Source organism: Gilliamella sp. B2772, from assembly GCF_026536985.1.
In the GTDB taxonomy this organism is placed as follows: Bacteria; Pseudomonadota; Gammaproteobacteria; order Enterobacterales; family Orbaceae; genus Gilliamella; species Gilliamella apicola_E.
Genome location: NZ_JAFNNB010000001.1, coordinates 346,029 through 576,714 on the forward strand (window position 1 = coordinate 346,029; position 230,686 = coordinate 576,714).

At 33.9% G+C, this 230,686-nt stretch carries 220 protein-coding genes, 4 tRNA genes, 1 other RNA gene, 2 pseudogenes and 1 other annotated feature (2 of these 228 only partly in view); of the genes and pseudogenes, 119 read left to right on the forward strand and 108 right to left on the reverse strand.

All coding sequences use genetic code 11. From position 1 onward, the window contains the following. The 3 genes in view from msrA to msrB are tightly spaced (at most 53 nt apart) and all read left to right on the forward strand, a layout consistent with a single transcriptional unit that may run on beyond the window. On the forward strand, positions 1 to 394 hold the 3' portion of the coding sequence (gene msrA / locus J3T98_RS01570) for a peptide-methionine (S)-S-oxide reductase MsrA (protein ID WP_220226141.1). The gene continues 155 nt to the left of window position 1, outside the view; 394 of the gene's 549 nt are visible here — the last part of the coding sequence; its start codon lies off the left edge, out of view; it ends in the stop codon at positions 392 to 394. Between the two features lie 2 nt (positions 395 to 396). Then, entirely contained in the window at positions 397 to 921 is a 525-nt protein-coding gene (locus J3T98_RS01575; RefSeq protein WP_267332022.1) for a cytochrome b, read from the forward strand. A gap of 53 nt (positions 922 to 974) precedes the next feature. Next, positions 975 to 1,406, forward strand: a complete 432-nt coding sequence (gene msrB, locus J3T98_RS01580; protein WP_267338552.1) for a peptide-methionine (R)-S-oxide reductase MsrB — start codon at positions 975 to 977, stop codon at positions 1,404 to 1,406. 191 nt (positions 1,407 to 1,597) lie between these two features. Here the strand turns inward: msrB and lptG are convergent, their stop codons facing one another. Together lptG and lptF are read right to left on the reverse strand one after the other, a co-directional pair. Continuing rightward, positions 1,598 to 2,662, reverse strand: a complete 1,065-nt coding sequence (gene lptG, locus J3T98_RS01585) for an LPS export ABC transporter permease LptG (RefSeq protein WP_220226138.1) — start codon at positions 2,660 to 2,662, stop codon at positions 1,598 to 1,600. 10 nt (positions 2,663 to 2,672) lie between these two features. Beyond that, positions 2,673 to 3,776 (reverse strand): LPS export ABC transporter permease LptF, encoded by a 1,104-nt coding sequence (gene lptF, locus J3T98_RS01590; protein ID WP_065734190.1) that lies wholly within the window; start codon positions 3,774 to 3,776, stop codon positions 2,673 to 2,675. A 138-nt stretch (positions 3,777 to 3,914) separates the two neighbouring features. Between lptF and J3T98_RS01595 the strand changes: the two genes are divergently transcribed. The 12 genes from J3T98_RS01595 (at position 3,915) to J3T98_RS01650 (ending at position 15,901) form a co-directional block, all read left to right on the forward strand. After that, positions 3,915 to 5,393 carry a leucyl aminopeptidase gene (locus tag J3T98_RS01595; RefSeq protein WP_267356809.1) on the forward strand — a complete coding sequence of 493 codons (1,479 nt, stop codon included), beginning with the start codon at positions 3,915 to 3,917 and terminating at the stop codon, positions 5,391 to 5,393. An 8-nt stretch (positions 5,394 to 5,401) separates the two neighbouring features. Continuing rightward, a complete protein-coding gene (locus J3T98_RS01600; protein ID WP_065562503.1) occupies positions 5,402 to 5,860 on the forward strand; it encodes a DNA polymerase III subunit chi in 459 nt (152 codons plus the stop codon). A gap of 318 nt (positions 5,861 to 6,178) precedes the next feature. Beyond that, positions 6,179 to 6,652, forward strand: coding sequence for a hypothetical protein (locus J3T98_RS01605; RefSeq protein WP_267361963.1), 474 nt, complete (start codon positions 6,179 to 6,181; stop codon positions 6,650 to 6,652). Between the two features lie 168 nt (positions 6,653 to 6,820). After that, complete coding sequence (locus tag J3T98_RS01610) at positions 6,821 to 7,567, forward strand: hypothetical protein (protein ID WP_267361964.1); 747 nt, start codon at positions 6,821 to 6,823, stop codon at positions 7,565 to 7,567. A 385-nt stretch (positions 7,568 to 7,952) separates the two neighbouring features. Beyond that, on the forward strand, positions 7,953 to 8,258 hold the full coding sequence (locus J3T98_RS01615) for a hypothetical protein (RefSeq protein ID WP_267356803.1): 306 nt from the start codon (positions 7,953 to 7,955) through the stop codon (positions 8,256 to 8,258). A gap of 125 nt (positions 8,259 to 8,383) precedes the next feature. Further along, on the forward strand, positions 8,384 to 9,073 hold the full coding sequence (locus tag J3T98_RS01620) for a hypothetical protein (RefSeq protein ID WP_267361965.1): 690 nt from the start codon (positions 8,384 to 8,386) through the stop codon (positions 9,071 to 9,073). Between the two features lie 290 nt (positions 9,074 to 9,363). Next, entirely contained in the window at positions 9,364 to 9,657 is a 294-nt protein-coding gene (locus J3T98_RS01625; RefSeq protein WP_267361966.1) for a hypothetical protein, read from the forward strand. A gap of 242 nt (positions 9,658 to 9,899) precedes the next feature. After that, positions 9,900 to 10,133: a hypothetical protein gene (locus J3T98_RS01630; protein WP_267332013.1), complete on the forward strand. Its 234-nt coding sequence runs from the start codon at positions 9,900 to 9,902 to the stop codon at positions 10,131 to 10,133. A gap of 181 nt (positions 10,134 to 10,314) precedes the next feature. Further along, positions 10,315 to 11,157, forward strand: a complete 843-nt coding sequence (locus J3T98_RS01635) for a Rossmann-like and DUF2520 domain-containing protein (RefSeq protein ID WP_267356800.1) — start codon at positions 10,315 to 10,317, stop codon at positions 11,155 to 11,157. After that, positions 11,154 to 11,996, forward strand: coding sequence for a 3-methyl-2-oxobutanoate hydroxymethyltransferase (gene panB, locus J3T98_RS01640; protein WP_065563502.1), 843 nt, complete (start codon positions 11,154 to 11,156; stop codon positions 11,994 to 11,996). The genes J3T98_RS01635 and panB overlap by 4 nt, the downstream gene beginning before the upstream one ends. 18 nt (positions 11,997 to 12,014) lie before the next feature. Continuing rightward, positions 12,015 to 12,860 (forward strand): pantoate--beta-alanine ligase, encoded by an 846-nt coding sequence (gene panC, locus J3T98_RS01645; protein ID WP_267361967.1) that lies wholly within the window; start codon positions 12,015 to 12,017, stop codon positions 12,858 to 12,860. Between the two features lie 182 nt (positions 12,861 to 13,042). Continuing rightward, a complete protein-coding gene (locus J3T98_RS01650) occupies positions 13,043 to 15,901 on the forward strand; it encodes a valine--tRNA ligase (RefSeq protein WP_267361968.1) in 2,859 nt (952 codons plus the stop codon). Between the two features lie 43 nt (positions 15,902 to 15,944). Here the strand turns inward: J3T98_RS01650 and J3T98_RS01655 are convergent, their stop codons facing one another. Both J3T98_RS01655 and J3T98_RS01660 read right to left on the reverse strand, forming a co-directional pair. Further along, positions 15,945 to 16,616: an OmpW/AlkL family protein gene (locus tag J3T98_RS01655; protein WP_267361969.1), complete on the reverse strand. Its 672-nt coding sequence runs from the start codon at positions 16,614 to 16,616 to the stop codon at positions 15,945 to 15,947. A gap of 224 nt (positions 16,617 to 16,840) precedes the next feature. Next, positions 16,841 to 18,247 (reverse strand): EmmdR/YeeO family multidrug/toxin efflux MATE transporter, encoded by a 1,407-nt coding sequence (locus J3T98_RS01660; RefSeq protein ID WP_065563498.1) that lies wholly within the window; start codon positions 18,245 to 18,247, stop codon positions 16,841 to 16,843. 591 nt (positions 18,248 to 18,838) lie between these two features. Between J3T98_RS01660 and J3T98_RS01665 the strand changes: the two genes are divergently transcribed. The 8 genes from J3T98_RS01665 to J3T98_RS01700 all read left to right on the forward strand — a co-directional run bounded on the left by J3T98_RS01665 (position 18,839) and on the right by J3T98_RS01700 (position 29,528). Next, positions 18,839 to 19,555, forward strand: a complete 717-nt coding sequence (locus J3T98_RS01665) for an epoxyqueuosine reductase QueH (RefSeq protein WP_065563497.1) — start codon at positions 18,839 to 18,841, stop codon at positions 19,553 to 19,555. A 161-nt stretch (positions 19,556 to 19,716) separates the two neighbouring features. Further along, on the forward strand, positions 19,717 to 23,991 hold the full coding sequence (locus J3T98_RS01670; RefSeq protein WP_267361970.1) for an acyl-CoA dehydratase activase-related protein: 4,275 nt from the start codon (positions 19,717 to 19,719) through the stop codon (positions 23,989 to 23,991). Between the two features lie 20 nt (positions 23,992 to 24,011). Then, positions 24,012 to 24,629 (forward strand): CDP-alcohol phosphatidyltransferase family protein, encoded by a 618-nt coding sequence (locus J3T98_RS01675; protein WP_267353313.1) that lies wholly within the window; start codon positions 24,012 to 24,014, stop codon positions 24,627 to 24,629. A gap of 3 nt (positions 24,630 to 24,632) precedes the next feature. Continuing rightward, entirely contained in the window at positions 24,633 to 26,384 is a 1,752-nt protein-coding gene (locus J3T98_RS01680) for a bifunctional alpha/beta hydrolase/class I SAM-dependent methyltransferase (protein ID WP_267361971.1), read from the forward strand. A 2-nt stretch (positions 26,385 to 26,386) separates the two neighbouring features. Then, the gene (locus J3T98_RS01685; protein WP_267361972.1) at positions 26,387 to 27,691 is read left to right on the forward strand and encodes a phosphatase PAP2/dual specificity phosphatase family protein; all 1,305 of its coding nucleotides are present in this window, start codon (positions 26,387 to 26,389) and stop codon (positions 27,689 to 27,691) included. Between the two features lie 11 nt (positions 27,692 to 27,702). Continuing rightward, entirely contained in the window at positions 27,703 to 28,143 is a 441-nt protein-coding gene (locus J3T98_RS01690) for a hypothetical protein (protein ID WP_267361973.1), read from the forward strand. A gap of 38 nt (positions 28,144 to 28,181) precedes the next feature. Continuing rightward, positions 28,182 to 29,117, forward strand: a complete 936-nt coding sequence (locus J3T98_RS01695; protein WP_267361974.1) for a phosphatidate cytidylyltransferase — start codon at positions 28,182 to 28,184, stop codon at positions 29,115 to 29,117. A 147-nt stretch (positions 29,118 to 29,264) separates the two neighbouring features. Further along, positions 29,265 to 29,528, forward strand: coding sequence for an HPr family phosphocarrier protein (locus J3T98_RS01700; RefSeq protein WP_267361975.1), 264 nt, complete (start codon positions 29,265 to 29,267; stop codon positions 29,526 to 29,528). A gap of 120 nt (positions 29,529 to 29,648) precedes the next feature. Here the strand turns inward: J3T98_RS01700 and J3T98_RS01705 are convergent, their stop codons facing one another. Continuing rightward, positions 29,649 to 31,031, reverse strand: coding sequence for an APC family permease (locus J3T98_RS01705; RefSeq protein WP_267361976.1), 1,383 nt, complete (start codon positions 31,029 to 31,031; stop codon positions 29,649 to 29,651). A gap of 585 nt (positions 31,032 to 31,616) precedes the next feature. Between J3T98_RS01705 and J3T98_RS01710 the strand changes: the two genes are divergently transcribed. From J3T98_RS01710 to J3T98_RS01740, 8 genes and pseudogenes are all read left to right on the forward strand, one after another. After that, on the forward strand, positions 31,617 to 33,110 hold the full coding sequence (locus J3T98_RS01710; RefSeq protein WP_267361977.1) for an SEL1-like repeat protein: 1,494 nt from the start codon (positions 31,617 to 31,619) through the stop codon (positions 33,108 to 33,110). 307 nt (positions 33,111 to 33,417) lie between these two features. Further along, positions 33,418 to 35,046, forward strand: a complete 1,629-nt coding sequence (locus tag J3T98_RS01715) for an SEL1-like repeat protein (RefSeq protein ID WP_267361978.1) — start codon at positions 33,418 to 33,420, stop codon at positions 35,044 to 35,046. Positions 35,047 to 35,360: 314 nt separating this feature from the next. Beyond that, positions 35,361 to 35,972, forward strand: coding sequence for a tetratricopeptide repeat protein (locus tag J3T98_RS01720; RefSeq protein WP_267336887.1), 612 nt, complete (start codon positions 35,361 to 35,363; stop codon positions 35,970 to 35,972). Further along, on the forward strand, positions 35,954 to 36,118 hold the full coding sequence (locus J3T98_RS01725) for a hypothetical protein (protein WP_176701545.1): 165 nt from the start codon (positions 35,954 to 35,956) through the stop codon (positions 36,116 to 36,118). Before J3T98_RS01720 ends, J3T98_RS01725 begins: the two co-directional genes overlap by 19 nt. A 6-nt stretch (positions 36,119 to 36,124) precedes the next feature. Continuing rightward, positions 36,125 to 36,289: pseudogene (locus J3T98_RS11185) on the forward strand (hypothetical protein); the annotation flags it as partial. Next, positions 36,246 to 36,443 carry a tetratricopeptide repeat protein gene (locus J3T98_RS01730; RefSeq protein WP_267336886.1) on the forward strand — a complete coding sequence of 66 codons (198 nt, stop codon included), beginning with the start codon at positions 36,246 to 36,248 and terminating at the stop codon, positions 36,441 to 36,443. The pseudogene J3T98_RS11185 and the gene J3T98_RS01730, both read left to right, overlap by 44 nt. Positions 36,444 to 36,736: 293 nt before the next feature. Beyond that, positions 36,737 to 36,877 carry a hypothetical protein gene (locus tag J3T98_RS01735; protein ID WP_267330298.1) on the forward strand — a complete coding sequence of 47 codons (141 nt, stop codon included), beginning with the start codon at positions 36,737 to 36,739 and terminating at the stop codon, positions 36,875 to 36,877. Between the two features lie 217 nt (positions 36,878 to 37,094). Continuing rightward, positions 37,095 to 37,538: a hypothetical protein gene (locus J3T98_RS01740; protein ID WP_267361979.1), complete on the forward strand. Its 444-nt coding sequence runs from the start codon at positions 37,095 to 37,097 to the stop codon at positions 37,536 to 37,538. Between the two features lie 179 nt (positions 37,539 to 37,717). On the opposite strand, the gene J3T98_RS01745 is transcribed toward J3T98_RS01740, so the two are convergent. Next, positions 37,718 to 39,247 carry an AMP-binding protein gene (locus J3T98_RS01745; protein WP_220226117.1) on the reverse strand — a complete coding sequence of 510 codons (1,530 nt, stop codon included), beginning with the start codon at positions 39,245 to 39,247 and terminating at the stop codon, positions 37,718 to 37,720. Continuing rightward, positions 39,244 to 40,128, reverse strand: coding sequence for an SDR family NAD(P)-dependent oxidoreductase (locus tag J3T98_RS01750; RefSeq protein ID WP_218058467.1), 885 nt, complete (start codon positions 40,126 to 40,128; stop codon positions 39,244 to 39,246). Before J3T98_RS01750 ends, J3T98_RS01745 begins: the two co-directional genes overlap by 4 nt. Positions 40,129 to 40,851: 723 nt before the next feature. On the opposite strand from J3T98_RS01750, the gene J3T98_RS01755 reads away from it, so the two are divergent. Together J3T98_RS01755 and J3T98_RS01760 are read left to right on the forward strand one after the other, a co-directional pair. Beyond that, positions 40,852 to 41,286, forward strand: a complete 435-nt coding sequence (locus tag J3T98_RS01755; RefSeq protein ID WP_267361980.1) for a PTS sugar transporter subunit IIA — start codon at positions 40,852 to 40,854, stop codon at positions 41,284 to 41,286. Beyond that, positions 41,279 to 42,685 carry a PTS fructose transporter subunit IIC gene (locus tag J3T98_RS01760; RefSeq protein ID WP_065563481.1) on the forward strand — a complete coding sequence of 469 codons (1,407 nt, stop codon included), beginning with the start codon at positions 41,279 to 41,281 and terminating at the stop codon, positions 42,683 to 42,685. Before J3T98_RS01755 ends, J3T98_RS01760 begins: the two co-directional genes overlap by 8 nt. A 54-nt stretch (positions 42,686 to 42,739) precedes the next feature. Here J3T98_RS01760 and J3T98_RS01765 read toward each other — a convergent pair whose 3' ends face one another. After that, entirely contained in the window at positions 42,740 to 44,422 is a 1,683-nt protein-coding gene (locus tag J3T98_RS01765) for an amidohydrolase (RefSeq protein ID WP_267361981.1), read from the reverse strand. 149 nt (positions 44,423 to 44,571) lie between these two features. Here J3T98_RS01765 and matP point away from each other — a divergent pair, with 149 nt between their 5' ends. The 3 genes from matP to cysB all read left to right on the forward strand — a co-directional run bounded on the left by matP (position 44,572) and on the right by cysB (position 48,804). Continuing rightward, positions 44,572 to 45,036, forward strand: coding sequence for a macrodomain Ter protein MatP (gene matP / locus J3T98_RS01770; RefSeq protein ID WP_065563479.1), 465 nt, complete (start codon positions 44,572 to 44,574; stop codon positions 45,034 to 45,036). Positions 45,037 to 45,065: 29 nt separating this feature from the next. After that, the gene (gene topA / locus J3T98_RS01775) at positions 45,066 to 47,666 is read left to right on the forward strand and encodes a type I DNA topoisomerase (RefSeq protein WP_267342732.1); all 2,601 of its coding nucleotides are present in this window, start codon (positions 45,066 to 45,068) and stop codon (positions 47,664 to 47,666) included. Between the two features lie 166 nt (positions 47,667 to 47,832). Then, positions 47,833 to 48,804 (forward strand): HTH-type transcriptional regulator CysB, encoded by a 972-nt coding sequence (gene cysB, locus J3T98_RS01780; RefSeq protein ID WP_267361982.1) that lies wholly within the window; start codon positions 47,833 to 47,835, stop codon positions 48,802 to 48,804. Between the two features lie 75 nt (positions 48,805 to 48,879). Here cysB and hisIE read toward each other — a convergent pair whose 3' ends face one another. The 9 genes from hisIE to J3T98_RS01825 all read right to left on the reverse strand — a co-directional run bounded on the left by hisIE (position 48,880) and on the right by J3T98_RS01825 (position 56,693). Continuing rightward, positions 48,880 to 49,506, reverse strand: a complete 627-nt coding sequence (gene hisIE / locus J3T98_RS01785; protein WP_267331993.1) for a bifunctional phosphoribosyl-AMP cyclohydrolase/phosphoribosyl-ATP diphosphatase HisIE — start codon at positions 49,504 to 49,506, stop codon at positions 48,880 to 48,882. Next, a complete protein-coding gene (hisF, locus tag J3T98_RS01790; protein WP_065734876.1) occupies positions 49,500 to 50,276 on the reverse strand; it encodes an imidazole glycerol phosphate synthase subunit HisF in 777 nt (258 codons plus the stop codon). Before hisF ends, hisIE begins: the two co-directional genes overlap by 7 nt. After that, entirely contained in the window at positions 50,258 to 50,995 is a 738-nt protein-coding gene (hisA, locus tag J3T98_RS01795; RefSeq protein ID WP_065563509.1) for a 1-(5-phosphoribosyl)-5-[(5-phosphoribosylamino)methylideneamino]imidazole-4-carboxamide isomerase, read from the reverse strand. Before hisA ends, hisF begins: the two co-directional genes overlap by 19 nt. A 17-nt stretch (positions 50,996 to 51,012) precedes the next feature. Beyond that, positions 51,013 to 51,600: an imidazole glycerol phosphate synthase subunit HisH gene (gene hisH, locus J3T98_RS01800; RefSeq protein WP_065563474.1), complete on the reverse strand. Its 588-nt coding sequence runs from the start codon at positions 51,598 to 51,600 to the stop codon at positions 51,013 to 51,015. Continuing rightward, on the reverse strand, positions 51,601 to 52,668 hold the full coding sequence (gene hisB / locus J3T98_RS01805; RefSeq protein ID WP_065563473.1) for a bifunctional histidinol-phosphatase/imidazoleglycerol-phosphate dehydratase HisB: 1,068 nt from the start codon (positions 52,666 to 52,668) through the stop codon (positions 51,601 to 51,603). It lies immediately after the preceding gene. Positions 52,669 to 52,676: 8 nt separating this feature from the next. Next, the gene (gene hisC / locus J3T98_RS01810; protein ID WP_267361983.1) at positions 52,677 to 53,735 is read right to left on the reverse strand and encodes a histidinol-phosphate transaminase; all 1,059 of its coding nucleotides are present in this window, start codon (positions 53,733 to 53,735) and stop codon (positions 52,677 to 52,679) included. 12 nt (positions 53,736 to 53,747) lie between these two features. After that, positions 53,748 to 55,046 (reverse strand): histidinol dehydrogenase, encoded by a 1,299-nt coding sequence (gene hisD, locus J3T98_RS01815; protein WP_267361984.1) that lies wholly within the window; start codon positions 55,044 to 55,046, stop codon positions 53,748 to 53,750. 4 nt (positions 55,047 to 55,050) lie between these two features. Next, positions 55,051 to 55,950, reverse strand: a complete 900-nt coding sequence (gene hisG / locus J3T98_RS01820; RefSeq protein ID WP_065563470.1) for an ATP phosphoribosyltransferase — start codon at positions 55,948 to 55,950, stop codon at positions 55,051 to 55,053. A gap of 33 nt (positions 55,951 to 55,983) precedes the next feature. Continuing rightward, positions 55,984 to 56,109: a sequence feature (His leader region), on the reverse strand. A 191-nt stretch (positions 56,110 to 56,300) separates the two neighbouring features. Next, entirely contained in the window at positions 56,301 to 56,693 is a 393-nt protein-coding gene (locus J3T98_RS01825) for an Lrp/AsnC family transcriptional regulator (protein ID WP_267361985.1), read from the reverse strand. Positions 56,694 to 56,799: 106 nt separating this feature from the next. Here J3T98_RS01825 and J3T98_RS01830 point away from each other — a divergent pair, with 106 nt between their 5' ends. Both J3T98_RS01830 and J3T98_RS01835 read left to right on the forward strand, forming a co-directional pair. Continuing rightward, entirely contained in the window at positions 56,800 to 57,351 is a 552-nt protein-coding gene (locus J3T98_RS01830) for a cysteine hydrolase family protein (RefSeq protein ID WP_267331988.1), read from the forward strand. Positions 57,352 to 57,492: 141 nt separating this feature from the next. Beyond that, positions 57,493 to 58,647: a hypothetical protein gene (locus J3T98_RS01835; protein ID WP_267361986.1), complete on the forward strand. Its 1,155-nt coding sequence runs from the start codon at positions 57,493 to 57,495 to the stop codon at positions 58,645 to 58,647. A gap of 365 nt (positions 58,648 to 59,012) precedes the next feature. Here the strand turns inward: J3T98_RS01835 and J3T98_RS01840 are convergent, their stop codons facing one another. Beyond that, entirely contained in the window at positions 59,013 to 59,429 is a 417-nt protein-coding gene (locus tag J3T98_RS01840; protein ID WP_065734870.1) for a DoxX family protein, read from the reverse strand. Between the two features lie 414 nt (positions 59,430 to 59,843). Between J3T98_RS01840 and J3T98_RS01845 the strand changes: the two genes are divergently transcribed. Then, a complete protein-coding gene (locus J3T98_RS01845) occupies positions 59,844 to 60,467 on the forward strand; it encodes a TetR/AcrR family transcriptional regulator (RefSeq protein WP_267361987.1) in 624 nt (207 codons plus the stop codon). A gap of 113 nt (positions 60,468 to 60,580) precedes the next feature. Here J3T98_RS01845 and J3T98_RS01850 read toward each other — a convergent pair whose 3' ends face one another. Next, a complete protein-coding gene (locus tag J3T98_RS01850; RefSeq protein WP_065734868.1) occupies positions 60,581 to 60,979 on the reverse strand; it encodes a cell division inhibitor SulA in 399 nt (132 codons plus the stop codon). Positions 60,980 to 61,085: 106 nt separating this feature from the next. After that, positions 61,086 to 61,463, reverse strand: a complete 378-nt coding sequence (gene crcB / locus J3T98_RS01855; RefSeq protein ID WP_065563463.1) for a fluoride efflux transporter CrcB — start codon at positions 61,461 to 61,463, stop codon at positions 61,086 to 61,088. A gap of 177 nt (positions 61,464 to 61,640) precedes the next feature. Between crcB and J3T98_RS01860 the strand changes: the two genes are divergently transcribed. From J3T98_RS01860 to hxlB, 8 genes are all read left to right on the forward strand, one after another. Then, positions 61,641 to 62,243 (forward strand): riboflavin synthase subunit alpha, encoded by a 603-nt coding sequence (locus J3T98_RS01860; protein ID WP_267361988.1) that lies wholly within the window; start codon positions 61,641 to 61,643, stop codon positions 62,241 to 62,243. Positions 62,244 to 62,752: 509 nt separating this feature from the next. After that, positions 62,753 to 64,723 carry a BglG family transcription antiterminator gene (locus J3T98_RS01865; RefSeq protein ID WP_267361989.1) on the forward strand — a complete coding sequence of 657 codons (1,971 nt, stop codon included), beginning with the start codon at positions 62,753 to 62,755 and terminating at the stop codon, positions 64,721 to 64,723. Beyond that, complete coding sequence (locus tag J3T98_RS01870) at positions 64,713 to 65,168, forward strand: PTS sugar transporter subunit IIA (RefSeq protein WP_267361990.1); 456 nt, start codon at positions 64,713 to 64,715, stop codon at positions 65,166 to 65,168. The genes J3T98_RS01865 and J3T98_RS01870 overlap by 11 nt, the downstream gene beginning before the upstream one ends. 29 nt (positions 65,169 to 65,197) lie before the next feature. After that, positions 65,198 to 66,535: a PTS galactitol transporter subunit IIC gene (locus J3T98_RS01875; protein WP_065563459.1), complete on the forward strand. Its 1,338-nt coding sequence runs from the start codon at positions 65,198 to 65,200 to the stop codon at positions 66,533 to 66,535. Between the two features lie 14 nt (positions 66,536 to 66,549). Further along, the gene (locus J3T98_RS01880) at positions 66,550 to 66,834 is read left to right on the forward strand and encodes a PTS sugar transporter subunit IIB (RefSeq protein ID WP_065563458.1); all 285 of its coding nucleotides are present in this window, start codon (positions 66,550 to 66,552) and stop codon (positions 66,832 to 66,834) included. A 97-nt stretch (positions 66,835 to 66,931) separates the two neighbouring features. Further along, positions 66,932 to 67,447 carry a YjbQ family protein gene (locus tag J3T98_RS01885; RefSeq protein ID WP_267361991.1) on the forward strand — a complete coding sequence of 172 codons (516 nt, stop codon included), beginning with the start codon at positions 66,932 to 66,934 and terminating at the stop codon, positions 67,445 to 67,447. A gap of 15 nt (positions 67,448 to 67,462) precedes the next feature. Further along, positions 67,463 to 68,113, forward strand: a complete 651-nt coding sequence (gene rpe / locus J3T98_RS01890; RefSeq protein ID WP_267361992.1) for a ribulose-phosphate 3-epimerase — start codon at positions 67,463 to 67,465, stop codon at positions 68,111 to 68,113. Positions 68,114 to 68,123: 10 nt separating this feature from the next. Continuing rightward, positions 68,124 to 68,660 carry a 6-phospho-3-hexuloisomerase gene (gene hxlB / locus J3T98_RS01895; protein WP_267361993.1) on the forward strand — a complete coding sequence of 179 codons (537 nt, stop codon included), beginning with the start codon at positions 68,124 to 68,126 and terminating at the stop codon, positions 68,658 to 68,660. Positions 68,661 to 68,930: 270 nt separating this feature from the next. On the opposite strand, the gene mmuM is transcribed toward hxlB, so the two are convergent. From mmuM to mfd, 5 genes are all read right to left on the reverse strand, one after another. Continuing rightward, entirely contained in the window at positions 68,931 to 69,857 is a 927-nt protein-coding gene (gene mmuM / locus J3T98_RS01900; protein ID WP_267361994.1) for a homocysteine S-methyltransferase, read from the reverse strand. After that, complete coding sequence (gene mmuP, locus J3T98_RS01905) at positions 69,857 to 71,248, reverse strand: S-methylmethionine permease (protein ID WP_065563453.1); 1,392 nt, start codon at positions 71,246 to 71,248, stop codon at positions 69,857 to 69,859. Before mmuP ends, mmuM begins: the two co-directional genes overlap by 1 nt. Before the next feature lie 213 nt (positions 71,249 to 71,461). Then, a complete protein-coding gene (locus J3T98_RS01910; protein WP_065563452.1) occupies positions 71,462 to 72,847 on the reverse strand; it encodes a DUF945 family protein in 1,386 nt (461 codons plus the stop codon). A 104-nt stretch (positions 72,848 to 72,951) separates the two neighbouring features. Then, a complete protein-coding gene (locus tag J3T98_RS01915; protein WP_065563451.1) occupies positions 72,952 to 74,484 on the reverse strand; it encodes a DUF945 family protein in 1,533 nt (510 codons plus the stop codon). A 25-nt stretch (positions 74,485 to 74,509) separates the two neighbouring features. Beyond that, a complete protein-coding gene (gene mfd / locus J3T98_RS01920) occupies positions 74,510 to 77,959 on the reverse strand; it encodes a transcription-repair coupling factor (protein WP_267361995.1) in 3,450 nt (1,149 codons plus the stop codon). 153 nt (positions 77,960 to 78,112) lie between these two features. Between mfd and lolC the strand changes: the two genes are divergently transcribed. Genes lolC through lolE form a run of 3 tightly spaced genes read left to right on the forward strand, consistent with a single transcriptional unit; the run spans position 78,113 to position 81,252 of the window. After that, the gene (gene lolC, locus J3T98_RS01925) at positions 78,113 to 79,315 is read left to right on the forward strand and encodes a lipoprotein-releasing ABC transporter permease subunit LolC (protein ID WP_416380612.1); all 1,203 of its coding nucleotides are present in this window, start codon (positions 78,113 to 78,115) and stop codon (positions 79,313 to 79,315) included. Beyond that, positions 79,308 to 80,000, forward strand: coding sequence for a lipoprotein-releasing ABC transporter ATP-binding protein LolD (gene lolD / locus J3T98_RS01930; RefSeq protein WP_065563449.1), 693 nt, complete (start codon positions 79,308 to 79,310; stop codon positions 79,998 to 80,000). Before lolC ends, lolD begins: the two co-directional genes overlap by 8 nt. Before the next feature lie 13 nt (positions 80,001 to 80,013). Continuing rightward, positions 80,014 to 81,252, forward strand: coding sequence for a lipoprotein-releasing ABC transporter permease subunit LolE (gene lolE / locus J3T98_RS01935; RefSeq protein ID WP_267361997.1), 1,239 nt, complete (start codon positions 80,014 to 80,016; stop codon positions 81,250 to 81,252). A gap of 50 nt (positions 81,253 to 81,302) precedes the next feature. Here lolE and J3T98_RS01940 read toward each other — a convergent pair whose 3' ends face one another. From J3T98_RS01940 to J3T98_RS01950, 3 genes are all read right to left on the reverse strand, one after another. Then, positions 81,303 to 82,028 (reverse strand): rhomboid family intramembrane serine protease, encoded by a 726-nt coding sequence (locus J3T98_RS01940; RefSeq protein ID WP_267336865.1) that lies wholly within the window; start codon positions 82,026 to 82,028, stop codon positions 81,303 to 81,305. 54 nt (positions 82,029 to 82,082) lie between these two features. Beyond that, positions 82,083 to 82,577, reverse strand: coding sequence for a GNAT family N-acetyltransferase (locus J3T98_RS01945; protein ID WP_267361998.1), 495 nt, complete (start codon positions 82,575 to 82,577; stop codon positions 82,083 to 82,085). A 203-nt stretch (positions 82,578 to 82,780) separates the two neighbouring features. Continuing rightward, the gene (locus J3T98_RS01950) at positions 82,781 to 83,689 is read right to left on the reverse strand and encodes a LysR family transcriptional regulator (protein ID WP_267361999.1); all 909 of its coding nucleotides are present in this window, start codon (positions 83,687 to 83,689) and stop codon (positions 82,781 to 82,783) included. A gap of 207 nt (positions 83,690 to 83,896) precedes the next feature. On the opposite strand from J3T98_RS01950, the gene J3T98_RS01955 reads away from it, so the two are divergent. Together J3T98_RS01955 and J3T98_RS01960 are read left to right on the forward strand one after the other, a co-directional pair. Beyond that, positions 83,897 to 85,099, forward strand: coding sequence for an MFS transporter (locus J3T98_RS01955; protein ID WP_267362000.1), 1,203 nt, complete (start codon positions 83,897 to 83,899; stop codon positions 85,097 to 85,099). An 88-nt stretch (positions 85,100 to 85,187) separates the two neighbouring features. After that, positions 85,188 to 85,913 carry a serine/threonine protein kinase gene (locus tag J3T98_RS01960; RefSeq protein WP_267331972.1) on the forward strand — a complete coding sequence of 242 codons (726 nt, stop codon included), beginning with the start codon at positions 85,188 to 85,190 and terminating at the stop codon, positions 85,911 to 85,913. Positions 85,914 to 86,187: 274 nt separating this feature from the next. Here the strand turns inward: J3T98_RS01960 and J3T98_RS01965 are convergent, their stop codons facing one another. After that, the gene (locus J3T98_RS01965; RefSeq protein WP_065563442.1) at positions 86,188 to 86,769 is read right to left on the reverse strand and encodes an IMPACT family protein; all 582 of its coding nucleotides are present in this window, start codon (positions 86,767 to 86,769) and stop codon (positions 86,188 to 86,190) included. 60 nt (positions 86,770 to 86,829) lie between these two features. On the opposite strand from J3T98_RS01965, the gene nfi reads away from it, so the two are divergent. Together nfi and J3T98_RS01975 are read left to right on the forward strand one after the other, a co-directional pair. Next, on the forward strand, positions 86,830 to 87,495 hold the full coding sequence (nfi, locus tag J3T98_RS01970; RefSeq protein ID WP_416380613.1) for a deoxyribonuclease V: 666 nt from the start codon (positions 86,830 to 86,832) through the stop codon (positions 87,493 to 87,495). Continuing rightward, complete coding sequence (locus tag J3T98_RS01975) at positions 87,485 to 88,231, forward strand: tRNA1(Val) (adenine(37)-N6)-methyltransferase (protein WP_267362002.1); 747 nt, start codon at positions 87,485 to 87,487, stop codon at positions 88,229 to 88,231. Before nfi ends, J3T98_RS01975 begins: the two co-directional genes overlap by 11 nt. 11 nt (positions 88,232 to 88,242) lie before the next feature. On the opposite strand, the gene J3T98_RS01980 is transcribed toward J3T98_RS01975, so the two are convergent. The 3 genes from J3T98_RS01980 to apt all read right to left on the reverse strand — a co-directional run bounded on the left by J3T98_RS01980 (position 88,243) and on the right by apt (position 91,249). Next, positions 88,243 to 89,652 (reverse strand): basic amino acid/polyamine antiporter, encoded by a 1,410-nt coding sequence (locus tag J3T98_RS01980; RefSeq protein ID WP_267362003.1) that lies wholly within the window; start codon positions 89,650 to 89,652, stop codon positions 88,243 to 88,245. Positions 89,653 to 89,689: 37 nt separating this feature from the next. After that, on the reverse strand, positions 89,690 to 90,460 hold the full coding sequence (gene ddaH / locus J3T98_RS01985; protein WP_065563439.1) for a dimethylargininase: 771 nt from the start codon (positions 90,458 to 90,460) through the stop codon (positions 89,690 to 89,692). Between the two features lie 243 nt (positions 90,461 to 90,703). Beyond that, a complete protein-coding gene (gene apt, locus J3T98_RS01990; RefSeq protein ID WP_065563438.1) occupies positions 90,704 to 91,249 on the reverse strand; it encodes an adenine phosphoribosyltransferase in 546 nt (181 codons plus the stop codon). A 250-nt stretch (positions 91,250 to 91,499) separates the two neighbouring features. On the opposite strand from apt, the gene J3T98_RS01995 reads away from it, so the two are divergent. The 3 genes from J3T98_RS01995 to J3T98_RS02005 are packed head-to-tail and all read left to right on the forward strand — an operon-like array spanning position 91,500 to position 94,985. Further along, complete coding sequence (locus tag J3T98_RS01995; RefSeq protein ID WP_267362004.1) at positions 91,500 to 92,852, forward strand: vWA domain-containing protein; 1,353 nt, start codon at positions 91,500 to 91,502, stop codon at positions 92,850 to 92,852. A 2-nt stretch (positions 92,853 to 92,854) separates the two neighbouring features. Beyond that, positions 92,855 to 94,321, forward strand: a complete 1,467-nt coding sequence (locus J3T98_RS02000) for a sensor histidine kinase (protein WP_267362005.1) — start codon at positions 92,855 to 92,857, stop codon at positions 94,319 to 94,321. Then, positions 94,302 to 94,985 (forward strand): response regulator transcription factor, encoded by a 684-nt coding sequence (locus J3T98_RS02005; protein WP_065563435.1) that lies wholly within the window; start codon positions 94,302 to 94,304, stop codon positions 94,983 to 94,985. Before J3T98_RS02000 ends, J3T98_RS02005 begins: the two co-directional genes overlap by 20 nt. Positions 94,986 to 95,239: 254 nt before the next feature. On the opposite strand, the gene J3T98_RS02010 is transcribed toward J3T98_RS02005, so the two are convergent. Further along, positions 95,240 to 96,295: a bifunctional transcriptional activator/DNA repair enzyme AdaA gene (locus J3T98_RS02010; RefSeq protein WP_267362006.1), complete on the reverse strand. Its 1,056-nt coding sequence runs from the start codon at positions 96,293 to 96,295 to the stop codon at positions 95,240 to 95,242. A 301-nt stretch (positions 96,296 to 96,596) separates the two neighbouring features. On the opposite strand from J3T98_RS02010, the gene J3T98_RS02015 reads away from it, so the two are divergent. Further along, positions 96,597 to 97,247, forward strand: coding sequence for a DUF421 domain-containing protein (locus tag J3T98_RS02015; RefSeq protein WP_081299555.1), 651 nt, complete (start codon positions 96,597 to 96,599; stop codon positions 97,245 to 97,247). A 75-nt stretch (positions 97,248 to 97,322) separates the two neighbouring features. Here J3T98_RS02015 and ispE read toward each other — a convergent pair whose 3' ends face one another. Both ispE and lolB read right to left on the reverse strand, forming a co-directional pair. Then, a complete protein-coding gene (ispE, locus tag J3T98_RS02020) occupies positions 97,323 to 98,162 on the reverse strand; it encodes a 4-(cytidine 5'-diphospho)-2-C-methyl-D-erythritol kinase (protein WP_267336840.1) in 840 nt (279 codons plus the stop codon). An 11-nt stretch (positions 98,163 to 98,173) separates the two neighbouring features. Next, entirely contained in the window at positions 98,174 to 98,794 is a 621-nt protein-coding gene (lolB, locus tag J3T98_RS02025) for a lipoprotein insertase outer membrane protein LolB (RefSeq protein WP_267362007.1), read from the reverse strand. 156 nt (positions 98,795 to 98,950) lie between these two features. On the opposite strand from lolB, the gene hemA reads away from it, so the two are divergent. From hemA to J3T98_RS02045, 5 genes are all read left to right on the forward strand, one after another. Beyond that, positions 98,951 to 100,222: a glutamyl-tRNA reductase gene (hemA, locus tag J3T98_RS02030; RefSeq protein WP_267362008.1), complete on the forward strand. Its 1,272-nt coding sequence runs from the start codon at positions 98,951 to 98,953 to the stop codon at positions 100,220 to 100,222. Positions 100,223 to 100,252: 30 nt separating this feature from the next. Next, positions 100,253 to 100,501: a DUF1289 domain-containing protein gene (locus tag J3T98_RS11190; protein ID WP_065563430.1), complete on the forward strand. Its 249-nt coding sequence runs from the start codon at positions 100,253 to 100,255 to the stop codon at positions 100,499 to 100,501. Positions 100,502 to 100,614: 113 nt separating this feature from the next. After that, entirely contained in the window at positions 100,615 to 100,857 is a 243-nt protein-coding gene (locus tag J3T98_RS02035; RefSeq protein ID WP_065563429.1) for a zinc ribbon domain-containing protein, read from the forward strand. Between the two features lie 99 nt (positions 100,858 to 100,956). Then, positions 100,957 to 101,043: transfer RNA gene (locus J3T98_RS02040), tRNA-Leu, on the forward strand. A gap of 136 nt (positions 101,044 to 101,179) precedes the next feature. Next, a complete protein-coding gene (locus tag J3T98_RS02045; protein ID WP_267362009.1) occupies positions 101,180 to 102,019 on the forward strand; it encodes an acid phosphatase in 840 nt (279 codons plus the stop codon). A 19-nt stretch (positions 102,020 to 102,038) separates the two neighbouring features. On the opposite strand, the gene J3T98_RS02050 is transcribed toward J3T98_RS02045, so the two are convergent. Next, positions 102,039 to 102,920 (reverse strand): LysR family transcriptional regulator, encoded by an 882-nt coding sequence (locus J3T98_RS02050; protein WP_267362010.1) that lies wholly within the window; start codon positions 102,918 to 102,920, stop codon positions 102,039 to 102,041. Positions 102,921 to 103,074: 154 nt separating this feature from the next. Between J3T98_RS02050 and J3T98_RS02055 the strand changes: the two genes are divergently transcribed. After that, the gene (locus J3T98_RS02055) at positions 103,075 to 104,037 is read left to right on the forward strand and encodes an aldo/keto reductase (protein ID WP_267362011.1); all 963 of its coding nucleotides are present in this window, start codon (positions 103,075 to 103,077) and stop codon (positions 104,035 to 104,037) included. Positions 104,038 to 104,159: 122 nt separating this feature from the next. Here the strand turns inward: J3T98_RS02055 and J3T98_RS02060 are convergent, their stop codons facing one another. Further along, entirely contained in the window at positions 104,160 to 104,912 is a 753-nt protein-coding gene (locus J3T98_RS02060) for a hypothetical protein (RefSeq protein WP_267356720.1), read from the reverse strand. 29 nt (positions 104,913 to 104,941) lie between these two features. Further along, positions 104,942 to 105,706: a hypothetical protein gene (locus J3T98_RS02065; RefSeq protein WP_267362012.1), complete on the reverse strand. Its 765-nt coding sequence runs from the start codon at positions 105,704 to 105,706 to the stop codon at positions 104,942 to 104,944. A 284-nt stretch (positions 105,707 to 105,990) separates the two neighbouring features. On the opposite strand from J3T98_RS02065, the gene J3T98_RS02070 reads away from it, so the two are divergent. From J3T98_RS02070 to J3T98_RS02080, 3 genes are all read left to right on the forward strand, one after another. Further along, positions 105,991 to 106,815: a MetQ/NlpA family ABC transporter substrate-binding protein gene (locus J3T98_RS02070; protein WP_220226059.1), complete on the forward strand. Its 825-nt coding sequence runs from the start codon at positions 105,991 to 105,993 to the stop codon at positions 106,813 to 106,815. 181 nt (positions 106,816 to 106,996) lie between these two features. Continuing rightward, on the forward strand, positions 106,997 to 107,950 hold the full coding sequence (locus J3T98_RS02075; RefSeq protein ID WP_267356716.1) for a hypothetical protein: 954 nt from the start codon (positions 106,997 to 106,999) through the stop codon (positions 107,948 to 107,950). Between the two features lie 332 nt (positions 107,951 to 108,282). Next, positions 108,283 to 109,182: an endonuclease/exonuclease/phosphatase family protein gene (locus J3T98_RS02080; RefSeq protein ID WP_267356714.1), complete on the forward strand. Its 900-nt coding sequence runs from the start codon at positions 108,283 to 108,285 to the stop codon at positions 109,180 to 109,182. Positions 109,183 to 109,257: 75 nt separating this feature from the next. Here the strand turns inward: J3T98_RS02080 and cmoB are convergent, their stop codons facing one another. After that, positions 109,258 to 110,226 (reverse strand): tRNA 5-methoxyuridine(34)/uridine 5-oxyacetic acid(34) synthase CmoB, encoded by a 969-nt coding sequence (cmoB, locus tag J3T98_RS02085; protein ID WP_220226056.1) that lies wholly within the window; start codon positions 110,224 to 110,226, stop codon positions 109,258 to 109,260. Positions 110,227 to 110,260: 34 nt separating this feature from the next. Then, a complete protein-coding gene (cmoA, locus tag J3T98_RS02090; protein ID WP_065734141.1) occupies positions 110,261 to 111,031 on the reverse strand; it encodes a carboxy-S-adenosyl-L-methionine synthase CmoA in 771 nt (256 codons plus the stop codon). Between the two features lie 32 nt (positions 111,032 to 111,063). Between cmoA and J3T98_RS02095 the strand changes: the two genes are divergently transcribed. Continuing rightward, entirely contained in the window at positions 111,064 to 112,215 is a 1,152-nt protein-coding gene (locus tag J3T98_RS02095; protein WP_267356712.1) for a metallophosphoesterase, read from the forward strand. A gap of 14 nt (positions 112,216 to 112,229) precedes the next feature. Beyond that, on the forward strand, positions 112,230 to 113,318 hold the full coding sequence (gene rnd, locus J3T98_RS02100) for a ribonuclease D (protein ID WP_065562849.1): 1,089 nt from the start codon (positions 112,230 to 112,232) through the stop codon (positions 113,316 to 113,318). Positions 113,319 to 113,358: 40 nt separating this feature from the next. Here the strand turns inward: rnd and J3T98_RS02105 are convergent, their stop codons facing one another. After that, positions 113,359 to 114,051, reverse strand: coding sequence for a 5'-methylthioadenosine/adenosylhomocysteine nucleosidase (locus J3T98_RS02105; protein ID WP_220226053.1), 693 nt, complete (start codon positions 114,049 to 114,051; stop codon positions 113,359 to 113,361). Between the two features lie 102 nt (positions 114,052 to 114,153). On the opposite strand from J3T98_RS02105, the gene J3T98_RS02110 reads away from it, so the two are divergent. Both J3T98_RS02110 and J3T98_RS02115 read left to right on the forward strand, forming a co-directional pair. Continuing rightward, positions 114,154 to 114,924 carry an SDR family oxidoreductase gene (locus J3T98_RS02110; protein WP_065562847.1) on the forward strand — a complete coding sequence of 257 codons (771 nt, stop codon included), beginning with the start codon at positions 114,154 to 114,156 and terminating at the stop codon, positions 114,922 to 114,924. Between the two features lie 27 nt (positions 114,925 to 114,951). Then, positions 114,952 to 115,821, forward strand: coding sequence for a co-chaperone YbbN (locus tag J3T98_RS02115; RefSeq protein ID WP_267362013.1), 870 nt, complete (start codon positions 114,952 to 114,954; stop codon positions 115,819 to 115,821). A gap of 169 nt (positions 115,822 to 115,990) precedes the next feature. Here J3T98_RS02115 and map read toward each other — a convergent pair whose 3' ends face one another. Then, positions 115,991 to 116,779, reverse strand: coding sequence for a type I methionyl aminopeptidase (gene map, locus J3T98_RS02120; RefSeq protein ID WP_220226051.1), 789 nt, complete (start codon positions 116,777 to 116,779; stop codon positions 115,991 to 115,993). A gap of 208 nt (positions 116,780 to 116,987) precedes the next feature. On the opposite strand from map, the gene rlmC reads away from it, so the two are divergent. The 6 genes from rlmC to J3T98_RS02150 all read left to right on the forward strand — a co-directional run bounded on the left by rlmC (position 116,988) and on the right by J3T98_RS02150 (position 125,472). Further along, on the forward strand, positions 116,988 to 118,130 hold the full coding sequence (rlmC, locus tag J3T98_RS02125) for a 23S rRNA (uracil(747)-C(5))-methyltransferase RlmC (RefSeq protein ID WP_267362014.1): 1,143 nt from the start codon (positions 116,988 to 116,990) through the stop codon (positions 118,128 to 118,130). Between the two features lie 281 nt (positions 118,131 to 118,411). Further along, the gene (locus J3T98_RS02130) at positions 118,412 to 120,607 is read left to right on the forward strand and encodes a TonB-dependent hemoglobin/transferrin/lactoferrin family receptor (RefSeq protein ID WP_267362015.1); all 2,196 of its coding nucleotides are present in this window, start codon (positions 118,412 to 118,414) and stop codon (positions 120,605 to 120,607) included. An 89-nt stretch (positions 120,608 to 120,696) separates the two neighbouring features. Continuing rightward, a complete protein-coding gene (locus J3T98_RS02135) occupies positions 120,697 to 122,355 on the forward strand; it encodes an ABC transporter ATP-binding protein/permease (protein WP_267362016.1) in 1,659 nt (552 codons plus the stop codon). A gap of 45 nt (positions 122,356 to 122,400) precedes the next feature. Further along, positions 122,401 to 122,928 carry a HugZ family protein gene (locus J3T98_RS02140; protein ID WP_267362017.1) on the forward strand — a complete coding sequence of 176 codons (528 nt, stop codon included), beginning with the start codon at positions 122,401 to 122,403 and terminating at the stop codon, positions 122,926 to 122,928. Positions 122,929 to 123,128: 200 nt separating this feature from the next. Then, on the forward strand, positions 123,129 to 124,691 hold the full coding sequence (gene gshA / locus J3T98_RS02145; RefSeq protein ID WP_267362018.1) for a glutamate--cysteine ligase: 1,563 nt from the start codon (positions 123,129 to 123,131) through the stop codon (positions 124,689 to 124,691). 1 nt (position 124,692) lies between these two features. Next, a complete protein-coding gene (locus J3T98_RS02150; protein WP_267362019.1) occupies positions 124,693 to 125,472 on the forward strand; it encodes an endonuclease/exonuclease/phosphatase family protein in 780 nt (259 codons plus the stop codon). Here J3T98_RS02150 and J3T98_RS02155 read toward each other — a convergent pair. Genes J3T98_RS02155 through rnhA form a run of 3 tightly spaced genes read right to left on the reverse strand, consistent with a single transcriptional unit; the run spans position 125,453 to position 127,988 of the window. Next, positions 125,453 to 126,703: a transglycosylase SLT domain-containing protein gene (locus J3T98_RS02155; RefSeq protein ID WP_081299514.1), complete on the reverse strand. Its 1,251-nt coding sequence runs from the start codon at positions 126,701 to 126,703 to the stop codon at positions 125,453 to 125,455. The genes J3T98_RS02150 and J3T98_RS02155 overlap by 20 nt on opposite strands. A gap of 42 nt (positions 126,704 to 126,745) precedes the next feature. Continuing rightward, positions 126,746 to 127,474, reverse strand: a complete 729-nt coding sequence (gene gloB / locus J3T98_RS02160) for a hydroxyacylglutathione hydrolase (RefSeq protein ID WP_267362020.1) — start codon at positions 127,472 to 127,474, stop codon at positions 126,746 to 126,748. Between the two features lie 40 nt (positions 127,475 to 127,514). Beyond that, a complete protein-coding gene (gene rnhA, locus J3T98_RS02165; protein WP_065562837.1) occupies positions 127,515 to 127,988 on the reverse strand; it encodes a ribonuclease HI in 474 nt (157 codons plus the stop codon). Positions 127,989 to 128,146: 158 nt separating this feature from the next. Between rnhA and dnaQ the strand changes: the two genes are divergently transcribed. From dnaQ to J3T98_RS02180, 3 genes are all read left to right on the forward strand, one after another. Further along, entirely contained in the window at positions 128,147 to 128,878 is a 732-nt protein-coding gene (gene dnaQ / locus J3T98_RS02170) for a DNA polymerase III subunit epsilon (protein WP_065562836.1), read from the forward strand. 123 nt (positions 128,879 to 129,001) lie between these two features. Then, a tRNA-Asp gene (locus J3T98_RS02175) sits at positions 129,002 to 129,078 on the forward strand. Between the two features lie 86 nt (positions 129,079 to 129,164). Next, positions 129,165 to 129,527, forward strand: coding sequence for a YbaN family protein (locus J3T98_RS02180; RefSeq protein WP_267362021.1), 363 nt, complete (start codon positions 129,165 to 129,167; stop codon positions 129,525 to 129,527). Between the two features lie 95 nt (positions 129,528 to 129,622). Here J3T98_RS02180 and J3T98_RS02185 read toward each other — a convergent pair whose 3' ends face one another. Then, on the reverse strand, positions 129,623 to 130,675 hold the full coding sequence (locus J3T98_RS02185; protein WP_267362022.1) for a hypothetical protein: 1,053 nt from the start codon (positions 130,673 to 130,675) through the stop codon (positions 129,623 to 129,625). A 514-nt stretch (positions 130,676 to 131,189) separates the two neighbouring features. On the opposite strand from J3T98_RS02185, the gene J3T98_RS02190 reads away from it, so the two are divergent. From J3T98_RS02190 to J3T98_RS02200, 3 genes are all read left to right on the forward strand, one after another. After that, the gene (locus tag J3T98_RS02190; RefSeq protein ID WP_267362023.1) at positions 131,190 to 133,961 is read left to right on the forward strand and encodes a flavocytochrome c; all 2,772 of its coding nucleotides are present in this window, start codon (positions 131,190 to 131,192) and stop codon (positions 133,959 to 133,961) included. 29 nt (positions 133,962 to 133,990) lie between these two features. Next, positions 133,991 to 134,950, forward strand: coding sequence for an FAD:protein FMN transferase (locus J3T98_RS02195; protein WP_065562832.1), 960 nt, complete (start codon positions 133,991 to 133,993; stop codon positions 134,948 to 134,950). A gap of 90 nt (positions 134,951 to 135,040) precedes the next feature. After that, complete coding sequence (locus J3T98_RS02200; RefSeq protein WP_267362024.1) at positions 135,041 to 136,501, forward strand: DASS family sodium-coupled anion symporter; 1,461 nt, start codon at positions 135,041 to 135,043, stop codon at positions 136,499 to 136,501. Positions 136,502 to 136,548: 47 nt separating this feature from the next. Here the strand turns inward: J3T98_RS02200 and J3T98_RS02205 are convergent, their stop codons facing one another. From J3T98_RS02205 to J3T98_RS02220, 4 genes are all read right to left on the reverse strand, one after another. After that, on the reverse strand, positions 136,549 to 138,072 hold the full coding sequence (locus tag J3T98_RS02205; protein ID WP_267362025.1) for an exopolyphosphatase: 1,524 nt from the start codon (positions 138,070 to 138,072) through the stop codon (positions 136,549 to 136,551). Positions 138,073 to 138,082: 10 nt separating this feature from the next. Then, complete coding sequence (ppk1, locus tag J3T98_RS02210) at positions 138,083 to 140,140, reverse strand: polyphosphate kinase 1 (RefSeq protein WP_065562829.1); 2,058 nt, start codon at positions 140,138 to 140,140, stop codon at positions 138,083 to 138,085. A gap of 112 nt (positions 140,141 to 140,252) precedes the next feature. Then, a complete protein-coding gene (pykF, locus tag J3T98_RS02215; protein ID WP_065562828.1) occupies positions 140,253 to 141,665 on the reverse strand; it encodes a pyruvate kinase PykF in 1,413 nt (470 codons plus the stop codon). A 331-nt stretch (positions 141,666 to 141,996) separates the two neighbouring features. Then, positions 141,997 to 142,416, reverse strand: a complete 420-nt coding sequence (locus J3T98_RS02220) for an META domain-containing protein (RefSeq protein ID WP_220226044.1) — start codon at positions 142,414 to 142,416, stop codon at positions 141,997 to 141,999. A gap of 73 nt (positions 142,417 to 142,489) precedes the next feature. Here J3T98_RS02220 and hrpA point away from each other — a divergent pair, with 73 nt between their 5' ends. Then, positions 142,490 to 146,359: an ATP-dependent RNA helicase HrpA gene (hrpA, locus tag J3T98_RS02225; RefSeq protein WP_267362026.1), complete on the forward strand. Its 3,870-nt coding sequence runs from the start codon at positions 142,490 to 142,492 to the stop codon at positions 146,357 to 146,359. 49 nt (positions 146,360 to 146,408) lie between these two features. Here hrpA and J3T98_RS02230 read toward each other — a convergent pair whose 3' ends face one another. Further along, complete coding sequence (locus tag J3T98_RS02230; protein ID WP_267362027.1) at positions 146,409 to 147,452, reverse strand: YdgH/BhsA/McbA-like domain containing protein; 1,044 nt, start codon at positions 147,450 to 147,452, stop codon at positions 146,409 to 146,411. Positions 147,453 to 147,499: 47 nt separating this feature from the next. Continuing rightward, entirely contained in the window at positions 147,500 to 148,213 is a 714-nt protein-coding gene (locus tag J3T98_RS02235) for a helix-turn-helix domain-containing protein (protein WP_267362028.1), read from the reverse strand. Between the two features lie 571 nt (positions 148,214 to 148,784). On the opposite strand from J3T98_RS02235, the gene J3T98_RS02240 reads away from it, so the two are divergent. Then, positions 148,785 to 149,138 (forward strand): hypothetical protein, encoded by a 354-nt coding sequence (locus tag J3T98_RS02240; RefSeq protein WP_267362029.1) that lies wholly within the window; start codon positions 148,785 to 148,787, stop codon positions 149,136 to 149,138. A 632-nt stretch (positions 149,139 to 149,770) separates the two neighbouring features. Here the strand turns inward: J3T98_RS02240 and J3T98_RS02245 are convergent. The 10 genes from J3T98_RS02245 to thrS form a co-directional block, all read right to left on the reverse strand. Further along, positions 149,771 to 151,711, reverse strand: a complete 1,941-nt coding sequence (locus J3T98_RS02245; RefSeq protein ID WP_267362030.1) for a peptidase U32 family protein — start codon at positions 151,709 to 151,711, stop codon at positions 149,771 to 149,773. A 101-nt stretch (positions 151,712 to 151,812) separates the two neighbouring features. Beyond that, complete coding sequence (gene htpX, locus J3T98_RS02250; RefSeq protein WP_065734110.1) at positions 151,813 to 152,682, reverse strand: protease HtpX; 870 nt, start codon at positions 152,680 to 152,682, stop codon at positions 151,813 to 151,815. Positions 152,683 to 152,887: 205 nt separating this feature from the next. Next, an RNA gene (ffs, locus tag J3T98_RS02255) (signal recognition particle sRNA small type) lies at positions 152,888 to 152,983 on the reverse strand. A gap of 139 nt (positions 152,984 to 153,122) precedes the next feature. Next, positions 153,123 to 153,416 carry an integration host factor subunit alpha gene (locus tag J3T98_RS02260; protein ID WP_034882129.1) on the reverse strand — a complete coding sequence of 98 codons (294 nt, stop codon included), beginning with the start codon at positions 153,414 to 153,416 and terminating at the stop codon, positions 153,123 to 153,125. Positions 153,417 to 153,421: 5 nt separating this feature from the next. Further along, positions 153,422 to 155,809, reverse strand: coding sequence for a phenylalanine--tRNA ligase subunit beta (gene pheT / locus J3T98_RS02265; RefSeq protein ID WP_267362031.1), 2,388 nt, complete (start codon positions 155,807 to 155,809; stop codon positions 153,422 to 153,424). A gap of 16 nt (positions 155,810 to 155,825) precedes the next feature. Then, on the reverse strand, positions 155,826 to 156,809 hold the full coding sequence (pheS, locus tag J3T98_RS02270) for a phenylalanine--tRNA ligase subunit alpha (protein WP_065734108.1): 984 nt from the start codon (positions 156,807 to 156,809) through the stop codon (positions 155,826 to 155,828). Between the two features lie 204 nt (positions 156,810 to 157,013). After that, positions 157,014 to 157,367: a 50S ribosomal protein L20 gene (gene rplT / locus J3T98_RS02275; protein WP_024496189.1), complete on the reverse strand. Its 354-nt coding sequence runs from the start codon at positions 157,365 to 157,367 to the stop codon at positions 157,014 to 157,016. Positions 157,368 to 157,398: 31 nt separating this feature from the next. Further along, complete coding sequence (rpmI, locus tag J3T98_RS02280) at positions 157,399 to 157,596, reverse strand: 50S ribosomal protein L35 (RefSeq protein ID WP_034882133.1); 198 nt, start codon at positions 157,594 to 157,596, stop codon at positions 157,399 to 157,401. 83 nt (positions 157,597 to 157,679) lie between these two features. Then, on the reverse strand, positions 157,680 to 158,219 hold the full coding sequence (gene infC, locus J3T98_RS02285) for a translation initiation factor IF-3 (protein ID WP_065562102.1): 540 nt from the start codon (positions 158,217 to 158,219) through the stop codon (positions 157,680 to 157,682). 27 nt (positions 158,220 to 158,246) lie between these two features. Further along, positions 158,247 to 160,172 (reverse strand): threonine--tRNA ligase, encoded by a 1,926-nt coding sequence (thrS, locus tag J3T98_RS02290; protein ID WP_267362032.1) that lies wholly within the window; start codon positions 160,170 to 160,172, stop codon positions 158,247 to 158,249. 274 nt (positions 160,173 to 160,446) lie between these two features. Here thrS and J3T98_RS02295 point away from each other — a divergent pair, with 274 nt between their 5' ends. Then, on the forward strand, positions 160,447 to 161,178 hold the full coding sequence (locus J3T98_RS02295; protein ID WP_267362033.1) for a hypothetical protein: 732 nt from the start codon (positions 160,447 to 160,449) through the stop codon (positions 161,176 to 161,178). Positions 161,179 to 161,271: 93 nt separating this feature from the next. Here J3T98_RS02295 and recO read toward each other — a convergent pair whose 3' ends face one another. Then, complete coding sequence (gene recO / locus J3T98_RS02300; RefSeq protein WP_267362034.1) at positions 161,272 to 161,964, reverse strand: DNA repair protein RecO; 693 nt, start codon at positions 161,962 to 161,964, stop codon at positions 161,272 to 161,274. A gap of 150 nt (positions 161,965 to 162,114) precedes the next feature. Between recO and J3T98_RS02305 the strand changes: the two genes are divergently transcribed. The 15 genes from J3T98_RS02305 to J3T98_RS02375 all read left to right on the forward strand — a co-directional run bounded on the left by J3T98_RS02305 (position 162,115) and on the right by J3T98_RS02375 (position 175,354). Next, positions 162,115 to 163,743: a Na+/H+ antiporter gene (locus J3T98_RS02305; RefSeq protein ID WP_065562106.1), complete on the forward strand. Its 1,629-nt coding sequence runs from the start codon at positions 162,115 to 162,117 to the stop codon at positions 163,741 to 163,743. After that, a complete protein-coding gene (ubiT, locus tag J3T98_RS02310) occupies positions 163,744 to 164,250 on the forward strand; it encodes a ubiquinone anaerobic biosynthesis accessory factor UbiT (RefSeq protein WP_267362035.1) in 507 nt (168 codons plus the stop codon). 259 nt (positions 164,251 to 164,509) lie between these two features. Beyond that, positions 164,510 to 165,571 carry an alpha/beta fold hydrolase gene (locus tag J3T98_RS02315; RefSeq protein WP_267362036.1) on the forward strand — a complete coding sequence of 354 codons (1,062 nt, stop codon included), beginning with the start codon at positions 164,510 to 164,512 and terminating at the stop codon, positions 165,569 to 165,571. A gap of 232 nt (positions 165,572 to 165,803) precedes the next feature. Then, on the forward strand, positions 165,804 to 167,240 hold the full coding sequence (gene sbcB / locus J3T98_RS02320; protein ID WP_267362037.1) for an exodeoxyribonuclease I: 1,437 nt from the start codon (positions 165,804 to 165,806) through the stop codon (positions 167,238 to 167,240). A gap of 106 nt (positions 167,241 to 167,346) precedes the next feature. After that, complete coding sequence (locus J3T98_RS02325) at positions 167,347 to 167,790, forward strand: CidA/LrgA family protein (protein ID WP_267362038.1); 444 nt, start codon at positions 167,347 to 167,349, stop codon at positions 167,788 to 167,790. Continuing rightward, positions 167,787 to 168,476: a CidB/LrgB family autolysis modulator gene (locus tag J3T98_RS02330; RefSeq protein WP_220226032.1), complete on the forward strand. Its 690-nt coding sequence runs from the start codon at positions 167,787 to 167,789 to the stop codon at positions 168,474 to 168,476. The genes J3T98_RS02325 and J3T98_RS02330 overlap by 4 nt, the downstream gene beginning before the upstream one ends. Before the next feature lies 1 nt (position 168,477). Next, on the forward strand, positions 168,478 to 169,125 hold the full coding sequence (locus tag J3T98_RS02335; RefSeq protein ID WP_065734101.1) for an ElyC/SanA/YdcF family protein: 648 nt from the start codon (positions 168,478 to 168,480) through the stop codon (positions 169,123 to 169,125). A 292-nt stretch (positions 169,126 to 169,417) separates the two neighbouring features. Next, positions 169,418 to 170,146 carry an arginine ABC transporter ATP-binding protein ArtP gene (gene artP, locus J3T98_RS02340; protein WP_220226030.1) on the forward strand — a complete coding sequence of 243 codons (729 nt, stop codon included), beginning with the start codon at positions 169,418 to 169,420 and terminating at the stop codon, positions 170,144 to 170,146. Between the two features lie 29 nt (positions 170,147 to 170,175). Continuing rightward, the gene (locus J3T98_RS02345; RefSeq protein ID WP_267362039.1) at positions 170,176 to 170,910 is read left to right on the forward strand and encodes a transporter substrate-binding domain-containing protein; all 735 of its coding nucleotides are present in this window, start codon (positions 170,176 to 170,178) and stop codon (positions 170,908 to 170,910) included. Positions 170,911 to 170,994: 84 nt separating this feature from the next. Continuing rightward, positions 170,995 to 171,765 carry an arginine ABC transporter permease ArtQ gene (gene artQ, locus J3T98_RS02350; protein WP_218059990.1) on the forward strand — a complete coding sequence of 257 codons (771 nt, stop codon included), beginning with the start codon at positions 170,995 to 170,997 and terminating at the stop codon, positions 171,763 to 171,765. 9 nt (positions 171,766 to 171,774) lie between these two features. Further along, positions 171,775 to 172,452, forward strand: coding sequence for an arginine ABC transporter permease ArtM (artM, locus tag J3T98_RS02355; protein ID WP_065562114.1), 678 nt, complete (start codon positions 171,775 to 171,777; stop codon positions 172,450 to 172,452). 1 nt (position 172,453) lies between these two features. Further along, positions 172,454 to 174,289 (forward strand): excinuclease ABC subunit UvrC, encoded by a 1,836-nt coding sequence (gene uvrC / locus J3T98_RS02360; RefSeq protein ID WP_065734100.1) that lies wholly within the window; start codon positions 172,454 to 172,456, stop codon positions 174,287 to 174,289. Between the two features lie 107 nt (positions 174,290 to 174,396). Continuing rightward, entirely contained in the window at positions 174,397 to 174,951 is a 555-nt protein-coding gene (gene pgsA / locus J3T98_RS02365; protein ID WP_065562116.1) for a CDP-diacylglycerol--glycerol-3-phosphate 3-phosphatidyltransferase, read from the forward strand. 220 nt (positions 174,952 to 175,171) lie between these two features. After that, positions 175,172 to 175,259, forward strand: a tRNA-Leu gene (locus tag J3T98_RS02370). Positions 175,260 to 175,278: 19 nt separating this feature from the next. Next, positions 175,279 to 175,354, forward strand: a tRNA-Gly gene (locus J3T98_RS02375). Positions 175,355 to 175,569: 215 nt separating this feature from the next. On the opposite strand, the gene J3T98_RS02380 is transcribed toward J3T98_RS02375, so the two are convergent. From J3T98_RS02380 to J3T98_RS02390, 3 genes are all read right to left on the reverse strand, one after another. Then, positions 175,570 to 176,031, reverse strand: coding sequence for a hypothetical protein (locus J3T98_RS02380; RefSeq protein WP_267362040.1), 462 nt, complete (start codon positions 176,029 to 176,031; stop codon positions 175,570 to 175,572). A gap of 241 nt (positions 176,032 to 176,272) precedes the next feature. Continuing rightward, positions 176,273 to 176,854 carry a hypothetical protein gene (locus J3T98_RS02385; protein ID WP_065562064.1) on the reverse strand — a complete coding sequence of 194 codons (582 nt, stop codon included), beginning with the start codon at positions 176,852 to 176,854 and terminating at the stop codon, positions 176,273 to 176,275. A gap of 530 nt (positions 176,855 to 177,384) precedes the next feature. After that, positions 177,385 to 177,765 carry a VOC family protein gene (locus J3T98_RS02390; protein ID WP_267362041.1) on the reverse strand — a complete coding sequence of 127 codons (381 nt, stop codon included), beginning with the start codon at positions 177,763 to 177,765 and terminating at the stop codon, positions 177,385 to 177,387. Positions 177,766 to 177,892: 127 nt separating this feature from the next. On the opposite strand from J3T98_RS02390, the gene J3T98_RS02395 reads away from it, so the two are divergent. Further along, positions 177,893 to 178,852 carry a helix-turn-helix transcriptional regulator gene (locus J3T98_RS02395; protein WP_267362042.1) on the forward strand — a complete coding sequence of 320 codons (960 nt, stop codon included), beginning with the start codon at positions 177,893 to 177,895 and terminating at the stop codon, positions 178,850 to 178,852. A gap of 17 nt (positions 178,853 to 178,869) precedes the next feature. On the opposite strand, the gene J3T98_RS02400 is transcribed toward J3T98_RS02395, so the two are convergent. Together J3T98_RS02400 and J3T98_RS02405 are read right to left on the reverse strand one after the other, a co-directional pair. Beyond that, positions 178,870 to 179,724 (reverse strand): aldo/keto reductase, encoded by an 855-nt coding sequence (locus J3T98_RS02400; RefSeq protein ID WP_065562069.1) that lies wholly within the window; start codon positions 179,722 to 179,724, stop codon positions 178,870 to 178,872. 472 nt (positions 179,725 to 180,196) lie between these two features. After that, on the reverse strand, positions 180,197 to 182,527 hold the full coding sequence (locus J3T98_RS02405; protein WP_267362043.1) for a TonB-dependent hemoglobin/transferrin/lactoferrin family receptor: 2,331 nt from the start codon (positions 182,525 to 182,527) through the stop codon (positions 180,197 to 180,199). Between the two features lie 365 nt (positions 182,528 to 182,892). On the opposite strand from J3T98_RS02405, the gene J3T98_RS02410 reads away from it, so the two are divergent. After that, positions 182,893 to 183,339: a LexA family protein gene (locus tag J3T98_RS02410; RefSeq protein ID WP_267362044.1), complete on the forward strand. Its 447-nt coding sequence runs from the start codon at positions 182,893 to 182,895 to the stop codon at positions 183,337 to 183,339. Further along, on the forward strand, positions 183,336 to 184,595 hold the full coding sequence (locus J3T98_RS02415) for a Y-family DNA polymerase (RefSeq protein WP_267337567.1): 1,260 nt from the start codon (positions 183,336 to 183,338) through the stop codon (positions 184,593 to 184,595). Before J3T98_RS02410 ends, J3T98_RS02415 begins: the two co-directional genes overlap by 4 nt. 111 nt (positions 184,596 to 184,706) lie before the next feature. Here the strand turns inward: J3T98_RS02415 and J3T98_RS02420 are convergent, their stop codons facing one another. From J3T98_RS02420 to J3T98_RS02430, 3 genes are read right to left on the reverse strand one after another with little or no spacing between them, the layout of a single operon-like run. Next, complete coding sequence (locus J3T98_RS02420; protein WP_267331060.1) at positions 184,707 to 185,837, reverse strand: ABC transporter permease; 1,131 nt, start codon at positions 185,835 to 185,837, stop codon at positions 184,707 to 184,709. A gap of 5 nt (positions 185,838 to 185,842) precedes the next feature. Continuing rightward, a complete protein-coding gene (gene rbbA, locus J3T98_RS02425) occupies positions 185,843 to 188,641 on the reverse strand; it encodes a ribosome-associated ATPase/putative transporter RbbA (RefSeq protein WP_267362045.1) in 2,799 nt (932 codons plus the stop codon). Positions 188,642 to 188,654: 13 nt separating this feature from the next. Beyond that, positions 188,655 to 189,728 carry an HlyD family secretion protein gene (locus J3T98_RS02430; RefSeq protein WP_267331058.1) on the reverse strand — a complete coding sequence of 358 codons (1,074 nt, stop codon included), beginning with the start codon at positions 189,726 to 189,728 and terminating at the stop codon, positions 188,655 to 188,657. Positions 189,729 to 190,251: 523 nt separating this feature from the next. Here J3T98_RS02430 and argE point away from each other — a divergent pair. Then, a complete protein-coding gene (gene argE / locus J3T98_RS02435; RefSeq protein ID WP_267362046.1) occupies positions 190,252 to 191,409 on the forward strand; it encodes an acetylornithine deacetylase in 1,158 nt (385 codons plus the stop codon). A 45-nt stretch (positions 191,410 to 191,454) separates the two neighbouring features. Here argE and J3T98_RS11195 read toward each other — a convergent pair whose 3' ends face one another. From J3T98_RS11195 to J3T98_RS02445, 3 genes are all read right to left on the reverse strand, one after another. Then, complete coding sequence (locus J3T98_RS11195; RefSeq protein ID WP_416380614.1) at positions 191,455 to 191,577, reverse strand: winged helix-turn-helix transcriptional regulator; 123 nt, start codon at positions 191,575 to 191,577, stop codon at positions 191,455 to 191,457. A 192-nt stretch (positions 191,578 to 191,769) separates the two neighbouring features. Then, positions 191,770 to 192,687, reverse strand: a complete 918-nt coding sequence (gene rnz / locus J3T98_RS02440) for a ribonuclease Z (protein WP_267362047.1) — start codon at positions 192,685 to 192,687, stop codon at positions 191,770 to 191,772. 6 nt (positions 192,688 to 192,693) lie between these two features. Continuing rightward, complete coding sequence (locus J3T98_RS02445) at positions 192,694 to 192,921, reverse strand: YccJ family protein (RefSeq protein WP_065562077.1); 228 nt, start codon at positions 192,919 to 192,921, stop codon at positions 192,694 to 192,696. Between the two features lie 76 nt (positions 192,922 to 192,997). On the opposite strand from J3T98_RS02445, the gene yaaA reads away from it, so the two are divergent. Both yaaA and J3T98_RS02455 read left to right on the forward strand, forming a co-directional pair. Beyond that, positions 192,998 to 193,765 carry a peroxide stress protein YaaA gene (yaaA, locus tag J3T98_RS02450; protein WP_220226016.1) on the forward strand — a complete coding sequence of 256 codons (768 nt, stop codon included), beginning with the start codon at positions 192,998 to 193,000 and terminating at the stop codon, positions 193,763 to 193,765. A 7-nt stretch (positions 193,766 to 193,772) separates the two neighbouring features. Then, entirely contained in the window at positions 193,773 to 194,726 is a 954-nt protein-coding gene (locus tag J3T98_RS02455; protein WP_267362048.1) for an AEC family transporter, read from the forward strand. A 5-nt stretch (positions 194,727 to 194,731) separates the two neighbouring features. On the opposite strand, the gene J3T98_RS02460 is transcribed toward J3T98_RS02455, so the two are convergent. Then, entirely contained in the window at positions 194,732 to 195,589 is an 858-nt protein-coding gene (locus J3T98_RS02460; RefSeq protein WP_267362049.1) for a carboxylate/amino acid/amine transporter, read from the reverse strand. A 261-nt stretch (positions 195,590 to 195,850) separates the two neighbouring features. Here J3T98_RS02460 and J3T98_RS02465 point away from each other — a divergent pair, with 261 nt between their 5' ends. Continuing rightward, positions 195,851 to 197,443 carry an ABC-F family ATPase gene (locus J3T98_RS02465; protein ID WP_220226014.1) on the forward strand — a complete coding sequence of 531 codons (1,593 nt, stop codon included), beginning with the start codon at positions 195,851 to 195,853 and terminating at the stop codon, positions 197,441 to 197,443. A gap of 61 nt (positions 197,444 to 197,504) precedes the next feature. On the opposite strand, the gene J3T98_RS02470 is transcribed toward J3T98_RS02465, so the two are convergent. Together J3T98_RS02470 and rhlE are read right to left on the reverse strand one after the other, a co-directional pair. Further along, a complete protein-coding gene (locus tag J3T98_RS02470; RefSeq protein WP_065562082.1) occupies positions 197,505 to 197,846 on the reverse strand; it encodes a YggL family protein in 342 nt (113 codons plus the stop codon). Between the two features lie 26 nt (positions 197,847 to 197,872). Continuing rightward, entirely contained in the window at positions 197,873 to 199,159 is a 1,287-nt protein-coding gene (rhlE, locus tag J3T98_RS02475) for an ATP-dependent RNA helicase RhlE (protein ID WP_267362050.1), read from the reverse strand. 454 nt (positions 199,160 to 199,613) lie between these two features. Here rhlE and nikA point away from each other — a divergent pair, with 454 nt between their 5' ends. From nikA to J3T98_RS02505, 6 genes are read left to right on the forward strand one after another with little or no spacing between them, the layout of a single operon-like run. After that, entirely contained in the window at positions 199,614 to 201,179 is a 1,566-nt protein-coding gene (nikA, locus tag J3T98_RS02480) for a nickel ABC transporter substrate-binding protein (protein WP_267331901.1), read from the forward strand. 23 nt (positions 201,180 to 201,202) lie between these two features. Next, positions 201,203 to 202,147 (forward strand): nickel/cobalt ABC transporter permease, encoded by a 945-nt coding sequence (gene opp1B / locus J3T98_RS02485; RefSeq protein ID WP_267353211.1) that lies wholly within the window; start codon positions 201,203 to 201,205, stop codon positions 202,145 to 202,147. Beyond that, entirely contained in the window at positions 202,144 to 202,974 is an 831-nt protein-coding gene (gene opp1C, locus J3T98_RS02490) for a nickel/cobalt ABC transporter permease (RefSeq protein ID WP_267362051.1), read from the forward strand. Before opp1B ends, opp1C begins: the two co-directional genes overlap by 4 nt. Continuing rightward, complete coding sequence (locus J3T98_RS02495) at positions 202,971 to 203,813, forward strand: ABC transporter ATP-binding protein (protein WP_267362052.1); 843 nt, start codon at positions 202,971 to 202,973, stop codon at positions 203,811 to 203,813. The genes opp1C and J3T98_RS02495 overlap by 4 nt, the downstream gene beginning before the upstream one ends. Beyond that, positions 203,813 to 204,586, forward strand: coding sequence for an ABC transporter ATP-binding protein (locus J3T98_RS02500; protein WP_267362053.1), 774 nt, complete (start codon positions 203,813 to 203,815; stop codon positions 204,584 to 204,586). The genes J3T98_RS02495 and J3T98_RS02500 overlap by 1 nt, the downstream gene beginning before the upstream one ends. A 3-nt stretch (positions 204,587 to 204,589) precedes the next feature. Beyond that, positions 204,590 to 205,903, forward strand: coding sequence for an MATE family efflux transporter (locus J3T98_RS02505; protein ID WP_267331896.1), 1,314 nt, complete (start codon positions 204,590 to 204,592; stop codon positions 205,901 to 205,903). A 91-nt stretch (positions 205,904 to 205,994) separates the two neighbouring features. On the opposite strand, the gene J3T98_RS02510 is transcribed toward J3T98_RS02505, so the two are convergent. The 5 genes from J3T98_RS02510 to J3T98_RS02530 all read right to left on the reverse strand — a co-directional run bounded on the left by J3T98_RS02510 (position 205,995) and on the right by J3T98_RS02530 (position 209,305). Next, entirely contained in the window at positions 205,995 to 206,417 is a 423-nt protein-coding gene (locus J3T98_RS02510; RefSeq protein WP_065562089.1) for a hypothetical protein, read from the reverse strand. Between the two features lie 195 nt (positions 206,418 to 206,612). Beyond that, positions 206,613 to 206,819: a hypothetical protein gene (locus tag J3T98_RS02515; protein WP_065562090.1), complete on the reverse strand. Its 207-nt coding sequence runs from the start codon at positions 206,817 to 206,819 to the stop codon at positions 206,613 to 206,615. Between the two features lie 270 nt (positions 206,820 to 207,089). After that, positions 207,090 to 208,109 (reverse strand): alpha/beta hydrolase, encoded by a 1,020-nt coding sequence (locus J3T98_RS02520; protein WP_267362054.1) that lies wholly within the window; start codon positions 208,107 to 208,109, stop codon positions 207,090 to 207,092. Between the two features lie 42 nt (positions 208,110 to 208,151). After that, a complete protein-coding gene (locus J3T98_RS02525; protein WP_267346321.1) occupies positions 208,152 to 208,583 on the reverse strand; it encodes a cupin domain-containing protein in 432 nt (143 codons plus the stop codon). A gap of 101 nt (positions 208,584 to 208,684) precedes the next feature. Next, complete coding sequence (locus J3T98_RS02530) at positions 208,685 to 209,305, reverse strand: carboxymuconolactone decarboxylase family protein (protein ID WP_267362055.1); 621 nt, start codon at positions 209,303 to 209,305, stop codon at positions 208,685 to 208,687. A 247-nt stretch (positions 209,306 to 209,552) separates the two neighbouring features. Between J3T98_RS02530 and J3T98_RS02535 the strand changes: the two genes are divergently transcribed. Then, the gene (locus tag J3T98_RS02535) at positions 209,553 to 210,455 is read left to right on the forward strand and encodes an AraC family transcriptional regulator (RefSeq protein WP_267353204.1); all 903 of its coding nucleotides are present in this window, start codon (positions 209,553 to 209,555) and stop codon (positions 210,453 to 210,455) included. A 283-nt stretch (positions 210,456 to 210,738) separates the two neighbouring features. On the opposite strand, the gene J3T98_RS02540 is transcribed toward J3T98_RS02535, so the two are convergent. Together J3T98_RS02540 and J3T98_RS02545 are read right to left on the reverse strand one after the other, a co-directional pair. Then, positions 210,739 to 211,347: a hypothetical protein gene (locus J3T98_RS02540; protein ID WP_267362056.1), complete on the reverse strand. Its 609-nt coding sequence runs from the start codon at positions 211,345 to 211,347 to the stop codon at positions 210,739 to 210,741. 342 nt (positions 211,348 to 211,689) lie between these two features. Further along, a complete protein-coding gene (locus tag J3T98_RS02545; RefSeq protein WP_267362057.1) occupies positions 211,690 to 212,052 on the reverse strand; it encodes a hypothetical protein in 363 nt (120 codons plus the stop codon). 220 nt (positions 212,053 to 212,272) lie between these two features. On the opposite strand from J3T98_RS02545, the pseudogene J3T98_RS02550 reads away from it, so the two are divergent. After that, positions 212,273 to 212,595: pseudogene (locus J3T98_RS02550) on the forward strand (YnfA family protein). 400 nt (positions 212,596 to 212,995) lie between these two features. Here J3T98_RS02550 and J3T98_RS02555 read toward each other — a convergent pair. The 7 genes from J3T98_RS02555 to J3T98_RS02585 all read right to left on the reverse strand — a co-directional run bounded on the left by J3T98_RS02555 (position 212,996) and on the right by J3T98_RS02585 (position 218,168). Beyond that, the gene (locus tag J3T98_RS02555; protein WP_267362058.1) at positions 212,996 to 214,192 is read right to left on the reverse strand and encodes an acyltransferase family protein; all 1,197 of its coding nucleotides are present in this window, start codon (positions 214,190 to 214,192) and stop codon (positions 212,996 to 212,998) included. 80 nt (positions 214,193 to 214,272) lie between these two features. Continuing rightward, complete coding sequence (locus J3T98_RS02560) at positions 214,273 to 214,665, reverse strand: tail fiber assembly protein (protein ID WP_267362059.1); 393 nt, start codon at positions 214,663 to 214,665, stop codon at positions 214,273 to 214,275. Between the two features lie 2 nt (positions 214,666 to 214,667). Continuing rightward, the gene (locus tag J3T98_RS02565; RefSeq protein WP_267362060.1) at positions 214,668 to 215,411 is read right to left on the reverse strand and encodes a gp53-like domain-containing protein; all 744 of its coding nucleotides are present in this window, start codon (positions 215,409 to 215,411) and stop codon (positions 214,668 to 214,670) included. Continuing rightward, positions 215,411 to 216,064 (reverse strand): DUF2612 domain-containing protein, encoded by a 654-nt coding sequence (locus tag J3T98_RS02570; RefSeq protein WP_267362061.1) that lies wholly within the window; start codon positions 216,062 to 216,064, stop codon positions 215,411 to 215,413. The genes J3T98_RS02565 and J3T98_RS02570 overlap by 1 nt, the downstream gene beginning before the upstream one ends. Then, positions 216,057 to 217,175 carry a baseplate J/gp47 family protein gene (locus J3T98_RS02575; protein WP_267362062.1) on the reverse strand — a complete coding sequence of 373 codons (1,119 nt, stop codon included), beginning with the start codon at positions 217,173 to 217,175 and terminating at the stop codon, positions 216,057 to 216,059. The genes J3T98_RS02570 and J3T98_RS02575 overlap by 8 nt, the downstream gene beginning before the upstream one ends. After that, positions 217,159 to 217,521 (reverse strand): hypothetical protein, encoded by a 363-nt coding sequence (locus J3T98_RS02580; RefSeq protein ID WP_065635028.1) that lies wholly within the window; start codon positions 217,519 to 217,521, stop codon positions 217,159 to 217,161. Before J3T98_RS02580 ends, J3T98_RS02575 begins: the two co-directional genes overlap by 17 nt. Beyond that, positions 217,518 to 218,168 carry a Gp138 family membrane-puncturing spike protein gene (locus tag J3T98_RS02585; protein ID WP_267362063.1) on the reverse strand — a complete coding sequence of 217 codons (651 nt, stop codon included), beginning with the start codon at positions 218,166 to 218,168 and terminating at the stop codon, positions 217,518 to 217,520. Before J3T98_RS02585 ends, J3T98_RS02580 begins: the two co-directional genes overlap by 4 nt. Positions 218,169 to 218,241: 73 nt before the next feature. On the opposite strand from J3T98_RS02585, the gene J3T98_RS11200 reads away from it, so the two are divergent. Then, positions 218,242 to 218,424 (forward strand): type II toxin-antitoxin system HicA family toxin, encoded by a 183-nt coding sequence (locus J3T98_RS11200; RefSeq protein WP_065563028.1) that lies wholly within the window; start codon positions 218,242 to 218,244, stop codon positions 218,422 to 218,424. A gap of 21 nt (positions 218,425 to 218,445) precedes the next feature. Then, a complete protein-coding gene (locus tag J3T98_RS02595) occupies positions 218,446 to 218,892 on the forward strand; it encodes a type II toxin-antitoxin system HicB family antitoxin (protein ID WP_267362064.1) in 447 nt (148 codons plus the stop codon). 150 nt (positions 218,893 to 219,042) lie between these two features. Here the strand turns inward: J3T98_RS02595 and J3T98_RS02600 are convergent, their stop codons facing one another. From J3T98_RS02600 to J3T98_RS02610, 3 genes are all read right to left on the reverse strand, one after another. Next, positions 219,043 to 219,231: a hypothetical protein gene (locus J3T98_RS02600; protein ID WP_267362065.1), complete on the reverse strand. Its 189-nt coding sequence runs from the start codon at positions 219,229 to 219,231 to the stop codon at positions 219,043 to 219,045. Positions 219,232 to 219,277: 46 nt separating this feature from the next. Beyond that, on the reverse strand, positions 219,278 to 220,048 hold the full coding sequence (locus tag J3T98_RS02605) for a KilA-N domain-containing protein (RefSeq protein ID WP_267362066.1): 771 nt from the start codon (positions 220,046 to 220,048) through the stop codon (positions 219,278 to 219,280). 80 nt (positions 220,049 to 220,128) lie between these two features. Further along, a complete protein-coding gene (locus J3T98_RS02610) occupies positions 220,129 to 220,914 on the reverse strand; it encodes an HNH endonuclease signature motif containing protein (protein WP_267362067.1) in 786 nt (261 codons plus the stop codon). 89 nt (positions 220,915 to 221,003) lie between these two features. Between J3T98_RS02610 and J3T98_RS02615 the strand changes: the two genes are divergently transcribed. Beyond that, positions 221,004 to 221,423, forward strand: a complete 420-nt coding sequence (locus J3T98_RS02615) for a helix-turn-helix domain-containing protein (protein ID WP_267362068.1) — start codon at positions 221,004 to 221,006, stop codon at positions 221,421 to 221,423. Positions 221,424 to 221,553: 130 nt separating this feature from the next. Here J3T98_RS02615 and J3T98_RS02620 read toward each other — a convergent pair whose 3' ends face one another. The 14 genes in view from J3T98_RS02620 to J3T98_RS02685 are tightly spaced (at most 36 nt apart) and all read right to left on the reverse strand, a layout consistent with a single transcriptional unit that may run on beyond the window. Next, positions 221,554 to 221,871 carry an SHOCT domain-containing protein gene (locus J3T98_RS02620; protein ID WP_267362069.1) on the reverse strand — a complete coding sequence of 106 codons (318 nt, stop codon included), beginning with the start codon at positions 221,869 to 221,871 and terminating at the stop codon, positions 221,554 to 221,556. A 36-nt stretch (positions 221,872 to 221,907) separates the two neighbouring features. Next, positions 221,908 to 222,732 (reverse strand): phage protein, encoded by an 825-nt coding sequence (locus J3T98_RS02625; RefSeq protein ID WP_267362070.1) that lies wholly within the window; start codon positions 222,730 to 222,732, stop codon positions 221,908 to 221,910. Beyond that, complete coding sequence (locus tag J3T98_RS02630) at positions 222,701 to 223,042, reverse strand: phage baseplate plug family protein (protein WP_267362071.1); 342 nt, start codon at positions 223,040 to 223,042, stop codon at positions 222,701 to 222,703. The genes J3T98_RS02625 and J3T98_RS02630 overlap by 32 nt, the downstream gene beginning before the upstream one ends. Positions 223,043 to 223,071: 29 nt before the next feature. Continuing rightward, positions 223,072 to 223,794, reverse strand: coding sequence for a phage baseplate protein (locus J3T98_RS02635; protein ID WP_267362072.1), 723 nt, complete (start codon positions 223,792 to 223,794; stop codon positions 223,072 to 223,074). After that, a complete protein-coding gene (locus J3T98_RS02640) occupies positions 223,794 to 225,572 on the reverse strand; it encodes a phage tail protein (RefSeq protein ID WP_267362073.1) in 1,779 nt (592 codons plus the stop codon). Before J3T98_RS02640 ends, J3T98_RS02635 begins: the two co-directional genes overlap by 1 nt. Next, positions 225,572 to 225,709 (reverse strand): hypothetical protein, encoded by a 138-nt coding sequence (locus J3T98_RS02645; protein WP_267362074.1) that lies wholly within the window; start codon positions 225,707 to 225,709, stop codon positions 225,572 to 225,574. Before J3T98_RS02645 ends, J3T98_RS02640 begins: the two co-directional genes overlap by 1 nt. 8 nt (positions 225,710 to 225,717) lie before the next feature. After that, the gene (locus J3T98_RS02650) at positions 225,718 to 226,134 is read right to left on the reverse strand and encodes a phage tail assembly chaperone (protein ID WP_267362075.1); all 417 of its coding nucleotides are present in this window, start codon (positions 226,132 to 226,134) and stop codon (positions 225,718 to 225,720) included. After that, positions 226,134 to 226,565, reverse strand: coding sequence for a phage protein (locus J3T98_RS02655; RefSeq protein WP_267362076.1), 432 nt, complete (start codon positions 226,563 to 226,565; stop codon positions 226,134 to 226,136). The genes J3T98_RS02650 and J3T98_RS02655 overlap by 1 nt, the downstream gene beginning before the upstream one ends. Positions 226,566 to 226,573: 8 nt before the next feature. Further along, positions 226,574 to 228,085, reverse strand: a complete 1,512-nt coding sequence (locus J3T98_RS02660) for a DUF3383 domain-containing protein (protein ID WP_267362077.1) — start codon at positions 228,083 to 228,085, stop codon at positions 226,574 to 226,576. 2 nt (positions 228,086 to 228,087) lie between these two features. Then, positions 228,088 to 228,549, reverse strand: a complete 462-nt coding sequence (locus J3T98_RS02665; protein WP_267362078.1) for an LIC_12616 family protein — start codon at positions 228,547 to 228,549, stop codon at positions 228,088 to 228,090. Further along, entirely contained in the window at positions 228,503 to 228,829 is a 327-nt protein-coding gene (locus J3T98_RS02670) for a hypothetical protein (protein WP_065563018.1), read from the reverse strand. The genes J3T98_RS02665 and J3T98_RS02670 overlap by 47 nt, the downstream gene beginning before the upstream one ends. Continuing rightward, entirely contained in the window at positions 228,826 to 229,305 is a 480-nt protein-coding gene (locus J3T98_RS02675) for a hypothetical protein (protein ID WP_267362079.1), read from the reverse strand. The genes J3T98_RS02670 and J3T98_RS02675 overlap by 4 nt, the downstream gene beginning before the upstream one ends. A 32-nt stretch (positions 229,306 to 229,337) precedes the next feature. Then, a complete protein-coding gene (locus tag J3T98_RS02680) occupies positions 229,338 to 229,715 on the reverse strand; it encodes a DUF4054 domain-containing protein (protein ID WP_267362080.1) in 378 nt (125 codons plus the stop codon). A 15-nt stretch (positions 229,716 to 229,730) separates the two neighbouring features. Beyond that, positions 229,731 to 230,686, reverse strand: partial view of a major capsid family protein gene (locus J3T98_RS02685; RefSeq protein WP_267362081.1) — the 3' portion only. Its footprint extends 1 nt past the window's final position; 956 of the gene's 957 nt are visible here — the last part of the coding sequence; only part of the start codon is in view: it crosses the right edge, with 2 bases visible at positions 230,685 to 230,686; it ends in the stop codon at positions 229,731 to 229,733.

Genomic DNA, 230,686 nt, shown 5'->3' on the forward strand with positions numbered 1-230,686 from the left:
AGGCCATACAGAAGCGGTGCAAATTACCTTTGATCCAACGATGATCAGCTATAAAAAATTACTTGATATTTTTTGGCAACAAATTGACCCGACAGATTCGCAAGGACAATTTGCCGATCGTGGCGATTCTTATCGTCCAGTAATATTTTATCATAACAAATTACAACAACAGCAAGCGATCGCATCTAAACAAGCGCTTGAAGAAAGCAAACGATTTAATCATCCGATTGATGTCGCTATAGAACCGGCAACAATATTTTATCCCGCCGAAGAGTATCATCAAGATTACTATAAAAAACAGCCAGAACATTATAACCGTTATTATCAATTATCTGGACGAGCTAATTTTATTGCAGATAACTGGCAAGATAAGTCAACAACCAAAAGTGAGTAAATATGCAAAAGTACCCGCAATATAGCAGTAAACAAAAATGGATTCATTGGACATCGGCTTTACTTGTCATAATGGTAACAATGCTCCTTTTAATTAAAGTGACAATGTCACATATATTGGGTGGAATGGCAATAGTCTATTTATTACATAAATCCTTTGGAGTGCTTGTTTTGCTATTAACAATATGGCGAATTATGGTGATCCGCAGTCAAGGTGTGCCTGATGTCTTACCGAAAGACAAAAAACTGCAACGAATTTTGTCAAAATCCACTCAAGGAGTGATCTACCTTTTACTGCTAATTACGCCATTATCGGGGTATTTAATGAGTGGAAGGGACCTTAATATATTTGGTTTAATATCGATCCCTGCTATTGATATGCCATATCACCAAATGTTTCATTCATTACATTTGATTAGTTCTTATGTACTAGCTATTTTAGTTATATTTCATGTATTAGGTGCGTTGTACCACTATTTTTGGGTTAAAGATAAAGTATTGCAATCAATGTTAAGTAGCAATGATTAACACAAATTTAAACGTTTATTTATATCACATTTATAACGTGAGGCAGATACAACATGAACAAATCAATGAAAGATAAAGCTATATCAGCACTAACACCAATGCAATATCATGTTACGCAGCAAAATGGTACAGAACCTCCATTTGATAATCAATATAACGCTAACCACCGCGATGGGATCTACGTTGATATCGTCTCTGGTGAACCACTGTTTACCTCACTAGATAAGTTTGATTCAGGCTGTGGTTGGCCAAGTTTCTCTAAACCGATTAAACAAATTGTTGAAAAAGAAGATAACAGCCATGGAATGCGTAGGATAGAAGTCCGCTCATTAGAAGCTGATTCACATCTTGGTCATGTATTTAATGATGGGCCTGCAGCTTTAGGGGGATTGCGCTACTGTATCAACTCTGCAGCGCTAAAGTTCATACCAAAAGAAGAATTAGAAGCTCAAGGCTATGGTGACTACTTAAAATTATTTAAATAAATTAATCTTACGCATCCTTTATTTAAATAAAGGGTGCGAACTAAACCAATCAACCTTAGCCTGAAGCCTACAAAATCATTGTTTAACTTAATTGGTATACATAAAGGAAATTTTGATGAATATTGCGGATGAAATTGGCATATAACTTATCAATTTTATATGCCAATATCGTAGGAGATCAAAGCTATAATTTAATTTTTTCTTTTAAATAAAATATAACTGATTAACAAAAACACAAAGCTCGTTATCATGGAGCCAACGATAGGGTAAATGCCCATCACAATACTGGCTTGAGCAAAAAGATTATCGGCGATATAAAAGATAAAGCCAAAAGTAATACCTATAATCACCCTAATACCCATAGATACACTTCGTAATGGTCCAAAAATGAAAGATAAGGCCAACAACAACATCACTGCAACTGAAACGGGTTTAATCAGCTTTTTCCAAAATAACAAATCATAATATTTTGTATCTTGGCCCGAATTTTTCAAATATTGCGAATATTGATAGAGTCCTGATGCTGACAATGAATCAGGGTCAAAAGCTACAATACTCAACTTATCAGGTGTGATATTAGTTTTCCACTGCATAGTAAGTGAGTTCGTACCCGTTATTTGTTGTGGATTGGTTAAATCATTCATCTCGATTTGTGATAACGTCCAACTTCCATTTTCAAACACTCCGCTATCAGCATGAGTAATCGATAGTAATTTATTTTTATCAACTTTATAAATATCAATATTTGAGATAGAACTATCATTATTAACATGGTCGATATAGATATAATCATTACCATCTTTCGCCCATAAACTGCCTTGTTGAGCTAATAAAGAATTACCATAAAGCTTTTCTGAGCGCATATTACGAGCAGTTTGTTCACTGATAGGAGCAACCCATTCACCAATTGCCATTGTTATAAGCACTAAAGGGAGAGCAGTTTTCATCACAGCTAATGCAATTTTAAAACGACTAAAGCCTGAAGTTTCCATCACAATAAGCTCGCTTCTTGAAGCTAAAATCCCTAAACCGATTAAGCCGCCTAAAAGTGCTGCCATAGGGAAAAATATTTCTATATCTTTAGGTACCATTAGCAAAGAATAAAAACCAACTGACAAGGCATCATAATCAACTTTGATTTTTCTAAGTTGGTCAATAAAACGAATAATTCCTGACAAACTAATTAATAAAAATAAGCAAATGCCAATGGTATTTAAAATAGTTTTACCAATATAGCGATCTAAAATCGAAAACATCGTTCTCCCCTTATGACGCAATAAATTTTAAACGAAGTTTACGCATAAATAAGTTATCCCAACAATTTAAAATCAAAGCCAGAACAAAATACCCTAGATTAATCAGATAAAACCACAAAGCGGGATCTAAGCGACCTTTACCAGCATTAGCTTTAACCGAACTAGAAAGTAAAAAATAGACTAAATAAAGCAGTAACGCTGGTAAAATTTGTGCAAGCCTTCCTTGTCTTGGATTTGACACACTCAATGGAATCACTAAAAAAGCCATCAAAGGAACCGAAATTATCAACGTCAATCGCCAATAAAATTCAGCATTAGCCTTCGGTGTTGGATTTTCATGAAGCTCAAGCAATCCTAATTGCTGAACATCCACTTTATCATCATCAACATTGCTTTCAAGCTCCTTAGGTTTAATAATACCTAAATAGTTATGAAAATTCGAAATTCTAAAATCTTTTAATTGTGCCGTGCCTTCATAACGATTTGCATTTTCAAGTGTGATGATTTGATTACCATCTTTATCTTCTTCAGTTTTCCCTTTATTAGCAATAATAATAGAAGGGCGTTGAGCATTTTTCGGATTGATTTGGGCTATAAATACGTTATCTAGCTTATTATGATCAACATTACCAATATAAATTACCGAGTTGCCATCAGGTGTTTGTTGAAATTGGCCAGCTAATAAACCGGCTAAACTTGGATTAATCTTGGCATTTTCGACTAGCTGATCTTGTCTCACGCTAGACCAAGGTCCAAACCAAAGGCTATTGAGTGCTGTGAATATACAGGTGATCACACACAGAAATAGCACAACCTGATAGTTAAGTCTTCTCTTAATCCCACATGCATGCATTGCGACCATCTCGCTGTCCGAATAAAGCCGACCAAAGGTAACAAGCACACCTAAAAATAGACTTAGTGGCAAAATAAGATCAGCCATATTCGACACACCTAACACTAAAAGTGGCATAATCAAATCACGTGGAATACTGCCATCAATAGCGCTGGATAAAATTCTGATTAATTTTTGAGAAAAGAAAATTAGCAATAAAATAAACAGTATTGCACCTTGTGTTTTCATCGTCTCTTTAATTAAATATCGGCGAATTATCACTTTTTTACCTATCTATCCGTTTTATCAAATCGCACTATTATAATCTGATTTGCGTTGTTTCGTTATCTTTTTGTTGCTATCGTTTAATGAACCGATAAAATGTTACTATTCACCATAAAAATCTTACAAGAGAACGCTATGAAATACTCAATCAAAAACAGCTCATTAATCACATTACAAAAAGAAGAATGTTTAGTGGTAACTGTCCAATTAGGCAAGAAACAAACTAGTTTAATCAAGGATATAGATGAATTAACCAAGGGTATGATTAGTCAGCTGATCAAGTCAGGTGACATTAACTGCGAATTAGGTAAAACCACCTTTTTATACGCTAGCCCGAATTCTCCGAAAATATTAGTTGTAGGGTGTGGCCAAGCAAAAAATTTTGATATTAACGCTGCAAAAAAAATGATACAAGCAGCTACAAAAGAGTTAATAACTAAACAAGTTAAAAATATAAGTTGGGACATTCTGACTCTAAATCCTGCAATAAGTGGTGAAATTGCTAAACAACTACCACAAATTACTAGCGAATTAACCTATAGTTTTGACCAATTCAAATCAACAAAATCAGAAAAACCAAGCTTACAAAAAGTAACGCTACTTTATAGCGATAAAAAAACAATCAAGCATGTAGAAAGTCAATTATCGCAAGGACAAATTATTGCAAATGCTATTGTCAGTACCAAAAACATTGCCAACATGCCATCTAACATCGGCAATGCTAAATACTTAGCAGAGCAGGGCAAAAGTTTAGGTAAACAGCATTCAAGCTTGAAAGTGACATGCTTAGGTGAAAAAGAGCTTGCTAAACTCAACATGAACGCTTATTTAGCGGTTGGACGAGGCTCAGCTAACGAATCAATTATGACGGTCATAGAATATCATGGTGCCAAAGACAAAAAAGCCAAACCATATGTATTAGTTGGTAAAGGATTAACCTTCGATTCAGGTGGCATATCCATCAAACCCTCAGCCGGTATGGATGAAATGAAATATGATATGTGTGGTGCTGCCACTGTGTTTGGTGTAATGCAAGCTGTGGCTGAATTAAAACTACCTATCAACGTAGTTGGCGTGATGGCTGGTTGTGAAAACATGCCAGATGGTAATTCATACCGTCCTGGTGATATCTTAACCACCATGTCGGGCACCACCGTTGAAATCATTAATACCGATGCAGAAGGTCGTTTAGTATTATGCGATGCTTTAACTTATGTTGAACGTTTCCAACCCAAGACTGTGATTGACATTGCTACACTTACTGGTGCTTGTATCATTGCACTCGGTCATCATTATACTGGCGTGATGGGTAATAACGCAGAGCTTACTGAACAATTGGTAAATTCCTCAAATCAAGCAGGAGACAAAGCGTGGTCATTACCGATTGATAGTGATTTCCAAGAACAAATCAAATCAACCTGCGCTGACATTGTCAATGCTGGTGGTCGAGATGGAGGAACGATTACAGCCGCTTGTTTCCTATCTCGCTTTACTGAAAAATACCAATGGGCACATCTTGATATTGCAGGAACAGCTTGGAAATCGGGTGCAAACAAAGGTGCTACAGGCAGACCAGTCGCGATGTTAATTCAATACTTACTTAACCAAAAATGAGTAAACACATGAAAAAAGTGATATTTTATCTACTTGAAAACCCAACCCCAGCCAATGATGCCGGGGTTTTATTCAAAGAAAAGCTAGCGTGTGAAAAAATTGTTGAAGCATGGCAAAACCGGCAACGTGTATTAGTGGCCTGTCAAGATCAAGCTCAAGCCGAACGTATTGATGAATATTTATGGCAACTCGATACTGAAAATTTTGTTCCCCATAATCTAGCTGGCGAAGGCCTGAAAAGCGGATCACCCGTCGAAATCTGTTGGCCACAAAAGCGCAGTAGCAATGGTTCACGTCACTTACTTATCAATCTACAAGAGCAATACCCTGAATTTGCTGGTGTATACCGCGATATTATTGACTTTGTCCCCATTGAAGAACAACAAAAATCGCTAGCCCGTGAAAGGTATAAAACCTATAAAGAAGCTGGATTTAACCTAAAAACCATCCCTGTTTTATGCTCTTAAATTTATAAAAATAAGGTTTTTATCAATAAATTTATTATTACAAGGAATGGCTATATCTGATGTGGCAAGATAGTTTTAGCATCAGTAATACTATATAAAGACAGCATCAGGAGCTGGAAAATCTGCTCAATAAAATTTCAAAATCCTATCAGCATCACAAATTATAAAAAGACCTTAGTCGAAGGTTGGCAAAGCTTTATTGAAAGGAAATTTCACCTATGAATAATATTGTCGCTATGTGTAACCTATTAAATTAATGAAGAATTTATTAAATTGTTTGTTATAATAGACAATAGTCAATTCTATACAGGAAGTAAAATGTTTAAAAATTTATTGGCGCTCTCAATATCATTATTGACTCTAGTTGGTTGTCAAGAGCGACAAAAAGTTACTGCTGAAATGCTAGAAGGAACTTGGGATTGTAAAGTCGACGATAGTCGCGGTACAAGCTATCATTATTACGACTCAAAATTGAAAGGAATACAATCTTATACACTCAATAATACAGGTTATGTAGCGCTTATTAAGAAATATGAAGAAGGATTCGCAGTACAAACAAAATATTATGCGTTTATTGCGCCTATTTCTGCTGATAATAACTACGCAAAACTCAATGGTGCAATTGAATGTGAATCGATAGATCAAATCAATAATATTATAACTGAAATTGAGTATAAGTTTATTTCAAAAAATGAATTAAAAGAGAGTTCATTTACAAAATACGAACATTGTGATCCAAGAAGAACCTTTATGGAATTTAATATTGAAGCTACTTGTAAACGTGTACCTTGAATTTAACTTCCTTTTGCGTTTTTTGTTGTAGGAAGATGCATCGTATTTTGAATTAAAAGGATTTTTAGAATAGTTTACTGATAGTAAAATAATAATATATTAAATAATTAGAAGATTAAGATTGATTCGAATTAAGGATTATTTGCTCTTCACAGGGACGTACAAGTAGTGAAAACAAAAGTAATAGTAGTTTTAGTTTATTTTATGACTACAATACAAAATGCGTATGGTAGGTTTATGATGCATAATACTCCTGCTTTACACGGTCATTCAAGGCATACAAAGGTTGATATGGATACAACATATGCCATCATAATTATGTTTTTAACGTTTGTATCAGCTTGTATGTTACTTAGTATTTACTATACTTATTCTGAATTAAAACATCAAAAAGATAAAAAAGTAGAAGAAGAGAAAAAAAAACGTTATGAAGCAATCTATAGAGGTTCTTATAGAATTCAACATTTTTATCGATTTGTCGATGATGCAGCTATACCGCCAACTTATAAACTCACTAAATTTCCATTTCTAAATGAGTATTCCGATTATACAAAACAAATTACAATTTTAAATTATAATTTTTTAAAAGTTGATTTCAGCGCTTTAATTCAAATTTATGCAGCGCTTAATAAACAATTTATTTTTGATATAGATACCAAGTGTGGTGGACAATATGACTATGTGCCTAGTTTTCTTTGGATTGGTGCTACTCATATAAACTCATATACATGTGAATGGAATAAAGAGAAATTCATTTTCATACCTAAAGAAGATAAATATTATTTAAAAACTATTGGCAAAATAGAATCAATATCAAACGAAAAAGATTATGTTTGTCGATCGAGATTGGAAAAATGGTATGAAAATACAAAACAATTTCTAAATATACAATCAACCTACTATATTGAAAAATAATTATCTTTCCAATTTTACCTGAGAATAATTACTCAAAATTTAAAGATGCAATTGAATGTGAATCGAAGGTTCAACTTAATAACATTATAACTGAAATGGCGCATAAATTTATTTTAGAAGGCAAATTGAAGTAAGATTGTTTATTAATAATGAAGGGGGATAAGACTCAAAAAATGTTTGTGGAGTTTAATATTGAAACGACTTATAAACGCATACCTTAAAACCGTTTATTTCAGCGATTTCTTTGTAAAAGAATCTGTGTATTTTTCATTAAAATGACTTTTAAGATAGTTAACTGTTAGTATAATTATATTATTGTATAATAATAAGATAATTAAGATTACTTAAAATAAGATCACTTCGTTATTACAGGGATGTACAAATAATGAAAACAAAAATAATAGTAGCTTTAGTTTTTTTTATTACTCTGATACAAAATGCGTATGGGATTGGATATCACAGAACTTATATCCCACGAGTTCATATGTATTATTCTCCTAGTCATCATTCAAGGGGGAGCGACGGAGATGATGCCTCTATAATTATCATTTTACTATTCGCCATTGCTGTTGGTATTATTTTATATCATATTTACAAAAACTATGAAGAATCAAAGAAAAATAAAAAATTGGAAGAAGATAAACGTAAAAAACAACTTAATTCAGAAAGCAGGAAAGATAAAAAAGATTAAGAAAAAAGAAGATACAAATTCATCAAATAGATGTGCAAATAATTTTGGAAAAAAAAGAATAAACTAATAAATTATATGTTATCTTTTTATTTATAAGATTGCATTATGATAATTCAGGGATGGCGATGTTTAACTTTTCAAGATTATTATTAATCTTTACATTTAGTATAATTTCGTGTAAATCAACATCTGTAGAATGGGAAAAAATAAACAAAGAGTATGCTGAACTTTTAGCTAAAAGCCACTTCTATTCAGAAATTGAACCTACAGATGAACAAGCTAGACTCGCGGTTATTCAAATCGGAATTTTTAGTTTTTCTTTTTATGGTTTGTCAGTATATGACACTAGCGATTCTAATGAAAATCTGCTTCCTTACCGATTTGGCAATGCTCTAACTGTACCTCCCACTTATAAACTTTCTAGATTTCCGCTTCCCAATGATTATTTCGATTTTTTAAATCGAATTCTGATCTTGGAGAATAATCTTCCTAAGGTCGATTTCAAACCTTTATCTCAAATTAATATCGTTCCCAATAAGCCTTTTATTTTTGATATAGATTTCGAACGAAATGGACATTATGTGCCTGGTTTTCTCGGGATTGGTTCTTCTCATACGCCCCCATCTACATGTGAATGGAATAAAAAGAAATTCGTTTTTACACCAAAAGAGGGGAAAGATTATTTAATAATTATTGGTGCAATTGATTCAAGATCAAACGAAAAAGGCTATGTTTGTCGATTTAGCTTGGAAGAATGGAATGAAAATACTAAACAATACCAAAATGTTCAATTGAATGACTATCCTGAAAAATAACTATTTTTATCATTCTCAATCGCATATATTGCTTTTTAAATTGATGAAAAAAGTTGAGGAACGGGGTTTTTGAGATTTAATTAGCAAATAATTCTTGAATATTTTTACCAACGCCATCATTACCAAAAATCCCTAATCTATTTCAGCAATTTTTTGTAAAAAAAATCAGTGTTTTTTCATTAAAAGGAATTTAAAGATAGTCTACTGTTAGTATAATTATATTGTATAATAATATAATTAATATTAACTCAAAATAAAGGTAATTTCGTCATTACAAGGATGTATAAATAATGAAGACCAAAATGACTTTATTGTTAGTATTTATTGTTACTATTTTGCAAAACCAATATGCTTTAGGTTATACTAGGATTGGCATACCTCCACACAATGACCCTAAACTTTCAGCTGAATCACTAAAATCCACAATTGGTACTATTATTTTTTGCTTGGTGATGGCGGTAATAATAAATTTTTTTATTTCTTTATATGAATCAATTCGTTATCGTAATTATTCTAATGATTTTGGGAAAAAGAAAAAAGAGCAAAAAAAACAAAAAAAGCAAAAACATCAGAAAAAAAATTAAATAATATTCTATTAAGAGAAAGCGTATCAGTCGAATGAATTAAAGTAAAATATTTTATAAAATGGATAAAATAAAAGTTAAATTTTTATTTAAATACCAATGTGAAAAATAATTAAATTCAAATATGGAAATGAAGATCTTATTTTTTACTAAAAGTATATTTTATATCTTTATCTCAAATTAATATCGTTCCCAATAAGCCTTTTATTTTTGATATAGATTTCGAACGAAATGGACATTATGTGCCTCGTTTTCTCGGGATTGGTTCTTCTCATACGCCTCCATCTACATGTGAATGGAATAAAAAGAAATTCGTTTTTACACCAAAAGAGGGGAAAGATTATTTAATAATTATCGGCGCAATTGATTCAAGATCAAACGAAAAAGGCTATGTTTGTCGATTTAGCTTGGAAGAATGGAATGAAAATACTAAACAATACCAAAATCTTCAATTGACTGACAATCCTGAAAAATAATTATTTTCATCATTCTCAATTGCTTATATTGCTTTTTAAAATTATCGAAAAAGTTGAGAAGCGGGGTTTTTTAGGTTTGATTAGCAAGTAATTCTTAAATATTTGCTTGTTTTTGGGTTAAAAATTGAATCTCAATCAAATTAGGCTATAATGCCGCTTTGTTTAAATTTTGTTATTAATAATGAATATTGGTTTTATTGGAGCTGGTAAAGTTGGATGCACACTAGCGAAATATTTTAGTTTATCGGGTTTACAAGTTGCAGGTTTTTATAGCCGAACTTATGAACACGCTAAACAAGCTAGTGATTTTACTAAATCTTATGCTTATTCATCTTTAGCTGATTTAGTGAATAATTGCGATTGTTTATTGGTGACAGTAGCTGATGGCCAAATTGCTTCTGTCTGGCATGAATTATGTCAATTACCTATTACCAATAAGTGGATTGGTCATTGTAGTGGCTTATTGACATCACACATATTTCAGCAAAATAAAGTTGTGCATCCATTCGCTTTTTCATTACACCCTTTATACGCTATTTATGATAAGTTCGATTGCTATAATACTATGTCGGACGTCTCTTTTACGCTCGAAGCAAATAAAGCTATTATCGACCAATTACAACGTTTTTTAGCGCTATTACCTAATCGCTTAGCAATTCTTTCAGCAAATAAAAAGCCACTATATCATGCTGCTTGTGTCATGCTAAGTAATCAAGTGCTAGCTCTCGTACAAATAGGTGTAGATTTACTTAATCAATGTGGATTAGATAAAGAGTTTTCTGAACAAGCTTGGCATCCGCTATTTCTTGGTAATGCCAACAACATTTGTAAAGCGGGAGTCATAGATGCATTAACTGGACCTGTGGAGCGTAACGATATTGAAACCATTAAGCAACATATGATGGCAATGCCAGATGAGCTCAAACCAATTTATCAACAATTATCGACTATTTTGCTTAATATCAGTCGTCAAAAACATCCGGATAGGGATTATCATCAATTAGAAATGGAGCTGTTACCTTGAAAAATACAATTTTGACTTTACAACAACGCAAACAAAATCAAGAAAAGATCACCATGCTAACCGCGTATGACTATACGACAGCAAAATTGATGGATGATAGCGGTGTCGACTGTTTATTAGTGGGTGATTCATTAGGTATGGTTATGCTGGGTTATGAAAGCACAGTATCAGTCACTATGGACGATATGATCCATCACTCTAAAGCCGTGGCAAGGGGCGCTAAAAAAGCATTGGTTGTAACCGATTTACCGTTTATGTCTTACCATGCATCTGTTTATGATGCCGTGCATAATGCTGGACGATTGATACAAGAAGGGAATGCTCAGGCGGTGAAGCTTGAAGGTGGACAAGCATTTTGTGAGCATATTAAGATGATCGCTCAAGCCTCAATTCCTGTCATTGCCCATATTGGCTTAATGCCGCAATCAGTATTAGCATTGGGTGGTTACAAAGTACAAGGTAAAAATTATCAAGCAGCAAAAGCGATTATTTTAGATGCTTTAGCTGTTGAACAGGCAGGCGCTGCGGCAATTTTACTCGAATGTGTACCTGCTGATTTAGCTAAATTTATAACTGAACTTGTTAGCGTTCCTACTATTGGGATTGGCGCTGGTCATGGTTGTGATGGGCAAGTTTTAGTCTATCAAGATATGTTATCTATGTATGATGGTGTATCGTCCAAATTTGTTAAATCTTTTGCCCCAATGGGTGATCAAATGAAACAGGCATTTGCGGATTATTGCCAAGAAGTTAAACAGCAACAATTCCCTGCACCTATTCATGAGTTTGCTATTGATGATGAGATCATGACCAAACTCAAATCTGAATTTTCAAACTAGCTTGGAAGGATAATAAACATGAAAGTTATAACCACTATCGATGAAGTTCGCGATCAGGTTAAATCATGGCATAACAATGGCGAAAGTATTGGTTTAGTGCCGACCATGGGTTATCTGCATGAAGGTCATCAAAGCTTAATGGCTAGTGCTAAAAAAGATAATCAAAGAGTGATTGTTACAATATTTGTTAATCCAATGCAGTTTGGTCCTAAAGAGGACCTAGCTAGCTATCCGCGTGATTTAGAAAGAGATAAAAAAGCCTGTCAGCAAATGGGCGTTGATTTGATTTTTTGTCCGTCCGCCGATGAAATGTATGACGCGAATTTCAATAGCTATGTCAATGTTAATGGTTTAACTGATGCGCTTTGTGGAAAAAAGCGACCAGGACATTTTAAAGGTGTTTGTACGGTTGTCACCAAACTATTTAATATTACTCAACCTGATCGTGCCTATTTTGGACAAAAAGATGCGCAACAGTTAGCCGTCATTCAACGAATGGTACAAGATCTCAATATTCCCATCGAAATTATTGGTTGCCCGATTGTGCGTGAAAGTGATGGACTGGCTAAAAGTTCGCGCAATAGCTATTTGTCTGAACAAGAACGCCTAGCCGCTATTTGCTTATATCGTTCAATTGAACAGGCTAAGCAAATGATCAAAGCGGGTGAAAAATCAGTTGCAACCATCTTAAAGGCCATGCAAAACGTGATAAATAATGAACCATTAGCTAAAATTGACTATATTGAATTTGTTGATTTTGCAACGTTAACCAATGTTGATGTATTAAAGCAAGATAGTCTATGCGCTTTAGCGGTTTATATTGGTAAAACTAGATTGATCGATAATTTTATTTATCATCATTAACAATCCATTTCTTGAGATAAAAGATCGCTTATCGACAAGCGATCTTTTGTTTACCATATTCCTACCGTCTAGGAAAATCGATTTAATCAACGACTTTATTCGTCTAGCAATTTATTGTTATGTCTTTTTACTGTAGAATAATAGCCATTTTTATGCCTTGAATTAGGATTGATGCCTTTATTATGAAAAATACGACTTATAATCCACAAGAAATCGAACAACCTATCTATCAACATTGGGAAGAAAGTGGTTACTTTAAGCCTAATGGTGACAAATCTCAGCCTAGTTATTGCATTGCTATTCCACCACCAAACGTAACGGGTAGTTTGCATATGGGACATGCATTTCAACAAACTATTATGGATGCATTAATTCGCTATCACCGTATGCAAGGTAATAACACGCTTTGGCAATCAGGTACTGACCATGCAGGTATTGCTACCCAAATGGTGGTAGAACGTAAAATTGCCGCTGAAGAAAATAAAACTCGCCATGATTATGGTCGAGATGCCTTTATTGAAAAAATTTGGCAATGGAAAGCTGAATCAGGTGGAAGTATTACGAAGCAGATGCGACGTTTAGGGGATTCTGTTGATTGGGATCGTGAACGTTTTACGATGGATGAAGGCCTTTCTAATGCTGTTAAAGAGGTTTTTGTAAGACTTTATCAAGAAGATTTGATTTATCGCGGTAAACGCTTAGTGAATTGGGACCCTAAATTACGCACGGCAATTTCAGATCTTGAAGTGGAAAATCGCGAAGTTAAAGGTTCAATGTGGCATTTGCGTTACCCATTAGCGGATGGTGCAAAAACGGCAGATGGTAAAGATTATCTCGTTGTAGCAACGACTCGCCCTGAAACGCTATTTGGTGATACTGGTGTGGCGGTTAATCCTGAAGATCCTCGTTATAAAGATCTCATTGGTAAATTTGTTATATTACCTTTTGTCAATCGTCGTATTCCTATTGTTGGCGATGAACATGCAGATATGACAAAAGGTACCGGTTGTGTAAAAATCACACCTGCTCATGACTTTAATGACTATGAAGTAGGGCGTCGTCATCAATTACCGATGATTAATATCTTTACCTTTGATGGTGAGATTCGTACGCAAGCAGAAGTATTTGATACTAATGGTGAGTCAAGCACCGCTTACTCAACTGAGATTCCGACACAATTCCAAAATTTAGAACGTTTTGCTGCACGTAAATTAGTTGTTGCAGAGTGTGAAGCTCAAGGTATTTTAGAAAAAATTGAACCACATGATCTCACCATTCCTTATGGTGATCGTGGTGGCGTGGTCATTGAACCAATGTTAACCGATCAGTGGTATGTTCGCGCTAAAGTCTTAGCTGAACCAGCAATAGCTGCCGTAAAAAATGGCGATATTCAATTTGTACCTAAACAGTACGAAAACATGTATTTTTCATGGATGAATGACATCCAAGATTGGTGTATTTCGCGCCAATTATGGTGGGGACACCGAATTCCGGCTTGGTATGATAATCAAGGTAATGTCTATGTTGGTCGTGACGAAGCTGAAGTTCGCCGTGAAAACGGTCTATCTGCTGATATTGAGTTATCACAAGATGATGATGTACTTGATACTTGGTTCTCATCAGCGCTGTGGACATTCTCAACCTTAGGTTGGCCAGAAAAGACCGATGATTTAGCGACTTTCCATCCAACTAATGTTCTTGTAACTGGTTTTGATATCATCTTCTTCTGGGTCGCAAGAATGATTATGATGACGATGCATTTCATCAAAGATGAACATGGCAAACCTCAAGTACCTTTCAAAACAGTTTATGTAACTGGCTTAATTCGTGATGAAGAAGGGCAAAAAATGTCAAAATCTAAAGGGAATGTTATCGATCCTTTAGATATGATTGATGGGATATCACTTGCCGATTTATTAGAAAAACGTACTGGTAACATGATGCAACCACAGCTTGCTGAAAAAATTGCCAAACGTACTGAAAAACAGTTCCCTAATGGCATTGAAGCCCACGGTACCGATGCATTACGTTTTACTTTAGCCGCACTGGCGTCAACTGGTCGTGATATTAATTGGGATCTAAAACGTTTAGAAGGTTATCGTAATTTCTGTAATAAACTATGGAATGCTAGCCGTTATGTATTAATGAACACTCAAGATCACGATTGTGGATTTAAAGGTGGTGATTTAGAGTATTCATTAGCGGATAAATGGATCTTAGCGGAGTTTAATCAAACGGTGAAAACATACCGCGAAGCATTTGATACTTATCGTTTCGATTTAGCGGCTAATATCTTATATGAATTTACTTGGAATCAGTTCTGTGACTGGTATTTGGAGTTAACCAAATCAGTATTAGCTAATGGCGAGCAAAATCAACAACGAGCAGCTCGTCATACGTTAGTAACAGTCCTTGAAGCACTCTTGCGTTTGGCTCATCCAATCATTCCATTTATAACTGAAGCTATTTGGCAAAGTGTAAAACCATTAATGGCCATCAAAGCAGATACTATTATGTTACAACCAATGCCAGCCTTTGATAGCAAATTAGTTGATAATGAAGCTGTTGCTGATATCAATTGGATTAAAGATGCCGTTATCGCTGTTCGTAATATTCGTGCTGAAATGAATATTGCGCCAAGCAAACCGTTACAATTATTGATCAGAAAAGCATCACCGACGGTGCATCGCATTATTAGTGACAATGTCACCTTTATAGAGTCTTTAGCAAGATTATCAGAAATTGTCTTGTTAGATGAAGGTGAAGCAGGGCCATTATCGGTAACCAAATTAGTTGATGGTGCAGAGCTACTTATTCTAATGGCTGGTTTGATCAATAAAGATGATGAGCTAGCTCGACTTCAAAAAGAAATAGCTCGCATTGAAGGCGAAATTGCACGTATTGATAACAAGCTTTCCAATGCCAGCTTTGTTGATAAAGCACCAGCAGCTGTAGTGGCTAAAGAGAAAGAAAAACAACAAGGCTATGTTGCTGACAAAGCTAAATTACAAGAGCAGTATGAAGCAATAAAAAGTCTTTAAGGACATCAATAAAAAACCTCTCATATGAGAGGTTTTTTTATGATTAAAACTTGTAACCGACACCGAGCATTACAACCCAAGGATCGAGTTCGTATTTTGCCGTGACTTTAGTATTACCTAAATGAGTTTTAGCTTTAGTTTCAATATCGATATAACGGACTTGCGCGTTAATCAGCCAATTATCATCTAAAGAATAATCAGCACCTACTTGTGCAGCCCAGCCCCAGGAATTATCCAAGTCTAAGCCATGAAAGCCTGCTTTCTTAGCTTCACCACTAAGTTTTTCATCAAAAAAGAAAGTATAGTTAACACCAAGGCCAACATAAGGTTGGAACTCATAGCTACTATCAAGCGGATACCACAGTGCGCTTAATGTTGGTGGTAAATGTTTTATTTTTCCTAAATGAGCACCGGATAAACCAGTAGAATTACCACCGCCAAGTTTAACTTGATGACTAAAAGGTGTGGCACCTAATAATTCAACAGCAAAATTATCAGTAATCATATATTGAAAATTCAGGCCTAGTTGCGTGTCATTATCGGCTTTAGCCTTAAGATCACTCTTTGCACCACCTACTTTAACATGATCACTTTTATCTTGAGGATGAACATAGACAGGACCACCACGGATGATAATTTGGTCGGCACTATGCGCCAGAGCGGTTGAGCTTGCTAATCCAAAAGTAACTAGCATAGCAATTGACGATACTCTCATTTTTATCTCCTTATTATGTTTATATAAACTGCTAACTGAGCGTGATATATGCTTCATTAACAGACCGTTTTTTAATATAAAGCTTTAAAGGATTGACAATTACCTAAAGGTATTGATGAATATCTTAGCACCATAATATGAGTAATGATATGGTAGATTTTTTAGATGAATTAATTAATAGTGCTTTTTGTTCAATTGATTCAGATTCAATAGGTCAATTTGATTTAAATTCGCTTTTGATGACGCCAAAGCCATTTACCGCTAATAAGTCGATGATAAAAGAAGATGCTTCGAATGATCCAATCTAAGAACATACCAAACCAAACACCAATCACACCAAAGCCGAAATAAACACCAAAAATATAGCCCACTACAATACGGCACATCCACATACTACCAATAGCGACCCACATGGTATAACTTGCATCTTTCGCTCCCTTAAAACCATATGGCAAAACAAAGGATGATGCCCAGAATGGGGTAAATAAGGCATTAAACCAAAGTAAATGTTTGGAAATTTCGATAACTTCCTGATCATCGGTATAGAGCGAACTTAATAATCCAGCAAACGGAATGGATAAAAATGCTAAAAAGCAGAGTAATAAACTGGTTAAATGAAAGATATACTTAAGTTGCCGTGTTGGTTGATAGATTTGCCCCATACCAATGCGCTTACCAACAATTATGGTTGAGGTTGCGCCAAGTGTTCCACCTGGCAAATTAAGCAATCCAGCAATTGAAAACGCGATAAAGTTTGCCGCAATAGTCGATGTGCCCATACCTGCAACAAAGGTTTGCGTTAGTAATTTTCCAATATTAAACATCACCGACTCAACACTAGCCGGAATACCAATCCCTAAAATATCAATCAGTATCTTGCCATTAAATGAATGAAAATAACTGCGAAGTGGGATAAATAATGCCCGGCTTGGTTTGATGGTCAACACCAACAAAATAAAAAACATCCCACAATAACGAGATGTAGTTAAACCAATACCTGCACCGATAAACCCAAGTCCTTGCCAACCGAAAGCACCATAAATTAGTACATAACTAATAGATAGATTCAGAATGTTCATAAGGATATTTAAATACATGGGAATTTTAGTATTGCCAGCGCCACGCAAAGCGCCACAACCAACTAAAATAAAGGCAAGGGCGGGGTAACCTAAAACGGTTAATCTTAGAAAGGTTAGTGTTAATTCCTTAACTTCAGGATCAGCCTTACCGGCAATAATCTCAACAATCCAATAGCCTGAAAACTCAACGAACAAAAATAGTAAAATTGAGATTATTACTAATAGCGTAATAGATTGTCTTGCTGCTACTACTGCTTTTTTACGATTATGTCGTCCTAAACTAAACGCGACTACGACGGATGTTCCGAGCGCAACCGCCATAAAAAAGGACATCACAATCATATTAAAGCTTTCGGCCAAACCGACGGCAGCCATCTCGGCCTTACCAATCCAACTTACTAAAAATGTACTGAATATACCCATTAAAATGACAGACAAATTCTCAATCAGAATTGGCATTGCTAAAGGATATATTTCGCGCCAGAATAGCACATTGTTTGAACGTCGTTTTTTATAAAGTTGAAGATTCTTCAATCGACTTAGAACATCCAATTTAAGGCCTAAAGTTTTATTCGATAATTTGTGGCTATTATAACGCCTTTATGTGATAAAAATGAAATTATGTTTTAAAAAAATGGCTATCAATTTTAATTGATATAATACTCAACATTGTCAGTGCATTGTTTCTTTAATCTATGATATTTAAGATTAAAAATTAAATGATTAGGTAATTTTAGAGCTGCTTATTGCCGTTTCTCTAGAGAACTTGTTATAAGTGGTGCTTGAAAAAGATGCTTTTTTCTAAGTAACTAAATCTTAATCACCAAATTATAAAAGGATGAAATTTTCACTACATACTTATAGTGATTATGTAAAAAGATAGCTTATCTTTATATGATTTAGCTATAGTAAAATTTCAACACATAATTAAGTAAAGGGCATAAACTTTTTTTAAGTGTTTAAAAAGTAATGTTGAGATAAGAAGAGATAATCACAAAAAAAAGTTGAGGAGCGGGGTTTTTGAAGCTTTAATTTTCTCCAAAAAGCGATCTTTTCGCCTTAAACTTGAACGCTTTTTCAGTTCGCTATATTATAGCTGCTTTATTTTCCATTATTTACTTAAGCAAACGTTAAAGAGTACGAATGTTAATCAACGCCAAAGATATTCTCGAAAAATTAAATCCTCATAATAAAGTGAATTATGATTCAATTTTAAAAGAAGTGATTGCTGATTGGCAGTTGGCAGCGGCTCGACCTAAGTTGTTAATCCATAGTTGCTGTGCACCATGTAGTACTTATGTACTGGAATATTTAGCACAGTATGCTGATATCACGATCTATTTTGCCAATTCAAATATTCATCCCCGCGTGGAATATGAGTATCGCAGTGTCGTTCAACAGAAGTTTATTGCTGACTTTAATCAAAAGACTGGCAACCAGGTGCAGTTTTTAGAAGCACCTTATCAACCGGCTGAGTTTATTAAACAGGTAGAGCATTTGCGTGATGCGCCAGAAGGTGGTGAGCGGTGTCATCTTTGTTATAAGATGCGGTTAGATTTGGCGGCGATTAAGGCGCAAGAGTTGGGCTTTGATTATTTTGCTAGTGCGTTAACGCTGAGTCCTAAAAAGAATAGTCAAAAAATCAACCAACTTGGTTTCGAAATTCAGGAAATTTTTTCAGTTAATTATTTACCTTCCGATTTCAAAAAGAATAATGGTTATAAGCGTTCTATCGAACTTTGTAAGGAGTACGATGTTTATCGACAATGTTATTGCGGTTGTATTTTTGCTGCAAAAGCACAAGGTGTCGATCTGAAGAATGTAATTGCTATCGCTAAGCAAGGGCTGGAGAAAGTATAACTCGATATTGATCCTCTTCAAAACATCCAAAATGTCATTTCCCTAACAAATTGATTAAAAATCTGAAAGATTTCGCTATAATAATTTTATAAAAGAATAATAATTATTATTTGTAATCCTATTATTGGTTAAGTCTAATTTTGCAAAATGTGAGTTTGTTTATGCCAAAAATATATAGGCTTGGATTGGATGTTGGTTCTACAACAGCTAAGTGTGTTGTACTCGATGAACAGGATAATTTTATTTATACCAATTATGTTCGTCATAACACCCATATTGTTAATACCGCTTTATCCCTTTTAGATGAAATTAAACAGCAGATTGGTGATGATGCTATTGTGTCGGTTAAGGTGACAGGCTCTGCTGGGATGGGGATTTCTGAGAAGGCCGGTATCGCTTTTATTCAGGAAGTTGTAGCAGCATCGGAAGTGGTACAACGCAAATATCCTGAGGTGCGAACTCTAATTGATATCGGTGGGGAAGATAGTAAGATGATCTTCTTTTTTCCTGATCGTCCGCCCGATATTCGTATGAATGGGAGCTGTGCTGGAGGAACCGGTGCCTTTATCGATCAGATGGCAACTTTACTTAATACCCCTGTGCAGGAATTTGACCTGCTTGCAACCAAACACGATAAAGTCTACCCCATCGCTTCTCGTTGCGGTGTGTTTGCGAAAACCGATGTGCAAAATTTAATTAGCCGTAATGTTTCCAAAGAAAATATTGCTTACTCTGTTCTACATGCAGTTTGTATTCAGTTAGTGAATACGCTAGCGCGTGGTTATGATATTGTGCCAAAAGTGATGCTGATTGGCGGGCCGTTTTCATTTATTCCAACTTTAGGCAAAGCCGCATTAGAAACGTTAAAGTTAAATGAGGAACAAATTGTTACTACAGAGCATCCTACATTATTGTCGGCTTGGGGAGCGGCAATCCATGCTATTGAACGTAGTGAACTTACTATCAATGATTTCATTGATAGACTAAGTGCGTCAAATAAGATTCAAGTCAATCAATCTTTTCGCTTAAAACCGTTATTTAACCAGTCGCTATCATTTAATGATTGGCAACAAAAACGCAAATATATCGAAATTCCTCGCCTAGCTTTAACCTCTTATCAAAAGCAAAACGCTTATTTAGGTATCGATAGTGGTTCAACAACTACTAAGATTACGCTAATTAGTGAGAATGATGAGCTACTTTTTACCTATTATGCACCCAATAATGGTCATTCAATTAAGGCATTAATTAAAGGGTTAACGGTACTTAAGGATGAGATTGAGGCATCTAGTAAAGAGATTGTAATTGTTCGTACTGGTGTTACTGGTTATGGTGAGGAGTTGTTGAAAGCAGCTTTTGCCATCGATGATGGTTTGGTTGAGACAATGGCTCATTTTGCCGCGGCTAAACATATCGACCCTAAGGTGAGTTTCATCATGGATATTGGCGGTCAAGATATGAAAGCCATTTTTATAGCCAATGGCGTGGTGAATCATATTGAGCTTAACGAAGCTTGTTCGTCAGGTTGTGGTTCATTTATTGAGACTTTTGCTAAATCCCTTAATTCCAATACTATTGATTTTGCTGATGCAGCGTGTAAATCCAATAATCCTTGTGATTTAGGAACGCGTTGTACGGTATTTATGAACTCTAAAGTGAAACAAGCACTACGTGAAAATGCGACTGTTGGCGATATTTCAGCTGGACTTGCTTTTTCGGTGATTAAAAATGCGATTCATAAAGTGCTTAAGCTTCATGATATGCGTAAGCTTGGCGATCATATTGTGGTTCAAGGCGGTACTTTTAAGAATCCTGCTGTGTTTCGTGCTTTAGAGCAGTTAACTGGTGCTCAAATCGCTACGTCCAATATTCCTGAATTGATGGGGGCTTATGGTGCAGCGCTAGTTGCGAAAAATCATTATATAAATAATCAAACCCCTTCGCAGTTTATTGGCTTAGATAATCTACAGAAAGCTGAAGATAATAAAGCTAAACCTTCACGCTGTAAGGGGTGTGAGAATAATTGCGATATTATGATTTATCGCTTTGCTAATGGTCAACGTTATTATTCCGGTAATAAGTGTGAGCGATTTTTAAGCAATAATCAGCATCAAAATAAAAATGCATTTAATATGTTTGATTATAAGAATGCATTGTTATTCGATAGAGCTAATACGCATAATGTTGACGCTAAACTCCATATCGGAATCCCTCGTGTTTTAGGGCAATATGAAAATTTTCCATTCTGGCATACGTTGTTAACTAGAAGTGGAATAAATGTGACGCTTTCACCCTATTCGACATATGATCTTTATGAGAAAGGGGCAGGTACCGTGATGTCAGATAGCATCTGTTTTCCTGCCAAACTTGTTCATGGTCATATTTTGGAGTTGATCGAGCAGAAGGTTGATCGCATTTTTATGCCGATGGTGGTATTTGAGTCTGACCATTTTGATAATGCAATTAATAGTTATAACTGTCCGATTGTGAGTAGTTATGCTGAGGTGATAAATAGCGCGATCAATCCAAAGACGAAATATAATGTGCCGTTGGATTATCCAGTAATTAATTTTAGTGATCAGAAGTTACTGAAAAAAGGATGTATCAATTATTTAATGTCGCTCGGTATTCCTAAAAATGTGGCGAGTCAGGCTTTTGCAGATGCACTAGTTGCTCAAGCTGAATATAAACAATCACTGAATAAAAAAGCTGTTGAGGTGTTGAATAATGCTAAAGAGACTGGTCGTTATGTGTTTATTTTAGCGGGTAGACCTTACCATAGCGATAGTTTAATTAATCATAAAACACCTGAGATTTTAAATGCGTTAGGTTGTGATGTCATAACCGAGGATTCTGTGTTGGGTGAGATCAGTCGATTATCGCCAGAGTTACAAATCTGTTCACAATGGAGTTATCCAAATCGATTGTATGCAGCAGCAAGTTTTGTTGCTGAGCAACCCAAAAATATTCAGTTTGTGCAACTTAACTCTTTTGGGTGTGGTCCTGATGCAATTGTTACCGATGAGTGTAAGGCGATTTTAGAATCTAAAGGTAAGACATGTACGATTATTCGTGTCGATGAGATCACCGCAACAGGATCTGTACGTTTGCGTTTGCGTTCGATTATTGAATCAATCCGCATGAATCATCAACAACCATTAAAAATAGTTAAGCGTAAAAATACGACTATTTTTGCTAAGCAAGACAAACAGCGCCGTACTATATTGGCGCCATTTATTTCAGATTTTTATTCTCCATTGTTACCTCCAATTTTTGCTTTGTCTGGCTATAAGCTTGAAATCCTTCCAAAACCAGACAAAAGTTCGGTCGAGTGGGGACTTAAATATTGTAATAATGAGATTTGTTATCCAGCAACGATTATTGTTGGAGATATTATTAAAGCGCTAAATTCAGGTAAATATCAGCGTGATGAAGTGGCTATCGGTATTACCCAAACAGGAGGCCAGTGCAGGGCGAGTAGTTATCTTTCTTTAATTAAGAAAGCAATGATTAGTAATGGTTATGAAGATATTCCGATTGTGTCGCTAAGTACAGGTAATATTAATGAAATCGAACAACCAGGCTTTAAACTTAACTGGCTGAAAACATTACCAGCAACTTTTTTTGCTATGCTGTTTGCCGATTCGATTTCAAAGATGTTTTATTCGATTGCGCCTAGAGCAAAATATAAACAGCAAGCTAATCAGTTAAAAGAACTTTATATTAGAAAGTTACAGCAAATTATCAATCAACATAAAGGCAAAAAGGCGATCTTTTTGCTGTTAAAAGAAGCTGTCGATCATTTCAATCAAATCGAAACCTTAAATAAAGATTGCCCTCAAATTGGAATTGTTGGGGAGATTTACGTTAAATATAACGGTTTCGGAAATCAAAATAGCATAGATTGGCTAGTCGAACAGGGAATAGAACCGGTTATTCCGCCAATGATCGAGTTTTTTGCTCAGTCTTTTGTTAACTATGATAGTAATGTTGATAATTATATTATTAACAAGAGTTTTGTTGCTTATTTTGTTCACTTTTTTGAAAAAGTAGCGCAGAAGTACATTGATCAAACTAATCAGATTTTGTCGGGATTTAAATATTATCAACCATTCCACAATATTCGTGATATGGCGACAAAAGCGGAAGAAATTCTTAGTTTAGCTAATCAATATGGTGAAGGTTGGTTAATTCCAGCTGGTATTATGACTTTTGCTCAACACGGTATTAATAATGTGATTAGTCTTCAACCGTTTGGCTGTATTGCTAATCATGTTGTTTCAAAAGGGGTAGAGAAACGTATGCGTGACCTTAATCCAAAACTTAATTTGCTTTATTTGGATTTTGATGATGGCGCAGGTGAAGTTAATGTGCTTAATCGTTTGCATTTTATGGTGAGTTCATTAAAGTATACTCAATTACAACGTATTGTTTAATTATGTATTAAGGGACGAAAATGTTTTCTATTTATCAATTAAAATCGCGCTTTCAAGCATTGCTTCGTCCTTATGTGAAGTTGCTTTATGATTCACAAATAACTGCCAATCAGGTGACATTAGGTGCTTGTGTTGGGTCGATATTAGTTGCTATGTTTGTTGGTTATTTCGCAGATCATCTATGGTTATTTTTGTTAATACCATTATGGATGTTTATTCGGATGGCTCTCAATGCGATTGATGGTATGCTAGCTAGAGAATATAACCAAAAATCAAATCTTGGTTCGTATTTAAACGAGATTTGTGATGTGGTTTCTGATTCTGTATTACTTTTAATCTTTACTCAACTGAATCAGGTCAATAACAGTTTAGTTATTTTAGTCGTTTTGTTATCTTTTTTAACTGAGTTTGCTGGAGTACTCGGTGTGATGATTGGTAGCTCACGACGTTATGATGGCCCCATGGGTAAAAGTGATCGGGCTTTTGTTTTTAGCCTAATAAGTTTAGGCATTTCTACCTATTTGTTACCACTTGATTGGCTTAATACTGTATTGTGGCTAATTATCTTTTTGTTATTAATTACGGTAGTTAATAGAGTTAGAAAGGGATTGCAAGAATCAACAAATATCAAGGATTAGCTTATGCGTGAACAGCAGCAAAAAACATTTATTAGTCATGATGGTTGTCAATTATTTTATCGTTATTGGCCAGCTGTCGAGACTAATGATCAAATGACTTCAAAAGCAATTGTGATTTTTCATCGAGGTCATGAACACTCTGGACGAGTAGCCCATTTGGCTGATGAACTTGATTTACCTGACTACCATATTTTTGCTTGGGATGCGAGAGGAAACGGTCAATCAGAAGGTGAGCGTGGTGATGCTCCCAATTTTGCCACGCTAATTAAAGATGCTGATTGTTTTATTAAGCATATCATTGAGGAATACTCTTTGAGTATGCAAGATATTGCCGTTATCGCTCAAAGTGTAGGGGCGGTAATTGCAAGCGCTTGGGTGCATGATTATGTGCCAAATATTCGCGCCTTGGTTTTAGGATCACCCGCATTTAGCGTTAAGTTATATGTACCATTAGCTGTGCCAGGACTTAAGTTACTGTATAATATAAAAGGAAATTTTTTCGTAAATAGTTATGTCAAACCGAATTTATTAACGCATGATACTAGTCGGGCTGAATCTTTTAATAAAGATTCATTAATTACTCGACCTATTTCAGTTAGATTATTGCTTGATCTTTATGCGGTATCAGATCGAATTGTTAAAGATGCCAACGCCATTACTGTTCCCACTCAATTACTCGTTTCTGGCTCTGATTTTGTGGTGCGTCGTAAACCGCAGAAAATTTTTTATGATAATTTGGGAACAAACCAAAAAGAGTTCCATATCTTACCAAAATTTTACCACGATACGTTTGGCGAGAAAGATCGTTATATGGCTATCGATAGGGCGAGGCGGTTTATACAAGGCTGTTTTGCAAATCAACCCAATGTTCCGGTATTAACAAATGCTGATCGAGTTGGTTATACTCGCATGGAAACCGATAAATTAGCATTACCGCCTTCTGGGTGGATTAAGTCATGGTATTGGAAGTGTGTTCGAGCGACCTTAAAACATGCTGGTAAAATGTCGGATGGTATCAAGCTAGGCTTAGAAACAGGATTTGATTCGGGGAGTACACTAGATTATGTTTATCGAAATGAACCTTCTGGTTCCTCTAAACTCGGTCAATTTTTTGATTATCTCTATTTGCAATCTATTGGCTGGCGGGGTATTCGACAACGTAAAAACCATTTAGAGCAATTGTTAAAGCAAACTATTGAAAAGCTACAATCTGATGAAGTTAACATTGTTGATATAGCTGCAGGACATGGTCGCTACATTCTTGAAACGATTAATCAAATTGCCCATAAACCAAATTCGGTTTTATTACGTGATTATAGCGATATCAATATTCGTGATGGGCGAATACTCATAGAACAACAAGGTTTAAGTGATATTGTCCGTTTTGAAAAAGGTGATGCATTTAGTCGTAATGAACTTTCACAACTCTCTCCAAAACCTAATTTAGCGGTGGTTTCAGGTTTATATGAATTGTTTGATGATAATCAGTTATTACGTGAATCTTTGTTAGGGTTGTCCGATGTGATTCCAGCAGGGGGATATTTAATTTATACCAATCAACCTTGGCATCCTCAACTTGAATTTATTGCTAGAGCTTTAACCTCTCATCGAGAAGGGAAAGCATGGATTATGCGACGACGGACTCAGCTTGAGATGGATCAGTTAGTTGAGGAAGCTGGATTTACTAAAGTTACCATGTTGGTAGATCAGTGGGGTATTTTTACCGTTTCGCTTGCGCAACGAAATTCGAATTAATTATGCTAAAAGTATTTAACCGGCTTAACTTTTATAAGTGTATATGGTTAGTCGGTTTATCGGTGTTCTTTTTTACTAGTTACAATTTTGCTAACTGGTTTACGTCTCAACGTGAGGGGGTACCGAGTCTGTTTTTTAGTTGGGAACGTAATATTCCACTTTGGCCATGGACGATTGTTCCTTATTGGTCTATCGATCTCATGTATGGTTTTGCCATTTTACTAACATCTTCATGGCAATCTCTTAAGACTCTTGGTTTACGGCTGTTAACGGCGCAAGTCATTTGTATTATTTGTTTTTTGCTTTTTCCACTGAAATTCTATTTTGATCGTCCGGCTTTGGACGGATTTTTTGGATTGATGTTTGATATTTTGATGGGATTTGATAAGCCATTTAATCAAGCTCCTTCATTACATATTACGTTATTAGTAATTTTATGGCAGTTTTACGCTAACTATTTTCGTGGATTGAGTCGTTATTTTTTACATATTTGGTGCTTGTTAATTGGACTTTCAGTTCTAACCACTTGGCAGCATCATTTTTTTGATATTCCAACTGGATTATGGGTTGGGTGTTTTTGTATTTGGTTATACCCGTATAAGAGAGAAAAACAGATAAAACATCGACCGTCAAGCTATTGCTGGGCATTGATTTATTTTGGTTTGAGCTTGTTATCACTGGCCGTTGTTGTCTATTATTCTGTATGGGCTCTATTATGGTTGGCAGGTGCTTTGTTATTGGTTGCTGCTAATTATTTGTTCTCATCAGACTTTCAAAAACAACAAAATGGCCATTTTAAGCTTCCCGTTATTTTCCTTTTTTTCCCATATTTTATCATTATGTGGCTAAATTCAAGGATATGGACAATCAGACATCAAACTGATGATTTGATTGTTGATGAAGTTTATTTAGGCCGCATTCCATCCAGTCAAAACTTAAAGCAAAATCATTATAATTCCGTGGTAGATTTGTGCGCCGAGTTACCAATTGGGCATTTTGAAGGGGCATACTCCCTTATTCCCGTTTTAGATATGACCCCACTTTCGCAGGAAGAGTGTCAACAAGCCGCGAAAACTATTGAACTTTATCATCAACAAGGTAAATTATTAGTTTGTTGTGCTTTAGGTTATTCTAGAAGTGCAACCGCTGTGATTGCGTGGTTATTATGGACGAAAAGAGCCAATAATCTACAAGAAGCAATAAACAAAGTAAAAGCCTGTCGGAATTCGATTGTGATATCTAACCAACAACAATTGATTTTATCCAATTGGTTTTCAACAATTAAAGATAGGATAGCGAGATGTTAAGTTCAGCCCCATTGCAAAATAATATTAGCAAAACCGATTTGCAGATATTTTGTCATTTTTTATCAATTAGCAGACAGATTGATATTTATTCTATGCTTTTATCAGTTTTGGGTGCTTTTGTTGCTTTGATAAGTTTTGGGGAAGGGGCTTTAACTATTTTTTGTTTGATTATTTTTCTCCTTGGTTTAATAAGTAAATATTACGCTATAAGAGTCGCTTTTGATAAAAAGTTATTTGAATATTTAGCCAATCATTCAGACCATTTGCAAAATGAATTGTTGGCGATGGATAAGGCGCTAATCAATTTAAAGCTTATTAAGGATTCAACATTAAAAACAGTGGATGATCGCCAAAAGGGTGTTTTATCGCTGTTAAGATTTCAAATAATTTTATTTTTATTACAAAATTGTTTAATCGTTTTTGCTGTCATTAATGGTATTATCAATAATTAACGGATTTTTTGTAACATTTGCATACAAGGAGAATTAAGATGTCCCATTATCAATATGATACATTTTTGTTGTTTTTGGGCATCGGTTTGTTTTTGTTAGTGGCATCGATAATTGGTCAAATTCTAAAATACCGCTTCAAGTCACCCAGTATTGATAATTTAAATGCTCGAATTAATGCATGGTGGGTGATGGTAACCATTATTGGCGGGGCTTTTTGGTTAGGTCAATTGGCGGTGATTTTTTTGTTTTTTATTGTTTCGGGCATAGCTTTACGTGAATTTCTTATTTTAACGCCGATCAATCGCTACGACTATTTTGCATTAATTTTTGCATTTGGTATTGCTTTACCTGTTCAATATATTTTGGTCGCTTATGCTTGGTATGGTCTATTCAGTATCTTTATTCCAGTTTATGCATTTTTGTTCCTGGCAATATTTGCTACGATTACAGGATCGACCCGAAATTTTTTAGAAAGAATAGCGGATGTACAATGGGGATTGATGATTACGGTTTATTGTATTTCATGTGTGCCAGCATTATTAGTGTTAGACATCGAAAATTATCAAGGTCGTAATCTGTTGTTAATCGCTTATCTAGTACTCGTCGTTCAGCTATCAGATGTATTGCAATACGTTTTTGGAAAATTATTTGGAAAACATAAAATTAGCCCAAATGTCTCACCAGCAAAAACGATAGAAGGGTTTGTTGGCGGTATTTTATCAGCCAGTTTTATTGGGGCATGTATGTTTTGGATTACGCCTTTTACTTTTCTGCAATCGGGTTTAATTTCGCTAATGATTACACTATTGGGCTTTTTTGGGGGATTAGTGATGTCTGCCATCAAACGTGATCGGGGTGTAAAAGACTGGGGAAGGCTTATAGGTGGTCATGGAGGAATACTTGATCGCTTCGATTCAATCTGTTTTGCTGCTCCAATTTTTTTCCATGTGGTGAGATATTTTTGGGTTGAGTAATTTTAGAATTATTAATAAACAGCTATTAATAATCAGAATGTTATGAATAAATTTCAAAAATTAATGCTAAAAAAGAGCAAAAAAAATGAATTTATGATATAAATACAGGTATCGTATTAACGTTAGATATAAGTAAGGACATATAATATGCTAAAAGAGCAAATGGTAGTAAAAAATTCAACTGGTTTACATGCCCGCCCAGTAACGACACTTGTTAAATTATCTGGTCGTTATAAATCATCAATTGAACTTGTTTATAACGATAAAGCTATTAAATTAAAAAGTATGATGGGTTTACTTGGTGCTGGCGTTAAAGGCGGTTCAACTGTTGAAATCATCTGTGATGGTGAAGATGAACAAGCAGCTATGGATGAAATCCGTGAATTATTTGCTACAGGTTTTGGTGAATAATTTTAAGCGATTTTAATCGAGTTTTATTACTTAAAAATGAAAATCCCGTCGGCCTTGGTCGACGGGATTACTTTTAAAGGGCATGAACTAAATACTTTTAAGTAGACCTAATAGATTTATCTAATCTTTGATAATTGAATCCAATTCCGAATGATCAATCGATGGTAATGTTGTTGTAAAAAATCTAGTTAAATAAAGTAAATAACAGAATCCAAAAGCCAACCAAATCAATCCAACCATCATTGCTGTCGATTCAAGGCTAGTCCATAGCCACAACGAAAGTAGTAAACCAATTGCAGGCATTAGTCCATATTTTATTAGCATCATCACTGTTTTCTTGGTTTCACCACCTAAGTAGCTTTTGATAACGCATAGGTTGACAAAGGTAAAAGCGACTAATGCACCAAAACTTATCATCGATATTACTAAGGTTAAATCAAGAACCAAAGCGAATAGTGAAAAAATAGAAACAAAAATTATTGATAAATAAGGTGTTCTAAAACGTGGATGAATTCTATAGAAGATCCGTTTAGGCAATACACCTTCACGTCCCATAGCATAAAAAATTCGAGAAACGCTAGTTTGGGCTGTCATGGTTGAGGCAAATACACCTGTTAGATATGCTGTTTGGAAGAAATTATAAATAAAATTATCTCCATACTTGCCGAAAATATCGCTTAAATGACTTATGCTATCAACTCTATGCATTACATCCAAACTCGCTGTATCTCTATTATCAACAAAATCAGTCCATTGTGGATATGCTAAATGTGCACAATAGGAAACTACTAGGAATATACAACCAGCAATAAGTACGGTACCAATAATTGCTCTTGGTAGGGTTTTTTTCGCTTCATTTGATTCTTCAGCCAGTGTTGCTATTGCATCAAAACCTAAAAATGCAAGGCATAATATGGCGGCTCCGGAAAATAAACCACTAAAGTCATCTGGGGTAACAGATATTGGTTTGAGCATCGCTTCGGGTGTTAAATCAACATTTATTAACGTTATAATAATAAACAATACGATAAATAACGCTTGAAATAAATTTAAAGTGATATTGGCCCAATTGATTAACTTGATTCCAAGATAATTTAATATACTGACACCCATAATCGATACTAATACAAATACATAGGCTGGAATATTCTCAAAGTGCTCATGTAGATATATTCCTAAAACCAAATAATTTAATATTGGTAAAAATAGGTAATCAAGAATTTGTGCCCAACCAACTAAGAAACCAACTTTTCCACCAAAAGTTCGTTGTACATAGGTATACGCCGAACCAGCAATAGGGAGTTTATTTGCCATTCGGCAGTAACTCAATGCTGTGAAAAAGATCATGGCAAGGGTGATGATGTAGGCTATAGGTAAGTGTCCATTACTGACAACGGTAACTTCCCCATAAGTGGTAAAGATCCCTAAAGGAACCATATAAGCTAAACCAAATGCAATTAATGCAGGTGTGGTTAAAACTCGTTTCATTTTTATTGCGGACATGATTTATTTTTGCTCCTCTGTCCCAAAAAACAATAAAAAACTACTAAGTATAGTTTTGCCTTTTACCCGCTTGAAGCGGCAGGGAATTCTGCCACATTATCATAATTATGCAAGCTAATTTTTATTATATTGACATTTAATTTAGTAAATTCTGGATTTAACCATTTAATATGAATTATTTCTGAACAATTCTTAATAAAAATAGATTTTTTAGACTCAAAGAAAGTGATTTATATTTAGGTTAAGCTTTCTATTATGAATAAGAATAAAAATAGATTAAACCAAGGTTATTTGCCTATAAAAATAAATCGCATTTTTAATTTCTGAAGAAAGGGAAATATTAAGGATTTGATATAAAGTAATGAGAAAATATATTTATAGGAATATTATGGTTAAATACTTTTCTAATAATAGTGACATTTTTATGTGATCCAATAATTGGCGTGTTAACAATTTTTTCAACTCCACATACGCATAAGCCAGTTAAAAGTACATTGTTAACGAGTAATAGAGAGTAAGCCTATTCTTTTCTTGTTAGTAGGCAAAATAAAAAAATTATTATATTTAAGGAAATTTAGGGAACTTATGAAAAACATCCCCCTTGTTGCATTAACTGCATTATTCTCGACGACGGTTTACGCTAATCATTGCGCTACCTATTATGAACAAAAAGATTTTGATAAAGCTTTTATTGCTTGTAATACTGAGGCTAAGCAGGGAGATAGTGAAGCTCAGTATAATTTAGCACTAATGTTTTACAACGGCGATGGCGTTGAAGAAAATATTGAAAAAGGACTATATTGGGAAACAAAAGCAGCGGAAGCTGGATTTGCTCAAGCGCAATTTGATTTAGCATATAATTATTACATAGGATGGGATATCGAAGTCAATAAAGAGAAAGCACTATATTGGTATACTAAAGCCGCTGAACAAGGGCATAGTGAAGCGCAATATAATTTAGGGGTTATGTATGGTAATGGGGAAGGCGTCGTACAAAATATTGAAAAAGAATTATATTGGTATACTAAAGCCGCTGAACAAGGTCTTAGTAATGCACAATTTAATTTAGGGGCTATGTATAACAGAGGATTCGGTGTCGAAGTCAATAAAGAAAAAGCCCTATATTGGTTTACTAAAGCCGCCAAACAAGGGTATGGTGACGCGCAATATAATTTAGGCCTTATGTATTACAAAGGGGAAGGTCTCGAAAGAAATATCGAAAAAACATTATATTGGTATACTAAAGCCGCTGAGCAAGGCGCTAGTTATGCGCAATTTAATTTAGCACGTTTGTATGAAGTCGGAGATGGTGTCGAGGTCAATAAAGAAAAAGCGCTATATTGGTATACCAAAGCCGCCAAACAAGGGGATGGTGACGCGCAATACAATTTAGCACGTATGTATGAAGTCGGAGATGGTGTCGAAAACAATAAAGAAAAAGTACGGAGTTGGTACACCCAAGCAGCGGAACAAGGTCATATTTTTGCGCAGTTAGAGTTAGCATATATCTATGACCAAGGAGATGGTGTTGAAGTCAATAAAGAAAAATCGCTAGATTGGTATACTAAAGCTACCAAACAAGGAAATGGTGATGAGCAATATAATTTAGCACGTATGTATGACCAAGGAGATCGTGTCCAAATCAATAAAGAAAAAGCACTATATTGGTACACCAAAGCGGCGGAACAAGGGGATATCTCTGCGCAATTAGAGTTAGCCTATTTGTATGACCAAGGAGTTGGTGTCGAAGTTAATAAAGAAAAAGTACTATATTGGTATTCTCAAGCTCAAGTTCTATCTCTAGCTCAAGAAGAGGAAGATGAGTTTATGGTAGATCAATATTATTTGGCAAGTATTTATGCTGAAGGTGATGGGGTCAAAGTTGATAAAAAGAAAGCATTATATTGGTACACAAAAGCAGCGGAACAAGGGTATAGTGAAGCGCAATATAATTTAGGACTTATGTATCACCACGGAGACGGAGTAAAAAAAGATATAGCGTTAGCAAAAAGGTATTTTAAGCAAGCTTGTTCGCTTGGTTTTGATAAAGGATGTGATGATTATAATTCCCTGAAATAAACACGATTAATTCATATTGAAAATATATATGCTAAAAATGTCTTATATATTAAGACAATTTTTTATACAGACTCAAAATGTCATTGATTCTGTTATCCCAATCTTTTTTGATATAGATTGATTTAACAGTGACTTTTTAATTAGGCCCAAGATATTTGGTTGATATGATAACATTTTATTAACTCCATATACCGATAAACGATTTAAAAGTACATTGTTAACGAGTAATAGATAGTAAGCGTATTTTGTTCTATTTTTGCCAGCAGACAAAAAAAATTATTATATTTAAGGAAATTAAGGAAAACTAATGAAAAAAGTACAATTTGTTGTATTAACAACATTATTATCGACGACGGCTTACGCTAATAATTGCGCGACCTATTATGAACAAAACAATTTTGATCAAGCGTTTATTGCTTGTAACACTGAGGCTGATCAAGGAGATAGGGAAGCTCAGTATAATTTAGCACTTATATATGACGAACGTATAGGTGCCGACAATAAAGAAAAAGCACTCTATTGGTACGCAGAAGCAGGGGAACAAGGCCATGTTAAGGCGCAATATGATTTAGCACAGACGTATAACAATGGGTATGGTGTCGGCATTGATAAAGATAAAGCACTCTATTGGTTCACAAAAGCAGCGGAACAAGGATTTCTTGAGGCGCAATATCAGTTAGCACTTATGTATGTTGACGATAACGGTATTGAAGTCAATAAAGAAAAATCGCTATATTGGCTCACTCAAGCAGCAGAACATGGGTTTGATAAGGCGGAAAATGATTTAGCGCTTCTTTATTATAGAGGTGACGGTGTCGAAAAAAATAAAGAAAAAGCCCTCTATTGGTTTACTAAAGCAATGGAACATGGGCTTAGTGAGGCGCAATATCATTTAGCACGTATGTATGAAATAGGAGATGGTGTCGAAGTCGATAAAGAAAAAGCCCTCTATTTGTACACTCAAGCAGCGGAACTGGGGTATGAATTTGCGCAATTTGAGTTAGCATATATGTATGACCAAGGTAAGGGTGTCGAAATCAATAAAGAAAAAGCAGCATATTGGTACTCTAAAGTTGAAGAAGTGGAAGAAGGACTTGCTGATGGAGAATATGAGTTAGCTCTTATGTATGACCAAGGTATAGATGGCGAAATCAATAAAGAAAAAGCGCTATATTGGTATACCAAATTAGCGGAAGGAAAGTATATTTCTGCGCAATTAGAGTTAGCATATAGGTATGACCAAGGTGAGGGTATCGAAGTCAATAAAGAAAAAGCACGATATTGGTACTCTCGAGCTAAAGCTCAAGGAGAAAGACAAGAATATGGGGTTGTTGAAGCGCAATCTGATTTGGCACATATGTATGCTGAAGGCAATAGGGTCAAACCTAATAAAAGTAAAGCATTATATTGGTACACAAAAGCAGCTGAAGAAGGGGATATTTCTGCGCAATTAGAGTTAGCATATATGTATGACCAAGGAGATGGTGTCGAAGTCAATCAGGAAAAAGCGTCATATTGGTTTTCTCAAGCTCAAGGAGAGGAAGAAGGGTTTGTTGGGGCGCAATATTCTTTGGCAAGTATATATGCTGAAGGTGATGGGGTCAAAGTTGATAAAAGGAAAGCATTATATTGGTACACAAAAGTCGCTGAACTATGGGATGGTGATGCGCAAGAAGAGCATACTGCTGCGCAATATGAGTTAGCACGTATGTATGACCAAGGTGACGGTATCGAATCCGATAAAGAAAAAGCACTATATTGGTATAAAAAAGCAGCAGATAATGGTAACACTCAAGCAATACATCAGTTAGGCGTTATGTATTATAAAGGTGATGGTATTGAAAAAAATAGCGTGTTAGCTAAAAAGTATTTTGAACTAGCTTGTGAGCAAAAACTTAAAGAAAGTTGCGATATTCTTCACAAAGGAATCAAATAAACATTATTCATAAGTCATGCAAATTAGAAACATGTTAAAAGAACTGCCTCACATATTAAGGCAGTTCTTTTTTTATATAGACTCAAAATGTTATTTATTCTGTTAACACAATCACTTTTTTGATATAAATTAGCTTAACAGTGACATTTTAATACGGCTCAATATATTGGGTTAGCGTGTTAGTCATTTTATCAACTCCATATACCGATAAGCGATTTAAAAGTACATTGTTAACGAGTAATAGATAGTAAGCGTATTTTTGCCAGCAGACAAAATAAAAAAATTATTATATTTAAGGAATTTAAGGAAAACTAATGAAAAAAGTACTATTTGTTGTATTAACAGCATTATTATCGACGACGGCTTACGCTAATAATTGTGCGACCTATTTTGAACAAAAAGATTTTGCTCAAGCTTTTATTGCTTGTAACACTGAGGCTGAGCAGGGAGATAAAGATGCTCAGTTTAATTTAGCATTTATGTATTACAACGGCTACGGTGTCGAAGAAAATACTGAAAAAGCACTATATTGGCTTACTCAGGCAGCGGAACAAGGGGTTTCTATTGCGCAATATGGTTTATCACGCATGTATGAAGAAGGTGAGGGAGTCGAGGAAAACAAAGAAAAAGCACTCTATTGGCTCACTCAAGCAGCGGAAGCCGGATCTGTTCAAGCGCAATATGATTTATCCAGAAGGTTTGAACGTGAAAAATGGCTCACTAAAGCAGCAGAGCAAGGATTTATTGTTGCTCAATATGAATTAGGGCGGTCGTTCGATTTCGATAAAAATAGAAAAAAAGTGCTCTATTGGTACACTAAAGCTACTAAACAAGGGTTTGTTTATGCGGAGCACAGTGGTTTATCCTGGATGCTTGATCATGAAGGAAATAAAGAAAAAGCGCTATATTGGTATATGTTGTATTAACAGCATTATTATCGACCACGGCTTACGCTAATAATTGCGCTACCTATTTCGAACAAAAAGCTTTTGATAAAGCTTTTATTGCTTGTAACACTGAGGCTGAGCAGGGAGATAAAGATGCTCAGTTTAATTTAGCATTTATGTATTAGAACGGCGACGGCGTCGAAGAAAATACTGAAAAAACGCTATATTGGCTTACTCAGGCAGCGGAACAAGGGGGTTCTATTGCGCAATATGGTTTATCACGCATGTATGACGAAGGTGAGGGCGTCAAAGTTGATAAAAAAAGCATTATATTGGTACACAAAAGCAGCAGATAATGGTGACACTCAAGCAATGCATAATTTAGGTGTTATGTATTATAAAGGTGATGGAATTGAAAAAAATAGTGATTTAGCTAAAAAGTATTTTGAACAAGCTTGTGAGCTAAAATTTAAAGAAAGTTGCTATATCCTTCATAAAGGAATGAAATAAACATTATTTCTATATAAGGAGATATATGGTGTTGATATCTCGCCAGTGATGATTTTTAAACTGACGGAATGAGTAAAACAACTCGTGTTAGAATGGTAATGCATAATCCTTTTAAAGTTTCAACGCTTCAGCTTATCTAATCGGTTCCGATATTATGACAGTAATACCGGAACCAATATAAGCCAAGATCCCATAAAACTAAAAGGAAGCTAACCAAAGTTTATGCTTATACGCATGATTATAATACTCTCGTTAATCCCTTCGGGGACGGTCTTTTAATATCTAGAAAAGCTATGGATATATTAATTAGAATGGGTATTGGTGAGTTGAAAAAGATAATAAAGAAAGTTTTGGTTGGAGCATCTAAAGGCGTTGGTTTCAAAGAAACTATCTTCATAGCACCAGAAGATTTAAATTTAAAAATAGAGGGATAGGCATAATGGAAAAATTTTTCTTTTAATTCAAGTTTTGTTTTTCTCGTTCGTTAGTCCCAAAGGAACAAGTTTTGATGTAGATGATATGCAAATGTCTAATTTTAAAAATGTATGTTGATAATTATGATGTGGTAAATGCAACAAAAGGATATAATTTGCTCAAAAGACAATGTGCAAGTTCTATGTATAATGCATCTCAAGCAGCAGGTATAATGAAATGAGAATCTTTAAGGTAATTTCAGTTATAACTTTTTTAATAATATCTTTGTTATTTACGTGCTCATTTACTAGCCCTAAGTTTTATATAAAATCCTATAAATATGATAAAATTGAAGATGAGGATTCTTTAACATTAAAAATTTTTGCTAAAGTTGATGAAAAAGAGTATGGTTATATTCATATCTCAAAACAATATGTAACTTTCAGATATTATTATAATTTATCTAATTTTAATAAAGGCGCTACATCGGTAGAAAATATTATTTTTGATTATAAGGATAATCATTTTCTCGTCATAAATAAAAGTAATAATAAATTAATCTTAAACATTGAATGCGATAAAGATATATATATCAAAGCAAATAACTATTTAATAGAAAAGAAGAAACAAATTAAAGATGAGAGTTCTAGATCCAGTAAAGATATTTTTTTAGGACGTTAACCATAAATAAATACTGAAAACTAGAAATAAACCAGTCAACTTTTCAGGCTTATTTTTCAAGAAGAGTAACTCAAAGTAGAGGTTAAATAGCGCCGCCTACAAATTCATAATACCTTTCTAAGAAAAATTTTTATTAGAATATAATAATGGACAACAGTTCATTTATTGCTAACTAAATGTTATGCATTACTTAAATGATTAAAAAATAGCTTTTGTAATTTTTTACGGTTTATTTTTCCAATACTTGTCATAGGTAGTTCTTCTATAAAAATGATTTTTTTGGGCATCTGATAACGGGCTATTTTTGATTTAAGCCAGTCCTGTATTTTAGTTTCGGATTGTTCGGTATTAGGATTTAAAACAATAAAGACGACCAATCTTTGCCCGAATTCTTCATCCGGCACACTTATCACTGTTACATCATTAATTTCCGGATGAGTTGATAAGCAGTGTTCAAGTTCATATGGATAAACATTTTCACCACCTGAAACAATCATATCATCAACGCGACCTGCTAAAAAGTAATAACCGTCAGCATCTTGATAGACTAAATCTCCTGTTGAAACCCAATGGTTGCCTACAGTTGACCAAGCACATTTAATAAACAGCTCATGGTGTTTTTGTGATTCATTGTTTTGCTTCTGTAATTTTGTTGATAATCCTCTCAGCGGTTTACCAATGGTTTCTGGCTTGATAGAGAGAGCATCGGGCGAGGCAATCATGCAAACGCCTGCTTCTGATGTACCATACAAATTGAATAATATCTTTCCAAGTGTAGCAATGACTTGATCAACTAATATTGCTGTAATTGGCGCGCCTCCGGTAATAATACATTTTAAACTAGTGAGTTGATGTTTAGAGCATTTCAGCATCCTATTTAACATTAAAGGAACAAGTGTGACCACCTCTATTTGGTTACTAGCAATTAACCTGCATGCTTTTTGACTATCAAATTTTTTTGTTAAAAACATTGTCGCACCTAATAACACAGCTATACATAAACTTGCCATACCAAACCCATGATAAATAGGCGTTGCAATATAGATTTTTTGATAACGGAAAAGATTTAGTTTCACCAGTAGTTGACAAAATGGACTAATAAAATTTTGTGCCTTACTGTTGCGTTCTGCTAATTTAAAACGTCCTGTTGTACCACTCGTTAAAACTGTAATTTTTGAGAAGTGGGTCGTTTTAATTTTTACATCAATTGTTGACGTTGAAGCTAATAGAGAGTGAATTGACATAAGGCTTTCATGATAAATGGGTAAGCTTTTTACATTTGATAAACACTCTATTTCTGGATCATGAATTATCCAGTCAAAACCGACATTTTCGTGAATGGACTTAAGTTGATTTGTCGACAGTTCAGTATTGATAAGATAAACATCAACGCCTAATCTTGTCATTGCAAATAAAGTGTGAACTAAGAGTAGGTGGTTGTGCGCTATAATAGCGACTTTTTGATGACGCTTTATTTTAAAATTAATCGCTAATTGTTTGGCAAGGTGCTGAGATTGATTAAAAAGAGTGCGATAATCAGTGCCAGTGCCATTCTCATCGATAGCAATTTGGTTAGGAGAAAGCTTTTGACGAACATAAAGCAACGCCATTAAATTGATACCAACAATATGAACGCTATTTAATAAGTGCCAAATGCCTAGTAAAGTTAATAATTTCTTTTTATATAGCGCTTTAATAAGTTTTATCATAGCGTTTTCTTCAAAAAATAACGGTTCAATTTAACCCAAATATTATTAAAAAATAATGAGGCAAGTTGAACTATAATGGTCCACCATGGTTTATATTGATGTTTTTTTGTTTGTAATAAACGACAGATTATGGCTGCAGCTTTATCAGCTTGTAAGGCAGGAAATCTCTTATAAATCTTAGTAGGTTCAATCATTCGTGTTTTAACAAGAGGTAAATAAGCTGTTGAAACATTGATTTTCTGATTTTCCAATTCTGGCCTTGCACAGCTTAACCATTGGTCAAAGGCCGTTTTTGAGGCTTGATAAGCAGCCCAATTAGCCGTTGGGGCTAAAAGTACGTTTATGGCAGAAACATTAATAATTTGCCCTTGATTACGCTGTAATTGGGGAATTAACGCCAAGCAGAGTTTGACCGGTGCATAATAATTTAACTTCATCGTTCTATCAAAATCATGCATACGTGATAATGATTGCAGTATTGACCGACAAATTGATTTGCCAGCATTATTGATTAAGATATCAACAGAGTATCGCTGTAAATTAGTAATTAAATTATCCAATTGTTCCGATTCGCGCAAATCAACCGAAAATATATCAATCTTAGCTTTTTTGTGAGCTAATGACTGCTGTATATTTATTAATTTATCATGTGTTCTAGCGACTAAAATAAGATGACATTGAATATTGGCTAAAAGATTAACCAGACTTTCACCAATTCCATAGCTAGCGCCGGTAATGACAATCACTTTATTTTCTAATTGGCATTTTAATTTTGAATAATTAGGCTTAACGATTGGAAAGAGTACACAATTAAGAAGATTTGAGGAGTTGAACATTTTTGTACTGCCGGTAAACAATTGCGCATAGTATAAGGTAAACATTCAATCAGTCAACAAGTTAATGTTTTTTAAAATAAGTTGATTTTAAAGTTTATATCTAAATAAAAAACAGACCTTCCTTAAGAAACTTGAAATTATTGTATTAATTTCTAACTGTCAGTATTTCAAGCAAGTTATTTATTAGATTGCTTTTCCCCTATTAAAAATTTTGCTGCATCAGAGTTGAATGTAAAGCTTAATAAACTTGAAGATTATTCTTTTAAACGTTCAAGTATTATTATCTGCTGAAAACAAATGATTGCTTAAACCCTTGATGATGCTTTAAATTGTAATAATATTACTCCATATTTCACTGATTTATAAATCTTTGCTTATGCAATTCGAGTGCAAGCTTTACTTTACAATGCAGCACAAATTTTAAAAGCCAGCATGTTATCTTGATATTTAATAATTGGTTAAGTACATGTGAGATTTTTAGAATGTTATTCTCAATATTTAGAATTTTTACTTCTTTTATAACGCAATAATTGGTTGCTGCTCAGCAGTTAACTTTACCAACTAGTTTTATTCAGTGTAAGAATTTGCTATTGAAGTTAATGATTATTTTAATCATTAATAAATTCTAAATATTTCATATTTGTGATCTAGATCAAATTATTTAATCAAAAAATTAAGTGTCAATAAAAAATGAACGTTATATATTTGTTTTGTATATCTTTATTTTACTAAAATTTTATACTAAATAATTATCAAGAGGACTTATTTATGGCTTTAATTCCGGTTATTCCCGTCGAACTAACTGATAATCTTGCTCAAGATAAATCATTAGTGATCAAATTAATGGCAGAAAACAGTAACGAGTATTTAAACAATGTCACACAATTTTTCCAAGATGTTATGAATCATGAAAAAGAAATGGATACAGATGTACTAACAGATATTGCTTTGCCTCATGCTAAAAGTAGCGCAGTAAAAACACCATTTATTGTGGTCGGTAAGTATAATCCAGGAGTAATTTGGAATAATGAAAATAAAGTTAAGTTAGTGGTAATGATTGGCGCTCCAGAAAATGCGGATAAAGAGCATTTGACAATAATTGCTAAATTGGCATCTAATTTGGCTGATGATGATTTTATTGAAGAACTGTTAAATAGTGATATTCAAACTGTAGCAAAATTAATTCGAGGTTTATATGAGTAAAGAATCGCTAAAAAATAAAAAAATTGTGGCCATATGTGCTTGTACAGCGGGTATGGCTCATACTTATATAGCTAAACAAAAAATTGAAAATGAAGCTAAAAAACGAGGATGGGATTGTAAGGTCGAAACACAAGGCGCAGCAGGAATTGACAATGTTTTAACAGAACAAGATTTAAAAAGTGCTGATGTAATTTTGTTAGCAACAGATATTTCTATTGATAATGCTGAAAGGTTAGAACCTTTTAAAAATGTGATTAAGGTCAGCACCGGTGAAGCGGTTAAAAACACGGTTAATATTTTTAACAATGCTGAAGCACTATCATCAAAAAAAGAAGTTAAGGAGAGTATTGGAAAAGAAATATTTAGGTCATTAAATACCGGTATCAGTAAATTTTTACCAGTTATTATTGCTTCAGGTATTCTTTTTTCAATAGTGTTAATGACAGGTCATGTAACTGGTGACACTATTTTACCAAGTAATCAATTCTTTGCCGATTTACAGCAAGTTGCGTTTTATGGCTTTGCAATGATGGTACCTGTGCTTGCGGCATATATGGCTTATTCGATTGGTGGTAATGCCGCCTTAGCTCCAGCATTTATTATGGGATATGTAGTAAATAATCCAATTGGTGCTAATCATGTAAGTACAGGCTTTATTGGTGCTATGATTTTCGGTGTTTTAATTGGTTATTTTGTAAAATGGTTTAAAACAGTTAAAGTCCATCCAGTTATTGCCTCGGTTATGCCTGTTATGATTATTCCAACTGTGACTTTATTAGTTATGGCTCCTATTTATATTTATGGCTTGTCATATCCGCTAGATTGGTTTGTAAAAGCGATGGTCGAAACTTTAAAAGGCATGTCTGAAGTTAACGCAGCATTTTTAGGTATAGGTATTGGTGTTCTTGCAGCGCTAGATATGGGCGGACCATGTAGTAAAGCAGCTACAGCCTTTACATTAGCAGCTATGGCAGAAGGTGTTTACGGTCCTAATGGTGTATTTCGTATGTGCTGTGCAATTCCTCCTTTAGGATTGGCTATTTCTTCTTTGATTGTGTCTCGCTCTAAATATACTAAGGAAGAAAAAGAGTTTGGTATTACTGCGTTCTTTTTATCCCTAGCTGGTATTACAGAAGGGGCGATTCCATTTGCGGCTAAAGATCCAAAACGCGTTATTATTGCGATCGTTGTTGGTACAGCGGTTGCGGGAATGCTAGGCATGATTAATGGTATTGATTCATTAGTTGCATTTGGTGGTTTAGTTGCGTTAGGTGGTGTAACCAAAGGTGCATTATGGTATGTCATTGATATGTTTATCGGAGCATTTATTATTGCTGCGATTTTACATTTTTCTCGAAAACCAGCAGTGGAAGGCGATGTTATTGTTGATGCTGATTAATCATTGAAAAATTACCCCGACTAATAGGCGGGGTAATAAATTTTTTAACGATTATTAGGAGTGTTGATAAACTGTTTTCCCTCCAACCATCGTCGTTAATACTTTGACATTTTGAATATCCGTTGCTGGAATGGTAAATGGATTACGATCTAAAATAATTAAATCTGCAAATTTTCCTTTTTCGATAGAGCCTATATAATCATCTTGTTTTAACACATAAGCGGCGCCAATTGTTGCACAGAGTAGGACTTCGGTTGCTGTTAAATTGCGGTCACTATTTAAACGAGGGTGCTGTGCGTCAATTTGTCTGGTCATAGCGATTTGGAAATCATACCATTCATTAAGTGGATCAATTGGCCAATCGCTACCAAACGCACAGGTGACTCCAGCATCTATATACTGACCGTGGGCTTCTAAACCATTATAGCGTTCGGCACCAAATAAGGTTTCGTATTGTTCTACCATTGCTGAGCTACAGCCAGCCCATTGGAATGAAAATACTACACTGGTTTTCAATTGTTTATAACGAGCAAATTGATGCATTGCACTGAGTTCATTATGAGCAGTACTAGGACGAATATCCGCATCTGGTAGTGCTTTTCGCATTTTTTCAATCGAGTTAAGAACAACTTCAATTGCTCCTTCGCCAACAGTATGCATGTGAGGATGAAATCCAGCTTTAGATGATTCGAGTATTAATGCATCTAACATCTCTGTTGAATAATATAGATCACCAAGGCGATCTTTTTCATTTTCTAACTGATAAGGTTTTAGTAAGCGAGCTGTCATTAATGGTGCTTGCATCACTCCATCGACAAATAATTTGGTATGCGATACTTTTATACCTGGTTTAGGTTGCCAGTTTTTATCATCATAACGCTTAGCAAATTGTTTAACGCGATCAATAACAGCAGGAATATCTTCAATAGAACCGACATCATCCGGTGGTAATTCACGTGCACCAAATAAACGTATTGAGAGCTGATCTTGTTGTTGTAATTTTAGAAATGCATCGGCTTGTGTTTCAGTGATGCGTGCATCCATAACTGACGTTACACCTTGCTTATTTAATTCAGTTTGTGATAATTTAGCTATGTTTACTGCTTGTTCATCGGTAATTTTAGAGATGCTGTCAAATGCGCGCATAGCAGGGGCATCTTCTAATATACCGTTTAATTCGCCATCTTCAGTGCGTCCAATTTTTCCATCAGAAGGCTCTGGCGTATTACGATCAAGTCCAAATTTTTCTAAAGCAATACTATTTGCAACAAGCGTATGACAATCATTTGAAAACAGAATTACAGGGCGCGTGGTATTAAGTTTATCAAGATCAAAGCGGGTAATGTCGGTTCCGATTGGTAACACTTCTTGGCGCAACCAGCCACGAACTTGTAACCAATTTTTACTATTGTCTGCGGAATCATTATCTAAATATTCTTGAATAATGGCTAAGGTAGTATCAACAGTTAAACTTTGATAATTTAAATTACATGATGATAATTGCATACCGCCCCAAAAGGTATGTAGATGAGCATCAATTATGCCAGGCATCATTGTTTTACCTAGTAGATCATGAATTATTGTACAATTATCAACATATTGGGAGTTATTTATCTCTTGTGTGGTACCAGTTGCAATAATATAGCCATTTTTAATTGCAAGCGCTTCACAAACGGTATCATGCTCGTCAGCAGTGTAAATGTAACCATTAATATAAATAACATCGGCTTTTGCCATTATTTGTAATTCCTTAAGTAGAAGTTCAAAATGATAGGCGAACGATAGCAGATTTATAAAAAATTTGTCAAATGCAATAATTTTCTTTATTGTGTGTCAAGATTATGCTACAACTAACATATTTAGTTACAGCGTCACAAGGTGAGCTTATGAAATATCAACAATTAGAAAACCTTGAATGCGGTTGGAAGTGGCACTATTTAGTAAAAAGACATTTAGAAGGGGAGCCTATCACTCGTTATGTTGAAAAGAGTGCAGCTCAACAAGCCGTAAATGAACTATTGTTATTGGAACACAAACCGACAGCCGTCGTTGATTGGATTAAGCAGCATTTAAATCCCGATTTAGATAACCGCATGAAGCAAACCATTCGGGCGCGACGAAAACGACATTTTAATGCCGAGCAGCAAAATACACGTAAAAAGTCTATTGATTTAGAATTTCTAGTCTGGCAAAGATTAGCTAATTTAGCTAAACGCCGGGGATGTACGTTGTCACAAACAATTACACAATTAATTGAAGATGCAGAGCAAAAAGAGCAGTATGCAAGTAAAGTGTCGACAATTAAAGATGATTTACTGTCATTACTTGATGTTAATTTAGACAGTAAATAACTTAAACTACAGGATAAATAGGTTTAATTATGGGAAAATCCCTTGTTATTGTGGAATCACCAGCAAAAGCAAAAACAATTAATAAATATCTTGGCAAAGATTTCGTGGTTAAATCAAGCGTGGGGCATATTCGAGATCTTCCAGTTAGTGGTAGTAGCCACCGCAATGAAAAAAACAGCAAAGATAAAGCCGAGAAGAAAGTAAAACGATCTGAAAAGCAGATCTTAGTCGATCGTATGAGTGTCGATCCTTATAATGGTTGGAAAGCTCATTATGAAATTTTACCCGGTAAAGAGCGGGTAGTTGATGAGCTTAAAAAGTTAGCCAAAGATGCGGATATGATTTATCTCGCAACCGACTTGGATAGAGAAGGGGAAGCCATCGCGTGGCATCTAAAAGATGTTATTGGTGGTGATGATGATAAATATCGACGTGTTGTATTTAATGAAATCACTAAAACTGCGATTCAAAATGCGTTTAAGCATCCTGCTATGCTTGATATGGATCGTGTTAATGCTCAGCAGGCACGCCGATTTATGGACCGCGTAGTTGGTTTTATGGTGTCGCCATTACTTTGGAAAAAAGTAGCAAGAGGGTTGTCAGCTGGTCGAGTCCAATCCGTTGCGGTACGATTAGTTGTTGAACGTGAACGTGAAATCCATGCCTTTATTCCTGAAGAGTATTGGGAGCTCTATGCTGACTTAAAAACAGCTAATCAAGAAAAACTAACGATGCAAGTTACGCATTATAAAGATGATGCGTTTGAACCGAAAGATCGAGTTGCTATTGATATTGCTTTAGCAGAGCTAAATAATAAACAATATCAAGTAACTAATATTGAAGAAAAGCCAACTAAAAGTAATCCAACTGCGCCATTTATTACGTCGACTTTACAACAAGCTGCAAGTACTCGCCTTGGCTTCGGGGTGAAAAAGACAATGATGTTAGCACAGCGTTTATACGAGGCAGGTTATATTACTTATATGCGTACCGACTCTACAAATTTGAGTCAAGACGCATTAACGATGGTCCGAGATTATATTGGTGAAAATTATGGTGATAAATATCTACCAAAATCACCGAATGTTTATACCAGTAAGAAAAACTCACAAGAAGCGCACGAAGCTATTCGTCCTTCTGATGTTAATATACAAGCTACAAGTCTGAGTGATGTTGAGGTTGATGCTGTTAAGTTATATCAACTAATTTGGCGTCAATTTGTTGCTTGTCAAATGACATCAGCTGAATATAACTCAATTACTGTTACTGTTAAAGCTGGGGATTTTACTTTAAAAGCAAAAGGTCGTACTTTACGTTTTGATGGTTGGACAAAAGTACAATCTCAGTTGAGTAAAAACAATGAAGATAAAATGTTACCCGCTGTATCTGTCAAAGATATTTTAGAGTTACTTAGCTTAAATCCAGATCAACACTTTACTAAACCACCTGCTCGTTACAATGAAGCTTCTTTAGTAAAAGAGTTGGAAAAACGAGAAATTGGTCGCCCTTCTACTTATGCAACGATCATTTCAACTATTCAAGATCGTGGATATGTACGATTAGATAATCGTCGTTTCTACGCAGAAAAAATTGGTGAAATTGTTACCGATAGATTAAGTGAAAATTTTAATGATCTTATGAGTTATGATTTTACCGCTCGTATGGAACATGCACTTGATGAGATCGCTAATAAAAAACAAGAATGGCGCGAAGTTTTAGATCAATTTTTTGAAGATTTTAGCCAGCATCTTGAAATCGCTGAACAAGATCCAGATCATGGTGGAATGCAATTAAATCCTTTAGTTTTAACACCAGAAATTAAATGTCCTAATTGTGGTCGTGAAATGGGGATTAAAACTGCAGGAACCGGCGTGTTTTTAGCTTGTTCTGGTTATGCATTACCGCCAAAAGAGCGTTGTAAGCAGACAATTAACTTAATTCCAGAACATGAAACTTTAAACATTTTGGAAGAAGCTGAAACAGCTGAAACCAATGCTTTAAGAGCACTTAAGCGTTGCCCTAAATGTCATACCGCTATGGATAGTTATCTGCTTGATAATGAGCGTAAGCTACATATTTGTGGTAATAATCCTATTTGTGATGGTTCTTTGGTTGAAAAGGGTACATTTAAAGTAAAAAGTTATGATGGGCCCATTATCGAATGTGAAAAATGTGGATCAGAAATGCACCTTAAATCAGGTCGTTTTGGACTCTATATGGGCTGTACTAATCAAGATTGTAAAAATACACGTAAAATCTTGAAAAATGGTGATGTGGCTCCTCCTAAAGAAGATCCAGTTGATTTGCCTGAATTACAATGTACTAAATCAGATGCACATTTTGTCCTTAGAGATGGTGCATCAGGTATATTTTTAGCAGCGCATAATTTCCCAAAATCACGGGAAACTCGTGCACCATTAGTTGAAGAGTTACAACGCTTTAAATATCGTTTACCAGAAAAATTTATTTATTTAACTGAAGCACCAAGCCATGATCCAAATGGTAATCCAAGTATTGTTCGTTATAGCCGAAAGAATAAAGAACAGTATGTTACTTCTGAAGTTAACGGCAAATCTACTGGTTGGGTCATGCAATATGTTCATGGTAAATGGGTTAATAGTAAAAAATAGGTAATAACACTTAATCATTTTATAAAGAATAGCTCAGGTTCAGTAGCTGTTTAATATAAAAAGCCGTTTATGTGATAAGGTGTGAAGGGAATTACCTTAAAAAACCCCCTTTCCTCAAGTTTTTTTTGAGAAAAGGGAAAGGTATATAGTTAAAGGAGCCTTTGTCATGAAGTTGCAACAGCTGCGTTATATTGTTGAGGTTGTTAATAATGATCTCAATGTATCGCTTACCTCTGAAAAACTTTATACCTCTCAACCTGGAATAAGTAAGCAGATTAAATTATTGGAAGATGAGCTAAATGTACAAATCTTTACCCGTGTAGGTAAACATCTTTCAGAAGTTACACCAGTTGGTGAGCAGATTATAGCTTTAGCCCGTGAAATTTTAAATAAAGCACAAGATATTAAAATTTTAGCTAAAGAGTTTAGTCAACCAAATCAAGGCTCATTAACGATAACAACCACTTATACTCAAGCTCGTTATACTTTACCTCTTGTTATCCAACAATTTATGCAACAGTACCCGAGTATCACTCTTCATATGGAACAAGGGTCATCTCCTCAATGCCTGATGCAAGTACAAACTGGACAAGCTGATTTTGCTATCGTGACCGATTTATCAGATCTTAGTGATGATATGATTGCATTACCTTGTTATCATTGGAACCAAGCTGTCATTGTCATGAAAGATCACCCTTTAGCTAAAAGCAGTTTAATTACGATTGATGAGCTATCTAAATATCCATTAGTTAGTTATGATTTTTCTAATGATGGTTCCGATCTTAATCAGGCATTTATTAAAGCTAATCAAGTCCCAAATATTGTATTTAGCACTACTGATGCTGATTTGATTAAAACCTATGTCAAATTAGGTGTTGGTGTTGGTATTGTGGCTAAAATGGCGGTTGATGAAAGTTCAGATTGTGAATTTGTGGTGCTAAATGCCGGCCATATATTCCCTTACAGTACAACTTATATCGTCTTCGCACGATCTTTGTTCTTGCGTAATTATATGTATGATTTTATTAGTCAATTTTCTCCACATTTAAATAGACAAACTATAGATAAAATTAGTCTTTGTGAAAACAATGTAGCAGTGCAAGCTATGTTTAATGGAGTTAAATTACCTGTTAGATAAACCGATAGGTCATTTTGAAATGTATTTTAAGAAACCAAGCTCAAAGATTGTGCCTCGCTTGGTTTCTTTTTAATATTATTTATGTCTAGCTTTTAAAATGCCAATCACATCTTGGAGTGATAGATTTTGATCCTGTAGTAAGACTAATAGATGGTAAATCAAATCTGCCGATTCATTTTTCAATTCTTCTTTATCTCGTACAGTGGCAGCAAGGGCGGTTTCTACACCTTCTTCTCCGACTTTCTGAGCAATACGCTTAGTACCATCATGATAGAGTTTTGCAGTATAAGAGGTGTTAGGATCAGCTTGCTTACGAGAGCCAAGTAATTGTTCTAAATCGTATAGAAAGCCCCATTCAGTTTTAGAATTCTTAAAGCAGCTGTTTGTTCCAGTATGACAAGTTGGTCCAATCGGATTGACTAAAATTAACAGCGTATCGTTATCACAATCGGTTGAGATATTAACCACGTTTAAAAAGTTGCCTGAGGTTTCGCCTTTGGTCCATAAACGTTGTTTAGTTCGAGAATAAAACGTTACTTTTCCGCTATTTAGGGTTTGAGCTAAAGCTTCCTGATTCATATAACCCAGCATGAGCACTTCACCAGAAATATAATGCTGAATAATAACTGGCATTAAATTATCGACTTTTTGCCAATCAAGTGATTTTGTATCTATCTGTATTTGGGAATGTTGAGTTAACATAATCGTATTTCTACTCCATGTTGAGCTAAATATTGTTTAAGTTCGCCAATATTAATAATTTGTTTATGAAAGACTGAAGCCGCTAAAGCACCATCAACATTAGTTTCTTTAAAAGCTTGTAAAAAATGCTCCATAGTACCCGCACCGCCAGAAGCAATCAGTGGTACTTGGCAAACTTCTCTAATCGTTTTAAGTTGCTTAAGATCATAACCATTACGAACACCATCTTGGTTCATCATATTCAATACAATTTCACCGGCACCTCGCTTTTGGACCTCTTGAACCCAATCAATAGTATTCCATTTGGTGGCTACAGTTCGCTTTTCATCACCAGTAAATTGATAAACGTGATAACTATCTGAATCTTTATCATACCAAGTATCAATCCCTACCACGATACATTGCACACCAAAGCAATCAGCTAATTGAGTAATCAAGTTTGGGTTAGCTAAAGCAGGGGAGTTGATTGAAATTTTATCTGCTCCATAAGTTAAAATTTGCCCAGCATCTTCAACCGTTTTTATACCACCAGCAACACAAAAGGGGATGTCAATAACTTGAGCAACTTTAGCCACCCAACTTTTATCAACCACACGCCCATCAGATGAAGCAGTGATATCATAGAAAACCAGTTCATCTGCACCTTCTTCCGCATAGCGTTTAGCTAATGGTACAATATCACCAATGATTTCGTGATTACGGAATTGCACGCCTTTAACAACTTGACCATTACGAACGTCCAAGCAAGGTATTATCCTTTTTGCCAACATGAAATTGCCTCCTGAACTGTAAATTTACCTTCTAGTAATGCCCGACCCACAATGACACCAGCAACACCACTGTCTTTTAAGTCCTTTACATCGTTCAACTGTCCGATTCCACCAGAAGCTTGAAAATCAATAGTTGGGTATTTTTTGCTAATTTCTTGATATAAGCTTATGTTAGAACCAGTTAATGTACCATCTTTTGAAATGTCAGTACAAAGGACATGTTTTAAGCCATAAGGTAAGTAATCCTCAATTACTTGTTCTAAAGTTTGCTTAGAATCTTCTTGCCAGCCATGAATAGCGACATTTTTATTGCCATATTTGTCAATACGAACATCCAATGCTAATACCAAAGATTCAGGTCCATAATTTTCAAACCATTTTTTTACTAATTTGGGATCTTTAATTGCAGTTGAACCGATAACAACTCGTGTTGCACCAGCAGAGAGAAGGGCTTTAACATCATCTTCACTGCGAATTCCTCCTCCAACTTGTACTGGAACTTGGACACCATTAATCAGTGTTTTAATTAATGTGATTTGCCGAGCTTTTGGATCTTTAGCACCTGTTAAATCAACTAAATGTAGTAATTTAGCTCCTTGCCTCTGATAGTCTTGTAATCGAGTTAAAGGATCATTACCATAATCACGTTTTTGTTCATAATCACCCTGGTGTAATCGAACCACAGTGCCATCAATTAAATCAAGAGCAGGAATAATAATAGGGTAAACTGCCATTTTTACATCTCCAAAAAGTTCTTTAGTAATTTTGCACCGGCTGAGCCAGAACGCTCTGGATGAAATTGCACACCGTAAAAGTTGTCTTTTTGTACGGCAGCTGTAAAGCTTTCGCCGTAATTGGTTTCTGCGATAGTTGATGAGCATAATGGTAAGGCGTATCCATGTACAAAGTAAAAATAAGCACCATTAGGAATATCTCGGAATAAATGGTGGCCAGCTTTAGGGTTAACTTGATTCCACCCCATATGCGGTAGTGGTAGTCCACAATCAGGAATTTCAGAGACTTTTTCGTGAATGATACCTAACGTATGGACATGCCCTTCATTACTATAATCGGCCAAAAGTTGCATACCAAGGCAGATGCCTAATACAGGTTGGGTGCAAACTTTTATCAGCTCGATTAAATTCCGTTCTTTTAACTTTTTCATTGCTGCAGATGCGGAACCCACACCCGGTAAAAAGAGTTTATCCGACTCAAGCACAATATCAGGTTCAAGACTAATAATTGGATTATAGCCTAGTCGTTGTATTGCGTATTTTACTGATGATAGATTTGCACAGCCTGTATCGAGAATGACAATTTTCATCTATAGCACTCCTTTCGAACTAGGTAATCTATCACTTTCAATTTTAATTGCTTGTTTAAGTGTTCGAGCAAACGCTTTAAATAAGCTTTCGATTCTATGATGATCATTATTTCCCAATGTTTCAATATGTAAGGTGATCCCCATAGCATAAGTTAAAGAGTAGAAGAAATGTTCTACCATTTGTGTACTCATATCTCCAACTTTAGGATCACTAAATTGTGCCGAAAATACAAGGTAAGGGCGACCAGAAATATCTATTGCACATTTTGCTAAACATTCATCCATTGGAATAACTGATGCATAGCGTGTGATTCCACGTTTATCTCCAAGAGCTTGTTTTAGCGCTTCACCTAAAGCAAGGCCAGTATCTTCAATGGTGTGATGATCATCAACATGAAGATCACCTTCAACTTGGATATTGAGTTTAATGCCACCATGAGTAGCAATTTGATCGAGCATATGGTCAAAAAAACCAATACCTGTATTAATTTGGCTACCACCTTGTCTATCTAACCAAACCTCAACTAAAATCTTAGTCTCTTTGGTGTTTCTTTCGACTTTTGCATAACGATCTGCTGTGGTTAAACGTTGAGCTATTTCGTTCCAATTAAGATTTACTGGATCATAACGTAACCCTTTTATTTGCATATTTTCTGCAAGCTGGATATCAGTGACCCTGTCACCAATTACATAGCTATTTTGTTTGTCTAAGTTGCCATTCATTAAATAAGGAAGCACCAGTTTTAGTTTAGGTTTACGGCACTCACAATTGTCCTCAGGAAAATGTGGACAAATTAAAACTTCTTCAAATCTGACGCCTTGTGATTCAAATATTTGCATCATTAAGTTATGAGGGCCATCAAATTTGGCTTGTGGATAGCTGCTGGTGCCTAAACCATCTTGATTGGTCACCATAACTAATTTATAACCAGCAGCTTGTAATTTAAGTAATGCGGGTATCACATTAGGTTCAAATTCAAGTTTTTCGAAACTATCAACTTGAAAATCGATAGGAGGTTCAACAATTAATGTTCCATCACGATCGATAAATAAATATTTTTGTAACATACTTGCTCCTATATTATGGCTTTAAGTGCTGTTATTACTGCTTCACATTCAGCTTGAGTACCAACCGAAATTCGAACAAAACCATCTTGACCAATTGATTTACTTTGGTCACGCAATATAATGCCTTCATTCCAAAGTTTATGAAATACATCCTTATTACTCTGAAATTTAACACATAAATAATTTGATTCACTAGGATAAACTTTTTCGACTATAGGCAGTGCTGAAAGATGCTTAGCCAGCTTTTCTTTTTGATTATTCAGATTGATGACATGCAATCTCATCGTATTAATACCATCTTTACTCAATGCCTGAGTGGCAATGTCAGCTACAGGTGTAGCTAATGGATATGGAGCGATCACTTTTTGTAACGCGTCGATTACTGGCTTATTAGCTAAAGTAAATCCACAACGTAAGCCGGCAAGTGCAAATGCTTTTGATAAGGTGCGTAAAATCACTAAGTGAGGAAAGTCTTTAAGCCAACTGACTACCGTTGAATTAGGCGAAAACTCAATATAAGCCTCATCAATCACAACTAGCGCTCGATCTTCGGCTATATTAAGTAATGTTTTAATATCATCTTGATTGATTAAATTACCAGTTGGATTATTTGGTGAACAAACATAGATTAATTTAACACTATCAATATTTTGCTTAATTCCTTCAAGATCAAGTTGCCAATCTGATTTGGTCGGTACAGTTTTAGTTTTTATTCCTAAAGTTTCAGCACTGACTTGATACATACCATAAGTTGGTGGACAGTAAAGTATTGTATCTGTATCAGGTTCACAAAAAGCACGCATTAATAGCTCTATCGCTTCGTCAGCACCGCGGCTAACTATCACTTGATCAGGTCGAACTCCTGCATACTGCGCATAACCATTTATTACATGTTCAGGCTGTGCTTCTGGATAACGGTTTAATGTTTGTTCTGTTAACTGATAATTGGGGGCAACAGGGTATTCATTGGCATTTAACCACACGTCACCTTTACCACCAATACGTCTGGCTGATTGATAAGGTGTCAACTTTTGTACGTTTTTTCTGACTAATTGATTAATATCCATTTTATCCACCTATTATTTATTATCAGCATTAAGTTTAGCTAAGCGAATCGTTACTGCATTTTTGTGTGCAGTCAGTTGCTCAGCTTGTGCCATTAGCTCAACTGCTGTACCTATTGCTTTCAATCCATCAGGCGTTAATTTTTGTACAGTCATCCGTTTTTGAAAATCTGGTAACCCGAGGCTTGAATAAGTTGAGGTATAACCATAAGTAGGTAATACATGATTTGTACCTGATGCATAATCGCCAGCCGATTCTGGTGACCAATCACCGATAAATATTGAACCGGCACTATTAATTTTATCAACCAGTTGATCCGCATTTTTAGTTTGAATAATTAAATGCTCAGGCCCATAACGATTGCTGATATCTACACATTCTTCTAAATCTTTGGTTACTATAAGTCGGCTTTCTTTCAACGCTTTTTCAGCAATATCTTGGCGCGAAAGTTGCGTAAGTTGTTTATCAACTTCAATCGAAACTTCCTGTGCAATCTTCTCATCAGGAGTAAGTAGTACCACTTGTGAATCCGGTCCATGTTCAGCTTGAGAAAGTAAATCAGCAGCTATAAAAGATGGATTAGCAGAACTATCGGCGATGACCAATACTTCAGAAGGGCCTGCTGGCATATCAATAGCTACGCCATCAAAACGTTGGCTTACTTGACGTTTGGCTTCAGTAACATAAGCATTACCCGGGCCAAATATTTTATCGACTTTTGGAACTGATTCGGTACCTAATGCCATTGCAGCAATCGCTTGTGCCCCACCTAGTTGATAGATTTCTGTTACACCACAAAGATCGGCAGCATATAAAATTTCGTCTGCAATTGGGGGAGGTGAGCATAAAATCACTTTACGACAACCAGCAATTTTGGCTGGAATAGCGAGCATTAAAACAGTCGATAATAAAGGAGCAGAACCACCAGGTATATAAAGACCAACTGAATCAATAGGTCTGGTCACTGATTGGCATTGAATACCTGGCATAGTTTCAACTGTTATGGTTGGTCTCACTTGTGCTTGATGGAATTTTTTAATATTGCTCACAGCTAATTGCATTGCCTGTTTTAAATCCGTTGTGACACGACTAATTGCTGTTTTTATCTCATCTTCAGTTAATTTAATTTGATTGGTTTGAGTTTTATCATATTTACTACTCAATGCTTTGAGGGCTTGGTCACCATTTTGTTTAACCTGTGTCAAAATATCTTTAACCACTTGGCTAATAGAATCTGAGGCAGCAATTGCCGGGCGAGTTAATAATTCTGCTTGCTGTTCTTTAGAACAATTTTGCCAATAAGAAAGCTTCATTTGATTACTCCATCATTTTTTCAATTGGTAATACAAGGATTGAACTAGCACCTAATGCTTTTAGTTTTTCCATGGTTTCCCAGAATAATGACTCAGTGCTAACCATGTGTAATGCTACCCGATTTTGCTCACCGGTTAATGGTAAAATAGTTGGATTTTCTGCACCAGGTAATAGCGAAACAACTTGATCTAAAACTGCTGTTGGAGCGTGAAGCATAATATATTTAGATTCACGAGCTTGAATTACACCTTGAATTCGAGTCATCACTTTATCGATTAGGGCTTGTTTAGTGCAGGACATTTCACCTTCACGTTGAATTAAGCATGCTTTCGATTTATAAATGACTTCTATTTCTTGTAAACCATTGGCCTCAAGAGTTGCACCACTTGATACCAAATCACAAATTACATCAGCTAAACCAGCTCGAGGAGCCACTTCAACAGAACCATTAAGCAAACAAGTTTTAAAACTTACATTATATTGAGAGAGATAACGGCGGAGTAGGTGAGGATAAGTTGTTGCTACACGCAAATTATTTAAGCACTCAGGACCTGTATAGTTAAAGTCACGAGGGGCGGCAATAGATAAACGACATCCTCCAAAATCAAGTCTACGTAATTTTTTATATTGTGGATTATAACCTTCAGCTTGCCTATCTAGAACTTCTTCTTCTAAAACATTTTCGCCTACAATACCAATATCAACTACGCCATCAATCACAAGGCCTGGTATATCGTCATCACGAACGCGTAAAATATCAATTGGCATATTTTCAGCGAAAGCAATTAGACGTTGCTCTTGTAGATTAATTTTAATACCACACTGAGCTAGTAATTTTTTTGACTCATCACTTAAACGTCCTGATTTTTGCATTGCTATACGTAAACGTGAATTATCCAACATGTTATTCTCCCTAAATAAAATTATTAACCACAAACAAAAAAACCCTCGGAAGTTTGATCTTCCGAGGGTTCTCTATTTGCTTTTGCGAAATCACCGGAAGACCATTTGTCTTCCAGCACCAATCGCCCGAAGACTATTCAGGAATGATGGTGATGATGGTGTTTAGTCATACAAAAACAATTCATAAAGATTAAAACCTTTAAATTTAACTGTTGTACAAAATATAACAGAAACGATTAATGAGCAATAGCTTTTTGTTAATTTATTGAAATAAATTGTAAGCAAGCGATTATTATTAACCATAATGACTTATCAAATATAAATATTTAATCATTTATTTTTACGATTAATTATAAGATTTGTTTTAACTTATGGCTGACTTTATAACGACTATAATCAGCAATTTTATTTAAGAAGTTCTCTAAACTATTATTTTCAAAGTGGCAGACAATCATATAACAACCATCACCAGTAATTTTGTAAAATTCGGAAACCTCATCAAAAGATTTTACTAACTTTTCAAACGATTCAAATTGATTTGAATTCATATAAATAGTAATAAATTGTAATTGAGATTTTTGCTCTTTAATGGTGAATTTTTCGATAATATGATTATTTAATAACTCTTGCACACGTTGACCAACTGCTTGGCTTGACAAGAATACTTTCTCTCCAATCTCTCGCCAAGATTGACGACTATTCTCTTTTAACTCATTTAATATAGAGCGATCTTTTTTATCCATATTTTCATTTTGAAAGCGAACTGCTGTTAATTCCTTCAATTTACTATGTTATTTAAAAGTTAATACCTGCAGAATAATAACATAAAACATGATAAAGGAGAGCAAAATGACGCAAGCATTAATAATTATTGATGTGCAAAATGATTATTTCCCTGAGGGAAAATACCCATTAAATAATACCGAACAGACGTTGAAATATATTTTAAAGTTACAAAATTATTTCCGTCAAAAGCAATTGCCGATTATTTATATACAGCACGTTAATCAAGATGTTAATGCCGCTTTTTTTGTAAAAAATAGCTACGGAAGTCAGTTACATTCTAAATTACTTCCTCTTGAAGAGCATAATGAATTTATTGTTCAAAAAGCATATCCAAATAGCTTTTACCAAACTCATTTACAACAGAAGTTAGAGCAATTAGGTATATCACAATTAGTGATTTGTGGAATGATGAGTCACATGTGTGTTGATTCCACTACACGCTGCGCATTTGAACTAAATTATCAACCAATTTTGATTCATGATGCTTGTACTACTCGTGATCTTAACTTTAATGACAATATAATTGCTTCACAAATAGTTCATGATAGTTTTATGTCTGCATTAATGCGATTTGCAACAGTAAAGAAGTGTGAATCATTTATACAAAAAATTTAATGAAGTGAAATAAATAAAACACTATTTTAAACTTTAATAATTGAAGTAAATATTCTTATTTTTGACATTAATATTTATCTGTGATAATACTGGCTAATTAAAAATAATTTAATATTAATTAGTATTTTATAGGTGTTTTACATGTTTCAATCCATTGATGTGCATCATGTAGCAAGAGAGGTTATTATATTATTATTCTTGTTGCCAATCTTTTATTTCTTTTATGTTTTTTCATTCATAACTATCTTTGTAAGAATGAATCGAATTATTAGAGCAATTCTAGCAACTATAATTTTGGCTTTAACTGTTTATATTTCAATCAATGCTAATTTGGAGTTTTTTATATTTTTTCTTTCAGCCATTGTTTTTCCGCTAATAATTCGTTTTTGCCAATCAGAAACAAAAAAATATTTTGGTTCAAGAAATAAATTAGCTTCTCTATTCAGTTATATATTATTACCATTATTTTGTACTTTCTTTTGGCCGACTTATTTAATCATAGTACCTGGCGTGACTAAGTATTTAGAAAATAGACCAAGTAGCGAGTGCAAAAAAAATGGACGTTTAGTTGAACTGTCTAAAGATGCAATCTTACGTATTTATCCTAATTCTAAATATTCACCATTTTGGGTTATTGAAGGATATAATAGTGCTAATGTTTCAGAAAGAAAATTTTGCGAGAAGTTTTCTAATGATGTAGCTCATAAAATTGATAAAATTAGTGATATTAGAATTGACTCGAGTGATATTTGCCTTCATCCAACATCCAAAGCATTAACTGCTTATTGCAATAATATAAAAAATGAAAATTTACAATTTAACAATTTAGATATTGATTTTTTTAGAACTAATAAGAATAGCTCTGATGACAGTTCATTTAAAATATTTCAAGAAAACTTAGAGTATGCAAAAAGTAAAGAAAACTGTGATTATTGTTATAATAAATTTATAGAGAGTAATCAATTTGACAATAATATAGTTCTGTATAGATTTAAAAATAATAATATTCTAATTGTTCCCCAACCAAATTGGTTACCTATTCAATCTGAACCATTAGTAATTAAATGTTCAATTGATAAGGATTTTGGATGTCATTATATTTATGAATATAAAGGGGATTTTAAAGTATCACTTCACTATGAATTTATTAATCATGATAATAAAGCCAATTATGGAGAGGAACCCATTTACAACCAAGAGTTCATTGATAAATATTTAGAAGGCGCTCAAAAAGCCGCTTTAGTAGTTGAAGATTTTATTGAGAGTCTAAGTGACAAGCAAGATATGGTGGATTGAGACTTTAGTTAAATAGTTTCAAATTACTTGCCGATTGATGTTAGTTTATATTTTAAGGATTGATTTCAGATAAAGCTTTCAATGCTTAGATAAATTTACCCAGAATATACATATTTAGTTTTCTTATTATTAATAAATAAACAATCAAAAAATTGTAGCGTAATATGTTTAATAAAATAGATCATATAAACATAACTGGTTTAAATAAAATATAATTATCTGAATGTTAAGATAGGGAAGAGTAATAAACAATATCGATAGGAAAACTAAGCCATTATTAAAACTAGATTGAACTATTTATTTAAGCGATAAATCAAAGTTAGAGGAAAGGTAATCATTTTTACCTTTCCTAGAAATTTAACATATTATGACTCGATAATTTGTGGATATTTTTTACCAGATAGAACACTAAATCTGCCGGTTCCAAGCAATGAAAGACTAAAAGCAGTTAAAGACATAAATGCTGGATATTCCCAACCACCACCTGGATTAGTAAATGACCAACCATTAGCCCAATGCACAATAGTTATTATTGCTAGTTGAAAAAAGGCAATTAATGCAACAGCGCGAGTTAGAATACCTAATAGCAACAATGCACCGCCACCAATTTCAAAAACGATTACAATATAAGAAAAGAACCCAGGAAAACCAAGAGTGTGAAAATACTCTGCGGTACCTTCTGGTGTTAGAACAAGTAATTTAGTAAAACCATGGGCTAAAAACATCATACCTAAAGCAATTCGTAATACGAAAGCAGCTACATCAGTTTGATATTCTTTCATTGTGTGTTTCCTATATTAAGTTAACAAAATAATAAAAATCTTACATATCTATTACTTATTTGAAACATAGGATACTGCATGTGAGATTGTCTCACAGTTAACAATCAATAGTAAAGGAACATTAAAATATTAAAGTTCTTCTTATCAATATGAATTAGTACTATTAATTGCGATAAAATAGCGGTGCGACTAATGTCGCACCGGTATTACTTACTTATTGTTGGTGTCGAATAGAATTGGTATTTAAATTTGTTTGCCTAAATTATGTTTCTAAACATTCAAATTTTATTGGGTAACATTATATATCAAAAATGAGACTTTAGTCTCATTTTTTTAAAATATTTCACAATTAATAATTTATTATTTAAAATGAAATAAATGGCGTAAAATTAATATAAGTCAAAAAACACTGTTATGAACAAATCTGAAACTAGTTCTTTGAACAACTTTACAAGTCTTAAAAAAAAGAATTATGAGCGACTATTAGAGATTGCTTTGGACTCATTAGAAAATGGAATTGAACCTACGATTACTGAGTTAGCTGATAAATCAGGAATCTCAAGATCGACTGCTTATCGCTATTTTCCAACACAAAATGATCTGATATCGGCAGTGGTTAATCGTTCACTTGATCCTATTTTACAATGGCATACAGACGAACAAAATATAAGCCAAAGAGTTAATGAATTCATATCGTTTGCTTATACTGAAATGATAAAACATGAAGGTGCTATAAGAGCGACGATGCGATTATCTTTGCAACAATGGGCGAATGAGCGTTCTAAATCAGCACCTAATACAACAAAACGAGTACGGGAAAATCGTAAAGAGGTAATTTCGAAATTATTACAACCGTTACAATCACAGCTTAGTGAAGAGCAATATAATAAAGTCATTTATACCATATCAATCATCTGTGGTTCGCAAATAACGGTTTTAAAAGATGTTTGGAATTTAGATGATTCATATATTATATCGCTTTCTCAATGGATAGCTAACGCTATCATTAATCAAGCGAAAAATGATGCTAACACTTAACGTGTTTTTTCCTATTCCTTTCTAAGTTTTTAAAACGAAAAATCATTCAAAACACTGCCATATTAGACAGTGTCTTTCTTTTATAACTATAAATTTAAGAAACAGATATTTTTTTAATGGTATTGAATTGGTTGTTGGTTTTGTTCATCGTGAACTAAAAACAAACAGGTATTGCTGGTTAAAACGGCTTGTTGTAAACGCAGTTTATCTTGCTCATTAAGATCATTAACACATGCAACTACATAACTACAGGTTTTACTTTGTAATGCTTTCTCAATAGTAGATACTAAATTTTCATTATTCAAATTAGCTAAATGAACAACTTTTTCTTTATCTAGTCCAGCAGTATTCACCCATGAACGTTTTAGCATCGGACGATCTGATAGCCATAATTGCCATTTTTTCTCTTTATTAAATGAACGTAATAAAGGTCGCTGTTGTTGTAACACCTGTTGAAAGGGTGTTTCAAAATTGATAGCCATAAGTTGTGGTGAAGAATGTTCAATAAGCATAAAAACCTCGATACTGTTTACATATACAGTGTATATTAATACAGTAATTTGAGGTTGTAAATACTATTTGTGATCATTTTTTATATTGTTTTGGGTTAATATACCTTCATGAACGAAAAAATTGATAGGTAAAAAAGCCTAAAAATGTCATTAAAACTGAGCCAGTAACATGAACAGCAATGGTCGCTAATCCCCAACCAATACGACCTTCTTGAAGAAAGTTAACAATTTCAGCTGAAAACGTTGAAAAAGTAGATAACCCACCACAAAAACCAGTAATTATCAGCAATCGCCACTCAGCAGAAAGATTTGCATGATTAAAAAAAGCAATTGCAAAACCAATAATATAACCAGCGATCAAATTAGAAAATAATGTACCTAAAGGAATAGCAAAAGCAATGACATTTAATTTTAACGATAAGAACCAGCGAAGCAATCCTCCGAAAACTGAACCGATTGAAATAGCTAAAATAAGTTTCAACATAAATGGGTAACCTTTAAATCATAAATTAAATCCGATCATATCAGTAGAGCATCCAATTGGATATCTTTTTGAAGATAAAATCATTCATTTATTAAATATTCGATTTCAATCGTTATTATTTTTTACTGGTTTGCGCTAAAATATTTAGCTAAATGATTAAATATAAAGGTTATGATAATGTTTACAGGAATCGTACAAGGTGTTGGTCAGATTATTTGTATCACAGATCGAGACAAATTAAGAACCTATAAAGTCAAACTTCCACACAACTTAACAAATAATATCGAAATCGGGGCATCAATAGCAAATGATGGCTGTTGCTTAACCGTAACCGGAATTGAAAATGATTGCGTAACCTTTGACATTATGCAAGAAACCCTTGCTTTAACTACTCTCGGCCATAAGAAGCAAAATGACTTTGTTAATATTGAACGAAGTGCTAAATATGGTGATGAAATTGGTGGGCATGTAATGTCTGGACATGTCTCTTGTACTGCAACCATTATCGATATCCAAAAAACAGCTACCAACTGTCAAATGACCTTAGCTATGCCTGAAAAATTTATGAAATATGTGCTATATAAAGGCTTTATTGGTATAGACGGCGCAAGTTTAACCGTTGGTGAGGTTAAAGATAACCATTTTAACATTCACCTGATCCCAGAAACCTTATCGATTACTACTCTGGATACCAAAAAAGTAGGGGATAGTGTTAATATCGAAATTGATTCACAAACTCAAGCTATTGTCGATACGGTTGAACGCGTATTAACAAAATAAATGATTGAGCACAAAAGATTATTTAATAATGGTTTATTGCAAAAAATAGACTTTTTATTGAAATAAAAGCAAACTATTAAAAGCATCAAACCATTATTATTGAATTAACTTATAACATAAGTTATTACAAACATTTATCTCTCTATATAAAATAAACTCAGCTCAGCTATTTAATAGGATGAAAATATTAAAGGTATGCTTTACTATCTGAAATGAATCATTCAAATAATCATCATTCTTAATTTATTCATTAAAAAGAGATATAAAATAGTAATTTCATGTCAAATGACTAAATGTATTACCTCATTATTAAGACCTTTATAATCATCTAGATTAAGAAAAATACCCCACTTTAAGATTGCTATTTACGCACTCAGACTTTTCAACATTGGTTATTATCACATTGGATTCCAGATTAATCTGGAAAAAAATGTAATCGTCTTATTTATTTATCTAACTATACTTTAAATCATCATGAAGGTATTACATACAGAAAAAGGAGTTGAGTAATGGAAAGACAGATCAAATTACTTAAACTACTTTTTAGCCAGTCAGAATTTAAACCGGCTGCTTTTTTTAGTTCAAAATTATTAATTTCAACTAAAACCGTATATTGCGATATTGAGAAACTAAACGAACGTTTAAAAACGATACCGAATATGGATATTCGAATCGAAAAGTCACCTCGTAAAGGATTAATTTTATTAGGTCAAAAAACGGATATTGAAACAATAATTAATTACTTAGAACAAAAAAATAGTCACAGCTATTTTAATAAAAAATCACGGCGATTAAGTCCTGAATACCGTCGCTTAGATATTGTTAAACGATGTTTATTAAATAGTGAAAACGTATCACTTGAGCAATTATCTTTTGACTATTTAGTCAGTAAAACATCATTACACAAAGATATCGAATTTATTAATCGTGCGCTTGAGCAAGAAAATATCGTATTAACCGTCACTCATAAAGGAATTCATGTTGACGGTAATGAAAATCAAATACAACGAGCGATTAAACATTTTCTCTCCTTATATATTCACAAACAAGATGACTATTATCTAAATCAATTGATGAAATCCTTTATTGGGGATGATTCGTTTGAACAGATAAATCGATTACTGTTTGAACGTTTTGAATCGGTCGTTGCACAATCTACTGAGCATTATCTATCTTCGCTACTGATATCAATTACCATACAACTTAAGAGATTGTGTTTGGGATATTCAATTCCTGAAGAAAATGATTTTTTATTTAATCATATTCGATATATGCAATCCTACTTAATTGCCTCGGAATTGGCAAAAACACTTGAGTCAACTTTTCAGGTGGCGTTTCCAACTAATGATATTAAATATTTAAGCAAACTATTTTTTGCTCATCGAATCATTGATGAAAATATCATTGTTGATGACAGTTTTTATGAACAAATCATCTTTAGGATCATAAAAAAAATTGGTGACATTGAGAATGTAGATTTAACGGGTGATAGTAAATTGTTTCACTCTTTATTGTCACATTTTCCATCGATGATTACTCGTTTGCAAAAGAAAATCCGTATTATAAATCCAATATTAGATGAGATAAAACAAGAATATTCCAAATTATTTAGTGTGTTATGGTATGCACTTTCAGACTTAGAACGTAAATTTGACATCCATTTAAATGATCATGAAATCTCATTTTTATTGATTCATTTTCAAATAGCTTTAGATAAAGCCGCGGATGCAAATAATATTGTTATTATTTGCCAATATGGATGCTCATCATCAAATTTAATTTTAAATAAAGTACGAAAACTTTTACCGTCGAAAGATAATATCGAAGTCTATTCTGTTTCAAAATTAAATTCGACCAAACTTAGTAATGTCGATTTAATCATCACTACACTTGATATCAACAACATTAATAAACCCATTGTCAAAATATCGTCATTATTAAACAATCAAGATTACCAAAATATTATCCAAGCTTACGCCAACTATGTTCTTAATAAACAACCCGATTTTTCAGACAATTACTATCCAACAACAGCTAAATTCGTTAAAGCAGATTTAATTGAATTAAACGTTGATATTCAACACAAAAATGAATGCCTTAACTTACTGATAAATAAGCTTGAAGAGAAAGGATTTGTAACTAAAAACTATCGTGATTCAGTGTTATATCGTGAAGAAATCGGTGATACCTCGATTGAAAACGGGATCGCTTTACCACATGGTTCACCAATGTTCGTCCTTAAATCAAGCATATCAATCATGACATTAAAACAACCGATCAAATGGGGCATGATTGATGTCAGCATCATTATCATGGTTAGTCTTTCCGAGAACAACATTAATAGTATTAATGACGTTTTCACTGAAATTTATGAAATAGTCTCGAATAAACAGGCAATTTCATCCTTAAAAAATCTCACAAACTTTAAACAACTTAAACTATTTTTGGACAATCAAAGAGGAATCAAGAATGTACTTTGATCAGCATTTATGCCTATTCAATATTGAGGCAAAAACTAAAGAAGAGATCTTAACAACAATGGCACAAATGTTATTTTCACATGGAATTGTTAAACAAGACTATTTAGATGGAATTTTGCAAAGAGAAAAACAATATCCAACAGGATTATTAATTAATTCCGTCGGTTTTGCCATACCACACACTGATTCTTCAAAAGTTAATCAGTCACAAATTTGCTTTGCATCCCTAAAAAATCCAATCATTTTTTCTGGTATGACTGATGATAAAGAACAAATCCCAGTCAAATTCATTTTTATGCTAGCAATGAAGCAGCCACATGAGCAAATTGAAAATTTACAGAACCTTATTGGCTTATTTCAAAATGATGAGCAAATAAAATTATTAGAAAAGTGTCAATCAATTAACGAATTTACCACTATTTTAAATACCGCAGGCGTTAAATAGGGTTGATTAATTTTATCAAGGAGTTACAAATGGATAGTGTCATTAATATTTTTCAATGGTTAATAGATCTTGGTGGAGTGGTTTTTTTACCAATCATCATTTTTATCATAGCCTTATTTTTTAGAGTCAGTTTTTCCAAAGCGATAATGTCGGGTATTACAGTCGGTATCGGTATCGTTGGTCTTGGATTAGTTATCGGTTTACTATCTGACACTTTAGGTGTTGCCATCCAAAAAATGGGTGAACAGTATGGAACATCATTAAGTATTATGGATATTGGTTGTGGAGTAGGTGGGCCATTGGCATTCTCAACGACATTGGGGTTATTGCTAATTCCAGCATCATTAATTATCAATTTCTTATTTATCTCACTCGGTTGGACTCGAACGTTAAATGTCGATATCTGGAATTTCTGGTTTGCGATTTTCCTAGGTTTAGTGGCATATTCAGTCACAGGTGAATATTGGGTTGGTATCATTGGCTGTATAACTGCAGTAATGTTGCAATGGTTTTTAGCCGATCTATTACAGAAACCAATAAGCTCATTTTTTGGTTATCCTGGCATTGCTATTACTCACCTCATGGCATTATCGGGTGCAATTGTCGCAATCCCATTAAATTGGATCTTTGACCGAATTCCAGGTTTAAATAAATTAAATGCCGATTCAGAAACGCTAACCAAACGTTTTGGTATCTTTGGTGATACTGTTGTTATCGGATTAATCATCGGTATTGTTGTAGGGATTTTAGCCAATTATGATGTTCCAAAAATTGGTCAGCTAGGTATTTCAACTGCTGCAATCATGAAAATTATGCCAAAAATGGTTGCAATGTTTATGGAAGGCTTACTTCCTGTTGCTGACGCTGCGCGTGAATTTACTAGCAAAAAACTTAATGGAAAACAAGTAAACATCGGAATGGATGCCGCGTTAACTGTTGGTCATCCTGCGGTAATGGCAACTGCGTTAATCATGGTGCCAGTATCATTACTACTTGCTTTGATCTTACCGGGTAACAAAGTACTACCTTTTGGTGATTTAGCCTTCTATGCATTTGGCATCTGCTTAATGGTACCGTTTTTTAAAGGTAATATTATTCGTTCAATCCTTGGTGGCACCATTTACCTAGTTATCTGCCTATATATGGCAACTTGGCTTGCACCAGTCATCACTGATGTATTCCATCTAGCTAATTATGATGTAGGTACAGCTGGTATTGTTACTGTAATTTTATGTGGATTATGGCCTGTAACACTATTTGTACTGTTATTAACCCATATCGGATACCTTGGCTTAATTGGTTTAGCTCTCGTAATCCTTTGCTTGCTTATCTATATTAACAAAATCAAAAAAATTGAAATGTATTAAAAGGAAATAGTCATATGAAAAATTTACTCATAATGTGTGGTGCAGGTCATGCAACTTCAACTATTGCAGTAAGCAAAGTCACTAAATGGCTTAGTGATGAAAAATTAACAGATCAAGTGAAAATTTATCAATCTAAAATTGCTGATGAACTTAATAAAATCGACTCTTATGACGTTGTGGTGAGTACCACCATCGTACCAGATTCAATTAAGGCTAAAGTCATCAACGGTTTACCATTACTTACTGGTGTAGGATTGAATGAGTTTTTTGCAGAGTTAAAAAAACGTTTAGCTATTTAATTAAAAAGCATCATTAAGTATTTATAACGACCGCCTCATTGACTTTCGTTAACTGAAATAACAAAGTTAATGAGGCTGCAATAAGGAATAAAGCAATATGAAAATTATTCATCATGCCATTGAAATCAATACTGTTGCTGGCAGACACTCTTACCATGATATTACTGAAGAATTAAATCAATTTGTTAAGCAATCCAATATCGAAAATGGTCAGTTAACCATAGCTACCACACATACAACTTGCTCACTATTTTTTGAAGAGTGTATGCATGACACTAATTTTTTTGGGGATGAGTTTCTTCATGTCGATATCAACAATACCTTAGAAAAAATTGTACCACGCATGACCAGTGAAAATCAGTACAACAGCCCTGGTCCAAAGCATGTTGAATTTGGTTTAGGACTTAGTGATCCCAATTATCCAGCAGAAAAATGGGTGATGCTAAATACAGATGCTCATATCAAATCATCACTTTTTGGTGATTTCTCATTGGTGTTGATCATTAAAGATGGTTTGCCACTATTAGGGCAATTAGGAAAAATCTATTTTGTTGACTGGGATGCGCTACGTGAACGAAAACGTAATGTCAATTTTATGTTGATGGGCTGTTAATAAGAGGGAATAATTATGATACTGTCTCCATCACTATTTAATTCTGATCTTTATCAGATTAAAGAAAACTTGGAAAAATTTAAATCATTGGGTATTCGTCAATTACATATTGACGTGATGGATAATCACTATGTACCAAATCTTGGTTTTAATGCAAGCTTTGTCAAAAATTTAAAAACACATACTGATTTCATTTTAGATTGTCATCTTATGGTCGAGAAGCCTGAGTTAGCCATAGCAGATTTTATTGATGCTAAAGCTGATATTATCACCTTTCATTACGAAGCAACGGCCCATCACTCATTCATTATCAACAAAATAAAAAGTAACAATATCAAAGCTGGAATAGCTATAAATCCAAGCACACCGGTTGAAAACCTAAAATTATTATTACCTTTTATCGATTTAGTATTAGTTATGACTGTTAATCCGGGGCAAAAAAATGAAAGCTTTTTACCTTTTACCTTACAAAAAATTGAACAATTAACCCGTGAAAAGCAAAAAGGTAATTATCATTACGACATCCAAGTTGATGGCAATATTACCGACCAAACTATATCACCATGCATTGCCGCTGGAGCAAATAGCATTGTATCGGGTGGATTCATCTTTAAAAATAATGCCATAGAAAGCAATATTGAAAAATTAAAAATGGCAATAAAATAGGAATAAAACAGTGACTATCAAAAATGTACTTAGCAATATATTGACAGAAATATCGGCTCAGCAAGGTAATTTAAATGAAGATCAACTTCAGGAATTTAAAAACGCTATTATTTCCGCAAAACATATCTTTTTAGCAGGAACCGGCCGATCAGGATTAATGATTAGTGCATTTGCTAATCGATTAATGCATTTAGGTTTAAATGTGAGTTTAATAACTGAAATCAGCAAACCTAAAGCAAATGTTGGTGATTTATTGATTTTAGGATCTAATTCTGGGGAAACTAAAAGCCTCATCGCTTATGCTAATCAAGCAAAAGCAATCGGTGTTAAAATAATCCTATTTACCACCAACAACAACTCAAGTTTAGCAAAACTAGCTGATAACATTGTTGCAATTCCAATCAATGTTGTTCAATTAAATCAACCTATGGGCAGTACCTTTGAACAACTATCTCTGCTGACTTATGACAGCATCATTTATAGTCTAATGGACGATTTAAATCAAACGCCAGAATCAATGAAAAATCGACATGCCAATATTGAATAGCATTGAATCTAAAAAACTCCAAGTCTCAAACCTAAATTAGTGATGGATGCTTTTGGAGGCAAGTCCATTGCATCTACACTATATGGGATAGTTAACATTATAGCATTTAATATTTTTATAAAATTTTGAGGAACGGGGTTTTTTGATTCAAAAAAAGTTGAGGAGCGGGGTTTTTGAGGGGATGAGAATGCAAATAGCTCTTAAAAAGTTAAACCGCCATTAATTTATTTATTCAATTAACAGCGATTTTATTCCTTACAGATTGAATCACTATTTAATGCTTTTTAAATAGTCAGCAATTTCTGCAATATCTTTAGGTGTAGTTTGGCAGCATCCGCCAATCAATTTAGCACCTAATTTTAACCAAGTTGGTAATTGGTTTTTGAAAGTACAGTTGTGTTGGTGATTTTTATGCCATTGTTTGGTGGTTGGATCATACTGTTCACCTGAGTTTGGATAAACAATCAAAGGTTTTCTAGTTAAGGTTTGTAATACGGTTAATGCGGCAGTTACTTCTTCTAAGGCAATGCAATTAATACCAACACTAACCACTTGATCAACGTTATTTAGATAATCGATCACTTCTTTTAGCGGGGTACCATCGCTAAGGTGATTAGCATCTTTTAAGGTAAATGAGAACCATGCTGTCATTGTTGGATACTGTTTCAGTACTTTAACAATCGCTTTAATTTCAGCAAAATTGGGTAAGGTTTCGCAAGCTAGGATATCGGCTTTTGCATCGATTAGTGCTTGTATTCGGATCTGATGAAACTCGATAAATTCTTTTTCACTTAATTGGTAGTTGCCTGTGTATTCTGAACCATCGGCTAAATAAGCACCATAAGGACCAACTGAACCAGCTATAAATAGTGGTTTATTTTTACCAATCTGAGTTAAATATTGCTCTTTTGCTTGTTGAGCCAGCTCGACACTTTTTTTGATAAGCTTTATAGATTCATCTAAAGATATCCCTTTTTTAGCGAACCCTAAAGGTGATGCCTGATAGCTGGCTGTGGTTGCACAATCTGCACCAGCTTTAAAGTAGTCATAATGAACTTGCCTAATCAGATCGGGTTGTTCTATTAATACTTTGGCTGACCACAAACTATCATTAAGATCACAGCCACGGCGCTGTAACTCACTAGCTAAAGCACCGTCAATTATAATATTTTGGTTGAATGATATTGGATTAAACATTATCGGTTTACTCGTTGTTGATAAGCTCGGGTAACATGATAGGCAATATAGCAAAACACCACAAATGGAATACCACAATAAAGCGCGATGCGCTGTTCTGGATCGAATGCCAAACCAACACAAGCAACTAAGCATAGAATAAAGCCTAAAATTGGTACTAATGGGTATAAAGGTGCTTTATATTTGAGACCTTCAATGTCAGAAGATGAAAGTTGTTTTCTAAAAAAGTAATGAGAAGCACAAATACTTAACCAAACCGCCACCACAGCAAATCCAGAAATCGCGGTTAGGCCGACAAACACCGTATCTGGGGCGATGACACTAGAAAACAGCGCTAATAAACCGCCAATCATACTAACGGCAATAGCTGTGGTTGGAATACCTTTTTTATTTAGTTTACTAAAGTATTTAGGTAATGTACCTTGATTGGATAATGACCATAACATCCGACCAGAAGCATATAGACCAGAATTAGCGGCGGATAGAATAGCGGTTAAAATAACAAAATTCATAATATCAGCCGAATAGGGGATACCAATACTTTCGAACACTTCAACAAATGGACTTTTGATTACACCAGCTTGCTCCATTGGTAGTAGCGCTGCTAATACAAAAATTGTACCGACGAAAAAGATGATTAATCTGAAAATAGTGGTTTTAATCGCTAATGGAATTGATTTTTCAGGCTGATGGGTTTCACCAGCAGCTATACCAATAAGTTCGGTTCCAGAAAAAGCAAAATTAACTGATACCATGGTCATAATTATTGGCGTAATACCATTTGGAAACCAGCCATGCTCGGTAATATTATGTAAAAATGGAGCTGGCATATCATTTTTCATCGGAATTATGCCAAAAATAGCTGCGCTTCCGGCAATGATAAATACTACGATAGTGATGACTTTTATTATCGAAAACCAAAACTCACTTTCGGCAAAAAATTGAGCGGTAATCATATTCAACATAAAAATGACTATGCAAAACACTAAACACCACTGCCATACTGAAACTTGCGGAAACCAATATTGCATACACAATCCGGCAGCGGTAAAGCTTGATCCTAATGCGACAGTCCAAGTTAACCAATAAAGCCAGGCTACCGTATAGCCTGTAGCAGGGCTAATAAATCGTGATGCATAGGTATGAAAGGCACCTGTTTCAGGCATAGCCACAGCAAGTTCACCTAAACATAACATGACAAGATAAACAACTAATGCGCCAATTAAATAGGCAATGATTGCTCCAATTGCCCCAGCAGTGGCAATAATATAACCGGTATTAAAAAATAGACCGGTCCCAATTACACCACCTAAAGATAGCATAATTAAATGCCGAGTTTTCATGGTGCGTTTAAATTGATTTTCATTACTAACAGAAGAATGTTTATTCATAAAATTTATTTTCAGTTAAAGTAAAAGAATTCATAATTCTAAGTAAGTTGAATTATGATTTAAATATTCATCTATCATTGTTTAAACAAATACTTCATTTTGTGATTTGATATAACTAATCAAATAATATGTATCGGATTTACAAATAAATTGTTTATTGAAGCTATCCCGCCAAAAGGTGGCGGGATAAATTAGTGATAAAGAGTTTAACTTTTAAAAATGGTTTTGAAGCTCTTGAAAACTCATTTTTTTGCCATTAAGGTTGAATTGACCACTTTGTTTAGTGTATTCAATTTCAGTGAATATACCTTCCACATCTCCTTTTTTAAATAAAATTGCTGGATATGGAGATCTATTAAAAGATCTTTCAACGATGAATTGCATTTGTTTAGCATCAGACTCAAATTGTTGTTCAGAAATATTTTCATTTTCTGGATTATCAAATTGAGTCTTAATACGTGCTATAACTTTGTATGGTGCATCAAGATTTACTTTAAATTGGTTAAGTTGATCGATATTTTGAGCCAATCTGAAACTTGACATTATAGTGAAATCAGAAACATCAAAAAATGCGCTGTAGTTAAAATCACCGGCTGCATTGTGCCAATTGACTTTTTTGATGTTTATTTTGGTATTAGGTGAACTATGTTTAATTTTAGCTAAAAACGGCGCTGCTTCCGGGTAAATTTCTAAAAAAGATTTATCTAATCCTTCAAAATCAAATTCAAACGAACCATTACCAATGTCTTGTTTACCATATTTAAATGAATCAATCTTGAATGCAAAATCACCATTTAAACCACTCTCTTTAGCTTCTAACACATAATTCCAAGCTAAATTTTTCAGAGAAATTTCAGGTGTATTGTTAACAGATTCAAAATTAAAATAGAAATCATCAACGCTAGCATTTAAAGTATATTTGTTTTGAAAATCTGCATCATTAACAACTTTTAAATTGGTTATTTTTAATTGATTATCTGCATCATGTTGATAATTAATTTTACTTGCTTCAATCGAAATTGATGGGGCAACAAAATTAATGTTTCCTGAAGCACGCCAATTTATCTCACCAAGATCAAGTTTACCATCAGCATCTTCAACTCCGATATCTTTCAAATCAAGTACAATTGGTTGAGTTGATATGTTATAGTCTATGAAGTCAGAGTAAGACAGGCTTACATGACCTTTCATAAATGGCTGATTACCCGCTTTTTTCCATAAATCAGGATTAAATTGCTCACTATTTTGAAATTCAATCCAAGCTTGTTGAGGTGTGAATACACCATTTTTTAACGCTTCAATTGGAAAAGGACCATGATGAATAATCACATCATCATCGTATAATACAACTGTTTTTGAATTTTCAATGTTTGTTACAGCTAATTTTATGTGTGTTTTAGTTGAGAAGAGGCTTTTTTCGTCATTTGTATGCGTGATTTGTACCTCAAAATTATCCTGTAAGCTATTAACTTCTTGGGTTAAATTTTTTAATGTGCTATCAAGACCATTTTCAATTACATTTCCGGTATACCATGCAGTACCAACATACCCCAAACCTAATATTGCAATAACACCAACTGCTAATTTTGTTTTCTTCATTTTTACTCTCTTAATTTCTATTACTTGTTAGTTACTTTTCTAAAATTAATAATTTTTACTGCTTTTTACTTCGGGTTTAAGACTAATTGGGTTTTAATTCATTATTATTTTAATAGTTCCAATACATCACTTTTATTATAAATTTTTCCATTAATATTAACATCATTGCTATCTTGAAGTATATCAATAAATAAACCTTGCTCTCCGTCTTTACTAAAGGTAAATAATGGCGAATCATTAGACATATGTGCCAATATGTCTTGGACTATTTTTTTAGATTTATTAAATTGATCCTCTGTTATACCACTATTATTAGGAGAATAATATTGAGCAAATGTACGCGCTAGTACGTTAAGCGGGGCGTTCACGTGTAATGTAAAGTTATTGATGTTATCTAACGGATCGTTAATTATATAAATTTTATTAAGATTAGTAACATCAAGTAAACCTTTGATATTGATGTCACCATTATCATTATGTAAATTTAATTTTTTTAACTCAAATCGACTATTGATAGGTTGATTATATTGAGTATCTTCATCGATAAACGCTGCACCAAATTCCGCCTTATCTAACCCTTGATAATCAATATTTATTTCTGCTTTTCCTAACTCTTGTTGTCCATATAAGATCGAGTCAATACTACCGCTAAAAAAGCCATTTAGAGTACGGCTATCACCAAAATTAACTTTCTGATTGACTGAAATTTTATTTACTTTTATAGCAGGTCGTTTATCGTCTGACTCAGGAATTAAGGTAAACTTATCGAGGTTAGCTTGTAAGGTTATATTTTGATTATTGGAATCAATAGTGCTATCTACTTTTAGATTGTTTATTAAGAAAGTGTCATTATCGGACTTAGTAAAGTCATAATCAGGATTGAAAAAAGCATCTCTTAGATTTGTATTTAAAGAATCTAAACTCAATAAATAATGAGTATTTGTTGATTGTTTTTCGCCAGCAAACTCAATGTGAAGCTTATCTAAAGTGAAATATACATTAGCTTTTTTGGTGTGAAATCTATCTAAATCCAGCGTTATCGAAGGTATAGGGGAATCATTATTACTAATAAATGTAAAACTACCATTACCTAATTCGTATTCAAGATTAATATTAGTTTCGAACTCCCTTTTTTCACTAAATTTTCGACTAAAAAGTTTCATGATCAGATTATTACTATAATCCAAACTAATGTAGCCAGTAATAAATGGTTGATTTCCCATAGCTTCCCATAACGCAGGTTTAGCTTCTTGGCTGATTTCATAATCAATCCAAGCCTGTTGTGGTGAAAATATACCTTGTTTTAAAGCTGCAATTGGGAATGGTCCATGATGAATAGTAAAATCTTTATCAGCTAACGTTAATACATCCTCTGAACTTCCATCTTTGGGTGTTAACGTCATATAGATGTGTGTTTTGGTTGAAAACAGATGTCTTTCATGATTAGAATGGGAAATGTTTAACTTAAAGATATTTTGCGCATTGTTAAATTTTGCAACGGTTTCGGGTAACGTATTGTATAGTTCCTTTTCTATTACGATACCTGTATGCCATGCAATACAAATATAGCCTAATATAGCAATAGTAATAATGGTTAATATAGCAATAGTAATAATAGTTAATATTGTTTTTTTCAATTCTTATGTTCCTGTATATTTCGAGCTATTTTTCTTGATGTTCAGCAAAATCAGCTAATAAATTTTTAATATAATCAATGCGTTCAATGCGCTCTAAATCAGCTTTGAGTAATTTTAATCGATTTGTTCCTTCCAAGCGATAATTTTTTGGTGATTTTTGAATTGTTTCAATTAAATAATCAACTGAAATTTTGTTGTTAGATCCAAACTCAATAAAACCACCTTTTTCACCAAATTCAACTTTTGTAATACCTAATTTTTGTGCTTGATAACGGATTTTCGTTATTTCTAATAAAAAAAGTACCGGATCAGGTAGCTGACCAAAGCGATCGCGCATTTCGACTTGAATATCGGTTAATTCATCTAAACTTTCGATGCTTGCAATTCGCTTATATAGTGACAATCGAGTATTGACATCGGGGATGAAATCATCAGGAATCAACGTTGGTAATCGTAACTCAACTTCGGTCTGTTGATTATTGAGTAATGATTCAAGAGTTGGTTCTTTGCCTTCCTTAAGAGATTTAACGGCATCATCAAGTAATTCGATATAAAGGTTAAAACCAATTGTTTCAATCTGCCCACTTTGATCACTGCCTAATAATTCCCCTGCACCACGGATTTCAAGATCATGTGTAGCTAAAGCAAAACCAGCACCTAAGTCCTCTAATGTAGCGATAGCATCAAGACGTTTTTTAGCATCTTTACTTAGTAATTTAGGGTGTGGTGTTAATAAATAAGCGTAAGCTTGGTGATATGAGCGTCCAACTCGACCACGCAATTGATGTAATTGTGCTAAACCAAATTTATCAGCTCTTTCAATAATAATGGTGTTGGCATTAGGGATGTCGATTCCGGTTTCGACAATGGTAGTACACACCAATAAGTTGAATCGTTGATGATGAAAGTCATTCATTACGCGCTCTAAATCGCGTTCATGCATCTGCCCATGACCAACTGCAATTCGTGCTTCAGGTACCAATTCAGCTAACTTTTCAGCCACATTTTCAATATCTGATACGTCATTGTGTAAGTAATAAATTTGACCACCACGCAAAATTTCACGCAAGATGGCTTCACGAATAACTAAGTTATCATATTCTCGAACAAAGGTTTTTACCGCTAATCGGCGAGCAGGTGGTGTAGCGATAATTGAGAGATCACGCATACCACTCATTGCCATATTTAGCGTTCGAGGAATAGGGGTTGCCGTTAAGGTTAATATATCAATATTGGCTCGCATCGCTTTAATACGCTCTTTTTGGCGAACACCAAAGCGATGCTCTTCATCAACAATTAAAAGCCCTAAATCTTTCCATTTTACATCTTCTTGTAAAAGTTTATGGGTGCCAATAACAATATCGATTTTACCTTCAGCGAGTTCTTGAATTATAGCTTGTTGCTGTTTAGCGGTTTTAAATCGTGACAAACTTTCAATGCGAATTGGCCAATTGGCAAATCTATCACAAAAACTTTCATAATGTTGCTGAGCAAGCAAAGTAGTCGGGACTAAGACTGCGGTTTGTTTATGATTTATCACCGCTAAAAATGCAGCACGAATTGCCACTTCGGTTTTACCAAAACCAACATCACCACAAACTAATCGGTCCATAGCATAAGGTGAGCACATGTCACCAATAACAGCACCAATGGCATTTTGCTGATCTTCTGTTTCTTGGTAAGGAAAAGCTTGGCAAAACAGCTCGTATTGTTCACGATCTTGTTTGAATTCGAAGCCTGGCTTACTTTCACGTTCAGCATAAATATCTAACAATTCAGCTGCAACATCACGTACTTTTTCGGCAGCTTTTTGTCTAGCTTTACTCCATGCATCAGTTCCTAATTTATTGAGTGGAGCATTTTCTTCATCACCACCAGAATAACGGCTAATTAAGTTTAGTGATGAAACGGGTACATAGAGTTTAGTATCATTGGCATAAAGTAAAATAAGGTATTCAGCAGTAATACCACCTGTTTCTAATGTGGTTAAACCAGCGTAGCGACCAACACCATGCTCAAGATGCACAACAGGCTTACCTGGTGTTAATTCTGCTAAACTACGGATTAAACTGTCAGTATTAATTGCCTGCTTGTTCTCTTTCTTACGGCGAATAACTCGACGGCCAAATAATTCGTTTTCAGTAATAAAGGCCAAATTTTGTTGATGATCGATAAAACCTTGTTCGCTAGCACCAATCATTAAACAATAACGGTTATCCGATTGTTGGCTAAGTTGAGTGATGGTGGTTGGATGTATTCTTATACGGCCTAATATTTCTAGCAATGCATCTTTTCGACCTTCCGATTCGACTGAAAAAATAATCTTGCCATTAAAATTTTGAGTAAATTGTTCAAAATGTGAATAGGGATTTTTCTGCTGAATCTGTATAGCAATTTCAGGCAGTAAACTAAATGGTAAATTAATACTTTTGTTCGATTCAGTGATTTGAGCGCGTGAAACCGTAATTCGTGGATAATGTTTGAAATGAGCAAAGATTTCATCGGTTTTTGACCAAATAATTGTTGGTTCTAAAAGCGGTCGCATGGGATCGACTTTTCGGCTCTCATAACGCTGAGTAATATCTTGCCAATATTTATTAGCAAACTGTTCGATGTTAGCAGTGTTAATGATCAGTGTATTAGATAAAAAATAGCTAAATAGTGGCGTGAGTGGTTCATTAAAGAATAATGCCTGCCAATATTCAATACCGGTTGGTAAAATATTTTTACTAACTTGTTGGTAGATACTTTCAGGGTCTAACCTTACTTCAAATCTCTCTCGCCATTGGCTTCTAAACAATTCTATTGATGTTTTATCAAAAGGAAACTCATGAGCAGGTAGTAGTTGAATTTCGGTAATTTCATCGAGAGTCCGTTGCGTTTCGACATCAAAGGTACGAATGCTATCTATTTCGTCGTCAAAGAAATCAATACGGTAAGGGCTTTCACTGCCCATCGGATAGATATCAAATAATGCTCCGCGAGTAGCATATTCACCATGTTCCATGACTTGACTAACAGAACGATAACCCGCATTTTCAAGTTGCAAGCGTAGATTTTCCCGACTTATGGCTAAGCCTTTTTTCATCATAAAGACATGCCCACCTAAATAGTTCTGCGGGCAGACTTTTTGCATAAGCGTATTAATTGGTAAGATTAATGCACCTTTGGTCAAATGCCCTAGATTATATAGGCAAGATAATCGTTCTGACACGATATCTTGGTGCGGTGAAAAGCTATCATAAGGGAGCGTTTCCCAATCGGGGAAGAAGATCGACGGATAGTGTGAAAATTGTTTTAGCTCTTCATGAAGACGAGTTGTTTGTTGCATATCATCTGTAACAATCACGACTAAACCATCATGTGCGTCAATGATTTGCGCACAAAATTGAGATAATGAAGAACCGACAAGTTGACCAACTTGTTTAACTTCACCTGATTTTTTAGGAATGATGCTAGAAATATTATTAGGCATGTTGGAATAATAGATAATTGCGACAAAGTTATCGTGATATTATAACGTAATTATATGGTTGTTTTCTATAACTGTTTAATCCTGTATGATAAGCAACTAAAATTTTAAAAGTTGATTGAAAACTTCAGGTATTTAATAACTATTATGTCAAAGATATTTCGTCCATTAGTATTTTATATCGGTTTACGCTATGTATATGGGCAAAAAAACGATGGTTTTGGCCGCTTTGTTTCCTGGCTGTCTATGATTGGAATCATGCTTGGTTCTATCGGTTTAATTGTGGTATTGTCGGTAATGAATGGGCTGGAAGAGCAGATGCAAAATAGTATCTTAAAGTTTTTTCCTCAAGCACAAATTACCTCTAAAACAGGTAAAATTGATTCTAGTATTATTACTTCACCACAATTTGAAAATATCCAAGGTGTTGAGCGGATAACGCCGATTATTACCGGTGATGTGGTTTTACAAAGTCAACAAAGTATCACGGTCAGCACCTTAATGGGGATTACTGTTGACGACCACGATCCGATTGAAGATTATGTTTATACTGGTTCAATCGATACCTTACAGGCGGGCAGCTATAATGTAATATTAGGGCAGACGTTAGCCGATCAATTAGGTGTGATAGTTGGTGATAAGATTCGCTTGATGGTCACCGATGCCAGTCAGATTACACCAGTAGGGCGTATTCCTTCCCAACGTTTATTTACCGTGAGCGGGTTGTTTTCCGTTAATCATGATATCAATCAAGCGTTAATTTATATCAATCAAACTGATGCTAGAAATTTATTACGTTATCCTGTTAATAATATTAGTGGCTGGCGTCTATTTTTAGCTCATCCACTTGAAATTTCATCAGTAACAAAAAATCCATTACCTGAAGACTTGGTGTTTACCGATTGGCGAGCAAAACGTGGTGAGCTGTTCCAAGCTATTAAGATGGAAAAAAATGTGATGGGACTGTTGATTAGTTTAATTGTAATTGTCGCGGCATTTAACATTATTACTTCGCTTAGCTTATTAGTTATGGAAAAACAAGGCGAGGTGGCCATATTAAAAACGCAGGGTTTATCACGCTTTAAGATTATGCTGATTTTTATTATTCAAGGTGCTAGTTCAGGTGTCATTGGAACTTTATTAGGTAGCGCCATTGGTTTGTTACTTGCCTCATATTTAAATGAGTTGATGTCGGTGCTTGGTTTATCCTTTGCTGGTATTGAATTACCAACGCTAGTTGAACCTGCACAAATTATATTTATTATTTTCGGATTACTTATGTTATCGCTAATTTCAACTATTTATCCTGCATATCGTGCAGCCAATATCCAACCAGCCGAGGCTTTACGTTATGAATAATTCACAGCCACTTCTTTCAGCTAAAAATCTCTATAAAACCTATAAAGAAGGCAAAATGGTAACCGAGGTATTAAAAGATGTCTCGTTTGATATCTATCCTAAATCATTGCTGGCAATTATTGGTAGCTCTGGCTCAGGTAAAAGTACTTTGTTGCATTTGCTTGGTGGATTAGACAAACCAACTTCAGGTGAAATCACATTTAAATCTCAACAACTGAATCGCTTATCAGAACAAGAAAAAGCACATTTGCGTAACCAAGAAATTGGATTTGTATATCAGTTCCACCATCTATTGCCTGACTTTACTGCGCTTGAAAATGTAGCAATGCCTTTGTTGATTGGAGGCACATCACCTAGCGAAGCTAAAAAACGTGCTATGGCGATGTTAGAGTCGGTGAATTTAGTTAAACGTGCTAATCATCGTCCATCTGAACTATCAGGTGGTGAACGTCAACGCGTTGCGATAGGACGAGCGTTGATTAATAATCCTGCACTCGTGATGGCTGATGAACCAACGGGTAACTTAGATAAATCAACAGCGGATTCAATTTTTGAGTTACTGATAAAACTTAATCGTGAACATGGTACGGCTTTTTTAGTGGTTACGCATGATCTCGCTTTAGCAAATCAACTCGATCATCAATTGATTATGAGTGATGGGCAGTTGTCTCATTCGGTGAAATAAAGGTAAATGGATTATGAATTTATCATTAATCACAGCCATAAAATTCCGTAAAGGACGCCGTAAAAGCGGTATGGTTTCGTTGATATCAATTATTTCAACTCTGAGCATCGCTATAGGTATTGCTGCGCTGATCATTGGCTTAAGTGCCATGAATGGTTTTGAGCGTGAATTAAATGATCGAGTTTTATCGGTCGTGCCTCATGGACAAGTTTATTCTCATATGGGCAATTTGGAAAATTGGGAGCATATTCAAACTGAACTGCAAGAAAATAAACGTATTGTATCTGCCATGCCGTTTGTTAGTTTTACGGGATTGATTGAAAATGGTAGCAAGCTTGGTGCGGTTGAAGTACAAGGACTTGACCCAGAACAAGAAAAGAAGATAAGTGCATTACCTAATTATGTACTTAATAATAAATGGCAAGATTTTAAAGCAGATAATCAACAAATCATTTTAGGTGCCGGTTTAGCTAAATCACTTGCAGTTCAAGAAGGGCAGTGGGTTTCTTTGCTTATTCCGGTTTCAAACAATCCAGAACAACTTAAACCACCTCGTCGAGTTCGTTTACAAGTACATGGTATTTTAGATCTTAGTGGCTCATTGAGTAACAATGTGGCTTTATTACCTTTAACTGATTCACAAAAGCTACTCAATATTGGTGACAGTGTCACAGGATTGATGATCAATGTAGATAATGTTTATCAAGCTAGTGATATTATTGGCCAGGCAACGTTGAATCTTGAAGAAAATCTCGATTTTAATAGTTGGGAACGTACATTTGGATTTATGTATCGTGATATTCAAATGATTCGACAAATTATGTATTTAGCGATGATTGTCGTAATTGGCGTTGCTTGTTTTAATATAGTATCGACGCTAGTTATTGCAGTTAAAGATAAGCAACGAGATATCGCTATTCTTAAAACACTTGGCGCAACCAATAATCTTATAAAACGTATTTTTATTTGGTATGGTGTAATTTCAGGTTTGATTGGTAGTGTGATTGGTGTGGTGCTTGGCGTTATCGTTTCATGGCAACTTTCAAACATAATGGGTGTTTTTGAGTCGATGATGGGACATAAAATCTTAAATAGCAACATCTATTTTGTTGATTTTTTACCATCTGAAATTCATTTATTTGATGTTGTCATTGTATTTATTACAGCAATGTTATTAAGTTTGCTTGCCAGCTATTACCCAGCTCGAAGAGCGTATAAAATTGATCCGGCTCGAGTGCTAAGTAGTTATTAATAAATTAGATAAAATAATAAAGGCGCAAAGTTCAATTTGCGCCTTTATTTTTAATAATTAAAACCATATGTTGTTTTATAATATTGATAAATTGAATATAACAGCAAACACGATGCCGCAAAGAGAATTAAGATTAATAGAGTGTAAATATTGCTTTGATAGCGAAATTTTTTCAAACAGACCGTAACTATCCCACCTAGAATAAACCCTGTAATCGCACCACCAATGTGCGCCATATTGTCAATAGAAGGTAACAAACCTAATCCCAGAGTCAGAAATAAACTGATTACAATAGACTTGATAGGCATCTCTTGCAGATCGGTACGATTGATGAGCGAATAGGCAAGCAGTGCAGTGATAATACCTAAGATAGCCCCCGAAGCACCACAACTAATAACACTATGACGAATGGTTGAAACGTCACTCGCTAAGCTACCAAATAAGCCGGACAATAAGTAGATACCAATAAAAGAAAATGGTGGGATCAATCGTTCTAAAACAATCCCAACACTCCATAATGCTAACATATTCATAGCAAGATGAGCTAATCCTGCATGTACAAAGATATTGGTAAATAAACGCCAATATTCACCAGAAAAAGTTAACTGAGCAACATCCGCACCCCAGTCAATCAAGAAGGCGTTTTCCATATATGTTGAAAAACCACGAGAATCAAGTAGATGAGAAATAACAAACCATGCAACATTAAGCAGAACTAAAATACTCGTAATTTTTGCTTGTTGAAATAAATATTGAAGATTTCTTAGATTGCCCATGTGTGGAGTATCCCTTTTGAAAAAAATAAATCATAACTAAGTTAGATAGATGTGTTAATCCAGATGCTTGCCTAAAATAACTAAATCACGCTTGACGCCATCAAGTTCGGCAATTTTGGGGAGTAGTGCCCAATGTTGATAATGAAGTTTTTCAAATAGTTTTATGCTAGGCGTATTGTGTCCAAAAACATAACTAAGTATGGCTTGAATACCGACTTTTTTTGCAAATGATTCAATTTGTGTCATTGTAGCTTGGCCAATTTTTTTCCCTCTAAAATCTTGATGAATGTATAAACTAATTTCAACCGTTTTATCGTAAGCCGGACGGCCATAAAATGATGATAAGCTCACCCAACCACAAGGTTGATTTTGATATTTGATTAACCAAAGTGGGCGTTTTTGTGGATTATGCTGCTCAAACCACGCTAAACGACTTTCAACAGACACCGGCTGTAAATCAGCTGTAACTTGGCGACTAGCAATTGTTGAATTATATACATCCACGATAAAAGGCAAATCATCTAAAGTTGCATCTGTGTAAGTAATCATAAGTTTAAAAGAAAAGTGATTAGTTTTGCATAATTGTAATTGCTTTATTATGTACAAGCAACCAAAGGCGATTTAATAGCTAAAAAAAGAAAAATAGTTTAAAAGAATTTACCAAAAAACCCTTTCCACAACATTTTTGACACCATTTCAATAATGAATAAATTAGCAAAAAAAGTTGAGGAGCGGGGTTTTTGAGGTTTAATTTAGCTGATTTTATGCTGATTAAAATAATCAATTATTGCTTGATTAACAGTTGAAGTTTTAATGTTTTTACGCCATATCAGATAAATATTTATTTTTAATTTTTTATCTTGGTTGTTGATCAACTTTTTATAGATAACACCATCGACTTTCACTTGTGTCATCGATTGTGGTAAAAGCATTATTGCTTTACCCAATGCAACTTCCAGTAGCATAGATAAATTATCAGCGAGTTCGGCACGACGATGTAGTGGGTGGTTTAAGCTATTGAAAACCTTTTCACACTGGTCGTAAAAAAATGGGTTTAAATGTTGTTTAAACCAAAACAGGGGTAAATCAATCACATCATTAAGATTAACTTTATCTTGTTTACTACATGGGTGATGAGCTGGCAATACTAAGGTCATGGGTTCTTGATAGATTAGTATTGAGTTTTCATTAAAATCTCTAGTTGAATAATCCGAAACAAAGGCAAAATCAATATTGCCTTTTTGTAACTCAAGTATTAGCTCTTTAGAGGTATAGTTATGTTTATATATTTCTGTTTCATCACTAAATTTGGATAAAAACGATTTGAAATAAGGAATATAGTCAAAACTTAAGGTTTTAGTTGTTCCTATAACAACTTTTTCTAGATGCTTTGTTGATTTAACCATTGAACAAAGATCACTTAATAGTTGTGTTACTTTAGATTTTAGTATTTCGCCTTCATTGGTTAATACAATATTGTGAGAGTTTCTTAAAAAAAGTGTGCTTTGTAGGGTTTCTTCCAAATTTTTAATTTGAGTTGAAAGAGGAGGTTGGCTAATACCAAGTTTTTTGGCTGCGCCAGTAAAACTAAGTTCTTCACAGACCGCAATGAAATATTGTAATTGCTTAATAGTCGGTAATCTTTTGCTGTAAATGTCCATAATTACACAGTTCTTAATACATCAATTAGTTTGGTGTCCAAATCGTCGTATAGTTTTTTAGCACGATAATCATCTAGTTATTATGAATGAGTTTTACATCTTTTGCTAATCATCATTTTTGGCTATACGATTTTCGTATAACAAAATATGTATTTTTAAATTAACTATTTGTCAGATAGTCTTCTTGAAAACTAATCAATCTTTGTTATGAAATCTATGTTAAAAGAAGAAACAATACAGAAAAAATCGAGTCTATTTTTGTCAGCAATTTTAATTGTGCTATTAGTCGGCTCGGTTTATATAAGTCAACTTATCTTTCAAGAAATATCAAAAAGTTATCATATTGATATTTTAGAAGCGAGAAATGTGTTTAGTTTATCTTGTTTTTTTTATGCCATTTCTTTTTTTATTTATGGTCCACTCTCGGATAACGTTTCAACAAAGTTATTAGTTCTGATTGGTAGTATTGGAACTATTTGTTGTCTTATTTTATCGGTGATCATTGATTGTTTTAATTTATATTTGGTTGTTATGTCATTAATAGGCTTTTTTGCAGCTGCTGTTCCTGCAGCTCTGTTCGCTTATACCGCTAAAAACACGCCAAATCATAAGTTACCTCAAGCAATGGGAATTATGATTTCAGCATCCATTGTTGGGATCATTTTTAGTCGTAGTGTGATTGCGATGCTAACTGATTTTTGGTCTTGGCAGATTGCTTTTATCATTTATGCGGGATTCATCATTGTAGCATGTCTTTTTGTTCCTTTTGGTATAAAGCAAACAACAAATCAATCTCCAACAACCAGTTTGATAGGTACGTATTTCTCTGCACTTAAATTATTTCTAGATAAAACTGTCGTTATTTTTTTAGTAATCGGTTTTTTACTATTTTTTGTTTATCTTGGAATATCTTCTTTACTCACTTTTTATTTGAAAGGCGCACCTTTTTACTTATCTTCAACCGTTTTAGGTTGGTTGAATTTTGCTGGTCTAAGTGCAGTAGTCGGTAGCATGATCACTGGTAAGTTAACTCAAGTCATCAATGAAAAATACTTATTCATCATCTGTCTGTTAGCGGTATGTGTATCGATTGCCACTATAGGATTTAGCTCATCATTATATGTTATTGGATTAGGCATTTTTTGTTTATTTCTATTCGTATTTGGTATTCAACCACTAGTGATTGCAATGCTAAATAAAATTGTACCAATTAGTTCTAGAGGAGCTATTTCATCTTTATATCTTCTTGCTTGTTTGGCTGGCGGTAGTATTGGTACTTATTTACTCGGTATTGTTTATCAAAATAAAGCTTGGAATGGAGCCATAATACTTTGTGTCTTTTTGTCTATCGTTAATTTAATCCTAGCGTTAATTGCGATTCGATTAATTAAAAATAGTATTAAAAATTAATGTGTTATAAATAAGGAAATTAATAATGAAAAAATTTTTACTGCGTATATCGATGTTTATATTTTGCTGTTTTTATGGAGGGTCATCTATGGCAGGTTTAACAAAGATTTCCTCAGACTTCAATGCTCCAACAGGAATCGCATTTGATAGTAAAGGTGAGATGTATGTGACAGATTGGTCAAATAATTCAATTTTGAAAATAAATGCTAATGGTAAAAAAGAGACTTTTTATTCGGGTATATCATCACCAGCTGGAATAGTTTTTGATGCAAAAGATAATATGTATGTTTCATCTTATGGCGATGATTATATTTTAAAAATTAATCGTGATGGTAAATCAGAAAAAATTTCTGATGGTTATCATACGCCTACCGGAATCGCTTTTTCTAATCAGGGGCAATTACTCATCACTAATCGTTCAACAGGTGAAATTGTTTCGCTTGATCTTCAAACAAAACAAAAAAATATTGTTGCTCGTGGATTAACTACACCAGTTGGCGTGACTCAATTAGCGGATAATAGTTTAGTTGTTTCTCAATACAGTGGACGTCTAACTATGATCAGTCCAAATGGTACTCAAACGGAACTCGGCGCCGAATTTAATCGCCCAGGTGTAGGTATTGTACTAATTGCCCCAAATGTAGTGGCAGTGGTTGATAATGGTGCAGGTATGGTGCGAAAAATTGATGTACAAAGCAAAAAAGTGACGACATTAGTTTCGAACTTATCTCAAGCTGTTGCATTAGCTTATCATAATAGCCGTTATTACATTGGCACATGGGGTGACGGTAGTGTATATGAGTTTAATAATTAACTATTTATCACTAGCAATTATTTATCCTTGAGGGGAAAGAAAAAAAGTTGAGGAGCGGGGTTTTTGAGGTTTTATTTAAATGATTAAAATCATTTACATTAATTCTTTATATTATTACGCCGCCTCGACTAAATATGTTAAATAAACTTTCTATTCTGATTGAAGCTGTATTTTACTTTATACTTTTATGAATTATTCATTTATCTATTTCATCATCAGTTTAATTAAGCTTATTGATAAAATTTATCGATATTGAAGATACTCAAAAGATTTCTTATACTTCAATAATCACTCTTCCGCGAGTAATATCACTAATATTCTTTTTAAGTGTGAGTAAATTGTCTTGCGTGATAGCGATGCCGACTGTGACACCTTCTGCATCAAAATTTTGTTGTTCAATAATTGCATCGAGTTCTTTCAGTCGGTTTTCTATAATAGGCCATTCGTTATAGTAACAGTGAAATTCTAAGGTTGTTCTGGCAATAAGTTCTATTAATTCAGCTTGTTGTAAGCAATGGCTTGCTGAACCACCATAAGCACGAATTAATCCACCTGTGCCTAATTTAATTCCGCCAAAGTAGCGAGTCACAACAACGACGACCTGATCGCAATCTTGTCCTTCAATAGCCGATAGAATAGGGCGCCCAGCAGTACTGGTAGGTTCTCCATCATCATTGAAACGATATTGTTGTCCTATTTTCCATGCCCAACAGTTGTGAGTTGCATTTGGATCACTAATGCTATCAATAAATTGCGTAGCCTGCTCCGCATTTATAATGGGTGCCGCATTGACAATAAAGCGACTTTTTTTTATTTCTTCGGTTAATTCGGTTGGATTTGCTAATGTATAAGGCATACTTATTCTGGTAAAATCATTTTATTGTAACTAATAATACTCAGCAGAGTTGAAATGTCTATTAATTTAGCACAATTAAAACTTTCACAACAGCAATTAGCCAATCAGGTTAGCTTGGTGGATGATTTTAACCCAGCAATAAAATTGATTGGTGGGACGGATGTCGGTTTTGAACAAGGTGGCATGATAACTCGTGCTGCGATTGTGATATTGGCATTTCCTGATTTTGAAGTGGTTGAATATAATATTGCTCGATTGGAAACAAATTTTCCTTATATTCCAGGATATTTGTCTTTTCGGGAGTATCCAGCATTGCTTAAAGCATGGCAACAGCTTAAGCACAAACCTGATTTGTTGTTGGTTGATGGGCAGGGTGTTGCTCATCCCAGACGATTAGGAATTGCAAGTCATTTAGGTTTATTGCTCGATATACCTACGATTGGTGTAGCAAAAAGAAAATTATGTGGACAATTCGAGCCTCAATCGAAAAAAGCGGGAAATGTAACGCCTCTGTTTGATAAGCAAGAACAGATAGGCTGGGTTTTACAAAGTAAAGATAATTGTAATCCGTTATTTGTTTCCGCAGGGCATAGAATCAGTCAGGACAGTGCATTACATAGGGTCAAACAATGTTTACGCGGTTACCGTTTGCCGGAGCCAACTCGTTGGGCTGATGCAATTGCGTCCAATAAGCCATTATTTAGAAAGTTTAGTCATGCCAAATAATCAGCTACCATTAAAAAAAGGTGGATTTACCTTTAAGCGTTTTTTTGTTGCCCATGATAAAAGTCCCATGAAAGTGACAACGGATAGTTGCTTGTTAGGTGCATGGGCTCCTATTAAACCTGATATACAAAATGTTTTAGATATTGGTACTGGGTGTGGTGTTATAGCATTGATGCTTGCCCAACGTTTAGAAAACCATTCATGTCAAATTGATGCGATCGACATTGATCCGCAAGCGATTATGCAATGTCAGCAAAATAGCTTAAATGCTAATTTTCAAACGATCCAAGCATTAAATATCAATGTTAATCAATTTAGAATAGATGATAATGCTTGTTATGATTTGATTATAACTAATCCACCTTATTTCCAATCAGCAGTCGAATGTCGAAATACAGAACGTCAGTTGGCTCGTTATACCGAGAGTTTAAACTATCAGCAACTTATTGATGCGGTAATTCGTTTATTAAAATCAAATGGATTATTTTGTTTAGTATTACCTTACCATGTTGCAGATAAATTTAAACAGTTATGCGAGTTAAATAGGTTATTTTTATGCAGTGAAATGCAAGTAAAATATTCAGCTGATAAGGATTTTTCGTTGGCACTGATGGCCTTTTCATTTCATCAAAATGATAATTTCCTTAGCCAATCATTGTGTATGCGTGATGACCATGGGAGGTATTCTCAACCATTTAGAGAATTATTGGCTGATTTTTATCTGTTTCGTAAATAATGCCTTTTTGGTTATTGCGGAATAATGTAGAAGTATATTATCGCTATAATAGCTAGTATAACTATGGTTATGGCATAAATTTTGTCATGCAAATAACTAAAAGATGATAAATGCCTTTGTTTTCTTGCATAAAGGTAGAATAATAATCCAACACTATATAAGATCATGGATAGTAATAAATAAGACACTCCACCAGCATAGATTAACCAGAATCCATAAATTGAACCCAGTGTACCGATGAATAAGAGATGTTTTTTTCGTTGCCTTATAGATAGTTTAAACACGAATAATGCTGATAGTAGATAGGGGATGAGTACCATTGAAGTTGATAGCTGAATTAAGGTGTTGTAACCCGATTGATAAAAATGTGCCAAAATCATAAGTACACTAATTAAACTCGTTGTTAACCACAATGCATTAGCGGGTGTGCTGTTTTTATTGAGTTTACCGAAACAACTAGGTACGGTATGTTGATTGCCTTGGCCAGAAAGGAACAGCATTTCAGCCGCTAACATTAACCAAGACAATAATCCACCACTGACCGACACAATCAAACCAATGTTGATACATTTAGCTCCCCAACTACCTACAACATGTTCAATCACTAAGGCCATGGATGGATTTTTCATTTGTGCTAGTTCGTTTTGTGGGACGATCCCTAAAGATAGCACCGAAACACAGACTAATAATAGACTAGTAATAGCAAAACCAAAAAAGGTGGCTCGACTTATACTAATTATATTTTTAGCTCGAGCGGCATAAACTGTTGCACTTTCAATCCCTAAATAAACCCATACGGTATAAAGCATGGTATGTTTTACTTGACTGAGGATGGTTCCTAATTGAGGTGTCCCCCAAAAGTTCATATTGAAAGTATCAACTTTAAACGCTAAAACGACACAAACAATAAATAAACAAATAGGCACAATTTTAGCTAATGTGACTAAACAATTAAGTAAGAATGCTTGATAGATGCCTTTTATGACAAAAAAATGGATAATCCATAAGAATATAAGTCCAGCAATCACAGCGGGAATAGTTGTGCCATTACCAAAATAATTGAAGCACTCAAATGAACCTAATGCGCTAAATAGGATAACTAAATAGCTGCCACATGACATCCATGCCGATATCCAATAGCCCCAAGCGGCATTAAAACCAATATAATCACCAAATCCTTCACGAACATAGCCATATAATCCTTCATTGATTTTGTAAAAACGAATTGAAAGATACTGAAAAATTCGCGTAAGCATAAACATGCCAAATAAGGTTATTACCCATGCAATTAAAATTGCACCTGCACCAGCCCCTTCGGCCATGTTTTGAGGAAGGCTAAAAATACCACTACCGACAATACTGCCCACTACCATTAATGTAAGTGGGAGTATGCCAAGCTTTTTTCTTACTGGCATATTCATATCGTTTTCTTATTTTAATTGTTCTGTTAAGTTTTAATTAAAATCGCAATGACATACAGCTAACTCCGCCATCAATTTTGCGATATTCTGAGGTATCAACTTCGATGACTTGATAGCCAAGCGCTTCAATTTTAGCTTTAGTAATTGGATAACCAGCCGGCATGATGACTCGCTCATTAACCCAGATACAGTTAGCGGCATAACTCTCTTCTTCTGGTATTTCAATAATATTAAGATGTTGAAATTCTGGTTTAGTGATAAATTCACCCGCAGCTAATAAATTATTGTGTTCCAAATAGGCAAGTCCGGTTTTTAGATGTAATACTTTCTCTAAAGTCACCACTGAACCGGATAGTCCGTATTTTTCTAAGATAGCAATCATTTGATTGGCACCTTCTTGATTGGTACGAGCGGATAAACCAATGTAATAGTGATTCTCAACCATCATAATATCGCCCGCTTCAACAGTGCCAGGGGCGGTAATGTGTTCAACATTATTAGGATAAAATCGTTCAATAGTATCAACGATGATTTCTGTTTCTGCACGACGGCTTACCGCGCCAGGGCGAGTGATAATGGCGCAACAGGGCGTACATAACACGGCATCTTCAACAAAAACAGAATCTGGAAATCGTTCATCGGCAGGTAATATTGTGATATCGACATCGCATTGCTGTAATGCTCGAATGTAGTTGTTATGTTGATCAAGCGCTTTTTGATAGTCTGGTTTTCCTAAATTGGCAGAGGTTAATCCGTTGATAAGTGACTTTGCTGGTGTTCTGGCAATAATATGATTAAATTTTTTCACTGTTCAATTCCTGTTATAAATATTCATTATTTTTGAATAATAATTCATAATAATAACTATTTCAAGAATTAAGTTGATAATTTATGCAAATTGAGTGTGGCGATATTTGTTGTGGTTTGGGCTAGTTAAAATGAAATTAGAGTAGCGGATAAGATAAGCCTGAATTTGATGGCAAAAATAAGGATATTAATAAATGAGGATGTTGGAGACGAATAGGGCGACATTTCGCCCTAAAAATATGTGTTATTCACCGGCAAAATCGACTAATGTGTAACAGTTTATTCCCATATCAGTTAATTTTGTTTTCCCGTGTAAATCAGGTAAATTAATTACAAATGCAGCATCTTGAGCAATACCACCTGCTTTTTGAATTAATTTTGCGGTAGCTGCAACTGTGCCTCCAGTTGCAAGTAAATCGTCAATAATTAACACTCGCTCGTTAGGTTTGATCGCATCGCAATGCATTTCTAAGGTATCTGTACCGTATTCAAGTTGATACTCTTCTTTAAATACTTTACGCGGCAGTTTATTTGGTTTTCTTACTGGTACAAAACCAACGCCTAATGCTAACGCAAGTGGCGCTGCAAAGATAAAGCCTCTAGCTTCGGTGCCAACAACTTTGTCGATTTTTTTATCTTTATAATGCTCAATTAAAAGATCGACTGATGTTTTAAATGCAATAGGGTTTTCAAGTAGACTAGTAATATCACGAAATAAGATACCAGGTTTAGGATAATTTGGAATCGTGACAATACTATTTTTAATAAGTTCAAGTTTTGATTGAGTCATTTTAAATGTTCTCTAACTATTCTCTTCAAGAGCGACTAATTTTTTATTATATACCTTTGCACTTTAGACTGGCAATAAACAAACAGTTAACGCACCGTAAAATAGAGAGATTGGTTAGTTTAAGTACTAATAGGTGTTTTTTATCATGGTTTTACTTTTTACAACTTTTTACAATTAAATACATTATTTAGACAATTTATTTGGCGATTGATGAATAATTGAATAAACTTTATATAGGAAGGAAAATACTATGAAATTTATTAAAATATTTGTCATGTTAGGTTTTGTCTTGTCTAGTTTATTTAGCTATGCCACGACAATTCTACCAAGTTCACAAGTTTCACAAATTAACGTCCGTTCAGAATTGTCTTCACCTATTATTATGGCAGGAAGTGAAGAAACCAATTATTTAAAAGTTTCATTAACTGGTGAAAAAGCGAACTCTAATAAACATGTGCCGATCAATTTAGCGCTTGTTATTGATAAATCAGGTTCAATGCAAGGCGATCGCATAGTAAAAGCGAGAGAAGCTGCTATTTTTGCGGTTAATATGCTAAATGAAGAAGATACCTTATCTATTGTTACTTATGATTATGATGCGAAAGTTATTGTTCCAGCAACTAAAGTAAAGAATAAAGAACAAATTATTAAACTAATCAATAAAAATTTAGTTGCAGGTGGAGGAACAGCCTTATTTGCAGGATTGAGTAAGGGAATAAAACAAGTTGAAAGCCAACTTACGAAAGATAAAGTTAATCGTATTATTTTGTTATCTGATGGTCAAGCCAATATAGGTCCTAGTTCAGTAGCTGAACTTTCTCAATTAGCTATTATTGCGGCTAAAAAGAATATTGCTATTACCACAATGGGGATCGGTTCTGATTATAATGAAATATTAATGTCATCTATCGCAAGTTATAGTGATGGTAATCATGTATTTGTTAATAATACTTTTGATCTTGAAAAAATGTTTGTTCACGAGTTTACTGACGTGATGTCCACGGTTGCTCAAAATGTTGTGATTACTATCCAATTGAAAGATGGCGTTAAACCGGTGCGTTTACTTGGTCGAGATGGTGTAATCAAAGGTAATCAAGTCACGATTAAAATGAATCAATTGTTTTCAAATCAAGAAAAATATGTACTGTTAGAAGTCATCCCTGAGGAAGGAAAAGTTGGCCAAAGTAAAACGTTAGCTCAAATTGATTTATCATATGACAATTTATTGAGAAATAAAGCTGAACACGAAACTCAATTTGTAAGCGTAGCGTATACCGATGATAAAAAGTTGGTCAAGGATTCAATGATTCAAGAAGTTTTAGCTGAATCAGAGATCCAGAAGGTAACCATTGAGAATGAAAAAGCATTAGAGTTTTACAATCTAGGTAGGTTTGAAGAAGCAGAAGATATTCTTATTGAAAATAGTAAAAAACTTAGCTCAATTTCAAATTCAGTATCCTCAGAAGAGGCAAAACAAAGATTAAGAGGCCAAATTGAAAAAAATAATATTATGGCTGATGCTGCTAAAGCTGATAAAGACGTTTTCAACAAAATTTCAGCTGAAAAGCAGTTTGAGTCAAAAAGCAATGTAATTAAGAAATAATTATGAAAAGATTAGCAACGATTTTATCTTTAATGATGTTAATAGCGTTTATAAGCTATTTAGGTTGGCGAAGTGTAGAACACGAAGTGTTATTACGAGAAAGCAACCAAATCTTACTCGCCAAAAGCCGTATAAATAATATCAAGTTATCGATTGAATCGTTGCTAAATCAGCGTCTATCTTATTTGAGTAGTTTGTCACTTCAAATTAATGACGACAACGATAAAGCGGAAGATTTATTAGGCACAGAAACTGATATTAAAAATATTTTTATCATCAATAAAAATAAAATTTTATTTGTAAGTGATGTGTATGATTCGCAATGGCATAAGATAGTAGAATCCATCGCTTTAGATAATTCTGTTTTATTCAATCAACAAGATCATACTGAACAGTTTCAACCAAGTTCTGGTTGGTATCAAATGTATAATCACTTAATTTACTGGTCAATTCAATCGGATAATATTATTGGTTTTGAGCTTTCTAACATCAAACTTTCTTTTGATATGATCAATTTATTAGATAAGCAAGCTTTTGATGATAATTTTAAATTATCCGATGGCGATAAGCAGATTTATACCAATGGTGAAAAATCTGACAATGAAATTTTGATATCGCTTGACTATCCTTTACAAAATTGGCATTTAACCTATTATTATTTCTCCCCAAATGTTGTTAATTTGTATTTATTAGGTTCTGTTGTTATTGGTCTTTTCATTACCGTAATACTTGGATTGATTTTCTATAGCTATCGAGAATATACTCGAACATTGCGCTTAGCAAAACAGCAGGTTAGTTTTGTCGGGCAAGTTTCCCATGAATTTAAAACCCCCCTAACCAATATCACACTATATTCTGAAATGTTGTCAGAGTATCTAGAAGATGAGCCTGCGCCCATTCCTGATTATTTGCATGTAATCAGTGCTGAAAGTAAGAGATTAACTAGGCTAGTTCAAAATGTTTTAAGTTTTAATAAACCACTTAGTGTCAATATAAAACCAGTTAATTTAACCGAGCTAATCAACCAGATATATCATACCTTTAGTCCTATTTTAGAGGCAAAATCGTTACATCTTAATATCACTAATATTGCAAGTGATTGTATTGTTAATACAGATGAAGACAGTGTAATGCAAATTCTCAATAATTTTCTAAGTAATGCTGAGAAATATGCTTCTAAGGGCAAGCAAGTTGATTTATCTTTAACTAAATCGGGAAAACAGGTGATAATTACGGTTCGAGATTATGGTGAGGGCATTGCTAATCATTTATTAAAACAGATTTTTGATCCTTTTTATCGGGTTAGCTCATCCATAACCGAAGGGGTTTCAGGTACTGGAATAGGGTTGACGATTGCCAATCAGTTAGCTAATCAGATCAATGGTGAAATTAAAGTTATGAATCAGAATCCAGGAATTGCGTTTTCACTTATTTTAATGGAGTTAGAAAATGAAGATTTTAATTGCTGAAGACGATAAGCATATTCTTAATGGTATGTCAGATCTTCTAGAAAAAGAAGGTTATACGATTATCAAAGCAAATGATGGTAAAGTTGCACTTGAAATGTTTAATCAACATCAACCCGATTTTATTATTTTAGATATTATGATGCCTGAACTTGACGGTTATTCTGTTTGTCGTGAAATCCGTAAATTAAATGAGGATGTGCCAATTCTATTTTTATCTGCTAAAGATGAAGAGATCGACCGAGTAATTGGATTAGAGCTCGGTGCTGATGATTATATGAATAAGCCATTTGGTATTCATGAACTTAGGGCAAGAATCAAGGCAATTGCCAAACGTTACTTAAAATCAAAATATTCAAATTGCTCTAAAGAAGACTATTTTCAATTTGGTGATTTAAATGTCTATTCTTCCGAATTGTATGCAAAAAGAAACGATCAGGTTATTGAATTAACCTTAAGAGAAATTAAGATTTTAGAGTGTTTATATCAATTTAAAAATCAGGTTGTTACTCGAGATATGCTTTTTGATTATGTTTGGGGATATGATTTTTTACCTAATAGCAGAACGCTCGATCAACATATTTCAAAATTAAGAAAACAAATAGAAATTAATCCATCCACACCAACTTTAATTAAAACTGTTCATGGGATTGGTTATAAACATTAAATTTAATATGAATTTAATGAAGTTCAATTTTATTTTATGCAGGTAACATATTATTTGTAGTAGCTCAAACCGGATAAGATAGTTACCTGTTTTTTATAGGTGTCATTGCATGAACAAAAAACAGCTAAGCATTAAAATTAAACTAACTATTATTTTAATGGTTAATAATCCTCAATCCTGCTGTTCTCATCAATCCTTTTAATATACTCTTTTAACTTTGTTAAATTAATCTATTTTTTAGATAAAAATAGTTATTAATTTGAGTGTGTATCTGATTTTATGATTCTATTTTCATGTTCAATTAACCACTTTTTTCTTTCTAATCCACCACCATAGCCAATAAGTTCTCCATTTGTTCCGATTACTCGATGGCAAGGTATAATGATCGCAACTCGGTTATAACCATTTGCGCTGGCTACGGCTCGGATTGCTTGTGGTTTATTAATCTTTTGCGCTTGTTTTTTATAGGTGGTTAATTCGCCATAAGGAATTTGCTTTAAGCAATCCCAAACGGTTTGTTGAAATAACGTACCTGGGGTATGTAAGGCAATGGTAAAATCTTTTCTTGTTCCCTTAAAATATTCGGCAATTTGAACTTTAGTTTGTTTAATATGTTCATTTTCACCAAATATAATCTTCATTTTAAGTAAAGATTGTAGTTGTTCAAATTCGGTTTCTAGCATTCTTCGATCTACAAATTCTAGTAGACAAACTCCGAGACTAGTAGCGCAAACAAACATTGGGCCGAGCGGGGTAGTAAAACGGTCAATTAAAATGATGTCTTGTTGATTGCTAGTTGAAGGTGATTTTTTCATGATTTTTTTGTAGGTGTAACCAAATCCACTTAAGGAGTTGTAGCCACTATCCATTGCAGTATTAATCACATTTTTTCCTGATTTTAATTCTTGGAAAGCATTGTTAATTCGATACATTCGTTGATAAGCATGGAAGGTGATCCCATAGTGTTTTTTGAACCATCTGCGAATAATTTCAGGGCTTAATTGATTTTGTCTTAATTGATAATCGGTAATCTTATTTTTAGGATTATTGCTAATTAATGATATTGCTTTAATTATTTCGCCTGGTGCAGCGTTTTCAGTGGGTCTACATATTTTGCAAGGTCGATAACCCGCATCAAGAGCTGATTTGAATGAAGAGAAAAATTCAACATTTTCAAATTTTGGTTTTCTGGCTCGGCATGTAGCAATACAAAAAACTGAAGTGGTTTTAACTCCAGCATAGAAAACTCCAACATAACTTTCATCTTTTTCAAGTAACGCTTTGTAATAAATTTCTTTTTGATTAAGCATTTTATATCTTAATTTTTAACTGTTAAATGATGGATCAAGCTTATTAAAAAAAGCTTTTGTTTCGCAAAATTGACAACTATTTTTATTTAGTCTTTTATTATATTTTTTATCGATATGAAAAAAATAGATTGATAAATTAATCAATATCAATCTAATATTAAAGCGTCACTCAATTACACACGATTTATATAATCAAATTTTCTAATTTATTAAAATCTCTTCTAAAATTTTATAGGTTTTCAGTATTAACTTTAATATTTATTGTTTTACTAGCTTAGGTCTTTAACATTTGGAGAGTACTATGCTTAACTATCTGGATTTTATTATTATTGCTTTAAAGTTATTGGTTGTTTTTATATGTATCGTTTTATTCTTAAAAATAACAGGTAAAACATCACTATCACAAATGTCGAGCATTGATTTTATAGGGAATATGATATTAGGTGGGATTGCAGGTGGAATTATCTATAATCCTAAATTGACCATATATGATTTTATTGTTGTCTTGTTGATGTGGACAGCAATCATGTATACCTCTAATTATTTAAAAAAACGAAGTCAAAATGCTAAAGCCTTTATTGTTGGTAATCCAATTATATTAATGGATCATGGAAAATTAAAATTAGATGCTTTCACCTCGATTAATTTAGATTTGGCTAGTTTTGCAGTACTACTCAGAATGAAGAATGTTTTCAACATTCATTGTGTTGAAAAAGCTATTTTGGAGCCTAATGGGCAATTATCAATAGTTAAAAAAGGGGATAAGGACATATCCGTCATTGTATTAGAAAACGAACAACCCGTTGATAATGTTTTAGAGCAACTAGGTAAGGATGAAAAATGGTTAAAATCCGCGTTAGCTGATCAAGGTTATAAAAGTTTTGAAGGGCTTTATTGCGTTGAGTATTATGATCATCATCTTTTTGTTATACCAAATGATGCTATACATTAAGGTTGCGACTTTGTCGATTTTAGATGATTAACCATACAAATTAGTTATATGGTTAATCATGTTAAGCAAAATTAATTAATCTGCATACAGTGGTGATAAGTTTAGTGATTTAGTTATAAAGTTTTTCACTGAGAGGGATTTCAGTTCATTTTGTATCGACAATGCTTGTTCTTTAGAATCACAACGAGTGAAAACACATGCTCCTGTCCCAGTTAGCCTTGTTGGAGCAAATTGGGACAAATACGATATAAGCTGATCGACTTGAGGATAACGTTCACGCACAATAGGTTCACAATCGTTAGTAAATTTATCAAAAGGAATTGACATTAATTGTTCAATAGTTCGTTTAGGTGTGTCACGCTGTAATTTAGGATCGTTAAATACTTTAACTGTTGAAATTTCAATATTAGGACAACTAACTAAATACCAATATTGAGGAATATCAACTTGTTGAAACTGATCGCCGATACCTTCAGCAAATGCTGAGTGACCATAAATGAAAATAGGCACATCGGCTCCAATTGAACGGCCTATTGTTATTAAAGTTTGTTGCTCAATATTTAAATTCCATAATTGGTTTAAAGCAACAAGAACTGTTGCAGCATTGGAAGACGCACCGCCAAGTCCTCCTCCCATTGGGATCATTTTCTCTATAGCAATATCCACACCAAGTTCACTATTATTTGCATAGGATTTTAACCGCTGAGCTGCAATAGTGATTAGATTTTTATCTTCAGGGACTTGTTCAAATTGAGTTAATAATCTTATTTTACCATCATTACGAACATTAAAAGTCAGTTTGTCGCAAACATCAATAAACTGGAATAATGTCTGTAAATTGTGATAATTGTCTGGACGACGTCCAGTAATGTATAAAAATAAATTTAATTTAGCTGGCGATAACCAATGTTTCATATTCTGTTCCGTTAGTTTAACGTCCAGTTGCTAATTTTTAAGCGAATAAGTTCATCATCATGTGAAAGTTCAATGATGGCTGGTAAATCAACTTTTTTATTTTTGAAAGTATAAGTTGCATAGCTCAAAATCTTTAATGACCATTTATTGTTATTTTGCATAAAAGATGTTGATGCAAGCCTACCTGAGTTATCTAATTTATCGGTTTGGTTATCATCAGAAAAGCCTTTTAACCAATTATGTAAAGAGTTAAGAGGAATGTTGATGTTAGAAACTTTTTTCATTAATCTTTCAATATTAACATCATTATAATGTCCACCATTTTTATCCACTAATTCGGCATAGTTTGGTTCAGACTTTAGTGTTAAAATATTGGTTCCTACAGGTGTCGTTAATTTAACCTCATAATGATCTTGTGATTGTTGAATAATGAGGAAACGACCATAGTTTTTCGTTTTTGTTCCAGTATGAGCAATACTACCATTAACCTTAAAAGAATTAATTTGTTCAAGTATCTGTTTATGGCTTTGCCATTGTTGCTCGATTGATGCGTTAGATTGGTATTTTGTTGTTTGACATGCAGTAATCATTAATGGCAATATAAAAAGTAACGCAAATTTGATTTTTTTCATAAAATAACTCTTAAGTAGTTATGGTCAAAAGTAGGGCATATTATAGCTGATAATTTTGCGAATAAGAAAAAGTAACTGTAATTAACCTTTATTATTTTTTTAGCTATAATATTTAAATTTAGACGCTTTATAAACTATTATAAAAGAATCAATGCAATGTCTATTACAGTATTGGGTGTAAACCATAAAAGTGCGTCAGTCGCTTTAAGAGAAAAAATTGCTTTTTCTAATGAGATTATTGATAAGGCATTATATAGTCTATATCAGCATCCTTTAATTACTGGGTGCGTCATTTTGTCAACTTGTAATCGCACAGAAATTTACCTAAGTTATGAGGATGAGACAGATTTTTTTCGAGTAAAGCAATCTGTTGAAAATTGGTTAGGACAATTTCATCAAGTTGATTTGGATGTTTTTAATAATTCACTATATTGCTATGAAGGCCAGAAAGCTGTCGAACATCTTATGTCTGTTGCTTGTGGTATTGATTCGTTAATTATTGGTGAGCCTCAAATTCTTGGTCAAGTAAAACAAGCTTATAATTTTGCTCAACAAAATAATTGTTTGTCAGTTCAGCTTGAAAAACTCTTTCAATCTATTTTTCATGTAGCCAAAATTGTTCGAACAGAAACTAATATTGGAGCAAATACCGTTTCGGTAGCTTACGCGGCGTGCTTAGTTGCGCGTGATCTTTTCTCTGATGTGTCTGAGTTAAGTGTAATGCTAGTGGGAGCAGGTGAGACCATTGAGCTTATTTCTCGCTACTTAAAGCCTCATGGATTCAAACATGTTATTGTTGCTAATCGAACAAGAGATAAAGCGCTAAAATTAGCATCTATTATTGATGCTGAGATCATCTCTTTACCCGATATTGCTAATCGACTCAAAGAGGTTGATATTGTCATTAGTTCAACTGCTAGTCCTTTACCTATTATTGGCAAAGGGATGGTTGAACGGACACTACATGAACGAAATAATAATCCAATGTTATTTATCGATTTAGCCGTTCCTCGTGATGTTGAGTCAGAAATTAGTCAACTCGAAAATGTTTATCTTTATACTGTTGATGATCTGCAACAAACCGTTCAGAACAATCTAGAACAACGGATTATTGCTGCCAATGAAGCTGAATATATTATTCATGAGCAAGCTGAGTTGTATATCGATTGGCTAAAAACCAGACATGCTGTTGAATATGTAAAGCAATATCGCCAGAATGCACAAGTTATTAAGCGTGAATTAGAATTAAAAGCGTTAAAAGCAATTAAACAAGGTGCCAATATTGATGATGTATTTTTTGAGTTTTCACATAAATTGACTAATAAATTGATTCATGCACCAACACAAACTTTGCTTGAGGCGGCAACACATGATTGTGATGATTGTTTTAAAATATTAAGTAAAGGATTAGGCTTAAAAGAGCTTTAATAGTTGTTGATCTTCATAGGAAGAGATAGATTGGATCAAATTGAATTTTTTGACATACAAAGCCCATGTAGACGAGTATGTGAGACAGATAAGCAAGGTTATTGCATCAAATGCTTTCGTTCCAGGGAGGAAAGATTCAATTGGTTAAAATTTTCAGATGTTCAAAAACAAGAAATTTTGCGATTATGTAAGCAAAGGGCATTAAGACGCCGCTATCAATTATTACAACAACAAAATAATAATCAAATAAATACTGCACAAATTGATTTCACTTTTTAATAAAAAATAGCCATTCTTATATATCTTGTATTCAATCTAAACTCGGAGTAGCATTTTTATTCAGGTTAAGTCGATTTATTTTAATTACCTGCAAATTAATTGGAATTTAAAATATGAAAATGTGTATTGCTTGTGGTATGCCAATGACAGCTATTGCTGATTATCCTTTACATGATTTGTCGAAAAACTACTGTAAACATTGCGCTCATTCAGATGGTTCAATGAAAACCTTTGATGAAAAATGGCAAGAAGTTACTCTTAAATATTCAAATAACCATAATGTTGATTATTTAGTGGCAAAAGAGACCGCTTATACTATTTTAAAAAAATTACCTGCTTGGAAACGTAAATGGTAGTAGAAATTTTAGGCAACTAACTGCGTTTATAATAATATCTGTTGCAGATATCACAAAGCTTAGTATAATTGCCAACGTTTACTTATTTACACTTCAGATGCCAGTGTGGCGAAATTGGTAGACGCAGCGGATTCAAAATCCGCCGCCCTTAAAAGCGTGTCGGTTCGAGTCCGACCACTGGCACCAATAATAGATCATATTTCAATTGCTCACCCAAATCCTAAAAAATTAATACTAAATAAAGTTATTATTATCATCAAAATTTTTCCAAGTTCTCCGAAGTAAGCCTGTTTAATCATTAATCTGGTAATAGGAGTAAAATATGGCAGAAAAAATAAATGTTAGAAAATTGACAATTTTCATTTCAACACTCTACTGTTCTTTAATATTTTCTTCATCATTATTTGCTTTTCAAAAAGGATCAACAGAAGACTTTCTTGGTCATGAAGTTGGGGTTACATATCATACTGCCGATCAAGCCGTTAGTAGTAAAGAATACTTGCCTATTTATCCTCAAGAAGGTACGCCTGAATTTGAAGCAGATAAGATTGCCTATTTACATGGTTATAATCTCAAAGATACTGATCGTTGGAAACAAGCAACAAAGGATGCTGATTTGCATACGGCAAATGTAGCTGAAATTTTTTCTGAACCTTTAGGTATTACAATATCACCCGAAACAACACCCACTTTATATAAAATGTTTGGTGATTTATTGGTTGATTCTGCTGATAATGCCACTAAAACGGCTAAAGAGTTTTATATGCGAAAACGTCCTTTTGTCTATTTTGGTAATCACTCTTGCCAACCTGTTGATGAAGAAGAACGATTACGTCAAAATGGTTCATTTCCATCAGGTCATACCGCTTATGGTTGGACATTAGCTTTAGTTCTAGCTCAAATTTCACCTTCACATGCTGAAGCGTTAATCAAACGAGGCTATGAGTTTGGTCAAAGCAGAATGATTTGTGGGGCCCATTGGCAGACCGACGTAAATGCCGGTAGAATGGTTGGGGCAGTGGAGTACTCAAAATTACAAACTATCCCACAGTTTCAAGAAGATCTTCGCAAAGCAATTGACGAAGTTAATCATCAATATAGTTTATTAAAAAATGATAGGCCATTTTGGAAAATTAAAAAGGCAGTATTACTGCCTTTTTAAAATATAAAGATTAATCTAATTAAGATTTCAATGCATCTAAAACAAGTTTAAAAACATTTGAATGGCCTTTACGGCTTGGATAATAGATATAAAATGGCTCATAGGTAATTGAATAGTCGCTTAATAATTCTATAAGTCTTCCAGTTGCTAATTCATTTTTTACATCAGGATAACCAATCCAACAAATACCTAAGCCATCAAGTATCGCCTGTTTTCTTAAATGATTATTGATGGAGAAGTGAGTAGAGGGGTGATATTGAATAATATTACCACTATTAGTAAATTCCCAAATTGTTTCCATTCCATGTTGGCTTGAAACTTTTTTGCCAATTAAAAGATGTTGATCTAAATCACTTATCTGTTTAGGCTCTTTTCTCTGCTTTAGATAATCAGGACTAGCAACTAGGACCATTCGCAAAGGATCTGATATTTTTACAGCAACCATTTCTTTAGCAAGGTCATTCCCAATTCTAGAACCCATATCAAAACCATCTTTAACGATATCGACTAGATTATTGTCACATTCAATTTCAATCTTAATTTGTGGATAGCGTAAGGAAAATTGACTTAATTTAGGATATATAAAGTTTTCAATCGCAATATTTGATGCGTTGATCCTAATTGTACCTGATGGCGTATCTAAATAATCGCCAAGTGCGTTAACTTCTTCATTTATCTGTTTAAATAGAGGCGCTAGTTGTTTATAAAGTTGTTCACCAGCTTCAGTTAGTGAAAGACTTCGAGTTGTACGATTAAATAGCCTGAGATTTAATCGAGTTTCTAAATTCCTCATACTATGGCTTAATGCGGAAGAGGAAACTCCCAAAGATTTAGCTGCTCCAATAAAGCTTTTTGCTTCAGCGATAGTAATAAAGTAATTGAGTTCATTATAGTTATGCATAATATATAAAATTAATGAATTTAATTCATGATACTATAAATGAATACCCTGTTTATCTCAATAAAAGTTATCTCTAAAATAATATTATCAAAATTGACTTTTTATCAATTTATTAAATTATTTAAACGATTCTGACATACTGAGGAGTTATTGTATGGATTATATAAAATTAGGTACTTCTGATATTGAGGTCTCCAGGTTTTGCTTAGGATGTATGAGTTTTGGTGATCCTGCCAGTAAAATGCATGACTGGACACTTAATCCCGACCAAAGTGAAGCCATCATTAAACATGCTTTAGATCTAGGTATTAATTTTATTGATACAGCTAATACTTATTCAAGTGGAACTAGCGAGGAATATGTTGGAAGAGCATTGAAACGAAATATCGCTAGAGATAAAGTCGTTTTGGCCACTAAAGTCTATTTTAACGAAGGACACCTCTCTAAAACAGCTATTGAAAGAGAAATTGATGGATCCCTTAAACGATTGGGTACCGATTACGTCGATTTATACATAATTCATCGTTTTGATTACAGTACACCGATTGAAGAGACCATGGCGGCATTACATCATTTGGTCGATATGGGTAAGGTACGAGCCCTAGGTGCTTCGGCAATGTATGGTTATCAATTTTATAATATGCAGCTGGCAGCTAAGCAAAATGGTTGGACTCAATTTGTTTCAATGCAAAATCACTATAATTTATTATATCGGGAAGATGAAAGAGAGTTAATTCCGATCTGTAAGCAATTCCATGTTTCATTAACTCCTTATAGCCCATTAGCGGCTGGTAGACTTTCCCGATTAGAATGGAAAACCGATACGTTGCGAAGTAAAACTGATAAAGTCGCTATTGCCAAATATGATAGTACGCAACAAATAGATAGAGAAATTGTTGTAAGAGTAAATGATATCGCACAAAAATATGGTGTAACCATGACGCAAGTTGCGCTAGCATGGCAATTTGCTAAAGGCGTTGCATCACCTATCATTGGTGCAACCAAAACGCAATATTTGGATGATGCAGTCGGCGCGTTAAAAGTTTCATTAACTAAAGATGATATTGCTTATCTTGAGGAACTTTATATCCCCCATGTTATTATGGGAGCAATCTAAAAGTATTGTTTTTTAACTGTTTTTTACAGCTCACTAATCCTCGATATTATATTTGAAATATCGAGGGTTAAATAATAAATTGATTTTAAATAATATTTAAATGACTTTTTTTATAAATTTAATCAAAAGTATTCCAAATTTCGTAAATAAAAATGCGTCGTCACTTTATTTGGACCTAAACAATATTCTTTAGTCCAATCGCCGTGCTGATTATAATCACCATAAGAACACTCTTCCTTCATCTCAGCTATTCTTTGATTGTTTTCATCGAGTGCAATTTTGCCAAATTCAATTTTGTAGTCGTATTGAATTCTTTTACTCAATTGTTTTTTATCATTATAAAAATATTTATATTCTCTTAAAACAACGATGAAACTGTCAGTTTCATCGTATTTTTGAAAAATTTCTACAACCCTTTTAGAGACTAAATCGTTTTCGTAATAAACTTGACTAATGAAATCCAAGTCATAGGTTGAATCTTCAATTTTTATTATTCGCCCATTAGAATCATAACCTACCAATAATTTATTATTTTTTTTAGCATCCTGATAAGAAAGAATATTTTTTTCTTGATCAAACTTGATATCAAGATTCAGGTTCTTATTTTCAGATTCATAAGTATATTTCCCATTTTTATAATCAATAACAAATTTATAATAATCTAAAGTCATTGATTCAATGAGTCCATCGGTATTTGCCGTTAAAGTTACAGGATTATCCCCTTTTATTGACTGTTCTTTAATTGGAATGGAATAGGGGGCTAAATCTATACCGGCATGAATTAAATAGCTATTTTCAACGGCTATATTGGGTGTATGATTATCTTTACATCCAAATAGCGCTAAACTTATAAGAAGAATTATTTTGATTTTCATTATTATACTCCTGTTTATTTACTTAAAGGTTAATATTCAATTTCACGTAAAACAAAGAAACTGAAATTTTCATTAGGCTTTAAGCAATAATATTTCGTCCAATCACCAAATTGATTAAAATCATAAAATTGGCATTCTAATTTTTGGTTATTTTTTGTTATATAATCATCTAAATAAATTATTTTTTTATCAATTTGATGATGATTATTATAAAAATATTCAACTTCATTTTTTGACATTAGTTTTGTTTCATCATTTTCTTTAAGTGTGGTTTCTGTAATGATTTTTTTCAAATTATTTTGGTCATAAAGAAATGTTGATACGAAGGTAATAAGATTAGGATCAGTTTTTTTTGTAAGCTTAATCAATCTTTTTTGCTCATCATATTTAGCATACCAAGCAATAGGTAGCTTTGCTTCATGAATTTCGGTCATGTTCTTGTCATTATCGAATTTTATATAAAATTCTAAAAGAAATTGATCTTGTTGCGAGAAAATCATTAAGGATTTTTGGTAATCAATATCTATTTTGACTGGAAATGCTTTATCTAATGATTGATTAAAAATAGGTTGAATTTCGGGTGAAACAACAGAGGTAATAAAACCTTGCTGATTTATAGTAAACTCTTGGTTTATGCTACCAGATAGTATTTGTTTTTTTATTGGTTTGGAAAATGGTTTAAGTTCAGGAGCTTGAAAAAATAAGTAATTATTATTAATAGCTTGCTCATTATCACTCTTTGGGTTACAGCCAATTATCAAAAATAATAAAAAGCAAATGATAGTTTTTTTCATTATGATCCTTATGTTTAAAATCTGGTCCTAATCCTAAGGATACCATTATTTTTTTAATATAATAAGGACATTGAACTCAAAAGCTTAATAATATTAAGGATACTAGTTTAACTAATTTATTGATATCCTATTTTCTTAGCGATATTTTAATCTTATTTCACATATTTCCAATTTGAATATAGATATAATTTTTTCGTATTATCCCAATAGTTATTCACCGACTATAATGACTCAATAGTCGTATCAGAATATGTTCGACTAATTTATCTTAATAGGGAGTGATAATGAAAAAATATATTTACCTGTTTATATTATTAGGATTTACATTAATTGGGTGTGACAACAAGTCAGATTCAGCTAAAAATAACCAACAAGAGAAGAAAGAAATCGTAGTTGGTTTGCCACCAAGTATGCATAATATAATGATGGAAAAAGTCGTAAAACCTGCTTTAGAACAAGAAGGTTACAAAGTTAAGATGGTAAATTTCAGTTCATTAAGGGATTCAAATACCGCTTTAGTTGAAGGAAGTATTGATCTCAATGCCGCTCAACATCAATCTTATTTAGATGTATATAATAAAGAAACTAAGAGTGATCTTGTTTCTTTAGTTCATATTCCTTCAATATCCGCGGCGCTTTTTTCACAGAAACATCATTCAATAAATGAAATTGCTGATGGACAGACAATTCTTATTCCAAATGACCCATCAAATAAAGCTCGTTCATTACAATTATTACAAAGTTTGAATTGGATCACCTTAAAACCTGAAAGTGAAGCAGGAACGTTAGATTTAAATGATATTGCAGAAAATAAGTATAATTTAAAATTTAAAGCAATATTATCTGAAATTATTCCTAGAACGCTTAATGAGGTTGATTATGCCATAATGCCTGGGGGAATAGCATGGTTAAGTCATATTCCGGCAGATAATGTTTTAGTTCAAGAAAAGTTAACTCCGAATCTTGAATTAATGGTCGTAGTTAAGAAAGAAAACTTAAATACCAAGTGGGCGCAAGATGTAAAAAAACTTTATCAATCAGATCAGCTTAGAAAATTTATTAATGAAGATCCTGACGCTAAAGGTCGCTTTATTTGGCCACAGCAGTAAATCTTTCCAAGATATCCTAATTACTATTAGGATATTTTTCATATTTTATATAACTGCTTTCAAACTTTCATTAGATCAAAAACTATTTTGTAAAGCAATTTAAAGATAAATAATTCATTTATTTTGATTTTTCACCATGATAAAATTGTTATCTCCCCAATTATGAATATAAATGAATGTGATGAAAAAAATTCAATTACCCATTTTAATTGTCTGTGGCGTTATGCTTTGTAGCTGTTCCGATGAACCTAAGTCAGTTGTTCGTATGATTGATAATCCCACTGATAATGAAATTGTAGTAGCCATTGATGGTAAAGAACTCGCTATTCCGGCTAACTCTAACACTACCTATACTTTTGAATATGGTAAGCATAATTTAGCTTATAACAATGAGTCGCTCGATTTTATCGTTAAACCAGCTAGGTTTCCTAATGATGGTTTTATTAATCCTACACAAAGCAACTATATGTTTCATACCTATATCTACGCTACTGAAAATACCAGTGACGAAGATTATGATAAGTTATATGAAAAATCTTTACGTAAAGTCTCCATTATTATAAATGGTGTAGAAGATGAAGTTGAACTACCTGTTAAAGTGATAAATGATGTTTTTATCGAAAGGGAAGATAATACTTGGGACTATTCAATCAACCAGGAAGCCCCTAATGAACTTTCTAAAAAATTTAAAACCAAAAAAGATATCCAACTTCCTAGAATTAAAGTCTATCGTGAAAAAGATTATATCACCTTATTAAAAAATGAATTTTTTGAATCCAATGAAGATCCAGAGACAGGATTTGAAGTAAGTTTTCCTAATAAACCAGTAAAATTTAATGAGATTAATCAATATGTATTCCCTAAAATTAATTTGGGTGGAATTGAATGTGATGCTGGTAAAAAATATTTAGCAGACACATTAGATAATTGGAAACAACTTTTCACTTTAAATGGTGATGACTTCGCGAGTAAATATAAAAAATTAGGTGGAGAGGAAGGCATAGATTCTTTAAGAAAATCTGATGAACTTTGCCCTAAAGAAATAGATCCAAATATGACTTATTACCAAGCATATGGTCCATTTGAAAAATTTTTAAATTTTACCCAAGATACTAATATCTATATTATCAAATAAATTTTAGTCATTGTGTAATTTATCACTACAATAATTATAAAAGGCATAATATTTTTATTATGCCTTTTATTTTATCAATAACCGTTATTCTGAATTTATTGAATTGTATTTATATTATAAAAAAAGTTGAGGAGCGGGGTTTTTGAAGTTTCAAAATCGCAATTATCCAATCTTTATATTCACAGATCATGATCCTTTCTTGAATAAAATTCGAATCGCACGAATTGTAGATAATAATATTGACCTAAATCACATAAATCATAAAAAGAATTTTGATTAAAATCGAATCAATATAATATTTATAGTGAGTTAATAAAATAAAGGAATATCTTATGAGTAAAACTAGATTGAAAATTGCAGCATTAATTGGTGGTATTATTTTTAGTGCTTCAAGTGCTTACGCATCAATTGATGATGTTAAGCAACTTAAAATCATCAGTTATAATGTTTATAACGGGATGAAGTTAGATGAGAGCGAAGGCAAGCAGAAATATATTGATTGGGCAAAAGCGCAAGATGCCGATATCATTGCCTGGCAAGAGATGAATTTCTTTACTCGAGAAAAACTTGAAAAATTTGCAGCCAGTTATGGTCACAACTACGCTGTTCTGTTAAAAGAGTCACCAGATGATCCTGCTTTTTTCCCAGTTGCCATTACCTCAAAATATCCTATCGTAAATGTGAATAAAGTGGTCGATAATTTATGGCATGGAGCGCTGTTTGCAGATGTTGGTAATTATCATTTTGTGATAACCCATATGAACCCGTTTTGGACGGCTAAGCGTATCGATGAAATTAATTTGATTATAGATTCAATTAAATACAGTCGTGATCCTAATGGAAAATGGATAATCGCGGGGGATTTGAATTCATTCTCTCCAGCAGATAAACCTGATTATGATAAAAGCACGCTTTTAGAAGATATAAAAGAAAAACAGAAGAAAAGACCAATTCTTGATAATCTGGTAAATGGCCAATTAAGCTATACCGTTCAACAAAATCTACTTGATGCGGGTTATATTGATGCATTAAAGATAAAACACAAAGAATTTATCTCAACCGCACCAACTAAAGTCTTTTATGATCAAGCATCAGTACCATTACGTTATGATTATATCTATGTCTCACCACCACTTAAAGAAAACGTGATTGATGTTAAGGTACTCAAAGATGATTTTACTGATAAGTATTCAGATCACTACCCAGTTCAAATGATTATAAAGAATAATTAATATCATCTATAGAATTAAGAACAAAACGGGCATAAGCCCGTTTTTTATGTTAATTGATTCGATAAGATCAATACACTATTTTCGGGCAACAAATACCGCTCGTATTGGAGCAGGGTAACCTTCAATCGTTTTGCTCAAATCGTTCGGATCAAGAAACTCAGCTAATGAGTCAGATTCCATCCAGTCTGTTTTGCGCTGTTCATCTAAACTGGTTTTCGATATATCAACCATTTTTATCTCTTTAAAACCACATTTATGTAGCCAATTTATCATGGTGGGGACAGATGGGATGAAATAGACATTTCGCATTTGAGCATAACGTTCACCTGGCATTAATGCTTGGTGTTCGACTCCCTCAATAACCAGGGTTTCAAGCACTAATTGTCCACCATCAACTAATTGATCTTTCAATTGGTAAAGATGATCAAGTGGCGAACGGCGATGATATAATACGCCCATTGAAAAAACCGTATCAAATGCATTTAATTTTGGCAGTTCCTCAATTCCTAAGGGTAGTAAGTGAGCTCGTTGATCATTACCTAATAGTTTTCTTACTGCTTCAAATTGGCATAAATAAAGCGCCATTGGATCAATACCAACGGCAAGTTTAGCTCCTGCGCCAACCATTCGCCACAAGTGATAACCACTATTACAACCAACATCGAGAACTGTTTTGCCCTCTAAATTTTCAATGTGATTAATTAGTCGTTCCCATTTCCAATCAGAACGCCATTCTGTATCAATATCCACACCATAAAGATGAAAAGGGCCTTTACGCCATGGCATCATGGTTTTCAATAATTGGGTGATTCTTTGCTGTTCCCCTGAAGATAACGGTTGCTCAGTTTTAGCCGTTACGCTGTGTAAGAAGTCGATTTGAAAAGGGGTAATTGCTGGCAAGTGTTTAATGCTATTTAACCATTGGCTAAAACGGTTATCTAAATTTTGCTTTTGCCAATTAGCTAGTTGTGCTGGTAATACTTCAAGCCAATTTTTAAGCTTATTTTTTGCGATAATTTGGTAAAAATCACCAAAATCAATCATTCGTTATTCCTTTGTAATTGGGTTAAATCTGATGTTATTTTATAGCAATGATGGAACCGAAATTAAAACATTGAAACCAGGTATCGACATGTTTAAATCCTGCTTTAGCAAGACGCTGTTTATGGGTTTCAATAGTATCGGTAAGCATAACGTTTTCAAGCATATTCCGTTTTTGGCTAATCTCTAGTTCACTGTAACCATTCGCTCGTTTGAAGTCATGGTGCATGTTAAATAATAATTCATCAACACTCTTATCATTAAAACTAAATTTTTCAGATAGCACTAATATGCCATTAGGGATTAATGCTTGGTAGATATTATTTAAAACACGTTGACGATTGTCTGGCGTTAGAAATTGCAAGGTAAAATTTAGGACAACCATTGAAGCATTTTGCATATTAATATTGCAAATATCTTCACATATAACATCAACAGGTGTAGTTGATTTATAGGCATCAAGGTGTTTTTTACATCGTTCTACCATTGGTAATGAATTATCAACGGCAATGATATGGCAATTTTCTTGTTTGATATTCCGACGAATTGCAAGTGATGCAGCGCCTAGCGAGCATCCCAAATCATATATCATTGAATTGGGTTGAACAAATCTTTCAGCCAACATGCCTATCATTGAGATTATATTCGAATAACCGGGAACAGAGCGTTGCACCATATCGGGAAAGACTTCGGCAACTTTTTCATCAAAAGTCCAATCGCCTAATTTATCAATTGGTGTTGAAAATAACTGATCTTTTTTGCTATTCATAAAAGTTATTGGTGCTATAGGATCTAATTCTGTTATCATACCATTTTTTGCTTTTGATTGTTCGGATAATTATGACATTTGTTGATTTTATAGCCATTTTTGCAACGATTGTTATTAGTGTGTTTGTTACATTCTATTTTGGCAAACGTTGGCAGTTTTGGTTTAATTTGAATTTAACAGGTTACTTTCGAATTATTTATTGGGGCACTGTCTGTTTTGCCGGATTATCATTAATTTTTGCCAGATTATTAGATGGTTTTATACCTTCATATATACATCTTTCTTTAATCTCCATTTCTGGATTAATGATTTGTAGCGTTTTTATAGCTACTATTTTTGATATCACCTATTGGTTTAGTAAAAAAAGATTAAAACCCAATCTATGGCTTAAGGTTAGCTTTATTATTGCTGTTGTAGCGCTGTTTTGTTTTGGGCATGAAATGGCGATAAATCCTCAAATTGTCCATTATAAAGTTGAAATTAATAAACCGGCTCATGTTGAGCATTTAAGAATTGTTCAACTTTCAGATATTCATATCAATGAACATACGTCTACCAAAATGATTCAAGAAATGGTCGAAAAGGTAAACGCTTTGGAACCTGATTTTATTGTGATAACGGGGGATACACTGGATAAGAGTTTAAAGCCTTTTTTAGAATATGGCTTTGATAAGCAGTTTCAACAATTAAAACCAAAATATGGTAGCTATATTATTTTTGGTAATCATGAATATTTAGGAATTAATGACGCTAATAATCGTGAAGATGATATTATTAATGCCTTCAAAAAAGCAAATTTGAAAGTCTTAAAAGATGACATAGTCTATCTTGATGAAGTTGGTATAACATTGATAGGGCGGGATGATTTTTCTTCATCTCGGTATGATATTAAGCGTGCTTCATTATCCGATTTAATCCTGTTTACTGATACCGAGAAACCTATAATATTGTTAGATCATCAACCAAGAAATCTTGATGAAGCCGCTGAACAAAATGTAGATTTGATGCTATCTGGACATACACATGGTGGGCAAATTTTCCCTGTTAATATTTTAGTCGCCATGATGTATAAAAATGCTAAGGGAATTTATCAAGATACTAATCATCATTTTACCAGTATCGTGAGTAGTGGTTATGGGTTTGGCGGGCCGCCAATACGATTAATGACCTGTTCTGAAATTGTTGTAATAGATGTATCATTTGCAAAAAAATCGACCTCTTAAATAGGATTCATATTTTGATTTATCAATATATTACTACGGATGAAGAATTATCTAGTTATTGTTTAAAAATTGCGAACAGCAATGCAATCGCATTAGATACGGAATTTGTTCGCACGCGAACATTTTATCCTCAATTAGGACTTATTCAGGTTTTTGATGGTAAACATGCAGCATTAATTGATCCGGTTAATATCAACAATTGGCAGGATTTTTTAGCTATTTTAGCCAATCCAACAATTGAAAAATATTTTCACTCTTGTAGTGAGGATATTGATGTGTTTCTTTCTACATTTAACTGTGTACCCACTCCAATTATAGATAGCCAAATTTTGGCATCATTCCTAGATAATCCTGTTAGCAGTGGCTATGCTAGTTTAGTTAACAAATACCTTGGCATTGAATTAGATAAAAGCGAAACTCGAACAGATTGGTTAAAACGTCCTTTGACTGAAAAACAATGTGAATATGCGATTAATGATGTGTTATATCTCTTCCAATTAATGGAAATTCTAAAAGTTAAGCTCACAACTAATCATTATTTAGATGCAGCTTATCAAGAATGTCAAAGTGCGATTGCCCGTAAATGCAAGCCGTTTGATCCTAAAGATGCTTACCTAAATATCGGAAATAGCTGGCAATTAAAAGGTGACAGCTTAGGACAATTGGCTAAGTTAGCATTATGGCGATACCAATTAGCCAAATCTGAAAATATTGCATTAAATTTTGTTATACATGAAGCTGTTTTATTTAAGATTGCCCGTTTCCAACCTTCGTCGTTAGCTGAACTTGATAAATTAGGAATGAAAGGGAAAGAAGTTCGGCTATATGGTCCAACCATTTTGGAAATATTGCAGGAACCTATACCGAATATTCCACCAATTAAACGAATGAATAGTTATCCAAATTACAAAGAAACTTCTGATTTATTAAAGCAAATCACTGAAAATATTTCATCACAGACTGGACTTAGCCGTGAATTAATTATATCAAAACGGTTAATCAATCAATATATAAAATGGAAAATAGATAAAAACGAAAGTATGCCTGAAATATTATCTGGGTGGAGAAAACCACTATTTGAACAATATGGCTTATTAAATTGATCAATATCTAGGGTGTCAAATGAAATTGACACCACGTTATTTAAGCAAGTTCACTTAGCATCGATTCAACAATTTTAGATGATTGAGCTGCGGCTAACTTTAAAAAGGATTGAAAATCAATTGCTGATTCATTATCCCCATTGTCTGAAATCGCTCTAACCACTACAAAAGGAACTTTAAATAACCAACAAACATGGCCGATCGCAGCAGCTTCCATTTCAACGGCAATTGCGTCAGGATAAGTTTGCTTAATTCGTTCTAGATTACTTTTTCCATTAATAAAAGCGTCTCCACTACCGATTGAACCAGCCACGGCATTGACACCCTGTTTTTTGATACAAGCTTCGGCTAATGATCGATAGTTTTCATCAGCAGGAAACGAAACAGGGCAACCAGACATTTGGCCCGGCTTATATCCAAAAGCAGTTAGATCCACATCATGATAAAAAACATCTTTTGATACAATAATATCACCGATACTGAGCTTAGTTGAAAGCCCACCAGCTGAGCCAGTGTTAATTACCGCATCAACTTGGTAATTATTTAAAAGCAGGGTAGTTCCGGATGCCGCAGCTACTTTACCGATACCTGATTGTAATAATACGATGTCGCAATTAGCAATTTTGCCAATGTGAAAATCACATCCTAAATGATGTTCTAATTGATAATCAGTAATTTGACTTTTTAGTATTGCAACTTCTTCTTCCATTGCTGCGATAATAGCAATTTTCATAAGGACCTCTAGGTGTTTATTAGCCGTATATTTGTTTTAAATGTGCTATCATAATTGCCATAAGTGAACTTGACAATAAATGAATCATAACGGAGATAAAATTTGCGTACAATTTTTATAACAGGTTGCTCAAGCGGTATTGGCTTGATTTCAGCAATAGCATTAAAAAAGCGAGGTTATCGTGTTATTGCTTCTTGCCGTAAAGTTGAAGACCAAAAAAAATTAGTCGAGCAAGGTTTTGAAACCGTTCTTTTAGATTTGGATGATCCAGACTCTGTTACTCAAGCTGCACAGGAAGTTTTAACTTTAAGTGAAGGTAAATTATATGCTTTATTTAATAATGCCGGATTTGGGGTATATGGTCGATTAAACACCATCAGTCGAGCGCAGTTAGAGTCACAGTTTTCAACAAATTTTTTTGGTGTACATCAATTAACTCAATTATTGTTACCGGCAATGCTAGAGCAAAATGAAGGAAGAATTATTCAAACAAGCTCTATTGTTGGAATTGTTGCAACCCCAGGGAGAGGAGCTTATTCAGCCAGTAAATACGCCTTAGAAGCATGGTCTGATGTATTAAGGTTAGAATTAGCTAAAACGAATATAAAGGTTTGTTTAATCGAACCTGGTCCATTAAAAACCTATTTTTCAAATAATGTGAATCAAACCGAAAAAGAGAATATTGTAAAAAATCCACCAATTGCTAGACGTTTTACCTTAGCTCCCGAAGCTGTTTTACCCTATCTTTATCATGCATTGGAGCACGATAAGCCAAAAATACGTTACAGGGTAACTAAAGTAACGAAGTTAGCAGCGATAGCTAAACGTTTGCTTCCCGACAGATTAATGGATAAAATTTTAGAAAATAAGTAATAAATTAAATTATTCATAGGATAAATTATGTCAAATCAATTTATTTTTGATGTTAACGAACAGAATATTCAAGAAATTGTCGAAAAATCGACAAATACTCCCGTGTTATTCTACTTTTGGTCACCAAGAAGTCCAAATCATCAAGAGATGACAAACACGCTAACAAAATTAGCGACAGAGCATCAAGGACAATTTATTTTAGCCAGCGTAAATTGTGATGAGCAACAAATGCTTGCAGCACAATTTGGTTTAAGAGCGATTCCAACAGTTTATATGTTCCAAAATGGGCAGCCAGTTGATGGTTTTCAAGGTCCACAAAGTGAAGATCAAATTAAAGCATTTTTAGCCAAAATCTTACCTAATGAAGATGAATTAAAACTTGTTGAAGCTCAAAAATTATTTAATGAAGGGTTATATGGCCAAGCTTTACCTTTATTAAAACAAGCATGGACGACGCTAACCGATCACTTAGGCAAACCAAGATCAGATATCGCATTAATGTTAGCTAAAGCGCAAATTGAACAAAAGCAACTTAACGATGCTAAAGAAGTTTTAGCAACAATTCCGCTACAAGACCAAGATTCGGCTTTTCATGGATTACAAGCTGAGATTGAGTTACTTGAACAAGCGGCAAATTCACCAGAATTACAGCAGTTGCAAGCTGAATTGGCCAAACAACCTGACAATATTGAATTAATGATCCAACTTTCATCACAATTGATGCAAGTAGGGCGACACGAAGAAGCTTTAGAGCTACTATTCAAACCGTTAACAAAAGATCTAAATGCGGGAGATGGTCAAGTTAAGAAAACATTACTTGATCTATTAGCTGCATTGGGTACTAATAACGCTTTAGCTAGTAGTTATCGTCGTAAGCTTTATACGCTATTATATTAAGAAATATTTAATTGATTTCTGGCGATGGTAATAGCTTGGCATTAATTCATAAAAAATTTTATGAGCCTCTATTGAAACTTTGGAAAGTTAAAAGATATCAAAAGAAAGTTGATAGATTAGAAGGATGAAATGAAGAGATTCAACAGTTTTGTTGAATCTCTTTTTTTATTTAATGTTCGATAATACGAGGAAAGTTTTCGTTACTACGAAGGGTTAAAACCTCAACCCCGTTATCGGTTACTAAAATAGTGTGCTCATATTGAGCTGAAAGTCCATGGTCTTTAGTTTTAACGGTCCAACCATCTTTCATTGTACGTGTACGCCAATCGCCAGTATTCACCATCGGTTCAATCGTAAAAGTCATACCTGGTTTTAAAATTACGCCACCATCATCAGCATCATAATGTAATACTTGAGGCTCATCATGATATACCTCACCAATACCATGACCACAATATTCACGAACTGAAGAAAATCCAAATTTATCAACATATTTTTGAATAGCTTTACCGATTTCTCTCAATCGAATTCCTGGTTTTATGATTTTAATCGCTTCGTATAAGCTCTCTTGTGTAACTTGGCAAAGTTTTTCGCCAGCGACAGTGGGTTTACCTGCAATGTACATTTTTGAAGTATCCCCATGATAACCATCTTTGATCACAGTTACATCTATATTAAGAATATCACCATCTTTTAATTTTTTATCAAAACTTGGAATACCATGACACACCACGTCGTTAATGGATATACAACTTGTATGTTTAAATCCATGATAACCAATATTGGCAGGAATAGCTTTTTGTACATTTACAATATGTTCATAACAAATTTTATCGAGTTCACCAGTAGTAATTCCTGGTTTAACATACGGCTCGATCATCTCTAAAACTTCAGCAGCTAATTTGCCTGCAATACGCATTTTTTCAATTTCGGCGGGAGTTTTTAACTTAATAGACATTAACGTGTTCCTGTAATTTTAATGGCAATATCCTATCATATACCGTTGTTTCTTTAAAGCATAGAGGTGGATAATTCCTCTTGATTAAAAGTTTAAATTTTACGAAAAAAAAGTTGAGGAACGGGGTTTTTGTGTATAAAAAATGAAAACTAATACAGCTTGAAACCGTTTAATTATATAATAAAACATTATAAAAAAAGGTTTCAATATGATGCAATGTAGCTATTATCAAGAAAAAAAATGTTTGTCTTGTCATAAAATTAATCAACCATATCATTCTCAATTAACTGAGAAACAAAGTCATTTGTTGGAGAAATTAGCTGATTTTAATCCTAAACAAGTTAACGATCCGTATGCGAGTCCTGAATCAGGGTTTCGTAATAAAGCTAAAATGGCTGTGCTGGGTACGGTTGAAAAACCAATTTTAGGCATCCAAAATGGTAATGATGCGATTGATTTGTGCGATTGCCCGCTTTATAGCTCGAACATGCAAAATATTCTAAAATTGGTTCGTACTTATATTCGTAAGCAAGGATTAGTTCCCTATAATATCAACAAGCGAAAAGGGGAGTTAAAATTCGTTATCATCACAGAAAGCATTATTGATAATAACAGCCATTTTATGCTGCGATTTGTATTGAAATCACATAAATTTGTAGAAAAAATTAAAAATAGTTACCACAACTTGCAAATAAATAACTTAGAAGTTGTTACTATCAACATCCAACCTAACCATGCAGCGATATTAGAGGGGGAAGAAGAACTGATTTTAACCGATAACCCTTTTTTAGCGTTCCAATTCAATCAGATACCTTTATATATTAAATCTAAAAGTTTCTTTCAAACAAATAGTTACATTGCAGAAAAACTTTATCAAACGGCTAGTGATTGGGTTGCAAACTTAAATGTTAACTCAATATGGGATCTATTTTGTGGAGTAGGTGGTTTTGGTTTGCATTGTATCGGTCATTCTAATAATGAAAAGATCCAATTGACTGGCATTGAAATTAGTTCTGATGCCATTGAGTGCGCAACAAAATCCGCTGAAAAACTTGGTTATGATAAACTCGATTTTAAATCGTTAGATGCCACTAAATATGTAAACAATGAAAAAGGTATCCCTGATTTAGTCTTACTTAATCCTCCAAGGCGCGGGGCTGGTAAATCACTCATTCAATACTTAGGTAATATAAAACCGAAATATATATTATATTCAAGTTGTAACTTAGCATCTATGGTAGAAGATTTGCAGCTTTTAAGCGATTATCAAATGACAAAAGCCCAATTGTTCGACATGTTTCCGCACACTTCACACATGGAAGTTTTGGTTTTGTTAGAAAAATACAAATAGTTATTTACTGATTTAGGCTATTAATGACTAATATTTATATTAGTTATTAATAACTATTGGTCTAGATTTGCTTTTCTATTCAACCTCATTGATATTAATCGCTCATTTTAATATTTTAGCCTCTTGCCTCAAAGCTAATGATAATCATTATCCAATATAAATGATAATTATTCTCATTGATCATATTTTTTATTTTTGCTAGATTAATTAGTAAAAAATGATAATTATCAAATATTGGGAATTAATTTGAGCAGTTTATTAATATAACTTTGTGGTGAAAAATGAAAATAAATAAAATCTTTTTAACCGTTTTGACTGCTTCAATCTCCTTCTCAGTATTTGCTGCTGATGATGAATTGGAAACTATGACGGTAACGGCTAGTAGACAAAAAAGAGCCAAATTAGCTATTCCAGAAACTGTTGATGTCATCTCTAGAAAGAATATAGATGATCATCAAATGTCAACAATGGAAGATTTAGTTAGATATTTACCGGGAATATCAGTTAATCGGCAAACTTCAGGGACCGACCCTTTTGGTAATTTAGGCAGTATTAGAATACGTGGTATGGCGGGTAACCGTATTCAAATGCAAGTTGACGGTTCAAGAGTGATTGAAAGCATCCAAGACGGCAATAGAAATTTTATTGATTTAGCAAATATAAAAGCTGTTGAAGTCATTCGTGGACCTGGCTCGGTATTATGGGGGGCAGATGCTGTTGGTGGGGTAGTTGCGTTTAAAACCATAGATCCGAGTGATTTACTTAAAGGTAAATCTTATGCTGTTCGAGTAAGTGGCGGTTATGATAGTTTAAATAAACAAAATACCAAAACGAGTATGTTAGCGCTTGAATTGATGCCTAACTTAGAAGGATTGATCAGTTTTAGTCGAAGAGATTACCAAGAAACCAAGTTAACTAAAGCTAAAGCAAATGGCGGTATTTGGGGCTGTCCACGTGGCGCAGATGCTATTAAATGTAATAAATTAAATCCGTTGGATGCTAAAGCTGAAAATATGTTAACCAAATTGGTTTATCATAATGATACTCGAGAAACAAAGTTAGCATTTGAGAATTTCCGTTCTAATTCGTATGTAAAACAGATGTATGATTATGGATTACAAACCAATGGAACATTCAACGGGGATTATCGAAGAACACAAATTCAAACTCGTAAAAGGTTTGCGATTGATGATAGTTGGACTCCCGAAATAAGCTTTATCGATCAAATCAAGACCATGTTCTCTTACTCGCCGCAAGAACGTTATTTAAAATCGCATCGTCAACAAAAAGATCGAAGACAAACACCGATTTATACTTATACCACGAATGATTATAAAGAAAAGTTTTGGCAGTTGGATCTTCAGTTAAATTCAAACGTTGATTTTTTCAATACAACGCATGATTTAATTTATGGTTTTCAAGGGGATATTACCCGTAGCAATTATCGTAATGAGAGCACAAAAAATGGCGTAAAAACCATAGGTGGCGGATTTAATTTTGCTAACGCTAAAACGCAGCGTGCAGATATTTATCTTCAAGATGAATTTCACTTTATATCAGAAAATTTAAAAATTAAACCGGGTTTACGATATGCAACGTATAAAATTAAACCCAATACGGATAGCCATTATGCGGTGGTTAAAGGCAAAGAGCCTCGTAATTTGAGTTCACATCGCCTCATTCCGCAATTAGGCATAAAATATAACATCACTAACCAATACTCTGCTTATGCCCGTTATGCTGAAGGATTCAAAATGCCAACGGCTCAACAGCTTTATACCTCATTGCCTTCGGTAACGATGAATCTGATTCCTAACCCTAAACTAAAACCAGAAAAAGTGAAATCTTATGAGACCGGCATCAGAGGCGATTTTTCAGAAGGTTGGTTTAGTGTAGGCTTATTCAAAGCTGATTATAGCAACTATATCAAGAATTTCATTCGGGTTGGACCGAAGGATTATACCTACAAAAATTTATCCAATGTTAATCTATGGGGCATTGAAACATCGGGCGAGTGGCATTTTGCTCCAAATTGGACTTTGAATGCTTCAAGCTCATATCAATATGGAAAAAAACAAGATTCCCCCGGTGATAAAAGAACTTATTTTAATGAAGCCATGCCTCTGCAAGGTAATATCGGTTTGAAATGGAATGTTCCCGATTTTAATTTTGATACTGAAGTCGTCGGCACTTTTTCCAAAGCGGTATCTCACGTTTCTAGGGATAAATCCTCATCAGATGAAATATTTAAGCCAAGTGGTTATGCAGTCTATGATGCCTATTTAAATTGGCACCCTAGCAAAAATATTACTATACGGGGATCGGTGTTAAATATATTTGACCGCCGTTATTTTAAATGGCCGATGTTTAGTAGTTATTATAAAAATCCACAAAATAATGTAAAAGTGACGAATCCTATCGAGCTTCAAACCGCACCGGGAAGAACTTTTGCAGTTAGTGCGGTTATTAATTTTTAATCATTAAAGTTAAATACTTCTGTCAAATTGATAATTGGCAGGAGTTGATTTAGAAAAAGGCAGTTTTGAGAGTATAAGTTGTGCAAACATTGAAAAATATAATCTTGCTTATGAAGCTTTGCTTCAAAACAAGACAAGGTAAATATGGTTACTGTTATGCTTTAATTATTATTTGTTTAAATATTGTTTTAATTAAAATTAGTCTTGAAATGATTAATTGGAATAAAAACTTTTTTAATGCATTAGAAAAATATGACATGCAAGGCGTTATTACCCAATTAATCGTTTTTGTGTTATTAACTATTTCGGGGGCAATAACTTACTTAATAATTGAATTTTTAAGAAAAACCTTAGTGATTACATGGCGCAAGGTTTTAAATGATTCGATACTTGATAAATGGCTGAATAACAAGGCATATTGGTATTTAAATCAAGACCAAATTGATAATCCTGATCAGCGTATTTCCGAAGACTGTCTGCTATTTATTGAGCGATTAACAAATGAAGGCTTTTCGCTGATTACTCAATGTATAGGCCTGTTTTCCTATTTTATGCTTCTATGGAAAATTACCGATAATTTTGTTTTAAATTTTAGTCTATTCAATATTGATATAAGTATTTCTCATTATTTAATTTGGCTAGCACCAATCTATGTATTATTCACTTCTTGCATCGCTCACATGCTGGGACGCCCATTAAAAAACTTATTAATTGAACAACAACACTTAGAGGCAAATTATCGCTTTGTTTTAACTCGATTTCGTGAATCAAAAGAGCCAATCGCGTTAGCGAATGGTGAGAAAGTGGAGAAACAACAATTTGAACAGCATTTCAATCATATTATCAAAAATTGGTATTTATTAATCAAACGTCAACTTATTTTAGGCTGTTTTACACGGCCTTATTATTTAACGGTGTTAAGTGTGCCTATTTTCTTTTCTTTGCCTATCTATTTAATTGGTAAAGTTAGCTTAGGTTCTTTAATGCAAATTAGTAAATCATTTAGTAATGTTGTGACTAACTTGTCTTGGTTTATTTTCAATTATACTAAACTTGCCGAACTTATTGCATGTAGTTATCGTTTAACCCAATTTTTTGAAAAAGCTAATCAAGCTGCTCATCAATATCAATCAGCTAGCCAATTAGAGATTAATCAAGATGCATTTTCGATTGAAGATTTAACTATAAAAAAAACGGATGGCACTGTTTTATTAACACTACCCAATCTTTATCTTAATAAAGGCGATTCGGTTGTTATATCCGGTGCATTGGGTATAGGTAAATCAACATTTTTCAAAGTAATTTCTGGCCTTTATCCCAATTTTGAGGGGGTGATTAAAATGCCAAAATTAAAGACATTATTTTTATCGCAAAATGCCTATTTTCCGGTTGGGGGATTAGCTCATGCAATAAGCTATCCGCAACCTTTGTTTGAAAAAGATTTAAGTTTGATTAAGCAACTTCTATTAAAAGTTGGTTTTTCTACAGAATTTATCGATAGAAATTTACTCAGTGATAATTTAAAAACACTTTCCGGTGGTGAAAAGCAACGACTAATGATTGCAAGAATTTTAATGCATAAACCTGATTGGATTTTTATGGATGAAACAACCAATGCGTTAGATAAGCAGTCAGAAAAACAATTGCTGAAATTGTTAAAGACAAACCTACCGACAAGTAGTTTTATTATAATTTCTCATACTGATATTTCGAACTATTTTGATAAATGCATCCAATTGAATTTATAACAATGAAGTTAATAAGTTAACTGAATAGACAAACAAGGAGTAATTATGGCTGAGTCCAAAAATGATGTTGTTGAAAGTACAATAGAAAATTTACATGAAACAATTCGCACAATTATATTATCAACAATGACTAAAAATGGTGAAGTAGATACGAGTTATTCACCTTATTTTTTTGATGGAAAAGATTATTACGTTTTAATATCAGATCTCGCCCCTCATAGTCAAAATATGAAAGATAATGCAACTCTCTCTTTTTTAATTATTGATGATGAATGCAATACCAAGAATATCTATGCTCGTAGACGACTATCGTTCCGTGCAACAACAAGCATTGTTGAAAGAGAATCTGAGCTTTTTGATAACATCATTGACCAACTTGCTAAAAGGGTAAGTAAAATGGTGTATATGTTAGCGGAAATGAAAGATTTCAATTTATTTAAAATCACACCAACAGTCGGTAGATTAGTTTTAGGTTTTGGAAAAACCTATATTGTTGATCATCAGAATAATCTTATCACACCGGTCGATGAGGATTATGTCGCTAATCAAAAAATTGAACAAGCCAATAAATAAGCTGATTCATTAGCAAAGTTACTAACCATTATCTATCTAGTAGATAATGGTTTCTTATTTGTGACATTCTATTAGTTTATATTATTTTGTATATTGATAGATTTCTATTTTCTTTTTAATAGTCACAAAACAGCCTATATAAACCATTAAACTATGCTAAAATTAAGCCAATTTAAACTGAATTTAGGAAATATAAAATTATGATTCCTGATGTTTCTAAAGCACTCAATTGGTTGGAAAAACACTATACAATTTTACAAGGCATTCAACGGGGTGTTGAACGTGAAACGCTCAGAATTTTACCAGACGGCTCTTTAGCAAAAACACCTTTTCCTAATAAAATTGGTTCAGCATTAACTCATCCTTGGATAACAACCGATTTTGCTGAGTCGATGCTTGAATTTATCACGCCGGTTAATACGAATATTGATTATATGCTCACGTTTTTGCGTGATTTACATCGTTATGCTAGTGTCAGTATCGGCGATGAGATGATGTGGCCATTAAGTATGCCTTGTTTTGTGGCAAATGAAGACGATATTATTTTGGCACAATATGGCTCCTCAAATGAAGGGCGTTTTAAAACGGTTTATCGAGAAGGATTGAAGAATCGTTATGGCGCAATGATGCAAACCATATCCGGCGTGCATTATAACTTCTCTTTACCTATGGCATTTTGGCAAGCCCGATTTGGGGTGAAAAACGCCGAAGAAGGAAAAGCGGTTATTTCTGAAGGTTATTTTACTTTAATACGTAATTATTATCGATTTGGTTGGGTGATTCCTTACCTGTTTGGCGCATCACCTTCTATGTGCTCTTCATTTATTCAAGATAAGCAAAAAGCTAATGCATTTATAGAACAAACCAATGGTAACTGCTTTTTGCCTTATGCAACTTCATTAAGATTAAGCGATATTGGTTACACCAACAATGCCCAGAAACAATTAGGTATTACCTTTAATCATCTAGATACTTATGTTGAAGGATTAAAACGTGCCACCCATGTCAAATCAGATGAGTTCAGTAAATTAGGCATTAAAGTTAATGGTCATTATCGACAACTAAATGATAATGTTTTACAAATTGAAAATGAATTTTATGCACCAATTCGTCCTAAACGAGTTCCTAGAGCAGGGGAGTTACCTTCAGATGCCTTGTTACGTGGTGGAATAGAGTATATTGAAGTGCGTGCGCTTGATGTTAATCCATTTTCACCAATAGGTATTACTGAGGAACAGATCCGCTTTATTGATCTATTTTTGATATGGTGTGCGTTAGCGCCAGCGCCTGAAATGAGTAGTGCCGAACTTGAGTGTACAAAATTGAATTGGAATCGGGTTATTATGGAAGGGCGTAAACCTGGTCTTGAAATTGGTATCGGCTGTGATAGTTATCGTGAGCCATTATCGAAAGTCGGCCACGAATTATTTAAAGATTTGCTCCGTGTTGCTGATGTATTGGATCATCAAGATGATAAACAACATTATCGTAAAGTTTGCGAACGGCTTGATCTGATGTTTGATCAGCCTGAATTAACACTTTCAGCAAGAACGCTTGAGGCTATCAGCGATTTAGGTACTGCTAAATTTGGCTTAGTTTTAGCAACTCAATATAAAAATCAGCTTAGTTCAGAACCTTTGCAATTATTGACTGATGGTGATTTTGTTCAGCAAAGAACTATGTCAATTGAAAAGCAACAAAAGAAAGAACAGAATGATACTTTGTCATTTGATGATTATTTAAAAGAAAAAATGAACGGTTAAAATGTTTAAACATCGAGACTATACACTACGATATCAAGGAAATAGTAGTGTTGAACTGATATTACCAAACCATAAGATAGTCAATGATGAACCACTAATTGATCAATCATCATTCTCGGTTTTGGTTTGGAATATTTTTAAACAAAAACGGGTTGATTGTATTAAAATTCTTGAGCAATATGCGAGCCAATCAAAGTTAATGTTATTACAAGAAGCCCAAACAACACCACAATTATTGAATTTTATATCTGCGAATAACAAAGTTGCAGATCATGTACCAGCTTACTGCTTTAATGATATTTTTGCTGGAGTTATGACTATAACTGATTCAGCACCGACTAAAATATTATCGTTTAGAGAAAAAGAGCCATTTATTCGAGTACCTAAATCAGCTTTAATTACTGTTTATCCAATTAAAAATTCTACTAAACAGCTGTTAGTTGCCAATATTCATGCCATCAATTTTAGTATTGGCGTAAAGATATATCGTCAACAGATGTATATGTTATTAAATTATATTAATCAACATGATGGACCAGTGATTTTGGCAGGTGATTTTAATGCATGGAGTCGGCAACGACTGAATTTACTCTATCATTTGACTCGATCAATAAATCTTAAACCGGTTAATTTTGCTATTGATATTCGAAAAACGTTTTTAGGTAGGCCATTGGATTTTATTTTTTATCGAGGTTTGAAGCTTGATGCGGCTAAGATAATTAGTACAGCCGCATCGGATCATAATCCATTATTAGTCAATTTTAAAATGAATTCGAATTGACTAAATTAATTGTTAATACATCACCTTCTTTTACTCGTCCATTTTTTAATTTATTCCATTGTAAAAGATCGGTGATTTTCACTCGGTAATTCCTCGCAATGGAATAAAGATTATCACCAGCTTTAACTTGGTAAGTAATCTGTTTTTTGCCATTACTTAAAATAGATTTAGCATCTTTAGCATTTATTGTACTGTATTGAATTGTCGTTGATTTAATTTCAAACGGCATATTGTTATGTGGCACATCTTCTAAAAGCTCAGTTACTTGACTAGTAACTAAATTCTCATTTTTCAACTTTTTGAATAGTTTATTTGCATGAGAATAAGGAACTAATAGATGAAAAGGGCCATTTACAGTTTGTTGCACATAACCGGCATTGTATGTCATTAAGTCATTTAGTGATAATCCAGTATATTGCGCTATTTTAGACAATGAAATGTTTTTAGACATATCAATTCTAACTAAAGAGTTTTGATAATTACAATCCGGTAGTTTAATTCCATAACGTTTATTGTTTTTAACAATGTCGATGATAGCTAATATTTTTGGCACATAATGCATTGTTTCTTGTGGTAAATCTAAAGACCAATAGTCAATAGGTAGTCCTTTAGCTTTATTTTTATCAATCGCTCGTTGAATTCGACCTTCACCTGCATTATATGCAGCTAATGTTAATAACCAGTCGCCATTAAAGCGGTTATTAAGATTTTGTAAAAGAGATATAGCTGAGCTTGTTGAAGCAATTAGATCTCGACGTCCATCAAAACTACTGCTACGTTTTAAACCATATTCTTTAGCTGTAATTGGCACAAATTGCCATAAACCAGCCGCTTGAGCAGGCGAGGTAGCTAAAGGGTCATAAGCACTCTCAATTAATGGAATTAAAGCAAGTTCAACCGGTAGCTTATTTTTTCGTAACTGATTAATGATGTAATATACATAAGGTTCAGATCGTAATGCAATATTTTCAAATCCCTGTGGATTACGCAGCAAACGTTCTCTTTCCGCGACAACTCGGCTGTTGTTCGGAACATTTACGTTAATTTGAGTTAGCATGTAATGCCAAGGATTTTGCGTGACTGAAGCGTAATTAACACCACCACTTTTAACGCTAGAATTAACTATTGATTTAGAATTGTATGGTTTTGAGCCAGAAGTGTATCGCGACCCTTGGTTTTGACACCCGACTAAAAAAGCACATAACACTGTAAATATTAATAATTTTTTCATTAGATTATAAGTTAGGACATTAATTTAAACGACTTATTATACCTAAAAAATGTCCTTTTGGCTCCTAAAAAAAGCAAACAGTTCTAACTCATTGTTACAATTGAATTTGTTTTGTAAAGATTTTTCTTTACACCGTAAAAATAAGTTAATCTGTTTTTCTTTGGTTAAAATAGAAGGCAAAGTAATTTTCTTTTTGCAAATATAATTATAATATTCATGAATAACTTTATCATGTGGAACCATCATTTGTGCAAAGTTCAAATTAGCTTTAGTATATTCGTGTCCTGCACAAATAAGCGTATCATCAGGTAGTAGCTTTAAATTATTAAGCGAGCTTAGCATTTGCTTATAATCACCCTCAAAAATTCTACCACAACCAGCAGACATTAAGGTATCACCACAAAATAGATATGGTCGGCAATAATAAGCTAAATGTCCTAATGTGTGTCCCGGTACTGAAATAATATCAAATTGAAAATCAGCAATTGATATTTTATCTATATTATCTAGATAGTTAATCTGCAAATTAATTTCACTAGGCCCATAAACTTCAATATCGGGATAAAATGCTTTTAGCTCTGTTACCCCGCCAGTGTGATCGATATGGTGGTGAGTTAGTAAAATTGCAAGGGGTGACAAGTGATGTTTTTTTAGATAACTAATTACAGGGGCAGCTTCACCTGGGCCGATAATAACAATTTGTTTATCGTTGTTTTCCAACAACCAAATATAATTATCTTTTAGGGCCGGAATAACATGTAATCGATACATAGTTATTATACCTTCTTAGTTATCTAACTGTTTTTTGTATTCAGTCCTTTAACGATGCTTCAAAAATAGTATCGTGTAAAGTTGGGGATTCGGCTTGATTTTTAGCAATAATATCACAACGCTCATTTTCGATATGACCAGCATGACCTTTAACCCAAATCCATTCAATAGTATGTGATTTAGCTATTTCATCTAAACGTTGCCACAAATCAACATTTTTAACAGGTTGTTTATTTGATGTTTTCCAGCCATTTTTTTTCCAGCCATGAATCCAATTCATAATGCCATTACGTAAATATTGGCTGTCAGAATACAGTTGAATTTGACACGGTTCTTTAAGAAGCTCTAAAGCAACAATTGCAGCTAATAATTCCATTCGATTATTGGTAGTTTTAAAATAACCTTGAGCTAATACTTTTTCTGTTTGTTTATATTTTAAAATTGCGGCATATCCACCGGGACCAGGGTTACCCAAACAAGAACCATCTGTGAAAATTTGAATTTTTTTTAACATACTAAATAAACTTTGCCTATTGAATAAAATTTAGAATTAAATAATGTGATGTTGTGTAATTAGTGGCGAAAACACTGTAGGTATCAACATCAGCGCATTTTGGTGTTAGACTATACCATTAATTATTAAATTTCCCAATTTTAGAAGAAGAGTATAACGTGATAACACATTCAACACGTCAAATTGTATTAGATACTGAAACAACAGGTATGAACCAAGACGGTAATAATCACTATGAAGGGCATAAGATTATTGAAATTGGTGCTGTTGAGGTATTAAATCGGCGACTAACTGGCAATCATTTCCATGTTTATATCAATCCAGAACGTTTAATTGATGAAGAAGCCTTTAGAGTTCACGGTATAAGTGATGAATTTGTTAAAGATAAACCAATATTTAAAAATATAGCACATGATTTTATAAAATTTATTGATGGTGCTGAATTAGTCATTCATAACGCATCTTTTGATGTCGGATTTATGGATTATGAATTTCGTCTTTGTGGTTTAAATTTTAAAACAGCTGAACATTGTATTGTTACTGATACACTAGCTATGGCTCGGCGGCTTTTCCCTGGCAAACGAAATAATCTAGATGCACTATGTGAGCGTTATCAGATTGATAATTCACATCGTACACTGCATGGCGCTTTACTTGATGCTGAGATTCTAGCTGAAGTTTATTTAGCTATGACAGGGGGGCAAACGACGTTAGCATTCAGCGCTGAAGATAATCCATTATCAATGTCAAATAATACCGTCAAGAAAATTGAACGTAATGGAACTCCTTTAAAGATAATTAAAGCAAATGAATCTGAACTCTCTGCTCACGAGTCAATTTTAGAAAAGATTGATAAAAAAAGTGGCGGGGCATTATGGAAAGCACATTAAAGTACATTAATGATTGTTTTCTATTCAATTGAACTTTATTTTTAAAAATTTTATTGACGAAAATAAAAATAATCTTTAACATCACGCCTACTTTGATGTTCCACATTAAAGTATCTAAAAAGCGGAGCGGTAGTTCAGTTGGTTAGAATACCTGCCTGTCACGCAGGGGGTCGCGGGTTCGAGCCCCGTCCGTTCCGCCAATTCTTATTTTTCTTTATACTTTCCTTGTTTATTATAATTGTGCTATCTTCGATATCCTATGAATATTAATTAAATTGATTTAGACATGCTAAAAAAATCGATATTTGTTGTTCTAGGTGGAGTTTCTTTTGCTTTAGGAACTATTGGTATTTTTATTCCTTTGTTACCTACAGTACCTTTTTATTTACTTACTGCATATCTATGGTTAAATAGTTCAGAGCGCCTCTATAACTATTTTACACAAACTAGTTACTATCAAACTTATATCCAAAAAATGCTAATTGAAAAGAAGGCAACCAGGTCAAGTTTATTTAAGATGTTGGCAATGGTGTTTGTTGTGCTACTTATTCCTTTTATTATTTTTAAATCTTTACATGTTAGAATAATCTTAGCCACTGTGTTTTTTGCTCATGTCATTTTTGTCTACTATTATTTTAATAAAAAATGATCAATATAAAGGTTGAAATTAAGAGAAAACAGGGTAAATAAGTTACCCTGTAACAAAAATATTAGCTCTTTATTGCGATGTATTATTTTTGACTATTATTTCAAACTCTTTTTAATTTCAATAGCAAGTAACGGATTCCACATCGCACCTGTTGCACTCATTACAGCATCAGCACCATTTTTTATAAATTGATGATAATGTTCACTGTTACTAACTCCACCAACACCTATAATTGCAAATTTTAAATCCATTTGTTTACGATATTTATCGAGTCGACTAACCATATCTAAGCCAGCCCAACGAATTGCATCGCCACAGATACCGCCTTCTTTTCGGTTTTCACCTAAAGCTGGATGACCATTTGCGTCAACAGGTTTTGCTGACAACGTATTAATCGCGCTTAACCCATCAACTATATTTCCAATACGAGTTAATAATGAAACGATTCTTTCATCATCTGGGAAGTAAGCTAATTTCAGGATAAGAGGGCGGTCAGGTACAGCATTTTTAATTTCTTTAACAATTCTTTCAACCCTATCTACATCAAAGCAAAGTAATTTACTTGCACCTTCATTTGGGCAACTTAAATTAGCTTCTAAAATTGGTGCATTGGTTTCTCTTACTAATTTAGCGGCTAATGCATAATCTTGTTCAATCACTCCATTACCTTGAGTTCCTTGGAAGCTACCAATAACACATTGTCCTGGACCAGCAGCTTTAACAGCATCAGCCATATCTGGTTGCCATATATCTGGAGCAAATGATGGAACCCCAAATGAATTAGTGATTGAAAGAGGTTGGCTATAATTGATATCAGCTAAAACTGTGTCTAAATTACACGTAAGTTTACCTTTCGGATGAACAGATAAAACATTAGGTAACGGATGGCATTTGTGTAATTTTGTTCTTACCGTTTTATATACACATAAATCGAATCCATAAGCAAATGCTGCTTTAATATAATTTGCATTTAATAAAGGCCCAGCGGGTTGGCCAAATGGTAAATTAACATCAACATTTAAGAATTTGGTTGGTTTAGTTGAAACTTTTTCTGCTTTATCTAATTCTGCAAAAAGTCCAAAAGGTCCTTTAGCATAATTATCTTCATAGCTAATACTTGGGTTATAAAAAGGGATCAAAGGTTTCATGGTATCTCCTGTTTATGGCTGTTCTGGAAGTGGTATTGTTTAGTAATTTGATATAAAATTGGAAGGTTGAATTTATAGATATAAAAAATCCTCCATAAAGGAGGATGAATATTCAAAATAAAAAGACAATTCAATTTTATTATTGGTTTATTTGTATGGACCACAAGCATAATCAAATTCTCTTTTCTAAAATTGGTAAGCATTTTAGTCGAATAAAAATAAAGTACAAGTGATAGAAGTTAAAAAAAATATAAGTAAATGAAATAGTTATAGTGTTTTTTTTTAGACAGGTTTATGCAGTATTGTACGCAAACACTTTCAAAATAACATAAAAAACAGACAGTTCTTTTTGTTATATCCATAGATTGTTTTATAAATTATTAATAAATTTGAATAAATTTTTGTCGAAAAAATGATATTTTCCGACTAATGAAACTTATGTAAGTGGAGAAGAAAAATTTCGGATGTTATGATCCACGTTAACATTTAAATATTAATGATTAGGTAATGAAATATGAAAAACGAAGATATTTTTAAACCAGTAATCTTACCCAATGGTGTTACCCTAAAAAATCGTATTATGATGGCACCAATGACTACTTGTTCAGGGTTTTACGAAGGTTCTGTTACGCATGATTTAATTGAATATTACCGAGCAAGAGCGGGTGAAATTGGCACTATTATTGTTGAATGTGGATTTGTTGACAATAAAGGGTTAGCGTTTCCCGGTGCGATTGGTTTAGATAATGATGATAAAATAGAAGGGTTAGCGAAGATCGCTAAAGCCATTAAAGAAAAAGGCTCCAAAGCGGTTATCCAAGTTTATCATGGTGGCCGTATGGTTGAGCCTAAACTTATTGGTGGACAATCCCCAGTTGGGCCAAGTGCGATAGCTGCACCACGCCCGGGCGCGGCGACCCCAATTGAATTGACGGCAGATGAAGTTGATGAAATGATTGATAAGTTTGGTCAAGCTGTTCGTCGAGCGATCCAAGCTGGATTTGACGGGGTCGAAATTCATGGCGCTAATACCTACTTAATTCAACAATTTTACTCACCTAACTCAAATCAACGAACTGATAAATGGGGTGGTAGCCGTGATAATCGAGCTCGATTCCCATTGGCTGTTCTAGATATTACTCATAATATGGTTAAAGAGTATGCCTATCCTGATTTTATTGTTGGTTATCGTTTTTCGCCGGAAGAATTAGAAGTACCTGGAATTCGTTTTGATGATTCGATGTACTTACTTGAAAAATTGGCTGAAAAGGGACTTGATTACGTTCACTTCTCTATGGGGGCGATCTTAAGACCATCTATTGTTGAAACTAATGATCCAACGCCTTTAATTAATAAATATGTAGCAATGCGATCACAGACATTAGCTAAAATTCCGGTTGTTGGTGTCGGTAATGTGGTTAATATAAGTGATGTCGAAGCAGCTATGGATAACGGCTTTGATCTGGTTGCAGTTGGTCGGGCATGTATTGCTTATCCTGATTGGCTTAGTCGAGTCGAAAAAGGGGAGAAACTTGAACTCTTCATCAATAGTGATAAACGTGAAGAACTCAATATACCTGAGCCACTATGGCACTTTTCATTGGTTGAAAGCTTGATTCGTGATGTGAATCTTAATGTAAAAAAATTCAAGCCGGGCAATTATCAAGAAAAGGTTAATGATGAGTCTTATGAATACTTAATTAATGTTGAATTAGGTAATGACTTTGTTAAAGACATGCAATTGCTCAATGCTAATGATTTTGATAGTGAAGTGGTCAACAACTTTTCTGAGATCAAACATCGTATTATTGACTCTAATAGCCCTCACGTCGATGCAATTTCTGGCGCGACATCACAATGTGAGGCGTTCAAAAAAGCCGTAACCAAAGCTATGGCGAAATCAAATAAAGAAGCTATCCTTGCTGAGGGTGGTGATCCTAATGATAAAGCTTATGATGTGGTGGTTGTTGGTAGTGGTGGCGCTGGACTAGCAGCCGCTATTCAAGCACATGATTTAGGAGCAAGTGTAGTTGTGGTTGAAAAAATGCCGGTTATTGGCGGCAATACAAATAAAGCTTCTGCCGGTATGAATGCAGCCGAAACCAAATTCCAAAAACTTAAAGGCATTGTGGACAGTAAAGATCTGTTCTATAAAGAAACGTTAACAGGTGGTAAAAACAAAAATAATCCTGAGTTACTTCGTTATTTTGTTGAAAATGCACCTGATGCCATTGACTGGTTAGATAATAATGGTATCGAACTTAGTGGTATCACAACAACGGGGGGCATGAGCATTGACCGTACGCATCGCCCGGCAAGTGGCGCTGCTGTTGGCGGATTTTTAATTAGTGGATTGCAAAAAAATATCAACCGACGTGGTATTGAAGTAATGCTTGATACCAATGTAACTGAAATATTAACTGAGAATCATAGAGTTGTCGGAGTTAAAGTCAATGAAGAAGACGGCTCCGTTCAAACGATTAAAGCCAAAGCGGTTATTATTGCTACTGGTGGATTTAGTGCAAATCGTGAAATGGTTGAAAAATATCGACCAGATCTGAAAGGATTTGTTACCACTAACCATAAAGGTGCTACTGGTTCCGGAATTATGATTCTAGAAAAACTGGGCGCAGGCACAGTGGATATGAAAGAAATTCAGATTCATCCAACTGTTGAGCAAACAACTTCGTATTTGATTTCCGAATCAATTCGTGGAGGAGGGGCGATACTGGTCTCCCAAAAAGGGCTACGCTTTGTCAATGAGTTAGATACTCGTGATAAAGTTTCAGCAGAAATTATTAAATTACCTGAGCATTATGCGTATATTCTATTTGATCAACAAGTACGTAATGAAAACAAAGCTGTTGAAGAATATGTATCACATGATTTAGTCGTTCAAGCTGATACGATTAAAGATCTTGCTGATAAACTCTCAATTGACAGCAATACTTTATCTCAAACTGTTGAGCGTTATAATCAGTTCGCTGAAACAAAACGTGACGAAGACTTTGGTCGAACAACTGGTATGCGACATCCTATTAACAAAGGACCATTTTATGCGATTAAGATTGCTCCGGGTGTGCATCATACTATGGGTGGGGTAACGATTAATACCGATACTCAAGTTTTAGATACGGATAAACATGTAATACAAGGCGTATTTGCTGCTGGCGAAGTGGTCGGTGGTGTTCATGGTGCCAATCGTATCGGTGGAAACGCTGTTGCTGATATCATTATATTTGGTATGCAGGCAGGTAGAAAAGCCACTGATTACATTAATCATTAATTGACTAATATGACTTAAGCTTGTTTAAAATGCTTAATTCAAGCCATGAATATACTCAAGTATTAATGGGTACCACGGTTTCATTAACGCTTTATGAGCCTAATGAAGCCGTAGCTCATAGGGTGTTTCACACCATAAAATTACTTGAAGATAAATTGACCGTTAACCGCAGTCATTCAGAAGTTATGTCGATTAACGCTGCTGCGGGTAAACATCCGGTTATCGTTAGCCGTGCTGTGTTTTCGCTTATTGAGCAAGCTTATAAAGTCAGTTTAATGCCCAATAGTTGTTTCAATTTTGCTATTGGTCCTTTAGTCAAATTATGGAAAATCGGTTTTCAAGGCCAGCAAGTTCCCTCCCCACAGCAAATTTATGATCAACTATTATTAACCGATCCTAGCGAAATTGAGCTTGATCCTAAAACTTGTGCAGTTTTTTTGAAAAAAAAGGGAATGGAAATTGATTTAGGTGCTATAGCCAAAGGCTACATAGCAGATGTAGTTAAAGTAGTCCTACAGCAAAATAACATACATCAAGCTATTATCAATTTAGGTGGTAACGTCTTAACTTTAGGCAAATCACCCTTAGATAGGAATGGCAATTGGCAAATAGGTTTGAAAGAGCCATTTTCACTCAACAATCAATTGGCCGGGATTATTCAAGTTAATAATAAATCTGTTGTTACATCAGGGATTTATGAGCGTTACTTTACCTTAAATAATCACCGTTATCATCACATATTCAACCCTTCAACCGGTTACCCGTTAGATAATGAATTAGAAAGTGTAACGGTAATTTCAGATACGTCGCTTGAAGGAGATATTTTTTCAACTATTCTCTATGGATTAGGGGTTAAAAAAGCTAGTAAATATTTGATTGAACATCCGAGTTTATCAGCCATATTTGTTTTAAAAAATAAAACAATCGAACTAGTTAATACTGATAATTTTGCTTTTCAGCTAATTAGCCAACATTATGTTTTACATTAACATTTTATTGGAAACGAAAAGATTATATCAAACTGAATCGTTTTTATTATGAATTAAATTAAGTCATTTTTAATTAAAAAGGAAAATACTATGAACACAGTGAAAAAACCACCTGTCAAATGGTTACCGCTCATAATTATTGCTGTTATTTCAGCAATATTATGGCAATTTGTTTCTCCGCCAGAAGGAATTAGTATTGAAGGTTGGCACACAAGTATCATCTTTGTTGCTACTATTGCCTGTATTGTCGCTGAAATTATGCCAATTGGTGCAATTGGATTATTAGCGATAACGGTTTTTGCGGTTCTAAGACCATCAGGGGCAGCAACAGCGACAGAGGCGATTAAAATTTCATTAAGCGAATTAAACAGTAGCCTTATTTGGCTTATCGTTATTGCTTTTATGATAGCACGTGGTTTTATCAAAACAGGGTTAAGTAAGCGTATAGCTTATTATCTAGTTAAACTTTTAGGTAGAAATACATTAGGTTTAGCCTATGGCCTGTCGGTAACGGATATGGCATTAGCTCCAGCTATTCCTAGTACGACAGCTCGTGCTGGCGGTGTGATTTATCCAATCGCTGAAGCATTAGCGATCAATTTTAATTCAAATCCAAAAGATGAATCAAGAAATCGTATTGGCACTTTCTTAATGTTAACCATTAGTCATGTAAATGATATTACATCGGCAATGTTTTTAACTGCCTTTACCGGCAACTTGTTGGCAGCCAAATTAGTAACAAGTCAACTTGGTATTACTTTAGGCTGGGGACAATGGTTTATGGCGGCTATCGTACCTTGTTTAGTCTCATTTATTGTTATTCCTTTAGTTATCTACTTTTTAACCAATCCTGAGCTTAAAAAGACACCAGAAGCGCCTAAATTAGCCACAGAAGAACTTAAAAAAATGGGGGCTCTGACCTTTAAAGAACTTATTATGGGTTCAACTGTTTTATTACTGTTAGGCTTGTGGATTTTTGGTAAAAACTTTGGTATTGATTCAACTACTACTGCATTTATCGGCTTAACAATTTTAATTTTAACCGGTGTACTTAGTTGGGATGATATCAAAGGTGAAAAGGCTGCTTGGGATACTTTAATTTGGTTTGCAGCATTACTGATGATGGCGGGACAAGTTAATAGACTTGGCGTAACTAAGTGGCTAGGCGATACAATTGGTAATGCGGTTAAAGGTCACTTAGGAGATAGTAGCTGGGTTTTAGTCATTGTTATTTTGTGTGTAGCCTATGTTTATCTCCATTACTTCTTTGCGAGTGGTAATGCGCATATTGCTGCTTTATTCCCAGTATTTTTAACGGTTGCTTTAGCGCTCGGCGTGCCGCAAATGATTGCCATTTTTGCATTAGTTATTTGTACTAACTATTTTGGTTCGATTACCCAATTTGCTAATGCTCGTAACCCGTTACTGTTTGCTGAAGGCTTTGTACCGGTTAAAACATGGTGGAAAGTCGGTTTCATTTGTAGCGTAGTAAATTTAATTATTGTTTTCACTATTGGTATTTTATGGTGGAAAATCATTGGATTAGGATAAAAGTTTAGCTATCACCGCCAGTTAAACTGGCGGTTTTTTTTGAGTGATTAAAACATTTCAATCGATAATTTCCAATCATTAACCGATTTCCAATATTTCTGCTCCTGCTCTAAATCAAGCAAGATTAACTTATTATTTTCAACAAACTTTTCGTTGAGTTCTATCGTCAGTTTGCTCAATTTATCACTGTTTAATTTTAATCTAAATGCAGTGAGATCCAAATCGTTATTACGCTGGTTATTAAATAAAACGGCAAGCCGCAAAATCTGCAATAACGAGATGATATGTTTGTATTCGAATAAACTAAAGTACGGCAGTTCATCAATGTTAATTGACTTTCGGTGATAACGAACAAGGGTAGACAATAAAAGTTGTTGTTCTTCATTGAATCCGGGTAGGTTACTATTTAACAGAATATAACTCGAATGTTTGTGAATTGATGAAAAATTTATTTTCAGTCCCACTTCATGGAGCTGCGCTGCCCAATAGAGGATAGATTCTAAATGTTGCGGAATATTAGTCGAAGTTTGTGTTTTCCATTGTGAAAAAAGATACTTTGCCGTTTTCACCACTTGTTTAGCATGACGTTCATCTATGTTGTAATGCTGAGAGAGTGATTCGGCTGTTGTTTGTCTTATATCTCGATAATTTGGACCGTCGATCAGTTCATACAAAACTCCTTCACGTAATGCACATGGGCTAAATTGAAGCTCTTGTAAGCCTAATGCGTTAAAAACGCCACTAAATATTGCTAACCCGCTGACGAAAACGTTTTTTCTTTCTTCAGAAAGTGATGGATAGTCAATTTCATGAAAAGACTTGAATTCTAAGATATAACTGATTAAATCATCCAAGCGTTTAGGCGTAATGATACCGTCGCTGACACCTAAATCTAATAATATTTTGTAAATACTTTTGATTGTGCCGGAAGTACCAAATGCGACACTGATATTTTGTCTTTTTATTGTGGTAATAAGATTTTCAATTTGTTGTTCGGCTGCCAGTTTGGCTCTTAAAAAGGAATATCGGTCAATGGTCTTTTGTGGAAAAAATTGCTTAGTATAAGTGACACAGCCCATTGGTCGACTTGCCACAATAAATGGTTTGAGATCGTTTCCTCGACCAATGGCAATTTCAGTCGATCCACCACCAATATCAATAACAAATTTGGTATCATCTTCGGCGGTTGATTCGGCTGTCATGGTACCTAAATAGATTAAACGGGCTTCTTCTTGTCCGGAAATAATTTCAATTGGGTAGGGTAGTACCTTAGCCGCTTGGGCTAGAAATTTATGCCGATTAGTGGCGATACGTAACGTATAGGTTGCAACAATTCGAACATTTTCCATGGGAAATCCATTCAGCCGTTCAGCAAAGAGTGCAAGGCATTCAATACCTCGTTTAATACTTGTCTCGCTTAGCTCATAGAATTCATTTAAACCGGTAGCTAAATGAATATTTTTTTTATTTTTGTAGATAATTTGTGTTGCACCATCAATACAACGTGCAATGACCATATGAAAACTATTCGAACCTAGATCAATAACTGCATATTCATCAAATTTATTCACGTTCAAATCCTTAACTTGCTGATTCTAATTGTTTTAGATAATCATAAATTGCACGTTGTGCTCTTACTTTCTTTTTATTACCTCTTTGGACGTAATTGTTCATATTATCTTTATCGATAATTCGAGCTTTGACATTATCATTACACTGAATATTGAAAATATTATGAATAGTGGATTTTAATGTCAGATCAAATATTTTTACGCCAACCTCAATACGGTTATCAAGATTTCTAGGCATCCAATCGGCAGATGATATGTAGGTATCTTTATTACCGTCATTTTCGAAAATATAAACTCGAGCATGTTCGAGATACTGGTCAACAATACTGGTTACATAGATATTTTCACTTAAATTAGGAATTTGAGGAACAAGTATACAGGTACCTCGCACAATCATGCGTATTTTTACGCCAGCACAAGAAGCTTTGTAGAGTTGATTTATCATCTCTTTATCAGTTATTGCATTGAGTTTAAGATAGATCCCTGAAGGTTTCCCAGCTTTGGCATTATTGATTTCTCTTTCAATAAATTCATGAAAGCGTAATCGTGTATTTTGTGGCGAAACTAATAAATGATGAAAAGTTACCGGTTTAAATGGGTTTTCAATAAAGTTAAATACTTTGATAACTTCATCGGTAATCGCAGGGTCAGCCGTTAATAATGAAAAATCTGTATAAATACGTGCAGTTTTTTCATTAAAATTACCTGAACCAATATGAGCATAACGGACAATTCGATCGTCTTCTTTACGATCGATTAAGAATAATTTGGCATGAATTTTAAGTTTTGGTTGTGAATAGATAACTTTTATACCACTACGAATTAACCTTTTAGCCCATTTTATGTTTGCTTCTTCATCAAATCGAGCTTGCAGTTCTACCACTACCGTGACTTTTTTACCGTTGTTTGCTGCATTTATAGCAGCATGAATAAATCTGGAATCTTTAGCTACTCGATAAATATTCATTCGAATATGGGTAACAGCAGGATCAAATGACGCTTGTCGCATAATTTCAAGCACATGTCCAAATGAATAGTAAGGATAATAGAGCAATACATCTCGGTCTTTTATTGTTGCAAAAGCATTTCTGAATTTCTTGAATCGATTATAAGCAAGGCTTGGTAAGCGTTTATTAAGTAAGTTTTTGACACCAAGATCTGGAAAATTTGCTAAATCTTTGAAATTGGGATAACGTCCACCAGGCATTGCATCTTGTTCAGTTAATCTTAGTTTATTTATCAATAATTCAAATAATGCCTTTGGCATATCTTTTTGATATGTAAAACGAACTGGCTGAGCAGTTAACCTCTGTTTTAAACCTTGAGACATTAACTCAAGTAAACTATCAAGTTCGGTATTTAATTCGTATTCAGCATCACGATTAATATTTATTGAATAAGCATTTAATTCTACCGCATCAAAAAAGACTTTAAAAATATCCGCTAAACAGTAACGTAAAATGTTATCTAAAAAAATAATTGATTTATTTTTAGTTGAAACTTCTGAAGGTAATAAAACAAACCGAGGCGCATTATCGGTAGGAAGCTCAAGTAATGCATAGCTAATACTATCTTTACAGATAATTTCAACAGCTAAATAAGCATGATCATCTTTTAAAAATTGAATCAACTCAGTATGGCTATCTAACAAAATAGGGGTAATATACTGTCTTAAATTTTGCTTATAATAATTTTTTATCCAAGTTTCTTGATAAGTGGTAAGTTGCCTTTCATTTATTAGGAAAATCTGATTCCTTGCCATTTCTAATAATAGCTCGTTATAGAGCTGATCAAATTGTAATTCAAGTTGAATGACTTTTTGATTAACCTGACGCAATAAATGTTTAGCATTAGATGTTGCTTGAGCTTGTTCTTGCTCAATAAGGACATATTTTTTTAAATTTGCAAATTGGACTTTATAAAATTCATCAAGATTACTTGAGTAGATACCTAAAAAACGGATTCGTTCTATGAGAGGATTACTTTCATCAGCAGCCTCTTGTAACACCCGTTGGTTAAATGATAACCAACTTAGTTCTTTAGGTAAATATACTTTTTCTATTATCATTTTTTGTAATGCCCATTCCACTAATTTGATTTATTACAGAATAACGTAAGATAAAAAAAAAGCTAGCATATAGCTAGCTTTTTATCATTCATTTAAACAAAATTAAAGGTGATTAGATGCGGTGAACAGAAGTTGTGTTAGTTGTTCCGCTTGGAACTAATGCACCTGATACCATAACAATTGTATCACCTTGTTTTACATTACAAATTTTAACAGCCATTTCTTTACCTAGACGGTAGAAATCATCTGTTGAATTAATTGCATCAATTAAAATAGGTTCAACACCTTTAGATAAGGCAAGTTGATTGACAGTTTTTTGGCTTGAAGACAGAGCCAAAATACGAGCTGTCGGGAAGTAATGACGAAGTTCACGAGCTGATTTACCGCTACGAGTAGCAACAACAATCAATGGTACATTTAATCGTTCCGCTATTTCAACAGCACCACAACATACAGCAGCAGTAATACGTAATGTTTCTTCTTTTGTGGTTAGCTCTAATTTAGCTGGGATAGTACCATCAGTACGCTTACAAATAGTAGCCATCACATTAACTGCTTCAAATGGATATTTACCTTTAGCACTTTCGCCAGATAGCATAACAGCGTCTGTACCATCAATAATTGCATTAGCAACGTCACCAGCTTCAGCACGAGTAGGACGTGGGTTTTTGATCATTGAATCTAACATTTGAGTTGCAGTAATAACTGGTTTTGAAGCTTTATTACATTTTTTAATCATCATTTTTTGAGCAAAAATAACTTCTTCAACCGCAATTTCCACACCTAAATCACCACGAGCAACCATGATACCATCAGATGCTTCTAAAATTTCATCAAAGTTATCTAGACCTTCTTGATTTTCGATTTTAGAAATGATTTTGATTTCTTCACCGCCGTGAGCTTTAAGATGAGCACGAATATCTTCAACATCAGAACGTTTACGGATAAATGATGCTGCAATAAAATCTACACCTTGTTCACAACCGAAAATTAAGTCATTTTTATCTTTTTCAGCTAGTGCAGGTAATTTGATTGAAACACCAGGTAAGTTAATACCTTTATTTTCACCAAGGTCCCCGTTATTTAAAACTTTACAAATAACTTCGTTACCTTTGATTTCTTGAACGTCCATAGCGATTAAACCATCATCAACTAATACACGGTTACCTGGTTTAAGATCTTGAGCAAATCCTTTATATGTAACGGCTACACGTTCTGAATTACCAACTACATTTTCATCAGTAGTAAAAGTGAAAGTTTGGCCTGCTACAAGTGATACATCGTTACCACCTTCAAGCTTAATAGTACGAATTTCTGGGCCTTTAGTATCTAACATGATGGCAGCTTTTAAGCCTGTTTCTTGCATTACTTCACGTAAATTTTTGATTCGATTACCATGCTCTTCATAATCACCATGAGAGAAGTTTAAACGCATTACATTCATGCCTGCATTTAATAATTTAGTTAGCATCTCTTTTGATTCTGATTTTGGTCCTATGGTACAAACGATTTTTGTCTTTTTCATAATATTATCTACTAGTTGTTAAAGTTAATGTTCAAATTTAAATAAATGGTTTTAAATATAAATATTTAAACAAAAAAAACCAATGCCAGCGCATTGGTATAAAAAGGGAAGAGTAACTTTAAAAAGTTACTCTTATTAAAAGCAATATCTAAAGAATTTAGTAATCTCATCAATATAAGCCATTCTTAAAAACTTTTTTTATTATAGTCTTAACGACATTTTAAATAAAGTTTTTTATCAAAAAACTAGACATCAATTGAGATAGAAAAAAACTAAAACATTTTTTTGGTTAAATTTTTACCAAGTTTGTGATAAAAAATCTCTTTTTAAATTACATTAAATCTTTAAGTTGATAAATTAGTTCAATATCTTTATTTTTTAAAGTCAATTGATCTTTGTCCAAACTGACTGATGCTCCATCTTGAATTAATTGAGCGATGGTATCATCTAACTTACTCAATTGCTCATCATCACAAGCCATTTTTGCCATACTAACACCAGAGCCTTTAATCGTTTCGTTTGACAATTCTACTTTTGCAACAAAGCGATTACACATTTTTCCATAAATATTCATATTTTCACCAAATTCAAGCTCAGCGTTTTTATCTGTTGAAATATCTTGTCCATTGGCTTTAATCAATACAAAGCGATGATGCATTAAATCTTCAGCTTTAACACTCTTAGATTCTCCACAACCAGTCATCACGAAAGTTCCAGTAAAAAGCATTATTAATAGTAAAGTCTTTTTCATCTTAACTCCTAATAGTTGGCTAAATTTGATATAATCAGTTTAATTAAAATTTAATAATTACATTTTACTCTTTATGTTAATTCAACAGCAAATTAAATTTTTTCAATCAATGACTTTCTTAGATCAACACAAAATAAGAAAGCTTTCAAACAAAAATCAAGATTTAGATACCATCGAAGAAGCGATTGCTCAAGCTGTTGCACATTATAATGTTCGATTACAATCGTTACCTAGACATATCGATTTTCCAGATAATCTACCAGTAGTTGATAAAAAAGAGGCGATAGCTGAAGCAATTAAAAATAATCAAGTTGTAATTATTGCCGGTGAAACAGGTTCAGGAAAAACAACACAAATACCTAAAATATGTTTGGAACTAGGCTTAGGTGTTAAAGGTTTTATTGGCCATACCCAACCGAGAAGGTTAGCAGCTCGTTCGGTTGCCAATCGTATTGCTGAGGAATTAAAAACAGAAATAGGCAACTTAGTGGGCTATAAAGTCAGATTTTCTGATCATGTCAGCGAAACTACTTTGGTTAAATTGATGACTGATGGAATTTTACTGGCAGAGATTCAGCAAGATAAATTATTACTTCAATATGATACTATTATTATAGATGAAGCTCATGAACGTAGTTTAAATATCGATTTTATTTTGGGATATTTGAAACAATTATTACCTAAACGTCCTGACTTAAAAGTCATCATAACTTCAGCTACAATAGATGTTGAACGTTTCTCAAATCATTTTAATCATGCCCCAATCATTGAAGTTTCAGGTCGAACCTATCCTGTCGAAGTTAGATATCGTCCAACAATTCTTAATGATGATTATGGAAATGAGAAAAATAATGATTTTCAGCCTATTATAGATGCAATCGATGAATTATCTTTTGAAAGTAATGGGGATATTTTGATTTTTCTTACAGGGGAGCGTGAAATACGTGATCTGGCTGATACGCTAAGGAAAATTGAACTGAAACATACTGAGATTTTGCCTTTATATGCTAGATTATCTGCATCTGAACAAAACTGTATCTTTCAATCACACAGTGCTCGAAGAATTATCTTAGCTACAAATGTGGCTGAAACATCCTTGACCGTTCCTGGTATTAAATATGTTATCGATCCTGGTTTAGCAAGAATTAGTCGTTATAGTTATCGGACGAAAGTTCAACGATTACCAATTGAACCCATTTCTCAAGCATCAGCGAACCAAAGAAAAGGGCGTTGTGGTAGAACTTCAGATGGTATTTGTATACGTTTATATGATGAACAAGATTTTTTATCCAGACCTGAATTTACTGAGCCTGAAATTCTTCGAACCAATTTAGCATCAGTTATATTACAAATGACTTCATTAGGCTTAGGTGATATAGCGGCTTTTCCATTTGTTGAAGCACCTGATTCTAGGTATATCCGTGATGGTATACGATTATTAGAAGAATTAGGTGCAATTTATACTAAACATCATCATTATCATTTGACTGAGATAGGACGAATTTTATCTCAATTACCTATTGATCCTAGATTAGCTAGAATGCTAGTTGAAGCTAGACGGTTAGGTTGTATAAAAGAAGTTATGATTATTGTGGCAGCACTATCAATACAAGATCCTCGAGAAAGGCCATTTGATAAACAGCAAGCTTCTGATGAGAAACACCGTAGATTTGCTGATAAAGAATCTGATTTTATATCACTTATCAATTTATGGAATTATGTAACAAATCAACAAGCAGATTTGTCGGGTAATCAATTTAGACGGTTGTGTAAAAAAGAATATCTTAACTATCTTAGAATTCGAGAATGGCAAGATGTTTATACACAAATTAGACAAACCATTAAACAACTTGCTTTTCCGATTAATAGTCAATTAGCGGATTATCGTTCACTGCATACTGCGTTATTAAGCGGCTTATTGTCACATGTTGGCATGAAAGAAATTGAAAAACATGAATATATCGGTGCTCGTAATATTAAATTTGCTATATTCCCTAATTCAGCCATCTTTAAAAATCAACCAAAATGGTGTATAGCTAGTGAACTTGTTGAGACAAGCCGTCTATGGGGTAGAACGGCTGCTAAAATTGAAGCAGATTGGATTGAACCATTAGCAAAAAATCTAGTTAAATATAGTTATAGTGAGCCTAGATGGTCTAAAAAGAATGGGACAACTCTGGCCAATGAAAAAGTAACTTTATTCGGTCTACCAATTGTTGCAAACCGCATAGTTAATTATAGTAAAATTGACCCAGTACTAAGTCGTTCCTTATTTATTCGGAATGCTTTGGTTGAAGGTGATTGGCAAACTAATCATCAGTTTTATAGACAAAATCAGAAATTAATCAATGAAGTTGAGGATCTTGAACATAAATCTCGTCGTCAGGATATTCTGATTGATGATGATGATCTTTATAATTTTTATGATGAACGAATAGACAAATCAGTTATTTCCGCAAAACATTTTGATACGTGGTGGAAAAGCAAGCAAAAAATAGCCCCTGATTTTTTAAATATTGAAAAAAATATGCTGATTAAACAATCAGCTCAGCCTGTAAAAATAAACGATTATCCAGATTTTTGGTATCAGAATAACTTGAAATTACCTTTAACTTATCAATTTGATCTAGGTAATGCACGTGACGGTGTAATAATTTCTATTCCGCTCAATATATTAAATCAAATAAAAGATACAGGATTTGATTGGCAAGTACCTGGATTTCGTTATGATTTAGTTATTGCTTTAATAAAATCATTACCAAAATCTTTACGCAAAAGCTTAGTTCCTGCGCCTAACTATGCTGAGGCTTTTTTAAGTAAAGTTAATTCAATTGAACATCCATTACTTGAAACATTAGAAAATGAATTTAGGAAAATGACAGGTATAAAAATTCAGCCAACTGATTGGCAATTAGAACAAGTACCAGATTACTTAAAAATGAATTTTAGTATCGTTGATAAGGGACGAGAAATAGCTTTTGGCAAAGATCTAATGATGATTAAAGAACATCTTAAAACAGAAGTTCAAGAAGCATTATCATCGCTGACTCAAAAAAAATCTGTCAAAATAGAGAAAGATAATATTATTGATTGGAATTTTGGTCACTTACCAAGTATTTATGAAGAAAAACAAAATAATTATACAGTTAAAGCCTATCCAGCCATCATTGATAATCAAAATTCGGTCAGTATTAAACTGGTTGATTCACTTGAGGAACAAAAAAGATTAACCAAGCTCGGGATTAGACGATTGTTGATTTTAAATATTCCATCTCCAATTAAATATTTGCACGAAAAGTTACCAAATAAATCTAAATTAGGCTTATATTTTAATTCATTCGGTACAGTTCTTAACCTTATTGATGACTGCATTGCCTGTGGAATAGACTACTTGATTAAGAAGTACAATCAGAAAGTTAAAAATCAAGAACAATATCAAGAACTGCTAGGTTATATCAAAGAACATATCAATGAAATTGTAGTGGATATAGCTAAACAAGTGGAATCAATTTTAACTCTCCATTTTAATATTAATAAAAAACTTAAAGGCCGTATCGATTTGTCTTTAGCATTTGCGTTATCTGATATCAAAGCGCAGCTAAATGAGCTAGTTTATAAGGGTTTTGTGGCAAAAACTGGTTATAACAAACTCCATGATATTTATCGCTATTTAACTGCTATAAAAAAACGGATAGAGAAGCTAGGAACTAATGTGGCTAAAGATAGACAATCGATGAATATAATAGAAGAAGTGAAAAACGAATATCAAAGTTGGTTTAATAGTTTGTCAGAAAATCAAAAATCATTAAATGATGTTACGGATATTAAATGGATGATAGAAGAACTTAGAGTTAACTTATTCGCTCAACAACTCGGCACACCGTATCCAATTTCTGCAAAAAGGATAAAACAACAAATAGAAACTGTATCTTCTGAATTATAGAATATAATTATAAGGATAAAAAAGAAGGGCGCTTATGCGCCCATTTTGATTATTTGTAAAGATCTACAAATACAGTGATGTTTGGCCCTTTAGAATCATGAGCAACTCGAGCAATATGATAATATTTAGCCCCTGCTTCTATTGCTCTTTTTCCTGCTTGATATGAAATTTCCTGATCAGTAACGTAGTAACCTCTAAATTTCAGTGTATCAAAGGAAACCATTTTAGCCGCAGTTGCATCGTTAAGTTCCTGAATTTTTCGCCCATCAGGAAGAGTGACAGTGTAACGAGTTACTCTTTGAGGTTCAGTGGCAACGGTACTTATTGTTTCTGTATTTGATGTTGTTGTAACTTTATTAGTTGCAGCAGAATTTGTTGTAGTTTTATCAATTACTTTATTATTAAATTTATCTGCATAATATTTCTCGTTAAATGCAGAAGGGGAGTAATAACCAGGTTTTTCAACCTGCATTGCAGCTTCTCCACCTTTAGCTAATGCTAATTGACCTGCTTCAGAATCGTAAGGAATAGCATTTTCAGGTTGTAATTTACGTTCAGGAGCATCTTTTTTAAATAAATAAGCAGCTACTTGAATATTACTGCCTAATTCTGAACGTGAATCTATGTAAAAGCCATATGCACCTTGCGCTGATGCTTCTTTAGCAATAGCTTGATTTACATCATAATCTGTCGGAAAGTATCCACGAATACGCACAATATTAAATGGTTCTAAGCGAATTGCTTTAGATTTTGGATATTCGTAAACACCTTCAAATTTACGTAAAGTTTCTGGTTGTTCTAAAGCTTTAGGTGCGTCTGCTTTGTATAATTTTGCATAAACGATACGCAAAGTATCATTAGAAGGGCTGATATTTGTTGTTGTTATGTAAAAAGAAGCAGCTCCTTCATTGTCTGCCGCCTTTGACATAGCCATAACATAATCGCTATCAGTATAAAAAGCACCTCGAATCGTAATGCTTTTAAAAGATTGCATGCTGTTTGCTTGTTCTTCAGTTAATTGCTGAGCAGCAAAAGAACAAAATGGAATAAGCGCAACAGTTGTAGCGATAATTGTTTTCTTGAAACTTAACATATAAAAAACCTTACAATGAATTTTTAGTTATTTTAGCATAAATAAATTTAATTTCCTAAATCTATTAAAGCTTCCAAGTTATTGATATAAATATATTTACCTTTAGCTATTAAAATATTTTGCTCTTGTAATTTTGATAAATTACGACTTACAGTTTCAATCGTTAATCCTAAATAATTAGCTATTTCAGCACGGCTCATTGCTAGTTTTATATTTAAAGAAGAATGTCCTCTTTGCTGATATCGAAGGTAAAGAGAATAAATAAAGGTGGCCAGGCGCTCATCTGATTTTTTCTGAGAATAGCAAAGAACCAGTTTTTGATAATTATAAATGTCAGCACTTAATAATCTAAAGATTAAATCTCTAACATTCTTATTAGTATCAATTAATGTCATTAATTCATCATAATGCAGTTCACAGATTAGTGTGTTACTTAATGCCTGAATGTTGTTGTTATAAACTTTGGTTGAAATGGCGTCTAAACCAACAATATCTCCAGGTAGATAAAATCCATTAATTTGTTCATTATTTTCAGAAGTTGTAACAAATGTTTTAAGTGCACCGGAATGAACGATGAAGAATTTTTTAAATGGCGTTTTTGCTTTAACTATTATTTCGTCTTTTGAATAAGATCTTTTGCGTTCTAAAACACTACTTAATGTATTATTGAGTAACATCGGAATACAGAGCCCACCGAGACTGCATAATTCGCACGGAACAGAATAACTATTGGAACGTAATGTCTTATAAATACTATGCATAATATCCTAAATACAAGGGCTGTTGATTTGAAGTGATAAGGTTACCATATTTTGTCATAAAACAAAAATTGACCAATTTTTTTTGTATTTCTATTCAATAAAAAGAAAAGAAATAGAAAATCACTATTAAATTTTTAAATAACTACACTAAGTAATTAATCTAAACAATATAAATGAATTCTTGATAAAAAAATAGTCTTATAAAGATTTAGAATTGTTAATAGAGGGTGAGTGGCGAATAAATGAACTTAATTGATTTAATATACGTTATTTAACATAATATACATTATGCGAACCAAAACTAATAATAAATTAAAAACTGATTTTTAACATTGTTTTAAGAAATTTAAATAAGCTAAAATGTTATTAAATTATTTCGATGATAATAAATTAAAAAATAAGAAAATTTTACAATGAAAAAACTGATTTTATTATTGGTATTCTTCTACAGTTCAATACTATATGCTAACCCAGCTCCATTCTGACTCGAAATTAACAAAACTACTTTAGAAGAAGCCCCAAAAAATACTCTTTAATTGAAGATGGCATAAACGAATATTCACGCGGACCTATGTATACGCTAAAAAACAGCGAACTACCACTTGATGCCTTAAAAGTAATGCTTATGTTTTCAAAAGATGAAAACATACTACTATACGTTTCAGCTACATTTGATAAATCTAAATTTGACTCCTTGTATAAAAATTTATCAAAAAAATACAAATTAATAGCTAAAAAAAGACCGTTCGTCGGCTATCAATATGCTAAATATACAGATGATCAAAATATAATAGAACTATCTGCTCCTCATATGTCTTTTGAGTCAAGAATTGAATATATTTTTAAAGAATTTGATAAAAAAGCAAAAGAAATGATGAAAAAAGAAAAAGAACAGAAAAATAAAAATGAACTGGATTCTTTATGATTTTCTACTTAAAAAATGCGTACTCGTTTGACTTTGTGGATGGCGTCCTGAGCTTTGCTATTTAAAGTTAACATGAAAATTAGAGCATGTAGAATAAAAAAAGTATTGCAAACATTTGGGATAATTACTTTTCTTAGACATAAGATGTCGATAAGTTGGAAATATAACTCGAAAAAAGCGACAATATCATAAGTGGTATTAGTGTGTATATTAGGAGTTATGCATAACACAATTTACGGAATAATTGAATAATGCTTTTTCCGGATATGTGAAGTTGATGCTTTTTATCAGAACGTAATAATTCATTTTAACTTTATTATTCTAAATTATGCTATATGATATACCGTTAACATTTTGAAGAAAAATAAATTAAATTTGGCAGATGAATAGAAGTTATTTATCGTGTTTTCTTTTAATAAAACGCTAATCTATCCCCTATTTTCCATTATTACGCACTTAAACTATAAAACATAATAAAATCAATTTGTTAAGATTCAAATAATGTATATTATGTTAAATAATAACATTATTACGAACTAAGGTAATGCCTTTTACATTACTATTTATCGATAAAATTTTTATATTAATGATAATAATTACCAAATATTAATAATTCAATAATTATCAATATGTTAATTATCATTTGTCAGTAAAATAACTTCACTACCAAGTACTGGAATTTTTAAAATATGTTTTTTGATTTTACCCCAAACCTGCATTTCACAAGCTTTACAGTTGAATTTTAAAATTAATTCTTCATTATTATTTTGAATTAATTTCATTGGTGTTACTTTAGTTTTAACTCCTTGAATCCCTTTAGCTTGTTTTGGACATAAATTAAATGCAAATCTTAGACAATGCTTTGTAGTCATTAAAGGAACGTCATCTTTAACTTCGTGAGCTTCAAATGCACTCTCGATTAGTTTTACACCATGTTGAGCATAAAATTCACGAGCTTTGTGATTATAAACATTAGCTAAAAAACTTAATTGTTGTTCAGGATATATCGGTGTTGGATGTACTTGAGGTTTACGAATATTTCTTCGATAATTATTTAATCGCTCTAGAGTTAATTTATCAATAATATCTCGTCTTAACTGATTTAATTGACTGTTGGGAACAAAATAAGCTTGGTTTAAATCTATAATTAACTCCGCTAAATAATAGGTTGTCTGGCCTAGCTTAGATAAACTATCTCTTATATTATTGAGAGCTTTATCCTGTTGCTTAGCTAGCTCAAATGGGCCTTTCAATTCAATTTTAACGCTACTACCCTCTTCACTTGATGCAATTAACTCCAAACCGTTTGTTATATTTTTAAGCCTAAATGTTACACCGATACGACGACAACTAGATTCTTTTAATAAAATTTGTTGCCAATAATGATCTAAATTGCGATTAATTTGATAAGGTAATTTTATAGAATATAATGCTTTAGGTATTTCATTAGGAAATACTTGATAATGATTATTACCAATTTTTTCTACTTTATCAGCTCTAAAACCTATAATTTCCCTTTTGATTAAAACATTTAATCCATCACCATTTGTTAACGCTTGTTCTGATTTTATTACGATAGATTGTTTAGTAATTTTTATAATTTCACCAATTGTTAAGCCAATAAATTTGGGTGAATCAAATGCACCAATATTGGCTTGTCTACCTCGAACAAAATAATCGGTAGATCCTCTGTGGAATGTTCTATTTGGATCTGGGGTAAAAAAGTGTTCAGTTTTGCCACTCGATGCAGCAACAAAATCTGTGTTTTTTTCTAAAATATTATCTAATTTTTTACGATAAAATGCGGTTATATTTTTAACATAACTCAAATCTTTGTATCTGCCTTCAATCTTGAAAGATCTCACTCCGGCTTGTATCAACTCTATTAAATTATCAGACTGGTTATTATCCTTCATTGATAAAAGATGTTTTTCATAAGCGACGATGCGACCTTGTTCGTCTTTTAATGTAAATGGCAATCGACAAGCTTGAGAACAGTCGCCTCGATTAGCGCTTCGCCCCGTTTGTGCATGAGAAATATAGCATTGACCAGAAAATGCAACACATAATGCGCCATGAATAAAAAATTCAATATTTGCATCAATTTGTTGATGTATGTTTGCTATTTCGGTTAAATTTAATTCTCTCGCTAAAACTATTTGAGAAAAACCTACATCGGAAAGAAATTTAGCTTTTTCTGGCGTTCTAATATCCATTTGGGTACTAGCATGTAAATCGATTGGTGGAATATCCATAGCTAATATTCCCATATCTTGAACTATCAAAGCATCCACCCCAGCATTATATAATTGCCAAATTAATTGCCTTGCAGCTTCAAGCTCATTGTCATGAAGAATTGTGTTTAAAGTTACAAAAACCTTAGAGTAAAAATGATGAGCAAATTCTACTAGTTTAGCAATATCACTTACTGAATTACCAGCATTATGACGAGCACCAAATTGAGGACCGCCAATATAAATAGCATCAGCTCCATGTAAGATAGCTTCTTTTGCAATTTCTATATTTTTTGCGGGGCTAAGTAATTCTAATTTAGTAGTGTGTTGCCTATACATGAGAGATTCTCTGAGAAAATATTAGGATGGTATATTAAATTTTAATTAAAAAATGGCAAATACAATTAATATTTGCCATTGAAGTTTTTAAATATTATTTATTAAAGAATATTAGATTGATTACGCAATGCTTCAATACGTTTATCTAAAGGTGGATGAGATAAGAATAGTTGAGAAAATCTTGCTTTCTTCTCACCATTAATACAGAATGCCAAAATTGATGCTTCTTCACTTGGCTCATGACTCAATTTTAATTTTTCTAAAGCAGCAATCATTTTAGTAGACCCTACTAATTTCGCTGAGCCTGCATCAGCATGGAACTCTCGATAACGTGAAAACCACATAGCAATGATGCTTGCTAAAATACCAAATACAGTTTCAAAAATCATTACGATGAAATAATAAGCAAAAGTAGATAATCCTTCACTTCTATCTTCCAAAGCTTTTGTTACGATTGAAGCAAAAATTCGTGAAATGAAAATAACAAAAGTATTAAGTACACCTTGTAAAAGCGCCATTGTCACCATATCACCATTTGCAACGTGACTCATTTCATGTCCAATTACAGCTTCAGCTTCATCTTGAGTCATAGCGGCTAAAAGACCCGAGCTAACAGCTACGAGAGAATTATTTTTAGTTGCTCCGGTTGCAAAAGCATTTATATCTTCTGCTTGATAAATCGCAACTTGTGGTGTTTTTAATTTCAATTCATTTGCTTGACGATTAACTACATCTAAAAGCCATTGCTCTTGAGCGTTGCGAGGATTAGTAATTATTTTCCCACCAACAGAACTTAAAGCCATTCTTTTAGATAAAAGAAGTGAAATAAAAGACCCACCAAAACCAAATATAGCTGCAAATATAAGTAATCCTAATGTACTATGAGCATCAACGCCACAAATACTTAAAATAATACCAAATACAAACATAACAGCTAAGTTAGTTAGGATAAATAATCCAACTCGCATCATAAATAATTCCTCATTACTGTTTTTCTAATATGAATAATTTTACTTAAGAAGATAAATAAAATTTGATATATGATCGCAAAAATGTTGCATCTCTACAACCTCTTTAATATGAAATTTTGAAAGGATAAATTAAGTGACTATTTAATAGCCATTAAAAACAATGGTAAGTTAATAGCAATATTAATTTAGAGAATTTTGGAGGAGACTCTATCAGCCACATCCCACACACATATTTTTTACTTTGGCTGCTTCCTTCCGGACCTGACCTGATGAGCAAAAAAATGTTGCAAGAGGACCCATAGAGCCTCCATTGGAGAGGCGTTATTATGCTTTAATTAGCAAATTATTACAATATTTATAACGAAAAAAGAACTAACCTTCCTGTCTTGTAATAACAACAGAAAGGCTATTACATATCAAACGAAATTTAAAAGTGTTAACTATAGAGTTAAATTTTTCTCAATTCGTTCTCTAAATTTAATACCTGGTCTAAATGTGACAACTCGACGAGCTGAGATATCAACACTTTCGCCTGTTTTTGGATTGCGACCTGGTCGTGAATTTTTATCACGAACAGCGAAATTACCAAATCCAGACAGTTTAACAGGTTCACCTTTTTCTAAAGCAACTCGAATTTCTTCGAAAAAAAGTTCAACTAGGACTTTAGCTTCTTGACGATCAATATCAAATTTATCGGCAAGACGATCTGCAATATCAGCTTTAGTTAATGTCATAATTATTATTCTCTTAATAGGGCATTGAAACGGTTTTGTAAAGCAATAACACACTTGCTTACAATGTTTGTTATATCTTCTTCTTCTAGTGTACGTGATTTGTCTTGTAAAATCAAACTGATAGCAAGGCTTTTCTGATCTTTATCTATGTTTTCACCTTGATATACATCAAATAAATTAACTCTTACAAGTTGTTCACCACCAGCATGTTTACACTCAGAAATAATATCTGCTGCTGGTATTGTGTTAGATACAACTACAGCAATATCTCGCTTATTAGACGGATATTTAGATAACTCATGAGCAACTGGTACTCTTTTATCATTAATTTTATCTAAATTTATTTCAAAAACAAGCGTTTTACTATTTAAAGATAATTTTTTTTCAATTTCTGGATGTAAAACACCAAAATTACCAATAAGCTCGCCATTCAAGTAAATAGCAGCACTTTGTCCAGGATGTAATGCATCAAGCTCTGATTTCTGGTATACAATTTTTTCATTACAACCTAAAAGAGAAAATAGTAACTCTAAGTCCCCTTTCAAATCATAAAAATCAATATTTTGTTTAGGTAATGACCAATGCTCTTCATAAAGAGTGCCAGTAAGAACACCAGCAAGCATCAATTCCTGGCGAACACCAAATTCACATGAATCATCTGGAATAAAACGTAAGCCAGTTTCAAATAATCTCATCCGAGATTGTTGGCGATTTTGATTATATATTACAGCATCTAATAACCCTGACCATAATGATAAACGCATAACTGACATTTCACTCGAAATAGGATTAGGTAATGTAATATGATGCTGCTCTGGGTGAAGAAGTTGTTGAATTTTAGGATCAACAAAACTATAAGTCACAGCCTCTTGATAACCTTTATCTACTAATAAATTTTTCACTCTAGACAAAGGGACTATATTTTCAGGTTTTGGCTTCATTACAGATTCTATTTTCAGATTCACATTAGGAATATTGTTATAGCCATAAATTCGAGCAACTTCCTCAATTAAATCCTCTTCGATTTGCAAATCAAATCGCCAACTTGGTGATTTAACAGTCCAAACATTTTCATTATAAGAAACTTCACAGCCCAATCTAACTAAAATGTCTGTAATTTTTTGAGTTTCAATTACATAACCTATAATTTGATCCACTTTATGTCTACGTAGTTGAATTGTAGCTTGAGAAGGAAGCTCTTTTTCGTTTGTAATTTCAGAGATAGGACCTACATCACCACCACAAATATCAACAATTAATTGAGTTGCTCTTTGCATAGCAGATAATTGTAAATAAGGATCAACACCACGTTCATAACGGTGAGAAGCATCAGTGTGTAAACCATATTCACGAGCTTTACCAGTTATTGCTAATGGTGCAAAAAAAGCTGATTCAAGGAAGATATCTTTTGTGGAAGTTGTTACGCCAGATTTTTCTCCCCCCATAATACCAGCCATTGCTAATACTTTTTGATGATCGGCAATAACGAGTGTTTTATCGTTTAGTTTTACTTCATTCCCGTTTAATAAAACAAGTTTTTCATCTTGATGAGCATAACGAACAATGATTCCTGAATCGATTTGCGCCAAATCAAATGCGTGCATCGGATGACCTAATTCTAATAACACATAATTAGTAATATCGACAATGGCATCAATTGAGCGAATACCACCACGGCGTAATTTCTCTTTCATCCAAAGTGGTGTTGTTGCATTAACATCAATATTTTTTATTACTCGACCAAGATAACGTGGCGCAGCTTTAGGTTCATTTATTTCAATTGACACAGTATCAGCAATAGTTGCTGGAACACTTTCAATATTAAGTTGTTTCATTGAAATATTGTTAACTGCAGAGATATCTCGGGCAACACCAATGATACCAAAACAATCAGCTCGATTAGGCGTAACACTAATCTCAATCATAACATCATTAAGATTTAGATATTTTCGGATATCTTGCCCTAAAGGTGCATCATCAGGCAATTCAATAATGCCACTATGATCTTCAGATATTCCTAATTCAGAGTAAGAACAAAGCATACCTTCTGAAGGTTCACCACGTAATTTGGCGGCTTTAATTTTAAAATCACCTGGTAGAACAGCCCCAATTGTTGCACAAGCAACAGTTAAACCCTGACGACAATTTGGTGCACCACAAACAATATCCAGTAATTCAGGCTTGCCAATATCGACTTTAGTTACACGGAGCTTATCGGCATTAGGATGTTGTTTACACTCAACTACCCTTCCAACAACGACACCTGAAAAATCACCAGCAACTTTTTCAACATCATCGACTTCTAGTCCAGCCATGGTTAATTGATCGGCTAACATTTCGCTACTAATTTCTGGATTGATCCATTCACGTAGCCAACTTTCACTAAATTTCATGTTTTGATCTCCAGAATTAATTAAATTGTTTTAAAAAACGTAAATCATTTTCAAAGAAAGAACGCAAATCAGTGACGCCGTAACGCAACATAGTTAACCTTTCAATTCCCATACCAAAGGCAAAACCATTATATATTTCAGGATCTATTCCAACATTACGTAATACATTAGGATGAACCATACCGCATCCTAAAACTTCTAACCATTTGCCATTCTTAGCCTTGATGTCCACTTCTGCTGAAGGTTCTGTAAATGGAAAATATGCAGGTCTAAATCTAATTTCCATATTATCCTCAAAAAAACAATGAAGAAAATCATGCAATAACCCCTTCAAATGGGTAAAACTTACATTTTTATCTATCAATAACCCTTCCATTTGGTGAAACATTGGCGTATGCGTTTGATCATAATCATTACGATAAGTTCTACCTGGAGCAATGATTCGGATTGGCGGTTTTTGATTTTCCATTGTTCTTATTTGAACTGTAGAAGTTTGTGTGCGTAATAAACGTTTTGCATCAAACCAAAATGTATCGTGATCAGCACGTGCAGGATGATGAGCAGGAATATTTAATGCATCAAAGTTATGATAATCGTCCTCGATTTCTGGTCCAGTCTCAACAACAAAGCCCAGTTCTCCAAAAAATTCAACTAAACGATTAATTGTCTTAGTAACTGGATGTAAACCACCTAATTCTAGCGACTTACCTGGTAATGTAATGTCAATTGTTTCATTTGCTAATTTTGCATTAAGAGCCTGACGCTCTAAAAAGTTACGCTTCTGATTTAATAACTCAACAACTTGTTGCTTAGCATCATTAATCTTCTGACCTACAGCGGGGCGTTCATCAGCGGGAACATCACGTAAAGAAGCCATCTGCATTGTAAAATAGCCTTTTTTACCAAAATATTCCACTCGAATTTGTTCTATGGTATTAATATCATTAGCATTTTCAATAGCGGATTTGGCATTGCTTACCAGTTCAACTAATTGAGACATACAGTTCTCCTGCTTATTGTTTATTACATAAAAAAAGCCTCTTCTGAGGCTTTTATAATTATTTTTCGTTTTTTATTTGCCTCACGAACGAATAGCATTATTGAAGCTAAAAAAGAAACGAAAAATAACTAAATTCATAATTAACTCTTAAATAATCTTTTTATAAAACATAAAAGCCGAGATAACTCGGCTCTTATAAAGCTATTAAAGTGCAGCTTTTGCCTTTTCAACTAATGCAGCGAATGCATTTTTATCAAATACTGCAATATCTGCAAGGATCTTACGATCAATTTCAATTGAAGCTTTCTTTAAACCGTTGATGAAACGACTATAAGAAAGACCACATTGACGAGCAGCAGCATTGATACGTACAATCCATAATTGACGGAATTGACGTTTACGTTGACGACGGTCACGATAAGCATATTGTCCTGCTTTAATTACTGCTTGGAAAGCAACACGATATACACGTGAACGAGCACCATAATACCCTTTTGCTTGTTTTAAAATTTTCTTGTGACGTGCACGAGCAATAACACCACGTTTAACACGAGCCATAAACTATATCCTCTAAAAAATTAATCAATAATTAAGCGTATGGAACACACGCCACTACTAAACCTAAATCGCCTTTTGACACAGTAGTCAAACCACGTAAATGACGTTTACGCTTAGTTGATTTTTTAGTTAGGATATGACTTTTGTTAGCTTGTTTATGCTTAAAGCCACCAGAAGCTGTTTTTTTAAAGCGCTTTGCTGCGCCTCTTACAGTTTTAATTTTAGGCATTTTATATATTTCCACTTCGCATTGTTAATAAAAATAAAATAATGGTGTAATTTTTAGAAACTAAAAATTAACTTGAAAAACCATTACTTTTTCTTCGGCGCTAACACCATAATCATTTGACGACCTTCAATCTTAGTTGGATAAGATTCAATAACCGCCAAATCAGCTAAGTCTTCTTTAATGCGGTCAAGCATTTCAATACCTAACTGTTGGTGAGCCATTTCACGTCCACGAAAACGCAACGTAACTTTGGCTTTATCGCCATCTTCAAGAAAGCGTATCAGGCTGCGGAGTTTTACCTGATAGTCGCCTTCGTCTGTACCAGGTCGGAATTTAATTTCCTTAACCTGAACAACCTTTTGCTTCTTCTTCTGTTCTTTTGTTGCTTTACTCTTTTCATAGAGGAATTTGCCATAATCCATAATTCGACAAACAGGTGGCTCTGCATTAGGACTTATTTCAACTAAATCCAACGTTGCTTCTTCAGCTTGTTTTAAAGCTTCATCTAAGCTAACAATACCGAGCTGTTCACCATCGACGCCGGTTAACCTCACCTCGCGAGCTGTAATCTCATCGTTAATTTTGTGCGCGCGTGTTGACTGAATTCGCTTACTGACTTTAATATCTCATTCCTCCAAAGTAATTTATCATTAATTCATCTGTTCTAATGAACGACTATGAATTTCATTAAGCAATAATTCTATAACATGTTTCACTTCAAAGCTACCAAGATCTTTACCTTGGCGTGTTCTAACTGAAATTGTTCCTGATTCCATTTCTTTGTCTCCACAAACAAACATATAAGGAACACGTTTTAGAGTATGCTCACGAATTTTAAACCCTATTTTCTCATTTCTCAAGTCTGCTTTTGCTCTAATACCAACTTTTTGTAATTGGCTGGTTAATTGTTTCGCATAATCAGCTTGATTATCGGTAATATTGATAACGGCCACTTGTAATGGTGCTAACCAAGTTGGGAAGAATCCTGCACAATCTTCAGTCAAAATTCCCATAAAACGTTCCATCGAACCTAAAATCGCTCGGTGAATCATAACTGGAACATGACGTTCATTATCTTCACCTACATAAGTTGCATCTAATCTTTCTGGTAACATAAAGTCGAGCTGGACTGTACCACATTGCCATGCACGACCTAAGCAATCATGAAGCGTAAATTCAATTTTTGGCCCATAAAATGCACCTTCGCCAGGTAAATACTCAAATTCAATACCATTTTCAGTTAAACATTCTGCTAAATCTTTCTCGGCTAAGTCCCAAGTTTCATCTTTACCAATACGTTTTTCAGGACGAGTTGATAATTTAACAGTAATGTCTTTGAAACCAAATGTGCTATACATGTCATAAACCATTTTGATACAGTTATTAACTTCATTGCGGATTTGGTTCTCAGTACAAAAGATATGTGCATCATCTTGGGTAAAACCGCGAACACGCATTAAACCGTGTAATGAGCCTGACGGTTCGTTTCTGTGACAACTACCAAACTCAGCCATTCTTAGTGGTAAATCGCGATAAGATTTTAAACCTTGATTGAAAATTTGAACGTGCCCAGGGCAGTTCATCGGTTTAATACAGTATTCACGATTTTCAGATGAAGTAACAAACATCAACTCTTTATAGTTACCCCAGTGACCTGTTTTTTCCCATAAAACCCGATCCATCATAAATGGACCTTTCACTTCTTGATAATCGTATTCTTTTAGTTTAGTGCGAACAAAAACCTCAAGTTCACGGAAAATAATCCAGCCATCGTTATGCCAAAACACCATACCAGGTGCTTCTTCCTGCATATGATACAAATCTAGCTGTTTACCAATTTTACGATGGTCTCGCTTAGCTGCTTCTTCTAAAAATTGTAAGTAACTATCAAGTTGTTTTTTATCAGCCCATGCTGTGCCATAAATACGTTGTAACATTTTATTATCACTATTACCCCGCCAATATGCTCCAGCAATTTTTTGTAATTTAAAATGATGGCAAAAACGCATATTCGGCACATGTGGCCCGCGGCACATGTCAATATATTCTTCATGGTGATAAAGTGCAGGAGTAGAATCTTTTGGAATATTTTCATCTAAAATAGCAATTTTATATGGTTCATGACGCTCCCAGAATACTTCTCTAGCACGTTCCCAACTTACTACTTCTTTTATAACTTCATAATCTTTCTTAGCCAATTCATGCATACGCTTTTCTAGAGCGTCAAGATCTTCCTGAGTTAGAGAGTGATCTAAATCGACATCGTAATAAAAGCCGTTATCAATCGTTGGACCAATTGCCATTTGCGTATTTGGCCAAAGTTGTTTAATTGCATGCCCCAACAAATGAGCGCAAGAGTGACGAATTATTTCAAGCCCATCTTCATCTTTTGATGTAATAATAGATAAAGTTGAATCTTGCTCAATTAAATCACAAGCATCTTTACGTTCACCATTTACTCGCCCAGCAATACATGCTTTGGCAAGACCAGCTCCAATACTTTGAGCAACTTCTAAAACAGTAACAGGCTTATCAAATTGACGTTGACTTCCGTCAGGAAGAGTAATAATTGGCATAATAAATCCTTATAACAGTGGTGCGCCACACGAAAGCGCACATGCGTACATAAAAAATAGTTGTGTATACTACCACTTATCTTAAGGATTTTAAATAGAATACCGAGGGTTTATCACAGATTTTATTATAATAATTTAATAACACTTAATTAGTCATAATTAATTATAAATAGCTGAAATGAAACATAGCCAGCAAAAAAATATTATATATAATAATATAATGTATTAAGATAAATATGTTTAACTACATAATATATAAAGGAATATGAAAGTAATGCACACAAAATATTTTATCGCTATTTTATCTTTATTAACTTTAATTGTAACTGGATGCCAATCTTATCGTAATAGTGGTGTTGCATCATCTAATACTGTTACAGAAAGTGCTAATAAAAGCTTAGGGACTCAATGGGGAGATGGCATTAAATCGCATGTTCAACAAGTAAGTATGAAACGTACCGGTTTTTACCCTATTGATGTTATTACTATCAATTATTCAGCACATCAATATAATGGAAAAGCAATTTCAGAAGTTATGTTGAATAATGGTAGAATTGGTATGGCTTTCCTTGATGATCGTGGCAAAAAATGGCCATTAACTAAGCAAAATAACAACGTTAAGTTACAAGGTAAAGTAGGACAAAGCTACCGATTATTCTATCGTAATTACTCTTCTAATACCTATGAAATTGTAGCAACTATTGATGGATTAGACGTTATTAATGGTAAAGCTGGTTCATTCTCAAACAATGGCTATATTTTAAGACCACATGACACACTTGTGATTGAAGGCTTCCGTAAAAGTAATAATGAAGTAGCTGCTTTTACTTTTTCTGACAGCTCTAGTGCTTATGCTAATCATAATAGTGAAGGTTCAGCAACAAATATAGGTGTAATAGGCACGGCAATATTTCAGTTAGAAGATAATAGTAGAAACTATCAAAAATTAAGTCCAAATGCTTTTCCTGCTGATAATGGTAATTATGCCAAACCTCCGGTTTATTAATTTATGATTAATCATCTTTCCGTCAACATTGTTGACGGAATAGATCTGATACATTTTACATAAAGTCCCTTTTAAATTAAGTTAAAAGACAAATTATATTTTTACAAATAATTCTCTACTTTTAAATGGTTTTGCACCAACATAAGGTTTTAACGCCATCCTGGTAAAACGTTTTGCCGCTTTAAGTGTATCGATATTGTGAAATTGCCTTTTCCCTAAAGCTAAGACTTCTTCACCAGTGAAAGCGGTACTATTTTGTAACAAACTACAAATAAAACCTTTTTCTGAAATATATTGATAATGCATAGATTCAACAATATCGTCACCTGTTGCACTGCAATGAAAAAAATCAACGTGATAGCCCAAATTTTCAAGTAAGGCCAATTCAAATGCTCGTAACACGTTTTCAGCAGGAACTTGTTGGGCTAATTGTTGTATACTTGCTAGATAATCATCAAACAACGTAGTTATTTCGGTTTCGGCGACTAAAACACGGTGTAATAGTTCATTTAAATAAAAGGCGCTATATAAATAAACAGAAACAAGAGGTAAAGTAAGGGAAACAGCCTCAACTTGACGTAAAGTTTTTATTTCTCCATGACCTGAATATTGAACAATTAGTGGAGTAAAAGGTTGTAAAACACCTTTTAATGCAGAGCGTTTACGCCTAGCACCTTTTGCTAAAATGGTTACTTTCCCAACATTTTCAACGAATAAATCGACTAGCAAACTGCTTTCACTGTATGTTCTGGTATGTAATACAAATGCTCTTCGCCAATTTTCCATCTAACCTGCCCATCAATTAAATTATTACTTTTTTTGATCAATAATAGAGATTGCTTAAAATTTGAGTGATTTTATACAATTTTAACCTGAAATATTCTTAAAAATCCTATATAATAGATAACTATATATGGGATAACTAAAAGAGTAGCTATGGAACTATTTTCAACAATATTACTAATAGTATTAATTGTATCACTTTCTGGTGTCATTATAAAAATGTTACCAATACAGATCCCATTGCCTCTAATGCAAATACTACTAGGTAGTATTCTTGCCGCATTAGGTATTTATTTAGAGTTTAACTCAGACCTATTTCTTGTACTGTTCATTCCTCCTTTACTATTTGCTGATGGACGTAAAACTTCTGTAAAAGATTTTGTTCATAATGTACGAGAAATTGTAGGGCTAGCCTTGGTTCTAGTGGTTATATCAATTGTTGCTCTGGGTTACTTACTACATTGGATGCTACCAGATATTTCAATGCCAGCCGTATTTGCATTAGCAGCAGTATTATCACCTACCGATGCCGTCGCACTTAGTGGTATTGTCGGTAAAGGACGAATTGAAAAAGAGAAGATGGAAATCATTGAAGGTGAAGCCTTAATGAATGACGCTTCTGGCCTTGTTTCCTTAAAATTTGCACTTGCAATTGCAGCTGGTGCATTTGAATTCAACTTATTACAAATCAGTATATCCTTCTTTGTGGTTGCTTTAGGTGGATTAGCTGTTGGGGTGATATTCACTTGGTTATATGCTCGTATTTTGCGTAAAATAAACCAACTAACAAACAATGATCCCGCAATCCAAATCGTACTATTATTCTTACTACCATTTGCCGCTTATATCATTGCTGAAGAATGTCACTGTTCCGGTATTTTAGCTGCAGTAAGTGCTGGTATGACAGTTAACCACTCAGGAATGATGCGTAATGCCCCTTTAACAACTCGCTTACAATCTGATAGTGCATGGTCAATGTTAACGTTCGTATTCAATGGATTTGTTTTTGTTCTATTAGGTATTCAGCTTCCAAGTATTTTAAAAAATACATTTGCTGAAAACCAAACCGATGCATCAATTGAATTATGGCAACTATGCTTAATTGTATTGTTCGTTTTTATAGTATTAATGGGCACTCGATTTGCTTGGCTTTGGGCTATGAAAAAAATGCCAACAATGCCATTTGGCACAAAGCGTCCATTAGCATTTAATTCATATACCACACGTGATTTATGGATATCTACTTTTGCTGGTGTCCGCGGAGCGATAACACTAGCTGGTGTATTATCTATTCCAATAACCATTGCGGGCAGATATCAACTCGTATTTATTGCTGCTGGTATTATATTAGTATCATTAATATCCGCTATTATCATGTTACCAATTTTATTACGAGGTAGCGTGATCTTGGATAACTCCGAACAAGACAACGAAATATTAACCGTAAAAGGACAAATGGCTGAAGAAGCTATCGTTAGTCTTGAAAAAATGCAAACTAGCCTTTTACAAGAAACGTCTGAAGAAGGCCTAGATCAAGAAATTATCCACGAAGTTGGTTCACGTGTTATAGGTTCATTAAGACGTCGAACTGGCTTAAAAGATTTAGAACAAAAAGCTCTTGAAGCTGAAAATCTAGAAAGACGTATGCGTTTAGTCGCAATTGGGGCGGAGCGCACCGCATTACTTCAAATGAAAGTTCGTGATGAAGTTAGTGAAGAAGTTTTCGAGCATCTAAATACCGATTTAGATATTTATGAGAAGATGATCTCTGGAGATGCGTAAATGATTGGCAATAAACACCAATTTCTAGGAAAAATTCATTCACAATTTGTCGATAAAGCGCCACAAATGTTGGGTCTGACATTACAATGTATACCCTTTAGCGTTAAAAAAAGAGCTATTGAACAATTATTACAATTGCAATTCAAACATTCACTTGAAGATGGCGAGCTAGATTTTTTAGAAAATCGTTGGCTCAAAATCCAAGTTATCGATCTTCAATTAGTCTGGTTTGTCAGCTTAATTGATAACAAACTTGTGGTTAGCCGCGAAGAAATACCTGATGTAAGCTTCATCGGCAATGCCAATGACTTAATAATGATAGCAACTAGACGACAAGATCCTGATACATTATTCTTTCAACGTCGACTCATTGTTGAAGGCGATACTGAATTAGGGCTCTATGTAAAAAACTTAATGGACTCGATTGAAATCGAAGCTATGCCAAGGTTCTTAAGATTAACTCTCGAAAAGCTAGCTGTTATCATCGAAAGCGCACCCAAAGACTAAAAATTCTATTAAATAACTTCAAGAAAGGGAATTAATAATTCCCTTTTACTAACTTAAAGAACTTCCCGTTTATACTTAAAATTCATATTCAAATTTAATTATTTAATGTAAATAAACGTATTTTTATTGGATGACTATCATTTAATAAATTATTATAGAAACTAACGTTGGAAAAAATTCATTCAACGTAAATATTACCTTCCTACCCTATCTCTTACACATATGATTCATAACGTAATTATGAAGGAGAGAGCCACATATGAATAATATAAAAAAAACGCTACTATTTTTTATTTTTCTCGTTTTCGCATCGCAAGGATATTGTTCCGAGTTCTATAACCGAAAAGAAGGTGATTATATTATTGAAAAATTTAAATTTAATGATGGTAATACAATTCAAAATTTAAAAACTCATTATGTCACTATCGGCGACCCTAAAGGAAAGCCAGTATTAGTTTTACATGGCACAACTGGCAATGGAGATTCAATGCTTAATGACAGTTTTGGTCATGCCTTATTCGATAAAGGAATGCCGTTGGATGCTGAAAAATATTTCATAATATTGCCTGACGCTATTGGTACAGGTCAATCTTCGAAACCCTCTGACGGTTTGAAAGGAAACTTTCCTCATTATGATTATACCGACATGGTTAATGCTCAATACCTACTTTTGAAAAAAGGTTTAAATATAGATCATCTTGAACTTATTATTGGTAACTCGATGGGTGGAATGAATACATGGCAATGGGTAACTATGTATCCTAATTACATGAAAGCAGCAATTGCAATGGCAGCAACCCCTGCGCCAATGTCTAGTCGAAATTGGATAATGAGAAAGATGATCATTAATTCAATTAAAGACGATCCTGATTGGAATAATGGCTTTTATAGCAAACAACCTGAAAAATTCCAAACTGTTTATAATTACTACGATATCGCGACTAACGGAGGTGATATTGCCTGGCAAAATAACGCTTATAACACCCAGAAAACAGAAGAAATATTAGCAAATAAGTTAAAAGAACGAACAACAATGGACGCGAATGATTTTTTATATCAATGGGATGCAGCCAGAAACTTTGATCCAACAAAAGAGCTAACAAAAATTAAAGCATTTATGTTAGTTATCAATTCAGAAGATGATGAAAGAAACCCACCAAACACAGGTTTAATGGAAAAAGCCCTCAAGGATGTTGTTGCTGCTAAATATTATCTAATTCCAGCAAGTGATAAGACCCGAGGTCATGGTACAACCATGAATGCTGAATTATGGATAGAAGAGTTAAAAATATTTCTAAAAGAACTCGATAATTATTACTAATTTAGGAGGATTAGAAAAGTGAATATATTATTATATTCACTTTTTTATTTGAGCTTATCTTCCAATAATTTTATTTTATCCCACATTACTCTCATTAAATCTGATATAATATAAAATATATAACTATCGATATTTAGTTAATATTTTTCAATATCAGACTTAAATATCATCCTAAAGCCGATAAACAAAACAGCTTGATTTAATAAATTAAAATACAAAAAATTATAAAATAATGAAAAATAATTCACAGCAGATAACCTTTTATTTTCACGATTATGAAACTTTTGGCATAAATCCAGCTTTAGATCGCCCTGCTCAGTTTGCTGGTGTTCGAACTGACAGTGATTTTAATATTATTGAAGAACCTTTAGTCATCTATTGTCAAATAGCCCAAGATTATCTTCCCAACCCTGAAGCTGTGCTAATAACTGGAATAACACCACAAAAAGCAAATCAACAAGGTATATGTGAAGCCGAATTCACCAAACAAATACATGAAGCATTTAGCCAACCTAACACGTGTATCTTAGGCTATAATAATATTCGTTTTGATGATGAAGTGACTCGCAACATCTTATACCGTAACTTTTATGACCCTTATGCTTATAGTTGGCGAAACGGTAATTCAAGATGGGACCTACTAGATGTCGTCCGAGCTTGTTATGCATTAAGACCGGAAGGGATTAATTGGCCAATAAATGAATCTGGTTTCCCTAGTTTTCGATTAGAAGATCTCACTAAAGCTAATAATATTAAACATGAACATGCGCATGATGCTATGTCTGATGTCTACGCCACCATTGCGATGGCAAAATTAATTAAGCAAGTACAACCAAAGTTATTCAATTACTTCTTCACACTACGTAATAAAAATAAAGTTGTCGAGCTTATCGATATTGCCAACATGACGCCAATAATTCACGTTTCTGGCATGTTAGGTAGTTATCGCGGTAACATGTCATTAGTTAGCCCTATTGCATGGCACGCAAATCAAAAAAATGCAGTGATTGTTTGTGATCTTACTGGAGATATCGATTCACTGATTAATTTACCAGTCGAAACTATTCGAGAGAAACTCTACACTAAAACTGAAGATCTTGATGTTGATGAACAACGTATCCCATTAAAACTAATTCATATTAACAAATGCCCAATCATTGCGCCATTGAGCACACTATTACCCGATAATGCAAAACGTTTCGATCTTGATAAACAAAAATGCTTAGAAAATCAACAAAAACTACTGGAAAATCAAAGTTTATTACAAAGTAAAATGCGTGAACTATTTGGCATAGATAATGAATACTCAAATAACAATAGTGATGTCGATGCGCAAATATATGCAGGCTTTTTAAATGGAAATGATTTATTAAATTGTGAAACGATTCGAACTACTCCCCCCCAATTATTAGATAGTTTATCGTTAACTTTTGATGATCCAAGATTAGCAAAATTACTGTTTCGTTATAAAGCTAGAAACTATCCAGAAACGTTAACTGAACAAGAGTTACGAATCTGGCAAGATCATTGTCGTGATAAACTAGATGCAACTAAAGTTCAAGATTATATGCAATCCCTTGAACAACTTGCTGAGATTTATATACAAAAACCTGAAAAGCTGGCATTACTAAAACAACTATATCAATATTGTCATTATTTAGTTGGATAATTAAATGTTACGGGCGTATCATATACGCCTGTTCAAAGTACAATGCCATCTCTTACTATAGAATTGGTAATCATAATTTAAGTTTTAAACAATTAGCATTTAATTTATGAAACACTTTTTAGCCAAACATGCAACCATTAAGCATCGACTTTATTCTTTATACTACACACTATTTAGCTACGGTCGAGGCTTGATTATCCTGACCATTTGCTTATGGGCAGGAAATGTCGTATCTGCAATCTTACCAATCATGATCCCTGAAAGTATTATTGGTTTATTGATTTTGTTCATTTTATTAACTTTTCAATTAATACCAACGTGTTGGATAAAAAATAGTTGTAATCTTTTCATGCGATACATGACGGTCCTCTTTATTCCTGCGGCGATGGGGATAATGGATAATTATTCATTACTCTTAGGTAATTGGATACCGATAATTTTTGCTAGTGTTGGTGGTTCAGTTATTGTCTTATATTTAACCGCTTTTTTAACTGAACATCTGCATAAAAAAGTCGTTAAAACCTCCGATAATAGGGAGAACCAATCATGATATGGATGCTACCATTAACCGTTTTGGTATTTTTAATTATTAGAAGAATCTCATTTAAAATTAAAAATCCGTTATTTAACCCATTAGTCATTTCGGTTATTGTATTAATCCCTATTTTATTAATAACAAATACCGAGTATGTTGAATATGTTAAAAACGTAAAAATTATTAACGATCTACTTCCTTACTCTGTCGTTGCTTTGGCTTATCCTTTATATGAACTCATTCCACAAATAAAAGCCCGTTGGAAGTCAATCATGATTATCACCTTCACTGCCTCCATAGCGTCTATGGTAACCGGTGTGTTTATTGCATTATGGTTAGGGGGTAGTAAAGAAATTGCTGCATCAGTATTACCTAAATCAGTGACAACAGCCATCGCGGTCACCATCGCTGGTAATGAGGGTGGCGTTCAATCAATCGCTGCATTATGCGTAATACTTGTTGGAACACTAGGTGGTATTTTCGGTCATCAATTACTGAACGTTGCTAGAATAAAAACACCTTCAGCAAGAGGATTATCAATTGGTGCAGTATCTCATGCTGTAGGTACAGCGCGTTGTATTGAAGTCAATTATAACGAAGGGGCTTATAGCTCCCTATCTCTAGTTTTATGTGGTATTATGACCTCATTAACAGCACCATTTTTATTCCCAATAATGGTATTTATTTTTGATTGGTTTTAGTATGAAGTTAAAAAAACTTATTGCTTATTTTATTGCTTTTTTTTCATTACTACTTGCCTTAGTAATTGGACTCGACTTTTGGATAAGCTATAAGACAGCACCTTACATTTATCACGATGAAAACAAACTTCCCTACCGAACAATTGGTGTTGTATTAGGAACATCTAAATATGTAAAAAATGGCGGAATCAATGGTTTTTATCGCAGTCGAATAGATGGTGCGATTGATCTCTATTGGCAAGGTAAAGTTGATTATTTATTGCTAAGTGGAGACAATGCACAATTAAATTATAACGAACCAATAATGATGCAGAAAGATCTCATAAAAGCAGGCATCCCAAAAGATGCCATTGTGTTAGATTTTGCTGGATTTAGAACCTTCGATTCAATTGTTCGTGCAAATAAAGTCTTTGACGCAGATGAATTTACTATTATTACTCAAGAATTCCATTGTGAACGAGCAATGTTTATTGCGTTAGCGCAAGGTATTCAAGCTCAATGTTTTGCTGTCCCTGCCCCCAAAAGCATGAAGTTAGTTCGAATTAGAGAGATGTTTGCACGTGTAAGTGCTTTTATTGATCTTTACATTCTGAACAAAGAACCTAAATTTCTTGGTCCTACCATCCCAATCATTAATAATCAAAATTAATAACATTATATAAATCTAAAAAAAGTTGAGGAACGGGGTTTTTGAACTAAGTATATGGTCATATATCTCACATTATTATTTAATCTTCATGTTTTTTATAATTCTAAGTACTGATAATTATACGAATAACTTGATACAACACTAAAATAACGACAATAAAAAAAGTTGAGGAGCCGGGTTTTTAGCTTAAAAATCAAGCTAAAGTATCGTTGTCTAATAATTTAGATTGCATTTTTATGCAAAAAAAAGTAATATTTAGTCAATTAAAATTTAAATAGTTTATCTAATACTAATGAATATCGAATTAAACCATATTAACTGTTTTTATGGTAAACATCAGGCATTAAATGATGTCTCTTTATGTTACCCTTTAGGTGAAACAATTGTTTTACTTGGTCAGAGCGGTGCAGGTAAAAGTTCTTTACTGAAAGTGTTTAACTTACTTGAAATACCAACGTCTGGTGAAATGACAATTGCGGATTCACATTTTGATTTTTCAAAAAAAATAAGTGAATCAACTATTCGAACTTTACGCAAAAATGTTGGCATGGTTTTTCAAAATTACAACTTATGGCCACATTTAACTGTTTTAGAGAACTTAATTGAAGCCCCTTGCCAAGTTTTGAAACTATCGAAAAAAGAAGCAAGTGAAAAAGCCATGTCAATTTTGGCTCGCTTACAAATTGATGAAATGGCCCATCGTTACCCTCTTCACCTTTCAGGTGGTCAACAGCAACGAGTGGCTATTGCGAGAGCCTTAATGATGGAACCTAAAATTTTGCTATTTGATGAGCCAACAGCAGCTTTAGATCCTGCAATCACATCTCAAATTGCAGAAATCATTAATGAACTGTCACAGACAGGAATTACACAGATTATTGTTACGCATGAAGTCGATTTTGCTCGTAAAGTTGCTTCACAAGTGATTTACATGGAACATGGTAAGATTGTTGAACAAGGTCAAATTGAGTGTTTTGCTCATCCAAAAACTGAAGAGTTCAAAGCTTATCTATCGCATTAATATTAATAAAAATCTGATTGGGTGGATATATGAAAAAAACATTACTAGCTATTATACTTGCAGGATCTGCATTTGCAGCTCAAGCAACTGAAACGTTAACCATTGGTACCGAAGCGACTTATGCACCTTTCGAATTTACTAATGATAAAAACGAAATCATCGGCTTTGATATTGACGTCATGAATAAACTTTGTGATGAAATGAAAGTAACTTGTAACATTGTAAATCAATCATTTGATGGATTAATTCCTAGTTTAAAAACTCGTCGAATCGATGCGGCTATTGCTGGTATAGATGTTACACCTGAACGTCAAAAGCAAGTTGCATTTACTAAAATCTATTATGATGATAGCTCAATCCAATTTGTTACTTTAAAAGATTCCTTAACAAGTCTTGATCAGCTAAAAGGTAAGAAAGTTGGTATTCAAAAAGGTACAACTTATTTAAAATATTTAAATGAAAAATATCCTGATGTTAAAGCAGTAAGCTATGATAGCTACCAATTTGCTTTCTTAGATTTAAAAGCTAAACGTATTGATGCTATTGTTTCAAGCTCTTTTGTTGCTGGTGAATGGTTAGGTAAAGATGCTGATATTATTGCGTTAGGCGATAAAATTACCGATCATGAATTTTTTGGTGAAGGTTTAGGTATTGCTTTACGTCAAGGCAATGATCAATTACTTGAACAATTTAATCAAGCAATCGATAAGCTAAAAGCAAATGGCGAATTAGATGCTATTTATAAAAAATGGTTTAGTAAATAATTATTAATAACAAAATCAGTTCTTATTTATCTCGCCGCATATTCTGCGGCGAGTTTATTTTTTAAATTTAACTACGGTTCTTTTATGTCAGAATTTTTTGCACACGGTATAGACTTGTTACTCTCTTCTATGGATGGGTATATTTTGCCGCTTACGAAAGCTACCGCGATTACGTTATCATTAGCATTTGTATCGTTAGTCGTTGGAATGTTTTTTGCGTTCATTTTTACTATTTTAGAATCAGTACCATTCAAACCCGTTGCATGGCTAATGTCGCTATTCAATTTAACCATTCGAGCTTTACCCGAATTATTAATTGTGGTTGCGATTTATACTGGTTTACCACTGCTATTGATGGCATTAGATGATGGCTTTACCGTTCCTCTCGGCTTTACATCGTTTACCGTAAAAATGAGTATTCATAATACCCAACCGGACCCATTTTTATGCGGTGTTTTTGCTTTATCATTACTCTACGCTGTTTATGCCTCACAAACGTTACGCGGTGCATTTAAAGCGATTTCAAGCGGACAAAAACAGGCAGCTCAAGTTTTAGGATTAAGTAAATCTCGAACTTTCTTTCGTATTATCATGCCACAAATGTGGCGACACGCATTACCCGGTTTAAGTAACCAATGGTTAATCTTATTAAAAGATACTGCCCTTGTTTCAGCAATCGCGATAGATGATTTAATGATGCAAACCAAAACAATAGTTGCCCGAACCAATCAGCCTTTTTTATGGTACTTTGTTGCGATGATTATTTATTTAGTGATATCAATTTTAAGTCAAAAAATTATTTCACGTATTGAAAAACGAGCAACCCATTTTGAACCATCAGCCAATAGTCAGTAAGGTTATTTTATGTCTGATAATTTTATTTTTTATCTAAAAATCATTCTTCAAGGTCTACCTGATACATTAAGTCTAAGTATATTCGGTATATTAACGGCTGGTATTTTGGCTATTGTTTTTTCATGTCTTTTATCGTTAAATTCTAAGCTATTAACGAAAACAATTCGCGCTTATATCATTATTTTTACTGGTTCACCATTATTAGTACAGCTGTTTTTAATCTATTATGGACCATCACAATTTGGTGAATATTTAAGTAAATTTCCTGCTTTTTATGATTTTATTTCTTCACCTTGGTTTTGTGCTTATTTAGCTTTAACGCTTAATAGTGCCGCTTATACTACACAAATATTTTATGGTGCATTAAAATCTGTTCCACAAGGACAGTGGCAAGCATGTAGCGCTTTAGGTATGAACAAAAGACAAACTCTTAAAATTGTCATGCCATATGCATTAAAACGTGCTCTTTCTACTTATTCTAACGAAGTCGTTTTTGTGGTAAAAGGTACAGCCTTAGCTTCAATGATTCCTGTTATGGATTTAATGGGATATAGTAATGCATTAAATGGTGAATACTATGACTTCTCAATTTTTATGGTTGCAGGGCTCATTTACCTCTTGATAAATGGTATTTTAAGCACCATTATGAGGATAATAGAGAAAAAAGCCCTCACCTTTGAAAACTAATATGAGCCAATTTGATACAGCATCTTTTCTAAAAACAGTCCCACATAAACCAGGTATCTACCAAATGTTTAATGATAAAGATACCATTATTTATGTGGGAAAAGCGAAAGATCTCAATAATCGCTTAAAAAGCTATTTCAATAGCAGTAAAAAAACGATCAAAACCGATCGATTGGTAAGTCATATTCATCGAGTTGAATTTACCATCACCAATACAGAGACTGAAGCATTATTACTCGAACAAACTTATATCAAAAAATATCAACCCAAATACAATGTATTGCTCAAAGATGATAAAAGCTACCCGTTTATCAAATTAAGTAAAGAAAGACATCCTCAATTGTCTTTGTATCGTGGTGCAATTAATCGAAAAAAAGATGAGTTTTTTGGCCCTTATCCGAGTGGATATGCGGTAAAACAAATTCTTGCCTTATTACAAAAAACATTTCCAATAAGACAATGTTTAAATAGCACTTATCGTAACCGAACTCGTCCTTGTTTACAGTACCAAATCAAACGCTGTTTAGGGCCTTGTGTACCAGGCTTAGTTAGCGACGAAGATTATAATGAACAAGTTAATTATGTAAGGTTATTTCTCTCCGGACAATCAGACCAAATTTTGCAAAAAATTACTGCGGATATGCAAAAAGCCAGTAGTGAACTTAATTTTGAAAAAGCAGCCGCATTACGAGATCAGCTACAAGCGATCAAACACATAAATGAAAAACAAGCTATCTATAACAATAATGATAATTTAGATGTAATTGGTTTCCATTACGAACTCGGCTTAGCTTGTATCTATGTACTCTTTATTCGAAATGGTCAAACATTTGGACATCGTTCTTATTTTCCAAAAGTGCCATCTAATACTGAACTAGAAGAAGTGATCGAGACATTTTTAGGACAATTTTATTTACAAGGAAATCAAAATAGAAATATTCCGAAGAAAATTCTTCTCAATTTTTCATTATCTGACAAGCAAGCAATGGAAGATACTTTATCTATTGTCGCTGAACATCAAGTAAAAATAGTTGATGAACCAAAAGGTGATAATCTTAAACTATTAAATATTGCAACAGTTAATGCTCAAACTGAAGTAAAAAATAAACTACTCGAAAACTCAACCATTAAACAACGATATGATGCACTAAAAGAGTTTTTGGGCATTGATAAAATCAATCGAATGGAATGTTTTGATATAAGCCATTTTATGGGTAAAAACACAATTGCATCTTGTGTCGTTTTTGATGATAAAGGTCCCGTTAAATCTGAGTTTCGTCGCTACAATATAAATGGTATCACACCTGGAGACGATTATGCGGCAATGGAGCAAGTCTTAACCCGTCGTTATAGTAAGAAAGATCTTCCTGAAGATAAGATCCCAGACATCATCTTTATAGATGGAGGAAAAGGTCAACTTAACCAAGCGTTAAGGGTTTTTGATAATTTAGACGTAAACTGGGATAAAAACCACCCTATTTTAATTGGTGTGGCCAAAGGTGCTGAACGTAAAGAAGGATTAGAAACACTATTCTTTGAAGCTCATGGAAAAGGATATTATCTGGATTATCATTCCCCTGCTTTACTGCTTATTCAACAAATTCGAAATGCATCGCACGATCATGCAATTGTTGGTCAACGTAAAAAAGGCGTTAAGCAGTTAACTGACAGCGCTTTAGAGCATATTGAAGGCGTTGGTGGAAAAAGACGGCAAGCATTACTCAAGCATTTTGGTGGGCTTAGAGAGTTGAAAAATGCCAGTATAGACGAAATTGCGCAAGTTCAAGGTATTTCAAAATCATTAGCTGAAAAAATTTATCTAAATTTACAGCAATAACACATTGAAAAATTAACATTTTTCAGGCAACATAATCAATGAGAAAACCCTGTTTTTTTAATTGTCGCTAACCATTTGATTAATAAAACAATATGAGCTAATGTCACATGAAAATTAACTTACCTACATTCTTAACATTATTTCGAGTAATACTGATTCCATTTTTTGTGTTGGCATTTTATTTAATCCCTCATGAATGGTCAGGCTTTTTTTCGGCATTAATCTTCCTAATAGCCGCAGTTACAGATGTTTTTGATGGTTACCTTGCCCGCCGATTAGGTCAAACGACTAAATTTGGTGCTTTTTTAGATCCTGTTGCCGACAAAATAATGGTAACAATCGCATTGGTTCTTATAACGCAATATTATCAGGCGTGGTGGATTTCTATTCCTGCAATAATTATCGTCTCTCGTGAACTTATTATCTCTGCATTACGAGAATGGATGGCTGAAATTGGCAAACGAGGTAATGTTGCAGTATCTTCAATTGGCAAAATTAAAACAATTGCTCAAATGACAGCATTAACTTGGTTACTTTGGCGTCCTTGCGATCTTGTCATATATGCGGGGCTAGCTGCACTTTTTTTAGCTACAATTTTAACGTTATTATCCATGTTCCAATATTTATGGATAGCGCAAAGTGACTTATTAGATGAAGAATAATTTATCAAAAAGTCGATAATCGTTAGTTTTAGTGTAATTTTGTTATCTTCTGTAAGTTCACAAAATTACACTTCTCAATCCCCAAAAACTCAATATTAAACCAACAATAAGTTAAACATTGAGCAATTAAACAATTAATCCAAAATTTATGTTGACTGAAATCTCAAGATAGGTAAAATGCACTGCATTCAAAGCGGATTACCTTACGTATAAGTTTTGAGCCCGGGTGGTGAAATCGGTAGACACAAGGGATTTAAAATCCCTCGGCCTTTTTGGCCGTGCGAGTTCAAGTCTCGCCCCGGGCACCATTTAAAACACTTCTCTTATGCGGGAATAGCTCAGTTGGTAGAGCGCAACCTTGCCAAGGTTGAGGTCGCGAGTTCGAACCTCGTTTCCCGCTCCAATATCGCGTTTAAACACTCCTCTATACCTAATTAATTCATTAAGAAATCGAATGTTTTATCTGTCTATAGAGATTTTTATTAATATCGATACATTTAAAATAAAATGAATTGTTACTTGTATGAGTATCTATTTTGTTCCTTTATTACCCAGTAATAAATCTCTATCTATTACTCGGTTGTTTATGTTATTTATTTTAAAGTAATAATTATTTTATTATAGAATCATATCATCAAGTTCGTGGCTGATGCAGTCGGAACTCTTTAATGATAAATGATAATTTTCAACTAAAAATAACTGTTTTGATTTGAAATATCCTTCAAAATAATAGATATAACATATTGAGTTTAGACCCTGTTGTTTTTTAAATTTTTCCTCATCTGTTTTATTTGCAAATATTAGATCTACGTCTCTTCCAATTAAATTATCATCTTCTGGCTTATTAATAGCATAAGATAGTTCTTGTGAAAGATCGCTATCTTTACCATCCAAATCTAAAGGTTCTCTATCTTTTAAATGACTACTTTTTATCGACAAATTATCTATTTTAAAGATTTTATATTGTGGGCATTCACAGGCATAAAGCATATCAACAGCATATAAACCAACTTTTTCCTGTGGATAATTATCTTTACATCCGAATAAAGTAAATAATAAGATATACAATATTTTTTTCATTTTTTATAATATTCCTCAATATTTAGCCAGCATTTTTGAGTTGTATAAGCCAAAACATTCTGCCAATAGCTCTTTTTTCATGTCATTCTTGTTGTTGAATAGATGTTTTCCTATCACCATTTATATTTGCTTTTGACAAATAGCCAACCCATTGTTTTTTCATAACTCCCCCACTCTTCAAGTGGGTAATTGTTGCCTTTATAGGTCTTATATATGGTATCGTTTTATGATGTGTCTTTGATCAAAAATATACAACACCACTATTTCCAAATTCATTCCTCGCCCAGCCCTCATTTTCGATTATTGGATAATATTTTTTTAATTTTTCATAAAATTCATCATTAGGTGGATAGGCTTCTTTATTTTCATAATGGTCATAGACTTCTTTATAATTTATACAATAAGCATTTTTACCCTTTATTTTTAAAGTATAAACATAAATTTCTTGGTAACGACTATATCTAAAAAAAGAATATCTATATTTTAATTTTTTTAATAAATCTGTGTCTGACATAACTGTCAATTCCCGTTGTAAATCTTGCTTATCTTTGGTTGTAAAATTAGGGATATTGTTCATAGCCCAATTGGGTAATTCCTGCCTGATTTCTTGTAATTGTTGCGGATCAAAAGCTTTGGGTTTAGGATTCCATAAAAGCGATTCGCTTAAACATTCACAGCCTTCTTTTTCTATTCTTTCAGTCATATCATAAGGAGTTGTTCCCCATATTTCATATCTTCCATCTTCTGTTTTGCACCATATATTTTTCATATTGCAACTGTTTACTAATGTGATTAGTAATAATATTAATAAAATATTTTTCATTGGGTTATCATTGAGGCTTAAAAGTTTTCATATCATTAGGTACACCCACAGGCGCTGTACCACCTTTTACCGGATGCCTTGCTCCGTCGGGATCAGGCACCATCTATTTTTATTTTATTAAATTCTATTTTTTCCATTTTTCCATCTCTTTTTTTCTGTAGGAGTATATTTTTGATTCAGCAAGTATTTGTATTTATCATTACATAGTTTATCATTACATAGTTTATTATTCACTGAAGTCGCTTTATTTTCTTTTGCTTCATAAATCAGACTTATCCACAGGATAGTTTGTTGGTAAGCTTTTGCGAGTGAAACTGCACTTTAAACCGGTTTTGATCAGGCGCAATAATCCATTCTAAAAAACTGACATTACCACAACTTTCAAGGAGCAATTTAATCTTTTCGCTGCTTGTCTCGCCATTAGGTTTGGTGGTGGAGCCAGTCAGTTTTTTAGAATTGTAGCTTCATTTTAAGATGACTTAAATAAATTTTTTAAAGCACCAATTGTTTTAATTTCTTAAGATAATTTTTTATTCAAATTTTGAAGTGTCGGTAGCACAAACACGGAGTCGATGACCATCAGGATCATTTCCTACAAATGTGTATCCGAAATCGAGCATTTGAGGTTCGAGTTCAATTTTGACGTTTAGTTCTTTCCATGTCGCATAAATCTCATCTACTTCATTTTTTGTTACATCACTAAATGACAGCTCAAAACCACCATAATGATTGGGTGACTTTGGCGTTATTTTATCAGCCTCTTGCAGCCCCAAAATAAAATTATCATTCAATAAAAATACAGCAAAGCCAGGATAAGTTTTAACAGGTGGGCGCCCTAGTATTTTTGCGTAAAACTCTGTGCTAGTATCGACATTTTTGACATAAACAATAACGCTATTAGGTTTAAACATTTTTTCTTTCCTTTTAGTGATAAAAATTAGTTCAATTAATTTTAGTTATCTCTATTTTGATGTGGCATTAATGACAACTGTATGTCATATTTAAAATTCAATCTAAATTATTTTGCAAACATAGAGTATGAAAATTAATCGTATAATTACTATCATCATGATCTTGCTTCAAAGAGAAAAAATCAGTGGTAAAGAATTAGCCGAAAAATTAAATGTATCATTGCGTACTATTTACCGAGATATACAAGTTATAGAGGGAGCGGGAATACCCATTATTACCTATCAAGGAAGTGCAGGTGGAATAAGTATTTTAAAAAATTATAAAATTAGTAAAGGTCTATTCACTAAAGAAGATGTCATTGTTTTATTAAAAGGCCTCAACTTATTATCCTCACCAGTTTTCAAAGAAAGTGAAAATTTAAGAACACTTGAAAAAATTAAGAGTTTTTTATCAGAACAAGAACTTGATGAAGTAACAAATAACTTAAATCAACTTATTATTGATTTATCGCCTTGGTTTTCTAAACAAAATATTGATAACAAAATATCTATTATAAGACTGGCACTGAAAGAACAAATGCTTTTATCGTTTGATTATTTAAGTGTTAGGAATAAACAAGCCTCACGTTTAATTGAGCCATATAAACTTATTTTTAAGGAAAAAGAATGGTATTTACAAGCTTTTTGTCTAACTAAAAATGACTTTCGTGTATTTAAATTGTCAAAAATGTCAAACATTAGAAAAACAAATACTAAATTTATTAAGCAGACAACGCCTGAAGCATTCTCCTTATTCCAAGCGGATATGAAAAAAAAGATTTTTAAAATAAAATTGCTAATAGATGAATCTCTTTTGGAACGTATTTTAGATTTTTGTGATGAAAAAGATATTAAGAAATTAAATGGACAACAGTATCTTGTAGATTTTAACTTTATTGATGATGACTACAGTTATGGTATTTTACTAAGCTTAGGTCATAAATGTATTTGTTTAGAGCCTGAGCATATACGTCAAAAACTCGTTGAACGAGCGGAAAAATTAGTTAAATCTTACAAAGAAACTGTCAATCTATTTATGTCAAATTAGCCTCAATAACTAAAAATTTAAACATCTAATCTCCGGCTGGTTAACCATTTTACTTTTTGCGGATCTCGATGATCAAAAAATTGACTTGTATTTGTATCAAGCGCTGCTATTTGTTGCATATCTTTATCCGAAAGCTCAAAATCCCAGATATCTTGATTTTCAATTATACGCTCTTTACGCACAGATTTAGCCAAGCTTGCAATACCTCGTTGTGCTAACCAACGTAATACCACTTGCCCTATTGTTTTACCATATTTAACGGCAATTTGACCTAACACCGGATGGGTAAATAAACCATTTTTCCCTTCAGCAAACGGTGCCCAGGCTTGAGGAGTTATGCTCTCTTTTTGCATATAAGGCACGGCTTCAAGCTGTTGTTGGAATGGGTTAACTTCAATCTGATTTACGGCAGGAATAATGGAATGAAATGCAGTTAAATCAGCTAATCTATCAGGTTGAAAATTACTTACGCCAATAGCACGAGTTTTACCTGCTGAATAAAGCTCTTGCATTGCTTGCCAAGCACCATGAACATCACCATAAGGTTGATGAATTAAATATAAGTCAACATAGTCTAATTGCAAACGATTTAATGAACGTTCAAATTGAGCCTTAGCACCATTGTAATTGGCATCTTGCAACCATAACTTAGTCGTAATAAATAATTCTGCTCGATCAATCCCATGTGCACGAATAGCATTACCAACTTCAGTTTCATTTTGGTAACTTGCAGCTGTATCAATTAACCGATAGCCAGAATCAATTGCATCATGTACGGCTGTTTCACACTCTTTCTTATCGGTCATTTGAAAAACACCAAACCCTAAGATAGGCATTTCGATACCATTATTTAATGTTATTGTTTTTTTCATAGCTCATACCTCAGTTATTGTAGTTAGCCTATTATTAAACAGCTTACTACAATGATAAAGTAGGTAAAACAACATGCACTAATGAAAAATTTTCATTAATTAACTTAGGTCTTTTATTGAAATATCACGATATTCAAACTTGATGAAAAGCACGATAAGGTCATTAAAAAAAGCGACGAGTAATTTCAATATCGAAAATTATTTAATTTGAGATATGTATGAAGCTAATATAATTCATATATCAATCAGCACTCACACCCCTCTTTTAATCGTTTAATGCTGATTCAATCGGATGTGGCGAAAAATTAACAATGATCATATTAGATCTTTTTGAAATGCTTATTATGTGTTTAACAACTCAGTGATTTTTATTGATGCCTTATTTATATAAGGCATCAATACTATTTTTTAATAGTTTAACCTGCAATACTTTTTAACTGTTTAAACTTATCAACTTAACGCTAGATAAGTATTAAAATTTATATGAAAAACTTGCTTTAAAGTTGCGTGCTAAACCATAAGTATTTTCACCTAAATATAGTCGATAATCTTTGTTAAAGATATTATCAACGGCCAGTTTAACTTCAGCTTTCGGTAAAAATGTTGGCTGCCAGGTTGCAAATAAATTATGTAATGAATAACCTGATGAACGACCTAAACCATACGCCCCAAGATCAGCAAGCCCATCATGGTTTCTATCTTCTGATCCTGTTCGATCTTGTTTTCTGACAAATTGAGCATTCCAACCTGCTCTTAAATTCCATTGAGGAATTTTAAAACCGGTAGTTAAAGTTGCTGTACGAGGTGAAATTGTCGCAACATAAGTTTTGTTATGCATCCATGGAGCTTGTGGCGCGGTGTCTCGCTCTCCTTTTTGAATTGAGTACGTTGCACTGGCAAACCAATATTTACTATCATAAAAGGTTTCTAGTTCAAATCCTTTTACCACTAACTTACCGGGCAGATTTCGATAATTAGATTGGCCAACCGGACACAATTTACCCGGTCCACAAATAGAGCCATTAAAACCACGAGTAACAAAAATTTCGTTAGTAACACGCTGTCTAAATAATGTGCTTCGAACTTGTAATTTATCATCATTTAACATTAGATTATTGAAATCGAGGATATTTCCCAATCGGATTGATAAATCACGCTCTTTTTTCAAATTGCGACTGGTTGCAGAGATTTTACCACTACCGCCATTTTTAGGGGTGAATTGAACCTCATAAGTTTCATCAACAGTCGGCGCTTGCCATGCATAACTAATATCACCAAAAAACCCGATATTTTCTGTCGCTTGCCAATATGAACCGAGTCTTGGCGTCCAACCGGTATAGGTAACAGGCGCATAATTGTGTCCATAACGAGGATCGGGATCATTATAAGCTGATGCATAATTTTTCTTACCATGATTACGAACATAATCGTATCGAAGGCTTGGCGTTAAGACAAAATTGCTAATCGATAATTCATCTTGTAGATAAAAACTATAAGTTTGTTGTTTTCCCGAAGGCATATAAGCAGGTTGGAAATAACCATGATTATAATTTGGTTTTTTCTCGTAATTTTTGTAATACATCAAGGTATCACGATCATGCAAATGCACTTGCGCACCAATTTTTAGAAGATTATCAATTGGTCCTGTAGTAAAAATACTGTTATTTTCAAGCTCAACAGTTTTATCAGTGTAACTGACCCAACTCTCATTGCCCATAGTGCCTAAAGAAGCAACCGGATTATATTTGGCCGGCCTCATATCATGTTGCTTTGTTTTTGAATATGTGGCACGTAAGGTAAAATCGACTAATGGATTATAAGTTGGTTGATAGTTCCATTTAAATTGCGCTGATTCATCTGTTTGATCACGTTTGACTAATTTTCGTAACCAAGCTGCTCTATATCCATATTTTTTAATTTGGGCAGCAGTTGGTGGCGTCATCTTTTCAACATATTTTGCTGCCCACGGTTGCCATGAATCTCGTTTTGAACGGATACCGGATATCGTGAACGTATGCTCTTCATTGGGTCTAAAATTTAATTTCCCCATATAGGTGTTCATATCATCTTCTGAGAATTCAAATCGAGAACCATCCGGTCTTTTAAAATTGCCACTATCGCGGTTAGTGTAGTAAAACAGCCCATCAAACATATCATCTTTTGTTCTACCATAAACAGCACTTGTTACCATATTTTGATGATTATTTGAATGGAAACTATATTTAACCAAAGCGCCAACATATTTATCAGGATCGAGTAAATCAATCGCATCTTTAGTTTCCATTGTTACTACCCCACCAAAGCCACCATTACCAAATTTGACATCATGCGGGCCTTTATTCACTTCCACCCGTTTAAGTAATTCCGGCTCAACAAAAACCGAACCTTGTTGGTATTTTTGGAAACCTTTTTGCGCACCATCAACAATGATTTTTACATCTTCTACTTTACCAAATCCCCAAATATTTAATGTCTGTCCACCCGGTCTAACCGAACCGGCGGCGCTCACGCCCGGTAATGTGTTGAGTAATTCGGCTACATTATCCGCTTGCTTTTGTTCTATCAAACCAGATGTAAGTGTTGATCGTCCGGCAATAACGCTATTAATTTTTTTCAATTGATCTTGTGATCTTGCTATAACGGTAATCACATCATCAATATCCTCACTACTTACGTTATCTTTATTTCTTTTTATTTGTGATTCTTGTTCATCTTCTGGTGAAGTATTCTCGCCACTTGAAGGTTCCGCTTGAAGAGAAAAACTCATACAGAGCAATAATATACTTATTTTTTTATATCCCATACCTAGTTCCTTTTAAAAAGCATAGTTATTAAATAAACACGACTAAATTAATATTACCCACATAAATAGTAATGATAATCATTATCATGTAGGGTTAGGGAGTATAGTTTTTTTAGGTATAAATAAATAGCAAAATTTGAATTTAATTTATCTCTCGATAAATTGAAAAGTAAGCACCTAAGTCGTTTAGCTAGCAACTTTACTTGTAAAACAATAGATTATCTTTTTTTAGTAATCTATTTTTAATTTTTTACACTCGTTTTTATTGAATTAAGTATTTTATACTGTATATTTATACATATATCTTTTTTTTATGCGAATAGATCTCCACTATTCGTTTTTTATTGTTTTTTAGGAGTGTTTTCTTGAATAAATATTGTGTTGTTCTTGGGCAAGCTAATAGCTCTCTCGCGACTTATTTGCCTTTAGTTGATACGCCAGTAAGAGCCGGATTTCCCTCACCTGCTGATGATTATTTAGAAACAAAACTAGATTTAACTAGCCATTTAGTTAAGCACCCTAGTGCGACTTATTATATTAAAGCGATTGGTGACTCAATGATTGATTATGGTATTTACAGTGGTGATCTGCTTGTTGTTGACCGATCTTTAGAACCGAAAATAGATGATATTGTTGTCGCAGCAGTTGACGGTGAACTAACTTGTAAGTGTTTAAGTTTTATTAATGGCAAACATCATTTAGTATCAGGCAATAGACTTTATCCACCTATTTCACTAACAGGGAAAGAAGTCCATATTTGGGGAGTCGTAATACATACGATTCACTCCCTACGAAAGCGAGGTCATTCATGATTGGGCTAATTGATTGTAATAATTTTTATGCATCATGTGAACGAGTCTTTAATCCCAAATTAGAAGGAAAACCCATTGGTATCTTATCTAATAATGATGGTTGCGTAATCGCCCGTTCTAATGAATTAAAACCCTTAGTACCAATGGGAATGCCTGCCTACAAAATTGAACCCAAAATTAGAAAAAAAATTAAATTATTGAGTTCTAATTATGAACTTTATGGCGATATGAGTCAGCGGGTATTTGATACCGTTCGTCATTATACTGCAGATATTGAACCTTACTCTATCGATGAAGCATTCATCCATTTAAATGGATTTAACAATGTGTTAACTCATTGTCAAAATTTAAAAACAATAGTAAAGCGTGATACAGGTATCCCGGTGAGTATTGGTATTGCACCAACTCGAACGTTAGCAAAATTAGCTAATCATATCGCAAAAAAACAGCCAATTCATCAAGGTGTTTATTGTTTACCGACTAATCAAGAGGCGATAAAGACGATATTAAAGCAATTCTCAATTGAAGATATATGGGGCGTTGGTTGGCGAATTGCTCAACGGTTAAAAGTATTAGATATTCATACCGCTTGGGACTTACATCAAGCTAATTTGAAACAAATTAGACAGTTATTTTCTGTTGTCCTTGAACGTACAGTACTTGAACTACGTGGTATTAACTGCATTGAATTAGATGATTTATCTACACCTAAAAAAAATATTATGACATCGCGTAGCTTTGGTCATTTAACGAGTGATCTATTTGATATACAAGAAGCAATTCGAGTACATGCAAGCCGTGGTGCAGAAAAACTAAGAAAGCAAAAATCAGTTGCTAGTGCAGTACTGGTCTTTTTAAAGACTAATCGATTTCGGCCAGAATTACCTCAATATAATCCATCAATTGTTGTTCCATTATTGTCAACAACTGATGATTCGAGATTAATCATTCATGCCGCTCAAAAAGGATTACAATCCATTTATAAAAAAGGCTTTTTATTTATGAAATCAGGTGTGATGCTACTTGATCTAAAAGCTAAAGATGATTATTGCCAATCCGATTTATTTATTCCTGACATATCAGAAACGCAAAAAAGTGAACAGCTAATGAAAACAATGGATTACATTAATCAAAAGATGGGAAAAAATACTATTCACTTAGGCGGTATAAGACAAACCGCAGCTTGGCAAATCAAGCGAGATATGCTTAGCCAGCGGTATACAACGCGTTGGGAAGAGTTACCTTTTGCTAAATAGATAATTAATAATAATTTAAACAATGGATATATTTGATCATTTCAAACAAGTATATCCATATTTTTAAGTGCTGAACAAAACCGATTGAATCTTATGTTCAGCACGTTTATTCTAAGAACCCATATTAACAATTGAATTACGAAAACGCTTAAGCGCAATAAGAAAGAACACACTACCAATAGCTAATAACCAAGCATAAGATGTCCAAACAACACTAAAGCCAGCTCCTCGATACAAAATTGCTTGCCCTAATTCAACAAAATGCGTTGTTGGTGCAAACAGCATGATATTTTGGACCACCTCAGGCATACTTTCACGTGGTGTACTACCACCAGAAAGCATCTGTAAAGGTAGAAGAATTAAAATAAATAGCATGGCAAATTGTGCTGTTGATTTAGCGACAGTAGCCATAAAAATACCAAGTGACGTTGTCACGAATAAATGTAGAGCTGCCCCAATTAAAAACAAGGTAATCGAGCCTTCAATTGGAACATTTAGCCAACCATGAACAACAACTAAGAGTGCCCCCCATGTTGAAACAAGCACGACAAGCCCCATCGACCAAACTTTTGATATCATGATTTGAAGTGGTGTAACTGGCATTGAAAGCAAGTGATCGATAGTACCATGTTCACGTTCCTTCATTAAAGCTGCGCCAGTTAAAATAATCGACAACGTGGTCACAATATTGATGATTTCCATAACGGAACCAAACCAAGAACGGGTCAAGTTTGGATTAAATGCAGCATGAACTTCAATATTCACCGGCAAACTGGTGGGTTTATCGATTTGATTGAAATATTTTGTTATTTCGTTGGTCACAATTTGGGTAATATAACCATTCCCAACAAAAGCCTGCCCCATTCGTGTTGCATCAATATTAAGTTGAATTTCTGGACTTTGATTATTTAACACATCGCGTTGAAAGTTAGGCGGAATATTCAATGCAAAAGTATAACTATCGGTATCCATACCTCGATCAACTTCATCCATAGAGTTTAGTTTTACCGGTTGGTTAAACATGGGTGGATAAAACGCCGCTATAATTTGTCTGGATAAAGGTGAATCATCTTCATCAACTACTGCAATCGAAGCATGATGAAGCGAGTCTGAAGTTGCTGTTGCTGCAGTATAGATATCAAGCGTAAAACAGTAGGCAATTAACAACAACATAATTGGATCACGAATCAATCCCCATAACTCTTTAATGCCTAAGCGATAAATATTAATAAAACTTTGCATAATATCTATCCTTCTTGTTTCTTGAGGAGGAATATACTTGCACCAAGTATAATCGGTATGGTAATCAGCAAGGCAAATATTGAGTTATGTAAATCAAAAAATCCTAATGCCTTATTAAAGACTCCTCGAGCAATAATAAGCATATGGGTTGTTGGATAAACTTCACCAATATATCGTCCACTACCTTCTAAAGATGCAACCGGATTAAGCAAACCAGAAAATTGTATCGCTGGTAACATGGTACCAACACAGGTTAAAAAGATAACCGCAATTTGACTGCGTGTAACTGTCGAAGCAAGTAATCCAAAACCTGTTGCAATAATACAATAAGCTAATCCAGCCAAACACAAAGTCAACAAGCTGCCTTTAATTGGTACGCCAAATATTGTCACCGCCATAAGCAGCAATAATAAAAAGCTAAGCATCGAAATCACAATATATGGAACCTGCTTACCTAATAAAAATTCAGTTTTGGTAACAGGCGTAACATATAAGTTAATTATCGACCCCATCTCTTTTTCACGTACTACGGATAGTGCAGCTAACATCGATGGAATCATTAATAATAAAATAGGAATAACCGCCGGTACCATAGCTTGTAAACTTTTGATATCGGGATTATAACGATATCGAGTTTCAATATTTGCTAATGAACTCGATGTTGTTCCAGTAGTCATTTTAATTTTGTCACTTAACCAAGCAAGATGCATACCTTGTACATATCCTTTAATCGTATCGGCACGCAAAGGCATTGCACCATCAATCCATATTCCAATACTAACCGGATCACCACGTTGAATATCTCGACCAAAATTTGGTGGAATCTCAATAGCTAATGCTATCTCATTACTTCTCATCCTATGATCCATATCATCATAATCAAGGATTGGCGGTTTCTCGATAAAATAGCGCTTAGATCCAGATAGATTGGTAATATAATTTTGACTGGTAATAGTTTGATCACGATCTAACACCGCAAAATTTAAATCTTCTACATCCATGGTGATACCATAGCCCATTACCAACATTAAGATAGCTGAACCTAAAAGTGCCAACAAAGCTCGCAATGGATCGCGCGATAGCTCTAAAGTTTCACGCCACATACACCCAATCATCCGAGTTAAGCTAAATCCCTGTAGGTGAGCATCTTGCGTTGTATTAGCTTGTTTATTGGTTAAAGTTTTAGGCTCTTCACTTGCTTTTTCATCACTATGTGTATCATCTGCACCAGCATCAACTAAATAACGAATAAAAGCTTCTTCCAGCGTTTTAGCATTTTTGGAATGGATGATATTATCAGGAGTATCACTGGCTAATACTTTACCAGCATGCATGAGTGAAATCCTATCACAGCGTGCCGCCTCATTCATAAAATGGGTAGTAATAAATACCGTAACTTTATCTTTTCGGGAAAGTTCGATAATTAAACGCCAAAAGTCATCCCGAGCAATGGGATCAACCCCGGAAGTCGGTTCATCTAGGATAAGAATCTCAGGATTATGAACCACCGCAACAGATAAAGAAAGTCTTTGCTTAACCCCTAACGGTAGACTATCTGGTAAACTTTTTAATTCATTTTCCAAGCCAAAACGCTTAACTAACTCCTCAACTCTTGCAGGAATTTTGCTTTCTTCAATACCAAATAGACGGGCATGTAAAACTAAGTTTTGTTCAACCGTTAATTCACTGTAAAGCGAAAAAGCCTGAGACATATAACCTAAATGACGTCTAACATTAATATCACTTGCATCAACCGGTTTACCAAATAACCAAGCTTCACCTGAGGATATTGGTAATAACCCTGTTAACATCTTCATCGTTGTGGATTTACCGCAACCATTAGATCCTAAAAAACCAAATATTTCGCCTTGTTTGATTGAAAAGTTAACATGGTCAACCGCAATAAAATCACCAAATTGCTTGGTTAAACCTTTTGCCTCAATCGCCACTTGTAAATCTTTATTTAAATCTAATGGGGGAATTTCAACCGATTCATAACCTTCTCTAGCATCTTCTGGCATTAATTGGATAAAGGCATCATCTAAATTATCTTTACCTGTTTTGGCTAATAATGCTTGAGGTGTGCCTGTTTCAAGAATCTTACCGCCATACATTGCAACCAGCCAATCAAAGTTTTGCGCTTCATCCATATAAGCTGTTGCAACAATCACGCTCATTTGTGGTCGTTGTTCACGAATTTTATTGATTAATTGCCAGAATTGCGCACGAGAAAGAGGATCGACCCCTGTTGTTGGTTCATCAAGAATAAGTAAATCAGGATCATGAATCAAGGCAGAACATAAGCTGACTTTTTGTTTCATCCCTCCAGAAAGGCGACCAGCGGGTCTAGATAAAAAAGGATACAACCCAGTGCTTTTAGTTAACTCATCAATACGACGTCGCCTTTCAGCAGCATCGTTACCAAATAAACGAGCAAAAAATTGCAAATTTTCTTCCACTGAAAGTGTAGGATAAAGGTTTTTCCCTAATCCTTGTGGCATATAAGCAATACGGGTACAGACGTTTTTACGATGGGATTTATCTTTCATGTCACCATCTAAAACGTAAACTAATCCCTCTTGAATGACATGTGCGCCCGCTATTAATGATAATAAGCTAGATTTACCAACACCATCAGGACCAATTAGTCCCACCATACATCTAGGCGGGATGGCAATACTAACATCATTAAGCGCACACGTTTTTTTATAATGTAACGATACATTACTTACATTTACAACAGCATCATCAATGGCCTTACCTTCAGCAAGTAACGTCAAATCCTTTTTATTTGACTCCGACATATGCTATCTCCAATTATTTAGTTTGGCATTTTGCAACATCAGATAAACCTGAAGGCCACTCCGTATTAGGATCTAGTCTTACCCAAGCCACACCAGGAAGGCCGGTTTTAACATGAGTTATATAGCATTTTAACAATTCTGGGCTTAATTGTGCTTTCACTCTAAACATGAGTTTTTGACGTTCATCTTTAGTTTCAACAGTTTTAGGCGTAAATTGCGCAACGCTTGAGACAAATGAAATTTTGGCTGAAATTGCTTTATTGGGTAAAGCATCAAGAACCAATCTTACTTCGTCACCAATTCCAACTTTACCTGCAATTGTTTCTGGTAAAAAGAAAGTTAAATAAACATCTGAAAGATTAACCAGATTTAACACTTTACCGCCTGAAGGTAAAACTTCACCGGGTTGAGCGATTCGATATTGAATACGTCCATCAACTGGTGCAGTTAATGTACTGTCATCAATATCCGCTTGGATTTGATTAATATTTGCTTGCGCTACGTTTATTGCTGATTTAGCACTTTCTACACCGGCTTGTGCAGCTTCAATGGCTGCATCGGCAGCGGTAACTTGTGATTTAGCAGAGTCTAATGCTGCTTTTGCACTATTTACTTTAGCGGTATCATCATCAAATTGTTGAACTGAAATTGCCCCTTTTTGATAAAGGGCTTTTGTTCGTTCTAAATGCTTATTGGCAATATCTAAATCACTTTCTCTTTGAGTAACACCAGCTAAAGCAGCCACTTTATCACTCATTTTTAAGGCAACTTGAGCTCTAGATGTTGCTTCATTACTCAAGGCTTGTCGATATTGTGCTTGAGCTTCATTTAACTGAGCTTGTAATGTATCTGTTTGCATAACAACTAAAGGTTGACCCGCCTTAACAAAATCACCCTCATCAACATTAATTTTTTCAATTCTACCGGCTAACTTGGCTGAGATATTGATTTCAGTTGCTTCGATACGTCCATTACCGCTAGTAAAATCTGAACCATATCCATCAGGCTTAAATTGTTGCCATAAGATAAATCCAATAGCAACAACTACAACTGCGATAATAATCCATTTTTTATTTATTTGTTTCATGAATAACACCTATTCTAAAGTAACAATTTATAATAAATATTAACGAAAAATTTAAACGTTATAATCTATTTATTTTCAATTTACGCATAATAGCAAATGTTTTTTACAAATAGAATCGACTCTAAATGTAAACGCAGTAAATGCTAAAAATCAGTAAATTACTATTGGGAAAAGTTAGCATTAGAAAATCATCACCATAAATCTCTCTAATTCGATCTAAATAAGTGTTATCACAACTAATAAATTCTTTTATAACGCATCAATATCGGTCTCTACTTTAAATGGAAAGTGATGTACATTCACTAATATGGCAACCTAAAATAATTTAATCTTCACTTCCTATTATTTTATAAGTGATTAATAATTAATTTTTTAATTCATGCTGATATAAAATAAGCTATCATGTAAACCATTTTGAATTATAGTATTTTGAATCTTAGTATTTTGCATTCTAGTATTAACGCAAAGCGCATTGAACAAAGAATGATGAAAACTAAACGTTATTATTTAATAAGGTGAATTTATGGCAATCCCCTCTTTTTTGACAATTTATAATGAATTGATATCCACTCCAACTATTAGTAATGTCACCAACGAAAAATTGGATTATTCCAATAAAACTTTAATAGACAAATTAGCGACATGGTTTGCGGATTTAGGATTTAATGTTGATGTTCAAGCCGTCCCTAACACACGTCATAAATTCAATATGCTGGCAACTTATTCAAATAGTGAAAATAAAAGCCAAGGAGGCCTATTACTAAGTGGCCATACCGATACCGTTCCTTTTGATGATGGACAATGGAGCAAAGATCCATTTAAGTTAACCGAAGATAATAACAAGCTTTACGGATTAGGCACGGCTGATATGAAAGGATTTTTTGCTTTTATTCTAGATGCTTTGCGAGATATTGATCTAAAAAAACTCACCAAACCAATTTATGTACTAGCTACCGCAGATGAAGAAACCTCAATGGCTGGTGCATCATTTTTTGCCAAACAAACTCAATTAAAACCTGATTGCACCATAATTGGCGAGCCTACTTCACTAATTCCTATACGAGCACATAAAGGATTTATTTCTAATTCAATAAAGGTGATAGGAAAATCAGGTCACTCAAGCGATCCAGACAAAGGTATTAATGCTATAGAAATTATGCATTTAGTCATTGAACGTCTATTAATCCTTAAACAAAAATTCAAAGAACAATATCATAATGAAGGCTTTAGTGTCCCCTATCCAACTCTGAATTTAGGTGTGATTCATGGCGGTGATGCTGCAAACCGAATATGCGGGTGTTGTGAATTAATTATTGATATAAGAGTATTGCCTGATAATAATGTTGACTCGATTTATAACGCATTATGTGAAACACTAAAACCCGTTATGGATAAATACCCTAATCGTATTTCAGTAGAATATGAAGTATCACCCATTCCAGGATACGAATGTAAAAAAGATCACCCCGCATTGCAACACATTGAAAATTTAGTGGGTCATCAAGCACAAACTGTCAATTACAGTACTGAAGCGCCTTATTTAAATCAAATTGCGCCAACCATAGTTTTAGGTCCTGGCTCTATTGAACAAGCTCATCAACCAGACGAGTTTATTTCAATGGACTTTATAAAACCAACAAAATTAACGATAGAAAATTTGATCAAAGATTTCTGCCTCTAATCATATAAAAACGCCGACATCGTCGGCGAATAAAATTGCTTTAAATTAGGATAATTTGTCATCTTTATGGTCATTTCCCCATTGGCAAAGCATATCTAAAATCGGTACCAAAGATTTACCTCGGTCTAATAACCCATATTCCACTTTAGGGGAATTTATGGATATTATTTCATGCCCTTATATACCACTTCATCCAAAAACTCCCAATAAGATTTATTAATTTTATACTGTAAAGAAAAATAAGACGGTATAGACTCCTCAATATTTTTTACAGAATTGAGGCTTTTTAAGATGATTTATTTTTTACGAAGGAAGCTAACTTATACAAAATCAACTAACCGACAAGATCGGCTCATTTTACTATACTTCAAAAGTAGCAAAATCAGTTGCGATTTCAGTTGGCGCAAAAATATTCCTAGCCTCATTAACTAATTTTGTTTTGTCATTCAAGGTGTAGCGAGGACTAATATGCGTAATAATAAGACGCCTAGCATGAGCTTGTTTGGCAATAGTTGCCGCGTGTACAGTTGTGGAATGTCCTCGCTCAAGCGCCTTTTCTTCAAGGGCTTGTTCTTGGGTTGCTTCATGGACTAATAAATCCACATCTTTGGCTAAATCAATAGATGCCTGACAAGGAATCGTATCGCCTAAAATGGCAATTTTTTTACCTTTTCTAATGGTTTCTAGATAGTCCTTACCATGAATAATCCTACCATCTTCTAACGTAACGGTTCGACCTTCTTTTAAATCATGATAAAAAGAACCAATGTGAATGTTATCCTTTTTTAACTTATCAATGTTCAATGACGCTGGTAGATCTTTTTCAATAATCCGATACCCAAAACACGGAACACGATGCGCTAATAATTTGGCTTCAACGCGAAACTTATTATCCTCAAAAACCAAACCATCTTGCTCAAGTTCAATAATATTTAAAGGATAAGTCAGCCAAGAATAACTAATATCAATAACAGTTTGAATAAATTGCTTAATGCCTTTTGGACCAACTAAGGTCAATGGCGATTGGTTTTGCATCAAAGAACGAGTTGTTAACACGCCAGGTAAACCAAACAGATGATCACCATGTAAATGTGTCAAAAAAATCATCTCTAATTTAGCCAGACTAAATTTGGCCTTTTGCATTTGCATTTGAGTCGCTTCACCGCAATCAAAAAGCCATAAACGCCCTCTTTCCTGTCGGAGATCAAGCATAATACTGCTAACATTGCGTTCAGCTGTTGGTGACCCAGCACTCGTTCCTAAAAAAGTTAATTTCATAAAAGATTAAACGTTTTTGCGCTCAATGGTTTGTTCACCCCAGAAGAGTTTGTCTGCTTTAGTTTTAGAAAAAGCGAGTTTTAAGACTTCATCGCTACCTTCTTCCCAAATTTGCTCAGCGAGTTTTTCATCATTTTTAGCTAATTCAAAAATAGCTTCAGCTATCTCAATAGAAGTTTCACGAATGCTGGCCCAAGATCGAATTTCATGTATTTCTTTTTTGGTACTATTCATATTTGTTCTCCTTATTTGCTAAGATTAGATGTAAAATAAACCCAATTGGTACAAAACACAATAGGTGGTATTTTTTATGCTAACAATTATTTCTCCATCCAAAACGCTTGATTATCAAACGCCTTTAATTACCAAACAACATAGCTTACCCGAATTTTTAGAATCAACTAAACAACTTATTGATATTTGTAAAAAACTTAGCAGTGATGACTTGGCTAAATTAATGTCGATCAGCCCAAAACTTGCCACTACCAATTATGAACGTTTTCAGAACTGGCATACTGACTTTAATTTTGATAATGCAAGGCAAGCTATTCTGGCTTTTAAAGGTGATGTTTATGAGGGGTTGCATGTTGAAGATTTTAATGATGCCGATCTAAAATTTGCGCAATCTCATTTACGCATTCTATCAGGATTATATGGCTTGTTACGACCACTTGATTTAATTCAACCCTACCGTCTAGAAATGGGTATTCGCCTTAAAAATGGTAATAATACTAATCTATATCAATTTTGGGGTGATAAGTTAACAGAGTGTTTAAATCACGAGTTGGCAAAATCAACCAATCCAACGTTAATTAATTTAGCTTCTAATGAATATTTCAAAGCAATTAAACAACTCAAAGCTAAGGTTATTCAACCCATCTTTTTAGATAAAAGTAAAAATGATTATAAAGTGATCAGCTTTTATGCTAAAAAAGCACGAGGTTTAATGAGTCGATTTATTATAAAAAATAGCATTAATAACAGTGACGATATTAAAAGTTTTAATTTAGAAGGCTACCAATTTGATTCAAAACGCTCAACTGAATTAGAATGGTACTTCACCCGAAATCACGCATAAAAGTAACATGGAATTTCTAATCACATTATGGCAACAGTTTTTAACTACATTGCCACTGTTCGTTTTGATTTTATTAGGCTACATAGCAGTTAGAGCGGGTCGTTGGCAAAAAACGGTGACCGATAGTGTTACCAAATTTACGTTTTATATTGCCTTCCCAATTATGTTATTTCAGATTATGAGCCATTTTTCAGAGCATTCTGAAATTGATGCCAATCTTTTGTTGGTCTTTTTTGGTGGCTCATTTATTGTGTTTGCATTAGGCTGTTTTATTGCGGTTAAATTTTTCAAACTCAATGGCTCGCAAAGTACCATGTTTGCAATGGGTGGAATTTATACCAATACTGTGTTTGTGGGCATACCAATTATCAAAATGTTATTAGGCGAAAAAGCCATTCCTATTGTTGCTATTATTGTAATTTTTAATGCGTTAATTTTATGGACATTAGCCACGGTATCTATCGAATTTGTCCAGATGGGAAAATTATCGACTAAAGGATTTATAAAAGCATTTAAAAATGTAGCAAAAAATCCGATTATTATTGGTATTTTTGCAGGAATAGTTGTCAATTATGTACACATTCCACTACCTTTCTTCATCAATCAAGCGACGAAGATGGTAAGCGATATGACAGCGCCTCTCTCATTAATCGTTTTAGGAATGGGACTTGCTGAATATAAGATCCGCGATGATTTACCGATCACCATAGCCATTTCTGTTTTAAAACTATTTATCTTACCGATTGTGACCTATATTTTAGCGATAGTAGTCGGATTACCACTTTTAGAACTGCAAGTTATTGTATTACTAAGCTCGGTATCAATTGCGATAAATTGTTATATGATGGCAAGACAGTTTGAGGTATTGCAAGGTCCTATTGCTTCAAGTTTATTGATATCAACGGCATTATCATCCGTGACAACACCGCTAATTCTATCAATAATGTTACAGTTTGCTTAGAAAAATTAATTTGCCTCTAGCTTTTTGAATTTATGATGCAAGATCAAGGCAGAAACAATAATTGCACTACCTAGCGCAAATCGGACCCAATCAATCGATTGGTGCCAAATAATAACATTAACCAAAATACCAGTTGGAATAACCAAATTATTCATAATGGCAAGCGTACCCGAATCGACTTTGGTTGCGCCATAATTCCATAAAAAATAGCATAATCCAGATGCCACAACCCCAAGCCAAATAATTATCCCCCATTGTAATTGGGTAGTGGGTAATTTTTCGGGATTGCCAAATAAAAACCAGCCAATACTAGCCACCAGTATTGCGCCTAAATAGACCCATGCAAAAGCTTGATGTTGAGGTAATGGATAAAGCTCCATAATACGTTTATATCCAACCTGCCCCAAGGCAAAAACTATATTAGCGCCCTGAATCAGGAGAAAACCGATAATAAAATCTCGACTAATATGATCGTAACGAATAACGGCTGCGCCAATTACAGCTATAACAGCGGTTAATAGGTAAACAAGTCTGAGTCGATGTCCTTGCAAGAAATCATAAATTAGCGTGACATAAATTGGCGTTGAAATAGTAAATAATAACACTTCAGGCACTGAAATATATTGGAAAGAGTTGTAATAAAAAAAGTACATAATACCTAATTGACAAGCTCCAACGCCCATCAACAACACCATCTGTTTTACAGAAATACCTTTAAAGCGTAAAAAAGGAATAAAGGTTATAAAAGCCAGCAAGACGCGCATTACAACTGCAAACCACGTATCAACTTGCCCACTTAAATGAACAGCAATAAAACTAAATGAAAACGACCAAACTATCGTCACAAAAATAAGATAATACATATTAAATTCTTATTGATAAAAGTAAGTTTGGCATAGTATCAATTCGGCTTATTAATGTAAACAGTAATAAGGATGATATGTTTACTAATCAAAAAAAGTTGAGGAGCGGGGTTTTTGAAACATAAATTTAGTAACAAAAGTGCTAAAAATCGCTTTATTATGGCATAATGTGCGCCAAATCACAGTTTAGCCACTTCACTTTAAGCTTAAGAAAAATGCTTCAAGTACGAGTTGCACAAATCAATTCGAGAGTAATTATCCGTGTTAACAACAAGTAATATCACAATGCAATTTGGCAGTAAGCCACTATTTGAAAACATTTCAGTAAAATTTGGTAATGGTAATCGTTATGGATTAATCGGCGCAAATGGTAGTGGTAAGTCCACGTTTATGAAAATTATTGGTGGCGATCTTGTGCCAACCTCAGGTAATGTTTCACTTGATCCACATGAACGATTAGGTAAACTTCGCCAAGATCAATTTGCTTTTGAAGAATATAGCGTACTTGATACCGTCATTATGGGGCACACCGAATTATGGCAAATTAAACAAGAGCGAGACCGTATCTATTCATTACCTGAAATGAGTGAGGAAGACGGTTTTAAGGTTGCAGATTTAGAAACCCAATATGCTGAAATGGACGGTTACAGCGCTGAATCACGCGCGGGTGAATTACTCCTCGGAGTGGGGATACCAATTGAGCAACATTATGGATTAATGAGTGAAATCGCTCCGGGTTGGAAATTGCGAGTATTGCTAGCCCAAGCCCTATTTTCTAATCCAGATATTTTATTACTCGATGAACCGACCAATAACTTAGACATCGATACTATTCGCTGGTTAGAAGATACCTTAAATGAACGTGAAAGCACGATGATTATCATATCGCACGATCGTCATTTTCTTAATATGGTCTGTACTCATATGGCTGATATGGATTACGGTGAATTACGTATCTATCCTGGTAATTATGATGATTATATGACCGCCTCTACTCAAGCGAGAGAACGGCTATTAGCGGATAATGCGAAAAAGAAAGCACAAATTAGTGAACTACAATCGTTTGTTAGTCGTTTTAGTGCTAATGCTGCAAAATCCAAACAAGCAACCTCACGTGCAAGACAAATCGAGAAAATCAAATTAGAAGAAGTGAAAGCATCAAGCCGACAAAATCCCTTTATTCGTTTTGAACAGGATAAAAAACTGTTTCGTAATGCTCTGGTCGTTGAAAATCTCACTAAAGGATTTGATAACGGACCACTATTTAAAAATCTCAATTTAATGGTTGAAGTTGGCGAAAAAGTGGCTATTTTGGGGACTAATGGTATTGGTAAAACTACCCTACTAAAAACCCTTATGGGCGAATTAGTGCCAGAACAAGGTGATATTAAATGGTCAGAAAATGCCAATATTGGCTATTACGCACAGGATCATGAATACGAATTTGACGAGGATCTAACTGTATTTGATTGGATGAGTCAATGGAAACAACCAACCGATGATGAACAAGCAGTGCGCAGCATTTTAGGTCGCTTATTATTTTCACAAGATGACATTAAAAAGCAAGTTAAAGTCCTATCTGGTGGTGAAAAAGGACGTATGTTATTTGGTAAATTAATGATGCAACGTCCAAACATTATTGTCATGGATGAACCAACCAACCATTTGGATATGGAATCAATTGAATCGTTAAATATGGCATTAGAGCTTTATCAAGGAACGCTATTTTTTGTGTCGCACGATCGTGAATTTGTTAGCTCACTTGCAACAAGAATTGTTGAAATCACGCCAGAAAAAGTCATTGATTATACCGGTAATTATGAGGATTATTTGCGTAGCCAAGGAATTGAGTAACGTTAAAATCCATAAAAATAGCCACATTAGTGGCTATTTTAGTATTTATTCAACTTAGAAATTAAAATTCTAATTCATCCCACCAAATATCAATTAAATTGCTGGTTTTGACATTTTTTAAGCCATGGCTTTCAAGCCATTTAGTGACAACGTCACGATTTTCTTCAGTACAATTACCCAATTTTTGCGTACAAATAATACCTTTCCAGTTTAAATACCCGCTACCTTCGTAAGCCAAACCGTTTGCTTGTATTGCTTCAATGATGAATTGATCAACAACGTTATCAATAGTGTCTTCACTCGTCCCTTCGTCAAATGACCAACTTACGGTAAAACCTAACTCTTTAAACTCTTCAATATGTAATTTTTTTCTTAAACGACGACTGCGATTAACCTTAGCCATAATAATATCCTTCTACTTTAGAAAATTTAGTTAGTTTTAGAATATGTATGATGGCTAGATTGCTTCATACTATTCTGGTTATTTTTAGAAGTTCGAGTTTTATCAACACGTCTTCTTTTTGCTGGAGCAGGCTTGGCTTTTTTTGCTGGCTCCGCTTTAATTCGAGGATCGACTTCAAATCCTTGAGTAAAAATTTCTGGAATCGTTTTTTTAATCAATTTCTCAATTGATTTTAATTGAGCAAGCTCATCAATACAAACTAATGATATTGCCTGCCCTTGATTTTGTGCCCGTCCTGTTCGACCGATACGATGAACATAATCTTCTGCAATTTGAGGTAATTCATAATTAATAACATAAGGCAATAACTCAATATCTAAGCCTCTGGCAGCGATATCGGTAGCAACGAGGGCGCGTATTTGTCCTGACTTAAAATCAGCCAAAGCTTTAGTTCTTGCTCCTTGGCTTTTGTTACCATGAATTGCCGAGGCTTTAATGCCATCTTTAGTAAGCTGTTCGGCAAGATGATTAGCGCCGTATTTCGTTCGCGTAAAAACTAATACCTGTTGCCATTGGTTTTTACCAATTAAATAAGAAAGAAGTTCACGTTTACGGCGTTTATCAACTCGGTGGATATATTGAGTAATTTGCTCAGATGCACTATTGGTTTTGGCTACAGCGATCGATTCGGGTGAATTTAAAATTGTATTAGCTAATGACTTTATTTCATCAGAGAATGTCGCTGAAAAAAGTAAGTTTTGTCGCTTTTTAGGTAATTTAGCGATCACTCGACGAATATCATGAATAAAGCCCATGTCTAACATGCGATCCGCTTCATCAAGTACTAATATTTTTACTGTAGAGAGATCCACCGCATTTTGATGAACCAAATCTAATAGCCGACCCGGTGTTGCAATTAAGATATCCACCCCACCTCGAAGTTTCATCATTTGAGGATTGATACTTACTCCACCAAACACCACCAAAGAACGAATAGATAGATATCGGCTATAATCCCGAATATTTTCACCTATTTGCGCAGCTAATTCACGAGTGGGCGCCAAAATTAGCGCATATAAAGGACGCTTTCCTCTTTTAGGTTCTGTATTAAGTTGCTTTTCATGCAATTTTTGTAAAATAGGTAAACCAAAACCCGCTGTTTTTCCTGTACCAGTCTGAGCACTCGCCATTAAATCTTTACCTGACAAAATTACTGGAATAGCTTGTTGTTGAATGGGGGTTGGATCGGTATAGTTTTGTTCTTCAATAGCTTTTAAAATCTTGGCATCTAAGCCAAGAGAGTCAAATGACATGCAATGATTCCTAAATAAACGTGAAATAAATTATTCAAATCTATTATAAAGCAATTCAATAATAAATGTTTGAATATTTAACGAGGCATAGAACAGACACCATTTAGCGATTTATATTGGCAATGATTTTTTCTTTTTCTTCTCTATTAAAATTAGATAGATCAATCTAAACTCAATTTTGGGGGCTCCCAAACAATGGTAATTAAATGCTTAATTATATTTTTTGTTTATTCATAAAGACTTTTAAAAAGTTTTAAGCTATATTTTTAACTAATTGAGTTAACATTATTTATGCTTTAAACTTAATTAAGTTTAAATCAATTAATAGAATTTGATAAAATGAATGCCATGATTTTTAAAATGTTTTTTATAAAAAACATATAGATGATATTTATTATCATTCTCATTTATGTTACTATCTCGCTCCTAATCCCAATAAATTAATGGACTAAATATGTTTTTTAATTTCACTCGTATAAAAAATCTACTTTTAGCATTAGTGTTAGCTAGCGTTAGTATTAACTGTTTTGCTAAAGATGATATAACTTTTGCTAATTTTCGTGATATTCGTGACTTAAACCCTCATCTCTATTCCGGTGAAATGTGGGCGCAAAATATGTTGTATGAATCATTGGTTCATTATAACGAAGATGGCACTTTTTCACCTTGGCTTGCAGAAAGCTGGACTATTACTAACGAAGGTAAAACTTACACGTTCAAGCTAAGAAAAGACGTGACATTTAGTGATGGCGCAAAATTTGATGCGCACAGTGCAAAACTGAATTGGGATGCCGTGTTATCAAACAAAGTTCGTCACACTTGGCTTGAAATGGTTCGCTTAATTACTGAAATCAAAGCAGTAGATGATTATACCCTACAAGTTAACCTTTCCGAACCCTATTACCCTTTTATGATTGAAATTGCCGTAACCCGACCGATGCGCTTTATTTCACCTAATTCTATGATTGATGGTGAAACTAAAAATGGCGTTAAATCTTACATTGGTACCGGCCCTTATGTATTAGGTGATCATAAGAAAGATCAATATGCAGTGTTTAACGCTAATCCAACTTATTGGGGAACTAAACCATTACTCAATAAAGTGACCATGAAAGTTATTGCTGATAACCAAAGCCGATTAATGGCACTCGAAAAAGGTGAAATCGATCTCATCTATGGTAAAAATATGGTTGATGCAGATTCATTTGAACGTTTTTCAACAATGGATAAGTTTCAGACTTTAATGTCTAAACCTGTATCTAGTCGAATTGTATTAATGAACACGACTCGTGACCAACTAAGTGATGTTAATGTCCGCCAAGCGATTGAACATATCATTAGTAAAAAAGATATTTCAGAAGGTATTTTCAATAATAGTGAAGCACCTGCTGATACTTTAATGGCAACCAATATTCCTTATGCTAATATTGGGTTAAAACCTTATGTATATGACACTAAATTAGCCGAAACGCTACTTGATAAAGCGGGTTGGGTAAAAGTTAAAGGCCAAAATTATCGTCAGAAAGATGGCAAACCTTTTGAAATCACACTTTATTATGATAGTAACACCGCTTCACAAAAAACAATTGCTCAATATATGCAAGATGAGTTTGAGCAGGTTGGATTAAAGCTTAATATTCACGGTGAAGAAGAGCAAGGTTATCGTGATCGCCAAAAAGCGGGGGATTTTGATATGGTATTTGATATCTCATGGGGTACACCATATGATCCACAATCATTTTTATCTGGTATGAAACTACCTGTTTATGGTGACTATATGGCTCAACAGGGCTTAAAAGAGAAACCGCAAATCGATGCAAGTATTAGTAAAGCATTAATTTCAACAGATGAAAAAGAGCGACAAGATCTTTTCCGTTACGTGCTTGAAACATTACATAATGAAGCGGTTTACATACCATTAACTTATGAACGAAATCGAGCTATTGCTGTTAAATCTTTAAAAGGTATTGAATTTGCGCCTTCTCAATTTGATATTCCATTTGAGAAAATGCATTTTTAGTACATAAATATTTTTGATCAATAATGTTAAATTATATTGTTAAACGTTTAACGATGATGATACCGATATTATTCGGTATCTCTTTTATCGCTTTTTTGCTTATCAATCTAGCCCCTTCCGATCCTGCTGAAGTTGCCTTACGCTTAAATGAAATAATGCCAACCCCAGATGCTATTGAAAGTATGCGTCAGGAATTAGGATTAAATAAACCTTTTTTTGAACGATATTTTACTTGGCTATATGACGTTTTACATCTTGATTTTGGGCGTTCGTTTATTCATCGTGACAGATTAGTTTGGGATGAAGTTATCCGTAGCTTAATTCCTACATTAGTTTTAGCAATGTCGTCATTTCTATTTACACTTATTATCAGTTTAGTTTTGGGTGTGTTATGTGCAATCTTTGCTAATTCAGCATTCGATCATATTGTTCGAATTATTATTTTTTTAGGTACCGCAATGCCTAGTTATTGGTTAGGTTTGCTATTTATTTGGCTGTTTGCTACTTATTTAGATCTATTGCCAACCAACGGGTATGGAACCTGGCAGAACCTGATTTTACCGACGTTAACTTTGTCGTTTGTTTACATCTCAACGTATATTCGTTTTATCCGTAATAATATGCTGGAAAATATGCATAATTATTCGATCTTTTATGCCCGTAGTCGAGGTTTGAAAGAGAGAACCATCATTCTTAAGCATGTATTAGTCAATTCACTACATACCACAATTACCGCATTAGGTATGACCATTCCACAATTAATTGCAGGGTCTTTTGTTGTCGAATATATATTTTCTTGGCCTGGCTTAGGAAGATTATGTATAGCCGCTATTATGAATCGCGACTATCCAGTAATTCAGGCTTACATATTAATTATGGCCATTTTATTTGTAGTATGTAACTTTATTGTTGATGTTATTCATCAATGGTTAGATCCACGATTACGAAGTAATGGTGGCTCTGTATGAATTTAATTAAGCAAGTAATTAGCAATAAAACCGCTTTAGTTTGTTTGATAATCATCATTACAATAATTGTTTTAGGTATATTAGCGCCTTATATTGCACCTTTTGATCCAAATAAAGTTCGCATAGTGCGAAAATATGCCGCTATATCGAGCGAGCATTGGCTTGGCTGTGACCACCTTGGACGTGATATTTTTTCTCGGTTACTTTATGGTATCCGTTCTACCCTATTCTTATCTCTGTTAACCATGATTATCACGATAATTGTTGGTAGTATCATTGGTCTTATTTCTGGTTATCAACGAGGTAAACTTGACGAATGTATTATGCGTCTTTGTGACATCATGTTGTCATTTCCGAGCCAAGTGATGATTTTAGCTATAGTTGGTGTTTTAGGTGTGGGTATTGAAAACATTATTATTGCTAATATTGTAGTCAAATGGGCTTGGTATAGTCGAATGATCCGAAGTTCAGTAATTAAATATAGCAGAAAAAACTATATCCTTTTTTCACGAGCAATTGGTGCACCTCATTCTTTTATCATTTATCGTCATTTATTGCATAATGTCATGTCCGAAGTAGTTATATTGGCTACCTTAGACACTGGCTGGGTGATATTGAATATTTCAGCGTTATCCTTTATAGGATTAGGCGTCCAAGCGCCTACTGCCGAATGGGGACTAATGTTAAGTGAAGCAAAAAACGTAATGACTCAGCACCCTATGCAGATGGTTTATCCTGGTATAGCTATTTTAATTGTTGTAGCGGCATTTAATATGTTAGGTGATTGTTTACGAGATATCTTAGATCCTAAGGAAAAAACAGCATGAGTAGCCCATTGTTAGCAGTAAAGCAACTGACCGTTACGCTTAATAATGGTAACAAGTTACTTGATGATATATCTTTTACCGTCAATCATCATAAATGTTTAGGTATTGTTGGTGAAAGTGGCAGCGGTAAAAGTTTAACCTGCAAAGCAATCATCGGCTTATTAGAATCCTATTTTAGCGTGACAGGACAAATCCTGTTCAAACAGGCTAATTCAACTTTAGATCTGCTAAAACAGAATAAAAAGACATTAAGACCAATTCGCGGTAGTGCTATTTCGATAATATTACAACAACCTATGATTGCTTTTGATCCGCTTTATTGTATTGGCAAACAAGTAGTTGAAACCCTTCAAGCTCATCTCACTATCAATAAAAATGATGCTATTGCTAAAACCTTATTGATGATTGAAAATATAGGGCTCGATAATGCCAAAGAGATTTATAAAAAATACCCGCATCAGTTAAGTGGTGGTATGTTACAACGCATAATGATTGGTATGGCATTAGTACTTGAACCTGAGCTTATTATTGCCGATGAACCAACAACCGCATTAGATTCAATTAGTCAGTTTTATATTTTAAAAATGCTTGAAGAGATAAAATCTAAAACGACTATGATTTTTATTTCTCACGATTTAGGTGTAATTCATCATATTGCCGATGATATTATCGTAATGAATAAAGGTAAAATTGTTGAATCTGGCAGCCGTGATCAGATTTTTTATTATCCCAAACATGAATATACTCGTTACCTGATTGATACTCGCAAGCAATTATTGAATAAATTTAATACGGTTATTTACGCTAATAATCCAAATTTAATCTCGGAGACAATTTGATGCCACCGTTATTGCAAGTTGTAAATGTAAAAAAATCGTTTTTGAAACCTAGTATATTTAGCCATAAAAAAAACACAATTATCAAAAATGTATCATTCGATTTAAAACAAGGTGAGTGTCTTGGTATTATTGGTGAAAGTGGTAGCGGAAAAAGTACATTAGGAAAGCTGATTTTAGGGCTTGAGAAACCTGATAGTGGCAAAATCTATTTTAGCGGGCAAGATATTAATAAGCGTGCATGGAAAAAAGCAGCTGTACGCAAAAATATCAGTGCAGTATTTCAAGATTATAATTCTTCGGTTAATCCATACTTTAATGTCGGCCAAATTATTGCTGAGCCACTTGATATTTACGAAAAGCTATCAAAAGAGGAACGTCAGCATCGTATCAATGCGTTATTAGAACAAGTTGGATTAGACCATTCTTTTTATGAACGGTTTCCTCACGAAATGAGTGGAGGTCAATTACAACGTGTCTGCATTGCCAGAGCAATAGCTTGCTCTCCTCAATTTATTTTATTTGATGAAGCGGTAAGCTCGTTGGATATTTCAGTTCAAAGCCAAATCTTAACATTACTTGCCGATCTACAAAAACAGCTAAATTTGACCAGTATCTTTATCACGCATGATTTAACTACAATTACTTATCTTTGTGATAAAGTTGCATTTTTTTATCAAGGTGAAATCGTGGAATACGTTGATAAAATAGAACAACTCAGTCAAGTTAAAAATCCTTATTCTAAACTGTTACTTGAATCAATTTTAGGTTTTTAAACAATGTCATCAACATCAAATTTGCAATATCAGTTTAAAGATTATATTAAATTAGTTATTCCATTTATTTTATCAACGATTACTACCCCTCTTCTTGGCGTGGTCGATACGGCTTTAGTCGGTCATTTACCCAATCCAGCTTTTATTGCTGGAATTGCGATAGGAACAGTAATATTTAATACTATTTATTGGTTATTTGGATTTTTAAGAGTAAGTACCACCGGTTTTGCCGCGCAAGCGTTGGATAATTGTTTGTTATTAAGATCGTCTCTTATACGGCCGCTTTTTATCGCAATCTTTTTAGGTTTGGCATTTATAATTTTTCAAAAATTGATTTTTGTTGCTTCAATGCACATCATCAAACCGAATCAAGATGTTCAACATTATGCTGATATCTATTTTTCTATATTAATTTGGGGGGCACCTTTTGTTCTGATTAATTATGTCCTAGTTGGCTGGTTAATGGGGATATCCAAAATAAAAGCCGTTCTGTTTTTACAAGTGTTTATTAATTTACTCAACATTTTGATGGCAGTAATTTTTGTTTGGTGGTTTCATTGGGACATTAAAGGAGTGGCATTAGCAACATTAGTTGCACAAATATGTTGCACTTTAGTCGGTATTTGGTTTACCTGCCGTTATTTGCCTAAAAGTGAACAAAAAGTGGATTTAAGATCTATTTTGTCATGGCAATCATTAAAAGGTGTAATTCTAGTAAACACTAATTTAATGATTCGGACTATCTGCTTATTAATTGTAACTAACCACTTTATTTCTATTGGTTCAACGTTCAATACCGAAGTTTTAGCCGCCAATGCCATTTTATTTCAAGTTCACTATATGATGGCTTATCTATTTGATGGTTTTGCTAATGCTTCCAGCGTTTTCAGTGGACGAGCTAAAGGAAATAAAAATATCCACCTTTACAATCAAACTTTACGGTGGTCACTACAAGCCTGCATTATTTGCCCAATTATCTTAATTGCAATTTGGCTAACCTTCGATACAACCATCATAAAGTTATTAACCAATCAAACTAATATCATAACGCTATCGCTTCAATATCAATATTGGTTAATCATTTTTCCAATTGTTGCATCGGGTGGATTAATCTATTATGGTGTTTTTTCTGGAATCAGTTATACAACATCAATACGCGACTCAATGCTATTGGCGTTATTGGTTTGGTTTGTAGCACAATACATTGCTGTACCAATCTGGGGAAACCAGGGTTTATGGTTAGCTTATAATCTATTTAGTTTTGGTAGGTCGATATTTTTAATTATTTGGATTAAAAAATCACGAGCCTATATTTAATTAAAAATGAAGGCCAAATAGAAAACGTACTGCTATTAAGCCATATTTTCAGACTCTTCAATAAGGGAGGGTATTTGTATTCATGATTCAATCATAGACAAATTTCTTTTATTGATAATGTGACAGGAATTTTTCGTTTATCACTAAATTCAAACTGAAAAATAAAGCCGATATCATATGTATTTAATACATTAAATACGTCTGGTTTATCACAAAACTGACCTTTTATTCCTAATCTAACATTTTCTATAAATTCATTTAGTGCGGTATTTTTGCTATCAGTTGGCATTTTATATTCAAAAACAACATTATTGTTATTAGCTGAAATATTTGTTATTTCATAATCTGATTTGACCTTTAAAGGAAACTTTCCTTCATCGCCTAACAAAGATTTTTTTGCACTATCAGCTAATGCTTTGGAAATCTCAGCAGCATTATCTGTTTCAGACGCATGTACATTTGAAAATATTGCAAAACACAAAAATAAAATTGCCAATTTAATCACTTGCTTCATCATCAATACCTTAATCTAACAAATCTATATTTCCATTATTATAGTTTTAGAAATGATAACACATTTAAATTCTAACATAGTTTTATATAACTTTTTATTAAGTTGAAAGTTAATAATGTGTATATTTTCAACTATTTTAATCTTACCTTAAAACCAAAAAAGGTAACACATTGTGTTACCTTTTAAAGTCAAAAATTATTTTTTATTTGGATGAGGATCTTTAACTGAATCTCCTTGCCCACTAACTATATACCAACCATTTTTACTATGTGGTTTTTTATTATGATCAGGACAAGGGGGTAACGATTTCTTACTTTGGTTGGAATAAATATATCCACAGTCAGCACATTTATAAGTGCCAGCTGAAACATCACTACCGTATGCAGCAAATTTTTGTACCATTATAAGCTCCTCCAGTATATTTAAGATAAGCGAATGCTTATCAGTGATATTTATAAGCTCTGATTAAAAAAAAAGCAAGTATGTTTTTTAATCATAGTCGATACTATCGTTTTTAATTAAGTAATTTAATGGTTGGTTGTTTGATTTTAATTGGAATAGATATGAAAACTTAATATATTTGATGATAAAGAAAAAGTTTGCTCCTGCTCAATAATCAATGATTTTTTCCCTTCCAAAAATTTTTGGTGTTTGACTATAGAGTTAAAAAACTCATATCAAACTATCTTTAAAAAACTGTTCTAATTTATCAAAGGGAATTTTATTGGTGGTATTATCATATAAATCAGTATGCACCGCATTAGGAATAATCATTAATTCTTTATTTTTACTGCCAACTTTATTAAACGCATCTTCCGAAAAGTAACGAGAATGCGCTTTTTCACCGGCGATAATTAATGTTGGGCACTCAATTTCATGGGCCTGATTCAATAACGACTGATTAATAAATGAAAGTGGCATACTTAACACCCATGAACCATTCGGATTTGAATTGACAGAACGAATATGAAAACCACGTTTAGTGGTATAAAAACGAGAATAATCAGCAATAAATTGTGGTGTTTCATCCGTGATTTGATCAACGGTAATATTGTTTCTTGGATTCAATGTGGCGTAGCTATTTTTTGAATCGTCCCAGCGGCTATTATTCAATGACTGTTTCATTGCTAATCGTTGCCCTTCTGTCATGCTATCATTATAACCTTTAGAAATGACTCGACTCATATCGTAGATGACAACGGTTGCTACCGTTTTAATTCGTGTATCAATCGATGAGGCATTTAAAGCCATACCACCCCAACCACAAATGCCCAAAATGCCAATGTGCTCCCGCTCAACGCAATCTATAGATCCAAGATAATCGATAGCGGCACTAAAATCTTCGGTATTGATTTCAACTGATGCTTGATTACGCGGTAATCCACTGCTTTCACCAGTAAAAGAGGGATCAAATGCCAAAGCAATAAATCCTCGCTCTGCTAGAGTTTGCGCATAAAAACCCGATACCTGCTCTTTTACGGCGCCAAATGGTCCTGCGACAACAATAGCAGATAATTTATCTGGGCTGTTTTTTGGGCGATATAGATCTGCGGCAAGCGTAATGCCATAACGATTTTTAAACGTGACTTTAAAATGCTCAACTTTATCACTTTGCAGAAAAATCTTATCCCAACGTTGTTCTAACTGAATTGTCTGAGGTGGAACTGTAATTTGAGAATGTATATCATTCATGTCAATCTCTCACATTGAAATTAATGTTGTAAATCTAGTTAATTAGCATAATTTTTGGAAATCTTCTTCAGATACCGCTTCACACCATTCATTATAGGTATCCTCACCCGGCACTTCGATAGCAATATGGCTAAACCATGAGTCAATTTTAGCGCCATGCCAATGTTTTACATTCGCAGGAATGGTGATAACCATACCGGGCTCTAAACTTATTGGCTTATCCCCATATTTTTGATACCAACCGCTACCAGCTATACATAATAAAATTTGCCCCCCACCTTGTGATGCATGATGAATATGCCAATTATTTCGACAGCCAGGTTCAAATGTGACATTTGCAACTAATAAGGGAGACTTTGCTGTTAATAAATTTAGATAGGATTGACCAATAAAATATTTAGCATAATTTACATTCGGCTCACCCTGTCCAAATAAATTATGTTTTTCAAATTCAGATTGACTGATTATTTTCATAATAACTATCCTCGTCAGGAAATGATTTAAAGCTATCTGTGTAATAAAACTTATTTTGTGAAACATGGATATATTTACTATATCCATTTGGTTGTAATTTTTTATTGGCCTTTTACTACCCGGTTGAATCGTTCAAATTCGTTTTCACCAATTTTTGATTTTAAAATATTCGCAATGCCATCTAATTGAGTAGGAGATACCCCGACATTTTGCGCAATTTGAACATGAGATTTAATCTGACTATCGGCACCTTGCAAGGTTGATAGCGCGGCTAATGTCGCTATCTCTCTATCTTCATAACTTAAAATATCTCGACCAAAAATATCGCCAAAAAGATGAGCTTTTAAAAATTGATCAATAGTAGGTGAAAAATTCATAATGCCACCCGTAACCGGTTTGCCTACAACTTTTGTTTGAATTTTTGTACCCAATTCTAAAGCGCTTAAATTAGTCGGTAATGGTGCCGAAGTAGAACCAACTGTGTCAGTAATGCCTTCTTTTTGACGTTCTTCTAGTAGCGCTTTAAAGGCACTCAAACCATTTAAACTTCTTGGAAAACCTACATAGGCATAAAGTTGAACTAAAATTTCTTTAATTTCATTGATGGTTAATCCTTGATTCAATCCATCAATTAAAGCTTGCTTTAAGCCAATCATATCGCCTTTAGACATAAAAGCGGAAATAGTAACAATCGATCCTTTTTTTGGTGTTAAAATATTCATAGCCTTTGCCCTTAAACAATTAGTTAATACTGAAAACTTTTGCTAACCACCCTAGATTTTGACTATTAAGTGCGACTAAAAATGATAGATAATTTATTAGATGCTGATGCGAATGTATTTCACTTCGTTTTTTATTATTATAAGATCTGCTAATAATATCCAATAGAGCCGATCCTGCCAAAAAGTTGCCTAATCCTATCAGAAATCATATGCTAATAGAGAAATCTAAATAAATAGAGAAATCTCTATGTTAAAAAAAGAAATTAAAAAAATAATGCTAAAAAGAATGCCAACTGTGGGGGACTATCCAACACAAATTAAAAACTTTGGCATTTATAGGCGTGAAGTCGGCAAAAATAAAGATATTTGTTTAGAAAATTGTTTTTATCATCCTATGATTACAATGATAATACAAGGTGAAAAAAGCTCTCTGCTTGGCACCAAACTTTATCATTATAAAGAAGGTGATTATCTTATAACCTCGATTGATATTCCAACGATAAATACAATTAAAAAAGCGACGACGAAAGCCCCATTCCTTTCATTGTCACTTTTGATTGATAATAATTTAATTAAAGAGTTATTAATAGAATATCCGGAATTAAATAAACCTTCGCAACAAAGTTTTAATGGTATTATTATCTCTAAAGCTGAAGATGATCTAATCAATGCTTTTTATCGATTGCTTAAGTTGCTGGATAAACCTGAACAAATTTCGGTTTTAGCACCACTAATCATAAAAGAAATTCATTATCTACTCTTAATCGGTCCATTTGGTGAAGCGCTAATATCAATTTGTATGCCAGAAACAAGAAGTTATCGTATTGCGAATACGATAGATTGGCTAAAAGAACATTTTAGAGAGCCGATAAAAATGGAACAATTAGCCAATCAAGCGAATATGTCACTCTCTAGCTTTTATCGTCATTTTAAAAAAGTAACAAGTTTAAGCCCATTGCAGTTTCAAAAACAACTTAGATTACATGAAGGCCGGCGTTTAATGGTCAGCGAGAATATGACTGCGATTCAAGCCAGCTTAAAAGTCGGTTACGAAAGTGCAACACAATTTAATCGAGAATATAAAAACTTATTCAACCAAACACCCTTGCAAGATGTGCTAAAAATACGCAAAGGTTCTCAACGAAGATAAATTAAAGTTGAGAAGTAGTGTTTTTGATTTGGGATTAGTTGAAAATACGGCGGAAATATTAGCTGTTATCGATTTTGTTTCATTTGCTTTTAGTAACTACAGTGGCAATTATTGTTAATTAGTTTCCTAATATTCCTCCTATTTTAAATAAGCAAATAGAGGCTATAAACTGTCAAGAGGCTTAAAAAAAAGCAAGAAATCGGCTGGGTTATTCTGATTGCTGGTATTCAGCTAACAATTATCCTCAACCATCAGCAAACCATTTTAATAGCCACCTTTTTAATTAAACTCCCAGTCTTTCAACATACTCTGAATCCAATTCAAGAACTTTAGTAAAAAAATGACGTAGGCTGTATTCTCTTCCTGCGTATTGAATATAAGATTTAAAGTTTTCAATTTTAAATGTGCGTTCATCTTTGTTTTCAAAACAGTAACCAGTGAAAAAAAGCTCGTTAGATGAATTTATTTGGACTCTATCTAATAATAATTCTTTATTGACGTTGGAATGTTTAAATGAAATCGTAAACAAGTCTGAATTCCATATTGTGGTTAAGTGATTTCTAAAATTATCAGAATCTAATTCTTGCTGTTCGTAATCAACAGAATCTTCAAAATTGGTTGAATAATTGAATGAAGTGTCTTGAGACGATGCTTTTTCTAAATTTAAATTTTTGTGCGCCTTATAATTTAAAAATTTCTTGCCTATTCCACATATTCCTCGAACTAACAAAATCAAACAACAAACAATAAATGAAATAACGGAAATACCGGCTAAAGCAACCATCGTTGGATTTGGAGGCGAATCATCATTAGGAAAAGTAATGATATAGATGGCAAAAATTATTAAACTAAAAATTAAAACCTTCTTCACGGTGATCTTATATGCTCGCATTATTTATTTCCTATCAAATCAATCTAGCTTTAAATTCATAAAACGCTTGATCGACTATTTTATTCTTTTTCCAAGTTCCAACTTTCTCAACATTTCATCAGAAAATAGATTCACTGGGGTCTAAACGGTACTTAACTCTAATTTCATGCTGAAACCATAAACCTTGATAATCCAATCAATCGCCCCGCTTTTTAAAAATTGATTTTCATAAATGAATTTCTGATTCACTTTTATATATAACAATAAATGAAATTTAATGACAGTATTCTATTTTAAAGTCAATCAGTTATAAATATAACCATTAATGTAATGTTTTTTATTGTGAGAACTATTATGAAACATCTACCAAGTTAATTCCTCTTTATCAGCTTTATTGTTTTCTTCATACATCATTAGTATGGTGCTATAACTACACATATCTATACCACTATTACAATAATCTTTAATTACTTGATCCATTATTTTTCTATTTGTGGTCTTAGTTGCTTTTTTAAATGCATCTAAATTCTCTTGCTCCATCATTCTCAAATTGGAAGGTTGGCACATGTCAATTTGTTCACAATAATCTTTCTTTACGTTATCCTTAATATATTCGATAACTTCTTGCTTTTGTGCATCTGAACCATCAAAGTCCATTGGATGAATAAATTTAGCTTGCGCAGCTGTCGAAAATAATATCGAAAGTAATATTGTCTTTTTCAACATAAAATCTCCTTTTTTGACTATTAATTTTAATTAAAAATTTTCTTTGCTACCATAAATCAATCTTACATTTAATTTACTAATTTGATATTAACATAGGTTTATAAATAACGCCCATGTTAAACTTTAAAAATCTATAAAAAACAAAACAGAAATAATGTTCAAACCAATCTAGTATTGTTCATACTAATCTGAAACTTATTAATGATAGCTTAATTTAATTATGATAAAAATTATCGTGTTATTTATATTTACCGCTTTGGCTGAAATTTCAGGCTGTTATTTTGTTTATATTTGGGCTAAAAAGTGGTTTCTGCCTGGTTTCTTATACCGGCGGCATTATGCCTTATGTTATTTGCTTGGTTACTTACTTTACACCCTGAAGCTAGTGGTCGAATTTATGCAACATATGGTGGTATTTATGTAGTAGCATCCATTATTTGGCTTAAGTTAGTCGATCATGTCAAACTATCAACTTTTGATTTAATCGGTTCCATGATCATCCTACTCGGAACGCTAGTTATTATTTGGGGTTGGAGAACATAAAATTAATTGTTTAATTAAATTGATATATCCTATTCTTTTAATAAAAAATAAGTAAAGTCTATTAATTAATTTTTAGTAAACATATAAAGTTGAAAGAATTAAATTACATTGAATTTATATAATTAGATTATTTTAAGAAGATGATTATAGACAACTTGTTAACTATATAGTTTTTGAATTGGTGGCCCCTACTGGACTTGAACCAGTGACCAATCGATTATGAGTGGCACATATTATTATATAGTAAATTTTTAATTCATTAACAATCAATTAGTTATGAGGTTAGCCAATTTAAAATATGTATATTTATTCACTATTTTTTGTTATTTTTAACAAAGTTTACGGCACAAATACGGCACACTAATTTTCTGCGATCCACTTCCCAACTTTTCACTTCAAGTCACATCTTGAGAAGATATTTAAATCTATTTATCAATCTATTACCACAATTAATACCTGATTTTTCAATAAAATAATATGTAAACACACTTATTATTAATGTAAAAAATATTGCTATTAATGTATTAAGCAAATAGCTTCCATTTTTGAAAACAACACCATTTATTACAAACAAAACTATCCCATGAGTAAGATAAATACTATAACTAATACTACCCAACGACATAAATATTTTTGTTTTTAAAATACCAAATATTGAATTGCCATTGCTTACAACAATAAAAAATATTCCCAATAAAATGTTATATAACAAAGGCGTTCTATATTGGAATAAAACATAACCAAAAATTAAAATCATAATTATCGAAGTTATTTGACTTTTTATTATATTGGTGCTCAACTTTAGATAATTGTTAATAATTAAGCTTGATAACATCCCCATAAAAAATGGCAAAATTATATTAATAATCGGTGTGTTTATTAAAAAAGAAAATAGAATTAATATGAAAATTCCGGTTATAACAAATAAAACTGAACTCATCCTTTTTTTAGTGAAAAAACTTAAAAATGGAACACAAAAATAAAACTTCCACTCTACAGGTAAAGTCCATAATACACCAGCTACTGGAGTAGAGCCTGGAGATAGACTTGATATTGTTTTAATATTAGAAAATCCAAAAGTTATCCACGATAAAAAAGCTTGCATACACTGCGTTGTGCTCGTAAATTCAACTAAACCCGTAAAAAAAACAATAATAAAAACACTAAAAATGACGAAATAATATAATGGCGCTATTCTAAAAAATCTTTTTATGAAAAATGAAATAATACTTATTTTACCACTAGATCTAACGAGCTTGTCATAGAATAAAAATCCGGTAATCATAAAAAATATAGAAACACCAAAACCACCTAAAGAAAAGATCATAAACCCAATGTCGGGGGATATAGTATTATTAAATGTTGCGGTTGCAAAATCAGGAATGCTCCATTTTTTACTAGAATTAAAATAACTCCACGATAACAATGAGTGTGCAAACATAACTGATATAGCAGCTAACCCTCTTAACCCATCAATTGTTTGGTATCTATTTTCTTCGTCAACTAAAGCTTTCTTTATGTTTATTGGAAAAAAATAATAAATAATTGATATGAAAACAAAAAAACAAACAACTATAAGCAACAAACTAAGATACATAAAATTCATTTGCTAAATGACATAATTTCTATGGAATATTGACGGTATTATATTTGAAATTGAGATTGATTAATACTAAATTAATTTGGTTTTTGTGGCCATTCAATATCTAATTGATTTGTATCAACACGAGTTAATAATATACGATATTTTTTCCATTGTTTTAGCTGTTCGGATTCGTTTGATTCGCACATATCTAAATCAATAATGTCCTGCAAAATAGCAATTTTTTCATTTGCAGCAGATATTAACCGCTGTTGTTGTGATTCATTCATCGTTTTAATCTCTGCAGCAGTTAACGTGCGCTCAACAGCGATAGGATAACCGTTTTTATCGGTCTGTATAACAAAACCCGCGGATTGTTTTTGTAGTAATTCAGCATGATATTCATGTGTAATTTCTACAGAATTTTTCGGAATTATATTAATATCTGAATTATAAAAACCGTTATTTTTTGCATTGTAATAAATCATATTCATCTCCCCACTGCAAACCAAACTAATCTGCCAGCAACAATTGTGTCTCTAATCAATCGCTCAAATAGAGTGCCCGTAAAATATGTTTTGGTTCTCGTCTGTTCTGTCACAAAACACGCATCATATCGATACGCAGCATTAAAAAAACAGCAATATTCATTAAACGCCACAGGGAAAACAACAGTAAAATGCGCGAAATCGGTAGTTTGTGCTATGCTAATTTCGCCCCACTGATAAATAAATCCATCAGGAGAACGTCGAAACCCCGTCGAATTTTGATAATCATTTTTTAAAATCAATTCGGAATTGTTAAACAACGGTGTTTTTTTAAAACTAACCTGTTCACCTACCTCATAAATAGGTGCCCCTGCATTGATTTTTTTCTGAGCAGGCAATGCATTAAAATCATCCGCCTGTAACTGTCTCCATTTTGATTTATTTTTAGAAGGATCAACATTATCATTTTCAGCTAACGCAATGTACAAAATGCCTTTATACTTGATGATCGCATTCACTGGATAAATCACGCTTTCGCTCCACTCTGATATCCCCTGTTGTAATAAATACAGCATATTTTTATCAATGCGGTTAAATGCACCATTCATCCATTCCATTGGTGGTTTCGAGCCTGTTTGCTCAATAGTTATCCCCCACCCTCTGCTCACATCTGGAAAGTCCGAAACTTCGCCTTTTTTCGCAGATTCGGCAAAAATTAAATAATCTGGTTTTTCTTGAATTTTCATTAATTAATTCCTATTTCTTGAAGTCGTACAAATTTACCTAAGTTAAATCCATATGATTGGTTATCATGCTCAAATCCGAATGGTTCGTTATTTACTAAAACCAAATAGCGGTACATAACTCCAACAGGTCGAACTAAAATATCCATTTTACTTATTGCGTATAGCGTTAATGAATTAAGTTGATCGCTATTTACCAACACGTTCATCGTCATATCTTGCGCATCGATGATGTTTCCATGTTCGCCGATAATGAATTTAATTGAGTTAACAATATTTGATATTTCGCCAGTTTGGTGGTTTTTTGAAATTCGTGCTTTAATGAAAAAACGAAAATCACTATCGTTCAAAACGACTGATGCATGTAATGCATCACCATTTCGATAAAACTCACCAACATTGAATGAAAGCGCTGTGTCGTCTTGTAACCACCCAAAATACTCTTTGGCAATTGCTGTTGGTAAAACGCGAAATACACCAACATGACGACCAACCAAATCAAGCGCATAACCTGTCGCCTTGTCAATATTGAGAATATCTGCTAATTGAACAACATTTTTAAACGTGTTATCGGTTTCTGTGTAGATAGCTCTAATCGTACCCAACGCCTTGGGTTTAGTGCGATATTGCCAAATAATGAAATTGTCTCTACTCAATTAGCACCTCGACATTGTTTATCTGTGCATATTCTCTATAACCGATATTTGCTATATTTGAGCCATTAACTGTTAGCTCTTTAATATAAAACCCGTCTACTAAATTAATGCTTGATATGATGCGTGATGCGTAAACATTTTCGCCGATGTCAAAATCAAGATTTTTAAGGTTGCTTTTGATTTGCTCAGTATTAATATCGTTAAATGATTTATAACGACCAATTACCATTGAGACGTTGATATCGACCTTTTTGGGTCTATCGAAATGAACTCTACGGGGTATATCATCTAACAGATAAGACGTTTCAATTTCCCCGAATAGCCCACATCCGCCAATTTTCTTCTTGGTGATCACTTCCGCTATTTTTTCTTCAGCACCACCCAAAATAACAGCATTAAATGAGTGAGCAGGCACACCTTTTTCATCAGTTTTATTCGTGTAATTTTCATATACAACACATTTAGTCACACCTGTTATATTCATTAATGAAGACTGTATACCTTGCCGATCATCGTAGTTATTAATTGAGTGCGATAACATAAACCTTTTTAAAAGTTGCTCGTCCGTTTCTTCGTCAACACCACCATAACTTTTAGTGTTCGCAGTGACCTTATCTACACCAATGATTATTGTGCTTGGCATGAACTCGTCCATTGCGTTAACACTATAATTACCTAGTTCTAACGACCTAAATTTGACACGAGCGCTACCTAAATTGTTCAACGTTATTGATTCTGTCGTCACCCATTTATCTTTGTTTTTATCGATATAGATTGAATTGTTCGGTATTGTCGTTTTCGGTGAGCCTGTAAAAATCACTTCATCAATATAAGAATAAGATGCAGTAATTCGGGTTATTCCTGCATACATCGCACGTTGTTCTAACCAATGTCCAGTTGCTTGGTACGGGTCTAACATTTGCACCATAAAAGAAACAGCTTGATGTATGTTTGCAAGTTCTTGTGAAAATAACCCTAATAATTGGCCGTCAGGAGTATCGCTATCGAGATTGACGTCATCACCGTATATCGATTTAAATGCAGCAACTAATCTTTCTTGAATTGTATAGATATCATCGATTTCAATACCTTTTTCACTTATTTGTAACATTGAATGATGCCTCGTTGGTTTTATTGAATTTATCGGTATATGTGATTTGAATTAGAAATTGTCGAGTGTCGCTATCTAACAAAATGTCGAAACTATCGATATTTACAACGCCATCAACTTTAAAAACTTCTGTTCTTACATCAATTTCTAGTTGTTTTGTATTAGGGTTTTTAGTTAGATAATCAAACCAAGCTATACCGTCCTCACGATTTAAAAACCAGTCTCTTTTTAGTGCTAATAATTTGGTTTTCACGCATTGCGCTATTGCATCAGAATAATCTAAATAGTTACCTAAACCGTGCCCAAACGTCCAATCGTGATTATTATCTAAGCCTCTAACTATCATGTCGGTGCTCCTGTTTTATCATTGCCACTTTTTACATCTGTGTGCGTGTGCGTATTCAAATCAATACCTTTATTGGTTTTAACATCCTGAGCCGTTATCGTGCCAGAGCTATTTGTATTACCATCTGTTTGATTGTAGCTACCGATTTGATTCGTATTTCCCTCATGCTCAATATTCCCTTTTATATAGATTGTTCCATTTGTAAGCCTTATATGTGTCGATCCGTCGTCAGTTTGCATCGAAAGGCCATCATGATAAAAATCAGGTATTTTATTTGGCACACTATTGCAACCGACAATAAAAAAACCGTCACTTAAGTCGTTAATTCGATTATCAAGCGGTTTTGATGCATTACCCGATGCAAACCAACCATCTATACAACGGCTAGAAAAGATAACAAGTCCCTCGTCACCTGCTTTTATCGGCACAGTAATACAAAATCCGCCGGCGTGAGGGAATTGGGCGGGGACATCTACCAACGGTGGGATAGTTATTTCTTGCCCGTTTGCAACAACTCGATTGACCATTACTTGACAGCTAACAGTATGACCATCAAATGAAATAACTTTAGCTGGCAGCGCAGTGTATACATTCGATTGAGCGCGCTTTATTTGATTCTCAATTGCTTGAAATAGTGAATCTGTCATAATTTACCTAATCAAAAAAACATTGACTTATGTGTATATGTGTGTATAATTGTTTTCAGGTTAGGAGGTAAACATGAAATCAACTGACCTGATAAAGGAGCTTACTAATGCAGGGTGTGTTCTGAAACGAGTTAGAGGTAGTCATCATATGTTTTACTCACCAATAACTAATAAAACGTTTCCAGTGCCTCATCCAAAATCGGATTTACCGATTGGCACAGTAAGATCAATCAAAAAATCGGCGGGGCTTTTATAGCCCGCCACCTTTGGAGGTATTATGTTTTTTACTCTTGGCATTGAAACACCGAACGATAGCGACACAGCTTACGGCATTGTCGTACCTGCGTTATGTGATAATAAATATAGTTGTTATTCTGCTGCCGACAAAGAAAGCGATATCCCAGCAATGGCAACAGAAGCTATCTTGTTAACTGTGCAAGATATGATTGAATCAGGCGATTATGATGTCAAAGATATTCATAATGATCATGTCTCGTATAAAAATAACGATGAGTACGCTCATTGCGATACGTGGGTCATTATTGATGTTGATTTGTCATCATTTGTTGGTAAACAAAAAAGAATTAATATCACATTGCCCGATATTCTTATCGATAGAATAGATAACGCAGTTAAAGCGCCAAATTCTTTTTATAAAGATCGAAGTAATTTTTTGGCTGAAGCGGCTATTAATGAATTAGCGTCACAAAATAGACTGCGTTGATAAATTTTAGTTGTTAATCCATCATTTTCTGGTTTATCCCTGTGTATACAGGGAACACTCTTATTATAACCTATTGTTTAATAATTAAAATAGCAGAGCCGGATTTTTTACCAGCTCTATAACCTAAATTAGGATAACCTAATAACTTTTCTAAACCACCGACTTAGAATCTTCAACTAGTCGCAAAGCGCAATTAACCAAGTCTTGTAATAACCAGAATATATTCGATTTATCTTCACTTTCATTAACGTTACTTCCCATGAGATAGGCTAATGATTTCGCTTGCTCTAAATTTTTAACTATTATTTCATAGTCGAAATTATCAATAATGTGTTTCATCTCTACATCCTCAAGTAGCCCCTATTTCGGGGCTTATAATAATTGGTTAAGCGATTTCTTTATTAATAAGATGATTTTTGATTACATCCATTGCTTTTTCGTTATATCTAAAAGTTTCAACTTGTTTATCAGATGAGCGAGATTTATCTAATACGAAAATCCCGTAGCCTTCTGTTTTTAAGTTCAGCTTATTAGCTATACGACCAATTTTATTTGAAGATATGCCGAGCAAATCTCCTACTTCGCTTGCCGAAAATGTTTTGTTTTCAAGCTTAGGAAGCGGAATAACATTTTTACCTGCAATCGGGTTAATAGTATCTGCATAGATAGCCTGCTTAGACTGTTCGCTCAAATGTGGCAGATTACTAAACATTTTATCTAATGCTCTGACTGATAATTCCATCGCTTTGGCTTGTCGATATTCTGGTAGATAAGATTTAAAAGGCTTTTGTATATTTTTTAATTCGCCCTTTTTATAATCTAAAAATACTTGATTAACCATTAACTGGAATTTGGGGCTAATCCAACCAGCGTAAGATACCGCTAGAAGTTCGTGGGCGAAAGTGCCTTGATGAGTTCCACCTTTTATGGATTGAACAACCGATACCGAGATCTCGGTATCGCTCAATTGTCGCTCAAGTTCTAATATAAGCTCTTGAGTGCCTTGCAATGATAGCCAGTAGCTAGGATTGTTTTTCTTTTCTCCTCCGCTCGCCTTGTGCAGAGCATTAAGATTATATCGACCTTCTTTATCGGTTGTAATAGAGATTCCTGCTATTACTGGACAATTGAAGTTATTTGTATTAATATTAGTCATAAGTTTAATCCTTATTTTATCGGTTTGTGATTAACTTGATGTGGGCTTTAACTGTTGGCGCAGTTAGAGCCTTTAGTTTTTTAAATACCTGCAATTTTCTTTTCTTCCTCTGTTAATGACAGCTTTACTCTGTTAATTAGTTCTAAACTAAGATTTCTGTCATTTTTAATAGTTGAATTCTCAAGGATAGATTTCATCCAATCGGGAATTCTAGCTGATACTGGTACTTTATTTTCTTTCAATTTTTTCTCCTTATTTGCTAAATATTGATTTACTTCTGCTATACCTGAAAACCTTCTATAATGAGTAGTACAGTCTGTTGATAAATGTCTTTTATATTTATTAGCTGGTGTAGGAATATCTTCCTCTCCCCATCCTGCTGCAAATCGCTGATCTAAAGTTTTCGCATTGATTCCAAAAAGTTCAGCCCATTCATGTAGCGTTTTTATTTCGTTTCTGTATTCATAATAAACAGTCCCCACTTTTCTCTTCGGGTCAAAATTAGGATCTTGACTAGCCCACAAACGCCAACCTACACTTTTTCTACATCTTTCAGCGCAATCTTTTGCGTTGTCAGACGGAGAACCAACATATAAATGTTCAGGATTACAGCATGACGGATTATCACACATGTGCAATACCCAAAAATTTTTGCTATTTTGAGGTATAGCACCATAAGCTAATTCATAAGCAACTCTATGAGTAGCCCAAGAATATCCTTCAAACCAAATCACACCATAACCATCATAATTTTTTGCTCCAGTCCACTCATGACAACCATTTTCAGATATGGATAGTTTAGATTTTAATTTTTTATCTAATCCAATATGATTGCTAATTAAAGATATACTTTTCCTGATTTTCATAATTAATAATTAAATGTCTTAAAGTGTCATGGAATGTATAGTATACTAATACTAATTATTAACTACGTCAATACATTTCAATACTATTTATGACAAATAATGACACTTTTGCAAAACGATTAATACAAAGACGAGCTGAACAAGGCTATTCTCAAGAAGAATTATCTAAAATTTCTGGTATAGCGGCTGCCCAAATATCAAGATATGAAGCAGGCAAAAATAAACCTAGAGCCAATATAATAGCTAAACTTGCCGAAGCATTAGATATATCATTTGATTGGCTTGCTTATGGTGATAATACAAATATTATTTCTATAGCTGATACCAAAAATAATCATCTTTTTTATTACTATTTAAGGCCAAATACAAAAAGTCAAATTGAAGAAATTTACAAATCTTCAGGTATGACGCTTGAAGAAATAATAAATGATCTACTTTCTATTGGTTTAAATGAGCTGCTTTCTACTGCTTTAAAAGCCCATAAAAAAAACAAAACTGAGAATTTATAGCTTATAACTCATACTGCAATAGCATAACCTTATTCTCTAAACTTTGTATTTTTCTCTATTATTCATAAAACACCTTATTTTAGATATTAAAAAACCCTCTTAGAGGGTTTGATTATTTGATAAATTCACTTTATTGTAATAATTTTTTTTTGTGTAATTCAAATTCTTCTTGTGTTAATGCTCCACAATCTTTTAAATCATTTAATTTTTTTAGCTCATCAGCCACTGAAAGATGTTTATTTTCAATTGACGATTGACTGGTTTTAGATTCAACTTTACTTGGATTAATGAGCGAATCACCCTGACATAAAGGACATCTTTTTTTATAAAGTGGAATAAATAAAACCCAGATGAATCCAGTGAATATAATACCGATGAGAGTTCCAATGCCAATTTTTCTTTTTGGGCTTACGTTTCTGTGGCAAAGAGTACAATATTTTATAGCCATTTGATTTCCTTATTTTTATGGGACAAAATCATTATATCAAATCGCGCCAAACTTTCCACGCGTAAAAACCAGTTTGCTGTGCCAGTTCGTGCCGTATAAGTCGCCGTTATGCTCTATTGATTTTACTTTGTAATCGCCGTTATATTCAGTTAATACAGATTCAACACGAACAAGCGAACCAATTCTATAATGCGGATTGCATAGCGTTGTAACTTCTAATCCATCATTGCTTTTTTTGGGGCTTCCAATCATTCCTGTATTTCTAGAAATAACCCAGCCCTCGTTATTAGCAAGGGCTTTATTTTTAGGAATAACAACTAGCTGATCATCTTGTATAGACCAGTCCGCATTATTGTTAATAGCGATTTTATGCATAGCTTCGCGCGTATCGCACATCATCACTTTACCGCGAGGCAAAACTCTATCATTGGGTAAATCAATCGCGCCCTTTTGAACACCAAAACTGCTCACAGCTTCATTTAAAAAGTCGCTATCTTTCTGTCCTTTCTGCATTGTTTTGACTATTGTTTTTTCGGTATAGGCTCGGTGTCCGTCACCGCATCGCATCGTTGTGATGATGTCCTGTCCTGTCAGTTTATTTTCAACTGTCAAAATATCACCACAAAATATCAATCTTAATACATCTTCTTTATAGCAGACTGATAACTCTAAAAAATGATATTGTTTACTCGTAATGAGGTTACGATTTGACGCATTGAGATTATAGACTGATATTTCGGCAGTATTTGGCTCTGAAGATAGTGTTTTTTTGATAGAAAACGTAACTCTAAGATTATTAATAACAATGCTTTCTTTACGATTACCTATTTTAAGCTCTAAAACCCTGCCGAATTGCCGCACGATATTCTTCCTTAGTCATTATTAATAGTTGCATACGATTGTTTAGATCGTCTTTAGATATCGCATTAATACCCAATCCTGATTTGTCATCCAAAACCAACACAAACGGTAAGTTGAACTCAATTAAAGATGGACTACCAACAGATAGCCCTTTATTTTTTGTTATATACTCGTCATTATCGATATCAAATAAATCAAATTGATATCCTGTTGATATTGCGTTATATCTCAACGTTAATCGCAAATTCATATCGTATAAATTCAGCGTCTGTTCTAGCGTATCGTCATTCGTTGTTTGTATAATGTGCATTTCATGTTCTCCTCCCAGTAAATCATTACTTACATTTTTGCTACTCTGTCTAAAACAGCTCTTTTTGCTTCACCAGCAACCTCTTTTGGTTGAGTTTTTCCCAGATTTCTTGTTTTTGGTTTTGGTATATTTAAACCGCTAGCTGTCTGGGTATCTACAATAAAAATCTCACGAAATGTTAATACAAACTCGCCACTTGTATTTTGCTTTTGAGTCAGTCCAACGGATGTAAGTATCATGTTTTTATACTGCCGTGTATTTGTTTGTAGCGTTACAGGCTCACCACTTCGCTGTATTGCTAATAATTTTTCGTGTGCATCAGCGATGCGATTAGATGATAAACTATTTAAAAGTGGTGATTGATAATCTGGTAAAAAATCAGCTACCACTTGATTAACTGCTTTTGCGCCTGTTCTAAAGTGTGATGCAAAACGATTTACCATACTCTCCGCCTGCGCCGTTATTGTTTTTATTGGCATTGGTAGCGGATAATCTGAAAAATTGAAACCCAATAAATTATCAAATGAAAATGTATTAGTTTCGTATCCTACGACCAAACCATAAACAGTCACCTCTTTAGGGTCTAATACCGCATGGTCTGCAATGTTAGCCCCGTTTTCAATCGGATTTTCAGTTACCCTCAGCTTTGATGCGTGTTGTTCAACAGTATTAATATCGAGACTAAATACCGTGTTCTCGGTAATTATCAAACCGCTGTCTTTTGATGATTTATTTAATATAGATTGAAACATTAGTTAGATCCCAAAGCTGTTTTTGTGTTATCTGCTAAATTGCGTATCTCTTTCTTAGAAACTTTATTCAATCTATCAAAACCCTCTTGTGGAGTCGTGACGTTCATTGTGTTATTTATAGTTACTGCATTGTTATTGTTTACATTTTTGTTAGATGATGTAAGCTTACTAAATTTTGCATTGTCTGTGCTGAGTTTGGCTCGAACTAATCGCTTGGTCGTGACTTCAACCTCGTTATCGTCGTCACCTCCTATCCCTAACCACGATAATGCGCCTTTTATTTTGCTTTTAATTGAATTAATAAATCCATAAAATTTATCCTTTATCCAATTAATCGCCTTTTTAAATGGCGCTGTAATTGACTTATGAATTTTTGAAAACGTTTTAGCAAAATTTTGTGTAGTTTTGCCTGCATCATCAATCCAAGTTCCAAATAATCCCTTGACAAACTTCCACGCAGACTTAAACGGCCATGTGATGAAATCCCATATTGCCCACAACGTTTTACCTATCTTGTCAGTTGTCGAGGTAGTGTCATCCTCCCAAATGTCAAATAAATCATTTACTAATTTCCAAGCTGCTTTGAAAGGTGCGGTAACAAAGTTTATGATAGCCTTAAATGTCTCTCCGATAGCGTTAACAACATCACCAGCATCAATGCCTAGCCAATCCATGATCGCGCAGATAGCCTGATACGCCATGCGAAACGGGAAAGTAAGCACATCAATAATAAAATTGAAAATTTTACCAATTCTATCAACCGTTTTACTTGCCCCTTCTTCTGACATCCCAAAAAACATTAATATGCTCTTAAGTGCTTTTGACAATAACGACTTAACGCCCGATATTAGCGATTTAAAACCGTTTACTATCGAATCAAACAGGCTTTTTGATAATGATTTTATTTTTTTAGTGTCGCCAGACCATAATGCCTTAAGAAATTCCCAAAACGTTTTAGCAAATTCCCAAGCGGCTTTAGCTCCATCAATGAATGGTTGCCAGTATTCACCGAAGAGACTTTCACCACCTTCCATGTAGACCATAAGGTCATCAATCAAAAGCATTAGCGCAGTTAATAAGCCTAGGATTATGCCCAGTGGGCTAAATAAAAAAGCCCTATTGAGCACTGCCCAAGCAATACCAAGCGCAATAATTGCATTTTTCCAACCTATAGTGTTTGTGATAATCATATTAAGGAATCTGTAGTAATTCATAAAAACCTGAATCACCATCCCTACGACCTGTATGATTTTAGTAATGCCGTTGGCAATAAGTTCTTTATTTATTGTCAGCCAATTACGAAATCCAGCAATTAAATTAGTCAGTGCGGGTGCGAGATTTAACGCAATCTTAGTTTTTATGCTATCAAGTGCCAATCCTGTTTTACTCATTTCGCGTTTATAGAGATCAGCTTGTTTAAGCTCCTTTTGTGAAATTTTGAACAGCGCATCTTTTTTGGTAGCCAATTCCTTAGCTTTGTCAATTGCGTTATTAAACGCGCGTAATATCTTTTTACCGTACAGTACAGATACCGCAGTTAATCCGATAAGAACAAGTTTTAATTTGCTAAATTTTGATTTTGCTTCCTCAGCAGATTTACCTGCCTCTTCCGTTGACTCCTGAGTTTGCTGGATCATCTTATTTAGACCATCCTGCATTTCATTAGCGGAATCTGATAGCGTATCAGCACCTGACTGTAGCAATGCGATAATGGCGGCAATTTCACCAGCTTTTGAGGCGTCAACGCCTATTTTTAACAAAAATTCCTCTAAAACCATTATTGCGCCTCGTGCTGTTGTTTTTCGGCTAGTTTAATTTCAGCTATCACATTATGCATATCAATAACATCATCAAGAGAATAGACGGTCCGAAGTTCATGGAGTGAGGCGTATTTATTTACAATAACACCCCACACAAACCAATCTACATCGCTTTCTTCGCTATCTCCTCCAAGCTGAGCGTACTTAGATTGGACAATAGACCACTTGGTAAAAAACCCAAAAAATGGAATTTTATTCCCTCAATAATGATTTGATAATAATGGCTTCGATGTGTATTGAAAAATTCGCCTGCTTCTTGCGGTTTTTGAAACAGTATTTTTTTACCGTTCTCATCTATCGCAGTAACATAATCAAGAATGAATTTTTCTATTTCAGCAAATTGGTCAGAACCGATATTTGATGCTAGTTGACCAATGTCAAAACCCGATTTATTACCTTCAAATGAAAAACAGCCCTGAAGTAGGGCCGTTAATTTTTTTAGGTATTTATTTGATTTGAAAAAATCTGCTTGTGTGAATGTATAAACCACATCATCAATAGTAAAATCTGTGCTTTGCATTATAAACCGCCTTTAATGTCAAATTCTGCTTTAGTTGCTTTAAATGTCCATGTTACGCCGTTGTGTGACGTTCCGCGTGCGTGTGTTGGTGGTGTTGTAAACCAGCAACCAGTTAGTAAAAACTCATCGCCATTGCGCAAATCTTTGTACGTAATTAATTTACTCGTCGCCGTGGTCGGATTGTTAATTTGAGCATTGCGTAACTGATTTAGTTTTTGGTTAGTTTCAGAATGCTGTAAAGTTTTAATAGTTACTGTTGCGCCACGATTGCAAGAGTGAACAAATACGCCCTTGCCATTGATGCCATATGTAATATCACCGTCGTCGCCAATCGGTGCGATACTAATAGCATCTTGTGCATTCTCGTAGCCTGTAATTTCCGTGCCGTCGATAGTCAAAACGGCATCTTCTAAAGAAAATGATTTAGACATAAAAATCCTTATCGATTAAATTGAACAATAATATCGACGCTATGACCTGCGCCAGCTAATTTAAGTGCGCAGTTAATTGGCATCATCTTGCGGGCTTCGCGATCTGCTGTATCTTGCATATCAAATGAATCAGAATAGAAGTAATAGCCATTGATTTGGTCGCCATATGACAGTTCGCCTAAGTCACCCAATGTCCATTTACCCAATCCTAAGAAGCCGTTATTAATAAATTGCTCGCCAACCACTTTGATTGAACTGATTAAAATTTGCTGACCTCGGTCGGTTTGCGGGATTTTAGTCGGTTGCCCCTGTAATGTATTGAAAGCTTGAACCTGAACTGCGTTAATAAAAGCATCCAAGCCTGTCGTTTCATCAATAAACGTACCGCCAAGCATAACGCCCTCGGCCAGCATGTTTACACCTGCATAATCGGTATAGTAATTAATACCAAGACGACGGCATTTTGTCGCTTCGTTAACTGTGATTTTATCGTCAGATGTAACACTAACTTCTTGCTTAAATTTAACGGTTTTAGCAGTATTAACACCAGTCCAAACGGTAGTTAAGGCAATACCCATTAATTCGGCCGAGGCGTGAGTGTTTCCCTTGTTGTTATACTGCACCATTAAGCGACCGCTATTGCGTTTTGATAGTGTTTTAAGCACGTTTGTATCAGTATATTCAATGTTAGCTAACCGTGTTTCTGTGTAGGCCATGACTTTTGCATTTTCAACACCTTGAGCCACTACCCAATCATGAGCCTCTAACAATTCTGCATCTGTGATTGTGTTAGCAAAATAGACGCCGTACCAGTTTTGATATTGATTTTGTAACTTACTTAGTGCTTCGGCTGGTGTTTCTCTGGTGTATGTTATTGCATCCTCACCGTTAATTAGCGTACCTCTGCCGTCGATTAGATTGGTCATACTACCGACATATGTCCCGTCTAATTGCGCATCAAACACGTAACCAAAATTAGCACCTTTACCTTCTGTCTCAGATGATAAAATAAATCGACTACCGACTAAGTCATAAATAAATTTAACGCCAATATCGGCTAGTTTTGTATTAATGACATTTGCTACATCTTGCATACTTGAAACAGTCGAAAAATCCAGTTCTTTAACATCGATTTTTGCATCACCGAAATAAAATGTTAGGTAACCATCGGTGATATTTTTAAACTGAATGTATGAAACAGCTAATGCTGAACCGTTAATTTTTGAATTGATTGTGGGAGCTGTAAATCCATTTTGCATATATTTAGCAATGATTGCCGTTTTTGGTTTTGGCCGTGCTGAAAATAACGCAGATGCCGCACGATACACATCTGAATTAGTGCCGAACAATGATGCTACGCTGTTGGCATCTGTTACAACAATATATCGTGTATCTGGATTAGTAAACTCGTCGCACATTTCGTGAGTGAAGATAGCAACCACGCTCAAATCACGTTTTTGTGCTCCACGAGGTGATTGTTGCAGAGTGACATCTACAACTTGACTGATTGGTAAACTCATTATTACCCCTTCTCTAAATTAAATTTTACTGTATCGCCACGGTTTACTTGAGCCTTGACGATTGGATTAATTGAAAATATAAGATCGACTTGTGCACGCTGTTCCTTACCGCCTGCGATAGTCGTTGGTAGACTACGAATTTGCGAGCATTTTAAATATCCCATACCTAGCCGTTTTAAGCGTTGCCAAACAAAGGCAAATCTCATTGATTCAGTGAGTTTGCACAGCATATCGTACGCATTTTTACCGTAGGCATTGACAGAGATAGTTACCTCTCTGAGAGTTGACGCCGTCTCTTCTTCAGCACCTTTAAATTTAACTTCAGTGCCGATATCCGATTGATATGCATTTAAAACTGTGATGAATTTGTCGAGCTTTGAAACATCCTGAATATTATTAGCATCGAATACTAACGACTCAGGTAACGTCAAAACCTCCGCTATCATGCGCCTGACTTCCGTCATATCGAGTCGCAAGACAGTCGTAATAGCCATAATCACTCCATATTGATTCTGAAATTATGCGAAATCTCATGCCGTGATGCTGAAACATCATGCCGTTAGTGAGTTTTGCACGAGAAAATACCCGTACCGTTGGGTTATATCTGTCGCCCTCAGGTAATATTTGCAAATCATCATTGCTGGCAGGTTGAATAATGCATGTAATGCTACCCTGTGACTCAAAATTAACTTTGGTTGCAAAAAACGGATCGCTTAAAAATTGTGATATCAATTCACGCTTCATTTTTCCCTGACCTCGTAAGTTATTGATGCTCTTAGTTGCCCAGTGTCGATAAGAGGTTTATCAGCATCTTTGGCACGCTTCTTTTTCTTATTTTTAACTGGAGTCAACTTTCTTTTTAATGTTTCAGGGGTATTGGGTTGAAATTCACCATCAGTAATTTTTTCAACAATTTTGCCTTGCAAATACGCGCCAACAGTCGCAAACGCATCATGTGTAGATATTTCACCTTTCAAGCACTCCGCTATTTGAATTTTTGCTAATCTACCTAAATTATCAGTTTCTTCTGATGCAGTAGAGCGCATAAATGAACGCTCAGGTATGCCTTTTTCAGGCACACCAAACTCATGAATAACTCCAAGCTCAGCATTGGTTATATCCGTGCTAGTGTCTTCTTCTGAGCTTTTACGTGGCTTTCCGTCACTTGGTATACCAACAACTAACTGCATACGGTTTAATCGCTCGGCCCGTTTTATCACAGCTTTCAATCTTTTACATATCTCTAATTCACTCATCCAATAACTCCAATTGGCGTTATTAGACGGCGTAAACGGAGATACTCTTGACCGTAACAAGTTGAAGTTAAATCGTAGTCGCTAGGATTGCCTGATGATGTATTTTGTGATGTATAGCCGATTGATAAACCGCCTGCGGACTTGCTCGATACTGATTTAAAGTTTTCGCCATTGTTGAAAATAACGTTATCGTCTAAATCCCGATTTAAAAAGCCCTTGATAGCCAACCTGTGCGCCGTGTAAGCGAATAAACCTAGGTTATATAATTTACCCCATGCTTTTTTACTTACAACTAGCGCACTGCTTTCTAAAAAATGCTTGATTGTGCTGTCATCGACTTTTGAAAATTCGGGGTATTCATCACGAAAGTTCATAAATACCCCTATTTATCAGGATTTATAATCTACATACTGCGCGGATTTTGGCTCTTTAAACATTGCGCCCGTAAACGCAGAGCGATAACCACTTTGATATGAGAGCAAATCTTTTCGCATCACTTCTAAGATTTCTGGCATATGCACTTTCATTTCAAGATAATCTTGGTCATGAGAGTAAATTGCTAAACGAGATTTATTTTTATTAATCTGTTTAGCATATTCCGCAGGAATCTTAACGAAATTAATGTTAAATCTCTCATTTTGCGACGCTTTACGTAACGCTGCCATAACTCTGTCCATGGCCGCAATTGGTAGTAAATCTGTACCTAAAATTTGAGGATTTGGGTCGAACTTCTGCATAGCTGTCATAAAGTCTTTTGCGTCCATCGCGATATGCGTTGGTTGAATAGTATAGTTAGAACGAGACCAAACTTCATCGTATCCGCTTAGAATCATTTTAACAAACTCATCTGATGACATTTCTTTTAATGTTTTACCTGATGTTTCGTTATAAACATTAACTTGCGACCCTGTTAATAACCCCTCTTGACCCAGTTTTTGTTCATGCCCAACATAACCAGCATACTGAATTGTTGCTACAGCATTCGCGTACAAGTCATTTTGTTTCTTGGCTGGTAAGTTGATGCCTAATTTCTGTGCTTTCTCTATTTCTTGCTGAGTGTAAACCAAGCCTTTAGCCCATTGAACTACGGGTGATTTCCTATATTCGATTGTGCTATCAATAGTTTCAAGCGATGTTGTTTTGATGCCAATCACACCATTTTTAACAGAACCACGAACTTCAGTAACGCCGTATTCCCATTCTTCGGTCGCGAAATCCAGTCCCTCTGTAATTGGTATTGCTTCACCAATGTTAATTTCCGGTAATTCTTTTTCTTGTAACTGTTTATCACGCTCTAACAGTTGTTCTGTGATAACATCACTATAATCTACATTTTCATATGCCA

What these genes read in the sequence shown, in the direction of transcription:
- J3T98_RS02615 (WP_267362068.1), top strand. Translation starts at nt 221,004, where the DNA reads ATGACAAATAATGACACTTTTGCAAAACGATTAATACAAAGACGAGCT.
- J3T98_RS02240 (WP_267362029.1), top strand. Translation starts at nt 148,785, where the DNA reads ATGTATACGCTAAAAAACAGCGAACTACCACTTGATGCCTTAAAAGTA.
- J3T98_RS02555 (WP_267362058.1), bottom strand. Translation starts at nt 214,192, where the DNA reads ATGTATCTTAGTTTGTTGCTTATAGTTGTTTGTTTTTTTGTTTTCATA.
- J3T98_RS01595 (WP_267356809.1), top strand. Translation starts at nt 3,915, where the DNA reads ATGAAATACTCAATCAAAAACAGCTCATTAATCACATTACAAAAAGAA.
- J3T98_RS01875 (WP_065563459.1), top strand. Translation starts at nt 65,198, where the DNA reads ATGGATAGTGTCATTAATATTTTTCAATGGTTAATAGATCTTGGTGGA.
- J3T98_RS02600 (WP_267362065.1), bottom strand. Translation starts at nt 219,231, where the DNA reads ATGAAACACATTATTGATAATTTCGACTATGAAATAATAGTTAAAAAT.
- J3T98_RS02230 (WP_267362027.1), bottom strand. Translation starts at nt 147,452, where the DNA reads ATGTTAAGTTTCAAGAAAACAATTATCGCTACAACTGTTGCGCTTATT.
- J3T98_RS01940 (WP_267336865.1), bottom strand. Translation starts at nt 82,028, where the DNA reads ATGGGCAATCTAAGAAATCTTCAATATTTATTTCAACAAGCAAAAATT.
- gshA (WP_267362018.1), top strand. Translation starts at nt 123,129, where the DNA reads ATGATTCCTGATGTTTCTAAAGCACTCAATTGGTTGGAAAAACACTAT.
- topA (WP_267342732.1), top strand. Translation starts at nt 45,066, where the DNA reads ATGGGAAAATCCCTTGTTATTGTGGAATCACCAGCAAAAGCAAAAACA.
- J3T98_RS02500 (WP_267362053.1), top strand. Translation starts at nt 203,813, where the DNA reads ATGCCACCGTTATTGCAAGTTGTAAATGTAAAAAAATCGTTTTTGAAA.
- hisH (WP_065563474.1), bottom strand. Translation starts at nt 51,600, where the DNA reads ATGAAAATTGTCATTCTCGATACAGGCTGTGCAAATCTATCATCAGTA.
- uvrC (WP_065734100.1), top strand. Translation starts at nt 172,454, where the DNA reads ATGAGCCAATTTGATACAGCATCTTTTCTAAAAACAGTCCCACATAAA.
- J3T98_RS02540 (WP_267362056.1), bottom strand. Translation starts at nt 211,347, where the DNA reads ATGCGAGCATATAAGATCACCGTGAAGAAGGTTTTAATTTTTAGTTTA.
- yaaA (WP_220226016.1), top strand. Translation starts at nt 192,998, where the DNA reads ATGCTAACAATTATTTCTCCATCCAAAACGCTTGATTATCAAACGCCT.
- J3T98_RS01680 (WP_267361971.1), top strand. Translation starts at nt 24,633, where the DNA reads ATGCGTGAACAGCAGCAAAAAACATTTATTAGTCATGATGGTTGTCAA.
- J3T98_RS02010 (WP_267362006.1), bottom strand. Translation starts at nt 96,295, where the DNA reads ATGCTTAATCAAAAAGAAATTTATTACAAAGCGTTACTTGAAAAAGAT.
- J3T98_RS01910 (WP_065563452.1), bottom strand. Translation starts at nt 72,847, where the DNA reads ATGAAGAAAACAAAATTAGCAGTTGGTGTTATTGCAATATTAGGTTTG.
- J3T98_RS02035 (WP_065563429.1), top strand. Translation starts at nt 100,615, where the DNA reads ATGAAAATGTGTATTGCTTGTGGTATGCCAATGACAGCTATTGCTGAT.
- J3T98_RS02595 (WP_267362064.1), top strand. Translation starts at nt 218,446, where the DNA reads ATGTTTTTTACTCTTGGCATTGAAACACCGAACGATAGCGACACAGCT.
- J3T98_RS01715 (WP_267361978.1), top strand. Translation starts at nt 33,418, where the DNA reads ATGAAAAAAGTACAATTTGTTGTATTAACAACATTATTATCGACGACG.
- J3T98_RS01885 (WP_267361991.1), top strand. Translation starts at nt 66,932, where the DNA reads ATGAAAATTATTCATCATGCCATTGAAATCAATACTGTTGCTGGCAGA.
- J3T98_RS02530 (WP_267362055.1), bottom strand. Translation starts at nt 209,305, where the DNA reads ATGAATATTTTAACACCAAAAAAAGGATCGATTGTTACTATTTCCGCT.
- J3T98_RS01995 (WP_267362004.1), top strand. Translation starts at nt 91,500, where the DNA reads ATGAAATTTATTAAAATATTTGTCATGTTAGGTTTTGTCTTGTCTAGT.
- J3T98_RS02200 (WP_267362024.1), top strand. Translation starts at nt 135,041, where the DNA reads ATGAACACAGTGAAAAAACCACCTGTCAAATGGTTACCGCTCATAATT.
- pykF (WP_065562828.1), bottom strand. Translation starts at nt 141,665, where the DNA reads ATGAAAAAGACAAAAATCGTTTGTACCATAGGACCAAAATCAGAATCA.
- J3T98_RS01635 (WP_267356800.1), top strand. Translation starts at nt 10,315, where the DNA reads ATGAATATTGGTTTTATTGGAGCTGGTAAAGTTGGATGCACACTAGCG.
- J3T98_RS01850 (WP_065734868.1), bottom strand. Translation starts at nt 60,979, where the DNA reads ATGCTTATTGAACATTCTTCACCACAACTTATGGCTATCAATTTTGAA.
- J3T98_RS01745 (WP_220226117.1), bottom strand. Translation starts at nt 39,247, where the DNA reads ATGATAAAACTTATTAAAGCGCTATATAAAAAGAAATTATTAACTTTA.
- rpmI (WP_034882133.1), bottom strand. Translation starts at nt 157,596, where the DNA reads ATGCCTAAAATTAAAACTGTAAGAGGCGCAGCAAAGCGCTTTAAAAAA.
- rplT (WP_024496189.1), bottom strand. Translation starts at nt 157,367, where the DNA reads ATGGCTCGTGTTAAACGTGGTGTTATTGCTCGTGCACGTCACAAGAAA.
- J3T98_RS01750 (WP_218058467.1), bottom strand. Translation starts at nt 40,128, where the DNA reads ATGTTTACCTTATACTATGCGCAATTGTTTACCGGCAGTACAAAAATG.
- J3T98_RS02235 (WP_267362028.1), bottom strand. Translation starts at nt 148,213, where the DNA reads ATGCATAGTATTTATAAGACATTACGTTCCAATAGTTATTCTGTTCCG.
- J3T98_RS01620 (WP_267361965.1), top strand. Translation starts at nt 8,384, where the DNA reads ATGTTTAACTTTTCAAGATTATTATTAATCTTTACATTTAGTATAATT.
- J3T98_RS01950 (WP_267361999.1), bottom strand. Translation starts at nt 83,689, where the DNA reads ATGGACATTTACAGCAAAAGATTACCGACTATTAAGCAATTACAATAT.
- J3T98_RS11200 (WP_065563028.1), top strand. Translation starts at nt 218,242, where the DNA reads ATGAAATCAACTGACCTGATAAAGGAGCTTACTAATGCAGGGTGTGTT.
- J3T98_RS01700 (WP_267361975.1), top strand. Translation starts at nt 29,265, where the DNA reads ATGCTAAAAGAGCAAATGGTAGTAAAAAATTCAACTGGTTTACATGCC.
- J3T98_RS02095 (WP_267356712.1), top strand. Translation starts at nt 111,064, where the DNA reads ATGACATTTGTTGATTTTATAGCCATTTTTGCAACGATTGTTATTAGT.
- J3T98_RS01835 (WP_267361986.1), top strand. Translation starts at nt 57,493, where the DNA reads ATGTTTCAATCCATTGATGTGCATCATGTAGCAAGAGAGGTTATTATA.
- J3T98_RS02640 (WP_267362073.1), bottom strand. Translation starts at nt 225,572, where the DNA reads ATGGTTTTAGAGGAATTTTTGTTAAAAATAGGCGTTGACGCCTCAAAA.
- J3T98_RS02400 (WP_065562069.1), bottom strand. Translation starts at nt 179,724, where the DNA reads ATGAAAAAAACAATAACATTAAATAATGGTATCGAAATGCCTATCTTA.
- J3T98_RS02060 (WP_267356720.1), bottom strand. Translation starts at nt 104,912, where the DNA reads ATGAAAATCAAAATAATTCTTCTTATAAGTTTAGCGCTATTTGGATGT.
- J3T98_RS02545 (WP_267362057.1), bottom strand. Translation starts at nt 212,052, where the DNA reads ATGTTGAAAAAGACAATATTACTTTCGATATTATTTTCGACAGCTGCG.
- J3T98_RS02130 (WP_267362015.1), top strand. Translation starts at nt 118,412, where the DNA reads ATGAAAATAAATAAAATCTTTTTAACCGTTTTGACTGCTTCAATCTCC.
- J3T98_RS02005 (WP_065563435.1), top strand. Translation starts at nt 94,302, where the DNA reads ATGAAGATTTTAATTGCTGAAGACGATAAGCATATTCTTAATGGTATG.
- J3T98_RS02395 (WP_267362042.1), top strand. Translation starts at nt 177,893, where the DNA reads ATGAAAATTAATCGTATAATTACTATCATCATGATCTTGCTTCAAAGA.
- J3T98_RS02260 (WP_034882129.1), bottom strand. Translation starts at nt 153,416, where the DNA reads ATGACATTAACTAAAGCTGATATTGCAGATCGTCTTGCCGATAAATTT.
- J3T98_RS02015 (WP_081299555.1), top strand. Translation starts at nt 96,597, where the DNA reads ATGCTTAACTATCTGGATTTTATTATTATTGCTTTAAAGTTATTGGTT.
- J3T98_RS02405 (WP_267362043.1), bottom strand. Translation starts at nt 182,527, where the DNA reads ATGGGATATAAAAAAATAAGTATATTATTGCTCTGTATGAGTTTTTCT.
- hisF (WP_065734876.1), bottom strand. Translation starts at nt 50,276, where the DNA reads ATGTTGGCAAAAAGGATAATACCTTGCTTGGACGTTCGTAATGGTCAA.
- J3T98_RS01665 (WP_065563497.1), top strand. Translation starts at nt 18,839, where the DNA reads ATGTTAATCAACGCCAAAGATATTCTCGAAAAATTAAATCCTCATAAT.
- J3T98_RS02155 (WP_081299514.1), bottom strand. Translation starts at nt 126,703, where the DNA reads ATGAAAAAATTATTAATATTTACAGTGTTATGTGCTTTTTTAGTCGGG.
- J3T98_RS02470 (WP_065562082.1), bottom strand. Translation starts at nt 197,846, where the DNA reads ATGGCTAAGGTTAATCGCAGTCGTCGTTTAAGAAAAAAATTACATATT.
- lolB (WP_267362007.1), bottom strand. Translation starts at nt 98,794, where the DNA reads ATGAAAAAAATCAAATTTGCGTTACTTTTTATATTGCCATTAATGATT.
- J3T98_RS01975 (WP_267362002.1), top strand. Translation starts at nt 87,485, where the DNA reads ATGCCAAATAATCAGCTACCATTAAAAAAAGGTGGATTTACCTTTAAG.
- pheS (WP_065734108.1), bottom strand. Translation starts at nt 156,809, where the DNA reads ATGTCTCAATTAGTTGAACTGGTAAGCAATGCCAAATCCGCTATTGAA.
- J3T98_RS02325 (WP_267362038.1), top strand. Translation starts at nt 167,347, where the DNA reads ATGAAACACTTTTTAGCCAAACATGCAACCATTAAGCATCGACTTTAT.
- J3T98_RS02335 (WP_065734101.1), top strand. Translation starts at nt 168,478, where the DNA reads ATGAAGTTAAAAAAACTTATTGCTTATTTTATTGCTTTTTTTTCATTA.
- J3T98_RS02420 (WP_267331060.1), bottom strand. Translation starts at nt 185,837, where the DNA reads ATGCAAAGTTTTATTAATATTTATCGCTTAGGCATTAAAGAGTTATGG.
- J3T98_RS02655 (WP_267362076.1), bottom strand. Translation starts at nt 226,565, where the DNA reads ATGTCTAAATCATTTTCTTTAGAAGATGCCGTTTTGACTATCGACGGC.
- J3T98_RS01980 (WP_267362003.1), bottom strand. Translation starts at nt 89,652, where the DNA reads ATGAATATGCCAGTAAGAAAAAAGCTTGGCATACTCCCACTTACATTA.
- J3T98_RS01710 (WP_267361977.1), top strand. Translation starts at nt 31,617, where the DNA reads ATGAAAAACATCCCCCTTGTTGCATTAACTGCATTATTCTCGACGACG.
- J3T98_RS01860 (WP_267361988.1), top strand. Translation starts at nt 61,641, where the DNA reads ATGTTTACAGGAATCGTACAAGGTGTTGGTCAGATTATTTGTATCACA.
- J3T98_RS02515 (WP_065562090.1), bottom strand. Translation starts at nt 206,819, where the DNA reads ATGGTACAAAAATTTGCTGCATACGGTAGTGATGTTTCAGCTGGCACT.
- J3T98_RS01615 (WP_267356803.1), top strand. Translation starts at nt 7,953, where the DNA reads ATGAAAACAAAAATAATAGTAGCTTTAGTTTTTTTTATTACTCTGATA.
- sbcB (WP_267362037.1), top strand. Translation starts at nt 165,804, where the DNA reads ATGAAAAATAATTCACAGCAGATAACCTTTTATTTTCACGATTATGAA.
- hrpA (WP_267362026.1), top strand. Translation starts at nt 142,490, where the DNA reads ATGTTAATTCAACAGCAAATTAAATTTTTTCAATCAATGACTTTCTTA.
- J3T98_RS02520 (WP_267362054.1), bottom strand. Translation starts at nt 208,109, where the DNA reads ATGAATGATATACATTCTCAAATTACAGTTCCACCTCAGACAATTCAG.
- J3T98_RS02050 (WP_267362010.1), bottom strand. Translation starts at nt 102,920, where the DNA reads ATGCATAACTATAATGAACTCAATTACTTTATTACTATCGCTGAAGCA.
- hisC (WP_267361983.1), bottom strand. Translation starts at nt 53,735, where the DNA reads ATGGATATTAATCAATTAGTCAGAAAAAACGTACAAAAGTTGACACCT.
- rhlE (WP_267362050.1), bottom strand. Translation starts at nt 199,159, where the DNA reads ATGTCATTTGACTCTCTTGGCTTAGATGCCAAGATTTTAAAAGCTATT.
- J3T98_RS02610 (WP_267362067.1), bottom strand. Translation starts at nt 220,914, where the DNA reads ATGAAAATCAGGAAAAGTATATCTTTAATTAGCAATCATATTGGATTA.
- panC (WP_267361967.1), top strand. Translation starts at nt 12,015, where the DNA reads ATGAAAGTTATAACCACTATCGATGAAGTTCGCGATCAGGTTAAATCA.
- J3T98_RS02565 (WP_267362060.1), bottom strand. Translation starts at nt 215,411, where the DNA reads ATGAAAATTCAAGAAAAACCAGATTATTTAATTTTTGCCGAATCTGCG.
- J3T98_RS01945 (WP_267361998.1), bottom strand. Translation starts at nt 82,577, where the DNA reads ATGATTACTTACACAGATGCAACTTTAGATGATTTGCCTTTTATCGTG.
- J3T98_RS02525 (WP_267346321.1), bottom strand. Translation starts at nt 208,583, where the DNA reads ATGAAAATAATCAGTCAATCTGAATTTGAAAAACATAATTTATTTGGA.
- J3T98_RS01870 (WP_267361990.1), top strand. Translation starts at nt 64,713, where the DNA reads ATGTACTTTGATCAGCATTTATGCCTATTCAATATTGAGGCAAAAACT.
- lolD (WP_065563449.1), top strand. Translation starts at nt 79,308, where the DNA reads ATGAATAATTCACAGCCACTTCTTTCAGCTAAAAATCTCTATAAAACC.
- J3T98_RS01695 (WP_267361974.1), top strand. Translation starts at nt 28,182, where the DNA reads ATGTCCCATTATCAATATGATACATTTTTGTTGTTTTTGGGCATCGGT.
- artQ (WP_218059990.1), top strand. Translation starts at nt 170,995, where the DNA reads ATGTCAGAATTTTTTGCACACGGTATAGACTTGTTACTCTCTTCTATG.
- J3T98_RS01765 (WP_267361981.1), bottom strand. Translation starts at nt 44,422, where the DNA reads ATGGCAAAAGCCGATGTTATTTATATTAATGGTTACATTTACACTGCT.
- mfd (WP_267361995.1), bottom strand. Translation starts at nt 77,959, where the DNA reads ATGCCTAATAATATTTCTAGCATCATTCCTAAAAAATCAGGTGAAGTT.
- ispE (WP_267336840.1), bottom strand. Translation starts at nt 98,162, where the DNA reads ATGAAACATTGGTTATCGCCAGCTAAATTAAATTTATTTTTATACATT.
- rpe (WP_267361992.1), top strand. Translation starts at nt 67,463, where the DNA reads ATGATACTGTCTCCATCACTATTTAATTCTGATCTTTATCAGATTAAA.
- J3T98_RS02505 (WP_267331896.1), top strand. Translation starts at nt 204,590, where the DNA reads ATGTCATCAACATCAAATTTGCAATATCAGTTTAAAGATTATATTAAA.
- hemA (WP_267362008.1), top strand. Translation starts at nt 98,951, where the DNA reads ATGTCTATTACAGTATTGGGTGTAAACCATAAAAGTGCGTCAGTCGCT.
- opp1C (WP_267362051.1), top strand. Translation starts at nt 202,144, where the DNA reads ATGAATTTAATTAAGCAAGTAATTAGCAATAAAACCGCTTTAGTTTGT.
- J3T98_RS01705 (WP_267361976.1), bottom strand. Translation starts at nt 31,031, where the DNA reads ATGTCCGCAATAAAAATGAAACGAGTTTTAACCACACCTGCATTAATT.
- lolE (WP_267361997.1), top strand. Translation starts at nt 80,014, where the DNA reads ATGAATTTATCATTAATCACAGCCATAAAATTCCGTAAAGGACGCCGT.
- J3T98_RS02535 (WP_267353204.1), top strand. Translation starts at nt 209,553, where the DNA reads ATGTTAAAAAAAGAAATTAAAAAAATAATGCTAAAAAGAATGCCAACT.
- J3T98_RS02055 (WP_267362011.1), top strand. Translation starts at nt 103,075, where the DNA reads ATGGATTATATAAAATTAGGTACTTCTGATATTGAGGTCTCCAGGTTT.
- J3T98_RS02075 (WP_267356716.1), top strand. Translation starts at nt 106,997, where the DNA reads ATGAAAAAAATTCAATTACCCATTTTAATTGTCTGTGGCGTTATGCTT.
- J3T98_RS02665 (WP_267362078.1), bottom strand. Translation starts at nt 228,549, where the DNA reads ATGACGGAAGTCAGGCGCATGATAGCGGAGGTTTTGACGTTACCTGAG.
- J3T98_RS02620 (WP_267362069.1), bottom strand. Translation starts at nt 221,871, where the DNA reads ATGGCTATAAAATATTGTACTCTTTGCCACAGAAACGTAAGCCCAAAA.
- J3T98_RS01880 (WP_065563458.1), top strand. Translation starts at nt 66,550, where the DNA reads ATGAAAAATTTACTCATAATGTGTGGTGCAGGTCATGCAACTTCAACT.
- hisG (WP_065563470.1), bottom strand. Translation starts at nt 55,950, where the DNA reads ATGTTGGATAATTCACGTTTACGTATAGCAATGCAAAAATCAGGACGT.
- rnhA (WP_065562837.1), bottom strand. Translation starts at nt 127,988, where the DNA reads ATGTTAAAAAAAATTCAAATTTTCACAGATGGTTCTTGTTTGGGTAAC.
- J3T98_RS01650 (WP_267361968.1), top strand. Translation starts at nt 13,043, where the DNA reads ATGAAAAATACGACTTATAATCCACAAGAAATCGAACAACCTATCTAT.
- crcB (WP_065563463.1), bottom strand. Translation starts at nt 61,463, where the DNA reads ATGTTGAAACTTATTTTAGCTATTTCAATCGGTTCAGTTTTCGGAGGA.
- ppk1 (WP_065562829.1), bottom strand. Translation starts at nt 140,140, where the DNA reads ATGATAATAGAAAAAGTATATTTACCTAAAGAACTAAGTTGGTTATCA.
- J3T98_RS02495 (WP_267362052.1), top strand. Translation starts at nt 202,971, where the DNA reads ATGAGTAGCCCATTGTTAGCAGTAAAGCAACTGACCGTTACGCTTAAT.
- J3T98_RS01825 (WP_267361985.1), bottom strand. Translation starts at nt 56,693, where the DNA reads ATGGATAAAAAAGATCGCTCTATATTAAATGAGTTAAAAGAGAATAGT.
- artP (WP_220226030.1), top strand. Translation starts at nt 169,418, where the DNA reads ATGAATATCGAATTAAACCATATTAACTGTTTTTATGGTAAACATCAG.
- mmuM (WP_267361994.1), bottom strand. Translation starts at nt 69,857, where the DNA reads ATGTTTAATCCAATATCATTCAACCAAAATATTATAATTGACGGTGCT.
- J3T98_RS02455 (WP_267362048.1), top strand. Translation starts at nt 193,773, where the DNA reads ATGGAATTTCTAATCACATTATGGCAACAGTTTTTAACTACATTGCCA.
- J3T98_RS01960 (WP_267331972.1), top strand. Translation starts at nt 85,188, where the DNA reads ATGGCAGGTTTAACAAAGATTTCCTCAGACTTCAATGCTCCAACAGGA.
- mmuP (WP_065563453.1), bottom strand. Translation starts at nt 71,248, where the DNA reads ATGAATAAACATTCTTCTGTTAGTAATGAAAATCAATTTAAACGCACC.
- J3T98_RS02000 (WP_267362005.1), top strand. Translation starts at nt 92,855, where the DNA reads ATGAAAAGATTAGCAACGATTTTATCTTTAATGATGTTAATAGCGTTT.
- J3T98_RS01740 (WP_267361979.1), top strand. Translation starts at nt 37,095, where the DNA reads ATGAGAATCTTTAAGGTAATTTCAGTTATAACTTTTTTAATAATATCT.
- J3T98_RS02390 (WP_267362041.1), bottom strand. Translation starts at nt 177,765, where the DNA reads ATGTTTAAACCTAATAGCGTTATTGTTTATGTCAAAAATGTCGATACT.
- J3T98_RS02070 (WP_220226059.1), top strand. Translation starts at nt 105,991, where the DNA reads ATGAAAAAATATATTTACCTGTTTATATTATTAGGATTTACATTAATT.
- J3T98_RS02105 (WP_220226053.1), bottom strand. Translation starts at nt 114,051, where the DNA reads ATGAAAATTGCTATTATCGCAGCAATGGAAGAAGAAGTTGCAATACTA.
- hisB (WP_065563473.1), bottom strand. Translation starts at nt 52,668, where the DNA reads ATGTTACAAAAATATTTATTTATCGATCGTGATGGAACATTAATTGTT.
- recO (WP_267362034.1), bottom strand. Translation starts at nt 161,964, where the DNA reads ATGGAAAATTGGCGAAGAGCATTTGTATTACATACCAGAACATACAGT.
- pgsA (WP_065562116.1), top strand. Translation starts at nt 174,397, where the DNA reads ATGAAAATTAACTTACCTACATTCTTAACATTATTTCGAGTAATACTG.
- J3T98_RS01840 (WP_065734870.1), bottom strand. Translation starts at nt 59,429, where the DNA reads ATGAAAGAATATCAAACTGATGTAGCTGCTTTCGTATTACGAATTGCT.
- J3T98_RS02660 (WP_267362077.1), bottom strand. Translation starts at nt 228,085, where the DNA reads ATGAGTTTACCAATCAGTCAAGTTGTAGATGTCACTCTGCAACAATCA.
- argE (WP_267362046.1), top strand. Translation starts at nt 190,252, where the DNA reads ATGGCAATCCCCTCTTTTTTGACAATTTATAATGAATTGATATCCACT.
- J3T98_RS01605 (WP_267361963.1), top strand. Translation starts at nt 6,179, where the DNA reads ATGTTTAAAAATTTATTGGCGCTCTCAATATCATTATTGACTCTAGTT.
- htpX (WP_065734110.1), bottom strand. Translation starts at nt 152,682, where the DNA reads ATGATGCGAGTTGGATTATTTATCCTAACTAACTTAGCTGTTATGTTT.
- J3T98_RS01655 (WP_267361969.1), bottom strand. Translation starts at nt 16,616, where the DNA reads ATGAGAGTATCGTCAATTGCTATGCTAGTTACTTTTGGATTAGCAAGC.
- hisIE (WP_267331993.1), bottom strand. Translation starts at nt 49,506, where the DNA reads ATGTTAACTCAACATTCCCAAATACAGATAGATACAAAATCACTTGAT.
- J3T98_RS01845 (WP_267361987.1), top strand. Translation starts at nt 59,844, where the DNA reads ATGAACAAATCTGAAACTAGTTCTTTGAACAACTTTACAAGTCTTAAA.
- msrB (WP_267338552.1), top strand. Translation starts at nt 975, where the DNA reads ATGAACAAATCAATGAAAGATAAAGCTATATCAGCACTAACACCAATG.
- gloB (WP_267362020.1), bottom strand. Translation starts at nt 127,474, where the DNA reads ATGTATCGATTACATGTTATTCCGGCCCTAAAAGATAATTATATTTGG.
- J3T98_RS02650 (WP_267362075.1), bottom strand. Translation starts at nt 226,134, where the DNA reads ATGCAAAGCACAGATTTTACTATTGATGATGTGGTTTATACATTCACA.
- J3T98_RS02605 (WP_267362066.1), bottom strand. Translation starts at nt 220,048, where the DNA reads ATGACTAATATTAATACAAATAACTTCAATTGTCCAGTAATAGCAGGA.
- J3T98_RS02220 (WP_220226044.1), bottom strand. Translation starts at nt 142,416, where the DNA reads ATGAAAAAGACTTTACTATTAATAATGCTTTTTACTGGAACTTTCGTG.
- cmoA (WP_065734141.1), bottom strand. Translation starts at nt 111,031, where the DNA reads ATGATAACAGAATTAGATCCTATAGCACCAATAACTTTTATGAATAGC.
- J3T98_RS02560 (WP_267362059.1), bottom strand. Translation starts at nt 214,665, where the DNA reads ATGATTTATTACAATGCAAAAAATAACGGTTTTTATAATTCAGATATT.
- J3T98_RS02115 (WP_267362013.1), top strand. Translation starts at nt 114,952, where the DNA reads ATGTCAAATCAATTTATTTTTGATGTTAACGAACAGAATATTCAAGAA.
- artM (WP_065562114.1), top strand. Translation starts at nt 171,775, where the DNA reads ATGTCTGATAATTTTATTTTTTATCTAAAAATCATTCTTCAAGGTCTA.
- J3T98_RS02065 (WP_267362012.1), bottom strand. Translation starts at nt 105,706, where the DNA reads ATGAAAAAAACTATCATTTGCTTTTTATTATTTTTGATAATTGGCTGT.
- pheT (WP_267362031.1), bottom strand. Translation starts at nt 155,809, where the DNA reads ATGAAATTTAGTGAAAGTTGGCTACGTGAATGGATCAATCCAGAAATT.
- J3T98_RS02385 (WP_065562064.1), bottom strand. Translation starts at nt 176,854, where the DNA reads ATGAAAAATATTTTATTAATATTATTACTAATCACATTAGTAAACAGT.
- J3T98_RS01670 (WP_267361970.1), top strand. Translation starts at nt 19,717, where the DNA reads ATGCCAAAAATATATAGGCTTGGATTGGATGTTGGTTCTACAACAGCT.
- thrS (WP_267362032.1), bottom strand. Translation starts at nt 160,172, where the DNA reads ATGCCAATTATTACTCTTCCTGACGGAAGTCAACGTCAATTTGATAAG.
- J3T98_RS02460 (WP_267362049.1), bottom strand. Translation starts at nt 195,589, where the DNA reads ATGTATTATCTTATTTTTGTGACGATAGTTTGGTCGTTTTCATTTAGT.
- J3T98_RS02430 (WP_267331058.1), bottom strand. Translation starts at nt 189,728, where the DNA reads ATGAAACAAATAAATAAAAAATGGATTATTATCGCAGTTGTAGTTGTT.
- J3T98_RS02670 (WP_065563018.1), bottom strand. Translation starts at nt 228,829, where the DNA reads ATGAAGCGTGAATTGATATCACAATTTTTAAGCGATCCGTTTTTTGCA.
- J3T98_RS02295 (WP_267362033.1), top strand. Translation starts at nt 160,447, where the DNA reads ATGCACACAAAATATTTTATCGCTATTTTATCTTTATTAACTTTAATT.
- J3T98_RS02680 (WP_267362080.1), bottom strand. Translation starts at nt 229,715, where the DNA reads ATGAACTTTCGTGATGAATACCCCGAATTTTCAAAAGTCGATGACAGC.
- cysB (WP_267361982.1), top strand. Translation starts at nt 47,833, where the DNA reads ATGAAGTTGCAACAGCTGCGTTATATTGTTGAGGTTGTTAATAATGAT.
- lptG (WP_220226138.1), bottom strand. Translation starts at nt 2,662, where the DNA reads ATGTTTTCGATTTTAGATCGCTATATTGGTAAAACTATTTTAAATACC.
- J3T98_RS01575 (WP_267332022.1), top strand. Translation starts at nt 397, where the DNA reads ATGCAAAAGTACCCGCAATATAGCAGTAAACAAAAATGGATTCATTGG.
- J3T98_RS01830 (WP_267331988.1), top strand. Translation starts at nt 56,800, where the DNA reads ATGACGCAAGCATTAATAATTATTGATGTGCAAAATGATTATTTCCCT.
- opp1B (WP_267353211.1), top strand. Translation starts at nt 201,203, where the DNA reads ATGTTAAATTATATTGTTAAACGTTTAACGATGATGATACCGATATTA.
- J3T98_RS02585 (WP_267362063.1), bottom strand. Translation starts at nt 218,168, where the DNA reads ATGACAGATTCACTATTTCAAGCAATTGAGAATCAAATAAAGCGCGCT.
- rlmC (WP_267362014.1), top strand. Translation starts at nt 116,988, where the DNA reads ATGATGCAATGTAGCTATTATCAAGAAAAAAAATGTTTGTCTTGTCAT.
- J3T98_RS01720 (WP_267336887.1), top strand. Translation starts at nt 35,361, where the DNA reads ATGAAAAAAGTACTATTTGTTGTATTAACAGCATTATTATCGACGACG.
- J3T98_RS01735 (WP_267330298.1), top strand. Translation starts at nt 36,737, where the DNA reads ATGGATATATTAATTAGAATGGGTATTGGTGAGTTGAAAAAGATAATA.
- J3T98_RS02305 (WP_065562106.1), top strand. Translation starts at nt 162,115, where the DNA reads ATGGAACTATTTTCAACAATATTACTAATAGTATTAATTGTATCACTT.
- J3T98_RS01965 (WP_065563442.1), bottom strand. Translation starts at nt 86,769, where the DNA reads ATGCCTTATACATTAGCAAATCCAACCGAATTAACCGAAGAAATAAAA.
- rnz (WP_267362047.1), bottom strand. Translation starts at nt 192,687, where the DNA reads ATGAAATTAACTTTTTTAGGAACGAGTGCTGGGTCACCAACAGCTGAA.
- J3T98_RS02575 (WP_267362062.1), bottom strand. Translation starts at nt 217,175, where the DNA reads ATGTTACAAATAAGTGAAAAAGGTATTGAAATCGATGATATCTATACA.
- apt (WP_065563438.1), bottom strand. Translation starts at nt 91,249, where the DNA reads ATGACTCAATCAAAACTTGAACTTATTAAAAATAGTATTGTCACGATT.
- J3T98_RS02315 (WP_267362036.1), top strand. Translation starts at nt 164,510, where the DNA reads ATGAATAATATAAAAAAAACGCTACTATTTTTTATTTTTCTCGTTTTC.
- J3T98_RS02080 (WP_267356714.1), top strand. Translation starts at nt 108,283, where the DNA reads ATGAGTAAAACTAGATTGAAAATTGCAGCATTAATTGGTGGTATTATT.
- J3T98_RS01685 (WP_267361972.1), top strand. Translation starts at nt 26,387, where the DNA reads ATGCTAAAAGTATTTAACCGGCTTAACTTTTATAAGTGTATATGGTTA.
- J3T98_RS01600 (WP_065562503.1), top strand. Translation starts at nt 5,402, where the DNA reads ATGAAAAAAGTGATATTTTATCTACTTGAAAACCCAACCCCAGCCAAT.
- J3T98_RS02180 (WP_267362021.1), top strand. Translation starts at nt 129,165, where the DNA reads ATGCTAAAAAAATCGATATTTGTTGTTCTAGGTGGAGTTTCTTTTGCT.
- J3T98_RS02415 (WP_267337567.1), top strand. Translation starts at nt 183,336, where the DNA reads ATGATTGGGCTAATTGATTGTAATAATTTTTATGCATCATGTGAACGA.
- J3T98_RS01865 (WP_267361989.1), top strand. Translation starts at nt 62,753, where the DNA reads ATGGAAAGACAGATCAAATTACTTAAACTACTTTTTAGCCAGTCAGAA.
- ubiT (WP_267362035.1), top strand. Translation starts at nt 163,744, where the DNA reads ATGATTGGCAATAAACACCAATTTCTAGGAAAAATTCATTCACAATTT.
- J3T98_RS02630 (WP_267362071.1), bottom strand. Translation starts at nt 223,042, where the DNA reads ATGCACATTATACAAACAACGAATGACGATACGCTAGAACAGACGCTG.
- J3T98_RS01675 (WP_267353313.1), top strand. Translation starts at nt 24,012, where the DNA reads ATGTTTTCTATTTATCAATTAAAATCGCGCTTTCAAGCATTGCTTCGT.
- J3T98_RS02195 (WP_065562832.1), top strand. Translation starts at nt 133,991, where the DNA reads ATGCTTAATTCAAGCCATGAATATACTCAAGTATTAATGGGTACCACG.
- J3T98_RS02140 (WP_267362017.1), top strand. Translation starts at nt 122,401, where the DNA reads ATGGCTGAGTCCAAAAATGATGTTGTTGAAAGTACAATAGAAAATTTA.
- J3T98_RS01755 (WP_267361980.1), top strand. Translation starts at nt 40,852, where the DNA reads ATGGCTTTAATTCCGGTTATTCCCGTCGAACTAACTGATAATCTTGCT.
- J3T98_RS02345 (WP_267362039.1), top strand. Translation starts at nt 170,176, where the DNA reads ATGAAAAAAACATTACTAGCTATTATACTTGCAGGATCTGCATTTGCA.
- rbbA (WP_267362045.1), bottom strand. Translation starts at nt 188,641, where the DNA reads ATGTCGGAGTCAAATAAAAAGGATTTGACGTTACTTGCTGAAGGTAAG.
- J3T98_RS01955 (WP_267362000.1), top strand. Translation starts at nt 83,897, where the DNA reads ATGAAATCTATGTTAAAAGAAGAAACAATACAGAAAAAATCGAGTCTA.
- J3T98_RS02185 (WP_267362022.1), bottom strand. Translation starts at nt 130,675, where the DNA reads ATGAAACCTTTGATCCCTTTTTATAACCCAAGTATTAGCTATGAAGAT.
- J3T98_RS02045 (WP_267362009.1), top strand. Translation starts at nt 101,180, where the DNA reads ATGGCAGAAAAAATAAATGTTAGAAAATTGACAATTTTCATTTCAACA.
- nikA (WP_267331901.1), top strand. Translation starts at nt 199,614, where the DNA reads ATGTTTTTTAATTTCACTCGTATAAAAAATCTACTTTTAGCATTAGTG.
- hisD (WP_267361984.1), bottom strand. Translation starts at nt 55,046, where the DNA reads ATGAAGCTTTCTTATTGGCAAAATTGTTCTAAAGAACAGCAAGCAGAA.
- J3T98_RS02635 (WP_267362072.1), bottom strand. Translation starts at nt 223,794, where the DNA reads ATGTTTCAATCTATATTAAATAAATCATCAAAAGACAGCGGTTTGATA.
- matP (WP_065563479.1), top strand. Translation starts at nt 44,572, where the DNA reads ATGAAATATCAACAATTAGAAAACCTTGAATGCGGTTGGAAGTGGCAC.
- J3T98_RS02150 (WP_267362019.1), top strand. Translation starts at nt 124,693, where the DNA reads ATGTTTAAACATCGAGACTATACACTACGATATCAAGGAAATAGTAGT.
- J3T98_RS01760 (WP_065563481.1), top strand. Translation starts at nt 41,279, where the DNA reads ATGAGTAAAGAATCGCTAAAAAATAAAAAAATTGTGGCCATATGTGCT.
- cmoB (WP_220226056.1), bottom strand. Translation starts at nt 110,226, where the DNA reads ATGATTGATTTTGGTGATTTTTACCAAATTATCGCAAAAAATAAGCTT.
- J3T98_RS02190 (WP_267362023.1), top strand. Translation starts at nt 131,190, where the DNA reads ATGAAAAACGAAGATATTTTTAAACCAGTAATCTTACCCAATGGTGTT.
- J3T98_RS01625 (WP_267361966.1), top strand. Translation starts at nt 9,364, where the DNA reads ATGAAGACCAAAATGACTTTATTGTTAGTATTTATTGTTACTATTTTG.
- map (WP_220226051.1), bottom strand. Translation starts at nt 116,779, where the DNA reads ATGTCTATTAAGTTAAAAACTCCCGCCGAAATTGAAAAAATGCGTATT.
- J3T98_RS02245 (WP_267362030.1), bottom strand. Translation starts at nt 151,711, where the DNA reads ATGTATAGGCAACACACTACTAAATTAGAATTACTTAGCCCCGCAAAA.
- J3T98_RS02510 (WP_065562089.1), bottom strand. Translation starts at nt 206,417, where the DNA reads ATGAAGCAAGTGATTAAATTGGCAATTTTATTTTTGTGTTTTGCAATA.
- J3T98_RS02445 (WP_065562077.1), bottom strand. Translation starts at nt 192,921, where the DNA reads ATGAATAGTACCAAAAAAGAAATACATGAAATTCGATCTTGGGCCAGC.
- J3T98_RS02580 (WP_065635028.1), bottom strand. Translation starts at nt 217,521, where the DNA reads ATGATAGTTAGAGGCTTAGATAATAATCACGATTGGACGTTTGGGCAC.
- J3T98_RS02380 (WP_267362040.1), bottom strand. Translation starts at nt 176,031, where the DNA reads ATGAAAAAAATATTGTATATCTTATTATTTACTTTATTCGGATGTAAA.
- J3T98_RS02330 (WP_220226032.1), top strand. Translation starts at nt 167,787, where the DNA reads ATGATATGGATGCTACCATTAACCGTTTTGGTATTTTTAATTATTAGA.